Genomic DNA, 227,063 nt, shown 5'->3' with positions numbered 1-227,063 from the left:
GAAGCGTGGCGGCGGGCGCTGTCCGGCGCAGGCGCAGGCCCATGCGCAGCAGCGGCAGGACAAGGCGGGCCAGCCGGATCTGACCCGGCAGTTGCCTCGGCATCAGCGGGCGGTACGCGAGGCGCGGGCTGGCGCGGTCCACCGCCGCGACGATCTCGCCGACCCGCGGCAAGGCAGCGATGCGGCGGGCTTCCACCTCCGGGATGCCGAGCCGGCGCGCCCAGCCGAGATCGCGGGCGAGCCGGCCTTCGTTGTAGAGGCGGCGCAGCCGCGCCCGCCACGCGTAGCGATGGAGCGCGCGCGGCACCGCCTCCATGCGGGCGTCGCAGAGGGCGTCGGGCTCCTCGCAGCGGGAGCGGATCGTGTCGGCGACGCCGCCGGCCGCGCGGCCGGTGAGGCGAGCCGAGATCAGCACCAGCACCGCCCGGTCATGGCGCACGCGAAAGCCCCGCTGCAGCAGGGCGCCAACGAAGGCCCCGTCCTCGCCGAGCGGGATCTCCGGCATGCCGCCGACGTCGCGGTAGGCGGGAAGCCGCACGGCGAGCGAGGCGCCGATGGTGGTGCGATGGCAGGGCCAGGGATCGTGCGGGTCCGGATCGATGCGCGCCTCCATCTCGGTGATGAGCGCGTCGTAGCTGTCCTCCCGGCGGCCGCGGGCGGGCAGCGAGGGCGGCAGCAGGGCCGCCTCCTCCGGAATCAGCTCGACCCGGCCGGCGACCGCGTCGGCGCCCGCTTCCAGGGCGGTGAGGTTGGCCGCGACCCAGTCCGGCGGCACGATGCTGTCGGCATCCGTCGTCAGGAGCGTGGCCGCTTCGGCCGTCCCCACCTCTTCGAGCCACGCGACCGCCGCGTCCATCGCCGCCCGTCGCGCCCAGCCCGCATGCGCACCGGCATGGACACGCTCGATCACCCGAACCGGGATCGACATCTCCGGCACGCGATCGGCCACGATCCGCGCCGTGTCGTCGGTGCAGTTGTTGAGGAACAAGACGAGCCCGAAGCGGCCGGGCGCGAGGCCAGCCTGCCGGTCGATCGCCCTCAGGCAGCGGGCGATCCGCTCGGCCTCGTTGCGCACGGGGATGGCGATGACGGTGTCGAGGGTCGGCTGGGTCGGGGAAACGGGCGGCACGGACGGGCTCCGGAAAGGCCGAAGAAGGGCGCCGGACGGATCGGAATCCAGGCCCGCCCAGCACCTCGCGCTCCCATTACGCCACGCTTGATGAACCGCGGCTGATGGCCCGCACGGCGGAACAGGGCCCGCTGCCCCCGGTTTCCCGGGCAATCCGCAACCGTCCGGTCTTCGTCCCTTCCCCGGCCTTCCCAAACCCGCCGACGACCGCCCCGAAAAGCGAACCACCGGCCCGGATCGATCACCTGCGGCTTCCCGCCCGACCTCCCACCCGGCCTCCCACCCGACCTCCAAGGAGATTCCCGCATGAGCGTCCTGTCCGCCCTCGGCCTGACCTCGGGCAAGAAGGTCCGCTACGCCGTCGTGGCGCTCGGTGACATCTCGCAGGAGGCGATGCTGCCGGGGGTCGCGCATACCGGCAATTCCGAGGTCACGGCCTTCGTCACGGGTGATTCCGAGAAGGCGCGCCGAGTCGGCGAGCAATACGGCGTCACCGCCACCTACGGCTACGAGCAGTTCGGCGAACTGCTGGCCTCGGGCACGATCGACGCGATCTACCTCGCCACGCCGAACTGGCGCCATGCCGAGTTCGCGATCCCCGCCTTGAAGGCGGGCATCCACGTGCTGGTCGAGAAGCCGCTCGAGGTCTCGACCGAGAAGTGCCGGGAGATCATGGCGGCGCAGGCCGGTTCCTCAGCCAAGCTGATGGTGGCCTACCGGCTGCATTTCGAGCCGGCGACGCTGGCCACGATCGACCTGATCCGCTCAGGCCAACTCGGCGAGATCCTGACCTTCTCCTCGACCTTCACGCAGATGGTCTCGCCCGAGAACCACCGGGCGAAGAGCGGCGTCGAGGCCGGGCCGATCTTCGACATCGGCCCCTACCCGATCAATGCCGTCCGCACCCTGTTCGGCGACGAGCCGACCGAGGTGGTCTCGACCGTCGGCGTGCGTCACCCGGAAGCCGGGCTCGGCGACTTCGACGACACGGTCGCCGTCACCCTGCGCTTTCCGAAGAACCGCCTCGCGCAGTTCGTGCTGTCCTATTACGGCAACGTGCTCGATGCTTACGCCGTGGTCGGCACCAAGGGCAGCGTCGAACTCAACCCGGCCTACATGTACGGCAAGCCGCTGGAGCGCACGGTGACGCTCGGCGAGAAGAAGAGCCACGAGAGCTTCAAGAACACCGACCATTTCGGCGGCGAGCTGAAGTACTTCTCGGATTGCATCCTGAACGGCAACGACCCCGAGCCCGATGCCGAGGAGGGCTACGCCGACCTGCGGGTGATCGAGGGCATCCTGAAGGCCCTGGAGACCGGTGGGCCGGTGACGCTGGAGCCGTTCACGCGCACGCGGCGCATCGACACCGAGGCTCAGCGGCAGACGCTGTCGGCGCAATCGTCGCCGGACCTCGTCAACACCTCCAATCCCGGCAAGGGCAAGGAGAAGGTTCCGAAGAACTGACGCGTTTTCGACACGCGCTCTCATCGCGCCGCAGGGATCTGAAAAACAATGATGGTCCTCTACGGCATCGCCCTACTCGCGGGCACCGCCATGGTCGTTCAGCCCGGCCAGAGCACGCCGCTTGCAAATCCTTCGGCGGCGAGCCTTTCGCAGCCGGGCTCGTCTCGATGCTGGTCGGCACCACAACCATGCTCGCCGTCGGCCTCGCCACCGGGCAGCTACACTTGCCGAGTCTTCAGCAGGTGGCCGGCACGCCCTGGGGGGCCTGGGGTGGCGGCGTGCTCGGCGCCGGCGTCATCCTGGCCCAGCTCTTCGTCGCGCAGCGGATCGGGGCGGCGACCTTCCTCGGCCTCCTCGTGACCGCGGGTGTCGTCATCTCGCTCACCCTCGACCATTTCGGGCTCGAAGGTTTCACCACCCACCCCGCGAGCCTCGCGCGCCTCATCGGCGGAGGGATGATGATCGCGGGCGTTGCCCTGGTGGCCCTGTTCTGAGCCGGATCCTGACGACCCTGCCCTACTCCGCCGCCTGCCGGAGCCGGGATGACGCCGCCGGCTCGGTCCCGGCCCGCGCCCGCTCCAGCGCCGCGTCGAGGGCGTCACTCAGGGAGGTGACGAGCAGGTCGGCGGAAATCGCGCGCCGCAGGCGTCCGAGGGAGGCCGGGTCGCGCTCGCGCCAGAAGCCGACGAGGATCGTCACCCCCGGCGCGGCCTTGCGGGCGCGGCGGATGGTCAGGCGGATCTGCGAGAGGCTGATCGGGTCGAGATAGGAGAAGCAGATCATCGCCGGGCGCTCGCCCTCGGGCAGGCCGTTGCGCAGTCCGTCGCTCGCCGCCACCTGCGCCCCGAGCCCATGCCGGGAGAAGGTTTGGGCGAGCATCAAGGTCGCCGCCTCGTCGAAGGCGCCGCCGCTCGGCACGCACAGGATCGGCGCCGCGCCGCGCCAAGCCGGGGCCAAGTCTTCTTGGGCGAGGACGATGCCGGCCGCGCGCCGGTCCGGCCCGACCGCCGCGAAGGCGGCCTCGGCCTCGGCACCTCTGGGCTTGCGCGAGCGGCGCGGCATGCCGCGCTTGCGCGCCTGCCCCAGCGCTTCGACCACCGTGCGGAAGCCCGCCCCCACCTCGCCCTGTCGCTCGCGGTCGAGCATGCCGCGCGCCGCGTCCTCCTGGGCCATGCGCAGGCCCGACAGCACGACCTCGTCGTAGTAGGTGACGAGCGCCCGCTCCTTCAGGAACAGCCGGCCCTGGTCGATCGCCTCGGCCGGGTCGCCCGCCAGCATGCGCTGGTAGAAGATCTCCTGCGGCCCGAGGGCCGGGCGATCACCGAGGATCACGTCGAGGAACCACAGCCGCTCGACATGGCGCCCGAGCACCACGAGGCAGACGGTGAGCGGTGTGGCGAGCAGGAGGCCGATCGGCCCCCACAGGAAGGTCCAGATCGTCGCCGCCAGGATCACCGCCACCGGCGAGATGCCGGTCGAGTGCCCGTAGAGCAGCGGCTCGACCACATGGCCGGCGATGGGCTCGACGATCAGGAACAGGATCGCGACCTGGATCGCCATCGACCAGCCGGGATCGACCGCGACCGCGATGGCGAGCGGCAGCACCGCCGAGATCACCGCGCCGACATAGGGCACGAAACGTGAGATGCCGGCGATGACCCCGAACAGGATCGGGCTCGGCACGCCGATGAGCCACAGGCCGGTGCCGATGACGAGGCCGAAAGCGACGTTGAGGACGAGCTGAGCCACGAAGAATCGGCTGAGTCGCGCGGTGGCGTCGTCGATCGCCGCCGTCGTTCGGCGCAGGTCGCTCGATCCCGCGAGCCGGATCGCGCGGTTCCGCAGATCCTCGCGCTGGAGCAGGATGAAGATCGTGAACAGTAGGATCAGGCCGAGCGTCGCCAGCGGGTGAAGCACCCCGCCCGCCACGCTGCCGAGCGTCGTCAGCAGCCCGGAGCGCGGAGCGTGGATCTCGACCTGCATCGGCCGCTCCGCCGTGCCCAGCGCCGCGTTCGTCTCGGACTCGGTCTTGGCGGCGGGCGGCTGCAGCTCCTTGCCGACTTCTTCCGCCATGTCGAAGAAACCGGAGAAGGTGTCGGACAGGCCGCCCCGCTCGGCGGTGGCGGCCCGCAGGGCCGTGATCTTGTCGCGCAGGGTCAGGGAGTAGCGCGGCAGGTCGGCGGCGAGCTGCGCCGCCTCGCGGGCGATCAGGCTGCCCACCGCGCCGAGCATCCCGAAGGTGAGCAGCACCACGAGCAGCACCGCCGCCACCCGGGGCACCCGTAGGCGCCGCAGGGCCCGCACGGCAGGGACCAGGACGAAGCTGAGCAGGATGGCCAGCGCCACCGGAACGAGGATATCGCGGCCGAAATACAGCGCGCTCGCGAGCGTTACGACGAGCAGCAGCGAGCCGAGCGTTGTCACCACCGGCAGCGCCTGCCGCAGGAGCCGCGTGGTGACCGGATCGGTGGTCATGGCATCCTCGTGATGGCCTACGCGTCACGCGTAGAGAGGTGAAGGCGTCGAGCTTTCGCCAGGCCGCGTCGGGCCGATCACACGCATCCCCTCATCCTTCGAGGCCGCTTCGCGGCACCTCAGCATGAGGGTAACGGTCGGATCAATGACGGGAAGCCGGCGCCTCAATCCCCCGTTCCGATCGCCGTGCCGATCTGGGTGAGCAGCTTGGGGAAATCGATCGGCTTCGGGTGGTAGTCGTCGCAGCCGGCCTGGATCGCCTTGTCGCGGTCGCCCGACATGGCGTGGGCGGTGAGCGCGATGATCGGGATAGCGCGGGTATCGGTCGCGGCCTTCAGAGCGCGGGCGGTCGACCAGCCGTCGAGGATCGGCAGGTTCATGTCGAGCAGGATCACGTCGGGCTGGGCGGCACGGGCCTGCTGCACGCCCGCCTCGCCGTCATGGGCGAGCACCACCTCGTAGCCGCGGCGCTTGAGCCGGCGGGACAGGAAGTCCCAGATCTCCTCGTGGTCTTCCACCAGCAGGATTTTTCCCGACACGCCCGAAACCCCTTCCCGCGCCGCACGCGGCGTTCCGCGACCTAACGCGCGGAAAGCCGTTGCGGTGTCATGGGGCCGGGCGCAATCCTGATCCCTTGCCTGATCCCTTGCCTGATCCCTTGCCTGATCCCTTGCCTGATCCCTTGCCTGATCCCTTGCCTGATCCCTTGCCTGATCCCTTGCCTGATCCGTCGCCTTGTCTCGCTCGGCTCCGGACGGCTAAGGGGTGCTCGGCGGCGGATCATGCGGGGCGGACGCGGTGCGGGATGGCGGGGCGGAGGACGGCGACCCGCGCGTCACGGCGCTGCTCGCGCAGCTCTCGGAGCGTGAGGCACCGTTCTCGATCAGGGAACGCGACGACCTGGCCGGGCTCGGTCTCGGGCGCGCGGCCCTCGATCCACGGATCGACCCACAGGCCCCGCCGCGCTGGTGGGCTCCGGGCTCGGGCGGGCTCGATCTGGCGGAGGCCGACCTCGCCGACGCCCGGCTGGAAGAAACCGACCTGTCGGGGGCCAACCTGCGGCGGGCCTCGCTCGCCGGTATCCTCGCACGCTCGGCTGGCTTCGCGGATGCCTGCCTGGAGGAGGCGGATTTTTCCGGCGCCGACCTCAGCGGCGCGCGCTTTACCGGAATCGCCGGCGGGCAGGCCTCCTTCCGCGAAGCGATGCTGGAGGATGCCGACTTCTCCGGCGCGACCATGCGCTTCGCCCGGCTCGACAAGGCTTTGCTCGACGGCGCCCGGTTCGAGGATGCCGACCTGTGGGGCACCGACTTCACCGGAGCGGATGCCGACGATTCCGTGTTCCGCCGGGCACGGCTCGACGAGGCCAATCTCTCCGACTGTAACCTGACCGGCGCCGATTTCGAGGGTGCGAGCCTTAAAAAAGCGCGGCTCGTCGGCTCGCGGCTGCGCGGGGCCAACTTCTCCGGCGCCCGGCTCGACGGAGCGGACCTCTCCGGGGCCGACTTCTCCCGCACCAGCCTCGTGCGGCTCGACCTCACGGCGTGCAAGCTGCACCACGCGCGCTTCGCCGGGGCGTGGCTGGAGGGCGTGCGACTCTCCGTCGAGCAGATCGGCGGCATGGTCGGCGAGGAGGAGGCGGGCGAGTACGAGGCGGCGCAGGCGAGCTATCTCGCGCTCGAGCGCAACCTTCAGAGCATCGGCAGCCCCGAGGGCGCGAGCTGGGCCTACAAGCGCGGGCGCCGCATGGGCCGCCGCCACGCCGGCGTGCGCGCCCGCGAGGCCTTTTCCACCCGCGATGTTCGGGGCACGCTGAGCCACGGCTACCGCTGGATCGCCGACCGTTTCGTCGAGTGGCTGTGCGATTACGGCGAGAGCCTGTCGCGGATCGCCCGCGCCTTCCTCGTCGGCATCCTCCTGTTCGCCGCCGCCTACGGGGCGACGGGCGGGCTCTTCCACGAGGGCGAGAACACCCCGACCTACAACCCGCTCGATCTGGTCAGCTACAGCGCGCTCAACATGATGACGGCCAACCCGCCGGAGATCGGCGTGAAGCCGCTGGGGCGCGTCACCAACCTGCTGGTCGGGCTGCAGGGGGCGGCGGGCATCGTGCTGATGGGGCTGTTCGGCTTCGTCCTCGGCAACCGCCTGCGCCGCTGATTCCTTGGGTTTTTTCTTGGGTTTTTGCATCCTCTCGGAGAGCCGAACGCCTCCGGACGAAGCCATGACGGGAGACATCACCGTGACCGTACAGGACGGGAAGGTGCCGGCCACCGGGCCGACCATGGCGGATTTCCGCAACCTTGCCGACGCGCTGCCGCAGCTCGCCTGGATCGCCGAGGCCGACGGCAACCTCGTCTGGTACAATCGCCGCTGGTACGACTACACCGGCACCACGCCAGCTGAGATGGCCGATCACGGTTGGCGCAAGCTGCACCATCCTGATCATCTCGAGCGCGTCGCGGCGCGCTTTTCCGCGTGCATCGCGGCGGGCGAGTCGTGGCAGGACACCTTCCCCCTGCGCGGCAAGGACGGCGGGTACCGCTGGTTCCTGTCGATGGCCGAGCCGGTCCGCAATGCGGACGGCGTCGTCGTGCGCTGGTACGGCACCAACACCGACGTCACCGAGACGCGCCTCGCACAAGACGCCCTGGGCCATTCCGAGCAGCGCTTCCGGGCGCTGGTGGACGCCTCCGCTGCGGTGATCTGGAGCACGACCGCGCAAGGGGAGCTGATGCCGCCCCAGCCGCGCTGGGCCGCCTATACCGGCCAGAGTGACGAGGCCTACCAGGGCTGGGGCTGGATCGACGCGATCCATCCCGACGACCGAGCCCGTGTGGCCGAGGTCTGGGCGGAATGCGTCGGAACGGTGAAGGTGTTCGAGGTCGAATACCGCCTGCGCCGCCACGACGAGGTCTGGCGCGACATGGAGGTGCGCGGCGTGCCGGTGCTCGCCGAGGACGGCTCCATCCGCGAGTGGGTCGGGCTCAACATCGACATCACGGCCCGGAAGGAAGCCGAGGCCGAGATCGAACGGGCGCGGGCGGCAGCCGAGGCGGCTAACCTCGCCAAGAGCCAGTTTCTGGCCAACATGAGCCACGAGCTGCGCACCCCGCTCTCGGCGGTGATCGGCTATTCCGAGATGCTCGGCGAGGAGCTGGAGGATCTGGGCAAGGCCGAGTTGCTGCCGGACCTGCGCAAGATCGAGGCGGCCGCCCGCCACCTGCTCGGGCTCATCAACGACGTGCTCGACATCTCGAAGATCGAGGCCGGGCGGCTGACGCTGGCCGCGGAGACCTTCGACGTTGCGACGCTGATCGAGGACGTCGGCGCCGCGACGCAGAGCCTGATCACGAAGAAGCGCAACCACTTCCGACTCGACGTCGAGGGCAATCCGAAGATCGACCTCGGCGCGATGCACCAGGATCAGTTGAAGCTGCGCCAGTCGCTGATCAACCTGATTGGCAACGCGGCCAAGTTCTCCGAGGACGGAGAGATCGTCCTCTCGGTGCGACGTTTCGGAAAGGACGGGGCCGACTGGATGAGCTTTGCCGTCTCGGATACCGGCATCGGCCTGACCGAGGAGCAGATCGGCCGACTGTTCGAGCGCTTCTCCCAGGCCGATGAATCGACCACGCGCCAGTTCGGCGGCACCGGCCTCGGGCTCGCGATCACCCGCGCCTTCGTCGAGCGCATGGGCGGTACGATCAGCGTGGAGAGCACCTTCGGCGAGGGCGCGACCTTCACGATCCGCCTGCCGGCCGAGATCGACGCCCGCGAGGAAGAGGTCGAGGCCGAGAGCGTCGCCGCCCGCGTCCAGGAGATCACCGAAGGCGAGGCGCACCTGCACGACGTGGTGCTGCTTGTCGACGACGACCCGGCCGCCCGCGATCTGCTCCAGCGCTTCCTCGAACGCGAGGGGTTCCGCGTGCGCACCGCCAATGACGGGCGTGCCGGGCTGACGCTGGCCCGGGCGTTGAAGCCGCGGGCGATCCTGCTCGATATCGAGATGCCGCGCATGGACGGCTGGGCGGTGCTGCACGCGATCCGCACCGATCCCGAGATCGCCGAGACGCCGGTCATCATCACCAGCGTCGTCAACGAGTTCAGCCTCGCCCACGTGCTCGGCGCCACCGACTACATGGTCAAGCCGATCGATTGGGGCGCGCTCAAGGACGCGATGGAGCGCTACCGCCCCGTCGACCACGAGGGCAGCGTGCTCGTGGTCGACGACGATGCGGATGCCCGTGAGCGGGTGCGCCGCACGCTCCAGCGCGACGGCTGGCAGGTGCGCGAGGCCGAGAACGGCGCCGAGGCCCTGGAGAGCCTCGACACGGAGCGCCCAAGCCTGATCCTGCTCGACCTGATGATGCCGGTGATGGACGGCTTCGCCTTCCTGCGGGCGCTGCGCGGGCGCCCGGACGGCGACAGCATCCCCGTGGTGGTGCTCACCGCCAAGGAGATCACGAGCGAGGAGAAGGAGAGCCTGGGCGCCCAGGCCGACCGGCTGATCATGAAGGGCTCGATGAGCCTGTCCGAGATCGGCCGGCAATTGCGCGACCTCTACGCCCGGCAGGACGGCACGCCGCTGCCGGGCCAGATCCAGCGCTTGATCGACAAGCTGCCGCCGTAGGGTTTTGCTTCGCTCTTCCAACCCACCGCCTCAGGGTGAGGGCGTGGATGGGAGATCGACTCTTGCCCCCGCCTCCTCCATCGCCCGCGCCAGCCCCTCGTAGACCCGCGGATCGGTCATCTGCGCCACGTTGAAGCGCATGAAGCCGCCGGCCGTCTGCGAGACGCTGAAGACGTTGCCGGGGGCCAGCACCAGACCTGCCGCCAAACCGGCGCGGGCCAGGGCTGCGGCGTCGTGCCCGTCGGGCAGGCGGCACCAGAGGGTGAAGCCGCCGCGCGGCACGATCCAGGGTGCGATGCCGAGCGAGCCAAGTCGGTCGGTGGCTTCCCGGCGTGCCCGCGACAGGCGGCGGCGCAAGGCGTCCAGATGCTTGCGGTAGCTGCCGTCAGCGAGCGTGCCGGCGATCAGCTCGGCGGCGACCGGGCTCGGGCCGCCGAAGCTCGTCGCCACCTGGAGATCGACCACGGCCTCGATCCAGTCGGCGCGCGCGGCGATGAAGCCGCAGCGGATCGAGGCCGACAGCGTCTTCGAGAAGCTGCCGATGCGGATGACGCGGGTGAGGCCGTCGAGGGCGGCGAGCCGGGGCGAGGGTTCGGGCTCCAGATCGGCGAAGATGTCGTCCTCGACGATGGTGAGGTCGTGCGCCGCCGCAAGCGTCAGCAGCCGGTGGGCGGTCTGCGGCGAGAGCGTCGCGCCGGTCGGGTTGTGGAGCGCCGAATTGGTGACGTAGAGGCGCGGGCGATGCTCCGTCAGCGCCGCGGCGAAGGCCGCGAGGTCGGGTCCCGTCGGCGTGTAGGGCACGCCGACGATCCGGACCGCGTGCACGCGCAGCAGGGCCTGGAAATTGAAGTAGCAGGGATCGTCCACCAGCACCGTGTCGCCGGGCCGCAGGAGGAGGCGGCCGATCAGGTCGATGGCCTGCGTGCCCGAGGCGGTGAGCAGCAACTGGTCCGCGCCCAGTTCGATCCCCTCCCCCGCCGACCGGCGCACGAGGTGACGGCGCAGGGACAGCGCGCCGCGGGTGGCGCCGTAATCGGTCAGCACCGCATCCCCGGCCTGCGCGAGGCCGCGCACCGCCCGGCGGATCGCCGCGTTCGGCATCCACTCGGCCGGAAGCCAGCCGCAGCCCGGCTTGAGCATGTCCGGCCCCGCATCGAGCGACTGGCGCGAGACCCAGAGCGGATCGATCGCCCGTTCCCGGCGCGGCTCCGCCTCGGTGAGTGCCAGCGGCGACACGGCGCCCGAGACGTAGAAGCCGGAGCCCGGCCGGGCCCGGATCAGCCCCTCCGCCGCCAGCCGGTCGTAGGCCTCGACCACGGTCGAGGGCGAGACGCCCATGGTCGCGGCGAAGCGGCGGATCGAGGGCAGCCGCTCCCCCGGGGCCAAGCTCCGCGCCGCGAGCCTCTGGCGGATCGCCGCCATCACCACCCCGGTGCGGCCGCCCGCCTCCTCCGTCGTGTCACGCATCATCGGCCGTGCGGGCGAGAAGAGCCATACAGTTCGGCCGAAACCGTACGGGACCGTGCCTTTCACCGCCAGAGCCCACCGCCCTATCCTCGCGCCAGCTTCGAGGATGGACGATGCAGCGAACGCGCAAAAAATCCTGGGAGGGTTGGGGCCATGGCCTCCTCGGTGTGATCATCTTCAGCGGGTCGCTGCCGGCGACGCGGGCCGCGGTCGGCGGCTTCACGCCGCTCTTCCTCACCGCCTCGCGCGCCGTGATCGCCGCCGGGCTCGGTGCCGCGCTCCTGGCCCTGCTGCGGCAGAGGCGACCGACGCGGGGCGATCTCGGGCCGTTGGCGGTGGTGGCGCTCGGCGTGGTGGCCGGCTTTCCCCTGCTCACGGCACTGGCCCTGCGGCACATCACGTCGGCCCGTTCCATCGTCTTCATCGGCCTGCTGCCGCTCGCCACCGCCCTGTTCGGTCTGCTGCGCGCCAATGACAGACCGAAACCCGCCTTCTGGCTGTTCTCGGGCGCAGGCAGCCTGCTGGTCGCGGGCTTCGCCCTGGCGCAGGGCGGCGGTGCCGACCCGACGGGCGACGGGCTGATGCTGGGCGCGATCCTGCTGTGCGGCCTCGGCTATGCCGAGGGAGCCTACCTGTCGCGCCGGCTCGGCGGCTGGCAGGTCATCTCCTGGGCCCTCCTGCTGGCCGCCCCCGTCATGGCCGCGCTGGCGCTCGCCACGCTGCCCGATACTTGGCGCGGGATCGGCCTGCCGGCCTGGGCGGGGCTCGGCTACGTGTCGGTCTTCAGCATGCTGGTCGGCTTCGTATTCTGGTATCGCGGGCTGGCGCTCGGCGGCATCGCCGGCGTCGGGCAATTGCAGCTGCTCCAGCCCTTCTTCGGCCTCGCGCTGGCCGGCCTCCTGCTGCACGAGCCCGTCGAGGGCATGATGGTCGCGGTCGCCGCCGGAGTGGTGCTCTGCGTCGTCGCCGCCAAACGCTTCGCCTGACGGCGATCTCCTCAGAAGCCGACCGTCTGATCGAAGTCGAGATAGGCGGTCTCGATCACGATCTGGGTGCGGCTGATGACTTCGAGCTTGCGCAGGATCTCGGAGACGTGGGCCTTCACCGTCGAGTCCCCGACCTGCAACTCATAGGCGATCTGCTTGTTGAGTTTGCCCTGGCGGATCATGCCGAGCACCCGCATCTGTTGCGGGGTCAGGCGGGCGACCCGCTCGGCGACCGGCGCCTTGTCGCCGCCCCGCGCCGGCGCCGGGGCCGCGGCAAGATCGGGCGGCATGAACAGGGCGCCGCCGAGCACCTCGGAGATCGCCCGGGTCAGGGTCGCCTTGTCGACGGCCTTCGGTACGAAGCCCGCCGCGCCGTGGCGCAGGGCCTCCTGCATGATGCGCGGCTCGGTGACGCCGGAGACGATCAGAATCGGCACGCGGGGGAAGCGCCTGCGGATCGCGATGAGCCCCTCGAACCCGGTCACGCCCTGCATCGAGAGGTCGAGCAGGGTCAGGTCGATGGCGGGGTTTTGCCCCAGGATCTCGCAGGCCGCGCGGATACCGTCGGCCTCGTGCAGCTCCGCCTTTGGAAAGGCCAGGGCGATGGCGCTCGCCAGCGCCTCGCGGAAGAGCGGGTGATCGTCGACGAGGAGGAGGCGCAGGGCGCCCTCACCCGCCAGGGCGGGCGTGTCCCCGGCATCCCCCGGGTCCGGTCCGAAATCCGATGCTGCGGTGGCCGTCATCGCGGGTCATGCCTTCCGGCGGGGCCGGCCTGCGGTCCCTTCCCGGTTGTCATAAGGCATTTCGGGCGCGGCCGCTTCCCGACCTTTCGTCCAATCCGAGCCGTTCCGGCTTCGCCCGACCGGGGCTCTGCCCTGGACCCGCGAAAGGACTTGTCCTTTCGAAACCTCGATGGGTACGGCGTCACGCCGCTTCGAGGACGAGTTGGCGGCGACCGGGACGGTGTCCCTCCGAGCCGGTCTCGCGAAAGCCGAGCTTGTGCAGCAGCCCCCAGGAGGCGACGTTGCCGGGTCGGCACTCGGCCACGATCGCCCGGCGCGGAAACCGGCGGCGCAGCAGGCCGACGATGGCGGAGACCGCCTCCGTCCCGAAGCCGCGCCCGCGGGCGGCACCGCCGATCCAGTAGCCGATCTCGACGGCTCCTTCTCCTCGCAGATGCGCGCCGACGACGCCGACGAGCGGAGCCGCCTCCTCGCGGCTCCAGGCCCCGAGAAAGCGATCGCGGCCGTGTCGGCCGGAGGCGATCAGCGCCTCGGCATCCGCGAGGGTGAAGGGAGTGGCGAGGAAATCGACCGCGCCGGTGATCGCCGGGTCGTTGGTCAGCGTGCACAGGGCCCGCGCGTCCCCCGCGCCGAGCGGCGCAATCGTCAGGCGCCCGGTCTCGAGACCGGGCAGGTCAATCAGGCTGTCACGGCGAACGCGGCGGAAGAACATGTTCGGGGAATGATGTGGCGCGCGTAGAAAGGGAGAACGCGCCGATGCAGCCGTTTAATCCCGCGCGTCCGAAAAAATCTCGGCTCGAAAAAATCCGGCCGGTCCCGCATGGGTGGCCTGCGGGCCGGCCGCGCGAACCATCGCGATGGGCGCCGGTTGCCCCGTCAGGAGCTTGTGATGACCGACATCCGTGACGAAACCCGCTACGAGCCTCAGGCACCGCTCTCCGTCGCCGCGCGCAGCGCCTGCCCACGCTGTGGCCGGGGCCACCTGTTCAAGGGGTTCCTGAACCTCGCCCCGCGCTGCGACGTGTGCGGGCTCGACTTCTCCTTCGCCGATCCGGCGGACGGACCGGCCTTCTTCGTGATGATGACGACGGCGATTCCGGCGGTCGCCTTCGGCCTGTGGCTGGAACTGACCTACGACCCGCCGCTCTGGCTCCACTTCGTCCTGACGCTCCCGGTGGTCCTGATCACCTGCACCCTCCCCCTGCGCTTTTTCAAGGGCTGGCTGGTGGCGAGCCAATACGTCCACCGGGCCGAGGAGGGACGGCTCGCACGCCCGGCCGCGGCGTCCGCGGCGACGGTGAAGCCGGACGCGCCCGGCCGACCCTGACCCCGCCGAGGCCGGCCCGAAAGGCCGACGGGAATCGAAAAGCCCGCCCCGAGAGATCGGGGCGGGCTTTGTCGTGCCGTCTTCGAGCCGGTCGTCAGTGCGCAGCGGGCGCCGTGGCGGCCGGATGGATCACCATCTCGGTGAACGGGTAGACGTAGGCCTGGAGCATCACGAGGCCGCCGACGAGGCAGGCCAGCACGATCGAGTGCCAGAACACGAAGCGCAGGATCTTACTCTCCTGGCCGAAATAACCCGTCGCCGTCGAGGCCACGACGATCGACTGGGCGTCGATCATCTTGCCCATCACGCCACCCGACGAATTCGCCGAGGCCATCAGGATGCCCGACAGTCCGAGTTGCTCGGAGGTGATCCGCTGCAGGCCGCCGAACAGCACGTTCGAAGCCGTGTCCGAGCCCGTGAGCGCGACACCGAGCCAACCCAGCAGCGTGCCGAAGAACGGGTAGAGGATGCCCGTGCCGGCAAATGCGAGGCCGAGCGTGGCGTCGACGCCGGCGTAGCGGGTGAGCACGCCGAGCGCGAGCATCGCGGCGATGGTGATGAGCGAGTAGCGCAGCACCCAGATCGTCTCGAAATACGCGGTGACGAGACGCACCGGCGAGAAGCGCATGATCAGGCCGGAGATGATCGCGGCGAACAGCACGCCCGTGCCGGTGTAGGACATGTAGGTGAAGTTGAAGATCGCGGCCTCGGCCTTCGGCGCAGCCTCGACCGGCGGCACCTTCATGATCATGTTGTGCAGGCCCGGCACCTCGTACTTCCACGAGAAGATCGGGTTGACGATCCCCTTGAACCAGCCGGTGCCCCAGATCGCCACGATGATCGAGAGGATGATCCACGGCACCCAGGCCATGAGGATCTCGCTCGACGAGGCGGTGCGGCCGCCGACATGCACCTTGGGTAGGTCGCCGGGGACGCCCGCGCCGAGGGAGGCCGGACGCGGCTCACCGTAGCCGATCGACGGGTCGTGACCGCGCAGCGCGGGCGAGGACCAGATCTGGGCCGGGCGCCAGACCTTCAGGAAAGCGACGAGGGCGGCCATCGAGACGAGCGAGGCGCCGATATCGACGATCCAGGGGTTGATGTAGTTCGAGATCAGGAACTGCGCCGCGGCAAACGAGATGCCGCAGACCGCGATCGGCGGCCAGATCGCGATCATGCCGCGGAAGCCCGCGAACACCCAGATCAGCCAGAACGGCACGATCACCGAGAAGAACGGCAGCTGACGGCCGATCATCGCGCCGAGCACGTAGGGATCGTAGCCCGTCACCGAGGCCAGGCCCTGCACCGGAGCGCCGAGCGCGCCGTAGGCCACGGGGGCCGTGTTGGCGATGAGCGAGAGGCCGGAGGCCGCCAGCGGCGAGAAGCCCAGACCGATCAGGATGGCGCCGGTGACGGCCACAGGGGTGCCGAAGCCGCCCGCTCCCTCGAAGAAGGCGCCGAAGGCGAAGGCCACCAGCAGGAGCTGGATGCGCCGGTCCTCGGTGATCCCGGCCACCGATTGTTGAAGGATGGCGAACCAGCCCTTCTCCACCGTCAGGCGGTAGAGGAAGATCACGTTGAGGATGATCCAGCCGATCGGGAACATGCCCGTGACCATGCCGAGGATCGTTGCGCGGACGGCCAGATCCGTCGGCATGCCGAAGGCGACCACGGCCACGAGAAAGGCGACGATGAGCGCAAGGACGGCGGCGATGTGCACCTTGATCTTGCCGCTCGCGATCATGCCGAGCAGGGCGATGACCGGCAGCGACGCCATGAAGGTCGAGAGCCACTGGTTCCCGAATGGATCGTAGACCTGATTCCAGGGTGTCACGGGCCTTGCCCTCCTCCCATGTCCCGATCTTGCGCCGGGACCTTCTGGCAAAGGGTGCTAGCAGAGCCGCCAAGCCCGCTCAACGGACGTGATCATGTATTCATTCCGTGTCCCGATCGATGTTGGCCGGGTGACACTTTTTTGGCACCGCGCGGTGACGGGCCACGGACGCACCACAGCGCATCTTCTCACATCGAGGTGTGAGATTGTTCGGGCGAAGCCAGGAACTGGGCTGGGATAGTCCCGTTCTCGCAGGAAGCCCCCGGGTGATCCCGAACGCAGCGAGAGGAACTTCCTCCCATGTTCATGCGCGTCGACAAGTTACAGGCCGAGCTTCCCGCCCCGAAACGCAGGGATCCGAACGCGGCCGCCGCGCTGCAGGAATTGCTCGGCGGCAAGTACGGCGAGATGTCCACGCTCGGGAACTACATGTTCCAGAGCTTCAACTTCCGCAGCAAGGACAAGCTCAAGCCGTTCTACAGCCTCGTCGCCAGCATCACGGCGGAGGAGCTCGGTCACGTCGAGCTCGTGAGCAACGGCGTCGCCATGCTCAACAACGGCCCCGACAACGACGGCGATACAACGGACGGGGGCGACATCTCGGGCGCGCCCTTCGAGGACATGAAGGACATCCGCCTCGCCGCGGCCTTCCTCTCGAACGGCGGCGGCTCAGCGCCGATCAACAGCAACGGCGCCTCTTGGAACAACGATTTCATCACCTCGACGGGCAACGTTGTGGTCGACCTTCTGCACAACTTCCATCTCGAATGCGGTGCGCGGCTGCACAAGCTGCGGGTCTACGAGACCCTGTCCGATCCGACGGGACGCGAGGTCTGCGGCTATCTTCTCGTGCGCGGCTCGGTCCACGCGCATGCCTACGCACTGGCGCTGAAGCAGATCACCGGCGTCGATCTCGACAAGTTCCTGCCGACCCCGAACATCAACCTCGACAAGATCCCCGAGTCCCAGAAGTACCTGCAGGAGGGTTCACACCGCCGGCTCTATACCTGGAGCCCGAACGATTATCGCGACATCGCCGGAATCTGGAACAGCGGCGAGCACGCGCTGCCGGGCGATCCGCCGGGTGAGCTGGAGGTCGTGGAGGGCATGCCCGACGGCGGTAAGATCCACCAGCTCACCGGGATCCCCTCGGCCTTCGCACCGGACTACGCGCCGGAAGAGATGTTCGAGATCGCGCAGAAGCTGACGAAGAAGGCGCGCTGAGGTCGCGCATGACGCTCCTCCCCAGCTGGGGAGGGGCACCTGAAGCCAGACCGTTCTTCTATCGCCCCATACGTGCCGCCCGCCACAGCCGCCACAGGCGGCGCCAGCGGGCGATCTCGATCACGCTGTTGAGCGGGTCGTAGCCGGGACGCTCCATCGCCGCGAGATAAGGCTCGACCAGGGCCGTCGGCAGGAAGGCGGGCCGGGCGGCAGGGGCGATGGTGGCGCGGGCCGCCTCGCAGGCGGCGAGATGGCGGCGGGCCAGTGCCCGCAGCTCGACGCAGGTGCGCACCAGTCCCGGTCCGCCACGGCCCGAGACGATGTCTTCGCGGGTGACCCCGTTCTGTCGCAGCAGGTCGCCCGGCAGGTACACCTGCCCCTGGCGTGCGTGCCAGGGCAGCGCCCGCAGCAGGCCGGTGATGCCGTAGGCGACGCCGGCATGGCCGGACGCCGCCGCGCCGCCAGGCTCGGCCCCCTCGGCGAGCACGAGTCCGGAGAGGCGGATCAGCGCGGAGGCGGTCTCGCCGCAATAACCCTCCAAATCGTTCACCCTGGGCATCGGGTCGTCGTAGAGATCGAAGACGCGGGCATCGATCAGGTCCACGAAGGGTTGGCGTCCGAGACGGCGCGTCACGATCGCATCCTCCAGCGCTGCGGCGACGGGATTGGCCCGCACGTCGCCCCGCGCCTCGCCCTGGAGCGCGTCGCGCCACCATTGCAGGCGGATCTCCCCGGCCATCGGGTTCGAGGCCGCCTCGCGGACGCGGGCGATGGTCAGGCTGAAGGCGGCGAGCGCGAACAGGTGCGGGCGGAAGGCGGCGGGCGCGAACAGCGCGGCGAAGTAGCGGTCCGGATCGCCCTCGCGCACCAGCTCCTCGCAGTGCCGGAAGGCAAAGGCGAGCCCACCGTTGCCGGCCTCCGGGCTCGTCTCGGTTCGGGTTTCGGGGCGCGTCATGGAGCGGGGCTCATGCGGCGTTCGGAATTCACGTGACGGCGATCAGCGCAGCCGCGACCTTGCGGTTCTCGGCCATCAGGATGTTGTAGGTGCGCGCCGCCGCCCCCGTCTGCATGGTGTCGAGGCCGATGCCTGCGGCCTTGAGGCGCTGGCGCAGGGACTCGGGCAGGAAGACGATGTCGGCGCCCGTGCCGATGAGAAGCAGCTCGATCCCTTCGGCCTCGGCGAGGACGGCGGCAAGGCTCGCCCCGTCGATGGCGGCCGGCTCGCTCACATCCCAGGCCCGCACGCCGGAGGGCAGGAGCAGAATCGAGCCACGATGGGACATCTGCCCGAAGCGGAAGCCGCCATTGCCGTAGGCGTCGATGCCGTGTCGGCCGGGCAGGAAGCCATCGTGGATCTGACCCGGAATCCGTCCCTCGCTCACGCCGCGTCTCCCCCCATCCCATATCGGACGATGTCGGACGCGCAGGCGCCACTCTCAACCGTCGCGGCGGCGAAAAACGTCCCGGATCGGTGTTCCGCGCCTCGCCGCACGCCGCGCCTTACTCGGCCGCCTGCGGCAGGCCTGCCTCGCGCTGCGACGCCTTCGAGCCCGACAGGCGCAGACCGATATAGATCAGCGCGGGCGTCGAGACGAAGATCGCCGAGTAGGTGCAGATCACCACGCCGCAGAGCATCACCACGGCAAAGCCCTTGATCGCCTCGCCGCCGAACAGCACCAGTGCCACGAGCGACAGGGTGGTGGAGAGCGAGGTCATCACCGTGCGCGACATGGTGGAGTTGATCGAGAGGTTGAGGAGTTCCACCACCGGAATGGTCTTGTAGCGGCGCATCAGCTCGCGGGTCCGGTCGAACACCACCACCGTCTCGTTGAGCGAGTAGCCGACGATGGTCAGGATCGCCGCGATCGAGGTCATGTTGAACTCGATGCGGGTGATGATGAACACGCCCACCGTCAGCACGATGTCGTGCAGGGTGCCGACGATGGCGCCGAGCGCCAGCTCCCGCTCGAAGCGGAACCACAGGTAGAGCAGAACGGCGAGCACCGAGAGCACGACGCCGATCGTACCGGACTGCACCAGCTCGCCCGACACGCGCGGACCGACCGTTTCCGTGCGGCGAAAATCATACTGGGCGTCGAAGGCGGCGTGCGCCTTCTGCATCACCGCGGTCTGCCCCTGCTCGCCGGGCTGCAGCGGGAAGCGCACGAGCACCTGTCCCTGGCCGCCGAGTTCCTGCACCTCGGTCTCGCCGAAGCCGAAGCCGTTGGCGGTATGGCGGATCTCGGCGACGTCCGCTGTCTGGCCGGCCTTGGCCTGAAGCTCGACCAGGGTTCCGCCCTTGAAGTCGATGCCGAAATTGAGCCCGACGGTGATGAACAGCAGGAGGGTCACGACCGACATCACCGCCGAGAGCGGGAAGGTGACGCGCCGGAACCGCATGAAGTCGAAATGCGATTCATCGGGCCAGAGGCGGAGCAGGCGCATGGTCGGTCTCGGATCATGAAGGCCGGCACGCGGGCCGTGAGCCTTACGAAGCGGTAGCGCGGCCCGGGTCAAACGGGCCGCGGAGTGTCTCTCACGAAACTCCCGCCGCGCCGTCGCGCCCGGGGAGAAACTGGTCGGTGACCGGGAGTTTCGTGAGGCACTCCGGTCCCCGAACGGGGTTCGTCAGAACGGCAGGGCCTTGGGCCGGAACCAGTTGTACCACACCGCGATCATCATGCGCGTCAGCGTCACGGCCGTGATGACGGTGGTGAGGATGCCGAGGATGAACACCACGGCGAAGCCCTTCACCGGACCCGAGCCCATGAAGAACAGGAGCAGGGCAGCGATCGCCATGGTCGAGTTCGAGTCGATGATGGTGGCGAACGCCCGGTCGAAGCCGGCCTGAAGCGCCGAGACCAGGGAGCGGCCGGACCGGGCCTCCTCGCGCATGCGCTCGTAGATCAGCACGTTCGAGTCGACCGCGGTGCCGATGGTGAGCACGATGCCGGCGATGCCGGGGAGCGTCATCGTCGCCTCCAGCACCGACATCAGGCCCAGGATCAGGCCGACATGGACGATCAGCGCGATGTTGGCGATGAAGCCGAAGGTGCCGTAGGTCGCGAACATGAAGGCGATGACGAGCCCGGCGGCGACCAGGGTCGCCATCTTGCCGGCCTCGATCGAGTCGCGGCCGAGGCCGGGGCCGACGACGCGGCGCTCGACCACGGTGAGCTTGGCCGGCAGCGCGCCCGCCCGCAGCAGCACCGAGAGGTCGTTGGCGTCCTTGACGGTGAAGTTGCCGGTGATCTGGCCCGAGCCGCCGGTGATCGCCGAGCGGATCACGGGGGCCGACTGGATCACCCCGTCGAGCACGATCGCCATCCGGCGGCCGACATTCTCCGAGGTCGCCTGACCGAAGCGCTGGGCGCCGCGCAGGTTGAACTTGAAGCTGACCATCGGCTCATGGGTCTGCGGGTCGAAGGCGGGCTGCGCGTCGGTGAGATCGCTGCCATCGGCCATGACGCGGCGCTCGACCGGCACCTTGGCGCCGCCCTCGTCCTTCGAAGGCAGCATGTCGACGTCGCCCGACGGCGAGTCGGCCAGCATGCGGAATTCGAGCTTGGCGGTCTTGCCGAGCTGATCCTCCAGCTCCTGCGGGTTCTGCAGGCCCGGCACCTGGACGAGGATGCGGTCGGCGCCCTGCTGCTGGATCGACGGCTCCTTGGTGCCGCCGAAATCGATGCGCTTGCGCACGACCTCGATCGCTTGGCTGACGGCCCGCCGCGTGCGGTCGTTGATGCCGGCATCGGTGAGGACGAGCTGGATCGCGCCGTTCTCGGCCTCGTTGACCGTCAGGGTCTGGCCGCCGGCGGCCAGCGGATTGTTGATCGGCTGGGCGAGTTCGCGCAGCTTCGGCATCACCTTGGCACGGGCCGCCGCATCGGGGATGCGCAGTTCCACGCCGCGGTTGATCACGCGGATGCCGCCCTCGGGCGAGACGGAAGCCTCGCGCAGGATGCGGCGCACGTCGTCGCGCAGGCCCGTGACCATCGAGCGGACGAGATCGGGCTGGTCGATCTCCAGCAGGATCTGCGAGCCGCCCTGAAGATCGAGGCCGAGCACGATCGCCCGTTGCGGGATGATCCAGCTCGGGAACCACGACGGCAGCGAGGCCATGAAGGCCTTGCGGCTGTCGGCCGGGATGAAGCTCGGCACCGCGAGGCTGAGGCCGATCAGGATGACGGCGAGCGTCGCGACGATCTTTGTTCTCGAGAAGCGCAGCATCCGCCCGGTTCCGACTTTTTTGTCATGGGTACCGGACGGTCACGACCGGCACGCGCGTGTGGCGCCTCAGGAGGCCTTGACCGGGGCGCCCTTGACGCGAACCTCGGAGATCATCGAGCGCACCACCTTGACGCGCACGTTCGGGGCGATCTCGACCTCGATCTCGGAGGCATCGTCCGCGACCTTCGTGACACGGCCGATGAGGCCGCCCGTGGTCACGATGGTGTCCTCGCGGCGGACGTTCTTGACCATGCTCTGATGATCCTTGAGCCGGCGCTGCTGCGGGCGCAGGATCAGGAAATACATGATCACGAAGATCAGAACGAAGGGCACGAATTGCAACGCGACGTCCGCGCCGCTTCCGGCACCGGCTCCTTGCGCGAAGGCGGGGGTGATCAACGCCGAACACTCCTGATCGAGGGCATGCGGCCCGTGAGGCCCGGCGACGCCGGAGCCTTGCGACGACGAGCCTGCCGAAAAGCGCGCGGACTATAGCGGCGGGCGACTCGAAAGCAACGGCGGTGCGATGCATCCGGGGCCGCACCGCCGCGATTCCCCTTTCGTCCGCCCTCGGCCTAAAAGGCGCCACCTCAACGAGGGCCGCCGCCCTCCTCCCGCAACCGGAGCGCCCATGATGGCCGCAGAGCCGACGCCCGCTGACCTTCTCCCGCTCCTGGAGCGGATCGCCGCAGCCCTGGAGCGCGCCGCGCCGCCCGCCATCCCGAAGGTGGACACGAGCGCCGCCGACGCCTTCCTTTGGGGGCCCGAGCGCCGGCTGATCCCGGTGCTGCGGGTAAACCGCGTCGAGATCGGCATCCTCACCGGCATCGACCGCGCCCGCGACACCCTGGTCGAGAACACCGAGCGCTTCGCCCGCGGCTTGCCTGCCAACAACGCGCTGCTCTGGGGCGCGCGCGGCATGGGCAAGTCCTCGCTGGTCAAGGCGGCCCATGCCGAGATCAACGCCCGCCGGCCGGAGGGAGGCCTGCCGATGAAGCTAGTGGAGATCCACCGCGAGGACATCGAGGCGCTGCCCGAACTGATGAGCCTGCTTCGGAACGACCCCCATCGCTGGCTGGTGTTCTGCGACGACCTCTCGTTCGACGCCGACGATACGTCCTACAAGTCGCTCAAGACCGCGCTCGATGGCGGCATCGAGGGGCGGCCCGGCAACGTCCTGTTCTACGCCACCTCGAACCGGCGCCACCTGCTCGCCCGCGAGATGGTGGAGAACGAGCGCTCCACGGCGATCAATCCCGGCGAGGCGGTGGAGGAGAAGGTCTCGCTCTCCGACCGCTTCGGCCTGTGGCTCGGCTTCCACAAATGCAGCCAGGACGAATATCTGGCGATGATCCGCGCCTACGTGGAGCGCTACGGCCTGAAGGTGGAGCCGGACCGAGTGCGGGCCGAGGCGCTCGAATGGGCCACCACCCGCGGCTCGCGCTCGGGGCGCACGGCGTTCCAGTTCATCCAGGACCTCGCCGGACGGCTCGGGCAGCGGCTCGACGGATAGCGTTGTGGGCGGCTGGTCGCATCCGCTCGCGATGACGGCGGCGAGGCGGCCCCTCTTATCCCGCCCGATCCTGCTTGCGCTCGACTTCCAGCCGTATGCCCCGGCCGGCCAGAAGAATCTCGGCCAGGAAGGCCAGGATCGCCAGGATGGTGCAGGCGAGCGCGAGGCCGAAGCAGGCGAACAGCACGGAGGCTGCGGAGGCGTCCCTGAGCGCGCCGACGAACAGGGTCAGCACGGCAGCCCCCGTCATCACACCGCCGAGGCTCGCCAGCACCACGGCGAGATCGAGCAGGAGCGAGCGCCGCCGCAGGTAGGCGAGGCGGCGGGCCAGCGTCGCCCGCGCCTCTCCGTCCGCGCCGGGCAGGGTGGCCGAGAGCGCATCGACCTTGTCAGCGACGCGGCCGAGGCGGGTCGAGAACACATTGAGCAGGGTCGCGAGCGCGGAGAGCAGGAAGGCGGGGGCAAGCGCCACCTGGATGATGTGGGCGATGCTCTCGGGATCGCCCGCCTCCGAACCTGTCGGGAACATGCCGTCGAGCCCGCCTCAAACCTTCCGAGGGCGGCGCCGTTCGCGAAAGATCAGGGCGAGGTTGCGCAGGTAGATGACGGTCGAGAGTCCCTGGCCGATGATGATGACCGGCTCGCGGCGCACGAAGCCGTAGACCAGCGTCATCAGCCCGCCGAGGATCGACAGGAACCAGAACGAGAGCGGCATCACGCTCTTGCCCGCCCGCTCGCTGGCGATCCATTGCAGGATGAAGCGCGAGCCGAACACGAGCTGCGCCCCGATGCCGAACACCAGCCAGAAATCGAAGCGGGTGACGAACACGTCGTAGAAGTAGGCCGGGAGGTCCTCGGCGAGCTGGATCAGCATGGGATCATCGGGTCTCGCTGTGCGGCAGGTCCTCGGGCACGTCCTCGGCCCGCGGAGCCGGGCGCCGCCGCCGGATCAGCCACCACACGCCGGCGAGATCGAGGATGCCGACCCAGAGCCGGTCGAACATCCCGTAATTCGAGCGGCCGGTGAAGCGCGGCCGATCGACCACGTCGCGGTGGACCACGCCGAACCCCTCGCGGGTGACGAGCGCCGGCATGAAGCGGTGGAGCGCATCGAAATAGGGCAGCGCGAGATAGACGTCGCGGCGGAAGACCTTGAGCCCGCAACCGGTATCGCGGGTGGCATCCTTCAGGATCTTTCCCCGCACGCCGTTGGCGATCCTCGACTGGAACTGCTTCCAGGCGCCCTTGCGGCCGATCCGCTGGCCCTGGGCCAAGCCGACCGTCGCCCCCCCCTGCTCAAGGGCGGCGTAGAGCACGGGGATGAAGGACGGGTCGTTCTGGCCGTCGCCGTCGAGCGTCGCGATGACGGCGGCGCGAGCGCGCTGCACGCCGCTGCGCACCGCCCCGCTCTGGCCGCCGCTGCGGTCGTGGCGCACCACCCGCAGCCACGAATGCTCGGCCTGCAGGCTGCGGAGGGTGGCCAGCGTCGCGTCGGTCGATCCGTCATCAACGTAGATGACCTCGAAGGGCGCGAGATTCTGGCAGGCATGGCCGATCTCGGCCACCAAGGCCTCGATGTTGCCGGCCTCGTTCTTCACCGGCACCACCACGCTGAGGCGCGGCGGCTCGGAAACAATCGTCGTGCTCATGGTGCGGCGCCCGGCAGCGCGGCGTAGGCGGAGACCCCGACCGGCTTGCCTCCGTTGATGTTGAAGCCCGTGACCCGGCCGGCGGGGCTGAGCGGCTGCCCGCCTTCCGCGGCGGCGAACTCGGCGGCGAACCGGTCCTCGACCAGCACGAGGCGGCAGCCGCCTTCGCTGCCCCCTTGGCGCAGGAAGGCGGCGGCCTCCGCGCCGGAATTCAGCATGGCCAGATCCGTGCCGATGGTGAAGACGAGGCTCGGCTCGCGAAGCCCGAGGCTTCCCACAAGCGGGGCCTGGCAGGGCAGGGCATCGCGGATCGCGGCGAGCCGCGGCGAGACCTTGAGGCTCTGCAGCACTGGCTGAGTCAGGCCGAACACGGCGCCCGACAGCACAACCGAGGCGGCGACGCCGAGCGCAAGAGCACCCTCCCCTGCCCCTTGCCCCACCCCGCGGGCGAAGGCGGCCCAGGCGAGGCCGGCAAGGGCGCAGGCGGCGAGAAGCAATGGCAGGGCGGCCAGAGGCAGCACGTGGTCGAGCCGCCACGCGGCGAGGCTCAGGCCCAGCGTCAGCCCTGCCGGGATCAGCACGACCAGACCCGCCACCCAGCGCGCCCCCGGTCGGCGCGGATCGAGCGCGCCGCGCGACAGCGCCAGCACGGTGAGGATCGCTACCGCCGGCATCAGGGGCAGGACGTAGTGCGGCAGCTTGGTCGGCACCGCCTCGAAGATCAGCCACATCGGCACGATCCAGGCCAGCAGCAGTGCCACCGCCTCCTCGCCCCGCCGGGCCCAGGCGAAGGGAATGCTGAGTACAGCGAAGGCGGCGCCGGGCCAGAAGGTAGCGAAGAAGGCGAGCGCGTAAGCGCCGGGCGGCCCCCAATGCTTCTCGGCGCCGGAGCCGACCTTGCCGAGCATGTCGCGCCCCACCGCCTCGCCGAAGAAGGCGCCGCCGCTCTTCCAGGCGATCGCCAGGAACCAGGGCGCCACGACGACGAGGGTGATGAGGAGTCCCAGGCGCGGGCGCAGGTCGAGCAGCCAGCGGGCCGAACCCTCGCGCAGGCACAGGACGAGAGCGGCGAGCCCGGCGAAGAGCGGCACCATCGGCCCCTTCACGAGGATGCCGAGGGCGATTCCGAGCCAGAAGACCAGAGCCGTCCCGAGCGAGGCCGGGCCGCGGCGCCGCTCCAGCCGGGCGCGCCCGAGCCAAGCGCGGGCGAGCGCGCCGAAGGCGGCGACCGAACAGGCGGTGAGCAGCGCGTCGGTCTTGGCCAGCCGCGCTTCCGCCGAGAGCATGATGCAGGCGCCGAACAGGGCGGCGGCCAGCAGCGCCCGGCGCCGGTCGAGGAGGGCGAGGGCCGCCCAGTAGGTCAGCAGGATCGCCGCCAGCGCACCGACGAGCGAGGGGATCCGGTAGAGCCCGATCTGCGTGCGCGCCCGCGGCACGCCGAATGCCTCGCCGGCCGCGACGGCGGCGGCTTGCGCCCAGTAGATCCCGACCGGCTTCTTGTGGCGCGCCTCGGCCTGGAAGCGGATATCGACGAGATCGCCCGTCTCCAGCATCTGCTTGGACGCCTGGGCGAAACGCGGCTCGTCGCGGTCCATCGGCTGGAGCGAGGCGAGGCCCGGCAGGAAGCTCGCGAGCCCGATCAGCAGGAGCAGCAAGCCGGCCCGGACATGGCTCGCCGCTCCGAAGGACAGCACCCGGTCCGCAAGGTTCAGCGCGCCGGCAAGGGGCCGGACAAGATCCGTCCGCGGCGCTGCGGACGGGCCGACGCTGAGGCTCGTCATAGGCAGAAGCTTGGGCAGACGCTGCGGCGGAGGCGGCCCGCTTTCGGCACGGTCTGGCTCGGGCGGGAGAGGATGGACATCGGCGGCTCGGGCGGGCGGAACGGTGACGGCCGGTGGACGGCCCGCATCCGGCCGGGGCGCCGTGTCGGTGATCCCGCCGGGATTGTCAAATGCGGTCACGCCTCTCGCGCGACGCCACCCACGCGACCATGCCGGCCTCCCCCGGCAAAGCCTCGCCGGACGCGATCCTTCCTGCAAAAAGCAAGGCAACCATGCGCCGAGTGGGTAGCCGGCCCCGGTAGGCGACCCTATATCCCGATCATGGCAAACAACAGCGCAAATCCCTACACCCTCGAAATCGAAGCCTGCGAGCGCCCCGCCGGGCACTTCACCTGGGCCATCCGCCGGAACGGCAAGCTCTTCCAGCGCGCCGACCGGGTGCAGACCACGGAAGAAGCCGCCGAGCGTAGCGGGCTCGCCGCTCTGGAAAAGCTCCTCAGCGGCCGGGAGCGTTGATCGGTCCTTTTCGGCCGCTCTCGCCTCAGATCTCTCGAACCTGACCGACAAGGCTCCCGGGCATTCGCCCGCGGAGCCTTTTCCATGCCGTTGATCGCTTGTCAGGCTCGGCTAATCTCCTCCTGAAACGGGAGGCGAGGGTATGGCGCGTGCAACGATTTACGATCGGGATCTCGACCGCAACCCTGCGAACTATCAGCCGCTCACGCCGCTGACCTATCTCGACCGCGCCGCCCGCACCTTCCCGGACCGGGTCGCGGTGATCCACGGTCCGCTGCGCTGCTCCTATGCCGAGCTGTACGCCCGATGCCGCCGCCTCGCCGCGGCGCTGGCCGCCCGCGGCATCGGCCGCGGCGACACCGTGGCGGTGCTGCTCGCCAACACGCCGGCGATGATCGAGTGCCACTACGGCGTGCCGATGACGGGGGCGGTGCTCAACACCCTCAACACGCGCCTCGACGCGGCGGCTCTGGCCTTCTGCCTCGACCACGGCGAGGCCAAGGTCTTCATCGTCGATCGCGAGTTCGCGCGGATCGGTCGTGAGGCACTCGACCGGGCCGGGGTCTCGCCCCTCGTCATCGACTACGACGATCCGGAATTCTCCGGAGACAGCGCCTCCGTCGGCGAGACCGATTACGAGGAATTCCTCGCCGTGGGCGATCCCGACTTCGACTGGGCGATGCCGGCGGACGAGTGGGACGCGATCTCGCTGAACTACACCTCCGGCACCACCGGCGATCCGAAGGGCGTGGTCTATCACCACCGCGGTGCGGCCCTGCTCTCGCTCGGCAATGTCATCACCGCCGGGCTGCCGCAGCACGCGGTCTATCTCTGGACCCTGCCGATGTTCCACTGCAACGGCTGGTGCTTTCCCTGGACCCTTTCGATCGTCGCCGGCACCCATGTCTGCCTGCGGCAGGTGCGGGCGCCGGCGATGTACGCGGCACTCGCCGAGCACAACGTCACCCACCTGTCGGGGGCGCCGATCGTGATGTCGACGCTGCTGAACGCCCCCGAGGCGCAGAAGCGCCCCCTCCCCCGCCGGGTTCACTTCCTCACTGCCGCCGCGCCGCCGCCTGAGGCGGTGCTCGCCGCCATGGGCGAGGCCGGCTTCGACGTCACCCACCTCTACGGCCTGACCGAGACCTACGGCCCGGCGGTGGTGAATGCGTGGCACGAGGAGTGGGACGCGCTGCCCACGGATGAGCGCGCGCGGAAGAAGGCCCGCCAGGGCGTGCGCTACCCCGTGCTGGAAGGGCTCGACGTGCGCGACCCCGAGACGATGGAATCGCTGCCCGCCGACGGCGAGAGCCTCGGCGAGGTGATGTTCCGCGGCAACGTGGTGATGCGCGGCTACCTGAAGAACCCGGTCTCGACCGAGGCCGCCTTCAAGGGCGGCTGGTTCCGCTCCGGCGATCTCGGGGTGAAGCATCCCGACGGCTACATCCAGCTGAAAGACCGTTCGAAGGACATCATCATCTCAGGGGGCGAGAACATCTCCTCGATCGAGGTGGAGGACGCCCTGTTCAAGCACCCCTCGGTCGCGGCCGCCGCCGTGGTCGCCAAGCCCGACATGAAGTGGGGCGAGACGCCCTGCGCCTTCGTCGAGCTGAAGCAGGGGCAGGAGGTCACGCCCGAGGAGTTGGTCGCATGGTGCCGCGAGCGCCTCGCTCCCTACAAGCTGCCGCGCCACGTGGTGTTCGGGGAGCTGCCCAAGACTTCGACGGGCAAGGTGCAGAAGTTTTTGTTGAGAGAAAAGGCGCGAGAAGAGTGAGCCGACCGCTTCACTCCACCCCCAATTGCTGCGCGGCGCTCATGATCGCCGTCATGCGGTAGGGCTTCATCACCAGCACGCTCTCGCTCACCTGCCGGGGCTGCTCGGCGCTGTAGCCGGTCACGTAGATCACCGGCAGGGCCGGATGGAGGAGGCGGGCGCGCTCGGCGAGGTCCCAGCCGTCGAGCTGGCCCGGCAGGCGGATGTCGGTGAACAGGAGATCGACCCGCTCGGCCCCCTGGAGCAGGCCGTAGGCCTCCTCCGCGGTGCCCGCGCTGAGCACGGCGAAGCCGGCATCCTCGAACTCCATGGTCACGGCGTTGAGCAGCATCTCTTCGTCCTCGACGACGAGCACCGTCCGCTTGTCCGTCATCCCTCCCCTCTCCCTCCTTCTTCTCGTTGCCCTGAAAGTCCCCGCGCGCCCTGAGTGAGCACAGAAGGCGCCGGAAACCGCGAAGACCTCCCTAGCCCATCGTCCCGAAAGGCCGCCTCCGCCTTTCGGGACGATGGGCTAACCCGCGACCGCCACCGGCGGCAGCAGCGGCGGTGCGAAGCCGGGCTCGGCGGCCGGGTCCGAGCGCATCGACGCCGGGCGATTCGCGGCCGGCATCTGTGCCGGGAAGGACAGGCGTACGGTGGTGCTGGGCCGGTCGCCGCGCACGAAGGTGGCGTTGCCGCCCGATTGCTGCGCGAAGCCGAACACTTGGCTGAGCCCCAGGCCCGTCCCCTGCCCCAGCGGCTTCGTGGTGAAGAACGGCTCGAAGGCCCGCGCCTCGACCTCCGGCGTCATTCCGGTTCCGGTGTCCGATACCTCGAGGGCGAGCCCCTCGCCCCCCGGCAGCGGTCGGGTGACGAGGGTGAGAGTCCCGCCCTCCGGCATCGCGTCGCGGGCGTTGACCGCGAGGTTGAGAATCGCGTTCTCGAGCTGGTTGGGATCGATGTTCACCCGCGGCAGCTCCGGGGCGAGATCGGTCTCGAGCCGGATCCGCGATCCGATCGTCCCACGCAGGAACTCGGCGAAGGAGGCGATCTGCGCGTTGACGTCGGTGCTCACCGGCGAGAGCGGCTGGCGGCGGGCGAAGGCCAGCAGCTTGTGCGTCATCGTCGCCGCCCGCTCCGCGCCCTTCACCGCATCGCGCAGGCGCTTGCGCAGGGGGCTCTCCTCCGGCAGGCCGCGCTCGACCCGGTCAAGGTTGAGCAGCACCACGTTGAGCAGATTGTTGAAGTCGTGGGCCACGCCCCCTGTGAGTTGCCCGATCGCTTCCATCTTCTGGCTCTGGCGCAGCAGTTCTTCGGTGCGCTGACGCTCGGAGACGGCGGCCTCCAGGGCCGCGAGCGCCGCGTCGCGCTCCCGGATGCGTGCCTGCAGCGCCTCGTTGGCTTGGCGGAGCTGGGTGGGCGACGGCAGCGTCAGCGCCTTCGGCATCAGGATCCAGAGCGCCACCGACGTGCCGATGGAGGCGACGCCCGTGAAGAGCTTGACCGCCGCCTCTAGCCCGTAATCCGGCACCCAGAGTGTCCAGATCGCCATGAGATGCGTCGCGCCGCAAGCGGTGATGAACACGGCGAACGACCAGAACATCCAGCCGAACACCACGTCCCGGCGGCGGGACACGAAATAGGCCAGCCCGATGGGAATCGAGAAGTAGGCGAAGGCGATCAGGCTGTCGGAGACGACGTGCGTCCAGATCAGCTCCGGGCGCCAGAGGAGACAAATGCCGTGGGGCGAAAGGTTCTCGACCTCCCACAGCCGCCGCAGAAGTTCGAGCATTGCTTCGGCCCCGGCTCACCTGCGCGTGATCCTACAGACCGCACGGTCACACGCTCAACATGAATCGGGTGTTCCGGCAAACGCGGCCTCCCCTGACGCCGATTCTCTACGCGAGACGCCCGCGACCACCAAACGTTAAGCCTTGCTTAACCCTATTCGCTCATCAAACGGGGTGGTTTTCGAGGGCGGGCGCGAGTGTCGGCGCAACGGGCTATCACGCACGCTGAGGCGTCGCCGAGGGACTTGCAGGACGCTTTGCAAGCGGCTCTGCAACGGGCCCTGCAAGACGCCTCGCAAGAGGCCTCGCGGGCCCCTTCGCAGGACGCATCGCACGAGGCCCCGCATCCGGCGCCGACCGCCGCTCCTCAGCGGCGTGTCAGCCTCGGCAGCCTGCTGGCCGCCACGGCCCGGCGCCATCCTAATCGGATCGCCGTGGTCGATCCCGCCGACAAGCCGGACTGGAGCGACCGACCCGCCATCACCTGGACCTATGCCGCCGCGGCCGAGATCGTCGAGCGCCTCGCCCGCGGCCTGCGGAGCTGGCGTTTGCCTCCGGGCAGCCGCATCGGCCTGTGCCTGCCGGGCTCGGCCGAGAGCGCGCTGGCCATCCTCGCCGTCGAAGCCGCCGGCCACGTCGCCTGTCTCCTGCCGGTCTCCTGGGACGAGGAACGCCTGCTCACGGCGGCCCAGGGCGTGGCGCTGAGCGCGGTGCTGACCCAGGCCCGGCTCGGCTCCGCCGCGCCCGCGCAGCGCCTCTGCAACGTCGCCGCGCGCTATTTCGGCCTGCGCTATCTCGCTGCCTTCGGCCCCGACGTGCCGGACGGCGTGATCAACCTCGACCGGTTCGTTCTCGACGGACCGGCCGGAGAGACGGCCGGACCGGCACCTGCTTCCGCCGGCATCGTCAGCTTCGTCGGCGGCGATCCCGAGCGGCCGGTCTACCGCAGCGGCGAGTCGGTGGTGGCGGCCGCCGCCGCGCACCTCGTGGCGATGCGTGTCGCGCCCGGCGAGCGCATCCTCAGCCTGATCGGCCCGCACGACCTGCGCGGCCTCGCCACCGGGCTCGCCGCCGCCCTCGTGGCCGGCGCGGGCCTGGAGACGATGCCGCTGTTCGACGGCGCCGCCTTCGCGGCGGCCCTGCGGCGGCCGGGTCCGACCCACCTCGTCGCCCCCGCCTTCCTCGAAAAGAATCTCGCCGGTCGTGACCTTCCGTCGGATCTGCGCTCCGTCGCCTTGGTTCACCGAGCGCCGGCGCGCCTCCCCGGCCGCAGCCGCGCCATGGGCAGGCCGCAGAGCCTGCGGCACGACACGGTGATCGACACGATCATCTTCGACGAGACAGCGCTTCTCTCCGGCCGGCGCGGGACCGCAGGCGACCTCTCGCTGGTGCTCGGCAAGCCGGAGCGCCTCTCTCTTCCGACCTCGCTGCTGGCGCTGCGGCACGGCCCGGACGGGCGTCTCGCCTTCCGCGGCCAAGCCTCCGCCGCGACCGCGCTGCAGCGCGGGAATCGGCCCGCCGTGCCGGACGGAGCTTGGCAGGAGACAGTCTTCGCGCCGGTGCTGTTCGGGGGGCTTGCAACCGCGATCGAGGCGATTGAGACGTCCGAATCTGCCGCTTCCCCGGAAAATTTTGCGCCTGCGTAATCCCGCCCGCTGAGCGCGACCCGCGCGGCGATCACGCCTTCGTCAAATCAAATAAAAGCAGATAGATACAAGGACTTAGCGGAGGAGCGGCAGGCCCTGACGCCCTTACTCGCGGCCTGTGCAGTGCAGTTCATCAGGCCTTCAGCCAAGCGATTCTATGTTCGATCGATCTGCATGGCCGGCGAACCAATCGTGGCCGTGTGGGTTATCCGAAGCGCCTCTTCACACGAGGCGCGACATGGGGTAACGCTTAAGCTTATGGGTGCGCTGCAACAAGTGCTCGTCGTCGACGATGGCCGCCGCGCCGTCGATCGCTCTCTCGCCGCCGACCTTGCCGGGCTCGGTTACGCGAGCGTCACCGCTTCGATCGAGGCGGCGGACGACGTTCTCGCCGTGATCGCCCGTCCCGCGGCGATCGTTCTCCAGCTATCTTCCAGCCCAAATCCCCACATCGCTGCCCTTGCCAACCGTCTGCGCGAGCAGATGCGGGTCGGCGGCATCCCGGTGATCGAGATGGACGACGCAGGTCCCCGTTCGGGCGCGCCGGTCGATCTGAAGAGCCGAATCGGCCCCTACGTGCTCAACGAGCCGGAGCTGTAGGGCCTTCCCATAACGGGACAATGACGGGCGGGCCAAGGAGCCCGCCTTTTTCGCATGCGCGATCGGGAGACGCGGCTACGCCGCCAGAACGATCTCACTCTCGCGGACGGCGCGTTCCGCCGAACCGGAGCGGATGCGGTAGGAGGGCTCGCCGGTCGGATCGTCGGGCATCAGGCGGACGATTTCGCTGACTGCGCCGAAACCAAGCCTCTCGTCGAGGGGGGAGGACTGCGCACGGCGAACGCGCTGACCGAGCTTGAACTTGTGCATCATCGGAGTCTCCTCGAACGCTTTCTCTCCGAAGCGGCGGGCCGCGACGGCAAAGGGGAGCCCCCTCAGGACAATGAATCGGTCCGGGTCTCGTTCGCAATGCCCGATCGAGATCGGTCCCAGATCCGCGCCGGGCGGGCTCGCGAGCCGGAGGGCCGGCTCGCAGTGACGGCTGTCAACGACGCCTGTCAGCGGCGAAGTTTGATCTTGGCCTTGCGAGCGGCGTAGCGGGCGTCCCGCTCATCCTTCTGCTTGGCCTGGGCGAGGCGGACGCGCTCGGCGGCGGCCTCGATCTCGGCAGCCTTGCGCTCCGCTTCTGCCTCGCGTTCCGCGGCAGCGATGGCGGCCAGCCGCTCGGCTTCGAGGCGGCGCTGCACTTCGCGTTCCTTGACGCGCTCGTCACGGGCAACCGCGATGGCGCGACGCTCGGCGACGCGCGCCTGTACGGCCGGGTCGTCGTTGGCGGGGCGGGCGCGGAAACGGGCGAGCATGGCCTCACGCGCAGAGGCCGAGTCCTGGCGACGGTCGTCGAAGGAGTTTTGTTTGGTGAAGCTCACAGAGTGTCCTTGATCGTGCCGGATCCGGGTCGGACCACGGCCTTAAAAGCGCAAAGCCGCTCCGGGCCGGAGCGGCTTCGACATTTCGGGTTCAGGCGCGGATTACGCGACCTGGAGCTGACCCGCCGACTGCTTGCCGGAACGGCGATCGGTTTCCATCTCGTAGGAAACCTTCTGGCCCTCGGTGAGGCCACGCAGACCGGCGCGCTCGACGGCCGAGATGTGAACGAAAACGTCCTTCGAGCCGTCCTCGGGCTGGATGAAGCCGAAGCCCTTTTGCTCGTTGAACCACTTGACGGTGCCGGTGCTCATAGACTGTCCTTGTCTCCGCAGGATGCAAGTAGCGAGCCCCTGCGCCATGCGACGCTGAGGCTGTGTCGTTCGACCGATAACGAAGGAAAATGAGAACCGCCCTGCGGAGGCGTCACGGCCCAGAAAATCCGGCCTCGCATCGATGAGATCTATATGCGACTCGAATGAAGCTTTATCAAGGCTCGTTTTATTTTCGCGATGCAAGAATTGTTGGCAGGTCATTCGAAATGACCTGCCCGCTCGAGCGATTCGTCAACCCGTAGCGCGCGTTGGGACGCGATCGTCCCTCGCCCGAGAGCCGCTCACGCCGCCTTCTTGGCCCGTTTGGCGATGGTCACGAGGCCGCGCAGGATCTGCGTTGTCTCCTTCAGGCGCCGGGGCACGCCGTCGAGTTCGCGGATGAACACGACGCTCATGTCGGGCCGCACCTTGGCGAAGGAACCCTGCTCGACGACCATGGCGGCAAGCCCCTGGGGATTGGCGAAGGAGCGGCCGCGGAAATGCACCACGACGCCCTTCGGTCCCGCCTCGACCTTCTCGACATTGGCCTCGCGGCACAGGATCTTGATGGTGACGATCTTGAGGAGCTGCTCAACCTCCGGCGGCAACGGACCGAAGCGGTCGATCAGCTCCGCGCCGAAGCTCTCCATCTCGGCATCGTTCTCAAGGGTCGAGAGGCGCCGGTAGAGGCCGAGACGGACGGTGAGATCCTCGACATAGTCCTCCGGGATCGTGACGGGGGCGCCGAGCGCGATGGTCGGCGACCACGCCTCCTCCACCGGCTCCTCGATCCCCGCCTTCAAGGCGGTGACCGCGTCCTCCAGCATCTGCTGGTACAGTTCGTAGCCGACTTCCTTGATGTGGCCCGACTGAGCATCGCCCAGAAGATTGCCGGCGCCGCGGATGTCGAGGTCGTGGCTCGCAAGCTGGAAGCCGGCCCCGAGCGTGTCGAGGCTTTGCAGCACCTTGAGCCGCTGCTCGGCCTGCGCGGTGAGCTGGCGGTTGGCCGGCGTCGTGAACAGGGCGTAGGCCCGCGCCTTCGAGCGGCCGACGCGCCCGCGGAGCTGGTAGAGCGCCGCGAGACCGAACATGTCGGCCCGGTGCACGATCAGCGTGTTGGCAGTCGGAATGTCGAGGCCGGATTCGACGATCGTGGTCGAGAGCAGCACGTCGTACTTGCCTTCGTAGAACGCGGTCATCACGTCCTCGAGCTGGCCCGCTGCCATCTGGCCGTGGGCGACCGCGACCGTCACTTCCGGCATCTCCTGGTCGAGGAAGCGCTTGACCTCCGCCAGATCCTCGATGCGCGGCACCACGTAGAACGCCTGGCCGCCGCGATAGCGCTCGCGCAGCAGCGCCTCGCGGATCAGCAGCGGATCGAACGGCGTCACGAAAGTACGCACCGCCAGCCGATCCATCGGCGGCGTGGCGATGATCGAGAGCTCGCGCACGCCGGTCATGGCGAGCTGCAGCGTGCGCGGGATCGGGGTGGCCGAGAGCGTCAGCACGTGGACGTCCGCCTGAAGCGCCTTCAGCCGCTCCTTGTGGGCCACGCCGAAATGCTGCTCCTCGTCGACGATGATGAGGCCGAGATCCTTGAAGGCGACGTTCTTGGCCAGAAGCGCGTGGGTACCGATGACGATATCGACCTTGCCCTCGGAGAGGCCGGTGCGCGTCTGGCGCTGATCGCCGGCGGAGACGAAGCGCGAGAGCTGGGCGACGTTGATGGGCAAGCCTTTGAAGCGTTCGGCAAAAGTGCGAAAATGCTGGCGGGCGAGCAGCGTCGTCGGCACCACCACCGCCACCTGCTTGCCGGAGATCGCCGCGGCGAACGCTGCGCGCAGGGCCACCTCGGTCTTGCCGAAGCCGACATCGCCGCAGACGAGGCGATCCATCGGCCGCCCGGCATTGAGGTCGTCGAGCACCGCGTCGATGGCGTTGGCCTGATCCTCGGTCTCCTGGAAGGCGAAGCGCGCGGCGAATTCCTCGTACAGCCCCTCCGGCGCCTTGAGGCTGGGGGCGGGCTTCACGAAGCGGGCGGCGGCGACCTTGATGAGCTCGCCCGCCATCTCGAGGATGCGCCGCTTCATCTTGGCCTTGCGGGCCTGCCACGCCCCGCCGCCGAGGCGGTCGAGCGCGACCTCCGAGTCCTCCGAACCGTAGCGCGTCAGAAGCTCGATGTTCTCCACCGGCAGCAGCAGCAGGCCGCCGGCATATTGCAGCTCCAGGCAGTCGTGCGGCGCGCCCGCCGCGGTGATCGTCTTGAGGCCGACGAAGCGGCCGATGCCGTGATCGGCATGCACCACGAGGTCGCCGGGCTGGAGCGCCTGCACCTCCAGGATGATGTCCTGGGGCCGCTTCGACTTGCGCTTCTGGCGCACCAGCCGGTCGCCCAGGATGTCGCCCTCGGCCACCACCGCGAGCCGGTCGAGGGTGAAGCCCGCTTCCAGGCCCCAGACCGCGACCGCCACGTCGGTGCCGCGCTTCAAGGCGTTCACGGCGGTGAAGGTGTTGATCTCGATGGGTTTCTTGAGGCCGTGATCGGCCAGCACGCCGCAGAGCCGGTCGCGGGAGCCGTCGGACCAGGATCCCAGGATCACGTGATGCCCGGACGCCTGCAGGTCGCGAATATGCGCGACCGCCGCGTCGAACACGCTCGCCGCCTCGTCCGCTCGCTCGGGCGCGAAGTTGCGACCGGCCTTGGCGCCGCAATCGATCACGGCGCGCTCGTCGGAATCCGGCTGCGCGAAGGGAGTGAGCCGGGCGACCGTGCCAGCCTCGACCTTGCCCTTCCACTCGTTGGGCGTGAGGTAGAGCGCGCGCGGCGGCAGCGGCTTGTAGGGCGCCACACCGGATTGCGGGTTCTTCAGCGCGGCCTCGCGGGCCTGGAAATAGTCCTGGATCAGGGAGAGCCGCTCGGCTGCCGCCTCCTCGACCTGCGGGTCGAACAGCATCGGCACGTCGCCGAGATAGTCGAACAGGGTGTCGAGGCCGTCGTAGAACAGCGGCATCCAGTGTTCGAGGCCGGCGTAGCGCCTTCCCTCGCTCACCGTCTCGTAGAGCCGGTCGTCGCGTGTCGCCGCGCCGAAGCTCGACAGGTAGCCTTGGCGGAAGCGCCGGATCGTCTCGGTGGTGAGTTGCACCTCGCTCATCGGCACGAGATCGAGGGAGCGCAGCGATCCGACGGTGCGCTGCGTCTCGGGATCGAAGGCGCGGATCGACTCGAGGGTGTCGCCGAAGAAATCGAGGCGGATCGGGTTCGGCAGGCCGGGCGGCGAGAGATCGAGGATGCCGCCGCGCACGGCGTACTCGCCGGTATCCCGCACCGTGCCCGTGCGCAGAAATCCGTTGGCCTCGACCCAGGCCACCACCTTGTCCATCGGCACCACGTTGCCGATCGCCGCCGAAAACGTCTCGACCGCGACCCGGGCTCGGGGCGGCACCCGCTGTACCAGGGCGTTCACCGTAGTGCAGAGGATACGCGGCTTCTCTTCCGACGAGCGCGAGCGGGTGAGCCGCGACAGCGCGGTCATGCGCTGCGCGGCGATCGCGGCATTGGGCGAGACGCGATCGTAGGGCTGGCAGTCCCAGGCCGGAAAGCTCATCGCCTCGATCTCGGGGGCGACGAATTTCAGCGCGTTCTGAAAGGCATTGGAGCGCCCCGAATCGCGGGCGACATGGACCAGCACCGCCGGCCCCTCGAACGAGCCGGACAGCGCGCGGGCGAGATCGGCCGCCACCAGCGCGTCGAAGCCGTCGGGCACCGAGGCCAGGGTCGGGCTATCGCCGCGGCGGATCGCGTCGAGTGCCTTGGTCAGCGGCGCCGATTTCGGCAGGGCGAAGCGCGCGGTCTGCGGCTTCGGGGCGGGAGCGGGCGGCTTGGGCTGGGGCTTGGCCATCAGATCGTTGATTTCTACGTGCGCTCGACATCATCGCTCTCCCCCCTCTTCGAGGGAGAGTGGCCCTCGCGTGAGCGAGGGTCGGGAGAGGGGGCGCCGCATCCGGAAGGACCTGAGCCGGCCCCGTACCCGCCCGCTCCGTGGGCACCCTCTTCTATAGTGGGGAGAGGGAATGCCAGCGCCTAACAGGAAGCTGTCTGCGGCGGCAAACGTTCAGTTATGGATCGGCGCGTCGTGCCGATGAAACGCCTTGAGCCGGCGATAGACGGCGGTGTCGTAGTTCTCCGGCGTCGCATCCTCACCGGTGAGCCAGCGGAACAGGTCGCGGTCGGGCACCTCGATGAGGGCCTCGAACTGCGTCAGTTCCTCCTCGGACAGCGCGCCGATCTCGGCATCGGCGAAGCGGCCCATGATCAGGTCCATCTCGCGGATGCCGCGGTGCCACGCGCGGAACAGCGTGCGGCGGCGGCGCGGGTCGAGGTCGGCGCTGGTGCGGGTTGTGCCGGACATGGGCTTTCCCCTGGTGATCCTGAACCCGCATGTAGAGGGGCGTGCGGCTGCGGGCAAACGGCGTCAGCGCGGGAGGCGCACCACGGCCCGGACCTGTGGCGAAACGTAACCCGCATCGTGCGCGAAGGGCAGCGGGGTGTCGGTGCGCAGGGCGTCGAGCACGCACGAAAAGTCCGTCGCGCAGCGGAAGCCCAGCACCCGCTCGGCGCGCGAGGCATCGTAAACCCGGCCGATGCGCGTCGGCAGGTGCCAGCCGCGCTGGGCGTAGAGCCTGGGTGCGTCGGGAAACAACCGCGCGATCACGCCTGCCGCATCCTCCTTCAAGGCCCGCGCCTCCGCGCGCGCGAAAGGCGTCGGCGCGGAGAGCACGAAGGTGGCGCAGCCGATCTGCGGCGCCCGCTCCAGCGCGACGACATGGGCGCGGGCGGCGTCCTCCACGGTGAGGCGCCGGTGCAGGAACTCGTTGGCCTTCCGGTTCTCGCCGGAGAGATCGCGATGGGTGTCGTCCTCCTCGGGGAAGAAGCGGGCGGTGCGCAAGCTGAGGCAGGCGAGCCCGTGCTCCAGATGGAAGAGCCGGCAGAGATCCTCGGCGGCGCGCTTGGTCACGCCGTAGATGTTGCGCGGTGCGAGCGGCCCCGAATCCTCGTCGAGCCAGACCGCGTGGTCGGCGGTCTCGTCGCGGATGGCCTGCGAGATCATCAGCGAGGTCGTGGAGGTGAAGACGAAGCGGTCGTGGCCCGCTCGGGCCGCCGCCTCCAGCAGGTTGAGCGTGCCGGTCACGTTCACGTCGATGAAGCGCTGCGCCGGATACCGGGCGATGTCCGGCTTGTGCAGGGCGCCGGCATGGATCACCGCCTCGATGCCGTGCGTGTCGAAGACCCGCGTGATCAGCCCGGCCTCGGCCACCGAGCCGACCACCTGCGTCTCAGGCCCCGGCACCACGTCGAGCCCGGTGACGGCATGGCCCGCCGCGCGCAGTTGCGGGGCGAGGAACCGTCCGAGCCAACCGGAGGAACCGGTGAGGAGCACGCGCATGACGCCATATACGCAGCTGTGGGCGAAGGGTGAAGCGGGGTATACGGTGTCCGCGCATCGCTCACGCTTTCAAGGCCCAAGCTTCCGGTCACATGACCTCGGACATCAGGCAGACCCTCGGGCACCGTGCGGATGTGGCCCCTCACCGCTCCGGCGGGGATGACAGCCCCGGCCTACGGCCCAGCATCCTCGATCCGCTTTTCGCCCCGGCCCGCGGCCTGCCCGGCGTCGGGCCGAAGATCGCGCCGCTGATCGAAAAGCTGCTGGGCTCCGAGGAGCGGCCGGCCCGCGTCGCCGACCTGCTGTTCCACCTGCCGCAGAGCGGCGTCGCCCGGCCGCTCTGCGGCTCGATCCGCGATGCGCCGACCGGCGAGCCCGTCACCCTCGGCGTGACCGTGGTGGCCCATCGGCCGCCGATGTTGGGCAAGCGCGCCTTCCGCGTGCTGGTCGAGGACGGGACCGGCGACATCAGCCTCGTCTTCTTCGGCATGCCGCGGGGACGCATCGAGAAGATGCTGCCCGTCGGAAGCCACCGCTACGTCTCGGGCCGGATCGACCTGTGGGACGGCACCCGGCAAATGGTCCATCCCTCCCGCATCCTCGACGAGGCGGGATTGGCGAGCCTGCCCGCCGTCGAGCCGATCTACGGCGCCACCGAGGGCCTGACCTCGCGGGTGATCAGCAAGATCGTCCACGGCGCGCTCGACCGACTCCCCGTCCTGCCCGAGTGGCAGGACGCGTCCTATCTCGCCCGCAATCGCTTCCCGCCCTTCGCCGAGGCCCTGCGCATCGAGCACCGGCCCGAGGAGGCCCCCCCTCCCCCGAGCGAGGGGCAGCCCCCGCCCGCCAGTCCCGCGCGCAAGCGGCTCGCCTATGACGAGTTGCTGGCCTCGCAGCTCGCGCTCGCCCTGGTGCGCGCCCGCCAGCGGCGGAAAGCCGGCCGGGTCAATGCCGGCGACGGGCACCTCAAGGCGCGGGTCGAGGCGGCGCTGCCCTTCGCGCTGACCGGCGCGCAGGCACGGGCGGTGGAGGAGATCCGCGCCGACATGGCCTCCGAACGGCGGATGCTGCGACTGCTCCAGGGCGATGTCGGCTCCGGCAAGACGGCGGTGGCGCTGCTCGCCATGGCCTCGGCGGTGGAGGCCGGGCGGCAGGCCGCCTTGATGGCGCCCACCGAAATTCTGGCGAGGCAGCACTTCGAGCGGCTGGTGCCGCTCGCGGGCGCCATGCGCCTGCGGCTGCTGACCGGCCGCGACCGGGCCGCCGAGCGGCGCGCGACGCTCGCGGATCTCGCGGCGGGCGGGATCGACATCGTGGTCGGCACCCACGCCCTGTTCCAAGAGGCGGTGGCGTTCCGCGATCTCGGCCTCGCCGTGGTGGACGAGCAGCACCGCTTCGGCGTGCACCAGCGCCTCGCGCTCGGCGCCAAGGGCGAGGCGGTAGACATCCTGGTGATGACCGCCACCCCGATCCCGCGCACCCTCGCGCTCACCTTCTTCGGCGACATGGACGTCTCGGTACTCGACGAGAAGCCGGCCGGGCGTCAGCCGATCAAGACCATCACCGTGCCGGTGGAGCGCGTCGACGAGGTGGTGGAGGGCCTGCACCGGGCGCTGGCCGCGGGCGATCGGGTCTACTGGATCTGCCCGCTGGTGGCGGAGTCGGAATACGTCGATCTGGCTGCGGCGGCCGAGCGCTTCGAGGATCTGAAGAAGCATTTCGGGGATGGGGTCGGCCTGATCCACGGCAAGATGCCGGGGCCGGAGAAGGACGCGGCGATGGAGGCATTCGCCGCCGGCCGCACCCGCGTGCTGGTCTCGACCACGGTGGTGGAGGTCGGCGTCGACGTGCCGGAGGCCACCATCATGGTGATCGAGCATGCCGAGCGGTTCGGGCTGGCCCAGCTCCACCAGCTCCGCGGGCGGGTGGGACGCGGCTCGAAGGCCTCCTCTTGCCTGCTGCTCTACCGCGGGCCTCTCGGGCAGGTGGCCAAGGCGCGGCTCGAGATGATGCGCGCCAGCGAGGACGGCTTTCGCATCGCCGAGGAGGACCTGCGCCTGCGCGGCGAGGGCGAGGTGCTCGGCACCCGGCAATCCGGCATGGCCGCCTTCCGCCTCGCGCGGCTGGAGAGCGACGGCGACCTCTTGGAGGCCGCCCGCGACGATGCCCGGCTGATCGTGGAGCGTGACCCGCGCCTCTCGAGCGAGCGTGGCCGGGCGCTCAGGGTGCTGCTCTACCTGTTCGAGCGCGAGGCGGCGATCCGGCTGATCGAGGCGGGCTGACATCGCGGCCGCTCGATCGACGCGGCAAGCCGTGTCATTCGCCAGCGCGGGGAGGAGCGAGGCCAGCCCCTGCCATTGCGAAGGCGACCGCCGGATGCCGAACGCGGTCACTCGTTCAGGATGTCGTTCAGGAACATGCGATCCTGAATGGGCCGTTCAGAAAGTCGAAGGCATCGCGCCGGAAACTCCCCGGCTGCGGCAACGCTGCCCGCAAAAAGGAAGATTTCTATTTCCGATCAATCCCTTGCACAGCATCGCTCTCACTCGAAGTGAGCGCGCGGCAGGGCGGAAAAAGCGGAATTACCTTGTATTTGCCCCAATCGTCGCTTAACTGGAGATGAACAAACGGCCTCGTAGACCGGGGTGCCACTGGAAAAAAGGAGGATCGCGATGTCGATCGCACCGTTCCAACGCCTGCCGGGTTCCTCCGAGAATTGGGGAGCCGATACGCTCTCCGTCGAACCCTGGCTCATGCCGATCTCGGATCGCGAGACGCGCGACGAGACGACGTCGGACGCTCTGGTGAGCGCCGTGCGGCAATCTTCGCGCCGGCTCTGGATCGCGGCCAACGCGCTGTGCGCGGGCCTTGCCCTGTTGCTGACTGTCCAGATCGCGACCGACTGGTCCTCGCCGGTTGCTCGCCCCGTGATCGGGCATCAGGTCGCCGACGCGACTCCGCCGACGCTACCGGTCGAGAAGGCTTCGCTCCACCACTGAGGCGAAAAAAGCCGTAAGATCGGACTTAAAGATCAGGGCCTAGAGATCAGGGCGTGCCGGTTCCCGGCGCGCCTTTTCTGTATCCGGAGCCGCCTCCCCTTCCGCGACCTGCGCCTGGCGCAGGGAGGCGGCCATGGCGTGGAAGCCCGCCCGCGGATCCTCCGGCTGGATCACGCCTGCCGACATCACGAGCTTAGCCGCATCGTCGACGCTGATGGCGATCTCCACGATCTCGGCGCGCGGCAGGTAGAAGAAGAATCCCGTGGTCGGGTTCGGCGCACAGGGCAGGAACACGCCGACGTAATCGTGCTCGCCGCCCTCCTTCGCCTGGAGCGCGCCCTGCACTTCATTCGCCGCGGGGGCCGAGAGGAACACCACCGACCACGTCCCCTTCACCGGGAACTCCACCAGTCCGACGGTGCGGAACGAGGTGCCGTTGGCCGAGAACAGCGTCTCGAAGATCTGGCGCAGCCCGCGGTAGAGGCCGGAGATGACGGGCGTGCGCGCGAGCAGCACCTCGCCGAACTCCACCACCGAGCGCCCGACGAGGTTGGCGGTGAGGAAGCCGAGCAAGGTCACCGCGACGAAGGCGATGACGAGGCCGAGGCCCGGAATCGAGAATGGCAGGTAGTGGTCCGGCAGGTAGCTCGCCGGCACCAGCGGCTTCACCCACCCGTCGATCAGGGCGATGAACCACCACGTGATGTAGATCGTGATCGCGAGCGGGCCCGCGACGATCACGCCGGTGAGGAAATAGGTCCGCAGCCGGCCGCGGGCGCTGACGCGCGTCTTGGACGAGGCGGGTTCCGGAGCATCCGGAATCGGCGAGAGGGTCGGCGCCACGCATGCACCTCGAGAGGCGGACGAGCGGGCGGACGGATCCATCCCGGCCTCCCGCTCTCCGGGGCAGAGACCTAGCCGCTGCGCGTGGACGGCTCAAGAGCGGCCGGCACCGGCGCGCCGCATCAGCAGCCTGCGCGGGCCTGAGCGACGTGCGAAATCCGCCTCGCGAAGCAACGAACCCGATTTCGTATGAGTGGTGCGCGAGGCAACTTGATCGGGGCCCACGAAATCTTACCTCGGTACAGCCCGTTGTAGCTAAGTTTCAGGGAGAGGACGCGATGCACGTCACCATCGAGCAGGCGGAAAAGGCGATTGAGGCCGCGCGCGCCAAGGCGGTCGAACTCGGAACGCAGATGTGTATCGCGATCGTCGATTCCGGCGGCAACCTGAAGGCCTTCCATCGCATGGACGGCGCCTGGGTCGGCTCGATCGATATCGCGCAGAAGAAGGCCAAGACCTCCGTGTTCTTCGGCATGAAGACGGGGCAGATCGGCTCCCTGTCGCAGCCCGGCGGCTCGCTCTACGGCATCGAGCACTCGAACCAGGGCCTGATCACCTTCCCCGGCGGCATTCCGATCGTCGATGCGGACGGCGAGATGTCGGGCGCCATCGGCGTCAGCGGCTCGTCGGTGGAGAACGACGACGCGGTGGCGCTCGCAGGCGCCAGCGCGATCGGCGACACCGAGTTGCCCGACCACCCCTGGCGCACCTGATACTACGGCAGGCGCATCGATCCGGATGCCGGGTCGATGCGCCGAGCGACGGCCCATGCCGTCACTTTGAGTGAAAACAGGGGCTCGTGGCCGAGCGGTACTCCCGCCGGCTCACTCCACCGTGACCGACTTCGCCAGATTGCGCGGCTGATCGACGTCTTTGCCCATGAAGACGGCGGTGTGATAGGCGATGAGCTGGATCGGCACCGCGTAGACGATCGGCGCGATCACCGGATCCACGTCCGGCATGGTCAGCGTCGCCAGCGTGTCCAGCCCGGCCGCCGCCGCGCCCTTCGCGTCGCCGACGAGGATGATCTTTCCGCCGCGGGCGGCGACCTCCTGCATGTTCGAGACGGTCTTCTCGAAGATCGCGTCGTGGGGCGCGATCACGATCACCGGCACGCTCTCGTCGATCAGCGCGATCGGCCCGTGCTTGAGCTCGCCGGCCGCGTAGCCCTCCGCATGGATGTAGCTGATTTCCTTCAGCTTCAGGGCCCCTTCGAGCGCCATCGGGTAGCTCGTGCCGCGGCCCAGATAGAGCACGTCGCGGGCCTTGGCGATCTCGCGGGCGAGCCCTTCGACTTCCGCCTCCATCTTGACCGCCTCGGCCATCAGTCCGGGGGCGGTGATGAGCGCGTCGACGATGGCGCGCTCGCGCTCCGCGCTCAGCGTACCGCGGGCGCGGCCGGCGGCGAGCGCGAGGCAAAGCAGCACCGTGAGCTGGCAGGAGAAGGCTTTCGTGGAGGCCACACCGATCTCCGGTCCGGCGAAGGTCGGCATCACCACCGACGATTCCCGGGCGATGGTCGAGGTCGGGACGTTGACCACCGCCAGCGTGTGCTGGCCCTGGCTCTTGGCGTAGCGCAGCGAGGCGAGCGTGTCAGCGGTCTCGCCCGACTGCGAGATCACGAGCGTCAGCCCGTCCCGCTCCAGCGGCGGCTCGCGGTAGCGGGTCTCGGAGGCGACGTCGATCTCGACCGGCAGACGCGCCAGGGTCTCGAACCAGTACTTGGCGACCAAGCCGGCGTAGTAGGCGGTACCGCAGGCGGTGATCGAGAGGCGCGAGAGCCGGGCGAAGTCGAAGGGCAGATCCTCCTGCAGGACGACCTGACCACGGGCCATGTCGATGTAGTGGGCGAGCGTGCGGCCGACGACCTCCGGCTGCTCGTGGATCTCCTTCGCCATGAAGTGGCGGTGGTTGCCCTTGTCCACGAGGAAGGCTTGCGTCGCGATCCGCTGACGCGGCCGGCGCACCGCCTTGCCGGTGAGATCCCGGATCTCGGCGCCGTCGCGGGTCAGGATCGCCCAGTCGCCCTCTTCGAGATAGGTGATCTCGTCGGTAAAGGGCGCCAGCGCCAGGGCGTCCGAGCCGAGATAGGTCTCACCCTGCCCGAAGCCGATGGCCAGGGGCGCGCCGTGGCGGGCGCCGATCAGGAAGTTTTCCTCGCCCGCGAACAGGAAGGCCAGGGCGAAGGCGCCGTGCAGGCGCGGCAGCGCCGCCTCGACGGCGGCCACGGGCCCGAGCCCCTGCCCCATCAGGTGGCTGACGAGCTGGGCCACGACCTCGGTGTCGGTCTCGCTCTCGAAGCGGGCACCCGCCGCCTCAAGCTCGCTCTTCAACTCGCGGAAGTTCTCGATGATGCCGTTATGGACCACCGCCAGCCGCTCGGTGGCGTGTGGATGGGCGTTGGTCTCGTTCGGGCGTCCGTGGGTGGCCCAGCGGGTATGGCCGATGCCGATGGCGCCGGGCAGCGGCGCCTGGACCAGCTTGCGCTGGAGGTTCGAGAGCTTGCCCTCGGCCCGTCGGCGATCGAGCCGGCCGTGCTCCAGGGTGGCGACGCCGGCCGAATCGTAGCCGCGATATTCGAGTCGCCGCAGCGCCTCGACCAGCGCATCCGCGACTGCCTCACGCCCGACGATGCCGACGATTCCGCACATGGCCGATCCTGAAGCCGCCTGATTAGAGATGCGCCGTTCCATCCCGTGATGGGACGTCCGCCCAGGCTCGGCTCCCTGCGATGCAAGAGTCTGACCTGAAGCGTGGCGCGGATGGAACGGCTTGTACGGACCGAAGCGCGAGAAGGCCAGCACCCGCCGCTTCGTGCCTTTCCGCTCCGCCGCTCAGCTCTTCCTGGCCTCGCGGGCGGCCTTGGCCGCCTTCAGCGTCTCGCGCAGTGTCTTGGCTGCCCCCTCGCGGGTGACCTGCCGCCCCCGCGCCACGGCGAGCGCGTCCGCCGGTACGTCGCGGGTGATGACCGAGCCGGCCCCGACCAGCGCGCCCGCGCCGACACTGACCGGCGCCACCAGGGCCGAGTTCGAGCCAATGAAGGCGCCCTCGCCAATCAGCGTACGATGCTTCGAAACGCCGTCGTAATTGCAGGTGATAGTGCCCGCGCCGATATTGGCCCCTGCCCCGACCTCGGCGTCGCCGAGATAGGTCAGGTGCGAGGCCTTGGCACCCGCGTGCAAGGTTGCGTTCTTGATCTCGACGAAGTTGCCGAGATGGACGCCCGCCCCCAGCACCGCGCCGCCGCGCAGGCGCACGTGCGGGCCGATATCGACGCCCTCCATCAGCCGAGCGTCGTGCAAGTGCGAGAAGGCGCGGATGGTGCAGCCGTCGCCAACGACGACGCCGGGACCGAACACGCAATGCGGCTCGACAATGACATCGCGGCCGAGAACCGTGTCGACGCTCAAGAAGACCGTCTCCGGCGCGATCAGCGTTGCGCCGCCGAGCTGGGCCGCCTGGCGCAGGCGCGCCTGGATCGTGGCCTCCGCGACGGCGAGCTGTACCCGATCGTTGACCCCCTGCGCTTCCGCCTCGGCGACGGGCACGACGGCCACAGGGAGCCCGTCGGCGACGGCGAGCGCCACCGCGTCGGTGAGGTAGTATTCGCGGTTGGCGTTGTCGTTGCCGATCCGCTCCAAGAGGCCGAGGGCGTGGGCACCGGAGAGTGCCATCAGCCCGGCATTCGACAGACGGACGGCCCGCTCGTCCTCGGAGGCGTCCTTCTCCTCGCGGATCGCCCGGACGCGGCCCTCTTCCGTCAGCACCCGCCCGTAGCCGGTTGGGTCGGCGGCCTCGAAGGCCAGCACCGCCACCGCCGCACCCTCGCGCAGGGGGGCGCGCAGGCGGGCAAACGTCTCGGCCGTGACCAGCGGCGTATCGCCGAACGCCACGAGCACGTCCCGCCCCCCCTCCAGCGCCGCGCGGGCGGTGAGAACCGCGTGCGCCGTGCCGAGGCGATCGGCCTGGAGATGGATGCTGGCGCCGGGTGCCAGCCGCTCGATCTCGCGGACGACGTCCTCGCGGCCGGGCTCGACGACTACGGCGAGGCGGGAGGCCCCCGCCTCCTGCACGGCGGCGAGCACGTGGCCGAGCATGGAGCGATTGGCCAACGCATGGAGCACTTTGGGCCGGTCGGAGCGCATCCGCACGCCCTTTCCGGCCGCCAGCACGATCGCGGTGAAGCTGCTCTCCGCTCCCTGGTTCGCGCCTGCCGTCATCGAAATCCGCTTCCTGCCGTCTGGAAGTCCCTACGAAACGCCCGGTCACCGGTCGCCCTGCCCTGCCGGCCGCGACGGCGCAGCGGGAGCCACGTGAGAGACACTGAATCGACGGCCCGTTTAGCCGATCGGACGGCGGGCGCGAAGAGCCGGAGGATCGGCGCCGCGGCTTCGAGGCACGTGGCACAGAGCGTAGCCCGCGGCGCAACGGGCCCTTACCACGGCAGGCAGCGGATCTGCAGCAGATCCTCCGCGCTCACCCGCACGCCGAAGGCCAGGGCGCGCCAAACCGGCATCGTCGCGAAACCGAGGCCCGTGGCGAGGACGAGCCAGGGCCAAGCCTGGCGCAAGCCATTGACTGCCGGCCGCAGGTCGTCGTCCTTTGCCCGCCTCATCGCCGCAGCGCGGCGGGGGCCACGCCTGTCCGCCCGCGCCCCGTGCGCAACAGCCAGACTCCGCCCAGCAGCATGGCGAGGCCCCAGGCGAGGAAGCCGAGGTCCCAGGCGAGCCAGTGCGCCCGGTCCACCCGCTCGTTGACGTGGTGAACGCCGAACCACTGGTGGTCGATCAGGCCTTCGACGAGGTTGAACAGCCCCCAGCCGACGAGCAGGCTGCCGACCAGCGCCCGGTTCGACCAGCGCAGATGCCGCCCCCGTGCCCGGCGCCACAGGATGAACAGCCCGATCACGACGAAGACGTAGGTCGCGCTGTGGAAAATCCCGTCCCAGAGCGTGTTGAGTTCGAGGTTCTCGATCGAGGTGATCGGGTACCAGGAACTGAGCATATGGTGCCATTGCAGCACCTGATGCAGCACGATGCCGTCGAAGAAGCCGCCGAGGCCGAGCCCGAACAGCACACCCGCCGCGACCGGGAAGTCGCCCCCCTCCGCCGGCGCGAGAGCGCTCGGTTGATCGCGCGACGCCATCGCCGGCGGCCTCACGGCGAGCGGTAGGCGGAGCCGTCCTCGGCCCGCGCCGGCGTCTCGACGTAGCGGCCCTGATCCGGCACGGCGATGCGCTCGAAATCTTGCGCCAGCGCGTCGAGGCCGCGGCGCAGTTCCGGCCCCTGGAGGGGTCGTCCATGGCCGGTCACCGCCCGTTCGGGCTTGAGCGCGGCGAGGCTGCGCACGGAGCCGCCCGCGGCCGGCCAATCGATGGTCAGATACATCGGCGGCCCATGGACCTCCGGCTCCTGCGTCACCACGGCATAGGCCGATTCCTGGGCGGTGGTAACGAAGGCGTCACCCGCAATCAGGCTGCGGTCGGCCTCGCGCCAGAACGAGACGTGGCCCGGCGCATGGCCGGGCGTGTGCAGCCAGCGCCAGCCCGGCATCGGCGGCACGCTGCCGTCGGCGGGCAGGAGTTGCAGGCGGGACGACACGTCCACGGGCTTGGTGGGGTAGAGCGGCGCGATGCGCGCCATCAAGCCGCCCCCCACGCTCGGATCCGGCGTTGGATAGGCGGCGCTGCCGTCGAGATAGGGCCGCTCGAGTCCGTGGGCGTAGACGGGGACGTCCCATTCCTCCGCCAGATCCTCCAGCACGCCGACATGGTCGAAATGGCCGTGGGTCAGCACGATGGCCGCCGGCCGGGCGCCCTCGCCGAAGCGGGCGGCGGCGGCATTGCGGATCGCGGCCTTCGAACCGGGAATGCCGGCATCGACAAGGACCCAGTTGCGGTCGCCGGCACCGGGGATGCCGACGAAGACGACATTGGCCAGCACGAGGCGGCGATAGGCGAGATCGGGCGCGAACGCGTGGGTGCCGTCGTCGCGCTCGGCATCGGCCCGCGGATCGTCGGCGCGGGCCTGGCGGCTGATCGGGATCTGCTGCGCCACAGCCTTCTCCTGTGCGAGGTGGGACGGGATGCCGGCCGGCGCTCCGGCCGCGTGGGAGCGGTCATCACGGGAAGGCCGACGCGGTAGCTTTGTTCCCGCGGCCCGACAGGGCGGAAAAAGGTTGCCGGGGGCATTCTTCAGAAACTTCGCGAGAGGGCCCAGGTTGGAAGGGTATCGATCGCCAAGGCCATCCGGCACGTGCGATCTCAGGGTTCGTCGCCGCGCCAATGTTGCCCGCCCCGCACTCACTCTGCTCCTGTCACGCGGCTGCCGAGCGGCGGCTCCATGATGAGCCTCGCTTGAGCCCCTCGATCCCGGACCCGACACCGTGAGCGATCCGACCTACCCGCCCCTCGACGTGCTCAAGCCCGTGGCCTTCGGCCTCTGGATCGTGGACAGCGGCCCGATCCACGCCGCGGGCCTGCCGCTGCCGGTGCGCATGACCGTGGTGCGGCTCTCCGACGGCGGCATCTGGCTGCACTCGCCGACCCGCTACGACGCGGATCTGCACCGCGAGATCGAGGCGCTCGGGCCGATCCGCCACCTCGTCGCGCCCAACGTCACGCACTGGACCTATCTGAGGGAGTGGCAACGTCATTGCCCGCAGGCCCTGACCTGGGCCGCCCCGAACCTGCGCGAGCGTCGGCAGGTCCGTCAGGCGGGCGTGCGGCTCGACCGGGATCTCGGCGACGCGGCGCCACCCGAATGGTTCGACGATCTGACGCAGGTGGTGGTGCCCGGCGGATTCGGGTTCCGGGAGGTGGCCTTCTTCCACACCGCCTCGGCGACGCTGATCCTGACCGATCTCATCCTGAATCTGGAGCCGGGCAAGCTGCCGCCCCTGCTGCGTCCGCTCCTGCGGATCGCCGGTGCGACCGCACCCGACGGACGCGCGCCGATCTATCTTCGACTGGTGGTGCGGCTGCGCAAGCACGAGGCGGCCCGGGCCGCGGCAGCCCTCGTCGCCCTGTCGCCGGAGCGGGTGTTGTTCAGCCACGGCGCCTGGTTCGACCGCAACGGCACGAGGGAACTGCGCCGCTCCCTGCGCTGGCTGATCGGCTGAGGCGGGCTGAGCCGCCCCAACGATCGCTTAGGCGTTGCTCCGCCCGCGGTGATCGGGATCGACCCCACCCTCCGCCGTGGTCTCGTTCTCGACATCGCCCTCGAAGGTGGACTCTCCCTCGATCGCCTCCGGGTCCGTCCCGGTCATCCCCTTCGACTGCCCGATGCCCGGGTTGCCCTTCAGGTCGGCATCGGTCGGCGTATCCGTCTTCAGATGCTTCGACATACGAATGTCGTCTCCCGGTTTCTCAGGTTGAGTCCGGGCAACCTGGGTTCTCGGCGGGTGTTCCGGGCGCATTCTGTCTCACCGCCCTGGGCGCGTCCGGCCCCATCCACAGGAATGCTCCCCCTCCCGAGCGGCCGTGCGGGCCGGCGCTCACGGAACCTGCAGCGTCGTGTCCTCCCGCTGCGCCCGGCGCAGGGCGTCGAGCAATTCGCCCTCGATGAGGAGGGCGGAGCCGTAGTGGAACTCGATATCGAAGCTGTGCCTTGAGTTCATCGAGAGCGAGGCGCTCTGCATGGCGACGAGCCGCCCGGCCTCGTCGAACAGTCCCGAGCCCGAGCCGCCGTAGCCGTCGTTGCAATCGTGGCGGGCACGCCGGATGCCGCCCTCCGTCGGCGGATCGATCCGGCGGATCGTGCAGGCCTCCAGGCTGCTGTCGCCCCGGTAGTTCTGGTGGCCGCCGGGAGCGACCAGGGTCACGGGAAGCGAGAGGTCTCCCGTGGACAGGTCGGGAGCGGCCTCCGGCACGGGCTGGCGCGGTGCGTCGGCGGGGCGGACGAGGCGCAAGAGCGCCCAGTCGTCGGTGATGTGAAGGCGCGTCGCGTCCGCGGCCACGCCGAGGTGCAGGCTCCCGACGACGAAATCGTAGTTGCGGCCGCCGATCTGGAAATAGCAGTCGCCGACCGGCCGCGTCGTCTCAAGCTGCCGGTTGCGGAAGTTGTGCGCGTTCAGCAGCACGAGCGAGGGCGTGCCGATCAACCACGCCGCCGCCGCCTTCTGCGGCACCCCGTCCGAGCGGCGGCACCAGAGGACGCCCGCCCCCGGATAGCGGGCGCGGTCGCTGCCCGTCAGGTCGCAGCGCCCGTCATGGGGATAGAGCGCGGCGGTCTCGGTGATGTCCCTTGCCGGCTCGCGGACCGGTGCGACGGCCTCCGCAGTGGCCTCGGATGGCGGGTGAGCCGGCGGGTGCGTCGCATCGTCTCCGATCGCGGTGCCACCACTGGGCCCTGCAAACAGGGCGAGGAGCCCGCAAACCGCCAGAACGCCCCGCGCGCGCTGCCCCTGCGCCATGGCCCACAAGCCTCCCGCCGTACCGGGCCGCTACGCGAGGGCCCGTCGAGGAAAGTGGTGCGACGGGTCCCAGCCCCGGTCAAGGCGATGCCAACAAGTTGCAACACTACGCTTTGGCATTTTTAGAATTGCCTTATCGTCCCGGCAAGAAATGTCCAACCAGCTAAAGACACAACATCCAATAAAAGCATAGAAATTATAGGCGAAGGGGCGCTAATAAGTCTTTCATAAGACCGCGGCGATCTAAGAATCCTCTTAGTTCCACGATGCGGCACTTCGAAGGACTTCGGAGCGAGCCTGGAACCTCAGAAGAACGTCTGAGAGATACCGCGAGGCCGAAAGGCGAGGCGGTTCAGTGAGGAGACGCAGGATGAGCAGGTTTGTGACATCGGTCTCGGCCCTGGCGATGTTGGCGCTCGCGCCGGCCGCGCTGTCGAGCGCCGCATACGCCAACGACAAGCTGGTCGAGTTGTCGAAGAAAGACGAAAACTGGGTGATGCCCGGTAAGAACTACGACTCGAACAACTTCAGCGAATTGAAGCAGATCAATAAGAGCAACGTGAAGCAGCTTCGGCCGTCTTGGACGTTCTCCACCGGTCTGCTGAACGGCCACGAGGGCGCGCCGCTCGTCGTCGACGGCAAGATGTACATCCACACCTCGTTCCCGAACAACACCTTCGCCCTCGGCCTCGACGATCCGGGCACGATCCTGTGGCAGGACAAGCCGAAGCAGAACCCGGCCGCTCGTGCTGTCGCCTGCTGCGACCTCGTCAACCGCGGCCTCGCCTACTGGCCGGGCGACGGCAAGACCCCGGCGCTGATCCTCAAGACCCAGCTCGACGGCAATGTCGCCGCGCTCAATGCCGAGACCGGCGAGACGGTGTGGAAGGTCGAGAACTCCGACATCAAGGTCGGCTCGACGCTCACGATCGCCCCCTACGTCGTGAAGGACAAGGTGATCATCGGCTCCTCGGGCGCCGAGCTCGGCGTGCGCGGCTACCTCACCGCCTACGACGTGAAGACCGGCGAGCAGGTGTGGCGCGCCTACGCCACGGGTCCGGACAAGGACCTGCTGCTGGCTTCCGACTTCAACATCAAGAACCCCCATTACGGCCAGAAGGGCCTCGGCACCGGCACCTGGGAGGGCGACGCCTGGAAGATCGGCGGCGGCACCAACTGGGGCTGGTACGCCTACGATCCGGGCACCAACCTGATCTACTTCGGCACCGGCAACCCGGCGCCGTGGAACGAGACCATGCGTCCGGGCGACAACAAGTGGACGATGACGATCTTCGGCCGCGACGCCGACACGGGTGAGGCCAAGTTCGGCTACCAGAAGACTCCGCACGACGAGTGGGACTATGCCGGCGTCAACGTCATGATGCTCTCCGAGCAGAAGGACAAGGACGGCAAGACCCGCAAGCTGCTGACCCACCCGGACCGCAACGGCATCGTCTACACCCTCGACCGGACCGACGGCGCGCTCGTCTCGGCGAACAAGCTCGACGACACGGTCAACGTATTCAAGTCGGTCGACCTGAAGACCGGGCAGCCGGTGCGCGACCCCGAATACGGCACCCGGATGGACCACCTCGCCAAGGACATCTGCCCCTCGGCGATGGGCTACCACAACCAAGGTCACGACTCGTACGATCCGAAGCGTGAGCTGTTCTTCATGGGCATCAACCACATCTGCATGGATTGGGAGCCCTTCATGCTTCCCTATCGTGCGGGTCAGTTCTTCGTCGGTGCGACGCTGAACATGTATCCCGGCCCGAAGGGCGACCGTCAGAACTACGAAGGTCTCGGCCAGATCAAGGCGTACAACGCGATCACCGGCGACTATAAGTGGGAGAAGATGGAGCGCTTCGCCGTGTGGGGCGGCACCATGGCCACCGCGGGCGACCTCGTCTTCTACGGCACGCTCGACGGCTACCTGAAGGCGCGCGACTCCGACACGGGTGACCTTCTGTGGAAGTTCAAGATTCCGTCCGGCGCCATCGGCTACCCGATGACCTACACCCATAAGGGCACGCAGTACGTCGCCATCTACTACGGCGTCGGCGGCTGGCCGGGTGTCGGTCTCGTGTTCGACCTCGCCGACCCGACCGCCGGCCTAGGCGCGGTGGGCGCCTTCAAGAAGCTCGCCAACTACACCCAGATGGGCGGCGGCGTGATCGTGTTCTCGCTCGACGGCAAGGGTCCCTACGACGATCCGAACGTCGGCGAGTGGAAGTCGGCTTCCAAGTAAGACCCGGCACGCAAGACCTGAGCAGACGAACCTCCCCTCCCCCTCGCGGGGGAGGGACAGGGCTGGGGTGGTGCGGGCCCTCGAACGGTCCGCACCACCGCGCTCCACTCTCCGCAGGACGTTTCCTCCAACGTGCCGATGCCCCGGCACCGGCGACGGTCTGCACGGGAGATGCGTGGTGGGCAGGCCTGGATCCGTCCCGGCGGGACATCCGACGACGCGCCTGAGCCCCGCGCCAAGACGTCATAAGAATAATCCAGAGGAAACGAAGATGTCGCTCGTGAACGGACGCCGCCGAGCCGTCGCCTCGGCCGTCGCCCTCGCTGCCCTGACCGGTCTATGCGCACCTGCCCTGGCGCAGGACAAGAAAGCCGCCGAGGCTGCGAAGCCCGATGCCGGGACCTTACGCATCTGCGCCGCCGAGCAGCCGCCGCTCTCGATGAAGGACGGCTCGGGGCTCGAGAACCGCATCGCCACAGCCGTCGCCGAGGCAATGGGCCGCAAAGCCCAGTTCGTGTGGCTCGGCAAACCTGCGATCTACCTCGTACGCGACGGACTGGAGAAGAAGACCTGCGACGTGGTCGTCGGGCTCGATTCCGACGATCCGCGGGTGCTCACGAGCAAGCCCTATTACCGCTCGGGCTACGTCTTCCTCACCCGCGCCGACCGGGATCTCGACATCAGGTCCTGGTCCGACCCGCGGCTGAAGGAGGTGAGCCACATGGTGGTCGGCTTCGGCACGCCCGGCGAGGCGATGCTCAAGGACATCGGCCGCTACGAGGAGGACATGGCCTACCTCTACTCGCTGGTGAATTTCCGCGCGCCGCGCAACCAGTACACCCAGATCGACCCGGCTCGGATGGTGAGCGAGGTCGCCACCGGAAAGGCCGAAGTCGGCGTGGCCTTCGGGCCCGACGTCGCCCGCTACGTGCGCGATTCCTCGACCAAGCTGCGCGTGACCCCGGTGCCCGACGACACCACCCGCAGCGACGGCCAGAAGATGCCGCAGAGCTTCGACCAGTCGATGGGCGTGCGCAAGGACGACACCGCTCTGAAGGCGGAACTCGACGCCGCCCTGGAGAAGGCCAAGCCCAAGATCGAAGCGATCCTGAAGGAGGAGGGCGTACCCGTGCTGCCCGTCTCGAATTGAGCCGCCGCGCGATCGCTTCCGTGATGAGGACCAAGACCAAGACGATGATGAACCGGACAAAGATCGGTACCGCCTTCCTCGGACTCGCGCTCTTTGGCAGCGCTCTCGGCAGCGTTCCCGCACTGGCGCAGCCGCAGTCGGGCCCGCAATCGGGCGTGACCTTCCGCAACACCGTGACCGGCGAGGCGCTCGACGTCACCCAGGGCAAGGAGGGCGGGCGCGACACGCCGGCGGTGAAGAAGTTCTTCGAGACCGGGGAGAACATCTACATCGACGACAAGTCCTGCCTGCGCAACGGCGAGAGCCTGTTCGCGACTTCGTGCTCAGGCTGCCACGGTCATCTTGCCGAGGGCAAGCTCGGGCCGGGCCTGAACGACAATTACTGGACCTACCCGTCCAATACGACCGATGTCGGCCTGTTCGCGACGATCTTCGGCGGCGCCAACGGCATGATGGGCCCGCACAACGAGAACCTGACGCCCGACGAGATGCTGCAGACCATCGCCTGGATCCGGCACCTCTACACGGGGCCGAAGCAGGACGCCCTGTGGCTCAACGACGAGCAGAAGAAGGCCTACACGCCCTACAAGCAGGGCGAAGTCATCCCGAAGGACGCCAAGGGCCAGTGCAAGCCGCTGGAGGAGTGATCCCTTCGGGTTTCGGGCCGGCTCGAACCGGCGCGATCGAGGGGGCGAATCGTGGGATCAGGTCGCCGCTCGCGGCGAGGTCTCCGAAAGAGCAAGCCCCGAAAAGAGCAAGTCTCATAAAGTGGAGGAAACCATGAAGACCGCTTTCATCGCTGCCGCGGCCATCGCCCTCGCCGGGATCGCCGCGCCGGCGCTCGCCTATGACGGCACCAAGTGCAAGGCGCCGGGCAATTGCTGGGAGCCGAAGCCCGGCTTCCCCGAAAAAATCGCCGGCTCCAAGTACGACCCCAAGCACGACCCCAAGGAGCTGAACAAGCAGGCCGATTCCATCAAGCAGATGGAAGAGCGCAACAAGAAGCGCGTCGAGAACTTCAAGAAGACCGGCAAGTTCGAGTACGACATCAGCAAGATCTCGGCGAACTGATCCGCCGACCCTCCGCCCCTCCCCTTCGGATCTCGGACCTGTCCGGGATCCGTCCCTGACCTATCGGGTCGGGCAGGTCCGATCCGGACCGGGAGGGACGGAGTCCGTGCGAGAGCGGTGCCGGCGCGCCGAGCGCCCGCAAAGAGAAGAAAAAGGCCCACCGCCGAATGAACACCCTGCGCCCCGGCGACGCCATCCTCACCGACTGGCGGGAAGCGGCCGCGCGCTTCGAGCGCGAGATCGGCAAGGCCGTGGTCGGCCAGGAGCGGGCGATCCGCCTGCTGACCATCGCGATCTTCGCCCGCGGCCACGTCATGCTCGAAGGCGATGTCGGTGTCGGAAAGACGACGCTCCTGCGCGCGGTCGCACGCGGCCTCGGCGGTGCTTACGAGCGCGTCGAGGGCACCGTCGACATGATGCCCACCGACCTGATCTACCACACCTATCTCGGTGAGGACGGCCGCCCCCGGGTCGAGCCCGGCCCGGTGCTGCGGCGGGCCGAAGACCTCTCGGTGTTCTTCTTCAACGAGATCAACCGCGCCCGGCCCCAGGTCCACGCGCTGCTCCTGCGCATCATGGCCGAGCGCAGCGTCACCGCCTTCAACCGCGAGTACCGCTTCCCCAACCTCCAGGTCTTCGCCGACCGCAACCGCGTCGAGCGCGAGGAGACCTTCGAGCTGCCGGCCGCCGCCCGCGACCGCTTCCTCATGGAGATCGGCATGGAGGCGCCGCGCGACGCGCGTGCCCGCCGCGACCTCGTGTTCGATCCCCGCTTCCACGACACCGACCGTCTCACAGAAGAGGTCGAGGCCGGCGTGCTCGACTTCGAGCGCATCGGCACCATCGCCAGCGCGATCCAGCACGCGATCTCGGCCGAACCGGCGATCGAGGCCTACGTCGTCGGCCTGTGGGAGGCCCTGGTGCACCCCGGCCCCGCCGGCATCCGGTTGCCGGGTATCGACATGGACCGCCTCGTCCAGGGCGGCGCCTCGCCCCGCGGCGTCGCCTTCCTCGTGCGCGCCGCCCGCGTCCGTGCCTGGCTGGAGGGCCGCGACTGGCTGGTGCCGGAGGACATCCGCGCTGTCTTCCCCGAGGTGATGGCCCACCGCGTCTTCCTCGAACCCGTCTACGAGATGCGGCGCGCGCAGATCGTGCCCGCCCTGATCCGCGCGGTGTTCGAGACGGTGCCCGCCCCGTGAGCGGCCCGGAAGACGGGGTCAACGATGAGGCCGATATTATCTACCTGCCGCGCTGGCGGCTCGACGGATACAGGGTCGGCGTCCATCGCGGCCGCGATGCCGGCGGCCTCGGCACGTTCCGCGATCAGGTCAGCTTCCTGCGCCTGCCGGATGCGCGGCGCATCGACCTGCGCGCGTCCCTGCGCGACCCGTTCGAGGGCGTGTTCGTGCGCCGCTTCGAGGCGCGCAGCCCGGTCGAGACCTACGCACTGGTCGATCTCTCCGCCTCCATGCGCTTCCGCGGCCGGGCCGACCGGCGCGAACTGGCTGGCACGTTCTGCACGACGCTCGCCCGCTCGGCGACGCGGATCGGCGACGGCTTCGGCTTGATCGCCTGCGACAACACCTTGCGCGATGACCTCACCCTCCCCGCGACCCGCCACCGGGCCGCCGCCCAGGCCGCCGCCGCGCGCCTCAGTGAGGCGACCTGCGAGGGACGCGGCGCCGAGGGCCTGCTGGAGGCCGCGCGCCGCCTTACCGGACGCCCGAAGCTGATCTTCCTCGTCTCCGACTTCCGCTGGCCGGAAGCTCTGATCGAGCAGGTGTTCTTGGCACTGGCGCTGCACGACGTGACGCCGGTGCTGCTCGCCGATTCCTCCGAGGACGAGGGGCTGCCGAACTGGGGCCTTGTCGAACTCGACGACCTGGAAGGCGCCGGGCGGCGCCTCGTCTTCCTGCGCCCATCCTTGCGCCGCCGCTGGATCGCCCGCGAGGCCGGGCGCGTCGAGCGCTTGCGCCGGATCTGCGCCCCGTTCGCCCGTCCGCCCTTCCGGCTCGCCGACCGCTTCGATGCCGAGGCGCTGAGCCGCCACCTGATGACGACGTGAGAGCGATGCGCGCGCTGCCCCTCGCCCTCCTCCTCGCGCTGGTGCCGCTGCCGGCCGCCGCCCAGGTGCGCGGCGTCGAGCTGCGCACGCCCCGCGCCTTCGGCTACTTCCAGGGCGATCTCGTCCAGGTCCAGGCCGAGATCCGCACCGATCCCGGCTTCACCCTGCAACGCCCTTCCCTCCCGAAGCCCGGCCCGGTCACCTACTGGCTCGACCTGCGCGACGTGCGGACGGAGGAGAGCCGGGGCGCGGACGGCGCGCATGTGATCCGGCTGCGCCTGACCTATCAGGACTTCTACGTCGCGCTCGATGCCCGCACGCTCGAAGTGCCGGGCTTCCCCGTCACCGTCGAGAGTGCCGGCGCCAACGGCTCGACCACGGCGGTGGCGCAGGTGCCGGCCTGGAAGATCGGCGTCTCTCCCTTGCGCGAGGTGCAGCCCGAGCGGCGCGACGACCCGGCCGACTACCTGCGGCCCGACGGGCGCGCACCGCGCCTCGATCCGCAACCGGCGCTGGCCTCGGCCGCCGGCTTCCTCGCGCTCGCCGTTCTGGCGCTGCTGCTGCTCGCTTACGACCGGGCGTGGTGGATCTTTGGACGTCGCCGTGGCCGGCCCTTCGCGCTCGCCCTGAAGGCGCTCGGCCGGGCGAAGCGGCAATCGCAGGGAGAAGCCCTGTACCGCGAGGCGCTGCTCGCCCTGCATCGCGGCCTCGACGCGACCGACGGACGCCGGGTGCTCGCCGACGACCTGCCCGATTTCCTCGGCCGCCATCCTGCCTTCAAGGGACAGGCGGGCGGCCTCGAAAAATTCTTCTCAGCCTCGCGGCTGGCCTTCTTCGGCCGGGACACCGCCGGGGCCGGGACGACGCTTCCCCTGCCCGAGGTCGAGGCCTTGCTGCGCCGGCTCGGCGCGGTCGAGCGGAGCGCGTGACCCGGTGGCGGCTCTCCTCCCCCCCCTCGGCCTGGCCACGCCCTGGCTTCTGTGGCTCCTGCCGCTGGCGCTCCTGCCGCTGCTCCTGTCCGTCACCCGGCGCAGCGCGGTGTCCTCAGTCGCGGCGGCCCCCGAGGATCCCCTCTCCTCCGGCCTGCGGATCGCCCTGACCGCCGCCGGCATGCTGGCGATCGGCGGCCTCGTCCTAGCACTGGCCGGCCCGTACCGCGCGGGCGAACGCGTGACCCGCACCGGCATCGGTGCCCAGATCTCGATGCTGATCGACCGCTCCGGCAGCATGAACGAGACCTTTGCCGGCCGGCAGCCCTCGGGGGCGGAGGAATCGAAGGCCGCGGCCTCCCGGCGCATCCTGCGCGACTTCGTCGGCGAGCGCGCCCACGACCAGTTCGCGGTGACCGCCTTCTCCACCGCGCCGATGCTGGTCGTGCCGATGACCGACCGGCACGATGCCGTGCGCGCGGCGGTCGCCGCCATCGACCGGCCCGGCCTCGACTACACCAACGTCGCCCGCGGCCTCGGGATGGCGCTGTCGCAATTCGGGGCGGGCACACCGGGGGTGTCGCGCGCCCTGCTGCTGGTCTCGGACGGGGCGGCGGTGATCGACCCGCGCATCCAGGCGCAGTTGCGCGCCGAGTTCACGAAGGTGCAGCCGAACCTCTACTGGCTGTTCCTGCGCACCAAGGGCTCGCCCTCGATCACCGACAAGCCCGCGGGCGAGGACACGCCGCAAGCGGCCCCCGAGCGTCATCTCGACCTGTTCTTCAGGAGCCTCGGCGTGCCCTACCGCGCCTTCGAGGCCGAGGGCGCCGACGCGGTGGCGAATGCCGTGCGCCAGATCGAGGCGCTGGAGCGCGATCCGATTCCCTATACCGAGGAGCGCCCGCGCCGCGACCTCACCGGCTGGGCCTACGCCCTCGCCGCCCTCGGCCTTCTCCTCCTCGTGCTCGCCAAGCTGGCGGAGACCGATTTTGTCCGCACATCCGCGCGGGCGTCGTCAAAGCGCCCCGCTGATCCGGCCCCTGCCAACGGTCAGGCGGCCGCCGTGTCGAAAAGGGCCGCCGCATGATGCCCTCCGCCCTCTCCCACGCGCCCGCCCCGTCGCTGCGCACCCGGATCGGCGCGGGCGCCGCGCAGGTCTGGCGCACCGTTCGCCCCTACGGGCTGGTGCTGCTGCCGATCCTGTTGCTGGGAGCCGCCGCCGCCCTTGCGCTCTCGGCTTGGCGGGACGCGCGCACCAACGCGACCATCGCCGAGTTGGAAGCGGGGCGCGACATCGCCGTCCCGCCCGATGCCCCCGACGCGCTCCTCGTCGCGCGCACCAAGTTCCTGGCCTACCGCGACCGCCTGGGCGAGGCCGAGCCGCTGCTGGAGACTCTTGACCATCGGCGATCCGCCGATGCCTCGGCCCGCGCCCGCTACGTCGTCGCCAATGCCCGCATCCGCGAAGCCTTCCGGCTGATCGAGCGCAGCGAACTCGACAAGGCGGGCCCGCAGGTCACGCTCGCGCGCCAGGAGTATCGCCGGGCGCTCCAGGCTCGGCCCGACTTCTGGGACGCGAAGTTCAACTTCGATGTCGCCTCGCGCCTGATCCGCGACTTCCCGGAATTCGACCGCAAGTTCGGCGACGAGCTGAAGGCCGAGCCCAAGCAGATCTGGACCGACATCCCCGGCCAGCCGCGGGGCGGGCCATGAGTGTGCGGGCCATGAGCGTCTGGGCCGAACTCCCCTTTGCAAAAAACCTGCGCGATCGCCGTTTCCAGGCGCTCGCCGCCGCGCTTCTGCTCGCAGCGCTCGCGATCGTCGTGCCTCCGCTGCCGCTCACCCGCTCGGGCGTCTCGGTGCTGGCGGTGGTCGACATCACCGGCAGCATGAACGTGCGCGACTATGCAAGCGGCGGGCGCCCGGCGAGCCGGCTCGACACCGTCAAGGCCGCCTTGCGCCACCTGCTGCCGGAGCTTCCCTGCGGCTCGCGCCTCGCGCTGGCCCTGTTCACAGAACGGCGCCCCTTCCTGCTGTTCGCACCAGTCGAAGTCTGCGCCGATTTCGCGCCCCTCGACGGGGCGATCGCCGCGCTCGATTGGCGCATGGCCTGGGAGGGCGACAGCCGCATCTCTTCGGGTTTGCACCGGGCCGTCGCGATGGCGGGTGAACTCGACACAGACCTCCTGTTCATCACCGACGGGCAGGAGACCCCGCCGCTCCCCGCGAACGGAATCCCGCCCTTCGAGGGCAGGGCGGGCGCGGTGCGCGGCCTGATCGTCGGGGCGGGCGGTTATAGCCTCTCGCCAATCCCGAAATTCAACGATCGCGGACGCGAGACCGGCTTCTACGCCGAGACCGACGTGCAGCAGGAGAACCGCTTCGGCCCGCCGCCGGCCGACGCGGAATCGCGCGAGGGCTACAACCCGCGCAACGCCCCCTTCGGCGGGGCCGCGGCGCGCGGCGAGGAGCATCTCTCCTCCGTGCGCGAGCCGCATCTGAAGGCGTTGGCCGCCCAGACCGGCCTCGCCTACGCCCATCTCGACGGGCCGGATCTGCGCGCGCCCCTGCTCGCGGCCGCCACACCGCGACCGGTGCCCGGCCGGCTCGACCCTCGCCCCTTCCTTGGCGCGGCGGCGCTCGCCCTGGTGCTCGCCGTCTTCCTCGCGGGTGCGCTGCGCGCCCGCTTCACACTCTTCACCCCCAGCAGGATGTCATAATGCGTCTGTCCCTTCTCGTTCTTCCGCTCGCGCTCGCCGCGACCGCTGCCCTCGCCCACGGCCCGACCCCGCAAAAGGTCTCCCAGTCGATCACCATCAAGGCGAGCCCGGACGCGGTGTGGAAGGCGGCGGGCGACTTCGCCGGCATCGGAAAGTGGCACCCGGCGATCGGGAAGGCCGAGGGCAGCGGCTCGAAGGATGGCGGCACCCGCACGCTGACCTTCAAGAACGGCGGAAAACTCGAAGAGAGCCTCGACGAGTACAAGCCGGAGGGTCGCACCTATTCCTACCGGATGGGCGAGCCGAACCTGACGGCGCTGCCGGTCTCGTCCTACTCGGCGACCTTCACCGTGAGCCCGGAGGGCGACGGCTCCAAGGTCGAGTGGATGGGCCGCTTCTATCGCGGCGATACCGGCAACGAGCCGCCGGAGAACCTCAGCGACGAAGCCGGCAAGGCGGCGATGAACGCGTATTTCTCGGAAGGGCTGAAGGGCCTGAAGGCGGCCGTGGAGGGCGGCAAGAGCAAATGAGCCGGTGCATATGAGGCACGCGACATGATCCGCCCCGCCCTCGTCGCACTGTTCCTTGCCCCCGCTCTCGCCGGCCTGCCGGTGCGGGCCGCGACGGTCTACGTCGCGAGCCAGCAGGGGGCGCAAGTCACGCGCGTCGAGGCGGGAGCGGTCGTGGGCCATGCGACCGTGGCGGAGGCACCCGCGACGGTGGCGGCGGGCGGCGGATCGGTGTTCCTCAGCCATCCGGACGGGCACGCGATCACCGTGACGGACGCCGCCACCGGCGTGGTGCTGCGCCGCCTCCCCTACAGGGGCCAGGCTTTCGGCCTCGCGGCTTCGGCGGACGGCCGGACCCTGTTCGTCGCCGACTGGTCGGGCCACCGCGTCGACCGCCTCTCGGCCGCGGACGGCACGGTCGAGGCCTCCGCGGAGACCGGCCGCGACCCGGCGCACATCACCCTGGACCGCGCCGGCCGGCTCTACGTCGCCGATCGGGAGAGCCATCAGATCAGCGTGTTCGAGACTGAGCGGATGACGCGGCTCGCGACGATTTCGGTTGGCACCGCGCCCTTCGCCCTGGCGCTGAGTCCGGACGAGCGCCGCCTCTATGTCGGAAACGTGCGCAGCAACGATCTCACCGTGATCGACACGCAGGCGCTGAAGCCGCTCACCACCGTGCCGGTCGGCCCCATGCCCTACGGCGTCAGTGTGAGCCCGGACGGGGCACGGGTGCTCGTCACCAACCAGCAGGCCGGCACGGTCACCGTGCTCGATGCGGGCACACTTGCGATCGCCGCGACAGTGGGCGTCGGCCGCTATCCCGAAGGCATCGTGATCGAGGACGGCCGGGCCTATGTCGCGAACTGGTTCTCCGACAGCGTCTCCGTTCTCGACCTCGCCACGCTGAAGGAGGTCGCCCGGTTGCCGGTCGCCGAGGGCCCGCGCAGCCTCGCCGTCGCCGCTGCCGCAAAGGAAATCCTGCGATGAGATCGCTCGCCGCCGGTCCCTTGGCCGGTCTCTTGACTGGTCCCTTGGCCGGGCTCGCCGCCCTGCTGATGCTCTCCGCCTGCGACCGAGGGGGCGAGACGTCCGGCGAAACCTCCGGTGAGACGTCGAGCGCGGCGCCCGATCGGGGCGACGACGGGGCCATCGTCGCCTCGACCGCGGAGGATCACCTGCCCGGCTGGCTCTCGCCGACCGACGGAACCGACCCCGCGCGCTGGCTCGCGGGCCGCGAGGCGGGACACCCCTTGCCCGGCGACGCCGCCGAGGTCAGGGAACTGCGCGAATCCCTCGATCGGGCACGCAGTGCCTTCGTGGAAGACAAGCGCATGATCGCCAACCGCACGGTGCAGCTCGGACAGATGCTGTCCGAGATCGGCAAGCCGGAATCCTATCGCGGCCTGATCGACGGCCTCGGCGCGATCGCGTCGGTGCGCGGCCGACGCAAGAGCCTCTACGGCGAGATGTGCCAGCACTACTACAACACCCGCGCCCAGGGCGCCGACCACGCCGCCGCGCTCGCCCGCCTCGCAGCCCGGGAGCGGCCGGAGGCCGCCGCACCGGAGATACCCCCCGACCCGGCCCGGCCGCCGGCAGGACAGCCGGGAGGACAGCCGGGAGGGCAGCCGTGAGCGACGGCCGCCCCTCCGCCCGAAATGCCGCGCCGTTGCGGCCCGAGACGCTCCTCGTCATCGACGACCACCCCATCGTGATTCAGGGCGTGCGCCGGCTGGCCGAGGCGGCGGGGGTGGGCCGGGTCTACGAGGCCGCCGACATCGTCTCGGGCTACCGCCTGTTCCACCGGCACCGGCCCGCCCTCGTCGTGGCCGACCTGAGCTTTCGCGCCGACGGCCTGTCCGGCCTGTCGCTGATCCGCCGGATCCGGGCGCTGGACCCGACCGCGCGCATCCTCGTCTTCAGCATGCATGCCGACCCGGTGCTCGTCTCCCGGGCGCTGGAGAGCGGCGCGCTCGGCTTCGTGCTCAAGGATGCCGGATCGGACGCCTTCCTGGAGGCGCTGGACGCCGTCCATGCCGGGCGGGGCTACCTGCCGCACGCGCTCGCCACCGATGTGGCGATGCTGAACCGCAGCGCCCGCCCGGCGCCGCTCGCCACCTTGAGCGCCCGCGAATTGCAGATCCTGTCGCTGCTGAGCCAGGGCAAATCCTACGACGCCATCGCCAGCGCCATGGCGGTGAGCTACCGCACGATCATCAATGCCAGTTCCAGCATGCGCAAGAAGCTCGGCGTCGAGTCCCGCGCCGGGCTGGTCCAGATCGCGGTCAACCGGCGCAACGCGCTGCTGTAAGCGGCGGCCCGGTGCGGGCCATCGCTCGTCCCATCATCGTTCGGGGGCCTCGCTCAGGCGCAGTTCCGCCGGATCGGGGGGCATGGCCGCCGTCGGGGCCCGCGGGCCGGGGCCGCCCGCGGGCGTGGCGAAGGGCAGTGTCAGCGCCGCCGCAACGAGCACGGCGGTGATCCAACGCTTCGGCCGCTGAGGCGCGGCGGAAGCGAGAGGGGCCAGGGCGAGGCTCGGACCCCCGAGCCGGGGCCGCGGACCCTCCCCGCAGAGAGGCGTCGGGCGCAGGAGGCCTGCGTCAGGCGCCTCGTCGAGGCTGCGCTCGACCGCGCCGAGCAGGGCGGCGGCCTCCCCGTCCAGGCTGTCCCAGTGCCGGGTCAGGGTGCCGCGCTCCACCGGCTCGGACACCGTGGCGTCCGGGCCGGTCTCCGTCGTCCGCTCCTCGGAGCCCGTCATGGCGCCTGACATGGCGACCGGCGTCAGGCGCGGTGGTAGGCATCCTCGAGGCGGACGATGTCGTCCTCGCCGAGGTAGCTGCCGAGTTGCACCTCGATCAACTCGACATCGTCGTTGCCGGGATTTTCGAGGCGGTGGATGGCGCCGAGCGGGATGAAGATGTGCTCGCTCTCGCGGTAATCGGCGACGGTGTCGTCCACGGTGACCCGGGCGCAGCCGCGCACCACGACCCAGTGCTCGGCCCGGTGGCGGTGCTTCTGCAGGGACAGCCGCCCACCCGGCGCCACCGTGATCCGCTTCACCTGGAAACCGTCGGAGGCCTCCAGCACCCGGTAGCTGCCCCAGGGACGGTGCGAGGAGGCGTGCCACTCGGCCTGGGGCCGGCCCTTGCTGCGCAGGATCTCGACCATCTTGCGCACGTCGCCGCAGCGGCTGCGATCGGCCACCAGGATCGCGTCCTTCTCGGCCACGACCACGAGGTCCCGTACCCCGACGAGCGAAGTCACCATTCCGTCCGAGGAGACGAAGCAGCCCTCGCTGTCGAACAGCTCGGCCGCACCGCGGCTGACATTGCCGAGGTCGTCCCGCTCGCTGATCGCCCAGAGCGCGTTCCAGTTGCCGACATCCGACCAGCCGCAGCGCATCCGCGCGACCGCGGCGCGGCTCGTCTTCTCCATCACCGCGAAGTCGAGGGATGTCTTGTGGGTGCCGGCAAACCCCTCGGCGTCGAGGGCAAGCACCCCACCCTCGTCGGCGGCCGCCTCGACCGCCAGGACGGCAGCCGCTGCCGTGTCGGGATCGAAGGCGGCGTACTCGCCGCACAGGGTGTCCGCCCGCATCAGGAAGTTGCCGGAATTCCAGAGCCAGCGGTCGGTGAGGTAGGTGGCGGCCCGCGCCGCATCCGGCTTCTCGGCGAAGGTGTCCACCGCGTGGCAGCGCGCCTCGACGCGGATGCCGGGCCGGATCCAGCCGTATTCGGTGCTGGCATGGTCCGCCTCGATGCCGAAGGTGACGAGGCGTCCGGCTCGCGCCGCCGGCAGGGCGGAGGCGACGGCCCGGCGGAAGGCCCGCGGCTCGGTGACGATATGGTCGGAGGGGAGCACGAGAACCACCGCCTCCGGATCCTGCCGCGCCACCAGGGTGCAGGCGGCCAGGATCGCGGGGCCGGAATCGCGCCGCTCAGGCTCCAGCAGGAGGGTGACGGCGGCATCGATGGCCGCTGCCTGCTTCTCGACGAGGCAGCGATGGTCCCGGTTCGCGACGACGATCGGCCGGGCGAAGAGCGGACCCTGGAGCCGCAGCAGGGTCTGCTGGAAGGTCGAGTGGGGACCGAGCAGGGGCACGAACTGCTTCGGCAGCGAGGTGCGGGAGGTGGGCCAGAGCCGCGTTCCCGAGCCGCCGCAGAGGATGACGGGCTGGATCCGTGCAGGCATCGACGGGCGTCCTTTTGTGCTGGGAATCGAGGAGGGGTCAGGGGGTTTCGATGGAGCTGCGCAGGGCCGGCGCAGCCTGCGAGACGGGCCCGGGAGCGGCCGCTCCGTTACGGGCGGGAGCCGGGGGCGGCGCCTCTCCGGTGCCGGGCCGGGCGGGCGAGACCTGAACGACGTCGCCCGGCAGCAGCACGGAGGTCAGAGCCGCCTTGAAGGTCACCGCCCGATCGCGCAGGGTCCGGGTGACCTCGATGGTCCAGCCGGTGGCCTCGGTGCCGCCATCGGAAGCGGCGAGCCGACGCGCGCGACTCTCCAAGAGGTCGCGGGCGATGGGCAGGCTCGCCTCGGTCTCCAGGAGTTGCTGGCGGGTGGCCTGAAGGTCGGCCACGACCCGGCGCCGGTGGCCGTTCTCGGTGTCGCGCTGGCGCAGGGTGAGTTCGCCGGTGGCGGTGCCGTTGCGAGCGAGGTCCGCGTCGATCCGGGCGAGCTCCGCCCGAACCCGGGCATTCTCGCGCTGCCGGTCGACCATGATCGTCTGAAGGCCGTGGCCGTTATCGGTCAGCCGCGCGTAGTTGCGGACCTGGGCCTCGGTCAGCTTGACCTGCTCGTCGATCAGGGCGCGCTGCTGGGTCAGCGCCGTCCGCTCGGTCTCGAGCCGCTCGACCTGCTGGCGCAGCAGGCCGACCTCGCTGCGCTCGCTCTCGCGCTGGAGCGAAAAGATCTCCTGCTCGCCGCGCAGGAGCGCGGTGGCCTCGGGACCGATCAGCTCGTCGGAGACGAAGCTCGTCCGGCCGTCCCGCTGCGCCTCCAGCCGGAGCTGTCGGGCGCGCTGAGCGAGCCGGGCGATTTCGAGCCCGCGCAGGCGCTCGCGCGCCGTCAGCACCTCGCCCTTGAGTTCGGTGATCGAGCGATCGCCGACCCGTCCGCCGCCGGCGAGCGCCACCGCGCCGAGCACGGTGAGGCCGTAGCGGTAGGTGTAGCTGCCGGGCGAGCGCACCTCGCCCAGCACGTAGACCGGCTTCATCTCGGACAGCCGCAAGCTGACGGTGGCCGAACGCAGATAGCCGTCGTTGAGCCGGGTGCGCACCAGCGTCTCCGCCTGCTCCGGGCTCAGGCCCGCGACCCGGACGCGGCCGACCATCGGCAGGTTCAGGTCGCCCACCGCATCGACCACGTACTCGCCGGTGAGGTCCGTCTGGCCGAAGACGACCATCGTCACCTTGTCGCCGCTCGACAGGAGCAGCGCGGCCTCGGCCGGAGGCTCCGGCAGCGGTGCCGGCGCCTGAACCTCGGCGGCCAGGGGAGAGCCGGCGAGACCGAGCACGAGCGCCGCTCCGAGCACCGTGCCGAGTGCCTTCTTCAGTGTCGTCTTGAGCGTCGCCGCAAGCCCCGAGCCGAGGCGGCGCCCGTCGTTCCAAGGCCGGAAAGTCCTGAAGTCGAGCATGCCTTCGCCTCTCAGGCCGTGGTTCGGGCGCCGACCGGCATCTTGGAGGGTGCCGGTCTTGAAGCTTGCGCCGAAGCCCGACGTGCTCGGGTGAGGGGGTCGGGCCGTCGCGACGCCCTGCTTGAATGCCAGAGCCCCCTCCCCTTTTGTCCTGGCTATTCGGGCCCCCCTCGGTTCGCGACCGGGTTAGTCCGACGGGGCCGGGGCCCGTCCTCGGGCGCGGTTGGGAACCGTTTCCGCGCCTGCCGGTCCCCCCGGGGCTCGAAAGGGGCGTTGACCGCCCGGTGGCGGTACGTCGCCTTCGCACCGTGAAGCGCCTCATCTTCCTCGAAACAGCAATGCCGGGCGCGGTCCTCGTCCCCTAGTCTGGGGTCGACCGACAATGGGAGACGTCGAGCGATGAAAAAGCGTATCCTCGTGACAGGCGGAGCCGGGTTTGTCGGCAGCCACCTGTGCGATCGACTGGTGGCGCAGGGACACGACGTGCTCGCCGTCGATAATTTCTATACGGGCGACCGGTCGAACCTCGCACAGCACCTGAGCAATCCGCGCTTCGAGGTCATGCGCCACGACGTGACCTTCCCGCTCTACGTCGAGGTGGACGAGATCTACAATCTCGCCTGCCCCGCCTCTCCGGTTCACTACCAGCGCGACCCGGTGCAGACCACGAAGACGAGCGTGCTCGGGGCCATCAACATGCTCGGGCTCGCCAAGCGCCTCGGTATCCCGATCCTCCAGGCCTCTACCAGCGAGATCTACGGCGATCCGGACGTGCATCCGCAGCCCGAAGGCTATCGCGGCCTCGTCAGCGTCAGCGGCCCGCGCGCCTGCTACGACGAGGGCAAGCGCTGCGCCGAGACCCTGTTCTTCGACTACCAGCGCCGGCACGACGTGACGATCCGCGTGGCGCGCATCTTCAACACCTACGGGCCGCGCATGAACCGCGACGACGGCCGGGTGGTCTCGAACTTCGTCGTGCAGGCGCTGCGCAACGAGCCGATCACCCTCTACGGCGACGGCCGCCAGACCCGTGCCTTCTGCTTCGTCGACGATCTCGTCGAGGGGCTGATGCGCCTGATGAACGTCGAGGGCACGCTCGACGGCGCGGTCAATCTCGGCAACCCGACCGAGGTGACGATCGCCGAGATCGCCGAGCGGATCGTCGCGCTCACCGGCTCGCGCTCCGCCATCGTCTATCGCCCGCTGCCGCAGGACGACCCGCGCCAGCGCTGCCCCGACATCACCCGGGCGAAGGAGATGCTGCACTGGAGCCCGAAGGTCGGGCTCGATGAAGGGCTGACGCGGACGATCGCCTATTTCGACGCGCTGCTCTCCGCCTCCGCCTCGAGCGTGACCCCGTTCGAGCCGGCGCCGGATCCGGCCAAGGTGGATCTGACCAAGGTGGATCTGGCGAGGACCGGCTCATGAACCCACTGCTCCCCCGCGTTCCGATCCTGGGGGTGCCGGTCAGCGCGATCTCCCTGAACGATGCCGTGGCGGCGGTCGATGACTGGATCCTCGACCGCCAGCGCCACTATGTCTGCATCACCGGCGCCCACGGCGTCATCGAGTGCCAGACCGACGGGGCTCTGCGGGCGATCCACGAGCGCGCCGGCCTCGTCACGCCGGACGGGATGCCGCTCGTCTTCATGGCGCGCCGGCTCGGCTTCCCGCGTACGCAGCGGGTCTACGGACCCGACCTCATGCGCGCGCTGACGGCCCTGTCGGCCCGCAAGGGCTACCGGCAATACTACTTCGGAGGTGCCTCCGGCCTGCCCGAGCGGCTGGCCGCGCGCCTCACCGAGCAGTTCCCGGAGCTTCCCGTCGCCGGGACCTTCTCGCCGCCCTTCCGCCCGACGACGCCGGAGGAGGACGCGGCGATCGTCGCCCGCATCAACGCGGCCAAGCCCGACATCCTGTGGGTGGGCCTCAGCACCCCGAAGCAGGAATACTGGATGGCACGCCACCGCGACCGGCTGGAGGTGCCGGTCATGGTCGGCGTCGGTGCGGCCTTCGACTTCCTCGCCGGCACCAAGCGGCAGGCGCCGGTCTGGATGCAGCGGCGCGGGCTCGAATGGGCCTTCCGCCTCGGCACCGAGCCGCGCCGGCTGTGGCGCCGCTACGGGCGGATCGTGCCGGAATTCATCTTGCGCGCCTCGGTCCAGCTCCTGAACGCGCCGACGCGGCCGCGCCGCTCCTTCTGAGCCGCTCTCAACCAAGCTCCCGCCGCGCCTTCGCGCCCAGCGGGAGCGCAAACCGTGATCGGAAGGCGTGCTAGGCACTCCTAGGGGCTAGATGAGCGCGAAAGTATGATCGCCCATCGAGAAGATATGCTTAGTCGATCCACGAAATAAGAATGGAAGCGCCGAAGCAGAAAGGCGTCAACATCATGTCGAAGAGCGCAGTTGTTACCGGAGCCGGCGGCTTCATTGGCGGACATCTGGTGACGTACTTGCGTCGCCACGGCTATCACGTCCGCGGCGTCGATATCAAATATCCCGATTTCGGCCAAAGCGACGCGGACGAGTTCATGCTCGCCGACCTGCGTTCCTTCGAGGAGTGCCGCGAGGCGGTGAAGGGCGTCGACGAGGTCTACAACCTCGCCGCCGACATGGGCGGCATCGGCTACATCTCCGGCGCGCACGCCTCGATCACCTTCAACAACACGATGATCAGCGCGCAGATGCTGAAGGCCGCCTTCGACGCGCGGGTCGAGCGGTTCCTGTTCTCCTCCTCGGCCTGCGTCTACCCGCAGCACCTCCAGGACGTGCCGAGCGTGATCCCGCTGAAGGAGGAGGACGCCTTCCCGGCGGCCCCCGAGGAGGGCTACGGCCTGGAGAAGCTCTACACGGAAAAGCTCTGCCAGTACTTCACCGAGGATTACGGCTTCCCGACCCGGTCCGTCCGCTTCCACAATGTCTACGGGCCGCTCGGCACCTATGACGGCGGCAAGGAAAAGGCACCGGCCGCGATCTGCCGCAAGGTCGCGCGTACGCCCGACGGCGGCACGATCGACATCTGGGGTGACGGCCAGCAGACCCGCTCGTTCATGTACGTGGACGACTGCGTCGAGGGCATCTACCGGATCATGCAGTCGGACCATCACGGGCCGCTCAACCTCGGCACGGACGAGCTCGTCAACATCAGCGGCCTCGTCGATCTCGTGGCCGAAGCCGCCGGCAAGACGATCCACAAATCGTTCGACCTGAGCAAGCCGCAGGGCGTGCGCGGGCGCAACAGCGACAACACCCGCCTGCGCGAGGTTCTGGGCTGGGAGCCCGGCATTCACCTGCGCGAGGGCTTGAAGCCCACCTACGACTGGATCGAGGCGCAGGTTCAGGAAGCGCAGCGGGAGGCGGACACCGCCCCGAGGCAGGCTGCCGAATAGGCCGGCCGAACCCGCCCCTCCCCGCAGGTACTGCAGCACGAGCGAACCCATGCCCGACGTCGATGTCGTCAACACCGGCCTCCTGCCGGCCGGGGCGCCGGGCTGGAAGGACCGCGTGCAGGAGCGGGTGCAAGAGCGTCTTCAAGAACGCCTGCAAGACCGCCTTCAGGAGCGTGTCGGGCCGGCCCGGTCCCGACGCTCCGAGGCGACCGCCTGGCCCCGGCGCCTGATCGTCGCCGGTGCCCTCCTCGGCGGCGACGCCGCCGCCGTGCTGGCCGCCTGCGGGGCGAGCCTGCTCGTCATGGCGGCGGCCGGAGCGCTCCCCGGCCTCGGGCCGGCCACGCTGCTCGGCTGGTGTGCCCTGCAGATCGGCACCCTGACCCTGTGCGGCCTCTACGAACCGATCGAGGCGGAGCCGATCGAGCGGCTGCGCCGCCGCGGGCTCGCCGCGGCCTTCGCGTTCGGCGCAGCCGTTCTGGTCGGCGGCGGCTCCTCGCCGTGGCTCTCGACCGCCGCCGGGCTCGCCGCTCTCCTCTCGATCCCGCTCGGGCACTACGCGGAGGGGTTCGTGCGTGCGCGGCTCGTCCGGCGGGGCGTGTGGGGGGCGGCGACCATCGTCTACGGCGAGGGCGCCGCCGACCTCGCCCGCAGCCTCGCCGCGCGGCCGGAACTCGGCCTGCGACCGATCGGCATCGTCCGCGAGCCCGCTGACGGGGTCGAGCCCTTCCGCACCGCGCCTTTGGGGCCGGCGCAGGACCAAGGCGGGGCCGAGCATATGGCCGAGCGCATGGCTGACCTGCTGGCAACGGCCGAGGTCGCCATCTGCACGCCGGGCGAGCGCGAACCCGCCCGCTTCGCTTGGCTGACCCGGCACCCGTTCCGACAGGTCATCGTGGCGCACCAAGCGCCGGAGGTGGAGACCGTGCGGCTCCAGACCCGATGCCTCGGCCCGGTGGTCGGGCTCGTGGTGCGTCGGGCGATCTTCCTGCCGCACAACCTGCGCCTTAAGCGCGCGCTCGACCTCGCCGTGACGCTGCCCGCGCTCATCCTGTTCGCACCGCTGATCGGCATGCTCGCGCTCGCGGTGAAGCTCGCCGATCCGGGGCCAGCCTTCTACGTCCAGCCCCGCGTCGGGCGGGATGGCCGCACCATCCGCGTGTACAAGCTGCGCAGCATGTTCCGCGACGCGGAGGCGCGTCTCGCCGACCACCTCGCCGCCGACGAAGGCGCCCGCCGCGAGTGGGAGCGCTTTTGCAAGCTGCGCAACGATCCGCGCGTCCTGCCGGGCATCGGCGGCTTCATCCGCCGCACCAGCCTCGACGAGCTGCCGCAACTCCTCAACGTGCTGCGCGGCGACATGAGCGTGGTCGGGCCCCGGCCCTTCCCCGCCTACCACACCGAGCGGTTCGGTCCGACCTTCCAGGCGCTGCGGGCGAGCGTGCCGCCGGGCCTGACCGGGCTGTGGCAGATCTCGGCCCGCAGCGACGGCGACCTCGCGGTCCAGGAGCAGCAGGACAGCTTCTACATCCGCAACTGGTCGATCTGGATCGATCTGTACATCCTCCTCGAGACGGTGCCGGCGGTGCTCACCGCCAAAGGTGCCCGCTGACGAGGGGCCGGTGGCCCCTCCGCCGCTCCCCCTCCGCCCTCGACGCGCTCCCCTCCGATCCCGATGCAGGCGTGACCCATGGACCCGTTCCACGAAGCCGACCCGCCCGGCGGCGGGCGATCGCTGACCGCCCATTACGAGGCTGTCACGGGCCACGCCCTCGCGGTGCTCTGGCGGCGCCGGATCATGATCGCCTCGATCGCCGGGCTGTCGGCGCTGGCGGCGGGGGCAGCCTCGATGGCCCTGCCGCCGAGCTACGTCGCCGAAGTGCTGCTCCAGTTCGATTTCGGCCAGACCCAGGACGTGCGCGGGACCGGCAAATCCGGCCCGCAGATCGCGCTGGAGCCGGCCTCGGTGGTGGAGAGCGAGGCGCGCATCATCCGCTCCTTCGCCATCGCCCAATCCGTGGCGGGACGGCTGGAGACCGGAGCCGGGCATGCGGAGCATGCGGCCAAGGAGCTCTCCGCGGGCTGGGTCGCCTCCCTGAGGCAAGCGCTCGCGAACCGCGTCCAGGCCGCGGTGCCCGCGCCTTCCGGACCTCGCCCGGAAGAGACCACGCAGCAGGAGACCGAACGGGACGCCCGGGCCCAGCAGCTCCTGCGCGGGCTCACCGTGGGCAACGACGCCAAGGCCTACCTGATCACGATCGGCTACCGCGACCGCGATCCCCGGCGGGCGGCGGAGACCGCCAACACCTTCGCCACCGAGTACCTCGCCCGCAAGATGCAGGCGGCCTCGCTCGCCACCGAGCGGGCGAGCCGCTGGTACGCCGAGCAGATCCAGGTCTCGCGCGGCGAACTCGCCCGGCTGGAGGGCGAGATCGACGCCTTCCGCAAGCGCACCGGCTTCGTCGAGTCGGTGCGCGAGGGGGTGGACCTGCGCGAGCAGCAATTGCGCGACGCCCTCACCGAACTCTCCAGCGCCTCGGCCAAGCGGCTGGCGGAGGAGGCGCGGCTCCAGCGCGCCGGAGACGTGATGCGCTTCGGCGGCGTGCCGAACGCCTCCGACACGACGATCTCGCCGGTGATCCAGCAGATGCTGGCCGATGACAGCAAGCTGCGCCAGGAACTGGAGCAGCTCACCGCCGTCTCCGGCGACAACCACCCCAGCGTGCTGCGCCTCAAGGCCTCGATCGCCGCACTCCAGCAGCGGCTTCAGATCCGCATGGCCGAGGTGCTGAAGCTGGTCGAGGTCGATCTCGGCGCCGCCCGCGGGCTCGAAGCCTCGGCCGAGGCTCGGGTCGCGACGGTGCGCCGCTCGCTCATCGAGAGCAAGGCGCTCGAAGCAAAGCTGCGGGCGCTCCAGGCCGACGCCACCGCCGCCCGAGACCGCCTGCGCGTTCTCGACGAGGGCTACCAGACCGCCAACGCGCTGAGCGAGCTCAAGCCGGTGATGGCGCAGATGCTGGCGCCGGCCAAGGTGCCGACGCTGCCCACCGGCCCCGGCCTCGGCCTCGTGCTCGGGCTGGGCCTGTTCGCCGGCGCCGGCGCCGGCTCGGTGCTGGCGCTCGCGCTCGACCGCCGCGACCGTGGCTACCGCAGCCAGGGCGAGATGGAGGCCGAGACCGGCCTGCCCTGCCTCGCGCTGCTGCCGAACCGTCCGGCGGGGGAGCATTCGGGCGAGCGCCTGGAGCAGGATCTCGTCTTCCGCGAGGCCGTGCGGGCGGCGGTGGCCGAACTCGTCGCGGTGCGCGAACCGCTCAAGGTCGTCCTCGTCACCTCGGCGATGCCGGGCGAGGGCAAGTCCGTGGTCGCCCGCTCGGTGGCGCGCTCGCTCGCCGCGATGGGGCGCCGGGTGCTGATCCTCGACGGCTCGCCCCGCCGTGCCGCGATCGAGGATGCCCGCTCCGGCAAGTCCGGCCCCGAGACGCCGGCCGACGACGAGGAGGCGGAGGGCCGCATCTCGACCATCCGCCGCGTCTCCGGCCTCAAGGACGGGCACGATATCTATGCCGAGCCGACCTTCGGCATGCTCGTACGCGAGGCGCGCGAGCGCTACGACGTGATCCTCGTCGAGGTGCCTCCCGTGCTGCTGCTGGGTGACGTCGCGCTGCTGCGCCAGCACGCCGATGCCGTGGTGCACGTCGTGGCGTGGCACGGCACCCAGAAGGCCGCTGTCACCGCGAGCCTCGCCTATATGCACCGGCTCGGGCTGACGGTCGCCGGGCTCGTCCTGAACAAGGTCGACCTGAAGCGCCACCAGGGCCGCGCCGCCGATCGCGGCACGCTCTACCGCGACTTCTCGCACTACTACCGGAACAGCGCCTGATGGGCGCGCAATCCGCAGTGGGCCTGGGAGCGGCGATCCTCGTGAGCGAATGGACCTTCGCCTGCGCGGCCTGCGGCTCCCCCGCCGTCACCTGGCCGGCGGACCCGACCGCCGAGGCGGCCATCGCCTGCGGCGGCTGCGCCCGGCCGCTGGGCACGCTCGCCGCGTTCCGGGCCGGGATCGAGGGGGTCCTGGCCGCCCACAATCCCCGCCAAAGCGAGCCGGGGCCGCAGGATCTCCCGCAGCCCCGGCCGCAATCCCGGTCGGATGCGGAATCAGACGAACAGGATATGGCCTGCGCTCAACTCGGCCTTCTGGGTGTCGGCGAGCCAGAGCGTGTCCGATCCTGAGCGGATCGCGACATCGGTGCCGACATCCTGTGCCGCGGCCAGGACGGCATCGAGCGAGCCGAACATCGACCGGCTGATCTCGATCGCGTCGGGAGCGGAGCCGCCGGTCTCGAAATCCTCGACCCAGTCGACGCCGTTGCCGGCCTTGAACGCGAACCGGTCGGCCCCGGCACCACCCCAGAGGTGGTCGGTCCCGCTGCCACCGTCGAGCCGGTCGTTGCCGGCCCCGCCGTAGAGGTGGTCGTCACCGGCGAGCCCGTTGAGCGTGTCGTTACCGCCCATCCCGTCGAGGTCATCGGCGGAATTGGATCCGGTCATGGTCTCGGCACCGGCGGTGCCGTCGCGGTTGAGGCTCGCGCCGGAGGGTGAGGCGGCGACCGGGGGAGGCGATGCCGGGCTGTTGCCCGTCACCACTCCGACGACGGATCCGACCGATCCCGCCACCCAGTCGAACACGTTCTGGATCGGCGTCATCGGCGTGGCCGAGGGCGCCGCCGACACGTCCGCGCCCGACGAGGATGGTCCCCACACGATGTTGTTGGCCACCGCCGGGTCGGTATAGGTCGAGTCCTCGATCGACACGTTGTCGCCGCTCGCGTTCCAGATGACGGCGTTGGACATGGGATCACCCCGGCCCTGGTCGTCGACGATGTTGTCGAAGGAGCGGGTGTCGATGAAGGTCACGTCGTCCGAGTAGGACGAGAAGCCGCCATTGCCCATGTGGATCACGTCGACGTTCTCGACGCGGCCGCCTTGGGAATCGCCCTCGAACATCACGCCGACGCCGCTCGGCGAATTGTTGCCGTCGATCACGCCGTGGGAGATCGTCACGTTCTGGCTGTCGATGACCGAGACGTTGTCCTCGACATGCGAGTGGCCCGGATCGTTGCTGACGGCGAAGTCCGAGAGGCTGCCGTTCGGCGACTGGTAGAACTGGACGAACTGGCCCGACGGATAGAGTCCGTGGAAGTCGTGACCCTCGACATGAGAGAGCGTCGCACCCGGCGATTTGCCGAGATAGATGCCGGTGCCGCTGTCCTGCAGGGTCACGTGCGAGGCGGTGAAGTCGGGTGAATTGACGACCCGGATACCGGTCGCCTCGCCCGCCAGGCTCTGGCTCCCGTCGGGTGGATCGGAATTGACGACGAGGCTGTTCTGAACAGTGACGCCGCTGGAATCCTCGACGACGATGCCATGTCCGTCGGCGTGATGAATGGTGACGTTGCGGATGACGACGTTGTCGTGCTCGACGCGGATGGCATCACCGTCGGAGACCCAAAGATCCAGATTTTCGATGATCTGGCCGTCATGCGTCGTGCGGATGGGAGTGGTGCTGGTGATCAAACCTGCAGGCATATCTACTCCATTTGTTAATATTTCAACAAAATCAATAACTATCGGAATACAATCAGCAAATCGACCGAGCAAATCTGCAACTTCGACAGCATGGACTAGGCCATTAGACCTATTCAGCCTGGGAAGTTATTAACAGCGAAGCTTTTTAAGGAGGACGGCCCTGCGCGATATTTCTTGCGCCGCACAATTGATGTGGCTGTAAGGCCACGCTTGTTCAGGCCGCAATTGATTCGAAGGCGCGTCGCCGCCGGCCGGGCCGCAGGATCTCCCGCGGCCCGGCCCGCGAACGTGCTTCCGAGCTGGTTTCACGAAGCGTCGGGCGCCGATTCGCCCTCGACCGGACGTGGCCGGCGCAGCAGCGTTGCGCGCGGCAGGCTCAGACGAACAGGAAGTCGCCGGCCGAGAGCTGCGCCTTATGGACGTCGGCGAGCCACAGCGTGTCCGCGCCCGAGGTGATGGCGACATCGGAGCCGACATCATGGGCCGCGGAGAGCAGGGCGTTGAACGAACTGAACATCGACTTGCTCACTTCGACGACGTCCTGCGCAGTGCCGTTGAGCTGGAAGTCCTCGACCCAGTCGGTGCCGTTGCCGGCCTTGAACACGAAGTGGTCCGCGCCGGCACCACCCCAGAGGTGGTCGGTGCCGCTGCCCCCGTCGAGCCGGTCGTTGCCCGCCCCGCCGTAGAGGCGGTCGTCGCCGGCCAGCCCGTTGAGCGTGTCGTTGCCGCCCCGCCCATCGAGGTCGTCGGCGAAACGCGAGCCGGTCATCGTGTCGGAGGCCGCCGTGCCGTCCCGGTCGATGCCGGTGCCGGCCGGCGTCGGGCTGGCAGTCGGAGCCGTGGCAGACGGGGTTGGAGCCGGGGTCGGAGCCGGGGCTGGGGTCGGAGCCGGCGTCGCAGCCGGCGCACTGCCCGTCGCCGTCCCGTCGAACACGTTGTGGATCGGCGTCATCGGCGTGGCCGAGGGCGCTGCCGACACGTCCGCGCCGGCCGAGGACGTCCCCCAGACGATGTTGTTGGGGACCCCCGGATCCGTGTAGGTCGAGTCCTCGATCGTGACGTTGTGGCCGCTCGTGTTCCAGATCAGCCCGTTCGACAGCGAAACGCCGCGGCCCTGGTCGCCGGCATCGTTGTCGAAGGAGCGGGTGTCAACGAACGAGACGTCGTCCGAGTAGGACGAGAAGCCGCCATTGCTCATGTGGATCACGTCGACGTTCTCGACGTGGCCACCCTGCGAATTGCCCTCGAACATCACGCCCGCGCCGCTCGGCGAGTTGTTGCCGTCGATCACGCCGTTGGCGATCGAGACATTCTGGCTGTCGATGATCGAGACGTTGTCCTCGACATGCGAGTGGCCCGGATCGTTGGTGACGGCGAAGTCCGAGAGGCTGCCGTTCGGCGACTGGTAGAACTGAACGAGCTGACCGCCGGGGAAGGGCCCGTGGAAGTTGTGGCCCTCGATGTAGGAGAGCTTCGCGTTCGGGGACTGACCGAGATAGATGCCGGTTCCGCTATCCTGCAGGGTCACGTGCGAAGCGGTGAAGCCGGACGCGTTGACGACCCGGATGCCGGTGGTCTCCGCATCGGTCTCGCCGCCGTTGCCGGTCGGCGGGTCGGAATTGACGATGAGGCTGTTCTGGACGGTGACGCCGCTCACGTCCTCGACGACGATGCCGTTGCCGTCGGCATGGTGGATGGTGACGTTGCGGATGACGACGTTGTCGTGATCGACGCGGATGGCGTCGCCGTCGGAGACCCAGAGATCCAGATTTTCGATAACCTGTCCGTCGTACGTCGTGCGGATGGGGGTAGTGCTATAGGTTTGGCCCGCAGGCATGATTGCTCCTTGATGCGGTGATCGCAACGGAGCGGGACCTAACGAAGGTTATCGAGCGGATCGATTGCGTAAATCTGCAACGTACCCCGCAAGGACTACTCCCCACGAGGTATGGACGCGCGAAAACGGTTCAGCTTAATGCTGTTTTCTCGCGTGTCTTTGTCGGAATTTTTCTGACAGACGAACGATCTGTTGCCGAACGGCCACGTTTGGTGCCCGTCCGGGCCATCCATGCCTCGGGCCGTTCACGCGCCCGGCGACGCAATCCAGCCTTCGAAGCAGATCGCGAGCCGTCCGAGTCGGGCCAGCCACGCCAGCGTGCACGCCACATCTCAGTGGCGGCGCGCCAGCCATTTGCATGGCCGATGTTGCGCCGGGCGATCCGTGGCGTGCTACGACGTGCCCGGCATTCGCGCCGGAAACCCCCGATGCGGTGCGGTCCGGACGCCTGCAGCCCGCCACGCACCAGCCGCCGCCCATTCGTCTTGCCGCTGCGGCCCATTTCGGCGCGTGGCAGGAGCGTCCCCTACCTGCCCGCGCAAGACCAAGATGATTCCGGCTCGAGACAGATCCATCGATCAGGTTATTTCAACCCGATCGGATCCTCCTCTGGATAATCTGCCGCCTCTAGATCGTCTGATTGTAGGCTCCTACTTCCGGATGCTGGCGCAGCACCCCGTCAACGGCCGCGAACATCTCGTGCAGCCGCGCCTCGGAGACCGGGCTCTCCACGACCACGACGAGTTCGGGCTTGTTCGAGGAGGCCCGCACCAGCCCCCAGGTGCCGTCGGCGGTGGTGACCCGCACGCCGTTGACCGTCACAAGATCGGTGATCGCGTGGCCGCCCACCGGCTCGCCCGCGGCCTGGAGCGCCCGGAACCGCTCGGTCACGGCCTCGACGACGCCGTACTTCACCTCGTCGGCGCAGTGCGGTGACATGGTCGGCGAGCCCCAGGTCTTCGGCAGCGCCCGGTAGAGGTCGGCCATGGTCTGCCCCGGATTCCGGTCGAGCATCTCGATCACCGCGATGGCCGTGAGCAGGCCGTCGTCGTAGCCGCGGCCCACCGGCGCGTTGAAGAAGAAGTGGCCGGACTTCTCGAACCCGGCCAGCGCCGAGAGCTCGTTGACCCGCCGCTTGATGTAGGAATGGCCGGTCTTCCAGTAATCGGTCCGCACGCCGCGGGCCTTCAGCTCGGGATCGGCGGCATAGAGGCCGGTGGATTTCACGTCGACGACGAAGGTCGCTTCCGGATGCAGCTTGGACAGGTCGCGGGCCAGCATCACCCCGATCTTGTCGGCGAAGATCTCCTCGCCCTCGTCATCGACCACGCCGCAGCGATCGCCGTCGCCGTCGAAGCCGAGGCCGACATCGGCGCCGGTCTCGCGCACCTTGTCGGCGATGGCGTGCAGCATCGCCATGTCCTCGGGGTTGGGGTTGTAGCGCGGGAAGGAGTGGTCCGGCTCGACGTCGAGCGGGATCACCTCGACCCCGAGCCGCTCCAGGAGGGCGGGGGCGAAGGCGCCGGCCGTGCCGTTGCCGCAGGCGGCCACGACCTTGAGCTTGCGCGAGACGGGTTTGGCGCGCGCGACGAGGTCGTCGAGATAGACCTGGGCGAACCCTTCGACGAATTCGTAGGCGCCGCCGTCGCGGTACCGGAACGCGCCCGTGGTGACGATCTCCTTGAGGCGGCCCATCTCGTCGGGGCCGAAGGTCATGGGCCGCTCGGCGCCCATCTTCACGCCGGTCCAGCCGTTGTCGTTGTGCGAGGCGGTGACCATGGCCACGCAGGGGCAATCGAGGGCGAACTGGCCGAAATAGGCCATCGGCGAGAGCGCGAGCCCGATATCCTTCACCCGCAGCCCCGCCGCCTGCATCCCGGCGATCAGTGCGAGCTTGATCGAGGAGGAGTAGGAGCGGAAGTCGTGGCCGGTGACGATGTCGGGGCGCACGCCGCGCTCATGGATCAGCGTGCCGAGACCCAGCCCCAGCGCCTGGACGCCCATCAGGTTGATCTCCTGCGGGAACAGCCAGCGGGCATCGTACTCGCGAAAGCCGGTGGGCTTGACCATCGGCAACTGCTCGAAGGCGAAGGTGTTCGGCTCGAGCTTCGGAACAGGCGTGGGAAAGGCCTTGGAGCGATCAGAGGACATGACAGACCTTTCGCACGGGCGGCGAACGAGACCTCGTGGGCCGCCGGAAGGGAAACCGAGTCGGATTGAGATTCTAGACCAAGAGACCGTCCAGGGCCGAAGCGCCGTTGACCTTCCACACCTCGATGGCCGCCACGGTCGGATTCTCGGCCGCCCCCTGCCAGAAGGCGAGGTTGAGCGTCCCGTCGGTGACCGAGACCGTCCGCGTCAGGGTCGTCGCCGTCGCGCCCGCCGCGGCCGCAGCCCAGATGTCGTAATTGGCGACCGTGGTGCCCTCGATGCCGATGTTGAACTGGCGCTGGTCCGCTCCGCTGAGGCCGCCCGGATCGTCAGGCTGGTTGTAGATCTCGGCGAAGTGCAGGATGACCTTGTAGGAGCCGGATGCCAGCGCGCTGCCGTCCGCGTTCTTGACGGCGTAGCCGAAGCGCCCGTCATCGGCATCCGTGGTCGAGGCGCTCGCCCAGCCGAAGCGCTGATTCTGGTAAAGCGCGTCCTCGTTGGTACCGGCGATCGGATCGACGTCGGCGAAGACGGCGTTTCCGTCCTGGCCGGCGACGTAGAAGCGGTGCGGAGCGACCACCATGTCGGCCTCGAACAGGGTCCCGTCCGCGCGGGTATAGTTGCCGCCACCGGAATTGATCGCCATGACGAGGGTGTCGCCCCCCGGCGTCACGTCGATGGTGAAGCCGTGCGAGGCGGCGGCGTTGGTGTTGGCCGCAGGGCTTCCGTCGGCAATCTCGCCGGCCTTGACGGTCGCGGTGTAGGCGCCATCGGCCCAGCCGCTCGCCGGCGCGGCGACGAGGTAGGTGGCGGTGGCCGAGGTCGCGCTGGTCGCCACCTTCGATTGCAGGCTGATCGCACCGACCGCGCCGGGCCCGCTCACCGCGAGGTCGGCGGCCGTGATGCTGGCGAGGTTGATGCCGGAGGCGTCGTTGTAGACCACCGTCACGCTGGCCCCACCGCTGCCGGAGGCGGGGCCATCGACGGCGAAGGAGCCGATGCTCGGACCGATCATGTCGGTGCTTCCCGTGGCTTGGCGCACGATGATGCCGCTGAGCTTGGCGTTGTCGATGCCGTTGGCAAATTGCAGGTCGAGCGTGCCGTTCGCCCCCGCGGTGATCGGGCCCGAAACGTAGGCATAGGGCGTGTTGAAGTTTCCGGTCTGGGCCAGGATGTCGAGGTCGTTGAGAACGATCTGGCCTTCGAGTGAGACATCGAACACCCGCTGGCCCGGATTGCTCCACCAGAGTTCGCCGAAGCGCAGCTCGACCGTGTAGGCCTGGCTCGTGCTCGCCACGGGGATGGCGTAGCTGAAATTGCCGTAGCGCTCGGTCTGGTAGACGGTGCCCGCGAAGGCCGATTGCAGGCCGTTGCCGCCGCTGCCGTCGATGAAGGTGGCGCCGCCGGTGAAGTACTGGTCGGCCGAGAAGCTGATTCCGTCCTGGATCAGCGCTCCGCCGCCGGCATTGATCGCCGCGACGATCCCGCCCGCGCTGCTGGTCTGGACCGAGAAGAGCTGCGAGGCTGCGAGGTTGGTATTGGCCGCCGGGCTCGCGTCAGACACCTCACCGGTCTTGACGGTCGCGGTGTACTGGCCGTTGGTCCAGCCCCCGGTGGGTGCGGCGACGATGTAGGTGGCGGTGGCCGAGGTCGCGCTGGTGCTCGTCTTGGATTGTAGCGTGATCGCCCCGATCGCGCCGGGTCCCGTCACCGCGATGTCGGCCGCGGTGATGCTGGCGAGGTTGATGCCCGAGGCGTCGTTGTAGACGACCGTGACGCTGGCGCTGGCATCGCCCGCCACGGGAGCCTGAACCGTGAAGGGGCCCACCGTCGGCTTGGTCATGTCGGTGCCGCCACCGCCACTCGCCTGCCGCACGACAATGCCGCTCAGCTTGGCGTTGTCGATGCCGTTGAGGAACTGAAGATCGAGCGTGCCGTTCGCCCCCGCGGTGATCGGGCCCGAGACGTAGGTGTAGGGCGTGTTGAAGTTTCCGGTCTGGGCCAGGATGTCGAGGTCGTTGAGGATGGTCTGGCCTTCGAGCGAGACGTCGAACACCCGCTGGCCCGGATTGCTCCACCAGAGTTCGCCGAAGCGCAACTCGACCGTGTAGGCCTGACTCGTGCTCGCCACGGGGATGGCGTAGCTGAAATTGCCGTAACGCTCGGTCTGATAGACGGTGTTGGCGAAGGCCGGCTGCAGGCCGTTGCCGCCGCTGCCGTCGATGAAGGTGGCGCCGCCGGTGAAGTACTGGTCGGCCGAGAAGCCGATCCCGTCCTGGGTCAGCGCTCCGCCGCCGGCATTGATCGCCGCGACCACCGGGTTCGTCGTGCCCGATTTCGCCGTCGTCGTGATGGTGATCCCGTCGAAATCCGCCGTGAACGGCGCGCCGTCATTGGAGGTGGCCAGCAGCCCGACCGCCATCCCGCTCGCCTTGCCGCCGACCGTGTAGTCGCCCTGGATCGCCTTCAGGAGCGCGCTGCCGCTCGGCACGCTCATGCTGGTGCCGGCGGTAAACGCGCTGTTCGCGTCGGTGGCGGAGGAGACCGCGCCGGTGCCGAAGCGCCAGTACGGCGTCACCGTGTTGGTCTCGAGATTGACCGCGAGGCGCAGTTGCACCCAGCTCGCATTCGCCGCATTCAGAAGCGCGTTGTTGGTCACCGCGCTGGTCTGCGCGACGCCGAGATTCTCCATCGAGGTCTCGAGGATCGCGCTGGTGTACTTGCCCCCCGCGCTCTCGCCGCGCCCGCCCAGTACCAGCTTGATGAAGTTGTCCTGGTCGCCCGTGCCGATCTGCAGGCCGGCCGAGGGGAAGCCGCCGTTGCTCGTCGCGTTCGGGATCCAGTTCGCCATGGTCATGGTGACGTTGGCGGTGGCGACGCTGTCGTCGAAGGTGACGCCGGCCTGGAGCGCGTCCTTGAGGGTGTTGTTGCCCTCCGTGAAGTCGCCCTCCTGCACGTTCTTCAACTGGATGACGCCGCCCGCGCCGCCCGCGATGATGTTGGCCGAGGTGTAGAGGCCGCCGTCGAGGAACGGGTCGAGCCCGTTGATCATCGCGCCGGTGAGCCCGCTGCCGCCGAAGGTGCCCGGGATCGAGCCGGATTCGAAGTTGAACACGAGGGTCTCAGCCCCCGAGATCACGTCCGTGCCCGCGGTGCCGTTGTCGGGGTCGAGGGCGAAAGGGTCGAGCGTGTTGTTGATCCCGTCACCGTCGAGGTCGAGGTTCTGCGGGTTGGTCGGCCCCGGCGTCAGAACCTTGATGTTGCCGTCGGCCAAGGTCGTGACCCAGACGGTGCCGGCGAACGGCTTGCCGTCGCCCACCGCGTCGATGCCGAGCGGGGCGCCGCCGCCCATCGGCACGACCTGCTTGCCGGCCGCCACGATCTGGCCGGCGGCGCCGACGGTGGTGTCGACCCCGCCCGAGGCGTTGCGCGGGATGATGTGGAGGTAACCCGCCAGATCGGTGACGAGGATGGCGCCCTTGATGCTCGTGGTGCCGCCGTTCGCCGTGGTCCACGTGGTCGAGGCGGTGTATTCGGCGAGCCCGTTGAGCGAGCCCTGGCCGGTATCGAGCGCCCCGTCGCTGATGCCGCCCTCGAAGAACACGCTCTCGCGCGGGTCGGCGGTGCCGGCCGGGATCACCGAGTCGAAGTCCGCGGGCAGGCCGGCGCTGCCGTGGGGGAGGAAGGTCGCACCGGTGACGCCCGCCCCCGGCGTCAGCAGCCAGCCGGCCTGACCTCCCACCGCCCGCACGAGGTTGGGATGGCCGCCGTAATAGCCCTGCCCCGTGATCTCGTGGAGCTGGTCGTAGTTGAGCCGCTTGGTGCCGCCGTCCAGATCGGGCGTGTTGAGCGGGATCTGGTTCTGACTTGTGACGACGTTGCCGTTGGCGTCCGAGGGGCGCCCGCCCCAGCCATTGTTGGCGCCGTTGTCGTAGGTGAACATCTTGCCGTCAGAGGTCAGCAGCACGTCGTAAGCGTTGCGGTAGCCCGGCGAGTAGACCTGAACCGGGCTGCCGGCGGTGATCTTGGCCATGTTGAAGCCGTCGCGGCCGCCGAACGGGCCGCTGACATCCGATCCGTCCGGGTTCTCGTTGCCCGCCGTACCGTTGTTGGGGCGGTAGGGATCGTCGAGGGTCGGCAGGTCGTAGAGGTAGGGGTTGAGCCCGTTCGGGTTCTTCAGCGTCATGGCGTCGAGGGCCGTGAGATCGACCTTGAGCACGGCCGCCGCGTAGGCGAATTCCGGCAGGCCGGCGAAGTTGTTGGAGGGCGCGCCGGCATTGGTGTTGCCGCCCACCGCCACGTAGAGCGTCTTGCCGTCGGGTGAGATCGCCATGCCGTTGGCGGAATGGTTCTCCTCCGAGCGGGGCAGGCCGCGCACGAGATCGACCTTCTTCCACGTGTCGGTGACGGAATCGAAGGTGAGCCGCGAGATGATCGAGGAATTGGTGTCGAGGTTCGTATCCTCGCCGCCGTTGCCGGCACCGATGCGCGGGTCGCTCGAGGTGACGTAGAGGACGGGGTTGTCGGCGGTTCCGGTGACGAGGATGCCGGTGACCTGCCGCTCCTTCAGGCTCGCATTGAGCGTGCCGTCGTCGTTGTGGTTGGGCAGGTTGAGGATGAGGTCGATCGATTCCGTGGCGGTGACGACGTAGCCGTTGCCGTTCTGGGCGACCGTGAGGGCCTTGATGCTGCCGAACCGCTCGGCGACGTAGAGGCGCCCGTCCGGCCCCCATTGCAGGGCCGAGGCCAACCCCGAGTAACCGGCAAGTGTCGATTGAGAAAACGTCACGTCGGCCATGGTCATCCCCCCGCGCATCAGGCTTGGCATCAAGCGTGGGGTCGACCGTATCCGCGCCCGATCCGGGCTTCATGCGCGCAGCGGTATTCCGCGGCGCTCTTCCGGGCTAGCGCGTCCTCCGCCGAAGGGGAGGCCCGCTCGGCGAAGGAGCATCCAAAAGGTGGGCGCCGGCGCGAGGCGTAAGAGGCGCTCTCGACCGAGTTTTGCCCGAAAGGGAACCTTCGGGCGAAGGCGGCCGAACGTTCACAGATCTGCGGTGTGATGATAGCCCGCAGCAATGAACCCGTTTTCCGATCCGCAGGCCGTCGCACGCTACGCCGACAATCCACCTCGGATGGTGCCCGGTTTCGCGGGCCTGCACCGCATGGCGATGATCCTCCTCGCCGAACGGGCTCTGGAGGATGCGCGAATCCTCGTGCTCGGCGCCGGGGGCGGCCTCGAACTCAAGGCATTCGCCGAGGCGCAGCCGCACTGGTCTTTCGACGGAGTCGATCCCTCCGCCGAGATGCTGAGCCTGGCGCAACGGACCCTCGGGGACCTTTCGGCCCGCACACGCTTGCATCAGGGGCTCATCGATGTCGCGCCGGAGGGTCCGTTCGATGCCGCGACCTGCATCCTGACGCTGCACTTCATCGAGCGTCGGGAGCGCCTGCATACGCTCCGGGAGGTCCGGCGTCGTCTGAAGCCGGGGGCACCCTTCGTCGTCGCCCATTTCAGCGTTCCGAAGGGCGACGGCGCGCGCGATCTGTGGCTCTCGCGCTATGCCGCTTTCGCCATCGCCTCGGGAATCGAGCCGTCACAGGCCGAGAACGCGCGAGCCGGCATCGCGGAGCGGTTGCCGATCCTCACGCCGGAGGAGGACGAGCAGCTCCTGCGGGAGGCCGGGTTCGATGGAATCAGCCTCTTCTACGTCGGCTTCGCGTTCCGAGGCTGGGTCGCCTACGCCTGACCGCTCCCGGTCACCCTCGTTAACAGAGACTGCGACGACAGGCAGGCTCAGATGTAGTGACGGTAGACGACGGAGCGGGTCGCCTCGTCGCCATCGCCGTCGAGATCGACACTCGCGGTTCGGCTAGCCGTCAGGCCGATCATCGAGACGAGCGCGAGCGGGATCACCGTCGGCAGGAAGCGGGCAAGGTGAAGCGCGGAGGATGCAAGGCCACGTGCGGACCGAATCAGGATCGTCATGCGTAAGGTCTCCCTTCGCCGGCAGTCGCGCCACGATGTCTGATCGGTGATGCCGCATTGTGTCGGAAATCGGCAGGGCACCGCGCCGGAGCGCCACCCTGCTCGATCATATGACGGCAGACGATCAGGACGTGGGGCGGCGGCGACCGAAAGCCCAGGTGCCGACGGCAAGAGCCCCCATGGGGGTCACAAGGAGAGCGATCACGGACAGCATGCTCGACATTTGGTTCGGCCTCTCTCGCCGCATGGGATCGGCTCCCGATCGTTCGGGATCGTGGAACCGTTGAGCCTGCCTAACATGAAATATCGTTCCGTCCACGGATGAATTGATCACTATTCCGCAAGGCAGTCCCCCAGGGCGACGACGCGCGAGGGGGTGATTACGCGCGAGTCGGGACCGCCACCCACCGGGATCCGTTTCAGGATCGGCCCGTATGTCCCGATCCGGCACAGGATGCGATGGCATCCCGCTCGCACCGGCGGCTCCGAGTCGTTCGCGTCGAGGCTTCGATGTTTCCCAAACTCGTCGGATCTCTCGCGCTCCTCGCGGCCGGGTCCGTTCTCCTCCACAGCTGGGAGATGCCGCGCTGGGTGATCGCGACGCTGTGTGCCGTCGGTACGGCCGCAACGCTGCTCCTCATCGCGCCCGCCCTGGAGCAGACGCTCGCTCCAGCCGCGATGATGCCGGTCCGCGAGCCGCCGAAGGGCCCCGCTCCGGTCTTCGAGGGAATCTGGGACCCATTCGACCGCCGGCAGGTTGTGAGCGGCTCGGCTCGAACGGATCTGTAGGACTTCACCAGAGCGCTTTCCGAAGGAACGGCTCTCAGACCCCGCTCCGGAGGCCGGCTGCGGACCGTCGAGAACCGGTGGAGGCAATCCCCGCGGCGTCGAGCGCCGCTATCCGATCATGCCCCGGATTGCGCTGCGCCGCCCGCTGTTGCGCCGCCCTCGTCCGACAGCCTCGTTCACGCCCCCGCTCCCTCTGAAGGCGAGACCCGCCGATGCGACAAAGCAACAGGCTACAGAAAAACAAATAAGTAGAATGGTTGCGCACAAACGAGATCATCAGCCCAAGTATTTGTATTTATAACAGTTATAAAACATAGATCTTGCATGCATCATTCGGTCCTTGCCATACGCGGCGCATAGTTCGTTGTGTCTTCTTAGGTTTTAATAACCTAAGTTAAAAGCGTTCCGGAAAAAATGTTCGAAGATCGCACCGCCTTCGCTCGGCTGGCTCCGCGTGCGGGCTGGGTTTCACGCCTGTTGGCTTCGACGGTCCTGTCCGGAACGGCCCTGTGCGGCCTCGCCGGGCCGGGCCTCGCACAGGATGTGGCCGGCGCCATCGAACTGTCCGAGTTGAGCGTGACCGGCGAGGGCCGCGGCGCCACGCTCGGCGGCGCGCTCTACGGTCCGGGCGGGGCCTCGGGAGCAGTTCCCGGCTACGTCGCGAGCCGCAGCACCGTCGCGACCAAGACCGACACGCCGATCCTGGAAACGGCCCAGTCCATCTCCGTCATCGGCCGCAAGCAGATCGAGGATCAGAACGCGCTCAGCATCAACCAGGCCCTGCGCTACACGCCGAGCGTCACCACGGAGCAGCGCGGCGGCGCGGGCTCGACCCGCCTGGAGCAGTTCCTGATTCGCGGCTTTAACGCCCCGGTCTTCCTCGACGGCATGGCATTGATCGGCGGTCGCGATGCCAACGCCACGATCGAGCCCTACCGGCTCGAGCGCATCGACGTCATCAAGGGCCCGGCCTCGGTGCTCTACGGACAGTCGGGGCCGGGCGGCATCGTCAACCTCGTGTCGAAGGTGCCGCAATTCGTCCGGCACGGCGAGGTCTTCGTGCAGGGCGGCGGCTTCAGCGAGGTGCGCGGCGGCGTCGATGTCGGCGGGCCGATCCCATCCGACGTGCCCTGGCTCGCCGACCAGTTCGCCTACCGCATCGTCGGCTTCGGCTGGAACGGCGACGGCCCCGTGGATACGACCCGGGTCGAGCGCGCGCTGATCAACCCGAGCTTGTCGTGGCGCCCCTCCGCCGACACCCAGCTCACGATCATCGGCAATTACCAGCGCGATCCGTTCTCGGGATTCTACGGCGGCTTCCCGGCGGTCGGCACGGTGTTCCCGCGCAACTTCGGCAACGGCGTTGTCGGTCGCCTGCCGGTGAACTTCTACGACGGCGATCGCGGCATCGAGCGCTCCGACCGGACCCAGGCCTCGATCGAGTACCTGTTCGACCACCGCTTCAACGAGAACCTGCGCTTCCACTCGGCCGGGCGCTACCTGCGCACGCAGGGCGACTACCGCAGCGTCTACAGCGCCTTCAATCCCCGCAACGGCCCCTTCGCCTCCGGCCCGCTGATCCCCCGCGCCGTGATCGGCACCAACGTGGCGGCGGAAGCCTACACGATGGACAGCAACTTCGTCGCCACCTTCGACACCGGCTTCATCGCCCACACCGCGCTGCTCGGCGTCGATCACCGTACCTTCAGCACCCGGACGAGCGGCTCCCCGTTCCCGGACGCGCCGGACCTGAACGTGCTGGCGCCGAACTACGACATGAACATCGCGGTCCCGGCCTTCAACACCGTCTCACGGGTCGATGCGCAGCAGACCGGCGTCTACTTCCAGGATCAGATGAAGTTCGACCGCCTCGTGCTGACGCTGGGCGGGCGCTACGACGTGGCGCGCCAGACCGGGCCGACCCGGTCCTTCCCTGCCGGCCGGCCGAGCACCCTGACGCTCCAGGACGCGCCGGCCGACGCCTTCACCGGCCGGGCGAGCCTGCTCTACCTGTTCGATTCCGGCGTGGCGCCGTACGTATCCTACAGCCAAGCCTTCGAGCCGATCGTCGCGGGCCGCGTATTCGATCCGGCCTTCGGCACCGTTGGGCGCGTGCCCGATCCGCAATTGAGCGACCAGTACGAGGCCGGGATCAAGTACCAGCCGCCCGGCACCGACATCCTGCTCACCGCGGCCTTCTTCGACATCCGCCAATCGAACCGCACGACCGCGGACCCCGTAAACGGCAGTGCCTTCGTCGTCCAGACCGGCCAGGTCGGCGTGCAGGGCGTGGAGTTCGAGGCGCGGGCGAACCTCACCGAGGGCGTCACCCTGATCGGCGGCTTCTCGCTCCTCGACATCCGCAACGTCCGGGACAACGGCAGAACCGCCAACGACCTGACCCCTGGTCAGATGGTTCCCCTCCAGGGCCGCAGCCCGGTGCTGGTGCCGGATTCCACCGCCTCGCTGCTCGCGACCTACCGCTTCAACGAAGGGCCGCTCCTCGGCCTGGAGGTCGGCGGCGGCGTGCGCTACCTCGGACCGTCCTGGGGCGATGCGGCCAACACCTTCAAGGTGCCGGCAAGCGTGCTCGTCGACGCCACGCTCAACTATGAGCTGAAGTACCTCGATGCGACGCTTCAGGGCTTCTCGATGCAGGTGAACGCCACCAACCTCCTCGACGAACGATACGTCAGCGGCTGCAACGGCTACACGAGCTGCTATTACGGCTTGCCGCAGACCGTCTATGCAACCCTGCGCTACCGCTGGTAGGAAGCCTCGCATGGCGGCACAGGGCAGAACGACAGCACTGGAACGGGCCTCCGTGGCCGGCCGGGTCGTGCTGGCGGCGGGCGGCGGCTACGGCGTCGCGGCGCTCGCTACTGCGCTCCTGTCGCTGACGCTGCCGATGGCGCGCTCGGAGGCGGTGGGGGCGGCGACGCTTCTCAGCTTTGCCGTGATGGCGGGCATCGTCGTGCTCGTCTTCGCGACGCGCACGTTCCTGCGGGCGCTCCTCACGGTCGCCGGAACGGCCCTCGTGCTCGGCGCCCTCCTCTGGCTGGCGATGCGGGGATACGCACCATGAAGGGAAGCTTCCGCCAGTCGATGGCGTGGCTGCACACTTGGTCCGGCCTGATCGTCGGCTGGGTGCTGTTCGCGATCTTCGTCACCGGCACCGCGAGCTACTACCGGCCGGACATCTCCCGCTGGATGCGCCCCGAACTCGCCCGGACCGAGCCGCTGGAGGGTGCCGCCCTCGGGGCGGCCGCCGAGCGGGCCGTGGCCTATCTCGGCCAGCACGCGACCAAAGCCCGGACGTGGTTCGTCGGCCTGCCGCAGCCGGACAAGCCGGTGCTCGACCTGTTCTGGCGCACCCGCCCCGGTGAGCAGCCGGGCCATGTCCTGCTCGATCCGCGGACCGGAACCGAAGCGACCGTGCGGGACACGCAGGGGGGCGACTTCCTCTACCGCTTCCATTTCGAGCTGCACATGCCGCCGCTCTGGGGACGCTGGGTCGTCGGGGCCTGCGCGATGATCATGCTGGTGGCGCTGATCTCCGGCATCGTCACCCACAAGCGGATCTTCGCCGACTTCTTCACCTTCCGCCGCGACAAGGCGCCCCGCCGCAGCTGGCTCGACGCCCACAACGTCACCGGCGTGCTGGCGCTGCCGTTCCACGTGATGATCACCTATACCGGGATCGTCACCCTCGCGACCTTCTACATGCCCTGGGGCGTGACCGCCGCCTACAAGGGCAACGCTCAAGCCTTCTTCACCGAGGCCGCTTGGATCACCACCCCGCGTCCGCCCGCGAAGCAGGCCGCCCCCCTCGCCCCGGTCGGGCCGATGGTGGAGCGGGCGCTCGCGACCCGGCCGGAGCCGCTGGAGCGGCTCATGATCGTCAATCCGGGCGACGCCAACGCCACCGTGGTCGCCGTGTTCGAGGAGCCGCACGGCCTCTCGCACGAGCATCCGCAGATCGCCTTCGACGGCGTGAGCGGCGAGATCCTCGAAGTCCGCGACGGCGGCCTCAAGCCCGCAGCCAAGACCTTCACGGTGATGACGGGCCTGCACGAGGGCCACTTCGCCGGCCCCCTGCTGCGGCTGCTGTTCTTCCTATGCGGGATCATGGGCTGCGCCATGGTCGCGACGGGGGTCGTGCTCTGGTCGCTGGCACGCCTGCCGAAGGCGGGGGAGCGGCCCTTCCTCGGCCTGCGGCTGGTCCAGGCGCTGAACGTCGGCAGCATCGCCGGCCTGCCGGCGGCGGTCGCCGTCTTTTTCATCGCCAACCGGCTCCTGCCCGTCGATCTCGCCGGGCGCGAGGAATGGGAGATCCGCGCCTTCTTCGGCGCCTGGATCGTCGCGGCCCTGGTGCCGCTCGTCCGTCCGCAGCGCCGGGCGTGGTGCGAGGGTCTGGCCGCCGTTTCGGTGCTCTGCCTCGCGGTGATCACGGCCGACATCCTGACGATTCCCGACCATCCCCTGCGGCTCGGCGGCGGCGACCCGCTCTTCGCGTGGTTCGACGGTGCGATGCTGCTGCTCGCGGGCCTGTTCGCCGTCGCCGCCCGCAAGGTGCTGCGCTACGAGGCGCCCAAACGGGATCGGGCTCGGGATCGGAGCGTGAATCCGGCGGGCGCCGCGACATCTGCCGCGGCGCCCCCCTCCCCCGCCCGCACGCCCGCGCGGCGTCCGGAGCCGACCCACGCATGACGCCCCTCGTCCTCGCCGCGAATCTGGGCCTCAGCTTCGCCGCGCTCGCCGCCCTCTGCCTCAGCCTGAACCGGCACCATGCGGAGGTGTTCGGCCGCAGGGCGGAGCGGGCGGCGGTTTTGCGCCTGCGCCTCTTCGGCTGGGGAGCCATCGCCGTCTCGTTCTTCGTCGCCGGGCTGTGGGAGGGCTGGGCGTTCGGTCCCGTGCAGTGGGTCGGCGCGCTCACCGGCGCGGCGCTCGGGCTGGTGCTGCTCCTGTCCTACCGGCCGCGCTACGTCGCCCCCGCCGCGCTCGCCGCCCTCGTCGCGGCCGCCCTGCCGCTGGCGGTCCTCGCCGCCTCGGCCTGATGCGACCGCTCAAGCCGCTTCAGGCGCTCGCCCATGCGAGCCGCCTGCTCGCCGCGCACGGCTTTCGCGAGACCGCCCGCAACGAGCGCGGCGACAGCCTCTACCTCGCCCGCGGAGAGGGGCCTGAGCGGCTGCGCCTGTCGAACCATGCCCGCACCCCGAAGCAGCGGCGGGTCCACCCGGAGGTGATGGCGAGCCTCGTGATCCGCGCGCCGAAGACGGAAGCGCAGGTCGCCGCCCTGGTGGACGCCGCCCTGCGCGACTTCGCCGGCGGGCTCGCGCGGCAGGCCTCCCGCCTCACAGAGCTGCGCTGACCCGGCGCCGGTCCTGCGCCTCCTACGCGGCCGACGCGCTCCGGCCGGCGATGGCGTTGCCGTGGCCACTTTACGCGCCCCGATGCGCCGCCGCTGCTCGAGGTGCATCTGCGCTGGACACAAGCTTGGCAATCTGACCATTCTCAAATCAGTCTTGTGCGCCCGACGAATCGTACCATCAGTACGCGAGTCAGCAATCGGCAGGGGAATAGTCTTGGCTCTGCCAATCGTATTCAACAACACGGTGTTCCGCGCCGGACAATCTGCGGGCGCGACCATATCGAACAACAATAGCACAAGCTTTACTGTCGATAGCATCAACCAAGATTACAACGTCGTTGCCAATGGATCTGTATCCAACCTCAACGATCCAGTAAATATCAATATCAACAGATTCGGGGCAGAATCCAACACAACTCTCTACGCGACAAATTTCGACAATCCAAATTTCATCGTGCTTGCAAATCAGCCGAATGGGGCCAGCGGCAATAGCGGCTATATCATTTTGTCGAACAGTCCGCTCACCCCTGGGCAGGTCGTGAATGTGAGCAATACAGCCCTGGGCGACTACAACGTCCTCTGCTACGGCTCGGGCACCCGTATCCTGACCGAACGCGGCGAAGTGGCCGTCGAGGATCTGCGCGCGTGCGACGTCGCGGTCACCGCGTCCGGCGCGCGCCGGACGATCACTTGGATCGGCCATCGCGTCCTCGACGGCGGCGGCAAGGCCCTGCACCATGATCGGCAGCCCGTCCGCGTACGCGCGGGCGCCTTCGGCGGCCTGCCGACCCGCGACCTCTTCCTCTCGCCGGGCCACCCGGTCCTGGTCGGGGCGGATGCCGACCACGAGGGCGGCGTGCTCGTGCCCGTGATGTGCCTGATCAACGGCATCACGATCGCCCGCGAGGTGGTCGAGGCCGTCACCTACTGGCACGTCGAACTCGATGCCCACGACATCCTGCTGGCCGAGGGCCTGCCGGCCGAGAGCTACATCGACGGCGGGGATCGTGCCTTCTTCGTCGAAGGCTCCGACCACGCCCTGCGCAACCCCGATTTCGTACCCGCCGGCTGGGACGGCCGCTGCCGGCCGGTGGCCGTGGACGGGCCGCAGATCGAGGCCGAGCGCCTGCGTCTCGACGCCGTCTTCACGGCCACCCTGGATCGCCACGGCGCATGGTCGGACGGGGAGCTGGCGCTGTAGGCCGGCAGAACGCCACCGGCCAGATTGTGCAACCCGCGCGTCAGAGGCCCGCGCTCGCCCCGCGCAGCCGACGGCGCTCTGAGGGTAGTTCGAACACCCCGGCCCAGAGGCCGAGGCGGCGGCCCCAGGCGCGGCGGTCTTGGTCGGTGTAGTCGGCCGAGACGCTGCGGTCGGCCACCGCGTATCCGTTGGCGACCATCCAGGCCGCGAGGTCGTCCTCCCCGAGCCGGCACAGGACCCCGGCGCTGCCGTTCGCGGCGGCGCTCGGTTCGCAGGTCACGCTCTCCCCGCCGATCCGCGCCGCCAGGGCCTTGGCGGCGGCACGGCCGCAGGAATAGTCGCGCTCATGCCCGTCGGAACAGATCTGGTCGAGGTCGGGCGCGTCGATGCCGTGGAGCCGCAGGCGTCGGCCGCCGATCTCGAGCGTGCTCCCGTCGATGACGGTGGCGGGACCGCTCACCGTCCGGAGCGCCGCCTCGCCCGCGCGGGCCGGCGGCGCCTCGAGTCCGGCCAGCAGCGCCAGCGCAGGGACGAGGAGCGCGGCCAGCAAGAGCCGGGCGCCCGGCTCTTCCGAGGGCCGATCCCCGTTGGATCGGGCCGGGCTGGCGATGGTGCCGACGAGGCAGGCGGCGTAGATCAGCAGAATGGTAGCGGTGAGCGACATCGGGATCGGACTCGCGGGGAGAGTGCGGATGGCGTGCCGGTCAGGGCTGCGCCGGGGATGCCGCCTTCTCGCAAACTGCCTTGCGCGCGAGCCTGACGTCGGCTGTCAGCCTCGCGTCAGTCGGGCTCCGGCACATCCGCATCGCGCCATGTTCCGTCCCCTGCCTTATCGCCCGCTCCTCCTCGCCCTCGCCGCGCTGGCTCCGGCTCTCGGCGCTGTCCCGGCGCGGGCCGACGACGACGGCGAGCGGGCGCGGCGGGCGCTGGAGCGGGGCGAGATCCGCCCGCTCGACGCGGTGCTCGCCGCTGCCCGAGCCGCCGTGCCGGGAGACGTCGTCGCGCTCGACCTCAAGCGCGATGACGGGCGCTGGCTCTACAAGCTGCGCATCCTCGGCACCGATGGGCGCCGCCGCGACGTGAAGATCGACGCCAGTTCCCTCAAGCTTCTGGACGTCGACGACGATGACTGAGGCCGGCGCGAGCGAGGCGGCTGCCAGGGGGATGACATGCGCATCCTCGTCGTAGAGGACGAGCCGCGTATCGCGGCCGATATCCGCGAGGGCCTGGAACGGGCCGGCTACGTCGCCGAGATCGTCGGCGACGGTGAGGCGGCGTGGTTCCGGGCCGAGACGGAGACCTACGACGCCATGGTGCTCGACCTTGGCCTGCCGCGCCTCGACGGTCTGGGCGTGCTGCGGCGCCTGCGCGGGGCCGAGGTCGCCCTGCCGGTGCTGATCCTCACCGCCCGCGACGGCTGGCGGGAACGGGTCGAGGGGATCGACGCGGGTGCCGACGACTACCTCGTCAAGCCGTTCCGGATGGAGGAACTGGTGGCGCGGCTGCGCGCCATCCTGCGCCGCACCGCCGGCCACGCCTCTCCGGTGCTGCGGGTGGGCGCGGTCGAACTCGACACCCGCACCCGCGCGGTCTCCGTGGCGGGCCGTGAGACCGATCTCACGGCGCTCGAATACCGCCTGCTCGCCTTCCTGCTGCATCGCCAGGGGCAGGTCGTGGCAGCGGGCGAGTTGCTCGACCACCTTCACGGCAGCGACAGCGATCGCGAGGCCAACGCCCTGGAGGCCCTGCTGACCCGGCTGCGGCGCAAGCTTGGCCCCGGCATCATCGAGACCCGCCGCGGCCACGGGTACCTCGTGCCGTCCGATCCCGCCGGGACGCTGTGAAGCACGGCTCGCTGCGCCTGCGGCTCGGACTCGCCGCTGCCGGACTGATCGCCCTGGCGCTGGCGCTGGCGGGCGTGGGGCTGACGCTGATCTTCGACCGGGTGCTCGACGCACGCACCGCCGACGGGCTCGACCGCACCGCCAAGCTGATCGCCGGGCAGGTCGCCCTGGCGCCGGACGGCGCTCTGACCCTGCCGCGCGAGCCGCCGGATTCGCGCTTCTCGACGCCCTATGGCGGGCTCTACTGGCAGGTCGAGCGCCCGGGAGGCGCCGCCCTGCGCTCGCGCTCGCTCTGGGATCGCAGCCTCGGCACGGTGCCCGATCCCGCGCAGGAGCCGGCGGTCGGCGACCTCGCCGGACCGGATGGCGGCCGCCTCATCGCCGTGACCCGGCGCGTCTCGATCCCCGCCAACGGCGCCACCGTGGCCCTCGCCGTCACGGTGGCCGAGGACCGGCGCGATCTGGCCGCAAGCCGCGCCACCTTCCTGCGCCTGCTGGTGCCCTCGCTCGGCGCCCTGTTCGTGGCGCTCACGCTCGCCATGTCGCTGTTCGTTCGCCGGGCGCTCAGCCCCTTCCGCACGCTGCGGGCGGACCTCGCCGCGATCCATGCCGGGACGCGGGCTCGGCTTCCGGAGACCTTTCCGGAGGAGGTGCGTCCGCTCGTGGCCGACCTCAATCGCCTGCTCGACGCGCAGGAGCGCGACCTGCAGCGGGCGCGCACGGGCGCCGGCGACATGGCCCACGGCCTGAAGACGCCGCTCGCGGTGCTCGATGCGCTGGCCCGCCGCACGGAAAGCACCGACCCTGCTTTGGCGGCGGAGATCGCCGAGCAGGCCCAGGCCATGGGGCGGCAGGTCGAGCGCACGCTCGCTCGGGCGCGGGCGGTTTCGGGGGGATTGCGGCGGAAGGCTTGCCCCGTCGCCCCGGCGGTCGCAAGAATCGTCGGCGCTTTGAAGCGTCTGCCCGAGGGGGAGGCGCTACGCTGGGAGATCGCGGTGGCGGACGGGCTCGTCTTTCCCGGCGACGAGGGCGATCTCACCGAGATCCTGGGCAACATCCTCGACAACGCCCGCAAGTGGGCCCACCGCCGCATCCGCGTCTCGGGGGGCGTTGAGGGCGGCGAAGGCCATCTGGTGCTGGAGGATGACGGCCCCGGCATGAGCGAGGCGGCGATTGCCGGCATCGCCCGCGGCCGTCGGTGGGACGAGACCCGGCCCGGCACCGGCTTCGGCATCGCCATCGCCCGCGACCTCGCCGAGGGGGTCGGCGCGCGGATGCGCTTCGGCCGCTCCGAACTCGGTGGCCTGCGGGTGGAGGTGAGTTGGTCCGTTCCCGGCGCGTGAGGTCAGCGCCGAATGACGGCTTTCAGGCCGCCTGCCCGAGAGCGCCGAGCAGGTCGGAGCGGCCATAGGGCTTCGGCAGGAAGCCCGCGTCGGGGAGGTCGCCGCTGCCCGGTCGAACCCGGCCGGAGGTGACGACGAGACGGATATGCGGCCAGCGCGCCCGCACCCGTGCGGCGAGCGTCAGCCCGTCCATCGAGCCCGGCATGTCGATGTCGGTGAACAGCGCGCTGAAAGCCTGCGCCCTCCCCTCCAGGAGTTGCAGGGCCGCGTCGGCGTCCGGCGCCTCGGCCACCGGCAGGCCGGCATCCTCCAGCATGTCCACGGCAACCATGCGCACGAAGCTCTCGTCCTCGACGACGAGGATGCGGGGAGCGCGGGACGGATCGGTCGGTTCGGGCGAGCTGGACATCGGTGGGGAGCGAGCTGAAGCGGGTTGATCGGAAGCAGTCTTCCTCAAAGTGTCCGCGCGGCGATTGGTTTCAGCGGAGCCGTAGAAGATTTCATGAAACATTTGCAATCATTCACGGCACCGAGAGCGGACGGGGCACCACGGCTTCCCGCTGCTGCACAAGCCCTACTCGGTGGAGGATCTCTCGCTCATCCTGCGCCGGGTAATCCAGAGGCGAGATGCGCGGGCGAAGTAATGTGCCCTTCAGGCGCAAAGGCTCAGGTTGCGGACAAGAAAAAAGGCTCGGATTGCTCCGAGCCTTGAAGGGAAAAGGCCATTGGGGGCTGAACTGGCCTTCGTAACCGGACAATGCGCCGGAGGCGGATCGGTTCCGCAAAAAAGTTTCGCGAAAAATCGTGCCGGTTTCAGCGCGGGGCGGCGGCCCGGCGCAGGCGGTCGTTGATCGCCTCGCCCAGCCCCTCCTCCGGCACCGGGACGACGGCGATGGTCGGCGCGCCGGAGGCGTCGAGCCGCCGCAGCGCCCCGAAGAGCCGCGTGGCGGCTTCCGCCGGATCGCCGCTCTCGCTCAGGGACTCGACCGTCGCTGCGTGCTCCAGCCCTGCGGGACGAAAGGCGCCGAGCAGCAGAACCGCTTCGCCCGGCTCGATGCGGGTCGCGTCGAGCCGCACGCCGGCCCGCGGCGCGTAGTGCGAGGCGAGCAGGCCCGGGCCCACAGGCCGCGAGCCCGGATCACCGGCTGCCTCGGGGGCAAAGCCCAGCACCTCGGTGAGCGCCTCCCGCGTCACCCCGCCGGGGCGCAGCAGCCGGGGCAGCCCGCCGAGGCAGGCGACCACGCTCGACTCGACCCCGACCGGACATTCACCCCCGTCGAGCACCGCCGCGATGCGCCCGCCGAGATCGGTCAGCACGTGATCGACGCTCGTCGGGCTGACCCGCCCCGACCGGTTGGCCGAGGGCGCCGCCACCGGCCGCCCGACCCGCTCCAGCAGCGCGCGCGCGGTGGCGTGGGCCGGCACGCGAAGCGCCACGCTGTCGAGCCCGGCCCGGGCGAGATCGCAGACCGAGCCGCCGGGCGCCGCCGGCACCACCAGGGTCAACGGCCCTGGCCAGAACGCGGCCGCGAGTTTTTTGGCGAATGCGTCGAACACGCCCTCCGCCTGTGCGGCCTCGATCGTCGCGACATGGGCGATCAGCGGATTGAAGCGGGGGCGGCCCTTGGCGGCGTAGATCGCGGCCACGGCCTCCGGGTCGGTGGCGTCGGCCCCGAGTCCGTAGACCGTCTCCGTCGGCACGGCGACGAGGTGCCCCGCCCCGATCAGCGCGGCCGCCCGCGCGAGGCCGTCCGCGTCGGCTGCCAGGCGCAGTGTGGGGATGGTTGACGGTGGGGCGTCCATGTCGGAGTGGATGCGAGGGAGAATGGCCGGCCGTAGCCCCACGGCCGCAAGCCGTCAAACGGGATCGCTGCCCTCGCGGGCCGCGGGAGGAACGGTGAGAAGACCATGAGCTATCGCGCGCCCGTCGAGGAGATGGCCTTCACGCTCCGCCACGTCGCGGGGCTCGACGCCGTTCTGGCGCGGAGCGCGGCCGAGATCGGCCCGGACGATGCGGTCGCCATCCTCGAAGAGGCGGGTCGGCTCGCCCGCAACGTCATCGCCCCGCTCAACCGCGTCGGCGATCGCCACGGCACGCCGTTCTCGGACGGCACCGTCACCACCGCGCCGGGCTGGCGTGAAGCCTACCGCGCCTTCGTCGAGGGCGGCTGGAACGGCGTTCTCGCCGCCCCGGAGCACGGCGGCCAGGGCCTGCCGCACCTGATCGCCGCCGCCTGCACCGAGATGTGGAACGGCGCGAACCTCGCCTTCGGCCTGTGCCCGCTGCTCACCGCCGGCGGCATCGAGGCGCTGGCCGCCCACGGCTCCGACGACCTCAAGGGGCGCTACCTCGAAAAGCTCGTCTCGGGCGAGTGGACCGCGACCATGAACCTGACCGAGCCGCAGGCGGGCTCGGACCTCTCCGCCCTGCGCACCCGCGCCGAACCCAACGGCGACGGCAGCTACCGCATCACCGGTGCCAAGATCTACATCACCTACGGCGAGCACGACCTTGCCGACAACATCTGCCACCTCGTGCTGGCCCGGCTGAAGGACGCGCCCGCCGGCACCCGCGGCATCTCGCTGTTCCTCGTGCCCAAGGTGCTGCCGGACGGCTCCCGCAACGACCTGCGGTGCTCAGGCGTCGAGCACAAGCTCGGCATCCACGCCTCGCCCACATGCTCGATGGCCTTCGGGGATGGCGGCGGGGCGACCGGCTGGCTGATCGGCGAGGAGAATCGGGGGCTGGCCTGCATGTTCACGATGATGAACTCGGCCCGGCTCAATGTCGGCCTGCAGGGCGTGGGCGTGGCGGAAGCCGCGTACCAGAAGGCCCTTGATTATGCCCGTGAGCGCCGCCAGGGCCGGGCGCCGGGCGCGTCCGAACCGGTCAGCGCCATCGTCGCGCATGCCGACATCCAGCGCACGCTGCTGACGATGAAGGCCTACACGGCGGCGGCCCGCGGCATCTGCTATCTCACCGCGCAGGCACTCGACGCGGCGCACGGTCCCGAGGGCAGGCAGGCGCATGACCGCGCCTCGCTGCTGACGCCGGTGGCCAAGGCCTTCTCCACCGACATCGCCAACGAGGTGACCTCGCTCGGCGTGCAGGTCCATGGCGGCATGGGCTTCGTCGAGGAGACGGGGGCGGCCCAGCTCATGCGCGATGCCCGCATCCTGGGCATCTACGAGGGCACCAACGGCATCCAGGCGATCGACCTCGTCACCCGCAAGCTGCCGCTCAACGGCGGCGCCACGGTGGGATCACAGATCGCCGCGATGCGGCGGGTGGCGGAAGGGCTCTTGAAGGACGGCAGCCCAGGTTTCGGCCACGCGGCGGCGCGCCTGCGCGAGGGGATCGGCAGCCTCGATCGGGCCACGAGCTTCCTGCTCAAGGCACTCGCTTCGAACCGCCCGCAGGAGGCTTTACCGGGCGCCACGCCGTACCTGCGCCTGTTCGGTCTCGTGCAGGGCGCGGCCTGCCTCGCGACGGCAGGGCTCGCGTCGAGCGCGGCCGTAAAGGCGGGAGAGACCGGTCCGGCCCACGCGGCGCGTATCGCGCTCGCCCGCTTCTTCGCCGAGAACCTGCTGCCGGCGGCCAGCGGCCTGGAGCAGGCGATTCTTTCGGGCGGCGACTTCGCCGACGATCCGGCCTTCGCGCTGGCGGGGTGAACGTCACCCCGCCGCGGACGGCCCGTAGCCCGCGTAGAAGACCCGCACGGCCTCCGCGACCCGGTGAGAGATTTCCGCCTCGTCTGGCGCCGCGCCTGCGTTGAACAGAAGGCGCGTCAGCATCCCGGCCTGGCAGAGCTGGAGAAAGTGCTTGGCGGCAAGGTCCGTGTCATCGGCGGCGAGACGCCCGGCCGAGATCTGGCCCTCGATATAGGCCTTGAGCCGTCCGACCCCGCAGGCCGGACCTGCCTCGTAGAAGGCCTGCCCGAACCGGGGGAACTTCTCGCAGGCGCCGATCACCATGCGGATGATCGAGACGTGCTCCGGTCGCGCCATCATCGCGAGATAGCTGATGCCGAGCCGCGTCAGCACGGCGCGCACGTCCGGGTCGTGCTCGTCGAGCCGGAACAGGTTCTCGGCCAGCCCCTCTTTCGCCTCGATGGTCAGGGCCTCGAACAGGGCTTCCTTGCTGTCGAAATAGACGTAGAGCGTGCCCTTCGAGACGCCGGCCGCCTTGGCGATCTCGCCCATGCTGGCCCCGTCGAAGCCCGACGCCATGAAGACCTGACGCGCGCCCTCCAGGATCTGCCGGCGCTTGTCGCTCTCGCCCGACGCCGCTTGCGGGGCTGCCCGCCCTCGCTCCTGTGTCGCCGTGTTCGCCATCACACTCACTCGCCGCCACACGCCGCTCAATCGCGTTGACCGAACCGTTCGGTCAGTGATAACTAGCTCTCGAATGACGACGGCGTCAACCTGACCCGCCGAGTGACCGAACGGTTCGGTCAATACATGTCTGGGACTTCAGCCATGTCGCTTCGTGAAGATTCCGATCGGTCGGAGACGGCTCTGGGACGGGTCGAGGAGGAGCGGGCCGAGGGTGGTCGCGCACGGACCCTGCCTCCCACCGTCGCCCCCGAGCCGGCGCCCGCCGCCAAGCCCCGGCGTCCGCTGCGGCGCGCGGTGCTGGGCCTCGCGCTCTGCGCGGCTCTCGGCGGCGGTGCCTATGCCGGCTGGGACTGGTGGACGGTCGGGCGCTTTTTTGTCAGCACCGACGACGCCTACGTGCAGGCGGACATCTCGGTGCTCGCCGCCAAGGTCTCGGGCTATCTCGCGGCGGTGCCGGTCGTGAACGGGCAGGCGGTGAAGCGGGGCGACGTGATCGCCCGGCTCGACGACGGCGATTACCGGCTCGCCCTGAAGGCGGCCGAGGACAAGCTCGCCACCCAGGAGAGCACCATCGCGCGCGTCGGCCGGCAGGCGGAGGCCGCCCAGGCGCAGGTGCTGCAGAGCGCGGCGCAGATCGACGCCGCGAAGGCCGACGCCGTGCGGGCCGGCGCCGATTACGCCCGCGCCACGCAGATGCAGGCCGACTACGTCGCGAAATCCCGGATCGATCAGGCCAAGGCCGACCGCGACCGCACCGAGGCGGCGGTGAAATCGGCCGAGGCCGCCCTCGTCGCGGCGCGCGCCAATGTCGCGGTGCTGCGGGCGCAGACGCGCGAGGCCGAGAGCCTCGCCGCGGAGCTGCGCACGGCCGCCGACCGCGCGCGGCGCGACCTCGACTTCGCGGTGATCCGCGCCCCCTTCGACGGCGTCGTCGGCAACAAGGCGGTGGAGGCCGGCGCCTACGTCTCGCCCGGCTCGCGCATCGCCGCCCTGGTGCCGCTCCAGAGCGTGCGCGTCGATGCGAACTTCAAGGAGACGCAGCTCGGCCGCGTCCGTCCGGGGCAGGAGGTCCATATCCACGTCGACGCCTACCCCGACCGCGACATCGTCGGCACGGTGGAATCGCTCTCGCCCGCCTCCGGCTCGGTCTTCAGTCTGCTCCCGCCCGACAACGCCACCGGCAACTTCACCAAGATCGTGCAGCGCCTGCCCGTGCGCGTCCACGTGCCCGAGGATGTCGCTCGCGAAGGCCTCCTGCGACCCGGCCTCTCCGTGGTGGTGCGGGTCGACACCCGCGAGGGCGCCGACGCGCCGGTGCAGAAGCTCGCTGTCCGGCCCTGATCGCCTCCAGCCGGAGAAAATCCGGCCGGACGGCGTCCCATTCATCCCCTTCGCCTGTCCATCCCGAGGCGCCCCATGGCCGCCACCGCGACCCTCGCTGCAAGCCCCGCCGCCGACCCGCCGCTCGACCGTCGCCGCATGGTGGCGTTCCTGTGCATGGTGTTCGGGATGTTCATGGCAATCCTCGACATCCAGATCGTCTCGGCCTCGCTCAACGAGATCCAGGCCGGCCTCTCGGCCTCGGGCGACGAGATCCCCTGGGTGCAGACGAGCTACCTCATCGCCGAGGTCATCTCGATCCCGCTCTCGGGAACCCTGTCGCGGGTGCTCTCGACACGCTGGATGTTCTCGGTCTCGGCCGGCGGCTTCACGCTGATGAGCCTGATGTGCGCCACCTCCTCGTCGATCGACGAGATGATCGTCTGGCGCGCCCTCCAGGGCTTCATCGGCGGCGGCATGATCCCGACCGTGTTCGCCTCGGCCTTCACGATCTTCCCACCCTCCAAGCGCCCGATCGTCTCGCCGATGATCGGCCTCGTGGCGACGCTGGCGCCGACCATCGGGCCGACGGTCGGCGGCTATCTCACCGACCTGTTCTCCTGGCACTGGCTGTTCCTCATCAACATCGTGCCGGGCATCTTCGTCACGGTCTCGACCTGGTTCCTGGTCGATTTCGACCGGCCGAATTTCGGCCTGCTCAAGTCCTTCGACTGGGCCGGGCTCGCTTTCATGGCAGGCTTCCTCGGCTGCCTCGAATACGTGCTGGAGGAGGGTCCGAACCACGACTGGCTGCAGGATGAGGCGGTGTTCGTCTGCGCGATCGTCTGCGCCGTGTCGGGTGTGCTGTTCTTCGCACGCGTCTTCACCGCGCGTCAGCCGATCGTGGACCTGCGCGCCTTCTCCGACCGCAACTTCGCGGCCGGTTGCGCCGCCAGCTTCGTGCTCGGCATCGGCCTCTACGGCCTGACCTACCTCTATCCGGTCTATCTCGCCCGCGTGCGCGGCTACTCGGCGCTGCAGATCGGGGAGACGATGTTCGTCTCAGGGCTCTGCATGTTCGCCACCGCCCCGATCGCCGGCAAGCTGTCGGCCCGGCTCGATCCGCGCGTCATGATGGCGATGGGATTCACCGGGTTCGCGGTCGGCACCTGGATCGTCACCGGGCTCACCAAGGACTGGGATTTCTACGAGCTGCTGTGGCCGCAGGTGCTGCGCGGCTGCTCGTTGATGCTGTGCATGATCCCGATCAACAACATCGCGCTCGGCACGCTGCCGCCGGAGCGGATGAAGAACGCCTCGGGCCTGTTCAACCTCACGCGCAACCTCGGCGGCGCAGTGGGCCTCGCTCTGATCAACACGGTCCTGAACGCCCGCTGGGACCTCCATCTCGCGCGCCTGCACGAGCGCTTCACCTGGGCCAACGGCGCCGCGCTGGAACGGCTCGATGCGATGCGGCGCCAGTTCGAGGTGTTCGGGGGTGACGCCAACGGCATGGCGCTGAAGGCGCTCAACAACACCGTTCGGATTCAAGGACTGGTGATGAGCTTCGAGGACGTGTTCCTCGTCCTTACCGTGCTGTTCTTGGCCATGGCCTGCGGCACGCCGCTGATCCGCCGCCCGCGCGGCGCGGCTCCGGCGGGCGCGGGGCATTGAGGGCGAGCGGGTTTTCCGACCTGACGTGGAATAAGCGGCCTCACGCCGCTTTCACACCTGCGGCGCGATCGGGGATGACGATGCGGAAGCGCGCGCCACCTGTCGCCTCGTCGAGGCAGAGGGTGCCGCCGTTGAGGCGCACCAGTTCCGAGGCGATGGCGAGGCCGAGGCCGGTGCCGCCCGCCCGGGTCGAGCCTTGGAAGGCGGCGAACAGGTTCGCCTTGGCCCGCTCGGGCACGCCGGGACCGTTATCGGTCACGAGGATCGTGACCGAACCCGCGCCGGGCGCCCCGTTCCGGGCGCCCTCGACCAGTACGGTGCCGTCCGCGGACTTCGCCGCCGCATGGGCCTGAACCGCGTTGCGCACGAGGTTCGTCAGCGCCCGCAAGAGCTGTTCGGGATCGACGTCGATCTCAAGATCCGGCGCCGCGCGCACCTCCACGCGAATGCGGGCGGCCGGCATCAGGTCGGCGAGGTCGGTCAACTCCTCGAGCAGGGGCGCGAGCGCCACCATGCGCCGCTGCGGATTCGGCTCCGTGGCGCGGCCGTAGGCGAGCGTCGCCTCGCAGAAGCGGATCGCCCGGTCGAGGGTTTCCACGAGGCGCGGTGCAACGCGCTGCACCAGGGGATCGGAGACGCTTTCCAGGCGGTCGCCGAGAAGCTGGGCGGTGGTGAGCAGGTTACGTAGTTCGTGGTTGATCTTGCTGACGGAGAGGCCGAGTTCGGCCAGCCGCCGCCGCTGGCGCAGCTCGCCGCCAAGCGCCACCTGCATCCGGGCGAGCGCGTTCTCCGCCTGCCCGATCTCGTCGGTGCGCGCCGAGCGCGGGGCGCCCCGATCGGTCCGCTCGGGGTCGTCGGCGAAGGCGGCGATGTCGCGGGCGAGCCGGACCACCGGCCGCACGATCGCCCGCTGAAGCACGAAGAAGACGAGGCCGGCCGCCAGCACCGCGATGATGAGGCAGGCGACGAGCAACCGGAGCGAGAAATCGGCCAGAGCCGCCCGCAACGGCCCTTCGTCGAGCAGAACCTCGACGGCGTCGAAGCCGTCCTGTCCCGGTCCGATCGCCCGGATCGGCGCCTCGGTGGAGAGGAACAGCGTCCGGAAGGCGCCGCCGACCGAGCCCGTCAGGCCGCGCTCGCGCAGATCGACCGTCTCGGCGATAGCGGACGGCGTTGGTCCATCGGTGAGATAGCGCCACGTCTCGCCGACGCGCACGGCGATGGCACGGGCGCCCACCCCCATCAGCAGGCGACGGGCGATCTCGTCGGGGACCTGGCCCTCGGGGGCGGCGTTCAGCACGAGGGCGGCAACCCGCGCCGCCGCGACCCGATCGGACAGCCGCGACAGCCGGTAGGTCGCCACCGCCGGGACGTAGATCAGGACCTCAGCCAAGACGACGAAGGCCACCGTCAGCAGGAACAGGCGGCCGGACAGGCCCAGCCGCCCGAACCAAGCGAAGGCGCGCGCGCGCCGCGGCGGCAGCGTGCCGGCCGGTGCCTCGATATGCCAGGGCAAGGCGGCCGTCGCCGCCGGATCATTCTGCGCCATGTCCGCCGGCTCTGATGGCCGGCCAGGAAACGGAAGGCGGGGCCGTTTCAAGCGTCACCCGTCGTTGTGTCGTCTAATCGCGATTCGGATGGCGCGCCCCTTTGCCGGCTCTCCCTGCCGTACAGGTTGCATGGCCGTCCGGCGAGGCGCGCCATTCGCTTGTGCGCAAGTCTTATGCGCGAAGTGTCCGCCGCTCAAGCCGTCGGCGCAGAAAAACTGTCAAAAGAGCAAATCCTGCCAATGCCGCCAGCGCTGCCACCATGCCGGGCGTCACCAATGCGCTCAGATCGATGCCTTTCGAACAATCCGGTCCCCCGTCCGCGAGGCAGGCCGCCTTCATCGCATCGCGCGTAGCCAGCAGGTCTTCGAGGCCGGCACCGAGTCCGGCATAGACGAAGGCGCCCGGCGTCAGGCCGAGCAGGGTGGCGAGCGCGAAGGTGCGCAGCCGTACGCCGAAGGCCGCCGGGGCGATGTTGGTGATCCAGTAGGGAAAGATCGGCAGGAGCCGCAGGATCAGGATGTAGCCGAAGCCGTCGCGGCGGAAACCTTCGGCGAAGCGCCCGACCTGGGGCCCGGCTTTGCGCCGGATCAGGTCGCCGGCGGCGTAGCGTCCGACCGAGAACACGATCGCCGCGCCCGTGGTCGCCGAGGCGATGGCGATCAGGGCGCCGGTGACGGGGCCGAACAGCAGCCCGGCCAGCACCGTGAGCACCAGCGTCGCGGGCAGCGAGACCACGACCGAGCCGACATAGGCGAGGCAGGCCAGCGCGATCGCCCGGACCCGATCCTCGGCGATGAGCGCCTGAAGCCAGACCCGCGATTCGGATAGCCGGTCGAGGTCGAGGACGTGGGCGCCCCCCGAGGCGAGGATGCCGACGGAAAGCGCGGCCAGCGCCAGGAGCGGGAGCCAGCGCAGCCAGGGCCGGCGCGGTCCCGACGCCCCCCCGGACTGGGGATCCTGCTCACCCAGCCGATCCTTTGGAAGATCCTGTGGCCGGCCATTCGGCCGACCGCCCTCCCCGCCCCCTGGCGTCATCGGCCTGCCTCCGCCGGACGGTTTTCGCGTGCCCGTCCTCAGCCCCGCTTGCGCATCCGCAGAATCTTGAAGAACCCGCCGGGAAAAGTCGGCGCGAGACCGATCACCTCGACGCCGTTGCGCTGGGCCCAGGCCTCGATCCGGGTCGCCTTGAAGTCCGAGGACCAGCCGATCTTGGTGCAGAGCGGCGCGACGATCTCCTCGACCCGCGCCACCGGCCCGTTCGACTGGCCGAAATGGTTGGCGAGCACGATGCCGCCGCCGGGACGCACCACGCGCAGGAACTCGGAAAGCGCGGCTTCCGGGTTCGGCACCAGGGTGATGAGGAACTGCGCCACCACCGCGTCGAAGCTCGCATCAGCGTAGCCGAGGCGGCAGACATCCATGACCTGGAGCCCCTTGACGTGGGTCAGCCCCTTGCGGCGAACTTTTCCGCGGGCGCGCTTGAGCATGTCCTCGGAAAGATCGACGCCGCAGACGAAGCTGTCGCGGGGATAGTAGCCGAGCGACAGCCCGGTGCCGACGCCGGCCTCCAGCACCCGCGGCCCGTGGGCGACCGCCGCCTCGACGGCGGCGCGGGCGGCGGGCTCGGTGAGCTTGTCGTAGACGACATCGTAGACCGGCGCCCAGCGGGCATAGGCCTTGCGCATCAACTCAGTGGTCGGCCCGGCTTCGGGCGCCCGCTCGCTCAGCATCTCACCGTCACCCTCTTTAATCTCCGGCCTCAAGCGCCGGTAGCCGCCTCTGCGGCTTTGGCTCTCGCCATTTCACTCCGCATCGTCCCTTCCCGAAAGGACGATGCTTGAGACGCCTCGGCGTGGCCGAGGCCGCTCCGCGGGCGCTCTTCGCGCCTGCCGGGCGGCGCGATCGCTCGAAGAGCGATCGCTGGGTCTGGGAAAATCTCGATTCGCGCGGCGAGAAACACCACCATCAGGCCGCCTCGGCGGCGCCTGCCTGCAACGCGCCGATGCGCCGGATGGTGCCGCCGCCGAGCACCTGCGCGCGCGGGCCGTCATCGGCGTAGATCACGCAGGCCTGACCCGGCGAGACCCCGTCCTCGGGGGCGACCAGCTCGACCTCGGCGCAGGCCTCGGCCGCGTTCCACGACAGGCGCGCGGGTCGCGGCTCGCGGGTCGAGCGCACGCGCACCGCCACGGGCCGCCCGGCGATGTCCTCCGGCGCACCGTCCCCGAGCCAGTTGAGGTCGGTCAGACGGATGCGGCGGGTGGCGAGCGCCGCACGCGGACCGACTACGACGCGGGCGGTCTCGGGCTCCAACCGCACCACGTAGAGCGGCTCACCGACGGAGAGCTTGAGGCCGCGGCGCTGTCCCACCGTGTAGTGGATGATGCCCTCGTGCTCGCCGAGCCGGCGGCCGGCGAGATCGACGATCTCGCCGGGGCGGGTCGCCTCAGGCCGGAGCTTGGCGATCACGTCGGCATAGCCGCCCTGCGGCACGAAGCAGATGTCCTGGCTGTCGGCCTTGTCGGCGACCGTGAGGCCCAGCTCCCGGGCCAGTGCACGAGTCTCGTCCTTGGGCCGCTCGCCCAGGGGAAAGCGCAGGTAGGCGAGCTGCTCGGGCGTCGTGGCGTAGAGGAAGTAGCTCTGGTCGCGGGCCGGATCGAGGGCACGGTAGAGGGCGCGCCCGCCCTGCGGCAGCGCCCGGCTCGCCACGTAGTGGCCGGTCGCCAGCGCCTCGGCACCGAGGTCGCGGGCGAGGCCGAGCAGGTCGCGGAACTTGACCGAGCGGTTGCATTCGACGCAGGGAATCGGCGTCTCGCCCGAGAGGTAGCTCTCAGCGAAGCGGTCGATCACCGATTCCCGGAAGCGATCCTCGTAGTCGAGCACGTAATGCGGGATGCCGAGCGTCTCGGCCACCGCCCGCGCGTCGTGGATGTCGCGGCCGGCGCAGCAGGCGCCCTTGCGGTGGGTCGCCGCGCCGTGATCGTAGAGCTGGAGCGTGACGCCGACGACGTCGTAGCCCTCGCGCTTCAACAGCCCGGCGACCACCGACGAATCGACGCCGCCCGACATGGCGACGACGACGCGCGTCTCGTGCGGGGGCTTCGGGAGATCCAGCGAGTTCATGGCCGGTGATGAGGGGCCGGTTGCCGGCCGTTGGCGGAGCCTTCGGGCGCGCGCCGGCCTACGGAGCCCGGGCGCATCTCCGCTGTCTATAGCGATCCCGATCCGGACTTTCCAGGGATGGTACCGAGGATGCCGAGGACGAGAGCGGGCCGGAGGCCGGCAAATCCTGCCGGGAGGGCGGCAGATCCGACCGATCCGGAGAATGGCGATGTCCGCCCGATCAAATTTTCCCTATCAATATCAAACCCTTGCAGAACCACGCCCGTGGCGCGCGGATTGCTGTGACCTCCCGCGGCTTCGGCCCGGAGAAAGGGACGGCATCGTGGTTTCGCGCGCAGATCTGGCGGAGGCGTTTTTCAGGCAGACCCTGCGGCCCGCCTCGTCCGCGGGGCGCGGGAGCGAGGGCACCGCGCGCTTCAGCCTGGAAGCCGCGGAGCGGAAGCCGGCGCCCCCTGCCCGGCCCGCCTCCCGCCGCGACGAGACCGCCTCCCCTCGGAGCGATACCGGCCGGGCGGATAAGGTGAAGGCGGCGGGGACCGAGACCGTCAGGACCGAGGCCACCAAGTCTGGGGCCACCAAATCTGGGACCACCAAGTCTGGGACCGCCAAGACCGAGATCGCCAAAACCGAGATCGCCAAAACCGCCGGGGCCGAGAGCTGGCGGTCCGGAGCTTCGCAGGAGAGCCGCGCTCAGTCCGCCTCCGCCGGCAGCAAACCGCTCACGGCAAGGAATGCGCGGGACGGCACGGATGCCGGCTCGGCGCAGGCGCGGGGCGCCCCCGCGAATTCCGCCTCGCAGCGACCGGATCGTCCGGCCGCCGACGGCGCGGAGGCGGCGCGAGGAGCAGTGCAGGAAGCCGCCGCGGAAGGGGCCGCCGCTGAAGAGGCCGGGGCTGTGGTCACGTCCGAGGACGAGGCACGGGAGCATGACGAGACCGATCCCGCGGCGCCGGGCGCCCCCGATCCCACCGCCCTGCTCTCGGCGCCCCCCACTCCGACGCCCCCCACCGCGACCGCGGCGCAAACAGGGGGGGCCGCGGGTGAAGGCGGGCTCGGCGAGGGCAGACCTGTTGCGGGCGTGTCCGGTGATGCGGCTGCAACCGGGCATGCCGCGAAAGCTGACGCGGCCGATGCAGCCGCTTCCGACGCGGTGGGCACGGCCGGCTTCGAGGGGGCGCTCACCGGGACGCAGGCCGCCGCTTCGCCCGCTCCGGCGGCCGCCGGCGCTGTGGGCCCCCTTACCCCGCCTGGCGGCAATAGTGTCGGCTCCACGCAGGGGACGCAGGCGGCCCAGGCCACGGACGCCGTGGCCGCGACGCCCCAGCCCGCGACCCCACCGATTCCGATAGGCGCCGTGCCGATGACGATCGGTCTACGCTCGCTGTCGGGCGTGAACCGCTTCGCGATCCGCCTCGACCCGGTCGAACTCGGCCGCATCGACGTATCGCTCGACCTCGACAAGGCGGGCGGCAAGGCCCGGGCGCATCTCGTCGTGGACCGTCCCGAGACCCTCGCCCTGCTCCAGCGCGACGCGGGCTCCCTGCAGCAGGCCCTCGCGCAGGCGGGCTTCGACGTCGGTGCAGAGGCGGGCGGGATCGACCTGTCCCTGCGCGGCGAGACGGGATCCCAGAGCGGCCGGGACGGCGAACCCTCGTCCCGCGGCGGCTCCGACCGCGGGCCGGGCAGACGGGACGACAACCCCGCGCCCCTCGACCGCTCTTCCCTGCGGCATCTGCGTGCCGTCAGCGGCCTCGACATCCGAATCTAGAGCGTCGTCCAGGACGACGCTCTAGCCCCTGTTTTCGACCGTGTTTTTCCGAAAGCCGAATCCACTTTCGGGACGATGTTTTAGGACGACGCCATGGCCTCCGGGATCACGAGCAGCACCAGCATCACCGCCACCGGTGCCGCCTCGACCACCGACACGAAGTCGATTGCGGGCAATTTCACGCAGTTCCTGACGCTGCTCACCACGCAGTTGAAGAACCAGAACCCCCTCGACCCGCTCGACACCAACCAGTTCACCCAGCAGCTCGTCCAGTTCGCGGGCGTCGAGCAGCAGCTCAAGACCAACGCCTCGCTCGACACGATCCTGACCAACTCCAAGGCCGCGTCGGCCTCCTCCGCCTCCGGTCTGATCGGCCGGACGATCACGGCGGACGGGGCCAGCACCGATCTCGCCGACGGAAAGGCGACCTGGACGCTGACCCCGGAGCGGGCCGCCGCCAAGGCCATCATCACCATCAAGGGCAGCGACGGCACCGTGGTGGCCACCAAGACCACGACGCTCAAGACCGGCGCACAATCGTTCGAGTGGGACGGCACCTCGACCTCGGGGCTCTCGGCCAAGGACGGGCGGTACACGATCACCGTCGACGCCCTCGATACGACGGGGTCGCGGGTCAACGTCGACACCAAGGTGTCCGGCACCGTGGACGGCGTCGACCTCACCGGCTCTGAACCGGTGCTGACGATCGGCTCGGCCCGCATTCCGGCCTCCAGCGTGAAAACCCTTACCGCTCCAACAACTTGATGCATAGCAGCATCGATGGAAGCGAAATTGTCCACATCCGTTAACAACGAACGAATCGCATTCGAATGGCCGACTTCAAGAACTTTTAAGCGGACGCAAGTAGCTTCCCTCTCGACAGGTCAGTCGAGTGTAGAGCGTATCATGACCGAAACACCCCGGCCCCGCGTGAAGTATGTGATTGGGCCCGACGGCAGCCCCCTGACGATCGCCGATCTTCCCCCCGTCACCACCCGCCGCTGGGTCATCCGCCGCAAGGCGGAGGTCGTGGCCGCCGTCCGTGGCGGCCTGCTCAGCCTGGAGGAGGCGTGCCAGCGCTACACGCTGACCACGGAAGAATTTCTGAGCTGGCAGTACTCCATCGACCAGCACGGCCTTGCCGGCCTGCGCACCACGCGCATCCAGCATTACCGGCACTGAACTTCGCGGTTTCGGCCCGTACGTTGCGCATGCCTGTTCGCGCAACGCATGAGGAGCCGCCTCCGGAGCACCGGGGCGGCTCTCGTCGTTTTCGGGCTCCTCGGCCTCTCCGATCCCCTCGCTCAAGTGCCCATCGCGGCACCGTTCGTGAAGGGCATCGGCCTCGACGTTAACGCCTCGCTAACCACGCACCGGGCAATTCTTGCCGGGCGGTCGCGCATCCCTCGCGGCCGCATCCGCTGTCCTCAGGCGTGCCGGCCGTGAAACCCATCCTCGATCTGGTGACGAAGCTCGGGCCCGCGCGCATCGCCGCGATGGCGGCCGTGACGCTGACGCTGGTCGGCTTCTTCGCCTTCGTGATCCTGCGGGTCTCGCGGCCCGACATGGGCGTGCTGTTCTCCGACCTGTCGATGCAGGATTCCTCCGCCGTGATTCGCGAGCTCGACGCGCGCGGCATCGCCTACGAGACCAAGGGCGACATGGGCCAGACCGTGCTCGCCCCCCGCGCCGACCTCGCCAAGCTGCGCATGGACTTCGCCGGCAAGGGCCTGCCCGCACAAGGCGGCGTCGGCTATGAGATCTTCGACAAGGGCGACGCCTTCTCCTCGACGAGCTTCGTCCAGAACGTGAATCATCTGCGGGCGATGGAGGGCGAACTCGCCCGCTCGATCCGCGCCATCGGCCGGGTCCAGGCCGCCCGCGTCCACCTCGTCATCCCCGAGCGCCGCCTGTTCGAGCGCGACCGCGAGGCGCCCTCGGCCGCCATCGTCGTCAAGCTGATGGGCGATCTCGACGCGAGCCAGGTGCGCGCGATCCGGCACCTCGCCGCCTCGGCGGTCGAGGGCCTGAAGCCGGAGCGGGTCTCGATCGTCGACGAGCGCGGCCGGCTGCTGGCCGACGGTGCCCGCGGCGCGGAAGCCGACGGGGCGGGCGCCCTGGAGGAGCGGCAGTCCGGCATCGAGCGGCGCATGCGCTCGCAGATCGAGGAGATCGTGGCCGGCATCGTCGGTCAGGGCCGCGCCCGGGTGCAGGTCACCGCCGAACTCGACCTCAACCGGGTCGAGAGCCGCTCGGAGAGCTTCGATCCGGAGAGCCGGGTGGTCCGTTCCACCCAGACGCGCTCCGAGAACTCGCTCACCGGCGGCGCGGAGGGGCAGGTCAGCGTCGGCAACGAGTTGCCGGGCGCCACCCAGAACCAGGCCCAGCCGCAGCAGAAGGATTCTTCGCAGAAGAACGAGGAGGTCACGAATTACGAGATCTCCCGCGTCACCAAGGTCGAGACCCTGGAGGGCGGCCGCCTCAAGCGCCTCTCGGTGGCGGTGCTGGTCGATGGCATCTACGCCCCGGGCGCGGACGGCAAGCCCGCTTACCAGCCGCGCTCCGACGCCGAGATCGCGCGCATCACCGCCCTGGTGCGCACCGCGGTCGGCTACGACAAGGTCCGCGGCGATCAGGTCGAGGTGGTCAATCTGCGTTTCGCCGAGACACCCACCGCTCCCGAATTCGCCGAGGCGGGGCTGATCCAATCGTTCCTCAGCCCGACCAAGGAGGACGTGATGCGCGTCGTGGAGCTCGCGGTGCTGAGCCTGCTCACCCTGGTCGTGCTGATGGCTGTGGTGCGTCCGCTCCTGCGCCGCGTGCTCGAATCGGATGCGCCGGCGGTCCTCGCCGGCCCCGTAGGGGCGCTGGCGCTGGCCGGCGCGACGGGCGGCGAGGGACCGGTCGAGATCGCGGTGCGCGAGAACAGCACCAACCGATTCCTCGAGTCGGCCAAGATCAACGGCCAGATCCAGGCCGAGACGGTGGAGCGCGTGGTCGACATGGTGCGGGCGAGCCCGACCGAGACCGTCGAAGTGCTCCGCAACTGGATCCACGATTCCTGATGAGCGCCGAGATCACCCATAGCCGGGAGAGAGGAGAGGGTTCGTGTCCGCGGGCGTAAACTTCAACGCTGCCATGGAGAGCGTCGATGCCTCGAAGGCCTTCGCCGAGATGCCGGGCCCGCAGCGCGCCGCCGCCCTCCTGCTGCTGCTGGGCGAGGAGGAGGGCGCGCCGATCTGGCAGCGCCTCGACGAGGACGAGATCAAGCTCGTCAGCCACGCGATGGTGCAGCTCGGCTCGCTGGAGGCCAGCACGGTCGAGCGGCTGATCGTCGACTTCGTCTCGCGGCTGTCCTCGGGCGGGGGCATCACCTCGAACTTCGAGCGCACCGAGTCGCTGCTGCTCAAGATCTTCCCGCCCGAGCAGGTCTCCTCGATCATGGCGGAGATCAAGGGTGCGAGCGGAAAGCGTGTCTGGGCGAGCCTGACCCAGATCGACCCCGAGATCCTCGCGAACTTCCTGCGCAACGAGTACCCGCAGACGGTCGCCGTCGTGTTGTCGAAGGTGCGGGCCGACTACGCCGCCAAGGTGCTCACCATCCTGCCGGAGGAGTTCGCCATCGACGTGCTCAACCGGATGCTGCGCATGGAGACCGTCCAGAAGGAGGCCCTGCGCCACATCGAGGAGACCCTGCGCACCGAGTTCGTCTCGACCATCGCCCAGACCACGCGGCGCGACGCGCACGAACTCATGGCCGAGGTGTTCAACGCCTTCGACCGGCAGACCGAGACCCGCTTCCTCGCGGCGATCGACCAGGCCAACCGCGGCTCGGCCAAGAAGATCCGCCAGCTCATGTTCACCTTCGAGGATCTCTTGAAGCTCGATCCGGGCTCGGTCCAGACCCTGATGCGCAAGGTCGACAACGACACCCTGTGCCGGGCGCTCAAGGGCGCCGACGAGCGGGTGCGCGCCTTCTTCATGCGCCAGATGTCGACCCGCGCGGCCAAGAACCTCACCGACGAGATGGGCTCGATGGGGCCGATCCGCCTCAAGGAAGTCGATGAGGCGCAGGCCAAGATGACGGAGCTCGCCAAGGAACTGGCCGAGAAGGGCGAGATCATGATCGCCAAGAACGGCGGCGAGGAGGAGTTGGTCTATTGAGCGCGCGCGCCTCCCGCCCCTTCCTGTTCGACACCGATTTCGGCCGGCCGCGCGGGCCCTCCCCCGCCGATGCGGAGGCCGCCGCCCGGACCGAGGCCGAGCGCGCGGCGCTGGAGGCGGCGGCCTATGCCCGCGGCCTCCAGGACGGCCGCGCCGAGGCCGCCCTCCAGGAACAGGCCCGGCTCGCCGACGCCCTGACCCGGGTCGGGCTCGCCGCCGCCGGCCTCCTCAATCAGTCCGATGCCCGCGACGGCGAGCGCGAGTCGCAGGCGCTGGCCTTCGCGCAGGCGCTCGCCCGCCGGATCGCGGGCGAAGCCCTCGACGCGCGCCCCCTCGCGGCGGTGGAGGAGGCGGCCCGCTCGGCCCTGCGGCACCTGCGCGGCGTGCCCCATCTCGTCCTGCGGGTGAACGAGGCGCTGGTCGACGAGGCGGAGACGCTGATGCGGCGTCTGTCGCGCGAGCATGGCTTCGAGGGCCGCCTCGTGGTGCTGGGCGAGCCCGACATGGCGCCGGGTGACGCCCGGCTCGAATGGGCCGACGGCGGAGTCGTGCGCGAGCGCGCCCGCATTGAGTCCGCTCTCGAGGCCGCTCTCTCCCCCAATTTCGCAAGCGCAGAGGCCTGAGCCCGATGTCGAGCGACGATTTCAGCCTGCCCCAGCTCAACGAGGGCGACCTGCCCTACGACGAGGGCGGCCCTGGCTCCGTCCGCGACGCCCCGACGAGCCCGAAGAGCGCGGCGGACCTCGAACAGGTCTTCGACGTGCCCGTGGTGGTCTCGGCGGTGCTGGGCTCCTCGCGCATGCCGATCGGCGACCTGCTGCGGCTCGGTCCCGGCGCCGTGCTCGAACTCGACCGCAAGGTCGGCGAGGCCATCGACGTGTTCGTCAACAATCGCCTCGTCGCCCGCGGCGAGGTCGTGCTGGTCGATGAGCGCCTCGGCGTGACCATGACCGAGATCATCAAGAACGACCACTGATCCTTTGGTGTGCCGATTCCGGCCCGCGGGCCGGGAGCGGCACGTCCGACGGATTGGTCGCCGCCCCGCCTTCGCGGGGGCCGGCCTGCGATGAGGGATCATCGCGGGTCGGGGCGGCCATCCGAATCGGACGAATTTTCGGAGACACCACGCCATGCGGCTGCTCATCGTCGGACGGCTCTCGGGCGAACTCGTCACCGCCTCGAAGATCGCCATGAGCCGGGGGGCCTCGGTCACCCACGCGGACGGGATCGACCAGGGTCTCGCGGCCCTGCGCGCCAAGGGCGGCGACCTCGTCATGGTCGATGTCGGCCTCGACATCCGCCGCCTGGTGCAGGCGCTCTCCGACGAGCGCATCCGCACGCCGGTGGTGGCCTGCGGCATCGCCTCCGACGCCCGCGCCGCGGTGGCCGCGATCCAGGCGGGCGCCAAGGAGTACATCCCCCTCCCCCCCGATCCGGACCTGATCGCGGCGGTGCTGGAGGCAGTCGCGGCGGACGCCCGCAGCTTCGTCTGGCGCGACCCGTCGATGGAGCGCGTGGTGCGGCTCGCCGAGCAGGTCGCCCGCTCGGAAGCCTCGGTGCTCATCACCGGCGAGAGCGGCACCGGCAAGGAGGTGCTGGCCCGCCACGTCCACGCCAAGTCGAACCGGGCGAACCGTCCCTTCGTCTCGGTCAATTGCGCGGCGATCCCCGAGGCGTTGCTCGAATCCGAGCTGTTCGGCCACGAGAAGGGCGCCTTCACCGGCGCGGTCGCCCGGCGCATCGGCCGGTTCGAGGAGGCCCATGGCGGCACGCTGCTCCTCGACGAGATCTCGGAGATGGACGTGCGGCTGCAATCCAAGCTGCTGCGCGCCCTGCAGGAGCGGGTGATCGACCGCGTCGGCGGCGCCGCACCCGTCAAGGTCGATATCCGCGTGCTCGCCACCTCCAATCGCAACCTCGCCGAGGAGGTGAAGAAGGGCACGTTCCGCGAGGACCTGTTCTACCGCCTCAACGTCGTGCATCTGCGCCTGCCGCCGCTGCGCGAGCGGTTGGCCGACATCCTCGAACTCACCGCCCACTTCGCCCGCAAATACGCGGAGCTGAACGGACTGCCCCTGCGCCCCCTCGCCCGTGAGGCGCAGGCCCTGGTCGCCCGAAACCCCTGGCCCGGCAACGTGCGCGAGTTGGAGAACACGATCCACCGTGCGGTGCTGCTGGCGCAGGGCGCCGAGATCGGCCCGGAAGCGATCCTGAGCCCGGAGGGCGAAGCGCTCGCCGCGCCGGCCACCGCCTCCGGCCCGGTCGAGCGGGCGGCGAGCGCGGCGGAGGCGGCGACCCGCGGGCTCGTCGGGCGCACCGTGGCGGACGTCGAGCGCGACCTGATCCTCGACACCCTCGACCATTGCCTGGGCAACCGCACGCACGCCGCGCGCATCCTCGGCATCTCGATCCGAACCTTACGCAACAAGCTCAACGAGTATGTCGAGGCGGGCCTGCAGGTGGCCGAGCCCGGCGGCGTGCGGGCGGTCGCGGCCTACGGCTGAGACGCTGCTCGTCTGAACGAAGCGAGCGGCTGCGGGGAGGCGGGTGGTCCCCTCACCGCTTCTTGGCGAACTGCGCCTCGTACTCGGCGTTCTGCGCCGCGCGCGCCTGCTCGATCTTGCGCAGGGTGAGGAAGCGGACGATGTCGAACTCGACGTCGCGGATCGTCTCCTCGATCAGGTGTCGCTGGAGCAGGATGCGGGGATCGTCCCCGGCGAGGCTCTCGCGATCCTGAAGCCGCTGCACCGCCTGCCGCACCACGGTGTAGACCTGCTCACGCTCCTCCCGGCTCATGGACGGGCTGACGGCGCGGGCGATGAGGTCGGTGAAATCCGCCATGGAAGCTGTTCGGAGAATCCCGTTCGATGAGAGCCGCTTGCCTGCCGCCGCTCAGAGCCGGTTGTCGTTGACCGCCGCGGCCACGAGCGAGACCGAACTCCACAGGACGGTGAAGCAGAACAAGGCCGCGAACAGGGCGTAGTAGGGGGCCGGGTATTCCGAGTAGGTCGGCAGCAGCGGCGGCACGAAGGTCGCCAGATAGATCTGCTGCTTGGCCGCCGCGATCCGGGCGCGGTCGAGGATCAGCTGCATCGAGGCGTTGAGCTTCTCCGCCACCGTCTGCTCGACCATCAGGCTCTCGTATTCGAGCAGCGCCTGGGTGAGATTGTGCTCGGAATTCGAGACGATGCCGTCGGTGGTGAGGCGGCTCTGCAGGTCCTTGATCTGCCCGTCCAGCGCGCCGACGGTGGCCACGAGAACCTGGATGCCGCGGCTCTTCTCGTCGAGCTTGGAGTCGCGCAGGACGCGCAGGTCGTTCTCCGCCTTGATCTTGTCCTTGCGCAGGAGCTCGATCGTGGTCACGGCGGCCTCGGCCGATTTCACCGGATCGATGATGCCCCAGCGGTTGCGGAACTCCTGCAGCGCGATCCGCGCCTGCTTGAGCCGCTGGGCGGTCTGCTCCACTTCCTTCTTCGCGTTCGTGATCATGTCCTCCTGGGCACGGCGCGAGATGCCGTTGACCAGGGTTTCGGACCGGGTGATCACCTCCTGCGAGATGGCAACCGCATCCTCGGGCCTGAAGGCGCGCACCTTCAGGTGGATCACGCCCGAGATCGCATCGATCTGCGGCACCACGTGCCGGCGCCAGTAGCGCACCAGCTTCTCGACCGGCTGGCCTTCATCGTAGCGCGCCCAGAAATCGATCCCGTCCTGCGAGAACATCTTCGCGACGCCAAGCTTGGCATCGACGGCCTCCACCATCGGCCGGCTGCCGATGTAGTCGCGCAGGATGAAGCTGTCCTGGCTGTTGTGCTTCTGGATCAGGTCGGAGTGCAGGCCAAGCTCGGCGCTGGCCATCGGCTCGACATTGCCGCGCACGGCGAACTGCGACTCGACGACGTATTGCGGCGAGGCGATCACGAAGACGTAGAGGCCGACCACCGCCGTCGGCACCAGCGCGAACAGGCAGTAGCTGCGGAAAAGCCGCTTCACCATCCGCTCGGGTGGCCGCGCCTCCCGCGGCCGCAGGCCGGGCAGCCGGGTCCATTCGAGGGTGCGGCGCGCCCGCGCGACCAGGGCCCCGCCGAGATGCCGCCCCTTGCCAGGCGCGACAGGCTCGATCGTCTCGGCGTTGCGCCGCAGATCCGGCACGGAGCGCCGGGCGAGATCCATAAGCGACTGGACGCTCGGACTCGGCCGCACCCGGGTCGCCTGCTTGACCTCGTCGTCGGAACTCATCGAATGGGGGTCCTCACGGATCCGCGGCCGGAGCGCGCCCGCGTGAAGAGCCTTGTGCCCGGCCCCTGGCGATACGCTCGGGCAAGGCGCATGGGCAAGGCACTTCGGCAACCTCGGGGCGGCATCCTGTCTGGTGGTTCAGGTCACGTTCTTTTCGGCCCTTTTTAAGGCGCGGCGATCCGCCGGGATTGCGCCCCGGGCGGAGGGGCTGCGATACCGCCCCGCGCATCAGGGTGCGGCCCGCATCGATCGGGGCCGGACGGGAGGACATGTGGGACGGCGGCAGGATCCGGGCGGAGCGGCCCGCGGGACCCAGGTTGCGACGGCGCGGGGTGAGCCAACCGGAACCGGAACGACCAAGGTCAGGACGGCGAAGGCGGGCTTCTCGGATCTCGTGCTGGTCTGCCGCAAATGCGCCAAGCGCCAGGGCGTGGACCGCAAGCAGATCGGCCGTGCCATCAAGCGGGCGCTCAAGCAGGGGGCACACGACAGCGGCTCGGGCAAGGGGGCAGGCAAGGGTGCCGGCAAGGTCCGGCTGCTGGAGACGGGCTGTCTCGGGCCCTGCCCCAAGCGGATGCTGACTCTGGCCACTCCGGATTCCCTGGCCCGCCGCCGTGTCATCCTCGTCGATCCGGCGCTCAGGTCCCTCGCCCACGAGGCGCTCGTCCTCGCGCCCCTGCCCTCACCTGCCGCGGTCCGCGCCGCGCCGGCCGATGCGAGCCCGGAGATCCCGGCCGATGGAGCAGGGAATGGCTGAGGCACCCGCTCGCCGTAAACAAGGGTGCGACGAGCACCCCGCCGAACGGCCGCTGCCGCGGCGCCTCCTGCGCGGGCTGCTGCGCCGATTGCCGCTCATCGGCACCCTGGTCGGATTGGGATTGGGCGTCTGGCTCGTCACCACCAACGACCTCGCGGCGATCGGGTCGGCCTTCGGGCGGATCGGTCCGGCGGGACTGGCCGCCATCGTGGGGGTGCGGGCCGTCATCGTGCTGCTGTGCGGCCTCGCCTGGGCGAGCGTGCTGGCCGGCATTCCGCCCTCCGGCCGTCCCCGGACGGGGGTCTCGGCCGAGCGCCCCGCCGAGCCTCCTGTTGAAACCGGCGCCTTCGTGATCCTGCGCTTCGTGCGGGAGGGCGTGAACGTGCTCCTGCCGGTCGCCTCGGTGGGCGGCGAGGTGGTAGGCGGGCGCCTTCTGACCTTCTGGGGCGTCACGGGCAGCCTCGCGGCGGCCTCGCTGTTGGCCGACATGCTGATCCAGGTCGCGACACAGGTAGCCTTCACCGTGCTCGGCGCTGCCCTGCTCTGGCGACTGCCGGGGGAGGCCGCCGCCACGCTGGCGTGGTGGACGACGCAGGCCGCCGCGGTCGCGGTGGCGGCGGTCGGCGCCTTCTTCGCCTTGCAGACCTTGGGCGCGGCACGGGGGCTGGAGCGACGCCTCGCCGGTCTCGGGCGCCGCTTCCTGCGCTCGGCGACCCCGGAGGGGGCGAAGCCGGGAGCGGGAGCGGCGGGGATCCTCTCGGTGCAGGAGGCCCTCGACGCGGTCTGGGCGCGGGGCCGCCGCGGGCGCATCGCCCAGTCGGTCGCCCTGCACGCCGTGGCCTGGGGTCTCGGAGCGGCCGAGATCTGGATCGTGCTCGCCTGCATCGGGGTCGAGGTGAGTCTGACCGAGGTGCTGGTGCTGGAATCGCTGTCTCAGGCGATCAAGTCGGCGGCCTTCGCCGTCCCGAGCGGACTCGGCGTGCAGGAGGGCGGCTTCGTGGTGGTGGGCGCCCTGTTCGGACTCGACGCGGGCACCGCCATCGCCCTGTCGCTCGCCAAGCGCGTCCCCGACGTGGTGCTCGGCCTGCCCTCGCTGATCGTCTGGCAGACCCTGGAGGCGAAGCGGGCGCAGGTTCTGGCACCGCGCTGAGTCGAAGGTTTCGAAAGGACGAGTCCTTGTCATAGGGTCCAGGGCAGAGCCCTGGAGAAGCTCCGCCGCTCAGCCCTCACCCGACACGAGCCACCCGCGCATCGCCTCGAACGTCGCGATGCCGGCGGCGAAGGCTGCGGCGGCTTGCGCCTCCGGCAGACCATCCAGGCGCTCGCGGAACTCTCGCCAGAGTGGCCCGGTCGCCCGGCCGCGGCCGGCATAATAGGCCAGCGGCACGCCCTCCCCGTGCAGGCGGGCGACGTGGCGGCCGATGACGCCGCCGCCGAGGGTCGAGCCCTCCAGCACGTAGAGCGCGCCGAGCGCCGCGCCCGGTCCTTCGAGGCGGGGCGCGGTGGGCGCGGGCAGGGTACCCGGCACCGCTCCGCCGAGGGCGTGCAGATCCGCATCGAGGGCCGGGAGCCGCCGCCGAGGATCGAAGAAGGGTGCGTCCGCGAGCGCGGCCCCGATCGCCGGCTCGTAGGCGGCGTGGAAGCCGCGTAGCCGGACCAACAGAGTCCGATACCCGGCGAGCGTCGCCACGCGCGCCTCCCAGTCGAGGTCGCGCTCCAGCGCTTCATGCGCCGCGGCCGTGGCCTCTCGCAGGCGGGCGTGCAGGCTGTCGCTCAAGGAAGGCTCAGGCGTGGCAGAGTTCAAGCGTGGACGGTGAAGCAGGCGCCGTCGGTATTCTCGACGTCGAGGCGGGCGCCGATCTGGTCGAGCATGGCCCGGATCAGCTTCATGCCGAGCCCGGTGCCCCGCGCCTTGGCGTTCTCCCAGCCCTGCGGCATGCCCTCGCCGTCGTCGCAAATCTTGAGGCGGACGGCAGCCCCCTCGCCGCCCGCCACGGTGACGCAGATCCGCGCCCCCTTCTCGGGCTTGCCGGCGTATTTGAAGGCGTTGGTGACGAGCTCGGTGGTGATCAGCGAGAGCGCCACCGCGTGCCGGTAGGGCACCATCAGGCCGGGCTCGGCGGTCAGCTCGACGCTGTGCTCGTCGCCGGCCATGCCGGCGAGGTCGCTGCACAGGGTCTGGATGGTCTGGCCGAGATCGACCTGCTCCATGCTCTCGCCCTGATACAGGCTGTCATGCACCCGCGCCACGCTCATCACCCGGGCCGAAGTCTCGGAGAAGGCCTGCCGCGCCTCCGGATCGGCGATCTGGCGGCGCTGCATGTGCAGGAAGGCCGTCACGATCTGGAGCGAGTTCTTGACCCGGTGGTCGATCTCGCGGGTGAGCAGATCCTTCTGCTCCAGCAGCCGCTCCTTATCGGCCAAGAGCCCCGTCAGCTCGTCGATCTTGCGGCGCTGGCGCAGAACCACGCCGTCCACCGCGTCGGCGAGTTGGGCGGCGAGCGCCACCTTCCACGTCGCCCAGGGCGCGGAATGCCCGCGCCGCTCCTCGATCCAGCGCTCGAACGAGCGCCGCGGCAGCACCGCCACCGGGCCGCTGCCGGGCAGGACGGGTTTGCGGGGATCGCCGCCCCAGGTCACGGTGCTCGGCATCTCCGGCTTGACCCAGAACAGGAGATGCTGGCGCGAGGTGCCGACGAAGGCCGCGAGCAGGCCGCTGGCGATCTCCGTGTATTCCGCGGCCGGCGCGTGATGCAGCACCAGCGTGTCGGTGACGAAGGTGGTCTCGCCGGGAGGCAGGCTCTGCCGCAGCCAGTCGACGAGCGCCCGAACCTTCGCCTCCGTCGGCGTGGTGCCGACGAGGCAGACGGCCTCGTCCGAGACGATGCCCGCGCCCGTCGCGCCGAACAGGTCGAGCAGGGTCGGGTTGCCCTGGGTCAGGGAGGTGACGAAATCGTCGGAACGGGTGAGCCCACGCACCAGCCGGCCCTGCACGTCGAGATGGCGCTGCCGCTCGCTCCACAGCGCCTTGCCCTCGATCTCCTGCACCCGCATGGCGAAGGCGTCGGTGAGCACGGTGGCCGCGGCGCGGGTTTCCGGCGCGACGTAGTGCGGCCGGCGGTGATGGCCGATCATCAGGCCCCAGAGACGGTTCTCGACCATGATCGAGATCGACATCGAGCCGTCGACGCCGAGGTTGCGCTGATATTCGAGGTGGATCGGCGAGAGGGTGCGGTTCTGCGCGAAGGTGAGGTCGATCGGCGCGTTGCCGGCAGAGCGGTCGGCGACCAGCGGCACGGGCACGCAGTCCCGGTCGATCACGAAGCGGCTCTTGGCCTTGGTGTAGAGGGCGCGGGCCTGGGCCGGGATATCGGAGGCCGGAAAGCGCAAGCCGATCAGCGGGCGCTGCCAATCCGGCACCATGTCCTCGGCGATGGCCTCGCCGTTCCACTCCGCGTCGAAGCGGTAGACGAGCACGGATTCGAATCCGGTCATGGCGCGGATTTCAAGGGCGGCGATCTGTGCCGCCTCGGTCAGGGTCTCGGCGGCGCGCAGCCGCATCATGGCGAGCTCGGTGTCGAGCGGGCTCGCGGTGAGAAAGTCCTCGGGCCGCTCCGGCGCCAGTTCGAGTTCGACGATGATCCGGCCGAGATGGGCGTGCGCCACGAGGTGGAATCGCTCCTCTCGCGGCGGAAGGGTGAGCATGCGGCGCAGGAGCCGCCCATCGGTCAGGGTGTGGGCGGCGAGTCCGTCGCGGATCGCGGAGACGATCGCGCCCGGCAGCACCGCCTCCAGATTGAGACCGCTGGGCGGGAATTGGTCGGGCGCCAGCACGTCGGCGGCGTTGGCGCTGAAGGCCAGGATTTCGAGGGTCGCGGCATCGGCAGCGAGCATCACGGCGTTCGGCTGGATCGAGCCGGGGATGTGGATCGGCTCGCGCTCGCACAGGCTCGGATCGACCGGCTCGGCGCGGCTGCGCTGGGTGATCGCGGCGAGAACGGCTTCGCGTGACGGGCCGGCGGCGATCTGCTCCAGCGGGCTGATCGTCAGCCACGTGCACCCGTTCGCGCCGGATTGCAGGCCGATGCGTGCCCGCAACGGGGCCGGGATGCGTCCGAACACGAACTCGAAGGCCTGACCGGTCAGGTTCCTGCGCTGGCTGGCAAGAAAGCGGCCGTAGAAGCCGGGCACGTGGGCGCTCGGCAGGAGATCGCGGAAGAAGTTGCGCCCGATCATCGCGTCGGGCGGCAAGCCGCACAGCGTTCCCGCCGCGCGATTGCAGGCGAGCACCTTTCCGGTGGCATCGAGAGCGAGAATACCCGCGCCGAACGCATCCCGCTGCTCGGGAGTCAGCGCATCGAGATCGACCGGAAAGTCGATCGGACCCCCATTGGGCCCCTCGGCGTGCATCTGCGACGGATCGACCATTACGGCAGCCGGTATGCCTGCCGCGCTCCGCTTACGCAATGCCAGGGCGGCCTCAGCCACACGTTTGGGCTCATCGAGACGTTGCACCAAGTGTTTGATAAGCCCAGGCTTTGTCTGAAATCATACAGACTCCGCGACACAGTGCGTGGGCCGAGCCGAGCCGCCGATGACCGAGGCGCACCCCAACCGGGAAACCCGCCGCATCACAAGGTTGAACGGCCAACCTCATCGATCGGCGAGTTCGGAGAGAGCGGTAGCGAGCCCCTCCTCCAGGGTCGGGTGGTAGAACGGGCGGTCGCGCAGGCGCCGCACGTCGAGCCCGTCCTGCACCGCGTAGGCGAGGAGGTGGCCGAGATGCTCCACCTCCGGGCCGATCAGCTCGGCCGCGGCGAGGCACCCGTCGTCCCCCGCATAGAGGCGGATGCCACCCTGCGCGCGGTCCATCACCTGGGCCCGGCCCTGGTCGCAGAAATCGGCGCGGCCGATGCGGTAGTCCGCCTCCGGATCGAAGCCACCGCCGATCACGGCGATCTGCGGATCGCTGAACACCATGGCGAGCGCCACCCAGCGCTCCGGCCGTGCGGCGGCCTCCCCTCGCGCGAGCCGCGCGGCGTTACGCCCGGCGATGCGGCCCTGACGGCTCGCCTCGTGCAGCACCGGGCGGTCGGCATTGGCGTCGCCTGCGATCAGGATCGGCGCGCCCTCGCAGGCCAGCGAGTGGAGATCGTGGACCGGGCCGCCCTCGTCGTTCAGGGTCACACCGGTCTGCTCCAGGCCGATCCCGGCGACGTTCGGGGGACGGCCGGCGGCAGCGAGCACCCGATCGAACGTCCCGTCCCCCTGACCACCGGCTCCGTTCCAGCCGAGGTGTGCGCCCTCTTCGCCGGCCGCGCCGCTCTCGACCTTCGCGCCGAGATGGAGGTCGAAGGACTGCGAAAAAATCTCGCGGGCAGCCCGCTTCAGGTCGGGGTCGCTCAGGCCCCCGAGACTGTCGCCGGGATCGAACACGCTGGTGGCCACGCCGAGCCGGGCCATGGCCTGCGCGAGTTCCAACCCGACCGGGCCGGCCCCGAGCACGGCGAGCGAGGCGGGCAGGTCCTCGATCTCGAACACGGTATCGGTGGTGAGAACCCGGTGGCCGAGCCCCTGCAGCGGCTCGGGGACGCTCGGGCTGGAGCCGGTCGCCAGCACCGCGGCCTTGAAGCGCAGGCGGGTGTGATCGTCGATGCGCAGGCAATCCGGCCCCTCGAACACCGCCCGGCCGTGCAGGCGCGTCTCCTGTGGCAGCCCGTCGAGTCCCTCGAGAACGGAACCCACGAAGCGGTCGCGCAAGGCCCGTATCCGGGCCAGCATCGCCGGGCCGTCGACCTGCACCTCGCCGACGCGGATCCCGAGCCGGTGCGCCGCGCGGGCCTCCTGCGCCGCCTCGGCCGCGGTGATCAGCAGCTTCGAGGGCATGCAGCCGACCCGGGCGCAGGTGGTGCCGCCGGGACCCTGCTCGATCAGCACGGCCCGGGCGCCCGCATCGAGGGCGGCCCGGTGCGCGGCGATGCCGGCGGTGCCGGCGCCGATCACCGCCACGTCGCAGAACAATTCCCGCATCGCTCAGGCCGCCATGGTGAGGACGGCGCCGCCATCGACGCGCAGGTTCTCACCCGTAATGAAGCTCGCCTGCTCGGAGCACAGGAAGGCCACCGCGGACGCGACCTCCTCCGCCCGACCGCGACGCTTGGCGACGATGCCGGGCCGCTTTTCTTCCAAGAAGCTCTCGATCGCCTCCTCGAAGGAGACGCCGAGTTCCTCCGCGCGCTTCTCCATCATCGCGTCGGTCATCGGCGTGGCGACGAAAGCGGGCGCCACCGAGTTCACGAGCACGCCGTCCGGCCCGTAGGCCTTGGACAGGCCCTTGGTCAGATTCATCAACCCGGCCTTGGCAGCGCAATAGGGCAGTTCCTCGACATAGGGCTGCACCGCGTCCTCGGAGGTGAAGAAGACGATCCGGCCCCATTTCTGCTGGCGCATTCCCGGGATGAAGGCGCGGGCGACCCGCACCGCCGCCATCAGATCGGCCTGGATCGTCGAGAGCCAAGCCTCGTCGTCGATCTCCAGGAAGTCGCCGGTGGCCCCGGTGACGCCGGCGGCGTTGACGAGGATCGTGGGCCGCTCGCCGAAGGCCGTCTCCGCGAAATCGCGCAGCTTGCGCGCGCCCGCCTCCGTCGTGAGGTCGGCTTGGCACGCCTTCACCGGGCCGAGAGCGGCGAGCCGCCCAGCCGCTTCCTGCAACTCCTTCTCCTTCAGGTCGGACAGGACGACCTTCACGCCCTCGCGCAGCAGATACTCCGCGCTCGCGTAGCCCATGCCGGAATCGCCGCCGGTGATCACCGCGACGCGACCGCTGATGCCGAGATCCATCAATCGACCTTTTCGGTTATCGGCGGCCGGTTCGACCGTTCCGTACCGGCGCGGGCTACCCTTTGATAAAGCCGCGGGCCAACGGAGGGCGCTGTGGATCGTTCCAGTGCGGCGCCGGGCTGCGGCGATCCGACCGCTGACCTGACGGGATGGGAGGCAGGCGTCACACGTCGCCGAATCCTTCGCGGAATCCGTCGCGGAAGAGCCTTTTCGCGCAAAAACACTTTGCCCAGGGCGCCGCTGCGCGGCACCCTCCACGCCTCGACGGCTTTGAAACGAAGGGAAAAGTGACGATGAGCGGGACCGACGCGACGCAGCCGGGGCCGGCCGTTCCTCCCAGGGGCGGCGTGGTCGCCTACCTCACCCTCGACGGCGCCCTGCGCGCGGCGGCATTCTACCAAAAGGCCTTCGGTGCCGAGATCCTGGCCTCGATCCCCCCGGACGAGAAGGGGCGGACCATGCACGTTCACTTGGTCGTGAACGGCACGTCGGTGATGCTCTCCGACGCCTTTCCCGAACACGGCCATCCGCTCCGGGCGCCGCAGGCCTTCAGCCTGCTCCTGCCGGTCGACGACATCGCCGCGTGGTGGGACCAGGCCGTCGCGGCGGGCGCCGAGGTGGTGATGCCCTATCAGGAAATGTTCTGGGGCGACGTCTACGGACAGCTCCGCGATCCGTTCGGCGTGATCTGGGCGATGAACCAGCCGAAGCGCGCCGCCTGATCCGATTCGGGAGACATGCCGGGAGACAGATCATGAGCGATGCCGACGATCCGCGCGACCTCGTTCTCACGCGCCTGATCCCGGCCCCGCGCCGGGCGCTGTGGCGGGCCTGGACCGAGCCTGAGCTGTTGAAGCGCTGGTTCGCGCCGAAACCCTACACGACACCGGTCGCCGAACTCGATGTCCGGCCGGGCGGGTCGAATCTCATCGTGATGCGCAGCCCCGAGGGGCAGGACCTGCCCAATCGGGGCGTCTACCTCGAGGTGGTGCCCGACACGCGCCTCGTCGTCACCGACGCCTACACCTCGGCCTGGGTGCCGTCCGAGAAACCATTCCTGACGGTCATCCTCTCCTTCGCCGACGAGGCCGGCGGCACCCGCTACACGGCGCGCGCCCGCCACTGGACGCTGGAGGACCGCCAAGCGCACGAGGCGATGGGTTTCGAGCAGGGCTGGGGAATCTGCGCGGATCAGCTCACCGAGGTGGTGAAGGGGTTGAGCTGACGGCTTCCAGAAACCCTCCCCCCTCTGCGGGGGGAGGGATCGAACTCGTATCGTCAGGCCGCCTCGCCTAGGCACCACGCCAGGATGCCCTTCTGCGCGTGCAGACGGTTCTCGGCCTCATCGAACACCACCGATTGCGGACCGTCGATCACCTCGGCCGTGACCTCCTCGCCGCGATGGGCCGGCAGGCAGTGCATGAAGATCGCGTCCTTGGCGGCGGCCGCCATCAGCTTCGCGTCCACACGGTAGGGCGAGAGCAGGTTGTGGCGGAAATGCTCGTCGTCGTCGCCCATGGAGACCCAACAATCGGTCACCACGGCGTCGGCGCCCTCGACCGCCGCGTAGGCGTCGGTGGTGGCGTTGACGCGCGCGCCCTCGCGCTCGGCCCAGGCGACGAGGGCCGGCGGCATCGCCAGCTCGTTCGGGGCGGCGACGTTGAGGGTGAAGTCGAAGCGGGCGGCGGCGTGGACCCAGCTCGCCAGCACGTTGTTGGCGTCGCCCGACCACGCGACGGTACGGCCCTTGATCGGCCCGCGGTGCTCCTCGAAGGTCATCACGTCGGCCATGATCTGGCACGGATGCGAGGCCTTGGTCAGCGCGTTGATGACCGGCACCTCGGCATGTTCAGCGAGTTCCATCACCAAGCCGTGGTCGAGGGTCCGGATCACGATCGCGTCGACGAAGCGCGACAGCACGCGGGCGGTGTCGGACACCGTCTCGCCGCGGCCGAGCTGCATCTCCTTGCCGGTCAGCATCAGGGTGTCGCCGCCGAGCTCGCGCATCGCCACGTCGAAGGAGACGCGGGTGCGGGTCGAGGGCCGGTCGAACACCATCGCCAGCATCTTGCCGGTGAGCGGTCGCTCCGCCGCGCGCTGGCCCTTCACCCGCGCCCGCTTCATCGCGGCGGAGGCGTCGAGGACGCCGCGCAGGGTCTGCGCAGAAAAGTCCTTCAGGTCGAGGAAATGGCGGACATGCGGGCCGCTGCCGTTCAGGGTCGTGGTCATCTCAAATTCATCGCTCGCGGCACCGCCCTCAGGCGGCCCCGCGCATCTGCGCCTCCAAATCGGTCGCCGCGGCCTCGAGCCGGGCCACGGCCTCATCCACCTCCGCCTCGCCGATGATCAGCGGCGGCAGCAGGCGGACCACGTTGTCGCCGGCCGGGATCACCAGGAGGTGCCGGGCGCGGGCGGCCGCGGCGAACTCGGTGTTCGGCAGGTTGAGCTTCAGGCCGCGCATCAGCCCCTGCCCCCGCAACTCGGCGAAGACATGGGGGTGGTGGTCGATCAGCCCGGCGAGCTTCTGCGTCAGCAGAAGGCCCATGCGCTCGACATGCTCCAGGAAGCCCGGCGCCAGCACGATGTCGAGCACGGCGTTGCCCACCGCCATGGCGAGCGGGTTGCCGCCGAAGGTCGTGCCATGGGTGCCGGCCGTCATGCCGCGGGCGGCCTCGCGCGTGGCGAGGCACACGCCGAGCGGGAAGCCGCCGCCGATGCCCTTGGCCGCGCTCATGATGTCGGGGGTGACCCCCGTCCACTCGTGCGCGAAGAACTTTCCGGTGCGGCCGACGCCGGTCTGCACCTCGTCCATGATGAGGAGCAGGCCATGCGCGTCGCAGAGGGAGCGCAGGCGCCGCAGCGTCTCGCCGGAAATGACCCGCAGGCCGCCCTCGCCCTGGATCGGCTCGATCATCAGGGCGGCGGTCTCCGGCCCGATCGCGGCCTCCAAAGCGGCGAAGTCGCCGACGGGCACCTGATCGAAGCCCTCGACCTTCGGGCCGAAGCCCTCGATGTACTTCTGCTGGCCGCCGGCGGCGATGGTCGCGAGCGTGCGGCCGTGGAAGGCGCCTTCAAACGTGACGATGCGGTAGCGCTCGGGATGGCCGGCCGCCGCATGGTACTTGCGCGCCATCTTGATGGCGGCCTCGTTGGCCTCGGCACCGGAATTGGCGAAGAAGGCCACGTCGGCGAAGGTCGCGTCCACGAGCCGCCGGCCCAGGCGCTCCCCTTCCGGGATCTGGAACAGGTTCGAGGTGTGCCAGAGCTTTTGCGCCTGCGCCGTCAGTGCCTCCACGAGATGCGGATGGGCGTGGCCGAGGGCGTTGACGGCGATGCCGGCACCGAAATCGAGGTAGCGGTCGCCGTCCTCGGCGACCAGCCATGCACCCTCGCCTCGCTCGAAGGCGATCGGGGCGCGGGCATAGGTCGGCAGCAGGGCGGAGGTCACGCGGGTCCGTCTCCTCGGGCTCGATCCAGGGAACGCGATGGCTCCCGAAGTCGCCAAAAGAAAGTGCCGCCTCGGGGGACGGGCGGCACGCGCGCGATTACTATGGAAGCGGTCGCGTCTGTCAATCTCGGGCCGAGGTTATCGGGCCGAGGCGGGCCTCATCCGGACGCTGTCAGGGTTCACACCCAGGGGCCACACTCAAGGGCCTCTCCCGGGTGTCACGCACGCTGCAGCCGCGCCGCCTCGGTCGGCGAGCGCCCGATTACCTTGCGGAAGGTCCGCCCCATCCGCCGCGCATCGGGAAAGCCCGCGCGCTTGGCCGCCTCGCCGAGAGAAACCGTCCCGGAGCGGATCAGCGATTGGGCCAGGGTCACGCGCTCGCGCAGGACATATTGATAGGGGGTCACGCCGAAGCTGCCCTTGAAGGCCCGCACGAAGTAGCCCTCGCTGAGGCCCGCCGCCTCCGCCATCTCCCGCAGGGACAGGGGCGCATCGATCCGCTCGGCGACGAGGTCGCGCACCCGCCGCGCCTGCCGAGCCGTGAGGGCCGCACTCCGGCGCGGGCCGGGCGACACCAGCGCGCCGGAGGCGCGCAGCACCGCCAGCGCCACGCTGTCCACCAGGAGTGCATCCGCGGCGGTGTCGTGCCCGCCCGCCTCCTGTCCGAGGGCGGCAAGCAGGTGGAACACGGACATCCGTTCGGACAGGTCGCTGGTGAGCGTCGGGATCTCGGCCTGGGAGAGCGGTGCCTCGATCATCCGCTCGACCGCCGCCGGCATGTAGGCGAGATAGCGCCCGCGGCAGGGGCCGCTCCAGCGCGTGCTGCCGACATAGCTGGGGCCGCGCAGGACAAAGGCGTCGCCGTCCCGCTCGTCCGGCACCGCCCCGTCGCAGAAGGTCAGTCGGGTCCGCCGGACGCTGTGACGGTCCTCTGGACCAGCGGCATGCCAAGTGCCATGCCAAGTGTCGTGACAGGTGTCTTGCCAAGTGTCTTGCCAAGTGCCGACGAGGAGCCCGTCCACGCGGTGGGTGCTGTGTCCCGCGGACTCGTAGGCGAAGTCGAGAAAGGCGATACCGTCGAGGCCGCTTGCCGGGATCTGGCCGAAGATCTGGTCGGGCGGGGCGGAGAGTTCGCCCTGCACGGAGGCGTTGACGAACGGAACGCTCATCGGCCGCTTGGCTCTCCCGGTCTGTGCCGCTTTCGACGCGGCGCGTTTTCTGTCCCCACCGTATCGCCCGGTCGCTCAGGTCGGCGGCCGGATGGTGAACGGTCATGCTTGCGTTCAAATCGGCAGAACGACGTGTCGGGCGGTCGCGTTCCTTCCCCGGTCACGCGACGCGTCGCATGGCGCGTCAGTTCGCGCACGGCCGACGCGGCCCGAAAGCGCGCAGGACCAATGGGCCCCGCGGAAGCGGCGGGGTCGACCGCTTCCGCAGGGCAGCCAGCCCCGGTACGAGGCTGACCAGACAGGCGCGTTCGGAGGCTACTTGCCGAGGACGCCGCCGAGCAGGCCGCCCACCGCGCCGAGGACGGTGTCGAGCGTGCCGCCGACGAGGCCGCCCACCTGATCGATCGTGCCGGAGACGGCGCCGAGTTCCTGGCTGAGATCGAGTTCCACGCCGACGCCGAGAGACAGACCGCCGCCGACCTGATCCAGCTCCGCAGCGTTCAGCTCGCGGATGGTGTCAATGTTCTGCTGCATGGTTTTCTCCTTAGTCCGTAGAATACTGGAAGATCGTTCTGTATTTATGTCTTCCCGTGGAATAAGAGCGGCGTTGCTGCGCTGCTCTGCTGGACAAGGTACGGATATTATTCCGGCAGGCAACCCGGCTTGCGCTCGAAGCCCGGAATGGATTCGAACGGGAACGCAGGGATGGACAAATCTTGCCCCTCAAAATCACCACCGCTGGTCGTGAATGCGTCGCGTCGGTTGCGTGCGGGCAGCCTTGGTCCTTCATCCTACGCCTTCGGGCGGTCATCCGGGACATACAGAACCGGATGCCCGAGCGGCCTGCGGTCGGGGAACAAAAATTGACCTGCCCTGCCCGGCAGGGCCGCCCCCACCGCTCGGCCGGGTAAAAAGTTGAAATCACTACGGATTACGACATTTGTGCGTCAGAATATCGCACCCTGTCGCGCTGTCGCAGGCCGAGTTGCCGCTTGGGAGAAGGCTCGCTTGAGGGAGATTTGGCCGTGAACGCGCCGCTGTTTCGTCAAGAGGTCGTCGAAGCGCGGCGGAGCGCTTGGCTGGGTGAGGCGCAGGTGGTGCAGCCGCTCTCCGTTCGCGTCGTGGTCGGCCTCTGCCTCGTCTTCGTTGCCCTGGTCGGGCTCTACGCCTGGCTCGGCAGCTACACGCGCCGGGTCCACGCGAACGGTCTGCTCGCGCCCGATATCGGGCTCATCACCGTGGCGAGCCCGCTGGCGGGTCGGGTCAGTGCGTCGGGGGTCAAGGAGGGCGACCGAGTCGAGCGCGGCCAGCTCCTCTTCACCATCGATCTCGACGCCGTCTCCGCGAGCGGCCCGACCCAGGAGCGGGTGATCGCCCAGCTCGGCCGCCAGCGGGAGAGCGTCGAGCGCCAGCGCGCCGCCCGCGCCGCCATGGCCGAGGCCGAGAAGGAGGGGCTGAAGGAGCAGATCGCCAATCTGGAGGCCCAGCGCGCCAAGATCGACGAGCAGCTCGCACTGCAGGAGAAGCTCGTGCCCCCGCTCAAGGCCCGGGCCGACGAACTCGCCGACCTCGTGACCCGGGGTTTTGCCCGCGCGGCCGACTTCCAAAGCCAGAACTACCTCTACCTCCAGGCGACCTCGCAGCTCGCGCAGTTCCGTCAGGGCGGGCTCCAGGTCGAGGGCAAGCTCGGGGATCTCAAGGCCAAGCTCGCGACCTTCGACGAGACGCTGGCGCGCGATCTGGCCGAACTCGACCGCAGCGCCGCGCAGCTCGAACAGCAGCGGGCCGAGAGCGAGGCGCGCCGGGCCATCGAGGTGCGCGCACCGGAGCGCGGCATTCTCACCTCGATCCGGGCGCAAGCCGGTCAGACCGTGGCGGCGGGCGCGAGCCTGCTCACCCTGCTGCCGAGCGAGGGTCGGCTCCAGGCCAACCTGTTCGTCGATTCCTCGGCCATCGGCTTCATCGAGCCCGGCGCCAGCGTGATGCTGCGCTACGCCGCCTTCCCGTTCCAGCGCTTCGGCCTGCACCGGGGCACAGTGACGGAGGTGACCCGCGCGCCGCTCGAAGGCGACGGCGGCGCCCAGTCCGAGGCGGCGCGGGACGCGGCCAAGAGTGCAGGGAACGGCGGCGTCTACCGCATCATCGTGCGGCCGGATGCCGACAGCGTGACGGCCTACGGCGAGCAGCGCCGGCTGGAGGCCGGGATGCGGGTCGAGGCCGATATCGCGCTGGAGAAGCGCCCGCTCTACCGCTGGCTCCTCGACCCCCTCTATCACGTCAAGCGCAGCGTCGATCTCGTCACGGAAGGAGGGGAGCGTTGAGTCTGCTGTCGGATCTTCAGTTCGGTTTTCGGCGGCGCCTGCCGGTCGTGCTCCAGGCCGAGGCCGCCGAGTGCGGCATGGCTTGCCTCGCCATGGTGCTGGGCTACCACGGCCGCCAAGTCGATCTCGGCACGCTGCGCGCCCGCCACGCCCTCTCGCTCAAGGGCATGACGCTGCGAAACCTCATGGACCTTTCAGGGACGATGGGGCTCACGACGCGGGCGCTCAGGGTGGAACTGCCCGATCTCGGCCGCCTGCGCCTGCCCTGCATCCTGCACTGGGGGCTCAACCATTTCGTCGTGCTGGCGCGTGTCGGGCGCCGGGAGATCGTGATCCACGATCCCGCCCGCGGCCGCCGCACCCTGAGCCTTGCGGAAGCCTCGCGCGAGTTCACCGGCGTGGCCCTGGAGGTGGCGCCGAACCAGAGCTTCGTGCGTGAAAAGGCGATTCAGGGCCTCGCGCTCTCCGACTTGTTCCGGGGGATGGCCGGCATTCGCTCGGCCATGGCGCAGATCCTGGTCCTGTCGCTCGGGATCGAACTCGTCGCGATCCTGATGCCGATCGCCTCGCAGATCGTCATCGACGAGGTGATCGTGAACGGCGACCTCGACCTGCTGCTCGTCGTGGCCCTCGGCCTCGCCCTGCTGCTCGTGCTGCAACTGGGCCTCGGCGTCGCCCGAAGCTGGGCGATCATGCTCACGGGAACGGGGCTGAACTACCAGTGGTCGGGCTCGCTGTTCGATCACCTCTCCCGGCTGCCGCTCGACTATTTCCAGAAGCGGCATGTCGGCGACGTGATCTCCCGCTTCGGCACGCTGGCCACGATCCAGAAGGGCATCACGACCGACCTCGTCCAGGCCCTGCTCGACGGGCTGATGTCGGTCGGCATGCTGATCATGCTGTTCCTCTACGGCGGCTGGCTCGCCCTCGTGGCGCTGGCCGCCACCGCCCTCAACGCCGCCATGCGGATCGCCGCCTACAAGGCCTATCGAGAGGGCACCGAGGAAGCGATCGTCGCGGAAGCGCGCCAGCAGAGCCACTTCATCGAGACCGTGCGCGGCATGGCGAGCGTCAAGCTCCTGAACCTGCGCGAGCGCCGCCGCGGCACCTGGATGAACCAGTTCGTCCAGGCGCTGAACGCGCGGCTGCGGTTGCAGCGACTCGACCTCGTGTTCGGGCGCGGCAACGAGTTCCTGTTCGGCGCCGACCGGCTGATCCTGCTGGTGCTTGGCGCCCGGGCCGTGATCGACCAGTCGATGACGCTCGGCATGCTGGTCGCCTTCCTCGCCTATCGCGACCAGTTCTCGACCCGCATCGGCAACCTGATCCAGTCGGGCTTCCAGCTCCGGATGCTCAACGTGCAGACCGACCGCCTCTCGGACATCGTCATGACCGAGCCCGAGGAGGCCGCCGCGCCGATGCCCGCCACGGTGAAGCCGGTCGAGGCCCCTGCCCTCCTCTCCTCCGGGGAGCATCCGCGGGTGCGCGGCGCCGCCTTGCGCGCCGTCGGCCTGTCCCTGCGCTACGGCGACGACGAGCCCTGGGTGTTCCGCGCGCTCGGCCTGGAGGTGCCGCCGGGCCTGAGTCTGGCCATCACCGGCCCCTCGGGCTGCGGCAAGAGTTCGGTGATGAAGATCCTGATGGGCCTTCTGCCGCCCAGCGAAGGCGCGGTGCTGGTCGACGGGCGCGACATCCGCTCCGGCGGGCTCGCCGCCTACCGTGCCCGCATCGCCGGCGTGATGCAGGATGACGGGCTGTTCGCCGGCTCGATCGCAGAGAACATCGCCTGTTTCGACGAGCGGCCCGATCCAGGCTGGATCCGTGAATGCGCCGCCCGCGCGGCGATCCTCGACGACATCGTCCGCACACCGATGGGCTTCGAGACGCTGGTCGGCGACATGGGCTCGACGCTCTCGGGCGGCCAGCGCCAGCGGGTGATCCTCGCCCGCGCCCTCTACCGGCGCCCGGAGATCCTGTTTCTCGACGAGGCGACGAGCGCGCTCGACGAGCCGACCGAGGCGGTGATCGCCGCGGCCCTGCGCGACCTGAAGATGACGCGGGTCATCGTCGCCCACCGCCCGGCCACCGTGGCCCATGCCGACCTGCGCTACGATTTTTCCGCCGACGCAAAACGGGTGGTGGCGCAGGTGACGGAGACCGCCGGTTGAAGGCGGCCGCGCCGCCCTCCCCCCTTGCGGATCGCCCCGCGCCCGTGTTCAGAGCCCCGCAGCATCATGCGGGAGACGGCGATGAACTCGGTCAAGGAACGTCTGGAAGCGCTCGGCCTGAAGCTGCCGAAGGCGGCGGCCCCGGTCGCGAACTACGTGCCCTATCTCCGCACCGGCAACCTCGTCGTCATCTCCGGCCAGATCTGCTTCGGGCCGGACGGCACCCTCGACCCGGCCCACAAGGGCAAGCTCGGCGCCGAGGTGTCGGCCGAGCAGGGTGTCGCGGCGGCCCGGCTCTGCGCGCTCAACGTGCTCGCTCAGGTTCAGGCGGCGGTGGGCGACCTCGACCACGGCGTCGTGCAATGCGTGCGGCTCGGCGGCTTCATCAACGCGGTCCCGACCTTTGCCGGTCTTGCCCCGATCATGAACGGTGCCTCCGACCTGATGGTCGCGATCCTGGGCGACCGCGGCCGCCACGCCCGCTCGACGGTGGGCGTCGCCGAGCTTCCCCTCGACGCGGCGGTCGAGGTCGAGGCGATGTTCGAGGTCGCGTGAGCGGGACGATGGATCGGGCGCCGGACTGGCTCACCGCCCGTCCGATCGCCCATCGCGGCCTGCACGACCGCGCCGCCGGCATCCCGGAGAACACGCTGGCGGCGGCCGAGGCCGCGGTCGCGGGAGGCTACGCCATCGAGTGCGACGTGCAGCTCAGCGCCGATGGCGAGGCGATGGTGTTCCACGACGAGGCGCTCGGGCGCCTCACGGAGGCCTCCGAGCCGGTGGAGTCCCGCACGGCGGCGGACCTCGGCACGCTCGCCATCGCCGGCACGGGAGAGCGCATCCCGACCCTGCCGGACTTCCTGGCGAAGGTCGCGGGCCGCGTTCCCGTCATCGTCGAGATCAAGTCGCGCTTCGACGGCGACCGGCGCCTGACCCGCCGCGCCGCCGAGATCGTCGCACGCCTCGACGCGCCGGTGGCCCTGAAATCCTTCGATCCGGGCATCGTCGCCACGCTCGCCGAACTCGCGCCGGATCTGCCCCGCGGCATCGTCGCTGAGGCGAGCCAGGACGATCCGCACTACGCCCTGCTGACCCCCTTGGCGCGGGCCGAATTGTCGGGCCTGCTCCATCTGCACGTGAGCCGCCCGCACTTCCTGTCCTGGCGCGTCGGCGACCTGCCGGGTCCGGTCCCCTATCTCTGCCGCCGGCTCGGGCAAATGCCGGTGATGACCTGGACCGTGCGCACCGAGGCGCAGCGGGCGCTGGCGCGGGAGCATGCGGACCAGATGGTGTTCGAGGGTTTCCGCCCGTAATCGGGGTTTCGAAAGGGCAAGCCCTTTCGCGGGTGCAGGGCCGAACCCTACCCCCTCTCAGGCCGCGCGGACGGTATCGAGGAAGCGGGCAACCTCCGCCGAGAGATGCTCGGACTGGCGCGACAATTCGGTCGCCGAGGCCAGCACCTGGGCCGCCGCCGCGCCGGTCTCGTCCGCCGCGCCCGCGACGCTGGCGATGGTGCGGGTGACGGCCTCCGTCCCGCCCGCCGCCTGGGCGACGTTGCGCACGATCTCCTGCGTCGCCGCCCCCTGCTCCTCGACCGCCGCGGCGATGCCGGTGGCCACGCCGCTGATCTCGCGGATGCGCCCGGCGATGCCGTCGATGGCGCCGACCGCCTGCCCCGTCGCGCCCTGGATGCGCCCGATCTGCCCGGTGATCTCTTCGGTCGCCCGCGCCGTCTGGTTGGCCAGCTCCTTCACTTCCGCCGCGACCACGGCGAAGCCGCGGCCCGCCTCGCCGGCACGCGCCGCCTCGATCGTGGCATTGAGCGCCAGAAGGTTGGTCTGGCCGGCGATGGTCGAGATCATGGCCACCACGTCGCCGATCCGCGCCGCGGCCTCCGAGAGGTCGCGCACAAGGGCCGCCGTCTGACCGGCCTCGGCCACGGCGGCCTGCGCCAGGGAAGCCGAGCCGTCGACCTGCCGGCCGATCTCCTGCACGGAGGCACCGAGCTCCTCGGCCGCAGCGGCCACGGTACCGACATTGGAGGCGGCCTCCTCCGCCGCCGCGGCGACCGTGCCGGATTGGCCAGCGGTCTGGCTGGCATTGGCGGTCAATTGCTGCGCAGTCGCCTGAAGCTCGGTCGCGGCGGCAGTCACGCCGTCGACGATGCCGCCCACGGCGCGCTGGAAGTCGTCGGCCAGAGCGCGCGCGGCGGCACGGCGCTGCGCCTCGGCGCCGGCGCGGGCGGCCTGCGTCTCCTCCTCCAGGGCGCGGGTACGGATCAGGTTGTCCTTGAACACCTGCACCGCCGCGGCCATGGCGCCGATCTCGTCGCCGCGCCCCCGCCCGGGAACGGCGACCGTTGCATCGCCCGCCGCGAGCAAGCCCATCGCCTCGGTCATCCGCGTGATCGGCCGCGAGATCCCGAACCAGCCGAACAGGGCGGCGGCGAGCGCCGAGAGAAGGGTGACGGCCATGGCGATCCAGGCGGTCGTGGCGGCGGAGGCCGCGCTGCCGACCGCACCCTCGACGCTGGTCTTCGCACCCCGCTTGTTGAGGGCGAGGTTTTCCTGCAGTGCCTTGGTCGCGGCCTGCGCCAGGCCCAGCGCCTCGGGCCCGGTGAGGAGGGCGAGCGCCTCCGACTGGCGCCCCTCTCGCATCAGGGCGACAATCGCTTCGACCCGCCCCGTATAGGTCGTCCAGGTCGTGGAGAAGCGCTCGTACAGCGCCCGCTCCTCGGGAGTGGCGATCATCGGCTCGTAGGCACGCCGCAGGGCTTCGAGGGCCGCCTGGCTTGCCCGCACGCTCTTCTCGTTCTCGTCGCGCAGCGCACCGGTCGGCGAGGCGGCGACGTAACGGTAGGTCTTCACCCGCTCGTCGCGGGTCGCAGTGCTGATGTCACCGAGCAGTCCGACCGAAGGCAGCCAATTGTCGGCGATGTCGCGGACTTCGTGGTCGATCGCCGATAGTTTGACGACGCTGAGCCCACCCTGAACCGCAGCAACCACGGCCAGAAGGCTGAACGAGCCCGCCAGGGCCACCTTGAGGGAGACACGCATGTTGGTTCCGGTAGGGTATGAAAACGCTCAGTCCCGCCACCCTGAACCGGAATACTTAAGGTTCTATCGATTTCCGCAGGAAAGTGCACACCGCGACGCGGCACCGGATGCTCGGTAGAGCACCCGGCCGGCAGCGAACGATCGCCATCCGGTGACGCAGGGGGTGGATGCCGGGCCGAAAGCGGCCCCCCGCCCAACGGCTACCGGCTGCCCTCCGGTCGCTCCGACGAATTCTCCTTCTCCGTCGTTGCCTCGGGCTGGCCCAGAAATTCGGCGAGGTAACCCTTCCACAGGCTCGCGAAGCGCAGCGACTGGTGGCCGTGCGTCTCGGGCGAGGTCGGGACCAGCACGAAGCGGCCGTCCTTCACTCGGGCCAGCGCCGCGTTCATCACGTCGAGCTGGGGCGGGTTCAGTTCGTCGTCGGCGAAGTTCACCGCGAGCACCTTCGCGGTGATTTTTTCCAGGTCCGGTGAGGGGTCGTAATCGTAGGAGGAGTCGAACCAGTATAGCCAATCGTTGGCGTCGGCCTTGTTCTCGTAGCCGGCGATCATCTTGTCGTAGGCCTTGTCGGCCGCAGCGCGGGTCGGCGCCTGCTTCTGCAGGCCGAGCACGCTCTCGGTCATGATGTTGAAGATCGGCAGGATGCGGCCGAAGTGGCGCGGCTGCTCGGTGTATTCGCCGCCCTTCCAATCGGGATCGGTGCGGATGCCCTCGATCAGGAGGCGCCGCCAGAGGGCGTTGCGCCCGCTCACCGGGATCGGCTGGCTCGCCACCGCCATCAGCAGGTCCATGCTGCCGGGATAGCGCTCGCCCCACATCCAGGCCTGCATCCCGCCCATGGAGGTGCCGAGTACGAGGCGCAGATGCTTGACCCCGAGCGCCTCGGTGACGACCCGGTGCTGACTCTCCACGACGTCGCCGTAGCCGTAGCGGGGGAAGCGCGCCTTCAGGCCGTCGGAGGGCTTCGCGGAGCCGCCGCGGCCGAGCCCGTCGGGCAGGATCACGTACCAGCGCCGGGCATCGAGCGGCGCGCCTTCGCCGAACAGCTCCGGCCCGAGCGTCGGGATCAGGAAGCTCTTTCCGGTGCCGGTGGTGCCGTGCAGGACGAGCACGGCGTTGTCGATCTCGCCATCCGCGCCGCGGTGCGGCGTGCCGAGGGTGGTGTAGTGCAGCTTGACCTTGTCCAGGCTCTCGCCGCTGGCGAACTTGAAGTTCTCGACGACGTGGTCGCCCTCCTGCTGGCCCGGATAGGCGGCGGCCGGGGCGGCGAGGACCGGGGCCGGCGCGAGGCCGACGGCGAGCGGTGTCAGCGCCATCGCCGTGACCAGAAGCGCTGTGCGAAGCGAGCGTATCCGAGCACCCATCAAGCGTTCTCCTCGACCCATCCGAACGAGCGTTCCACCGCTCGCCCCCAGCCAGCGAAGAGTGCCCGACGTTCATCCGCCTCGATACGCGGATGCCAGCGTTTGTCCACGGCCCAGTTATCGCGAAGATCTTCGAGCGTTTTCCAAAATCCTGTGGCGAGGCCGGCGGCGTAGGCCGCGCCGAGGGCCGTCGTCTCCGAGACCTTCGGGCGCAGGGTCGGCCGGTCGAGGATGTCGGCCTGGAACTGCATCAGGAGGTCGTTGACGGTCATGCCGCCATCGCAGCGCAGTTCGGCAATCGGACAACCGGAATCTTGCTCCATCGCCTCCAGCACCTCGCGGGTCTGGTAGGCGGTGGCCTCCAGGCAGGCGCGGGCGATGTGGCCTCGATTGGCGTAGCGGGTCAGGCCGATGATCAGGCCGCGGGCATCGTCACGCCAGTGCGGGGCGTAGAGGCCGGAGAAGGCCGGCACCACGTAGACGCCGCCATTGTCCTCGACGCTGCGGGCCAGCCCCTCGATCTCGTTCGAAGCGCCGATCAGCCCGAGATTGTCGCGCAGCCACTGCACCAGGGCGCCGGTGATGGCGATGGAGCCTTCGAGCGCGTAGGCGGGTGGGCGCCCGTCGAGCTGATAGGCCACGGTGGTGATGAGCCCGGCGCTCGAGGCGACGGGCTCAGGACCGGTGTTCATCAGGGCGAAGCAGCCGGTGCCGTAGGTGTTCTTGGCCTCGCCCGCCGAAAAGCAGGTCTGCCCGAACAGGGCCGCCTGCTGGTCGCCGAGAATCCCGCCGACCGGCACGCCGGGGAACGGCGCGCGCGCTTCCCCGCACACGCCGCCCGAGGCGACGATCTTGGGCAGCACCGCCCGCGGGATGCGGAACACGCCGAGCATCGAATCGTCCCAGTCGAGGGTCGCCAGCGACATCAGCTGCGTGCGGCTGGCATTGGTCACGTCGGTGACGTGCAGGCCGCCATCCGGACCGCCGGTGAGGTTCCAGACGAGCCAGGAATCGATCGTGCCGAACAGGGCGGTGCCGTCCTCGGCGAGCGCCCGCGCCCCGTCGACATGGTCGAGCAGCCACGCAAGCTTGGAGGCGGAAAAGTAGCTCGCCAGCGGCAGGCCGGTGACGGCGCGGAAGCGGTCGCGGCCGCCGTCGCGGGCGAGCGCGGCGACGTGCCGGTCGGTGCGGGTGTCCTGCCAGACGAGGGCGTGGTGCAGCGGCTCGCCGGTGCGGCGGTCCCACAGCACGGCGGTCTCGCGCTGGTTGGTGATGCCGATGGCGGCCAGATCCCGCGGTTCCAGCCCGGCACGGGCCAGCCCCTCGCGCATCACCGCGTGGGTGTTGCGCCAGATCTCCCGCGGGTCGTGCTCGACCCAGCCGGGACGGGGGAAGATCTGCTCGTGCTCGCGCTGGGCCTGCGCCAGGATGGTACCCCGGCGGTCGAACACGATGAAGCGCGTGCTCGTGGTGCCCTGGTCGATCGCCCCAACCGCATCCGGCATGGCTTCTCTCCCGGCATTCCTCGCGTCCGGGATTTTTTTAGCCCGGCTCGACGCCGATCCTACACGAGGCCGGGTCCGCCGGAACCGGTCAGCTCGCTCGCGCGTGCTCCAACTGGGTCGGGGTGTTTTGGGCACCCATCTGGCGGGCCATGTCGGCGGCGTTCATCCCCGAGGCGTCGCGCCTTGACGGATCGGCACCGTGGGCGAGCAGCAGGTCGACGATCTCGGTGCGGTCGAACATCGCGGCCACCATCAGCGCAGTGCGGGTGCCGTCGCCGGCTCCGTCGACCTGAGCCCCATTTTCCAGGAGCAGCCGGACGATGTCGGCATCGCCCTTGAACGCGGCGCCGGCCAGCGGGGTCTGGCCGCGGTCGTTGGCGAGTTCCGGGTCCCCCCCGGCCTCGAGGATCACGCGGGCCGTCGCCGCCTGGCCGTTATAGGCGGCGAGCATCAAGAGGCTGTCGCCCTTGTCGTTGCGCAGGTTCGCCGGCAGCCCCTGCCCGAACAGCTCGGCCAATTCGTCGGCATGGCCCATCCGGGCGTACTGGAAGACCCGCGCGGCGAAGGCGAGCGTCTCGTCGTCGAGGGCGGGGGGCGCGGCGTTCGGATCGGCCTGCATCGGGATCTTTTTTGAGGCTTCGTGACGGGTTCGGTTCCGTGCATGTGGCGTTTCCCGCGGCTGCGTCCAGCCTGACCGTCGGGAAGGCAGGGCCGAGCCCCGGCGTTACGCGGCTTGCGGCACCGCGGGCGGGTTCAGCCCGCCGAACCGCCGGTCGCGGGCGGTAAAATCGGCGAGGGCCGCGGCGAGGTCGGCGGCGCCGAAATCGGGCCACATCCGCTCGGTGAAGTGCAGCTCCGCATAGGCCGCCTCCCAGAGCAGGAAGTCGGAGAGCCGCTTCTCGCCGCCCGTTCGGATCAGGAGATCGACGTCGCCTTGCCCGCACAAAGCCGCGCTCATGCCCTCGCGGCTCAAGCCCTCCGCCCCGAGCCGGGCCGCCGCCGCGAGGATGGCGTCGCGCGAGGAGTAATCGACGGCGATGCGCAGATGCAGCCGGTCACCCGAAGCGGTCGCCGCCTCGGCCCGCTCGATCGCTTCCGGGATGCCGGGAGGCAGGCGGTCGCGGCGGCCGATCACCGTGAGGCGGGTGCCGCTGCGGGCGAGCCGCTCCGTCTCGCCGCGCAGATAGGCCCGCAGCAGCCGCATCAGCCCGCCGACCTCCTCGGCCGGACGGCGCCAGTTGTCGCTGGAGAAGGCGTAGAGCGTCAGCGTGCCGATGCCGAGAGCGGGGGCGGCCTCCGCCACCCTCTGGATCGTCTTGACGCCTGCGCGGTGGCCCGCGCCCCGGGGCAGGCCGCGGGCGCTCGCCCAGCGACCGTTGCCGTCCATGATGATCGCCGCGTGCAGTGCTGATCTGCGATCGAGAGGGCTTTGCATCGTAAAGTCTCCGGGCGAGGTGCGGGACAGGCGGGGGATGCGGCGTTCGACGGGATGTCGGTGAGGCGGTCGTCAGACCGGTTCGGCGAGGCCGGAGCGGTCGTGGCCGGCCGGCCGGTCGTCGGCCTGGGATCGGCCGGCAGAATTCTGCGGTCGGCCCGCGGCTTGAGCGGCGTCGCGCACCACCTGCTCCAGCACCCCGAGATAGTCGAGGAAGCGGGTGCGTCCGGAGGGTGTCAGGCGGCAGAGGGTCTGCGGCCGGTTCTGGTCGTAGCCCTTCTCCAGGCTGACGAGGTCGGCCTCCTGCAGCACGGCGAGGTGGCGGCTGAGATTGCCGTCGGTGAGCCCGCACAGGCGCTTGAGATCGGGGAAGGCGAGGCCGCGGGGATGCGAGACCAGGGAGGTCAGCACCGACAGCCGCGCCCGCTCGTGGATGAGCCGGTCGAGCCCCTCGTAGGAGAAGCGGGCGTCAGGGCGATCAGAGGTCGGCATCGGCGTCTCCGTCGTCAGATCCGTCAGCTTGGCCCGAATGGCGATGGATGATGATGGCGAGCAGCCCCTGGCCCACCGCGAAGGGCACGCCCATCAGCCAGGGCGAGAGGTGGCGCGTCTCGCTGGCGAGCGCCAGCACGGTGAGGCCGGCGAGCAGGTACCACGCCCCCGCCAGCGGCACGGTGCGGGGCAGGATGCGGGCGGAGGCGAACAGGCCGAGCCCGACCAGAACCTGCCACAGACCCGGCAGCATCCAGAGCTGGTCCGGCGCGAAGCGGGCGAAGACGAGGCCCAGGCAGAGGCCCGCCCCGCCGGCGGGCAGAAAACCTTCGATGGCGCTGAACACCATCGCGTCGGCGAGCCCCGAATGGACCCGACGCGAGCGGCGCACCGCCTCGAAGCCGATCAGGAGGCAGGCGGTGACGGCGGCGGCCACCCACAGGCCGAAGAAGGCGACCGGCCGCGAGGTCGGCTCGTCGAGCAACAGGTCCTGGGCGCCCGCGACGACGAGGGCGAGAGCGCCGGTCGCGGCGAGCGTCGCCGCACCGAGGCCGCGGAACGCGGTGTCCCGCGCGATCTGCATCCGGATCGCGACGATGTCGGCCAGGGCCTTGTCGAGGTCGCCGTGGGTGTCACGCATGGAGGCTGTCTTCCCGCGTCAAGGCGCTTTGCATCGCAAAGTACACGCGGGCGCAGAGCCGTCAAGCGGGAACTGTCAGGCTTCCGGGGCTATCGCCTGAAAGCGATCACCCTCGTTTTTTGCCGGCCTCAATCGCCGGCACCCGCTTCCGCGGACAGTCTCGGCTCCTTGGGCTTTCGCTCCGCTCGATGCTTTTCAGGACCGATGCCCTGAAAAGCCCGTTTCGCGCGGCGCTCTTCGCGCGATGGTCCTGGTCAGGCTTCTGCCCGAAGTCCTGCGAGGTCGAGGCGTTGGGTGACCATGGCGAGATCGCCCTGCCCGTCCCGCGGCCACTCGGCCTCCGGCCGGTCGCGGTACAGCTCGACCCCGTTCCCGTCGGGATCGCGCAGGTAGAGCGCCTCGGACACGCCGTGGTCGCTGGCGCCGTCGAGCGGGATGCCGGCCCTCTCGACCCGGCGCAGGGCGTCGGCCAGGGCGGCCCGGGTCGGGTAGAGGATCGCGAGATGGTAGAGGCCGGTATGGCCGGGCGGCGGCGGCGAGCCGCCCGCACTCTCCCAAGTGTTGAGGCCGATATGGTGGTGGTAGCCGCCGGCCGAGACGAAGGCGGCCCGGGTGCCGTAGCGTTGCATCAGCGCGAAGCCGAGCACGCCGCAATAGAAGTCCAGGGCCCGTTCGAGGTCCGCCACCTTGAGGTGGACGTGGCCGATGCGGGTCTCAGGATGGATCGGTTCGCTCACGGTGGCTCTCCTCGCCAAGTCTCGTCACGCTGTCTCGTCACGCTGTCTCGTCACGCACGCCTCAGGGCGTAGGCGCCGTCGCCGAGTCCGGCCTGGACGAGGAGCATCACCGCCCAGAAACCGGCGAACTCCCAGCCGCCGCCCGGATTCTGGGCGAAGAAGCCGTTGGCGCCGTGCACGGTGACGATGGCGCCGATCAGGACCGGGACCAGGGCCAGGGCGACGAAGCGGGCATAGAGGCCGAGGATCAGGGCGAGGCCGCCCGCGGCTTCCACGGCGATCACCGCGTAGCCGAGGGCGGGCGGCAGGCCGAGGGAGCCGAAGAAGGCGGCCGTGCCGGCGGGGGTGAACACGAACAGCTTCAGTCCGGCATGGGCCAGGAACAGGCCGCCGAGGGTGAGGCGCAGTAGCAGGGCGGCGTAGGGGGCGGTGCGGGCGTCGGTCATGGCTCGGGGTCCGGTCGTTTCGATCTGCGCCGCGGTGACGGCGGTTGCGATGACCGGACCATGCCTCACCCGGTCGATTGCGATAATCCGCCTTCTCTGCCATTCACTTCACCCTGAGAGAGTGAGGTGCGCGTGCTCGACCGCGTGACGGGAATGCAGGTCTTCGCCCGGGTGGCCGCGCTCGGCAGCTTCTCGGCCGCCGGTCGGGCGCTCGGCCTGTCGCAGACCGGGGTGACCAAGCACGTGGCGGCGCTGGAGGCGCGGCTCGGTACGCGGCTCCTGCACCGGACGACGCGTCGGCTCACGCTCACCGAGACCGGCCGGAGCTATCTCGAGGCCTGCGAGCGCATCCTCGCCGAGATTGCGGAGGCCGAGGCGGCGGTCGGCGCGGAAGGGGTGGAGGCGCACGGGACCTTGCGGCTCAACGTGCCGCTCTCCTTCGGCGTGCGGGAGATCGCCCCGGCACTCGCGGCCTTCTCCGCCGCGCACCCGGCGCTGACGATCGAACTCGGCCTCAACGACCGGCGGGTCGATCTGATCGAGGAGGGATGGGATCTCGCCGTGCGGATCGGGACGCTCGCGGATTCGAACCTGATCGCGCGGCGCCTCGCCTCCAGCCGAATCGTGGTCTGCGCCGCACCGAGCTATCTCGACCGGCACGGCACGCCGCGCGCCCCCGAGGCGCTGAAGGACCATAACTGCCTCGGCTACACCCTGTCCGATTCCAGCGGCTGGCGCTTCGGAGTGCAGGCCTACCCGGTCTCCGGCACCCTGCGGGCGCCGAACGGCGCCGCCCTGGTGGCCGCGGCCGTGGCCGGCCTGGGGCTGGTCTACCAGCCGACCTTCCTGGTGGCGGAAGCCCTGCGCGCCGGCCGCCTCGTCGCCCTCGACCTCGGCGCCCCCTGCCCAACCCTGCCGATCCACGCCCTGATGCCGCCGGGCCGCCGCCCGGCCAAGACGCGCGCCTTCGTCGATTTCCTGGCGGATCGCTTCGCGGGGGAGCCGGCCTGGGAACGGGGTCTGCCGGAGGCGGTGCGGGGTGAGGGCGATGCCCGTTTCAGCCGGCAGCCGCCTCGACCAGCCGCGGCAGATCCGCCTCGGCCTCGCGGAGGCTGACCGTTTTCGTGACGGTCTCCCTCATGTGAGGACGCTCCGGAGCTCGGTCGGGCCCAATACGGCCGCAAGCGCGTCGATTCTGGGTTCTCCGACACTCTTCCTGAGACCGCCCGACGGGCCCATATTGCCGTCATGCCCGCACCCAAAAAACCGCGCGTGAGCCCGGCTCAGGCGACTGCCGAGGTGACCTCCAAGGCGACCTCGAAGGCGACCTCGAAGGCGACCTCCAAGACGTCGGCGAAGGCCGATCGGCCCGAATTGATACCGCTCGACGAGCATCTCGCCGCGCTGCTCAACCCTGCGCTTAACCGCAACCGCCCGAAGGTGGTCGAGCCCGTGCCTCGGCCCGAGCCGGCCCGGAAGGGACGCGGATCCAAGGGGGAAGCGAAGGCTTACAAGAAAATCGCGCAGGACGGTTTCGCCGAGGCCCCGCAGGCGGGCTTCGCCATCGGCGACGCGGCCGACGTCGATCCGCGGCTGGCCCAGGCGCTCGGCCTCGTCCCGCCCGATGACGGTCCGGCGCCCGAAGCCGCGCCCGAGACGGACGCGCCGTCGCTCGCCACGGAAGGCGTCTCGGCCACCGTCGAGGCGCTGGAGCGCCTGCTCACCGAGGGCAACCCGCTGTTCAAGAACGGCGAGGCCTGGGTGCCGCACCGGCCCGAGCGCCCGGCCAAGTCGGAGGGCGGCGTCAAGTTCACGCTGAAATCCGACTTCACGCCGGCCGGCGACCAGCCCAGGGCCATCGCCGAACTGGTGGAGGGTATCAAAACCGCCGAGCGCGATCAGGTTCTGCTCGGCGTCACGGGTTCGGGAAAGACCTTCACGATGGCCAAGGTCATCGAGGAGACGCAGCGCCCCGCCCTCATCCTCGCGCCGAACAAGACGCTTGCCGCGCAGCTCTACGGTGAGTTCAAGAGTTTTTTTCCAGATAATGCCGTAGAGTATTTCGTTTCATACTACGACTATTACCAGCCCGAGGCCTACGTCCCGAGATCCGACACCTTCATCGAGAAGGAATCGTCGATCAACGAGCAGATCGACCGGATGCGCCACTCCGCCACCCGTGCCCTGCTGGAGCGGGACGACGTCATCATCGTCGCCTCGGTCTCGTGCATCTACGGTATCGGTTCGGTCGAGACCTACACGGCGATGTCGTTCACCGTCAGCTTGGGCGAGCGGATCGAGCAGCGCCAGCTCATCGCCGACCTCGTGGCGCTGCAGTACAAGCGCATCCAGTCGGATTTCGCCCGCGGCACGTTCCGAGTGCGCGGCGACGTGATCGAGCTGTGGCCGGCCCACTTGGAGGATCGCGGCTGGCGCATCGGCCTGTTCGGCGACGAGGTGGAATCCATCGTCGAGTTCGATCCGCTCACGGGCAAGAAGCTCAACGAGCTGAAGTTCGTCAAAGTCTACGCCAACTCGCACTACGTCACGCCGCGCCCGACGCTGCAGCAGGCGATCAAGGGCATCAAGACCGAGCTGAAGCTGCGCGTCGAGGAGCTGACCCGGATGGGCCGGTTGATCGAGGCGCAGCGGCTGGAGCAGCGCTGTACCTTCGACATCGAGATGATCGAGGCCACCGGCGCCTGCAACGGCATCGAGAATTATTCGCGCTACCTGACGGGGCGGAAGCCCGGCGAGCCGCCGCCGACCCTGTTCGAGTACCTGCCCGACAATGCCCTCGTCTTCACCGACGAGAGCCACGTCACGGTGCCGCAGATCGGCGGCATGTATCGCGGCGACTTCCGCCGCAAGGCGACACTCGCCGAGTACGGCTTCCGTCTGCCCTCCTGCCTCGACAACCGCCCCCTGCGCTTCGAGGAATGGGACGCGATGCGGCCCCAGTCGGTCCACGTCTCGGCGACGCCCGGCAAGTGGGAAATGGAGCGCACGGCGGGCGTCTTCGCCGAGCAGGTGATCCGCCCCACCGGCCTCGTCGATCCGGTGATCGAGATCCGCCCGGCCCGCTCCCAGGTCGACGACCTGTTGGGCGAGGTGAAGGAGGTGGCAGCCGCCGGCTACCGCACGCTGGTGACGACGCTGACCAAGCGCATGGCCGAGGATCTCACCGAGTACCTGCACGAGAACTCGGTGCGGGTGCGCTACATGCACTCCGACATCGACACCCTGGAGCGCATCGAGATCATCCGGGATCTCCGGCTCGGCGCCTTCGATGTGCTGATCGGCATCAACCTGCTGCGCGAGGGCCTCGACATCCCCGAATGCGCGCTGGTGGCCATTCTCGACGCCGACAAGGAAGGCTTTCTGCGCTCCGAGACCTCGCTGATCCAGACCATCGGCCGCGCGGCGCGCAACGCCGATGCGCGCTGCATCCTCTACGCGGACAACATCACCGGCTCGATGGAACGGGCGATGGCCGAGACCGAGCGGCGGCGCCAGAAGCAACTCGCCTACAACGCCGAGCACGGCATCACGCCGCAATCGGTCAAGCGCGGCATCAGTGACATCCTCGAGAGCGTGTACGAGCGCGACCATGTCCGCGTCGATACGGGGCTCGCCAAGGACGCGATCACCGTCGGCCACAACCTGAAGGCCGTCATGGCCGATCTCGAGAAGCGGATGCGTGCCGCCGCCGCCGATCTCGACTTCGAGGAGGCGGCGCGGCTTCGCGATGAGCTGAAGCGGCTCCAGGCGACCGAGCTCATGGTCTCCGACGATCCCATGGCGCGTCAGAGCGACGTCGAGCGCGAGGCCGGCCGCTACGGGCAGAAGGGCAGCCGCATCTCGAAGCCCACCCTCGACAATATGGGCCCCGGCACCGACCGCGAATTGCCCGCCGGGGCCGTGTCCTGGCAGGAGCGGCCCAAGGCGCGCTCGACGCAGGGGCTCGGCGGCCAGAAGCCCCGCTACAAGGGCGGCGGCGGGCGCAAGCGGGGATGAGGCTGCCGCGCCAAAACCTCAACGAGCGGAACCTCCCATAGCGGAACCTTGGCCATCGACTGGGATTGGCTCTTCAGATCCTGCAACCGCCGGGTTGCTCCGCCGTGAGCCCGGCCGGCGGCGGGAAGCCTCGAACGGAGCCGACCGATGCGATCCCCCTCCCCCCTCAGCCGGGCCGCTCTGGGCGCCCTTCTCGGCAGCCTGATCCTGTCCGCGCCGGCGCTCGCCCAGAGCGCGGCCAACCCCAACGACCAGCCCACCGCCGGCACCCTGCCCTCCGGCACCGAGACTTTGCGCGGCAACGAGCGCTCCGCCAACCGGCCGACCGGCGAGGTCTCGCCTCCGAGCGCGATCCGCCCCTCGACCACGGTGGTGCCGGAGGGCCGGGGAAGCGGCAAGACCGTGCGCACCAACCCGTCCGATCACCTCTCGAAGCCGTTTCGTTCGAGCTACGAGAACTGACCCGCAACCCCATCCCGACACTCGCCGTTGGACCGACACGGCCGCCGCGGGCGGCGTGAACCGGCGGGAGAAGAGGCATGGGGCTGCTCGATCAGGTCATCGGCGGGGTCGTCGGACAGGTGTTCGGGGGCGGGCGCGGCGGGGCGCTGGCTTCGCCGGTGGTGAAGGCACTGCTCATGCTGCTGCTCGCCAAGGGCGCGAGCGGCGGCCTCGGCGGCATCCTGGGGCGGGGGCGGGACGAGGGCGGCGGCCATCCTCTGCCGGGTCCGGGCGCCGACGATGGCGATTTCGGCGGGTTCAACCAGGGCCGGCGCAGCGGTCCGCCCGCGCGCGGCGACGAGGCCGGCGGCGGTTTCAGCGACCTCGCGGGCATGCTCGACGGTCCCGACGACGGTGCGTCCGGTAGCCGCTCGCCCGGCGAAGGCCCCTATGCCGGGCTCGACCGTGAACCGCAGGACGGCAGCGGCGCGGCCGCGGGCGGGCTCGACGGCCTGATCCAGAGCTTCGAGCGGAGCGGTCTCGGCGACGTGATCGGCTCGTGGATCGGCCACGGCCCTAACCGCGAAATCGCGCCGAACCGCCTCGCCGACGCCCTGGGCCCGAACACCCTCGACAGCTTGAGTCGCGAGACCGGTCTGCCGCGCGAGGATCTGCTCGCGCAACTGGCCCAGGCCCTGCCCGGCGTGATCGACGCGCTTACGCCGCAGGGCCGGGCACCGAGCCGCGAGGAACGCGGCGGCTGGTGAGGCCGCAGAAGGAATCCGCCATGGCCTACGAGCTGCACTACTGGCCGATGATCCCCGGTCGCGGCGAGTTCGTGCGGCTTGCCCTCGAACAGGCCGGGGCGGATTACGTCGATGTCGCCCGCCGGCCCGAAGAGCAGGGCGGCGGCATCGCGGCGATGATGGACCGCCTGGAGGACGAGCCGATCCGCCCGCCCTTCGCCCCGCCCTTCCTCAAGGACGGCGACCGCGTGATCGGCCAGACCGCGGCGATCCTGCTCTATCTCGGGCCGCGTCTCGGCCTCGTCGGGGCGGACGAGGCCGACCGGATCTGGACGCACCAGATCCAGCTCACGATCGCCGACATGGTAGCGGAGGCGCACGACACCCATCACCCGGTCGGCGTCGGCCTGTACTACGAAGACCAGCGGCCGGAGGCACGCCGTCGCGCCGGGGATTTCTGCGAGAACCGCATCCCGAAATTCGTGAACTGGTTCGAGCGCGTGCTCGCTCGCAACCCGGCGGGACCCGTGAACTTAGTGGGCGGCACGATCAGCTACGCCGACACCTCGCTGTTCCAGCTCGTGGAGGGCCTGCGCTACGCCTTTCCCAGGGCAGCGGCCCGCGCGCTCGCGCAGACGCCGCACGTCGTCGCCCACGCGGAGCGGATCCGACAATTACCGCGCATCGCGGCCTACCGTTCCAGCGAGCGGTGCCTTCCCTTCAACGAAGAGGGCATCTTCCGGCACTACCCGGAACTTGATTTCGGCTGACCTCTCGTCGCTCACCCATTGGCCTGTGACAGCGGTGTGAAGGCTGTTTTCCAGCTGAACGGCCGCGCTTGTGCCGGCTGGCGGCATGCTACATGTGCGAGCGTGAGCATGCCCGAAAGTCTCCCCACCACCGAAGAACCGAGCGTCGAACCGGCACGCTTTCGGATCGCGGAGCCGTTGCGGGCGGCTCAGGACGCCCTCGCCCGGGCGCAGGACGCCGCCGGGATCGGCGTGTTCACCCTCGATTTGCGCGCGGGCGTTCTGCACCCGAGCCCCGCCTTCTGCCGTCTGCACGGCCTGGAGGTGCGCGAGCGTTATCCCGTCGCCGCGCTCATCGAGCAGCTCGGGGCGGCTGATGCCGCGGCAATTCCCGTGGGCGATGGGCTGGCCGACGAGGCGGTCTACCGCATCCGTGATCCGCTGACCGGCGCACCGCGCTGGATCGCCCGCACCCTCGAGATTGAGCGCGATGCGGACGGCGCGGCCGTGCGGCTCGCGGGCGTGGTGCGGGACGTGACCGAGCAGCGGGCCCAGGGCACGGCGCTCGCCGAGAGCGAGCAGCACTATCGCACGCTGTTCGAGCAGATGGATGAGGGCTACTCCGTCATCGAGTTCATCGACGGCCCGCACGGCCCCCTGAGCGACTACGTCCACGTCACCGCCAACCGCGCCTACGCCCAGCATGCCGGCATCGAGAACGTGGCGGGCAAGCGCCTGCGCGAGATCGTCGGCGAGGAGGCCGAGGGCTGGCTCGCCCTCTACGGCGACGTCCTGCGTACCGGCCGGCCGATCCGCGTCCAGCGCGAGCTGGTCGCGACGGGACGCTACCTCGAACTCGCGGCCTTCCGCATCGAGCCGCCCTCGCGCCGGCAGGTGGCGGTGCTGTTCCAGGACATCACCGCACGGCGGCGCGTGGAGCACCTGCTCCAGTCCAAGGCCGCCGACCTGGAGGCGGAGGTGGTGGCGCAAAGGCGCGACCGCGACCGCGTCTGGACGCTCTCGCCGGTCCTCAAGGTCGTGGCCACTCCCGACGGGCGCATCGAGGCAGTGAACCCTTCGTGGAGCCGGACCCTCGGCTGGTCACCGGCCGAGACGGTCGGGCGCCATGTCCCCGGCTTCTTCGCACCCGAGGAGCGCGCGGTGGCCGATGCGGCGCTGGAACGGCTCGCGGCCGGCGCCTCGACCGATCTCGAACTGACCTGCCAGACCAAGGACGGCGGCACCTGCCGGGTGCTCTGGACCATCGTGCCCGCCGACGGCCTGCTCTACGGCTTCGGCCGCGACATCACCGAGCAGCGCCACACGGAAGAGGCTCTGCGCCAGTCGCAGAAGCTGGAGGCGGTAGGCCAGCTTACCGGAGGCGTGGCCCACGACTTCAACAACCTGCTGACCATCATCCGCTCCTCGGTCGAGTTCCTGCGCCGGCCCGACCTCGCGCCCGAGCGCACGCGCCGCTACCTCGACGCCGTCTCCGACACCGTGGACCGGGCGGCGAAGCTGACGGGTCAGCTCCTCGCCTTCGCCCGGCGGCAGGCGCTCAAGCCCGAAACCTTCGACGTCGGCGAGCGGCTGCGCAGCATCTCGGAGATGCTCGATTCGGTGACCGGCGCGCGCATCCGCGTGGTCACCGACCTGCCCGGCGCGCCCTGCTACGTGCGCGCCGATGCGAGCCAGTTCGAGACAGCGCTGGTTAACATGGCGGTCAATGCCCGCGACGCCATGGACGGCGAGGGCCGCCTGACGCTGCGCCTCGACGGCGGCGTGCCGATGCCGCCGATCCGCGGTCATGCCGGCGCGGTCGGGCCCTTCGTCGCGGTCTCGGTCGTGGATACCGGCACCGGCATCGCCGGTGCCGACCTCGCCCGCATCTTCGAGCCGTTCTTCACCACCAAGGAGGTCGGCCGGGGCACGGGGCTCGGCCTCTCCCAGGTGATCGGCTTCGCCAAGCAATCGGGCGGGGACGTGGAGGTGTGGAGCCGCGCGGGCGAGGGCACCACCTTCACCCTCTACCTGCCCGAGGTCGCCGCCCCCCTCGAAGCCCCCGCCCCCGCCGGACCGGGGCCGGATACCGGCGGCGAGGCGCATCTGCGGATCCTCGTGGTCGAGGACAATCTCGAAGTCGGCCGCTTCTGCACGCAGATCCTGGAGGAACTCGGCCACCAGCCGGTCTGGGCCGAGAACGCCGAGGCGGCCCTGGTTGAGCTGGAGCGCACCGAGACGCCGTTCGAGGCGGTCTTTTCCGACGTCGTGATGCCCGGCATGGGCGGCATCGCGCTCGCCCGCCTCCTGCGCGAGCAGCGCCCGGATCTGCCGGTCGTCCTCACCTCCGGCTACAGCCACGTGCTGGCGCAGGACGACGCGCACGGCTTCGAGCTGCTGCGCAAGCCCTACTCGGCGGCGGAGCTGGGGCGGGTGCTGCGGGAGATGGTGGGCCGGCGCGCGAAGCGGGAGATGGCGTCGCGCTGATGGCCGGAGCCGGGCACGCGGCAATCCTTCCCGGGAGGCTGCATCGAGGCGGACCGCGCCCGGCCGTTGGTGCAGCCACGCGCATCGGCGCTCACTCGCTCGACCGATCGAGGGTGCCGAAACCGTTCGCGTTCAGCGCATCGAGCGTCACGGCGGTGGCCTTGCCGTCGCTTCCGACGGCGAAACGGATGGCCGAGGGGTTGTCCGGTGCTTCCGCTTCCGGAAAGCAGAGGAAGAGATCGCGATCGAAGTGCCGCAACGGATAGGTCCGCGCCCCGCCGGGCCCGACCGTCAGGGTCAGGCGACCATCGATCTGCGCCACCTCGGCGTTGCCGACATACGCGTTGGCGTAACGCCCCGTATAAGCCGACAGGGGAAGGGACGCCGAGGCATTCGCCGGAGGCCGGCCATAGACGGCGCGGTTCGCCGACGCGCTCGGCCCGAACATGCTTGTGTAGGTTTCGCCCCAATCCTTCAGCCAGTCCTTGCGGATCCGGCCGTCGAAGACGAGGTCCGCGAAGCTGTCGGCCAATCCCTCCGGGACGCCTGTCGGGAAGGCGTTCGTCAGCAGGACGATGCCGAGCTTCGCGTCCGGATGGATCGAGACGAGGGTCTGCGCGCCGACGCTGAAAGCGCCGGCATGCCCCCAGACGAGGCCGTGACGGCCATACTCGATGTTCCAGCCCAGGCCGTAGAAGGAGGCGCCTCCGGTCACGGGATTGGTGCCGCGTGCCGTGAGCGGCACATGCGTCTGAGCGAGAGCCGCGCCGGCAACGCGTTGCGTGCGCTCGAACAGGCCGTTTCCGATTTGGAGCTGCATCCAGCGGGCGAGGTCGCGGACATTCGAGCTGACGCCGCCGGCCGGCGCCTGCGCGTCGGGATCGCGTCTGATACCGGCAGTCCAGACGCCATCGCGTCTGACGTGGAGTGCGGCACGGTCGATGCGCGTCAGGAAGTCTTCATGCCTCGTGCTCGTGGATGTCATCCCTAGGGGGCCGAAGAGCTTTTCTCGAGCCACGACATCCCACGGCTTGCCGGTCGGTCCGGCGGCGGCCACGACCCCCTCGGTGAAACCGAAATTGCTGTAGGCGTAACCCGCACGGAAGCTGGAGGACGGTGGCACGAGGCGCAGCCTGCGAAGGATGTCGTCGCGCCCGTATCCGATCCCCTCGAGATCATCCCCGGCGCTGCCCGGCAACCCGCTGCGGTGGTTGAGGAAATCGCGCACCGTGACCTGCGAGGCCGGATAGGGCTCGTGAAGCCGGAAGCCGGGGTCGAGATCGGCGACGCGCGAATTCCAGCCGACGACACCCTCGCTCACGAGGGCGGCCACGAAGGTCGAGGTGACGGGCTTGGACAGGGACGCGACCTGAAACACCGTATCCGGGCCGACCAAGTCGGGCTTTCCGACTTCCCGGCGGCCGAAGCCTTTCAGGAAAAGCGTCTCGTCGCCGTAGACGACCGCAATCGCGAGGCCCGGCACGTCGCCCGCATCGATAGCCTGCTGCGCCAGCGCTTCGAGGGCCGGCAATCTCGCCTCGACCTGCGCACGGGTGGCGGCTTGACCGAACGCGCTTGCGGGACAGCCCGCCATGACGCCGAGCGTGAGACAGACCTGCGCGATGCGCCGATGGGATCGAAGCCGCTGCATCTGATCTTCGATCCCATCAAGGACGGCTCGGGCAAAGAGAATCGCGCCGAGGCCGCCTCCAAACTGATCGCCGCGACAATCGCTGACAAGCCGAAATCAGTCGTTCGGATAGAAGGGGGATCACACTGGACTTGGGCCGTCTCGTCTTCGGTGTCGGCCTGCAAGGCGAGGGTGCGTCGAGACAGGGCCACCTCGGATAAAAACAAGAACGGTTTGCCGCAGGTCCATGACGAGGGCTGGGGATCGGCACCGCGGTCGCCGGTCCCGAGGCCCGGCCTCGTCCGATCGGCCGCCTGCCCCTCACGCCGCCAGACGCGGAAACACCAGCGTTTGATGCAGCGCCACGCCGGCCGTCACGCCGTCGGCCGAAGCCCAGGCCACGCTGTGCGGAGACCGTGCCGCGTCCCCGGCCGCGTAGACACCGGGAACTGTCGTCTCCTTCATCGCATCGGTGCGGATCACCGGCCCGAGCATGCCCTCATCCACGGCGCAGCCGAGTTGTTCGGCGAGCGGGCTGTTCAGGCGGTACCGGGGGCCGACGAAGAGGGCATCCAGCAGGATCGTCCGGCCATCTGCCATGACGAGCCCCGACAGGGCACGTCCCTCGCCCGCGAGCGCCCGGACCGGGCTGGGTTCGATCCCGACATTGCGGGCGGCGAGCCGCGCGCAGGCGTCCGCATCTGGTGCCGGTCCCCCGTTCAGGAAGAGGGTGGTCGGCCCCCATTCCGCGACCAGTTCGGCCTGATGGACCGATATGGCGCCGGCAAACAGCACGCCGAGGACGCGCCCGGAAAACTCGAAGCCGTGGCAGTAGGGGCAGTGCAGCACGCTCGCGCCCCAGCGCTCCGCCAGTCCGGGAAGGTCGGGCAGGATATCGCTGATGCCGAAGGCAAGAACGAGCTTGGACGCCGCGAGCCGTTGCCCCCCGGCCAGCGAGACGGCGAAACCGTCGCCTTGCGCCTGGGCCGACACCGCCTCCCCGGTGATGAAGGTCGCGTTCGGGTAGCTAGCGAGCTGCGCGCGGGCGGTCGCGATCATCGCCAGGGGATTTTCGCCGTCCTGCGCAAAGAAGCCGTGCGAAGCAGCGGCAAACCGGTTGCGGGGCGCGCCGGCATCGATGACGCAGACCCTGCGGCGCCCTCGGGCGATGTAGAGCGCTGCGGAGAGGCCAGCGAAGCTGCCGCCGACGATGATCGCATCATACCGCATGGGCCGTCTCCAGGTTGAAGTCGCCGCCGCGCGCCGCGAGGCGGGCATGGAAGTCGGCACTGAGCGTGGCGAGCGTGACCCGGCCGAGCTGCGCCATCAGAAGCGCCTCCGCCTCGCGGAAGCTCTCGTCCATCGCGGCATTGACCGCCTGTTCGACGAGGCAGCCGGGCGCCTCGCTCCGGTTGCCCATGGCGAAGATTTCGGGCGCGCCGAGCGCGTCGTAGATGTCGCGCAGGGTGACGGCCTCGAAATCGCAGGCGATCCGCCAGCCGCCGCCATGCCCCTTCTCCGAGTGGACGTAACCCCGGTCGCGCAGGCCCGCCATGATGCGCCGGACCACGACGGGATTGGTCTGCATCACGCCGGCCAGGAACTCGGAGGTCACCGGCCCTTCGATCTCGGCCATGTGCAGGAGCACGTGGAGGACGCCCGAAAGCTTGCTGTCTCGCCTCATGTAACTTTACATGTTTCATGACCGAGCAGCTGTCAAGCGCGTTGGGTGGCATGCCCCCGAACGCAAGAAGGCTCGCCTCCCGGCGAGCCTTCCTCATTTCACGTCGCCCGGTCACCGACCGGGCAATGTCGGACAATCACAGAAACTACGGCTGCCCGGCGGGCTTGTTCGCAGCGGGCGGGTTGGTCGGCGCCGTGGTCTGGCCGGCGGCCGGCGGGGTTGCGGGCGGCGTCGCGGGGGCAGTGGTCGTGGTGTTGGCCGGAGGCGTGGTCGTGCCCGTGGTATCCTTCTTCTCGTCCTTACAGGCCGCGAGGCCGAGGGCGAGCAGGCCGAGAATCGGGAGCAGCTTGATGGCGCGCATGGTGTTCCTCCGTGTCGTTAGGCCCTTCGGAAGGCCGCCGCGGACGGCCGGCAAACCGGAAGAGCGGAAACGGGCTTTGCCGTGTTGTGGCAAAGCTGAGAACGCATTGCGGCCCTGAACCGTTCAACATTCGCGCGGCGCGTGACCTGAAGAGCGGAGAATGAGCGTCGAATTTCAAGCAAACATAAGCGGGATGAAACCGGCGGCTCCGTCGTGCAGACCTTACCGCGCCGGCAGGACTTGGCAGGTCTCGCAGAAGAAGGTCGAGCGTCCGCCCTGCACGATCCGCCCGACCCGCCCGGCGCAACCCTTGGTCGGGCAGGCATGGCCCACCCGGTCGTAGACGCGGAACCCGTGCTGGAAGGCGCCGCGCTCCCCGTCCGGACGGGCGTAGTCGCGCAAGGTTGAGCCGCCGGCCGCCACCGCCTCGGTCAGCACGGCCTTGATCTCCTTGACGAGTTTCTTCGCCTTCGGCGTCGGCGAACCGTCGGGCTTGGCGAGCGCGCCTGCCGGCAGGGCCGGGTGGAGGCCCGAGCGGTGCAGCGCCTCGCAGACATAGATGTTGCCCAGTCCCGCGATCAGGCGCTGGTCGAGCAGCGCCGCCTTCAGCGGCGTGATCTTTCTCGCGAACAGGCGCGCAAGCACCGCCGCGTCGAGGGCGTCGGAGAGCGGCTCGACGCCCATGCCGGCGAAATGGCGGCAGGTTTCGAGGTCGCGCGTCGCCACGAGGTCCATGAAGCCGAAGCGGCGGGTGTCGTTGTAGGTCACGGTGGCGCCGTTGGCGAAGGCCATCACCACGTGGTCGTGCTTGGGCTGGCCCAGCGCCCCTTCGAGGTAGAAGTCGCCCGGCGAGAGATTCGAGCCGTCGGGCAGCCGCACGTCGAAACGCCCGCTCATGCCGAGATGCAGGATCAGGCTCTCGCCGGAATCGAGATGCGCCGTCAGGTATTTGGCCCGGCGCACCAGTTCGAGAACGGTGGCGCCCTCCAGCCGCTCGGCGAAGCGCTCGGGGAAGGGGAAGCGCAGATTCGGCCGGCGCAGGATGACGCGGGAGACGCGCGCACCGACCATCGCGGGGGCCAAGCCTCGGCGTACGGTCTCGACTTCGGGCAGTTCGGGCATGGTCGCGAGCGAAAAGCGGCGGAGGACAAGAGAGAGGACAAGAGAGCTGTAGCGCCCTCCCCGCCCCCGGCGCGAGCCCCGCCGGACCGTACCGGGTGGCCACGGTGTCGCGCTTCCGGCAAAGCTTCCCCGGGAACCGTTGTCAGGGCTAACGGCTTGCTCCCGGCCAAGGTCCTTTCGGCGCGCCTCTCTGGCCGGACCGGCCTCCCCTCCGGTGAGAGCGCGTCAGCCGGTCGTCGGAGTCAGCACGGCATGAGCGCCCACCCCTACCGGTTCGGGATCGAGGAAGAGTATTTCCTCGCCGACGCCGAGACCCGCGGCACGCCGCGCCGCTCGGTCAAGCCGTTCCATCAGGCGGCCGGTGAGCGTCTGCCGGAGATCGGGCGCGAACTGCTGCAATGCCAGGTCGAGGTCTGCACCCCGCCCTCCACGGCGTTCGCAGCCGCCCATGCCGCCCTGCTGGAGCAGCGGCAGGCATTGGCGGATCTGGGCCGCGAGCACGGGCTCCTCGTCTTCGCCGCCGGCACCCACCCCATCGCCGATTGGGCGCGGCAATTGCCGACCAAGGGTGACCGCTACCGCGGCATCCTGCGCGACGTGGGGCTCGCCGGGCGGCGCAGCCTGATCTGCGGCATGCACGTCCATGTCGAGGTCGCCGACCCCGACCGGCGCGTGGCGCTGATGGACCGGCTGCTGCCGTTCCAACCCCTGCTCTTGGCCCTCTCTGTCTCCTCGCCGTTCTGGCAGGGCAAGCCGACGGGGCTCGCCGCCTACCGTCTCAGTGCCTTCGGCGAGTTGCCCCGCACCGGCCTGCCCGACCTGATGGGCGACGCGGCGGCTTACGAGCGCTACGTGCGCATCATGACCAATGCCGGCTCGATCCAGGATGCGAGCTTCCTGTGGTGGTCCCTGCGCCCCTCGATCAAGTTCCCGACGCTCGAGCTGCGCATCGCCGATTCCTGCACGCGGCTCGCCGACGCCATCGTGGTGGCGGCGCTGTTCCGCTGCCTCGTGCGGCTGGTCGAGCGCCGGCCCGACATCAATGCGGGGCTCACCGGCGTCTCGCGGGCGATCGCGGCGGAGAACCTGTGGCGGGCCCAGCGCAGCGGGATCGAGGCCGAGCTGATCGATGAGGCGTCCGAGCAGGCGTTCTCCTTCGAGACCTCCCTCGACACGCTGCTCGCGCTGATCGCGGAGGATGCCGAGGCGCTGGGCTGCACCGAGGAGGTCGCCGATGCCCGCCGCATCCTGCGCGAGGGCACCAGCGCCGACCGACAGATCACCGCCTTCGAGGCGACCCGCGGCGGCGACACCAGCAACCGCCAAGCCCTCGACGCGGTGGTGGACTGGCTCGCCGAGACCACGCGCGACGGGTGAGGGTCAGAGCATTGTCCCGAAAGGTGGTCGCCGGCTTTCGGAAAACGACGATGCCGGAACAAGCGGCGAGCGCACCGTCCCGGATCTGACGTTCAGGACGGTGCGCTAGCCGAACAGCCCGGCGAGGTTCACCAGGCTCAAGCTCGCGATCAGGAGCCCCACCACGACCATCAGCACCCGCGCCGGGATCACCCGCACCAACAAGGCAGCGATCGGCGCGGCGAACAGTCCGCCGACGACGAGGCCGGCGATGGTGGTCCAGTGGGTCAGCCCGCCGAGCAGGGTCAAGGACAGGCCGCTCGCCAGCGCGACGAAGAACTCCGCCGCGTTGACCGAGCCGATCGAGGTGCGCGGGTCCTGCCCGGCACCGACCAGCGTCGTCGTCACCACCGGCCCCCACCCGCCGCCACCGATTGCATCGACGAAGCCGCCGCCGAGCGCCAGCGGCACCACGGCGCGTGGCGGCTCGCGGCGGGTCTTCAGGGTGCGGAACGCCTTCGACAGGATGGTGAGCCCCATCACGAGCAGGTAGACCGAGACGAACGGCTTGATCACCTCGCCATCGACCGAGGTGAGAAGGGTCGCGCCCGCCACTGCGCCGATCACACCGGGGATGAGCAGGCGCCGGAACAGCGCCCCGTCCACGTTGCCGAGCCGCCAGTGCGAGAGGCCGGAGAAGGCGGTGGTGAAGATCTCGGCGACATGCACCGAGGCCGCTGCCGGTGGCACCCCGGTGGAGAGCAGGAAGGTGGTCGAGGTGATGCCATAGGCCATGCCGAGCGCGCCATCGACGGTCTGCGCCGCGAGCCCGACCGCGACGGCGGTCCAGAAGCCGCGGCTCGTCAGCCCCTCGGTCACTGCGTGGACCGAGCCGGCATCCAGGCCATACGCGAGCAGGGGCAGCGCCGCCGCAGCGATCACGACCAAGGCAACGAGCCCCATGAGAGCGAGCGTGCGCGGCGTGGTGCGCTTCGTCAGCCGCACGGCTGCGGCGGAAGACGGCCCGGCCATCGGGAGAAGATCCATTCGGGAAGAGAGGGAAAAGCTAAGAACCTGCACGCAACGGGCAAGGGCTCGGACTCCCGATGATCAGCCCTTGAAGAGAGCGAATCCCTCCGCAATCGGTTCCTGAAAGGATGATTTTTCTTCGTGGCGCGCCGAAGCGGCGGCGGGAACAATCCGCCTCCTCCGGCCGCTAGCCGTCAGCTCTTGTCGAACGGGTTCTTGGACGTGCGCAGCGACAGCCGGATCGGCGTGCCGGGCAGGTCGAAGGCCTCGCGCAGGCCGTTGACGAGGTAGCGGGTGTAGGATTTCGGCAGGGCGTCGAGCTGGTTGCCGAACAGGGCGAAGTGCGGCGGGCGGCTCTTCACCTGGGTCGCGTAGCGGATCTTGATGCGCCGGCCCGAGACCGCGGGCGGCGGATTGCGCTGGAGCGCGTCGGTGAGCCACGCGTTGATCCGCGCCGTCGAGACGCGCCGGCTCCACACCTCGGAGGCATCGACCACGGCCTGCATCAGCTTGTCGATGCCGTCGCCGGCGAGCCCCGAGAGCGGTACAACCGAGACGCCGCGCACCTGCGGCAGCAAGCGGGTGCAGTCTTCCCTGAGGGTCTTGAGCAGGCCCGGCTGGTCGGCGACGAGATCCCACTTGTTGAGGCCGATCACCACGGCGCGGCCCTCGCTCTCGACGAGATCGACGATGGTGAGATCCTGCTTCTCGAACGGGATCGTCGCGTCGAGGAGCACGACCACGACCTCGGCGAAGCGCACGGCGCGCAAGCCGTCCGAGACCGCGAGCTTTTCCAGCTTGTCGTCGATGCGCGCCCGGCGGCGCATGCCGGCGGTGTCATGGAGCTTGATCCGGCGCCCGCGCCACTCCCAATCGAGGGAGATCGAATCGCGGGTGATGCCGGCCTCAGGGCCGACCAGCAGGCGGTCCTCGCCGATCATCCGGTTGATGAGGGTGGACTTGCCCGCGTTCGGGCGCCCGACAATGGCGACGCGCAGGCCCTTGCCGCCCTCCCCGTCCTCGTCCTCCTCGTCGGGTTCGGGCAGAACCTCGCGGAGCGCATCCTGCAGCGAGCCCAGGCCCTCGCCGTGCTCGGCGGAGAAGGGGATCGGATCGCCGAGGCCCAGCGAGAAGGCCTCGTAGGCGCCGGCCATCCCGGCGCCGCCCTCCGCCTTGTTGGCGATGAGGATGACGGGGCAGCCGGAGCGGCGCACCAGTTCGGCGAAGGGCCGGTCGGCGGGGAGCACGCCGGCGCGGGCGTCGATCACGAACAGCACCGCATCGGCTTCGAGGATCGCAGCCTCGGTCTGAGCGCGCATCCGGCCGAGCAGCGAATCGGCGTCTGCCTCCTCCAGGCCGGCGGTGTCGATGACGCGGAAGGCGACATCGCCGATGAAGCCCTCGCCCTCGCGGCGGTCGCGGGTCACGCCGGGCCGGTCATCCACCAGGGCGAGCTTGCGCCCGACCAGCCGGTTGAACAGGGTCGACTTGCCGACATTCGGGCGTCCGACGATCGCGACGGTCGGCAGATCCATGGGAAACAACAGTCTCGTCAGGCGCGCGGGCAGGGGAGCCCGACGCGCAACATCCATTTCGAAGATAGGCGGTTCCGGCCGCGCCGTCAGCGGGTGATCGGCGGCGGAGCGGCGTTCTCGGGCTTGGCTTCCGTCACGGTGACGGGGCCACCGGCGACCAGCGCCTCGTAGACCTCGACCCGCTGGCGCAGGCCCTGGGGCGTCTCGGCGTCGGCGCTGATCTGGTCGAACCAGCGGCCGGCGCCCTCGATGTCGCCGCGCTTGAGCGCGGTCAGGCCGAGCATCTCGCGGGCGGTGTGGCGGTAGGCGTTGGTCGGGGCGGCAAGCCCCTGCAGGCTGGCCAAAGCCGCGTTCGGATCGGACCCGTCGAGGCGCAGCAGGGCCGCGCGCAGGCGGGCGAGGTCGCGCAGGGAATCGCCGATGCCGGTATCGGCGGCGAGTTTGTCGTAGGCCTCCGCCCCGGCAGCCGCATCGCGCTTGGCCGCCTCGGCGGCGAGGCGGAAGCGGACGAGCAGGGCGTAGCCTCCCGGCCCATCGGTCCGGATCGCGGCGAAGTCGCGGTCCGCCTCCTCCGCCTTGCCGTCCTTGGCGAGGCGGTTGGCCCGATCGTAGCGCTCGGAGGCCGCCTCGGCGCGGGTGCGCTCGGCGTGGCGCCAGTAATTGAAGCCGCCGACGCCGGCCACGAGGAGGATCGCCAGGGTGATGATCAGCGCGTTGTAGCGCTTCCAGATCTTGGCGATCTGGTCGCGGCGGTAATCCTCATCGACCTCGCGGATGAACTCGTTGTTCTCGGCCATGACAAATCCGGGCGCCCCTTGCGGAGCGCTCTCGCCTCGCTCGTCGTCTTGTCAGGGGCGCCTAGCACAGCGTCCCCGCTTTGGCGAATAGGGGGCTCAGGCCTGTCCTGGCCAAGCGGCGACGCCGATGAGCAGCGGGTGCAGGACCTTGCCGAATACGAACCACGCCACGACGCCGACGACCACGGCGATGGCGTCGTTGCGCCAACCGGCCGGGGCGGCCTGTCCGCCGTGCTGCTGCGCGACCTGCCCCACTGTCAGCGCGCGGCGCTTGGCGCTGATGCGGGCGGCCACCGCCCAGGCGAGGAAGGAGCCGAACAGCAGGATCGAGCCGAGATCGCCGTTGGCCAGGAGGTGGGCGGTCGCCCAGATCTTCACGGCCAGCAGCATCGGGTGCTTGAGCCGGGCGCGGAGATGGCCGGGCAGATAGGCCGCCGCGAGGCTGATGAAGGCGAACAGGGTCAAGAGCACCGCGAGATGCCGGGTCCAGAGCGGCGGCGACCAGACCGGGATCATGCCCTCCTGCCGGTAGAGGCCGTAGCCATAGACGGTCAGGATCAGGCCCAGCGCCGAGAGCAGGGTGTAGCCAAGCTTGAACCGACCCTCGCCGATCCGGCCGATCACCTCCGCGCGCCGGGCGCGGGCCATGGAGAAGGCGTGCGTGCCGAGGAACAGCACGAGGCCGAGGATCAGAACCAGCATGGGGCAGCCTGTGGACGGCGCTCGCTCCGGCGGATGCGGACAAGCTCCCTGTAACGGTTCAAAACGCAATCCTGACGGGATGTCCAGATCGTCCCGTCCCCTTGCTCGCCCCCTCGCCCGCCTCCTCGCCGTGACGCTCGCGCTCTCCTGCGGCCCCGTGCCGCCGCCGGCCAGCGCCGCCTCGGAGCCGCCGCTCTCGGCGCTCACCCTGACGGGGCCGGAGCGGACGCTGTTCTCCGCCACCCGCGATGCCTGCGACGGCGCCGACGTCCCCGACGCGCCCGCCCGCGCCTTCCGCGACGCGTCGGGTCAGATTGCGCTCTACGGCCTGCACTACCGCAACCGCGCCCTGCGCGGCCCCGATTTCGATCATCTCAAGATCGATTGCCGCGTGGTGCTCGATTCCGGCGAGAAGTCCGACCCGGCGCTCTACGACGACCGGTCCTGGATCACCGCCACCTGGACCGAGGACGGGAACACCGTCGCCGCTCTCCTCCACCACGAGTATCAGGCCAACGAGCACGAGGGCCGCTGCCGCTCCAAGGTCTATAGGGAGTGCTGGTACAATACGGTCACGGCGGCCTTCTCCCGCGACGGCGGGCGCAGCTTCACCCGCACGCCGCCGCCCACGGTGGTGGCGGGCGCGCCGTTCCGGCAGGAAGAGGGCCAGGGCCGGCACCGGGGCTTCTTCAACCCCTCCAACATCGTCAGTGAGGGGCGGCACCGCTACTTCCTCGCCTCGACCACGGGCTGGGACCGGCCCGGCAGCGATCAGGCGGCGGGCGTCTGCCTGTTCCGCACCGACCGGCCGAACGACCCTACGAGTTGGCGCGCCTGGACCGGCACCGGCTTCACCGCCGCCTTCCCCGACCCCTACCGCAAGACGGTCAAGCTCGCCGATACCTGCCGGCCGATCGCGCCGTTTCCCGCGCCCGTCGGCGCGGTGGTGCGCCACCGTGACACGGGAGCCTGGATCGCCGTCTTCATGGCGGCCAAGGGCGGCGCATTCGCGGAATCAGGCTTCTACTGGAGCACCTCGAACGACCTGCTGACCTGGGACGTGCCGCGGCTGCTGCTGGCCGGGGCCACGCTGTACGACGATCCGTGCCAGGCCAAGGGAAGGCTGATCGCCTACCCGTCCCTGCTCGATCCGGGCGCGAAGGGCCGCAACTTCGACGATGTCGGCGAAAGCGCGCTCCTCACCTTCGTGACCCTGCGCATAGAGGGCTGCGCCATCACCTCTGATCGCGACCTCGTGCGGCGGCCGGTGTCGATCAAGGTGTGGCCGTGACGCCGCCCTGAGCGCCCGCCTCACCCGAGGCCGAGCGCCGCCTTCTCCTCGAGATAGGCCGCGCGCACGGCGTCCTTGCCGTAGGCCCGCTCGAGCCGGCGCACGGTGAAGTGGGCGCGGGCCATCGACTGGAAGTGGTCCATGAAGGCGGCGTTGACGGCAGCCCCGCCCAGCGCCCCGATCACCGGCACGGCCTGAGCCGCGACCTTCTGCGAGACGACGAGGCCGAACCGGGCGGCGATCTGCGCGGTGAGCCGCACCAGCGGCGGCGCGCCGGCATCGAGCAGCGAGCGGTGGGCGGCGTAGCGAGCGGCTTCCGACATGGTCTTGGCCAGTGCCGCGCGCACCGCGAAATAGCCGCTGTCGGCGACGGTCGTCTCGGCGCCGGCCCGTCCGCCGAGCGCGAAGACCTGCACGCAGGCGAGCGCGCTCTCAGGGTCGCTCAGATCCTCGCCCTCCTCCCGGGCAATCTCGGCGATGGAGCGCAGCATGAGCGTCGTGGAAACGGGAAGCTCGACGGCCAGCGTCGCGAGGCCGAGCACGCCGCCGACCGCACCGGTCACCGCGGCGAGCGCCTTGTGGCGGGTGTCGCTCGATCCGAGAAGGCGGCTCAGCCGCCCGCCGGCCTCGGTTTCGATGCGCTCCAGCGCCGTGCCTGCGGGTTTCACGTCCTTGTCCGGCAGGGTGGCCAGCGCGACCCGAAGGGCCGTGCGCATCGCGCCTTCCGTGGCACTGGCCACCGTCTCGGTGATGGGAGCCGGCAGCGCGCGGCCGATCATGTCGAGGGGGGCGCCCGCCGCTGCCGAGAGCCGCGCAGCGAGACCCGGCTTCTCCAGCACGGCCACGGCGCGCCGCAAGGCGGCACGGTCCTCTTCCGACAGGGGCTTTCCGGCCGGCGGGTCGATCGGGACCGGCAGGGTTTCTCCGACAACGGCAAGGTCGTTCACGTCTGCGCCCTCGCGGCTTTTGGCGAAATCTCGGGGCTGGCTTCGGCTGAGGCAAGACCGAGGGAGCCGGTTGGGTTCCCCGGCACGGTCTCGGGCGCGGCTTCTGCCGGCGATTCGGCGGGCGCCGTACGCTGCGGGATGCGGCCGACGGCGAAGCAAAGGGCGACCACGGGAATGCCGACCGCCGCGGTCATCGCGAAGAAGGCCGGGAAGCCGTAGGCCGCCACAACGAAGCCGGACGTGCCGGCGACCAGCTTGCCCGGCAGGGCGTAGAGCGAGGAGAACAGGGCGTATTGCGTGGCGGCAAAGCCCGGCGTGGTCAGGCTCGACATGTAGGCGATCAGCGCGATGCCGGCGAAGGAACCGCACAGGCTCTCGATCGACACCGCAATGGCGAGGCGCCACTGCTCCGGCTCGCCGAGCGCGAGCCAGGCCAGCGACAGGTGCGAGGCGGCAGCGATGAAGGCGCCGATCACCAGGGTCGGGAACATGCCGAGCCGGGCGATCGACCAGCCCCCCGCGAAGCCGCCGGCGATCCCGACCCAGATGCCGAACAGCTTGACGATGGTGGCGATCTCCGCCTTGCCGTAGCCGAGCGTGATGTAGAGTGGGTTGGCCATCACGCCGGAGACGAAATCCGGCATCCGGTAGAGAGCGACGAGCGCCAGCACCGCGAACAGGGCGTTGCCCATCCGGGCGTGGAGTTCCGTCAGCGGCTCCAGCACCGCGCGGCGCACGGCAGTCGGAAGGTCGCGCTTGCCCGTCGCCGCCTCGCGCGGCCGGTCATAGGGCGTGGCGAGAAGCGCCGCGATCAGACCGACGCCCATCAGCGCGGCCATGCAGAGATAGGCGAGCGTCCAGCCGCCATAGGCCGCGACGTAGAGCGCGCCGGCGCCGGCGAGGATCAGCCCGAACCGGTAGCCGAGGTTCGAGGTGGCGGCCATGATCCCTTGCAGATCGGTGCCGGCGGCCTCGATGCGCCAGCCGTCGATCACCACGTCCTGGGTAGCGGCGCAGAAGGCGACGAGGAAGGCCCCGAGGCCGATGAGCGCGAGCTGATCCTTCGGGTCGGCGAAGGCCATCAGCACCAACGCCAGGGCGGTGGCGACCTGCGTCGTCACCATCCAGGCGCGCTTGCGGCCGAGGCGGGCCGCGAGGAACGGCACGTCGACCCGATCGATCGAGGGCGCCCAGAGGAACTTCAGCGAGTAGGGCAGCGCGACGTAGCTGAACAGGCCGATCGTCTTGATATCGATGCCGGAATCGGCGAGCCGCAGGGTGAAGGTGCCGAGCACGAGCAGGAGCGGCAGGCCGGAGGAGAAGCCGAGCGCCAGCATCTGGGCGACGCGCCGGTCCTCGGTGATGTCGCGCAGGCGCAGCTTGCGCGGCTTCGACTTCTCCGGCGTTTCGGGGGTCGCTGCTTCCGCCGCCATTGCGTGGAACTCCCTGGAGCCTTTGCCCGGAGGCGGGTGCGGGGTTTCATGGGACCTTGAGACGCCGCGAACAGCCGATCGCCCGGACGCTCGCGCATCGTTCGCTCGCGCATCTTTGATACGACTCCGCGGAAAACATGGCGGCCTTGCGCCCGCCAGCCCCGTCGCCTCCCTTGCCGGGGAAGCGCAGCCGCGGAATCCGGCACTCCTTATGAGCGAACATGGTTGACGGAAGCGTAATTACGGAGCCCCGCACGATGTCGGACTACCGAGGCACTCCGTGGGGGGCAGCGCGGAACGGGGGAGGGCCGGGCTCGTTTGAGTCGCGGGGCCGGACGCTGCGGATTGCGTCGGGTGACTCCGGTTCGCGCGTCGCGATCAAACGCGGCGCGCCTGTGTCGGCGTAGCAATGACGGGTTTTTCCAAAGGAGCAAGTCTGCCTTCGGGGGTCACGGTGGAGGTCTTTGCGGCAGCCTTCGAGGCAAGCCCGACACCCATGGTCGTCACCGATCCGAGGCAGGGCGACAACCCGGTCGTGTGGACCAACGCCGCCTTCCTCGCGCTTACGGGCTATGGCCGCGAGGAGCTCTACGGCCACAATTGCCGCCTGTTGCAGGGCCCCCTCACCGACGCGGACGTGGTGCATGCGATGCGCGCGGCGCTCCGTGCCGGCCGGCCGTTCGAGGGCGAGCTGCTCAACTACCGCAAGGATGGGACGCCGTTCTGGAACGGCATGACGATCAACCCCGTCCGCGATGAGGCGGGCCAGGTGTTGTTCTTCTTCTCGGCCCAGGCCGACATGACCGACAAGCACCGCCTGGAACTGGCCATGCGCAATGCCAACGACGCACTGGAGCGCGAGGTGAGCGAGCGCACCGCCGACCTGCGCTCGGCCCTGGAACAGAAGACCGCGCTGCTCCACGAGGTCGATCACAGGGTCAAGAACAACCTTCAGGTCATCTCCTCGCTGATGCTGCTGAAGGCGCGCCGCACGCCCGAGGGCGATGCCCGCGACGCGCTTCAGGCCATGGCCGACCGGATCGGCGCCCTCTCGACCGCCCACCGGATGCTCTACTCGGAGGGTGACGTTTCCCGCTTCGACTTCAGGGAATTCACCGCCGACCTGATCGCCGATCTCGCGTCCGGCCTCGACGAGGATCGCACCCGGATCGAGACCGAGATCGAGGCGCTGGCGCTCTCGGCCGCCCTGGCCGCGCCGCTGGCCCTGCTGATCCACGAGCTGGCGACGAACGCCTTGCGCCACGCCTTCCCGGAGGAGCGCCGCGGGCGTGTTTCCATTGAGGCGCATCGTTGCGAGGCGGGGATGCACCTCGTCATCCAGGACGACGGTATCGGCATGGCCTCGGCGCCCCCCAACCCCGCCGGCTTCGGCCGAACCCTCGTCGAGATGGTGGTGCGCCAGTTGCGCGGAACCCTCGAATGGTCGGATGCCGAGCCCGGCACCCGGATCGCGATCACCATCCCGCTCACCAGGGCCGACACACCGTGATCGGTTCGTCGATCGGTTCGTCCGCGCGTCGGCCGGGCGGTCTCCACCGCAAACGGATCCCTCACCGCACGGCGCCGGTTCCGCTCAGCGCGAATCCGGCGGATATGGGTGGTTCGAGGAGACAAACGAAGGCGAGAGAGCCGCGATGTCAGAGGTGAGGGAGGCGCCCCTGCGTATCCTCGTTGTCGAGGACGAGGTGCTGATCGCCCTCGAACTGGAATGTCTCCTGGAAGACCTCGGCCATGTCAGCGTCGGCGTGGCAGGCTGCTCGGCGGATGCCATCGCGCTCGGCCACAACGCGCAGCCGGACGTGGCACTCGTGGACATCCATCTCGTCGACGGGCCGACCGGGGTGGAGGTGGCCCGTCAGCTCAGCAGCGACCCGCGGGTCACGGTGGTGTTCATGACCGCCAACGCCAAACGCATCCCGTCGGATTTCGCCGGGGCCCTCGGCGTGATCGCGAAGCCCTATTCCGAGCGTGCCGTGGCCGGCGTTCTCGACTACGTCGCCCAGCGCCGGGCTGGGCGGACGCCCTCCGTCGAGACCCTCGACGGCTTCCATCTCGCCCCGGAAGCGGGCGGCGGGACGTGGACCGGCGGAGCACCGTGAACCGGCCCTGACGGCGATGGCGCCTCCCGCCATCCGGCGGCCGGGAGCGGCCCGGTTGCCGGGCGTCGTTACGCCTTCGGCACGTTCCGCTCCAGTTCGTCGAGCCAGGCCCTGGCGCTGGCATCCGACGGGGCGCGCCAGTCGCCGCGGGGCGAGAGGGAGCCGCCGGCCGAGACCTTGGGTCCGTTGGGGAGCGCCGAGCGCTTGAACTGACTGAAGCGGAAGAAGCGGTCGAGGAAGACGCCGAGCCAGCGCCGGATCTCCGGCAGGTCGTAGGCGACGCGCTTAGGCACCGGAAAGTCCGGGGGCCAGTCGCCGCTCTGCGCGTCCTTCCAGGCGTGGAGCGCGAGGAAGGCGATCTTCGACGGTCGGAAGCCGTGGCGCAGGGTGAACCAGAGATTGAAGTCCTGCAGGGCATAGGGTCCGATCTTGGCCTCCGTGCTCTGCGGCCCCTCGCCCTCCGAGGCCGGCACCAGCTCGGGGGAAATCTCGGTGTCGAGCACCGCCCCCAGCGTTCGATTCTCCTCCTCGCCGAGCTGCCCGGACGAGATCACCCAGCGGATCAGGTGCTGGATCAGGGTCTTGGGCACGCCCGCGTTGACGCCGTAATGGCTCATCTGATCGCCGACGCCGTAGGTGCTCCAGCCGAGCGCCAGCTCCGAGAGGTCGCCGGTGCCGATCACGATCCCACCGTGCTGGTTGGCGAGCCGGAACAGGTAATCGGTGCGGAGTCCCGCCTGCACGTTCTCGAAGGTGACGTCGTAGACCGCCTCCCCGCGCCCGAACGGGTGTCCCATATCGGTCAGCATCTGCCGCGCGGCCGGGCGGATGTCGATTTCTTCCGAAGTGGTGCCGAGCACCCGCATCAGCGCGTGGGCGTTGGTCTTGGTCTCGTCAGAGGTGGCGAAGCCCGGCAGGGTATAGGCCAGGATGTTTTTTCGCGGGAGGCCGAGTCGATCGAAGGCCTTCGCGACGACGATCAGCGCGTGGGTCGAGTCCAGGCCGCCGGAGACGCCGATCACCGCCCGCTTCGTTCCTGTCGCGGCAAGGCGCTGGGCAAGGCCGGCGACCTGGATGTTGTAGGCCTCGTAGCAATCCTGCGCGAGGCGCGCCGGATCGGAGGGCACGAAGGGGAAGCGCTCGACCCGGCGCTCGAGCCCGAGATCACCCTGCGGCGGGTCGAGCCGGAGGGCCACCGTGCGCCAGGGACGCAGGCCCTGCTGGCGGGCGTTGTCGTCGAGGCTGCCGGCCTGGAGCCGCTCCTGGGCGATCAGGTCGAGGTCGATATCGGCGAGCGTCACCACCGGCCCCGCCGGGAAGCGCTCGCCTTCCGCCAGCCGCACGCCGTTCTCGTCGATGCTGGTTTGCCCGTCCCAGGACAGGTCGGTGGTGGATTCGCCCGATCCGGCCGCCGCGTAGACGTAGGCGCACAGGCCCCGCATCGAGGCGGCGCGGGTGAGGAGCGCCCGGGAATCGGCCCGGCCCACGGTGATCGGGCTGCCCGATGGGTTGGCGATGACCGTGGCCCCGGCCAGCACCGCCTCCATGCCCGGCGTCTGCGGCACCCAGAGATCCTCGCAGACCTCGATCGCGAGGCGGAAGCCCGGCAGATCGTCGGCGGAAAAAATCAGGTCGGTGCCGAACGGCGCCTCCCGCTCGGCCAGGCGGATCGTCTCGCCGAAAATCCCGGCGCCCGAGGCGAAGTGGCGCTTCTCGTAGAACTCCCGGTAGTTCGGCAGGTAGCTCTTCGGCACGACGCCGAGGAGCTGCCCGCCCCGGATCGCCACGGCGCAATTGTAGAGCCGGTTGCGCCAGCGCAGGGGCGCGCCGACGACGAGCAGGGGCGTCAGTCCGGCGCTCTCGGCGACCAGCCGTGCGACGCCTGCCTCCACCGCATCGAGGAGGGTCGCCTGCAGCAGCAGATCCTCGATGGCGTAGGAGGACACGCAGAGCTCGGGGAAGACCGCGAGCACCGCGCCGGCCCCGTGCGCCTGCCGCGCGAGCCCGAGGATGTCCTCGACATTGGCTGCCGGATCACCCGGATGACTGCGTCCGGTGCAGGCCGCCACGCGGGCGAAGCCGTGGCGATAGAGCGAGCGGAAGTTCTTCGGGCTCACGGGTTCTTGGCTCGGAGTCGTCACCGGGTCTCGAAGCTCACCTGATACGGCAGGAACTCCTGCCAAGTGCCTCTCGGAACGTCATTTCCCGAGCCTGATTCGTGACACGACCGCGACCGGGCCGCCGTCTGTCACAGGGTCTCGAAAAATCATCGCAAAGCGCCAACCGCGCTCGATGATATCCGGTTCGCGCCCCGCTTGCACCGGCGGACCGGGACGATCCGGAGGAGGGGAGGGCAAGCGTTCGTTAACGACGATCCGCCTAGCTTGGGGCTCGAACCGCTCCGCAGGAGCCGGACCTTGTTTCGAGTCATCTCACAGATCATGCGCGCATCGGGACGGCCTCCCCATTCCCATCGAGATCCGTCGCGGCCGAGCCGCGGCGGCGACCGCCTGGACCGGTCGATCGGCGGCATCGCCCATCGGCTGATGAGCCTGCGCTCCAATCTCGCCCGGCGCATCGCCGGCGCTCCCCCGGCTCCGCCGCGGGCGCTGCCGCACGCCTTGCCCCATGCCTTGCCCCATGCCTTGCCGCATCCGGCCCTGCCGCAGCACGGCGCCGAGGGCTTCGACGCGGGCAGCGTGCCGAGCTGGCTGGTGCCGCCGGGCGCGATGCTCGGCCGTATGCCAGCCGGGCAGGAGGCCTGGGTTTCGGAGGCCCGGGTTTCGGAGGCTTGGGCGCCCGCGACGGAGGAGGGACTGTTCGAAATGCCCGCCCCTGTTCACCCCGGTCAGTCCCTCTCTTACGACGGCGGGCCGGAGATGCCGTTCGAGAGCCGCATCGATCCCCGCGCCTCCGGTCCCGGCGTCCTGGTGCGCACGCCGCGCCGCCCGGCGGCGATTGCCCCGGAGACCGGCGCGGTTCCGGTCCCGCCCGCCCTGCCCGCGTCCCAGGCCACCTTCCCGGGCGGGTCCTACGGCGTACCGCAGGCGCCCCTGCCCGAGGCGGTGCGCTTCACCCGCACGCCCGACACCGTTCTGATGGAGCGTCGGCGCCAAGCGCTGGAGGCCGAGCGCGAGGCGCAGGCCCGGGCCCAGGCCCAGGCCCTGCTCGACGCCCAGGCCGCTGCCGAGGCCGCGGCGCTGGAGGCGCAGCGAGCCCGCGAAGCGGCGGAGCGCGAGGCCGCCGAGCGCGCGGCGCAAACGGTCGCCGAGGAAACCGAGGCCGCGCGGCTGCGCGCCGAGCAGGCCGCCTCGGAAGTGCCGAGCTGGCGCCGCCCGTTCGTGCCGCCGCCGGGAGTGAGCTTCTTCCGCACGCCCGACCGTCGGCCAAAGCCCGTCGTTCCGATGCCGGGCACCGGCGTCGCGCCGCAGCCCGTGCCAGCAATCGAGGAGACCCGGTTCGAGGAGCCGCGCTTCGAAGAGCAGCGCCTCGTGGCCGCCGCGCCCGAGAGCCTGCCGACGGCCATCCCCGTCGCGGTGGAAGCGGCGGAGGCTCCCGCCCCCTTCGCCGGGATGTACGCGCCCTTCATCCCTCCGGTCCCGGCCGAGCCGTCCGACTGGTCGGACGTGCCGGACTGGTCGGCGCTGCATGGCTGGTTCGGCCCGGCCGAGTCGATGGTCGAGGTCGCCGAGCCGGTCGCGCCCGCCGCGCCGCGCCCGGTGCTGAACGCCATGGCCGCCCGCGCCGCGATCCGTTCTGCTCGTTCGGCCCTCGCCGAAGCCGCGATTCAGCCCGCTGCCTATGTCGCCCCGCAAGCGGTTGCCCCGGTCGCCGTCGCGGCGCCTGCGCCCTTCACCGTGCACCAGGTCACGGCCCGTCCGGTCCCGATGCAGGCCCCGATGCCGATGTCACCGCAGGTCCCCTCCCCTGCCCCGCAGGCGATGGCGCCGCTGACGATCTCGGCCCGCCCGGTCCTGTTGCGCACCAAGCCCGGCACCGAGGCCGAGCCGGCCGAGGAGCCGGTCATCGAGACAGTGGAGGAGGCGATCGACGAGGCGGCTCAGGAGAGCGCGTACACGTTCGAGGAGGAGGCCGCCGAGCCCATGGCCGCCGTCGAGGCCGAGCCGGAAAACCGTCCGCGGGCAATCCTGCCGGAGCGCCCGATGCTGATCCCCGCCGGCCGCCACCTGGAGGCGTCGTTCGTCGGCAATGCCAATTACGAACTGCCCTCGCTCGAATTGCTGGCCGAGCCGCCGCTGCCCGACGGCGAGGAGGTCGATGCGGACGAGCTGGAGCAGAACGCGCTCAACCTCCAGCAGACCGTGCAGGACTTTGGCGTGCGCGGTGACATCCTGGCGGTGCGCCCCGGTCCCGTCGTCACCCTCTACGAGCTGGAGCCGGCGCCCGGCACCAAGTCCAGCCGCGTCATCGGTCTGTCGGACGACATCGCCCGCTCGATGTCCGCCGTCTCCGCCCGCGTCGCCGTCGTCCCCGGACGCAACGTGATCGGCATCGAGCTGCCGAACCCGGTGCGCGAGACCGTGTATCTGCGCGAGCTGCTGGCCTCGGTCGACTTCGTCGAGACCAAGCACAAGCTCGCCCTGTGCCTCGGCAAGAACATCGGCGGCGAGCCGATCATCGCCGACCTCGCCCGCATGCCGCACCTGCTGGTCGCCGGCACCACGGGCTCGGGCAAGTCGGTAGCCATCAACACCATGATCCTGTCGCTGCTCTACCGGCTCAAGCCGGAGGAGTGCCGCCTGATCATGGTCGATCCCAAGATGCTGGAGCTGTCGGTCTACGACGGCATCCCGCACCTGCTCTCCCCCGTCGTCATCGACCCGAAGAAGGCGGTCATCGCCCTCAAATGGGCCGTGCGCGAGATGGAGGAGCGCTACAAGAAGATGTCCAAGATCAGCGTGCGCAACATCGACGGGTACAATGCCCGGATGAAGGAGGCGCGCGAGCGGGGCGAGACCATCACCCGCACGGTCCAGACCGGCTTCGACCGCACCACCGGTGAGGCGGTGTTCGAAGAGCAGGAGATGGATCTCTCGGCCCTGCCCTACATCGTGATCGTGGTCGACGAGATGGCCGACCTGATGATGGTGGCGGGCAAGGACATCGAGGGGGCGATCCAGCGGCTGGCGCAGATGGCGCGCGCGGCGGGCATCCACCTGATCATGGCGACGCAGCGTCCGAGCGTGGATGTCATCACCGGCACGATCAAGGCGAACTTCCCGACCCGGATCTCCTTCCAGGTGACGAGCAAGATCGATAGCCGCACCATCCTGGGCGAGATGGGCGCGGAGCAGTTGCTGGGTCAGGGCGACATGCTGTTCATGGCCGGCGGCGGGCGCACGACGCGCGTGCACGGGCCGTTCTGCTCGGACTCCGAGGTCGAGACGGTGGTCGCCCACCTCAAGGCGCAGGGCCGGCCGTCCTATCTGGAAGCCGTCACGGCCGATGACGGCTCCTCCGACCAGCCGGAGAAGCCGGCCAAGGGCTCGCGCGCCGCGGCGAAGGCCGAGAAGGACGACTTCGCGGAAGCCGAGGAGCCGGATGCGCCGGTCTTCGACATCGGCGCCTTCGCGGCGACCGCCGGGGCCGAGGGCGGGGAGCTCTACGAGCAGGCCATCGCCGTGGTGCTGCGCGACCGCAAGGCCTCGACGAGCTACATCCAGCGCCGTCTCCAGATCGGCTACAACCGCGCCGCCTCGATCATGGAGCGGATGGAGATCGAGGGGATCGTCGGCCCGGCCAACCACGCCGGCAAGCGCGAGATCCTGGTCGAGGGCCTCACGGGCGCCCCGTCCGGCGGTTACGACGACGAGTGACCCTTAACGATCCGGCCCCCGTCGCATATTCGCCACAGGGGCCGGCTCTATCGCCAGACATGACATCCGGACGCGCTGCCGAGCCCGCGCGTCCGCACCGGGACGGCAAGAGCCCCGCGCGCCCGCAAGCTTTCGGAGATGCCCACACGATGACTGGCCGACGCCTCCACCCCGCCGCCGGTCCGCTGCTCGTGGTCGCCGCGCTGGCGCTCCAGCCGCAGCCGGCGAGCGCCCAGGTCTCCTCCTTCCTCGATGGCCTGTTCGGCCGCAAGGAGGAGCCGGCGCCGCCCCCGGCCCCCGAGCCGGAGGCCGCCCCGGCCCCGGCCAAGAAGGCGGCGGCCAAGCCCGGCAAAGGCGCGGACAAGGGAGCGGACAAGGCGGCCGAGAAGTCTGCGGAAAAACCCGCCGAGAAGACCGGCAGCATCAAGGCGGCGGCCAAGCCCGGCGCGGCTACCCCGACGACGCCGGCCGCTAATTCCGGCACGCGGGTCGCGGCGGTGGGAGCGCCCAGTCTCGGTGCCTCGCTGCAGGACGCCGATCCGACCACGATCGTGGCGGCGGCCAACACCTACTTCAACGGCTTCCAGACGCTGACCGGCTCGTTCATCCAGATCGGCGCCGATGGGCGCCGCATCGGCGGCAAGCTCACGCTCGCCAAGCCTGGGCACCTGCGCTTCGAGTACGACCAGCCCTCGCCGCTCGAAGTGGTGGCCGACGGCACCTCGGTCGCGGTGCGCGATCGCAAGCTCAACACCCAGGATCTCTACTTCATCTCGCAGACACCGCTGAAATTCCTGCTGCGGGACAAGATCGACCTCGCCCGGGACCTCACGGTAAGCGAGGTCACCAACGATCCGGGCGGCGTGCGGATCGGGCTGGAGGACCGCTCGACGCTGGGCGGCACCTCGAAGATCCAGCTCTACTTCGATGCCGAGATGAAGACCCTGTCGCAGTGGCGGATCACCGATCCGCAGGGCTACCTCACCACGGTGCAGCTCTCGAACCTGCAGAAGGGCAAGGCGGTCGACGGATCGCTGTTCTTCATCAATTACGGCCGGTCCGAGGACAAGGCGATGCAGCAGCGGATCGACGGCCGCAATCCTTGAGCCGAGGGCAGAGGCTACGGAAAGCAACATGGGTTGATCTCGACGCTGCCCTGTTGCAATGGATCGCGACACCCTATGCCGTAGGCATTCAAATTCTCGGCATAACAGCAGGAATACGCTTGGGCAGGCGCCTGCTTTAAACATCCGTTGAGAGGGCGGCAGGCCAATAGGGCAACCGCCCACGAGGGGCGGCCTTCATGGGACGCTGTCCGGCCGCATGCCCGCCTTCATGTCCGCCCTCGCCGCTCCGTCGCTTCCAGTTTCCCTCCCGTTCGAGGCGGCGCTCGCCGAGATGGCCGCCCCCCTCCTCCTGCTCGACGCGGGCGGAACCGTCCTCTTCACCAATGCCCGCGCCGCGGCGCTGCTGTCCTGTGCCGAACCGGTCGGCCTCTCCCTGCCCGTCCTGCTGGCGCAATCCGGGGCCGCCGAGCCGGAGGGTGAGCCCGTTCTGGAAGCCGTGCGCGCGACCCGCCCGGCCCGGGCGCGCCTCACCCTGGATGGTGACCGGCGCGTCGAGGCGGCGCTCGCGCCGCTCTCGGCCGGCGGCTTCGCCCTCACCTTCGAGGACGTGACCGAGCAGCTGCGCGGCGCGGCTCTGGCCCGGCAGGAGCCGCTCACCGGCCTTTGCAACCGTGTCGGCCTGCACGACCGCCTTCACGCGGCGCTCGCCGAGGCAGACCGGACGGGTGCACCGCTCGCGGTGCTGATGCTCGACCTCGACCGGTTCAAGGCCGTCAACGACACGCTCGGCCACCCGGTCGGCGACGCGCTCCTGCGCAAGGTCGCCGAGCGCCTGCGCAAGGCCACCCGCAGCGGGGACGTGGTCGCGCGGCTCGGCGGCGATGAATTCGCCATCCTCCAGGCCGGTGCCGAGCAGCCCCAGGCTTCCGAGGCCCTGGCGCGCCGCCTCGTCGATCTGGTCGGCCGCACCTACGTCGTCGACGGTCACATGCTCAATGTCGGCGTCAGCGTCGGCGTCGCCGTCGCTCCCGTCGACGGCCGCGGCGCCGACGACCTCCTGAAGCATGCCGACCTCGCCCTCTATCGGGCCAAGGCCGAGGGTCGGGGCACCTACCGCTTCTTCGAGCCGGCGATGAACGCGCAGATGCAGGCGCGCCGCAGCCTGGAGATCGACCTGCGCCGGGCGCTCGCCCTCAAGCAGTTCGATCTCGCCTTCCAGCCGCAGATCCAGTTGGAGACCGGGGCGGTGACCGGCTTCGAGGCGTTGCTGCGCTGGAATCATCCCGAGCGCGGCCCGGTCTCGCCGGCCCTGTTCATCCCGCTGGCCGAGGAGATCGGCATCATCGTCGGCATCGGCGAGTGGGCCCTGCGCGCCGCCTGCCGCGAGGCGGCGTCATGGCCGCAGCCCGCATCGATCGCCGTCAACCTCTCTCCCGTGCAGTTCCGCGGCGGCAAGCTGGTCGAGACGGTGATGAACGTGCTGGCCCAGACCGGTCTCGATCCGGCCCGGCTGGAGCTGGAGATCACGGAGGGCGCGCTCTTGGAGAACACCGACAGCGTGCTCGACGTGCTGAACGGCCTGCGCGCGCTGGGCGTGAAGATCTCGATGGACGATTTCGGCACCGGCTACTCGTCGCTGAGCTACCTGCAGAAATTCCCCTTCGACAAGATCAAGATCGACCAATCCTTCGTCCGAGGCATGGAAGGCAATGCCGAGTGCGGGGCGATCGTGCGGGCCATCGCCCGGCTCGGCGCCAGCCTCGGTATGCGCACCACCGCGGAGGGCGTCGAGACACCGTCGCAACTCGACGCCATCCGCGCCGAGGGCTGCACCGAAGTCCAGGGCTACCTGACCGGGCGCCCGATGCCGGCGGCTCAGGCCGCTGCCCTGCTGTCGTCTTCTCCCGTCGCCTCCCCCGCCGACGCTGCCTGATGAGCCAGGAGTCTCCCGTGAGCCAGCCCGCGTTGAACCAAGACTCGTTGAACCAAGATCTGCGCCGCCTCGTCTATTACAGTCGCAACCGGGTCGGCGGCCCCGCGGCGATGAACGAGACGATCCGCGGTATCCTCGCCGCGAGCCGCACCAACAACGCCCGCGTCGGCGTGACCGGTGCGCTGATGTTCAACGCCGGCTGCTTCGCGCAGGTGCTGGAAGGGCCGGGCGAGGCGGTCGAGACCACCTTCGAGCGCATCCAGCAGGACGAGCGCCACGGCGAGGTCTCGCTCCTCGCCTTCGAGGCGGTGGAGACACGTCTCTTCACCGAATGGTCGATGGCCTTTGTCGGCGCCTCGCAGGCCGACGCGGCGCTCTACGGCGACATGGCGGGTGAGAGCGGCTTCGACCTGTCGCGGATGACGGGAAACAATTTGTGCGCCGTGCTGCACGGCCTCGCCCTGGAGGAGGAGGCCGCCGCGGCCTGACGGTTTGCGAGACGCGCGGGTTGGGCTAACGGGGCGGCATCCCTCGCCACGCTCCTCAGGCAATCCCCGTGCGCCTCACCGTCACGACCTGGAACATCAACTCGGTGCGCCTGCGCATCGAGTCCGTGTTGCGCTTTCTGCGGGAGGCGCAGCCGGACGTGCTCTGCCTTCAGGAGACCAAGTGCCCCGACGACCTGTTCCCGCTCAAGGCGTTCAAGGGCTCGGGCTACGAGAACATCGTCTTCGCCGGGCAGAAAGGCTATAACGGCGTCGCGATCATCTCGCGCTTCCCCCTGATCACCCGCGACGTGATGAGCTTCTGCGAGCGAGCGGATGCGCGCCACATCTCGGCGGTGCTCGGGCCCGAGGCAGGGCCGGCGGCGGGAATCGTGTTGCACGATTTCTACGTGCCCGCCGGTGGCGACCTCCCCCACCGCGACCTGAACCCGAAATTCGCGCACAAGCTCGACTTCCTGTCCGAGTTGCGCGCCTGGGCCGGCCGGCGCGTCTCCGGCCCGGCGATTCTGGTGGGCGACCTCAATGTCGCGCCGCTGGAGCACGATGTCTGGTCGCACAAGCAGCTTCTCGACGTGGTGAGCCACACCCCCGTCGAGACCGAGGCCCTTGAGACCCTGCGCGGTGAGGCCGGCTGGATCGACGCGGCGCGCCTCCTCACTCCGGAGCCCGAAAAAATCTACACGTGGTGGAGCTATCGCTCGCCGAACTGGGAGCTCGCCAATAAAGGCCGGCGCCTCGACCACGCCTGGGTCTCGCCCGATCTCGTCGACACCGTGCGCCGGGTCGAGGTGTTTCGCGAGGCGCGCGGCTGGGAGAAGCCCTCCGACCATGTCCCGGTCACGCTGGCCCTCGAACTCTAGCCGGGAACGCCGAGGGCGGTTCAGGCATTTGGCCTCCAACACGAATCATCGAAATGGAGCTCACCGGATGCGCTCGATCCTGCGCCAGATCCTCGTCGTCTTCCTCCTGCCCAAGGCCATCTCGTACCTGCGTCGCCGCTACGGCGGTGGCCGTGCCGCGGGGCAGCATCGCTCTTACTGAGTTCGAGAACGAATTCAGGTTTTGAAAGGTCGAGTCCTTTCAAGGGTCCAGGGCAGAGCCTGGTGAAGGGACGCCGGGGCGCTGCCCCCGGCGCCCCGCCAAAGGGATGATCCCTTTGGAATCCCGATATCAGGCGACCCGCCGACGGCCGTAGCCGAACCAGATCACCAGCCCCAGGCCGAGCCAAGCCAGCAGCCGCAGCCAGGTGTCGCCGGGCAGGCTCGCCATCAGGGCGAGACAGGCGAGGATGCCCAGTACCGGCACCACCGGACCGCCCGGCACCCGGAAGGGCCGTGCCAATTCAGGCTCCGTGCGGCGCAGGATCAGCACGCTCGCGCAGACGAGAGTGAACGCGAACAGCGTGCCGATGCTGACGAGTTCGCCCAGAATTCCGATCGGCACCAGTGCGGCCACGACGGCCGTGGCGAGGCCGATGAGGCCTTGAGCGACGAACGGCGTCCGGCTCGAGGCGCCGATGCGCGAGAAGACATCCGGCAGCATGCGGTCGCGGGCCATGGCGTAGCAGATCCGCGCCTGTCCGTAGAGCGCAGTGAGCGCCGCCGTGGTGAGCCCGATCAAAGCCCCGAGCTTGATCGCCGCCGAGAACCCGGTCAGCCCGGTCACCGCCATCGCTTTCGCGATCGGGTCGGCCACGTCGAGCTCGCGATAGGGCACGAGGCCGGTGAGCACCGCGGCCACAGCCACGTAGAGCGCCGCGGTGACGACGAGCGAGCCGAGCAGCCCCACCGGCGCGTCCCGTTGCGGGTGGCGGGTCTCACCGGCGGCGGTCGAGATGGTCTCGAAGCCGACATAGGCGAAGAACACCACCCCGGCCCCGCGGAAGATGCCGCTCCAGCCGAAGGCGCCGAACGGACCCTCGTTCTCCGGCACCAGCGGCTGCCACAGGTCGGGCCGCAAATGCAGGGCACCGAGGCCGAGGAAGGCGAGGATGATCGCGACCTTCAGCGCCACCAGCAGGGCGTTGGTTCGGGCGGCCGATCGATTGTCGCGCATCAGGAGCGCGGTCAGCGCAAGCGTGATGAGGGCCGCCGGCAAGTTGACGAGCCCGCCCTCCCCCGGCGCCGCGGCGAGCCACGCCGGCAGAAGCAGGCCTACATCGGCCAGGAGGCTCTGCGCATAGCCCGACCAGCCGACGGCGATCGTCGCGGCCGCCATGGCGAATTCGAGCACGAGGTCCCAGCCGATGATCCAGGCAGGCAGCGCCCCCAGCGTCGCGTAGGTGTAGGAGTAGGTCGAGCCGGCGACCGGAAGCATCGCGGCGAGTTCCGCGTAGCAGAGCGCCACCAGCCCGCTCGCCACCGCCCCGAGCACGAAAGAGAGCATCAATCCCGGCCCCGCGTAGTTGGCCGCCGCCGTTCCCGTGAGCACGAAGATCCCCGCTCCGACCGTCGCCCCGACGCCGATGCAGATGAGGCTGAAGGCGGAGAGGTTTCTGGCGAGCGAGGGGCCGTCCGTGCCGGAATGGTCGGCGATGAGCGCGGCGATGGGCTTGCGGGCGCCGAGGGCGGGATGGGGCATGAGGTCTCGCGTGCCTTGAGCGGGTCGCCTCCGGCAACGCGAAATCCGCGCCGGTCGTGAGGCCATGGATGAGGCGATGTAACCGTGAGGCACTCCGAAGCGGGTGTCGCCCGCGGAGCCGGCGGCACTGGCACTTCCCACGGTTTCGTGTATGGTCCGCGCCGCCTCGACCCGGCTGACGGGCGGGGCTTGTGCCGCTTGCGGCTGACCGTGCTGGACGACATCCCGGCACCGGCCCGACCGCGAGCTTCAAGGCGCCTTGCCCGTCACGGGCGGCGCATCCGAACAAACCCCATCTGAAAGGCCTGCGATGTCGATCACGGCAGAGCGCAAGACCGCGCTCATCAAGGACTACGCCAAGGGCAACAAGGACACCGGCTCGCCGGAGGTCCAGATCGCCATCCTCACCGAGCGGATCACCAACCTGACCGCCCACTTCAAGACCCACGGCAAGGACAACCACTCCCGCCGCGGCCTCCTGAAGCTGGTGTCGCAGCGCCGCTCGCTGCTCGACTACCTGAAGCGCAAGGAAGAGGCGCGCTACCGCACCCTCATCGAGCGCCTCGGCATCCGCCGCTAAGGCAACCCACGCGGTCCCTCGGGACCGCGTTTTCACAAGCAGCGCTCTTAGCCGAAGTGGACGCCGGTTCGGCGTAAGAGAGCGCAGCAAGCCAAGAAGGATTGTCCGGGCATGGGGCTCGGCCGGTCCCCCGGGCGGCTTGAAGGCAAAGGGCGCCAGGGCAGGATCGCGAGACGCTTTTTCTCACAGAAGAGCGTCTCGCCGTCTTGCCTCTGGCGGCGCCGGGTTCGCCCGACTCGCATGTTCGAAGGCAGAAGACACACATGTTCGACGTACAACGTGAAGAGCTGATCTGGGGCGACCGCAAGCTCGTTCTCGAGACCGGCAAGACCGCCCGGCAGGCGGACGGCTCCGTGGTCGCCACCTACGGCGAGACCACCGTGCTCGCCACCGTGGTCGCGGGCAAGGAGCCCAAGGCCGGCATCGACTTCCTGCCGCTCACCGTGAACTACCAGGAGCGCGCCTACGCCGCCGGCCGCATCCCGGGCGGCTACTTCAAGCGCGAGGGCCGTCCCTCCGAGAAGGAGACCCTTGTCTCCCGCCTGATCGACCGCCCGATCCGTCCGCTCTTCGTCGAGGGCTGGCGCAACGACACCCAGGTCGTCGTCACCGTCCTCTCCCACGACCTTGAGAACGATCCCGACATCGTCTCGATGGTAGCGGCCTCCGCCGCGCTGACGCTGTCCGGCGTTCCGTTCATGGGCCCGATCGGCGCGGCCCGCGTCGGCTACCTCAACGGTGGCTACAAGCTGAACCCGCTGGTGACGGAAGTCGCCGAGTCGACCCTCGACCTCGTCGTCGCCGGCACGCAGGACGCGGTGCTGATGGTCGAGTCCGAGGCCAAGGAGCTCTCCGAGGACGTGATGCTCGGGGCCGTGATGTTCGGCCACAAGCACTTCCAGCCCGTCATCGAGGCGATCATTCGCCTGGCCGAGAAGGCTGCCAAGGAGCCGCGCGACTTCTCCCCGCCGGAGAACGCCGACGTGGAGAAGGCCGTCCTCGACATCTGCGAGGCGGAGCTGCGCGAGGCCTACAAGAAGACGGTCAAGCAGGAGCGCTACGCGGCCGTCGACGCCGTGAAGGCGAAGGTGGTTGACGCGCTCTGCCCGGCCGAGGGTGAGCAGAAGTTCAGCCCCGAGAAGGTCAAGGCGGCCTTCAAGGAGGCGCAGTCGAAGGTGGTTCGCTGGAACATCCTCGACACCGGCTCGCGCATCGACGGCCGCGACGTGAAGACCGTTCGCCCGATCGTGTCGGAAGTCGGGGTGCTGCCCCGCGCCCACGGCTCCTCGCTGTTCACCCGCGGCGAGACCCAGGCGCTGGTCGTGGCCACGCTCGGCACCGGCGAGGACGAGCAGTTCATCGACGCGCTGGAGGGGACCTACAAGGAGCGCTTCCTGCTCCACTACAACTTCCCTCCCTACTCCGTCGGTGAGACCGGCCGCATGGGCTCGCCCGGCCGCCGCGAGATCGGCCACGGCAAGCTCGCCTGGCGCGCGATCCGTCCCGTTCTGCCGCCGGCCCACGAGTTCCCGTACACGATCCGCGTGGTCTCCGAGATCACCGAGTCGAACGGCTCCTCCTCGATGGCTTCCGTCTGCGGCGGCTCGCTGTCGCTGATGGATGCGGGTGTGCCCCTGCGCCGTCCGGTCGCCGGCATCGCCATGGGCCTGATCCTGGAAGGCGAGCGCTTCGCGGTGCTCTCCGACATCCTCGGCGACGAGGATCACCTCGGTGACATGGACTTCAAGGTGGCCGGCACGGACGAGGGCATCACCTCGCTCCAGATGGACATCAAGATCGCCGGCATCACCGAGGAGATCATGCGCGTCGCTCTCGCCCAGGCGAAGGACGGCCGCGCCCACATCCTCGGCGAGATGGCCAACGCGCTGACCGCGGCCCGCCCCGAACTCGGCGAGTACGCGCCGCGCATCGAGACGATGCAGATCCCCACCGACAAGATCCGCGACGTGATCGGCACCGGCGGCAAGATCATCCGCGAGATCGTCGAGAAGACCGGCGCCAAGATCAACATCGAGGATACCGGCGTCGTGAAGATCGCCTCGTCCGACGGCAAGGCGATCAAGGCGGCCTATAACTGGATCCGCTCCATCGTTGCCGAGCCCGAGGCCGGCACGATCTACGACGGCACGATCGTCAAGATCATGGAGTTCGGCGCCTTCGTGAACTTCTTCGGCGCCAAGGACGGCCTCGTCCATATCTCGGAGCTCGCCGCCCAGCGCGTCGCCAAGGTCGGCGACGTCGTGAAGGAGGGCCAGAAGGTCAAGGTGAAGTTCCTCGGCGCCGACGAGCGCGGCAAGATCCGCCTCTCGATGAAGGTCGTCGATCAGGAGACCGGCGAGGACATCACCGAGAAGCTCAAGGCCGAGCGCGCGGAGCGCGGCGAGCCGGAGCGTGAGGAGCGCAGCGACCGCGGTGACCGCAGTGACCGTGGCGATCGCGGTCCCCGCCGCGACCGCGGCGAGCGCCGCCGGGAGTCGTCGGGCGAATAAGCCCCTCTCACAATCCATACTGGACGCTTGAAGAGCGCGGTCCCTCCGGGGGCCGCGCTCTTTGCTTGAGCGCTTCGAACGCGACCGGCGCTCCGTCCTCTCCGCGCGCGACAACAACATCCTGCCCGGTGCCTCCCGGACCGTGTGCTTCCAGATTATCGCCGGGTTCCGGCGCGCGGGCGCGCTCCAGGCTTCCTTGCCCGCGTGCCCTCCCCCTAACACGGGGGCGACGCCCGCCGCGCGGGTGTCTCCCCCGGAGCCTACCGATGTCCGACGATCTCGTCTTCTACACGAACCCGATGTCCCGCGGCCGGATCGTCCGCTGGATGCTGGAGGAGGTCGGCGCGCCCTACCGCACCGAGATTCTCGGCTACGGCACCTCCATGAAGGCGCCGGCCTACCGGGCGATCAACCCGATGGGGAAGGTCCCCGCCCTCCGCCACGGCGGCACAGTGGTGACCGAGTGTGCCGCGATTCTCGCCTATCTTGCCGACGCCTTCCCTGAGGCCCGGCTCGCCCCTGAGCCGGGCCACAGCGACCGGGCTCCCTATTATCGCTGGCTGTTCTTCTGCGCCGGCCCGATCGAGGCCGCGGTGACGAACGGCGTGCTCAAGGTGAGTGTCCCCGACGATCCGCGCATGCAGGGCATGGTCGGCTACGGTAGCCTGGAGACGGCGCTCGACACGCTCGAGGGCGCGGTCGCCGGGGTGGAGTTCGTGGCAGGCGGCCGGTTCAGCGCTGCCGACCTCTACGTCGCCTCGCATCTCGGCTGGGGCATGCAGTTCGGCACGATTCCGAAGCGCCCTGCCTTCGAGAGCTATGTCGGGCGCCACCTTGAGCGGCCGGCGGCCGTGCGGGCACGGGAGATCGACGACGGGCTTCTCGCACAGGCCGCGAGCGCCTCGTAGCCGCCTTTCCACGGAACGGCGTCGGCCGCCCCGCGTTCGCCCCGCGAACCCGCACGGGCATCAAGAAGGAGCGCGTTGACCGTGAACGAGATGATCGAGGACATTTTCTCCGGCGAGCCGAACCTGAGCATGACAGAGCGGGCCGTCTCCGTCGCGTTGGGTCTCGGTATCGCCGCCGCGGCGGCGCAGCCCCGGCCGAACAAGCTGCTGAGCCTCGCCGCCCTCGTGGTCGGCGTCGGCCTCGCCGTGCGCGGCGCCACCGGCCACTGCGCCGTCAAGGCGGTCACCGCGGGCGGGCGTGACCTGACCGGCTGACGACCGTTCGACGACCTCGACCGGCCGGCGACGCTTCCGCTTCGTTGCCGGACAATGCGGCTCCAACGAAAAGGGGCGCTCCCCGAGGAGCGCCCCTTCCTTCTATTGTCGTCGTGAGATCTCAGAATTCAGAGCGAGCGGCTGCTGGTGCGGCCGGCGATGAAGCCGTAGATCGCGAGCACGACGCAGGCGCCGATAATGGAGCCGATGAAGCGCGCGCCCTCGTTGGGCCCGTACCAGCCGACCGCCTGACCGATGAAGGTCGCGACGAAGGCGCCGACGATGCCGAGGATCGTCGTCATGATGAAGCCCGCGGGCTCCTTGTCACCGGGCATGATGAACTTGGCGATGACGCCGGCCACGAAGCCGATGATGATGGTCCAGAGAATTTCCATTTGGCTCCAACCCCGAAAAGCGCCTTCGACCTGAAGATCAGGCCGGAAGACTTGGCCGTATTCGTGAGGCAAACGCGCGAGCGATGATGCCGGTTGCCTCGCCAGTCACGCCGAGGCGCAAAAAATGCGGGCGGCGCGGGCAAGCTCTCCGAGATCCGTTTCGGGCACCGCTTCGGCCCCCTTTACGGGGAACCGTCCACGGCGGCAGAAGAGTCCGCCTTCAACGAATCGAGACCAGTGCCCTATGACCATCGAACGCTACGAGACCGGTCCCCGCATGAGCCAAGCGGTCGCCCATGGCGGCCTCGTCTTCCTGGCCGGCCAAGTGGCGGCCGACGTTGTCGGCACCGGCGTCACCGCGCAGACGCAGCAGATTCTGGAGCAGATCGACCGGCTGCTGCTGGCGGCGGGCAGCGACAAGTCCCGCATCCTGTCGGCGACGATCTACCTCGCCGACATCGCCGGCTTCGCCAAGATGAACGCGGCCTGGGACGCCTGGGTCGACAAGGACAACCCGCCTGCCCGCGCCACCGTGGAAGCCCGGCTCGTTGCGCCGGAATACCGGGTCGAGATCGCCATCACGGCCGCGCGAGGCAAATCGTGATCCGGCGGCGCCTGTTGGGAGGGCTCGCCGCCCTCCCCCTTCTCCTCACGGCCGCCGCCGGCGTGAGCGCCGAGGAGCGCGTCGTCAACATCTATAACTGGTCGGACTACATCGACCCGAAGGTGCTCGACGACTTCACCAAGGAGACGGGGATCAAGGTCGTCTACGACACCTACGACAACAATGAGATCCTCGAGACGAAGTTGCTCGCCGGCAAGTCCGGCTACGACATCGTCGTGCCCTCCGGCCCCTTCCTGCAGCGCCTGATCAAGGCCGGGGTCTTCCTGCCCCTCGACAAGGCGAAGATCCCGAACCTCAAGAACGCTTGGCCCGAGATCACGGGCCGGCTCCAGGCCTACGATCCCGGCAATACGTTTGCCATCGATTACATGTGGGGCACCACCGGCATCGGCGTGAACCTGTCCGCCGTGCGCGAGCGGCTCGGCGCCAACGCGCCCCTCAACAGCTGGAGCCTCGTGCTCAATCCGGGATTCATCTCGAAGCTCAAGGATTGCGGCGTCATGCTCCTCGATTCCCCCGAGGATCTGATCCCCTCGATCCTGCCCTTCTACGGCTACAAGTCCGACTCGAAGCGCTGGGACGACATCACCACGGTGACCGACGCGCTCTACAAGGTCCGCGGCTCGGTACGGAAATTCCATTCCTCGGAATACATCAACGGGCTCGCCAACGGCGATGTCTGCCTCGCGGTCGGCTATTCCGGCGACGTGATGCAGGCGAAGAAGCGCGCCGAGGAATCGAAGAACGGCGTCGAGATCGCCTACTTCATCCCGAAGGAGGGCGCGCTGATGTGGTTCGACGCCTTCGCGATCCCGAAGGACGCCGCCCACCCGGCCGAGGCGCACGCCTTCATCGACTACATGATGCGCCCGGAAGTGGCGGCGGCCAACACCAACTTCGTGTCCTTCGCCAACGGCAACCTCGCCTCGCAGAAGTTCGTGAAGCCGGAGATCCGGAGCAATCCCGGCATCTACCCGGACGAGGCGGTGATGCAGCGGCTCTCGGTCAACACCGCCTGGAATGACTCGACGCAGCGCTTCGTCACCCGGGCCTGGACGCGGGTGCGCACCGGCCGCTGATTCTTCGGACCAAGTTCGCAGCAACGAAAAAGGCCCCGGCTCTGAGAGCCGGGGCCTTTTCTCGTTCGTCACTCCCCGCCCGTGAAGCGGGCGGGGCGCTCTGGAGTCGTGCCTTACTCGGCCGCGGGCAGCTCGCTGAGCTCGGCGGCGTTGGCCGCGTTCTCAGCGGAGCGCTGCTGCAGGATCAGACTATCGCGGCGGCGCGCGATGGAGCGGATGTCCGCCGCGAGCGAGCCGGTGCCGGCCGGGATGAGCGAGCCGACGATGACGTTCTCCTTCAGCCCCTCCAGGGTATCGACCTTGCCGTTGACCGCCGCCTCGGTGAGGACGCGTGTGGTCTCCTGGAACGAGGCCGCCGAGATGAACGACTTCGTCTGCAGCGACGCCTTGGTGATGCCGAGTAGGACCGGAACGCCCTGGATCGGCTTCTTGCCCTCGGCGAGCAGCTTCTCGTTGTATTCGGCGAGTTCCGTACGGTCGATCTGGTCGCCCGTGAGGATGTCGGAATCGCCGCCGTCGGTGATCTCCACCTTCTGCAGCATCTGCCGGACGATCACCTCGATATGCTTGTCGTTGATCGACACGCCCTGGAGCCGGTAGACCTCCTGGATCTCGTTGACGAGGTAGGCGGCAAGCTCCTCCACGCCCTTGATCGCCAGGATGTCGTGCGGCGCCGGGTTGCCGTCGACGATGTAGTCGCCGAGCTCCACCACGTCCCCGTCCTGCAAGTGGATGTGCTTGCCCTTCGGGATCAGGTACTCGACCGCCTCCGAACCGTCGTGCGGCGTCAGCGTCAGACGACGCTTGTTCTTGTAGTCGCGGCCGAAGGCGATCGTGCCCGACTTCTCGGCGATGATCGCCGCATCCTTCGGACGACGCGCCTCGAACAGCTCCGCCACCCGCGGCAGACCGCCGGTGATGTCGCGGGTCTTGGCCGAGTCCGTCGAGACGCGGGCCAGCACGTCGCCGGCCTTCACCTTCGCACCCGGATCGAGACCGATGATGGCATCGACCGGCAGGAAGTAGCGGGCATCCGAACCGCGCGGCAGCTTCACCGGCTTGCCGTCCTGATCCAGCACGAGCATGGCCGGCTTCAGGTCGGAGGTGCGGGACGAGCCGCGCCAGTCGATGACGACGCGCTTGGCGATGCCGGTCGACTCGTCGGTCGTCTCGGTGATGGACTGGCCATCGTAGAGATCCTCGTAGCCGACGATGCCGTCCACCTCGGCGACGATCGGACGGGTGTAGGGATCCCACTCGGCGATCCGCTGCCCGCGCTTGATCGTGTCGCCCTCGTCCACGCGCACCTTGGCGCCGTATTGCAGGCGGTGGACCGCCCGCTCGGTGCCGTCGGAGCCGACGATCACCACCGCGACCGAACGGCCGGTGGCGATGAGATCGCCGTCCGAGTTTTTGGCGAGCGACCGATTGCGGATCTTGATCGTGCCCTCGAAGCTGGACTCGACGAAGGACGAATCCGCGATCTGCGCCGCGCCGCCGATGTGGAAGGTGCGCATGGTGAGCTGGGTGCCCGGCTCACCGATCGACTGCGCCGCGATGACGCCGACGGCCTCGCCCATGTTGACGGGCGTGCCACGGGCGAGGTCGCGCCCGTAGCAGGTGGCGCAGACACCGCTCTTGGTCTGGCAGACCAGCACCGAGCGGATCTTCACCTCCTGGATGCCCGCGGCGGCGATCGCCGGCAGGTGACGCTCCTCGATCGTCTCGTTGGTCTTGACGATGATGGTACCGTCCTGCGCCACCAGATCCTCGGCCGTGGCACGGCCCAGGATGCGGATGGCGAGCGGCGCGACGACTTGGCCGGCATCGATGATGGCGCGCATCTTGATGCCGTTGGTGGTGCCGCAATCGACTTCGCGGATGACGGCATCCTGCGCCACGTCGACGAGGCGGCGGGTGAGGTACCCCGAGTTCGCGGTCTTCAGCGCCGTGTCCGCGAGGCCCTTACGGGCGCCGTGGGTGGAGTTGAAGTACTCGAGAACGTCGAGGCCTTCCTTGAAGTTCGAGATGATCGGGGTCTCGATGATCTCGCCCGACGGCTTGGCCATGAGGCCGCGCATCGCCGCGAGCTGCTTCATCTGCGCGGGCGAACCACGGGCGCCCGAGTGGCTCATCATGTAGATCGAGTTGACCTGCTTGTCGGCCCCGTTCTCGTCCTTCTGGACGGCGGAGATCCGGCCCATCATCTCGGCGGCGAGCTTGTCGGAGCACTTGGCCCAGGCATCGACGACCTTGTTGTACTTCTCGCCCTGGGTGATCAGGCCGTCGTTGTACTGCTGCTCGTAATCCTTCACGAGCGCGCGGGTGTCGTCGACGATCGACCACTTGTTCTCCGGCACGACCATGTCGTCCTTGCCGAACGAGATGCCGGCGCGGAAGGCGTGGCTGAAGCCGAGCGCCATGATGCGGTCGCAGAAGATCACCGACTCCTTCTGACCGCAGTGGCGGTAGACGGTGTCGATCATCGCCGAGATCTCCTTCTTCGTCATCAGCTTGTTGACGACGTCGAAGGGCACCTTCGGGTGCATCGGCAGCACGCCGGACAGGATCACGCGGCCCGGCGTCGTGTCGTAGATCTTCGACACCGGCTCGCCGTCCGGCCCGAGGCCGCGCCAGCGCCACTTGATCTTCGAGTGCAGCGACACGGTCTTGGCCGCGAGCGCGTGCTCGAGCTGACCGACATCGCCGAACACGCCCTGCATCGGGTTGTTCTTGTCGTCGGCCTTGTGCTCGCCGACCGCGCCATCGGCAACGATCGAGAGGTAATAGAGGCCGAGAACGATGTCCTGCGACGGCACGATGATCGGCTGACCGTTGGCCGGGTGCAGGATGTTGTTGGTCGACATCATCAGGACGCGCGCTTCCAGCTGAGCCTCGAGGCTCAAGGGAACGTGCACGGCCATCTGGTCGCCGTCGAAGTCGGCGTTGAACGCGGCGCAGACCAGCGGGTGGAGCTGGATCGCCTTGCCCTCGATCAGCTTCGGCTCGAACGCCTGGATGCCGAGGCGGTGCAGCGTCGGCGCCCGGTTGAGCATGACGGGATGCTCACGGATGACCTCGTCCAGGATATCCCAGACTTCGGGCTTCTCCTTCTCGACGAGTTTTTTCGCCTGCTTGACGGTCGCGGAGAAACCCTTGGCGTCGAGGCGCGCGTAGATGAAGGGCTTGAACAGCTCCAGCGCCATCTTCTTCGGCAGACCGCACTGGTGCAGCTTCAGCTCCGGGCCGACCACGATGACCGAGCGGCCCGAATAGTCGACGCGCTTGCCGAGCAGGTTCTGGCGGAAGCGGCCCTGCTTGCCCTTCAGCATGTCGGCGAGCGACTTCAGCGGGCGCTTGTTGGCGCCCGTGATGACGCGGCCGCGGCGGCCGTTGTCGAACAGCGCATCGACCGCCTCCTGAAGCATGCGCTTCTCGTTGCGGATGATGATGTCCGGCGCGCGCAGCTCGATCAGCCGCTTGAGGCGGTTGTTGCGGTTGATGACGCGGCGGTAGAGGTCGTTGAGATCGGACGTGGCGAAGCGACCGCCGTCCAGCGGGACCAGCGGGCGCAGGTCCGGCGGAATGACGGGCACGACCGTCAGGATCATCCACTCGGGCTTGTTGCCCGAGAGCTGGAACGCCTCGATGATCTTGAGGCGCTTCATCAGCTTCTTCGGCTTCAGCTCGGAGGTCGTCGTCGCGATCTCCTCCTTGAGCGAAGTCGCGATGCCCTCGAGGTCGAGCTCCTGCAGGATGCGCCGGATCGCCTCGGCGCCGATCATCGCGGTGAACGAATCCTCGCCGTACTCCTCCTGAGCGCGCAGGTACTCCTCCTCCGACAGGAGCTGACGCTCCTTGAGGGGAGTGAGGCCCGGCTCGATGACGACGTAGGACTCGAAGTACAGGATCCGCTCAAGGTCCTTGAGCGCCATGTCGAGCAGCAGGCCGATGCGGCTCGGCAGTGACTTCAGGAACCAGATGTGAGCGACGGGGGCGGCGAGCTCGATATGGCCCATGCGGTCGCGCCGGACGCGCGCGAGGGTGACCTCGACGCCGCACTTCTCGCAGATGACGCCCTTGTACTTCATGCGCTTGTACTTGCCGCACAAGCATTCGTAGTCCTTGATCGGCCCGAAGATGCGCGCGCAGAACAGACCGTCGCGCTCGGGCTTGAAGGTCCGGTAGTTGATCGTCTCGGGCTTCTTGATTTCGCCGTAGGACCAAGACAGGATTTTTTCGGGCGACGAGATCGAGATCTTGATCTGGTCGAAGCTCTGCGGCTGGGCCTGCTGATTGAAAAGGTTCATGACCTCTTGGTTCATGATCCGCTCCTTGCTCGCCGGCTGCCCCGCGCCTGGGCAGTCACGGCTTGATCCTCATGGCGCCGCGCTCGTCCGGAGCGCCGCTGGCCGTCGTCACGTGTCGGAAGGCCCCGCCCCTTCCCGCTCGACCGCGGCGGCGCCTCGCGAGAGGCACCGCCGCGGGAGGTGATGGCTTGGCGTTACTCGGCGGCGTCGGCCGGCGGCTCGATCTGGTCGTTGGCCGCCTGCTGCTGCTTGGAGTTCGTCAGCTCGACGTTGAGGCCGAGCGAGCGCATCTCCTTGACGAGCACGTTGAAGGACTCGGGGATACCGGCCTCGAAGGTGTCGTCGCCGCGGACGATCGCCTCGTAGACCTTGGTGCGGCCGGCCACGTCGTCCGACTTCACCGTGAGCATCTCCTGCAGCGTGTAGGCCGCACCGTAGGCCTCCAGCGCCCAGACCTCCATCTCACCGAAGCGCTGGCCGCCGAACTGCGCCTTACCGCCCAGCGGCTGCTGGGTGACGAGCGAGTACGGACCGATCGAGCGCGCGTGGATCTTGTCGTCCACGAGGTGGTGCAGCTTCAGCATGTAGATGTAGCCCATGGTGACCTTGCGGTCGAAGGGCTCGCCGGTCCGCCCGTCGTAGAGCGTCGACTGCGCCGAGCGGTCGAGCCCGGCCATCTCCAGCATCGTCTCGATGTCGGCTTCCTTGGCGCCGTTGAACACCGGCGTCGCCATCGGCACGCCGCGGCGGACGTTGTTGCCGGCCTCGGCCAGAGCCTCGTCGGAGAGCCCTTCGAGTTCGCTGGCTGAGTAGATCGCTTCCATTTCGGCCCGCAGCGGCGCGATGTCCTGATTCCTCAGATAGGCATCGACCGCCTTCGAGACCTTGCGACCCAAGCCCGCAGCCGCCCAGCCGAGGTGCGTCTCCAGGATCTGGCCGACATTCATGCGCGAGGGCACGCCGAGCGGGTTGAGCACGATGTCGGCATGCGTGCCGTCCTCGAGGAACGGCATGTCCTCGATCGGCACGATGCGCGACACCACACCCTTGTTGCCGTGGCGGCCGGCCATCTTGTCGCCGGGCTGGATCTTGCGCTTCACCGCCACGAAGACCTTGACCATCTTCATGACGCCGGGCGGAAGCTCGTCGCCGCGCTGCAGCTTCTCGACCTTGTCGAGGAAGCGCTGCTCAAGGCGCTTCTTCGACTCGTCGTACTGCTTCTGCATCGCCTCGATCTCCGTCATCAGACGGTCGTCGACGACGGCGAACTGCCACCATTGCGAGCGGGGATACTCGCTGATGATCTCGCGGGTCAGCGTGGTGTCCTTGCGGAAGCCCTTCGGACCGGCGATCGGCGACTGACCGATCAGCACCTCGGCTAGACGCGCGTAGGTGTTGCGGTCGAGGATGGTCTGCTCGTCGTCGCGGTCCTTGGCGAGACGCTCGATCTCCTCGCGCTCGATCGCCTGGGCGCGCTCGTCCTTGTCGACGCCGTGGCGGTTGAACACCCGGACCTCGACGATCGTGCCCGTGACACCGGGGGGCACGCGCAAGGACGTGTCGCGCACGTCGGACGCCTTCTCGCCGAAGATGGCGCGGAGCAGCTTCTCCTCCGGCGTCATCGGGCTCTCGCCCTTCGGCGTGATCTTGCCGACGAGGATGTCGCCGGCATGCACCTCCGCGCCGATATAGACGATGCCGGCCTCGTCGAGGTTCTTGAGCGCCTCTTCCGAGACGTTCGGGATGTCGCGGGTGATCTCCTCCGGACCCAGCTTGGTGTCGCGGGCCATCACCTCGAATTCCTCGATGTGAATCGAGGTGAACACGTCATCCTTCACGATCCGCTCGGAGAGCAGGATCGAGTCCTCGAAGTTGTAGCCGTTCCACGGCATGAACGCGACGAGCACGTTGCGGCCGAGCGCGAGCTCACCGAACTCGGTCGAGGGACCGTCGGCGATGATCTCGCCCTTCTTCACCGGCTCGCCGACGCGCACCAGCGGCTTCTGCGTGATGCAGGTCGACTGGTTCGAGCGCTGGAACTTCTGCAGGCGGTAGATGTCGACGCCGGGCTTGGTCGGGTCGGTCTCTTCCGTCGCGCGGATGACGATACGGGTGGCGTCCACCTGATCGACGATGCCGGAGCGGCGGGCGGCGATGGCGGCGCCGGAGTCACGGGCGACCACGGCCTCCATGCCGGTGCCGACGAAGGGCGCGTCGGCGCGGACCAGCGGCACCGCCTGGCGCTGCATGTTCGAGCCCATCAGCGCGCGGTTGGCGTCGTCGTTCTCGAGGAACGGGATCAGCGCCGCGGCGACCGACACGAGCTGCTTCGGCGACACGTCCATGAGATCGACGCGGTCGGGAGCGACCACGATGACCTCACCCGCGCGGCGGCAGACGACGAGATCATCCGTCAGCTTGCGACCCTCGTCCATGCCGGCATTGGCCTGGGCGACGTAGTACTTCGCCTCCTCCATGGCGGAGAGGTAGGCGACCTCGTCGGTCACCACGCCGTCCTTCACCCGGCGGAACGGCGTCTCGATGAAGCCGTACTTGTTCACGCGGGCAAACGTCGCCAGCGAGTTGATGAGGCCGATATTCGGGCCTTCCGGCGTCTCGATCGGGCAGATACGGCCGTAATGCGTCGGGTGCACGTCGCGCACCTCGAAGCCGGCGCGCTCGCGGGTCAGACCGCCCGGGCCGAGCGCTGAGAGGCGGCGCTTGTGCGTCACTTCCGACAGCGGATTGGTCTGGTCCATGAACTGCGAGAGCTGCGACGAGCCGAAGAACTCGCGCACGGCCGCCGCCGCGGGCTTCGCGTTGATCAGGTCCTGCGGCATCACCGTGTCGATGTCGACCGAGGACATACGCTCCTTGATGGCGCGCTCCATCCGCAGGAGACCCAGGCGGTACTGGTTCTCCATCAGCTCGCCGACCGAGCGGACGCGGCGGTTGCCGAGGTGGTCGATGTCGTCGATCTCGCCCTTGCCGTCGCGCAGGTCCACCAGCGCCTTGACGACCGCGAGCATGTCCTCGCGGCGCAGCGTCCGCACGGTGTCGGCGGCGTCCAGGTCGAGACGCATGTTCATCTTCACGCGGCCGACGGCGGAGAGGTCGTAGCGCTCGGCGTCGAAGAACAGCGAGTGGAACATCGCCTCCGCGGTGTCGAGCGTCGGCGGCTCGCCGGGGCGCATGACGCGGTAGATGTCGAACAGCGCGCCCTCGCGGCCGGAATTCTTGTCCACCGCCAGCGTGTTGCGGATGTAGGGACCGACATTGACGTGGTCGATGTCGAGCACCGGGATCTCGGTGATGCCGACATCGTCGAGCGCCTTGAGCAGCTTCTCGGAGATCTCGTCGCCGGCCTCGGCCCAGATCTCGCCGGTGTTGGCGTTGACGAGATCCTCGGCGATGTACTGGCCGACGAGATCCTCGTCGGTCGCCTTGAGGAACTTGGTGCCCTTCTCGCCGATCAGGCGCGCGTTGCGGGCGTTGAGCTTCTTGCCGGCCTCGAGCACCACCTCGCCGGAATCGGCGTCGATGAGATCGACGGAGGCCTTGAAGCCCTTCAGACGCTCGGCGTCGAACGGCACGCGCCAGTCCGCGCCGTCCCGCTCGTACGAGACGCGGTTGTAGAAGGTCGAGAGGATCTCTTCGCCGTCGAGGCCGAGCGCGAACAGGAGCGAGGTGACCGGCAGCTTGCGCTTGCGGTCGATGCGCACGTGCACGATGTCCTTGGCGTCGAACTCGACGTCGAGCCAGGAGCCCCGGTAGGGGATGATGCGGGCGGCAAACAAGAGCTTGCCCGAGGAGTGGGTCTTGCCCTTGTCGTGGTCGAAGAACACACCCGGCGAGCGGTGCATCTGCGAGACGATGACGCGCTCGGTGCCGTTGACGATGAAGGTGCCGTTGTCCGTCATGAGCGGCATGTCGCCCATGTAGACGTCCTGCTCCTTGATGTCCTTGACCGACTTGGCGCCGGTATCCGGGTCCACGTCGAACACGATCAGGCGCAGCGTCACCTTGAGCGGGGCCGCGAAGGTGATGCCGCGCTGGCGGCACTCGTCGACGTCGTATTTCGGCTGCTCGAAGGTGTAGCGCACGAACTCCAGGAGCGCCGTCGAGGCGAAGTCGGAGATCGGGAAGACCGACTTGAAGACGCTCTGAAGACCTTCGTCGGCACGTCCGCCTTCCGGCTCGTCCACCATCAGGAACTGGTCGTAGGACGCCTTTTGAACCTCAATGAGGTTCGGCATCTCGGCGACTTCCCGGATCTTGCCGAAGAACTTGCGAATGCGCTTGCGACCGACCAGCGTATTGGCCATGAGACCTCGCTCCACCACCTCAGCGTAGGGTGCCCGGGGAAGGCGAAGAGCCTCCCATCACCGGGCTCGAAGGGCCGCCCCGCCGGACGATCAGCCCACCCGAACCGAATTCGTCTTCTGTTCGCCGCGCTCCCGCCTTCGGAAACGACGGCCGCCCGAAGCGGCGTTAGCCCGCGAGCCGGAGCCCGCGGGCGTCTGGCCGGCGCGGCCCCGAGGGACACGCGCCGGATGCGATGGGCCTGGAACGGCCCATCGACGGATTACTTGAGCTCGACCTTGGCGCCGGCCTTCTCGAGCTGGGCCTTGATCTTCTCGGCCTCGTCCTTGGCCACCGACTCCTTGACCGGCTTCGGGGCGCCCTCGACGAGGTCCTTGGCCTCCTTGAGGCCGAGGCCGGTGATCGCGCGGACCTCCTTGATGACCTCGATCTTCTTGTCGCCGGCCGAGGCCAGGACGACGGTGAACTCGGTCTGCTCCTCGGCAGCCGGGGCAGCGGCGCCACCACCGGCCGGACCAGCGGCGACGGCGACGGCGGCAGCGGCCGAGACGCCCCACTTCTCCTCGAGGAGCTTGGCGAGCTCGGCGGCCTCGAGAACGGTCAGCGAGGAGAGGTCCTCGACGATCTTGGCGAGATCAGCCATGTGCGTATTCCTTGCGTATATCGGTTTGAACGGATGGTTTCGCTAGGGGCGAACGGCTCAGGCCGCCTCGTCCTTCTTGGCATAGGCCCCGAACACGCGGGCGAGCTTGGCCGCCGGCGCGTTGACGACCTGAGCGACCTTGGTCGCGGGAGCCTGGATGAGGCCCACGAGCTTGGCGCGCAGTTCGTCGAGGGACGGGAGCGTGGCGAGTGCCTTCACGCCGTCCGGGTTCAGGGCAGTCGTTCCCATGGCGCCGCCGAGAATCACGAGCTTGTCGTTCGTCTTGGCGAAGTCCACCGCAACCTTGGCGGCCGCAACCGGATCGCTCGAATAGGCGAGCAGGGTCGGGCCCTTCAGGAGGGGCTTGATGGAGGCGACGTCCGTGCCATCGAGAGCGATGCTGGCGAGCCGGTTCTTGGCGACCTTCACGGTGGCGCCGGCCTGCTTCATCTGCGAGCGCAGCTTCTGCATGTCGGCGACCGTGAGGCCCTTGTAGTGGGCCACGACGACGACGGCGTTCGCGGTGAACACGCCGTTGAGCGTCGAGACGAGATCAGCTTTAGCTGTCCGGTCCACTGGTGCTCTCTCCGGTTGGCGGAACCTGAGACAGGCCCGCCGGTTGCACTTGCCGCCCGGAACGGAACTCGGCTGAGAAGCCGGAACCGTCGCCCAGGCGACGTCTCACGGCCCTGTCCCCTTGAAGCGCCGTGAGGCCCCTCGCAGGTGAGATTGGTTCAAACCGACGCCTCCCCCGGTGCCTGCCGGCCCCGAAGCGAGGTGTAAGAAATTCGGTCTTCCCCGTCTGTGCAGGCTGTCTCCGATTAAGCCGGTTGCCCGGCGCCTGCAGTCTCGGACAGGACATAGCCGGAAACGGCGCTCAGAGCGGTTGCTCCAAGTCCCTTCCGGCCATCACCACCCGGTCGCCCGGGCGGCATCTCGAATGGAAACCGACCGATCGGCCGATCCCTTCCAATGGGTGAATTCGTGGAGCGCGGTCTATAGCGGCGTGCAAGCTCCCTGCCAAGTCCCGCAACGCGACTTTTCCGTCGCAGGCAAGCGCTCAGGCAGCAGCGCGGACGCGAAGATGAGCTCGCAGGCCCGTCCGCGGGCACCGTCCCCGGCCGGAGGCACGCACGGGCCTCCCCTCTTGCCTCAGGCACTTGCCTTAACCGCGCCTTGACTCTGTCCCCGCCGCATCCGCCGGGTCACGTGGTCCGTGTGCGCCAGCGCATCACCGCCCCTGTCGCGACCGCTCTACACCGCAGCGCACAAAAGCGCACAAAGGCGGGGATGGTTCGGGCGATGGCCTCGAAGGTATTGTTGGCTCTGGTGGTGCTCGTCTTCGTCCTGGACGGCCACCTGCCCGGGATGCGCGAGCTGCGCAATCCGGATGCCGAAGGCGGCAAAGGCGTGAGCCGCGCCTCGCTCCTGTCGAAGCGGTCGGAGGCCTGAACTCCGAGCCGCCCGCCGTCGTCCGCCCGGGTCGGCTCGGGATCAGTAGTTGATCTGCAACTGCCCGCGGAACAGGTCGCCCTCGGCCCGGCCGAAGCGACCGATATTGGCCTCGCGACGCTTCATGTTGGCGTAGGCGAGGGTCAGCTCGACCGACTTGATCGGCTGGAACTCGACACCGAGCTCGAACTCGTCGGTGTCGAGGCGCGGCGCGCCGGTCGCCACCTTCCAGCCGCCGTCGTAGGTCTGCCAGCGGGCGTAGGGCATGAACGGACCGACCGGGGAGTGATCGACCTTGACCATCGCCTGGATGTAGCCGCCCTGGAGCGGCTTGGTCTGGATCGTTCGGGTGACAGGGTCGTATTCCGGACCGCGGCCCCAGTTCCACTCGCCCTGCAGGCCGAAAGGCTGCGGGTAGAGGATCGCGTGCAGGCCGACGCGCTCGTCGTCGTAGCCGCGGCCGAGGGCGGTCGTGGTGCCGAAAGTGGCTTCCGGCCGGAAGCGGTTGCGGTAGGCCGATCCGCCGACCTCCAGCACCTGCCCCCGGAACGCCTTCCCGAGCCCGTCGAGTTCGAACGGCCAGGTCGCCATCACCACCGTCATCAGGTCGTTGTTGGCCTCGATCCGGTTGATGGTCTGGCCGTTGTAGATGCCGACGCCGAAGGCGCCGTAATTGCCGAACAGCTTCTGGCCGCCCTTGGCGAGGCGGTCCCAGATGCGCTGCACGTGCCAGGGCGTGTAGTAGTAGGTGATGCCGATGTCGCGCTCGCCGGGCACCGCGCTGTTGATCGCGTCGGAGCGGTCCAGCGTCAGGCGGTTCTGCGAGGATTGCAGGTTCTCCCAGCCGTAGGGCACCTTCTGCTGGCCGAAGCGAAGCTTGGTCCGGCGCTCGTCGTCGAGGAACACGTCGGCATAGGCGTCGCGCAGCTGGGTGTAGTTCTGGCGCACCTCGCTGCCGGCTTGGTTCGAGACGTTCACCGCGAAGTCGGGCTGGAGGTAGATGAACACCCGCTCGTGGATGTCGCCCTGCAGGACCAAGCGCACCCGGCGGAAGGTGAAGTTGTTGCGGTCGGTGATGCCGCTGTCGTGGACCGAGCGCAGCCGCGAGAGGCCGGCCGGCGCCGTGTCGTCGCCGGACAGGAACTCGTTGCCGCGCAGCTGCGTGTAGCCGCGCAGCGACAGGCGCTCGAACCAGGTCTTGGGACGGCCGGCGTGGCGGGGGTCATCCGCGAGCAGCTCGGGCGCGGGCGGCACCAGCGCGTCGTACCACGTGTCCGGCTCGTCGAGGGCGAAGCGGTGCGGAACCGGGCCGGACGCGGCCGGCTGCGCCACCGCGGACTCGATCGGCCGGCCGGCGGCGGGGAAGGTGCCGGCATCGGTGGTGCGGGCCTTCGCCGGGCGCATGGCGACGGGGCCGCCACGCCGTCCCCCCCGGCCCTGCGCCTCCGACTGCGCCTTGATCATCGCCTTGAGCTCGTTGATCTGGCGCTGCAGCTCCGCGACGGTCTGGGCCCGAGCCTGCGCCGCGGGGAGCACCAGGGCGCTCGATAAGAGCAGCGCGGCGAGAAGACGTCGTTTCATCGTTCAAATCCCCATCGCGTCCCAGGCCGGCGTGATGACGCTCGCCGTGTTGTGCCGGGATGCGCGCATCCACAGGTTGGGTTCGAAGCAGCAGGGCGAATCCGGGCGACGGCCTGGGAGGCGTTTGACCGGATGCCGGCCAAAGACGCGGCGGCCGGCAAACTCGTTAGGCGGCTCAGTCGTTTAGCGACCCCGATGCATCCCGCATCCGGGAAAGGGCGATAGCATCGCCTTCGAGCAATTGAAAGTAAATCGATAATGATAGTGAGGTTAAGTCCGACTCATTACTATATAGACGATGTATTTCGAACATTAATCCAGCAAGATCGCCAATTTATTTCGTCATAAAACTGACGTGCAAAAATGCTTCTCTGTTTCTTTCAAGCCTGTGTCACTCTTGGCGGCCGAGGCAGGATTGGCCGTCTCAAGTCCGGAAAACTTGGTCCCCCTCAGGCGGTCACCCCCGGCCCGGGCCAAAAGGACAGCGCGGTGCCTCATGCGCCCGCCGCATGCCGCCACCGCCGGGGCACGGTTGATCGTTCGATGTGTCCGCACGGCCGCGGCGGGGCGGCCGCGCCGTCCGGCAGACCCGTCCGCGCCGACGCGCCGGGCCGGCCGGCTTCCGAAGCACGATGTCACGCCAAAGAGAGGAGCAGGGGGGACGCCAAAGCGCGGCACTGTGCTAGATTGGCGGCCATGCGATGCCCCCTCCCCATCTCCTCCCGTCGGCGCATCCTGTGCGTCTTCCCCGCCTACACGCCGTCCTTCGGCACGTTCTCCCATGCCTACCCATTGATGGGCGGGGTGAAGGCGTTCATGCCGCCCCAGGGGCTCCTGGTGATCGCGGCCTACATGCCCGAGAACTGGGAGTGCCGGTTCATCGATGAGAACATCCGACCGGCTTCACCTCAGGATTTCGCCTGGGCCGACGCGGTGTTCGTCTCGGGCATGCACATCCAGGAAGGCCAGATCCACGATATCAGGCGGCGGGCACACGAGGCCGGCAAGGTCGCGGTGCTCGGCGGCCCCTCGGTGTCCGGCGCGCCGGAGAAGTACCCGGATTTCGACTATCTTCATGTCGGCGAGATCGGCGACGCCACCGACCGGCTGATCGAGATTTTGGACCGCGATCTGTCCCGCCCGGCGGCTCAGGTCGTGCTCGATACCAAGGACCGGCTGGCGCTCGCCGACTTCCCGGCCCCGGCCTACGAGGCGGTGCCGCTTAAGCGCTACCTGATCGGCTCACTCCAGTTCTCGTCCGGCTGTCCCTATCGCTGCGAGTTCTGCGACATCCCGCAGCTCTACGGGCGTCAGCCGCGGTTGAAGAGCCCGGAGCAGATGTGCGCCGAGCTCGACGCGATCATCAGCCAACCGGGCCACCCGGCGGTGGTCTACTTCGTCGACGACAACTTCATCGCCAATCGCAAGGCGACCCGTGAGATGCTGCCCCACCTCGTGGAGTGGCAGAAGCGGAACAACTACCCCCTTCAGTTCGCCTGCGAGGCGACGCTGAACATGGCCAAGCAGCCCGAGATCCTTGAGCTGATGCGGCAGGCCAACTTCATGACGGTGTTCGTCGGCATCGAGACCCCGGAGGCCGAGGCGCTCAAGGGCATCGACAAGACTCACAACGCCGCCGTGCCGATGTACGAGGCGATCGAGACGCTCAACTCCTACGGACTGGAGGTGACCTCAGGCATCATCCTCGGCCTCGACTCGGACTCCGACAAGTCCGAGCAGAACCTGATCGACTTCATCGACAAGTCCGCGATTCCGGTGCTGACGATCAACCTGCTCCAGGCGCTGCCCAAGACGCCGCTCTGGGACCGGCTCGAGCGCGAGGGCCGGCTCCTCCACGACGCCAGCCTCGAATCGAACGTGCTGTTCAAGCGCCCGCACGACACCGTGGTGAGCTCCTGGCGGCGCGCCATCGCCCACGCCTACGCGCCCGAGCACCTGTTCGAGCGCTTCAAGCACCAGTGCGACGTGACCTACGGCAACCGCATCGTCACGCCGACCAAGGGCAAGCTCACGGTCACGAACCTGCGCCGCGGCCTGATCCTGGGCTTCAACATCATCACCCGCGTCGGGCTGTTCTCCGATTACCGCCGGCCGTTCTGGCGGGCGGCGGGCCATGCGCTGAAGCGCGGGCAGATCGAGGCGGTGTTCAACATGGGCTTCGTCGCCCACCACCTGATCCGCTTCACCCGCGAGGCGCTGCGAGGCGAGCACAACGCTTCCTTCTACGCCGCCAAGGCGGCGGAGGCCGAGGCGCAACGCCAGCGCAGCTGGTGGGAGAATGCCCGACGCCGCCTCGCACCGGAGCGCGAGGCAGCCTGACCTTCCCGGATTTCGGGCGAACCGGTTCCCAGGGTGGGCGGCGAGAATGCCCGCCCCCTCTCAGGCGAAAGCCTCGCCTTCAGGCGTAGACCTTGGCCGGCAGCTCGGCGAACAGGGCGCGCAGGCGTGCCCGTTCCAGATCTGAGGACCCCGTCATGGGGGTTATCATCGGTCCTGTCATGGGAGTCGGCCGGGCGAAGAGGTAGCCCTGCATCTGGTCGCAGCCGAGCTCGCGCAGCACGGCGAGCTGCTCCTGCGTCTCCACGCCCTCGACTGTGACCTGAAGGCCGAGATTGTGCCCGAGATGGGTGATCGCGCGCACGATCGTCAGCGAGTCCGCGTGCTGTCCGAGCCGGCGGACGAAGGACTGATCGACCTTGATCTTGTCGAACTTGAACCGCTGCAGGTAGCTCAAGGAGGAGTAGCCCGTCCCGAAATCGTCCAGCGCGAGGCGCACGCCGAGGGTGCGGAGCGCCGTGAGCACCTCCACCGCCATCGCCGCGTCCTGGATGAAGACGCCCTCGGTGATCTCCAGCACCAGCCGTCCCGGCGGAAGCCCGTGGCGGCCGAGCACCGCCGCCACGCCGGCGGCGAAGCCCGGTTGGCGGAACTGCTTCGGCGAGACGTTGACCGAGACCCGCCAGGGATGCGGCCAAGCGGCGGCCGCGGCGCAGGCGGCGTCGAGCACCCAGGCACCGATCCGCCCGATCTGATCGGTCTGTTCGGCGAGCGGGATGAACTCGGCCGGGAGGACGCAGCCGCGCTCCGGATGGTGCCAGCGGATCAGTGCCTCGAAGGTCTCGATCTCGCCGGTGCGGCCGTTGACGATCGGCTGGTAGTAGAGCTGCAGCTCGCCGCGCGGGATCGCGCCGCTCAGCTCGTGCTCGATCCGGCGGCGCGCCTGGAGTTGCTCGTCCATCGCCGCCTCGAAGAAGCGCACCGCGCCGCGCCCCTCGTCCTTGACCCGGTACAGGGCGGTGTCGGCGGCGCGCTTCAGGCTCTCGGCCGTGCTGCCGTCGCTGGGATAGACGGCGATGCCCGCCGAGGCGCCGATCTCGATGCGCAATGCTTCGCTGTGACCTCCGCCCTGGCCCTCGATCTGAAACGGGCGGCCGAGCGCCTCGACCAGCCGCTCCGCGGTCTCGGCGATCTGCGCGAGGGTGCGGGTATGGGCCAGGACGATCACGAACTCGTCGCCGCCGATCCGGGCGAGCGTATCGGTCGGGCGCAGCTCGGCCAGCATGCGCTTGGCCGCCTGCACGAGCAGGGCGTCGCCCGTGGCGTGACCGTGGAAGTCGTTGACGGGCTTGAAGCGGTCGAGGTCGAGATAGACCAGCGCCACGCTCGTCCCGTTCTCGGCCGCCGTCTCCAGGGCGAGGCCCAGGCGCTCCTCCAGCAAGGTGCGGTTGGGCAGATCGGTCAGGGCGTCGTGCAGGGCCAGGTGGCGGATGCGCGCCTCGTCGCGGCGGCGCTGGCTGAGATCGCGCAGGGCCACCGCTGTGGCGGGCCGACCGAGATACTCGATGGGGCGGCAGGAGAGCTCCACCAGCACGAGGGTGCCGGCCGCCGAGCGGATCTCGAACTCCTCCGGACGCAGATCCTCCGGGCGGCAGCGGCTGCGCCGCATCAGAGCCGGTGCGGCGGCCTCGGTGAACAGGTCCAAAATCGGCCGACCGATGATCTCCTGCGCGGTCGTCTCAAACAGGCGCAAGCCCGCCTGATTGATCTCGACCACCCGGCCGTCGCGGTGGATGAACAGCACCTCGTGGGCGAGGTTGCCGAGCAGGCGCATGCGGCTCAGCTCATCCATGCTGCGGCGCATGAGATGCCGCTGCATCAGCAGCGCGGCGAGGCCGGCAGCGAGGACGACGAGGCTGACGAGCCCCACCGCGAGGCCGAGTTGCGTCGAGCCCAGGACGGAACCGCCATCCTCCCGCGGGGCGGCAGGCGCGACGGTGAGCGCCGTCATGCCGGTGAAATGCAGGCCGCAGATCGCCAGCGCCAGCCAGAGCGTGACTTCGATTCTGCGGCCGAGTCCGGTGAGGTCGCCGGCCCGGGCGAGGGCGATCACCCCCAGGGTCGCGCAGAGGCCGAGCGAGGCGTGGACATAGGCGTCCTCGAAAACGAGCAGGCTGCTCGCCGCCATCGCGCTCACACCCGTATAGTGCATCCCCGAGATCGATGCAGCCAGCGCCATCCCGGCCGCGGCCACCTTGAGCGGGTCGTGGCGTGCGGGGGCCCAGATCAGGAGGGCGACCAGGGCTCCGGCCACCGCGATCGCGATCGAGGCGGCCGTGGGCAGGAGGTCGTAGGCCGTCTGACCACCGGGCTGGAAGGCGAGCATCGCGACGAAGTGGAGCGACCAGACGCTGCAGCCGAACACCGCCGCCGCCACGACCAGCCGGGAGGGAAGGGCCCGGCGCTCGGCCTGCACGGCCTCGGCCATCAGGGTCACTGTCGAGAAGCAGCCGAGCAGGCAGATGCCCGCCGAGATGACAACAAGGCCGAGATCGTGCTGTTGCGCGACGCAGGCGACGATTTTGAGCATGATGGATGGAGAGCCCGACAACCCAGGGCCGGCTTAGGCTCCGCATCTTAAGGTGCCGTTGCTGAGATTCTTCTCAATTCTCGCATTTTCGTGAACGAAGATCGAATAACCAACCCACGTTATCTTTTATTACTGTTCAGTCGCCGCGTAATTCAAAGCACAATTTCTGCGTTAGCGCGCGGCACGCCTCTGTGTTCGGACCTTGACGGTGCCGCCTCCCCTGTCTAGAGGCCCCTCATCATGACGGGCCTCCTCCTCTCCGGATCGTATCGCGCGCCGCTCCCTTAGCGGTGCTGGACTCGTCATGTCTTCAGCTGCCGCGTCGTCGGCGGCTTGAGGATCATGGAACATCCCGTGACGGACCGCCGACCTCGCCCTATCCCGAGGTCACACCGTGTCTGCTCCACATCCTCTCTCCCCTCGCCTGTCGATCGGTCTCGTCGGCTTCGGCGCGTTCGGCCGGTTGATCGCCCGCCATCTCGCGCCGCACGCCGCTCTGACGATCCACGACCCCTCCCTGCCGGCCGGGAGGCTCGCGGCACATCTCGCGGCACAGGCGGGACCGGAAGCGGTCGCGGCCGATCTTCCGGGCTTGGCGGATTGTCCCGTGGTGATCCTTGCCACACCGGTGGCGAGCCTCGCCGAGGCGGTGCGCGCCCTCGCCCCGCATCTGCGGCCGGGCACGCTCGTGGTCGATGTCGGCTCGGTGAAGATGGGACCCGCCGCGATCCTGCAGGAGGGATTGCCGGCCGATGTCGAGATCCTCGCGACCCATCCGCTGTTCGGACCGCAGAGCGCCAGCGACGGCGTCCGGGGCCTGAAGATCGCCGTCTGCCCGATCCGCGGACGGCGGGCCCTGAGAGCGGCCGCCTTCCTGCGGCGCGTGCTCGGCCTCGACGTCATCCTGACGACGCCGGACGCGCATGACCGGGCGATGGCCTCGGTTCAGGGGCTGACCCACCTCATCGCCAAGGTTCTGGTGGCGATGGAGCCGCTGTCGACGCGAATGACGACGCGCAGCTTCGACATGCTGATGCAGGCGGTCGACATGGTGCGGCACGATGCACCGGACGTGTTCCACGCCATCGAGCGCGCGAACCCGCACGCGGCACAGGTGCGGCGGCGCTTCTTCACGCTCGCCGGCCAGCTCGATGCCGAGTTATCCGACGCAGCCGAGCACGGAGCGGTCAGGCACGAGGCGCTCCCGCTTGCCTCGTAGATCGGCACGCTTGACGCCGAACCGCGGAGGGTCCGGCGCCAAGCGTGCCGCAGCGATCAAGGGGCGATCAGTACTTGCGCACCAGCGGGGCCGGGGCGACGGCGGCGGGGGCGTCCCACTGGTAGCGGAACCCGACCGAGACGACGTCGGCGCTGACGTCGGTCGAGGCTGCGAGCGGGATGTTGCCGATGTTGTAGTCGCGGCCGGGCCCAGCCAGGAGGAGGCCGCGGTCGAAGAAGGCGTGAGCGTAGCTGGCCGTCAGCAGCACCTTCTCGCTCCAGCGATAGCTGCCGCCGATCGAGACGACGTAGCGGTCGCTGTCGGGCAGGCGCGCCGAGCGGTTCGAGACGTCGATCGGCACATTGTCGTAGCCGAAGCCGGCCCGGAGGGTCAGGTTCGGCGACCAGTCGTACTCGGCACCGATCGAGTAGAAGAACGAGTCCTTGAAGTTGAGCGGCAGGTGGTTGACCGTCACGCCGAGCGCCTTCGAGACGATGCCGACGTCGCCGAGTCTCGACCAGTTGTCCCACTCGAAGCCGAGATTGATCCGGGTGACCGGGTTGATCGCCTGGGTCAGGCCGACGCTGACCTTCTCGGGTGTGTTGAGGTTGGCCCGCACCTGCCCCAGGGCGATGGCCTGCCGCGGATCGGGGAAGCCGATCGAGCCCTCGATGTCGTGGTGGACCGAGGAGCGATAGCCGACGCCGATCACCGTGCCGGCGGCGGGAGTGACCAGGACACCGGCGGTGAAGCCCACGCCCCAGGACTCGCCCTTGAGGAAGCCCGACGGGTAGAGGCCCGGGAAGACCCCGGGCACCGGGACCGCCTGGCGCAGGGTCAGGCGGAAATACTCGATGCTCGGGCCGGCGGCGACGGACAGCCAGTCGTTGACCTTGAATCCGACCACCGGGTTGAAGGCCAGCGAGAAGATCCGCGAGGAACGGGCATAGACCGAGCCCGCCCAATCCTGGCGCGGCTTGGTGACGAGGCCGTAGGGCGCGCCGGTCTGGATGCCGACCCAGAGCCGGTCGGTGAGCTGGTAGGAGGTTGCGCCCGAAGGCACCACGGCGCCCTGGCCGACCTCGCCGGAAGAGCCGAACGGCAGCAAGCCCGGCGCGGTCCCCACCGTCGGCGTGATCTCGCCCGAGAGATTGATGAAGCTCAGGCTCTGCTCGCTGGCGAAGCCCGGCCGCATCGTCACGGTCGCCGGGTTCCAGAAAATCGACGAGACGCCCGCCCCGCCCGACGCCGCGCCCGCGAAGGCGACGCCCAACCCCTGTGCACTCTGCTCGCGCAGGCCGAAGGCACCGGCCTGCGCCGCCGTCGCGCCCGCCACCGAAGCGGCCGCGACAGCGCCCGCGAGCCCGAGCGCGCGGATCGTCCCCCCAGTCATTCTTGTTCTCCGAAGCGTTCTTGCAGACCCAAGTCGCACGGACGACCGAAGAGGATCGGAGGCATTCGGTCCAGAGGCGGAAACCCGAAAATAGAATTATATATCAATTGAGGAATTTATGTCACGGAACCGAGGCGACCCTGCGCCTGTATGAACGACACAGCCCCGAGACACGGTCTGACGCGGTCTCAAGGCGCGGCTTGCACCCTGGACCGGTCGCGGCCATGGTCTCGCGCCTCTGGGCGAGCCTCAAGCAGGACGGAGTCGCTGACGATGAAGTTGATCCGGCACGGAGCGAGCGGTGACGAGAAGCCGGGCCTCGTGGACGCGAAGGGGGGCTTGCGCGACCTGTCGGGAACCTTGCGCGACATCGCGGGGCCGGGCCTCTCGCGGGAATCGCTCGATCGGCTCGCGCGGATCGATCCCGAAAGCCTGCCGCTTCTGCCGCCCGGCACCCGTCTCGGCCCTTGCGTCGGGGGCACCCGCAACTTCGTGGCGATCGGCCTGAACTACGCCGACCACGCCGCCGAGACAGGAGCCGCGATCCCGGCCGAGCCGATTATCTTCAACAAGGCGCCCTCCTGCATCGTCGGCCCCAATGACACGGTGATCCTGCCCAAAGCCTCGGCCAAGACCGACTGGGAGGTGGAGCTCGCCGTGGTGATCGGCGCCCGCGCCTCGTACGTCCACGCCAACGAGGCCCTGCGCTACGTGGCGGGCGTGTGCATCTGCAACGACCTGTCCGAGCGCGAATTCCAGATGGAGCGCGGCGGCACCTGGACCAAGGGCAAGGGCTGCCCGACCTTCGGCCCGCTCGGCCCCTGGCTCGTCACCCTCGACGAGATCCCGGACCTCAAGAACCTCTCGATGAGCCTCGACCTCAACGGCCAGCGGATGCAGACGGGCTCGACGGCGACGATGATCTTCGACGTCGCCCAGCTCGTGGCCTACGTCTCGCACTTCATGATGCTGGAGCCCGGCGACGTCATCACCACCGGCACGCCCCCGGGCGTCGGCCTCGGCATGAAGCCGCCGCGCTACCTCAAGAGCGACGACGAGATGGTGCTGCGCATCGACGGCCTCGGCGAGCAGCGCCAGCGGGTCGTGGCCTTCGACGACTGGACCGCGAAGGTCGCGGCTGGCGAGCCGACGAACTGACGGACGGCCCGGCCACTCGGATGACCGCCTCCCCGCAGAACCCGTCCGATGCGGCGGGTCGGGGTGCCTTTCTGATCTCCTCGGCGAGGCGAGCCGGTCACCGACGCAGCGGGGCCATCGCGCGGTTCTGCTCCGAGAGGATGCGGCCGATCACGCCGTCGCAGTTCAGGGTTCGTCCGACGCACTCGGCCGACAGGTGGATCTTCACCTGTCCGTCCTCCTGCACGACCCTTCGGCAGATATAGGCGGCCGGCTGATCACCGCTGGGCTTGACCAGCGTCCAGATCATCAGCCGCTTCGGGTCTTGGATCTCCACGAACGAAGCGGTTTCACGCGTCACCTCCGTCCCCGGGTCGGCCTTGATGGCCGCTGCCATGGCGGCAAAGGGCAGGACCTCACGTTCGCACAGCTGCTTGGCCATCGCAGGCACCGGGCGAAGTGCCACGACAGCCGCCGATAAGAAGAGAGCCGCCGATAGGAACGGTCTGCCGGACAAGCGCATCGCGAAGCCTCGTGGATGACGGGCATCGAATAAGCGGCACGCCTTGTAGCTGCAAGACCGGTCAAGCTTCGGTCCGTCGAGAGGCCGTTCGTTCGGCCACAGCGAAGGTCGGCCGAGCTTCCCTCACGTAGCCGCCTCATCCCGGATGCGAACCCGGCCGATCAAACGGCCCTCCTACGGCAAGGCTTGATTTTTCCCGCGCCTTCGCTCTCAAAGAAGCGCATGAGCGATACCGTGGTCTCCCTCGCCTCCTCTTCGGCGCCCGACGCCGTCCGGCAAGATATCCGGCATGATTGGACCCTGGCCGAGATCCAGGCGATCCACGACATGCCGCTGCTCGACCTCGTGCACCGGGCGGGCGTCGTGCACCGGGCGCACAACGACCCCGCGGACATCCAGCGGGCGGCTTTGCTCTCGATCAAGACCGGCGGCTGCCCCGAGGATTGCGCCTACTGCCCGCAATCGGCCCACCACAAGGGCGCCAACCTCCCCCGCGAGCGACTGATGCCGGTCGAGGCCGTGCTAAAGGAGGCGGCCGCCGCCAAGGCCAACGGCGCGCACCGCTTCTGCATGGGCGCGGCGTGGCGCAGGCCCAAGGACGGGCCGGACTTCGACGCGGTGCTGGAAATGGTGCGCGGCGTGCGCGGCCTCGGCATGGAGGCCTGCGTCACGCTCGGCATGCTGACCCAGAGCCAAGCGCAGCGCCTCGCGGAGGCCGGGCTCACCTCCTACAACCACAACCTCGACACCGGCCCGGAATTCTACGGCGACATCATCTCGACTCGCACCTACGACGATCGGCTCCAGACCCTGGAGCATGTGCGCGAGGCTGGGATCGGCGTCTGCTGCGGCGGCATCGTGGGCATGGGCGAGCGCGTGCGCGACCGGGCCGAGATGCTGCTCGTGCTCGCCAACCACGCCCCTCACCCGGAGAGCGTGCCGATCAACGCGCTGGTCGCCGTCGAGGGTACGCCGCTGGAGGACCGACCGCCGATCGATCCGCTCGACCTCGTGCGGATGTGCGCCACCGCCCGCATCGTCATGCCGAAGGCCCGTGTGCGCCTCAGCGCCGGGCGCAAGAGCCTGACCCGTGAGGCGCAGATCCTGTGCTTCCTGGCCGGCGCCAACTCGATCTTCTACGGCGAGCGCCTGCTCACCACCGCCAACAACGAGGCCGACGCCGACGCCGAGCTGCTGCGCGACATCGGCGTGCCGGTGCCCGAGGTGACGCTCGCCGCCGCAGAGTAGACCGGAGGGGCGGCGCGCTCCTCTGCCTTGACTTCACCCGCCTCCCGTGAATGGTGCCGGCTCCTTTTCAAGAGCCCGCCATGCACCGTTACCGTTCCCATACCTGCGGGGCGCTCCGCCCGTCCGATGTCGGGCAGACCGTCCGCCTGTCCGGCTGGTGCCACCGCATCCGCGACCACGGCGGCGTGCTCTTCATCGACCTGCGCGACCATTACGGCCTGACGCAGTGCGTGGTCGATTCCGACTCCAAGGCGTTCAAGGCCGCCGAGACCGCGCGCTCCGAGTGGGTGATCCGCATCGATGGCCGTGTGCGCACGCGCCCTGCCGGCACCGAGAACGCCGAGCTGCCGACCGGCGCGGTCGAGGTCTATATCGACGACCTCGAGGTGCTGGGTCCGGCCGGCGAACTGCCGCTGCCCGTCTTCGGCGACCAGGAATACCCGGAGGAGACCCGGCTCAAGTATCGCTTCCTCGATCTGCGCCGGGAGAAGCTGCACGCCAACATCATGAAGCGCGGCGCAATCGTCGATAGCCTGCGCCGCCGCATGCGCGAGGGCGGTTTTTTCGAATTTCAGACGCCGATTCTGACCGCGTCAAGCCCCGAGGGCGCGCGCGACTACCTCGTGCCGTCCCGCGTCCACCCCGGAAAGTTCTACGCGCTGCCGCAGGCGCCGCAGCAGTTCAAGCAGCTCACGATGATCGCGGGCTTCGACCGCTACTTCCAGATCGCGCCCTGTTTCCGCGACGAGGATGCCCGCGCCGACCGCTCCCCGGGCGAGTTCTACCAGCTCGACATCGAGATGAGCTTCGTCACGCAGGAGGACGTGTTCCAGGCGGTCGAGCCGGTGCTGCGCGGCGTATTCGAGGAGTTCGCGAACGGCAAGCGCGTGACGAAAGAATTCCCGCGCATCACCTACGCCGACGCGATGCTGAAATACGGCGTCGACAAGCCGGACCTGCGCAACCCGCTGATCATCGCCGACGTCACGGACGAGTTCGCCGACGACGCGGTCGAGTTCAAGGCGTTCAAGGGCGTCATCAAGTCGGGCGGCGTGGTGCGCGCCATCCCTGCAACCGGGGCAGCGGGCCAGCCGCGCTCGTTCTTCGACAAGCTCAACGACTGGGCCCGCTCGGAAGGCGCGCCGGGGCTCGGCTACATCGTGTTCGAGGAAGAGGGCGGGGCGCTCACCGGCAAGGGCCCGATCGCCAAGTTCATCCCGGCCGCGATCCAGGCGCGGATCGCTGAGAAGGCCGGGGCCAAGCCAGGCGACGCGGTGTTCTTCGCCGCCGGCGCCGAGGCGAAGGCGGCTGCGCTCGCGGGCAAGGCGCGCATCCGCATCGGTGACGAACTGAAGCTCTCCGACACGGACCAGTTCGCCTTCTGCTGGGTCGTCGACTTCCCGATGTACGAGTGGAACGAGGAGGAGAAGCGGATCGACTTCTCCCACAACCCGTTCTCGATGCCGAACTATGATCGCGAGGATTTCCTCGCGCTCGGCGACGGAGATTCGGAAAAAATCCTCGGGATCAAGGCGTTCCAGTACGACATCGTCTGCAACGGCATCGAGCTGTCCTCGGGCGCGATCCGGAACCACCGCCCCGACGTGATGGAGAAGGCGTTCGCCATCGCCGGCTACGGGCGGGACGTGCTGGAGGAGAAGTTCGGCGGCATGCTGAACGCGCTTCGCCTCGGCGCCCCGCCGCACGGTGGCATTGCGCCGGGTGTCGACCGCATCGTCATGCTGCTGTGCGAGGAGCCGAACATCCGTGAGGTCGTGCTGTTCCCGATGAACCAGCGCGCCGAGGACCTGATGATGGGCGCGCCCGCCGAGGCGACGGCCAAGCAGCTCCGCGAGCTGCACATCCGCCTCAACCTGCCCGAGAAGAAGGGCTGATCCTGATCCGGAAGCGCCTTGCGCCCGTTGGCACCACCGTCCTCGCGAGCGACAGCGAAGCGATCCGGGGGCGCGGCCTCTCCGGATGAGGCGGCGCGCCGGATCGCTTCGGCTTCGCCGCGCGATGACGGAGAGCGGGTCATGCTCGCCGAGCGGAAGGCCTTGAGCGAAAGCGGCATGGGCGAGACGGACCACGCCTCGCCCGCAAGGCGGAGAGGGGCTGCCCGCTACGGCCCGCGGACGGCCGCATGTCGCTGACCGCCATCGTCGTCAGCCACGACAGCGCGGACGCCCTGCCCGCCTGCCTCGCGGCGCTCGCGCGCGAGACCATCCCGGCGATCGTGGTCGACAATGCCAGCCGCGACGGCTCGGTGGCCGTGGCCGAGGCTCACGGCACGCGGGTGATCGTGAACCCGCGCAACGAGGGCTATGGCCGCGCCAACAACATCGGCGTGCGCGCCGCCGACGGGGCCCGGCACGTCCTCATCCTCAACCCCGATCTCGTGCTGCAACCCGGCGCTACCGCGGCCCTCCTCGCGGCAGCGCAGGCATGGCCCGATGCCGGGCTCCTGGCACCGCGCATCCACGAGCCGGACGGGCGCTTCTTCTACCAGCCGCGCTCGCTGCTGGCGCCCTACCTCACCAATCCGAAGGGCCGGCTGACCCTGCCCGAGGGCGATGCCTGCGCCCCGTTCCTGTCGGGTGCCTGCCTGATGATCGAGCGGGCGCTCTTCCTCGAACTCGGCGGCTTCGACGACAACATCTTCCTGTTCTACGAGGATGACGACCTCTGCCGCCGGGTGGCCGATGCGGGGCGCGCGCTCGTCCACGTCCACGGCGCGGTGGCCCTGCACGGGCGAGGGCGCTCCTCGGCCCCGGCGCCGGGCCGGGTTTTTCGCACGCGCTGGCATCAGGCGTGGTCGCGGGCCTACGTTTCGAGGAAGTACGGCCTGCCTGATCCGAGCCCCGGCATGTTGGCGACGAACGCGCCGAAGGCAGCGCTCGCCGCCCTCGCCTTCCGGCGCTCGGGGCTTGAGCGCTACGGCGGCTCGGCGGCGGGCGCGCTCGCCGCCCTGCGGGGGCAGAGCGCATTGGCTCGCGAAGGGTTGGCACCGTGAGAGGCGTCCTGTCCGGCCCCACCATCGCGGAGGCGCTGGCGCGCCCGCACAACGCCTTCTCCGGCCTGCGCTTGGCGCTGGCCCTGATGGTGGTGGTCAGCCACGCCTTCAGCGTCGTCTCCGGCAACGCGCTCGACGAGCCGCTGGCCCGCACCACCGGCTTCTCGCTGGGCGAGCACGCGGTGAACGGCTTCTTCGCCGTCTCGGGCTTTCTCGTCACCATGAGCTACGACCGGCGCGGCTGGCGCGACTACGTCATCGCCCGGACCTTGCGCATCCTGCCGGGACTCGTCGCCGCGACTCTGGCGGTCTCGCTGCTGCTCGGCGGCGCCCTCACCCGACTGCCGCTTGGCGAGTACTACGCCTCGCCGGAACTGTGGCGCTTCGTGCGCGGTACACTCCTGTCCTTCAAGAGCAACGCCAGCCTGCCCGGCCTCTTCGAGGCAAACCCCTTCCGCAGCCCGCTCGGCACGGTCTGGACCCTGAAATACGAGACGATCTGCTACGTCGGCGTCCTCACCATCGGGCTGTGCGGGCTGTTGCGGCGTCGCTGGGCGGTGCCGGCGCTCACCGTCTCCCTGGCGCTGAGCCTGGGCCTTCTCGAAGCGGTCCGGCCCGAGATGTCCAAGGGCACCGAGACAGCTCTGCGCCTGCCGCTGATCTTCGCCGCCGGGGCTTGCCTCTACCTGTGGCGCGATTCCATCCGCCTCACGCCCTGGCCGCTGCTCGTGCTGGCGGCGGGCCTCCTCTTGCAGGGCCACGCTCCCGCGCGGACGCTGCTCTTCCTCGGCGAGAGCTACGCGGTAATCTGGCTCGCCTTCCTGGCCCCGCTCGCCCGCCCGGCCCTCGACCCACCGGCCGACCTCTCCTACGGGGTCTATCTCTACGGCTGGCCGATCCAGCAGAGCCTGCACGCGCTGTTCCCCACCGTCTCGGCCGTCGCGCTGCTGCCCCCCGCGCTCGGGCTTGCCGGCCTCGCCGCGGCGCTCTCCTGGTACGCCGTCGAGAAGCCGGCCCTGCGCGTGAAGGCGCGGGCGCTCGGGAGGCGAACGCTGGGCACCATCGAGCCTGCCGCCCCCTGACGCAGCCCCTGCGCAGCCCCTGACGCAGGATTGATCCCCGCCGCGGCCTGGAGCGTTTCCCGCTCCAAGGGGGGCATGGATGCGGCCGCCGGGATGGGGGCGTCAGGCCGCCGCCGTGGTGAGCGGATTCCCTCGCCCTACCTACCCGTGTCGGCCGCGCTTCCAGCGGCCGTCTCCCATCGGCACAGGCAGAGCGAAAGCCTCCTCATGAAGGTCGTCGTGGATCTCAACCGCTGCCAAGCCTACGCGCAGTGCCTCTACGCCGCGCCGGGCCACTTCGCCCTGCACGGGCGCGAGGCACTGGTCTACGACCCCTCCCCCGACGACGGCGCGCGCGGCGAGATGGAGCGCGCCGTCCACGCCTGCCCGGTGCGGGCGATCACCGCCTACCCCGACGACACCACCGCCGGAGAGGCGGCGTGACGCGAGCCCCCGAGCGCATCGTCGTCGTCGGCGCCTCGCTGGCGGGCCTCGCCGCGGCGCACGCCTTACGCGAGGGGGGCTTTTTCGGCTCCCTCACCCTGGTCGGCGACGAGACCCACGCACCCTACGACCGGCCGCCGCTCTCCAAGCAGGTGCTGCGCGGGCTCTATTCCGCCGACACCACCCTGCCCCGCCATCCCGATCTGCGCGCAACATTCCGCCTCGGCCAGCCAGCGACCCGGCTCGACCTGTCGGAACGCGCCGTCGAACTCGGCGACGGCAGCCGCCTGCCCTACGACCGCCTGCTGATCGCCACCGGCACCCGGGCGCGGCCCTGGCCCAACCCCGAGGAAGCGGCCCTTGCTGGCGTCTTCACCCTGCGCGGCCGGGACGACGCGCAGCGGCTCGGCGCGCGGCTCCGGGGGCGGCCGCGCCGCGTCGTCCTCGTCGGCGGCGGCTTCATCGGCTTCGAGGTCGCCTCGACCTGTCGCGATCTCGACATTCCCGTCACGCTCTTGGTGCGCGATGCCGTGCCGCTCGCAGCCACCCTCGGGCCCCGCCTCGGCGGCCTGATCGGCGAGGTCGCCCGCGAGCGGGGTGTCGACCTGCGCGTCGAATCCGAAATCGAGCAAATGGAGGCGGAGAACGGGCGTCTCCTCGCCGTGACACTGAAGGACGGCGAGCGGATCGAGACCGACTGCCTCGTCGCGGCGATCGGCACCCTGCGCAACGTCGAATGGCTCGACGGCTCCGGCTTGCAGGCCGATGCCAAGGGCCTGCGCTGCGATGCCTTCTGCCGCGCCCTGCTCCACGACGGCAGCGTCGCCGAGGGCGTGTTCGCGGCCGGCGACGTGGCGCGCTGGCCGAACCCGCACGACGACGACGCGCTGGTGGCGGTCGAGCACTGGGGCAACGCCCGGGCGCAAGCGGAGACCGCCGCAGGCAACATGCTGGCGGGCGACGCCTCGGCGATGCGCCGCCACGACCACCTGCCCGATTTCTGGTCGCAGCAATTCGGCCTGACGATCAAGCTCGTCGGCTTGGCGGACAGCGCCGACAGCTTCGCCGTGATGCACGGCTCGTTTGAAGAGCGCCGGCTCGTGGCCGCCTTCGGCAAGGATGGCCGCACCGTCGCCGCCGCCTCGATCGACAGCGCCCGTTGGCTGCCCGCCTACAAGGCCGCGATCCGCGAGCGCGTGCCCTTCCCGCCGATCGAGGACGCCGTCGATCAGCCTCACATCCGTGTGCAGGAGCCATAGTCCCGTGAGCGGAAGCATGCTGTTCGAACAGATCCTCGATCCTGCCAACCGGGCGAACCCCTACCCGCTCTACGCGGAGATGCGGAAGGTACCGGTGGCGCGGCAGGAGGACGGCACCTACGTCGTCAGCACGCATGCCGAGCTGGCGCGGCTGATTTCCGATCCGCGGATCAGCTCGGACGACCTTCCCGACCCCCAAAAGTTTCGTTGGACCGGGCACCCCGTGACCGACCTTCTGGTCCGGCCGGTGCGCGCCGAGATCCGCAAGCGTCACCGCCCGTTCATCTTCCGCGATCCGCCCGACCACGACCGCCTGCGCGGGCAGGTGATGCACTGCTTCACCCCGGAGCGCGTGCGCGGCATGCGCGCGAAGACCCAACGAATTACCGACGACCTGATCGGTAAGATGCGAGGCAAGTCCCGCATCGATCTCGTCGACGACTTCTCCTATCCGCTCCCCGTCACGGTGATCTGCGAGCTACTCGGCGTGCCGCCCGAGGACGAGGCGCAGTTCCACGGCTGGGCGACGCAGCTCGCGACCGCACTCGAGCCCAACCAGCGCGGCGACGAGGAAACGAGGGCCAAGAACGAGGTCTGCTTCAACGAGATCGCCGACTATCTCCAGGGGCTGATCAAGGACAAACGCAAGGACCCGCAGGAGGACATCCTCTCAGACCTCGCCAACGACCGGGACGGAATGAACGATTTCGATCTCGTCGCCACCGCGGTGCTGCTGCTGGTGGCGGGCCACGAGACCACGGTGAACCTGATCACCAACGGCATGCTGACGCTACTGCGCTTCCCCGAGCATGGGGAGCGCCTGCGCGCCGATCCGGAGATCGCACCGCGGCTGATCGAGGAATTGCTGCGCTACGAGCCGCCGGTCCATTACCGCACCCGGCTCGCGCTCGCCGACATCCCAGTCGCCGGAATCACCATCCCGAAGGACGCGCCGGTGATCTTCCTGCTCGCGGCGGCCAACCGTGATCCGGCCCGCTTCATCGATCCCGACCGCTTCGATCCCGACCGGCCCGACAACCGCCATCTCGGCTTCGGCGGTGGGCTGCACTACTGCGTCGGCGCGCCGCTGGCGCGGATCGAGGCGGAGGTGGCGTTGGTCAGCCTCGTGCGGCGGCTGAAGGGCGTGTCCCTGACCGAGGACCCGCCGCCCTACCGGCCCGGTGCTTCGCTGCGCGGGCCACGGCATCTGAGGCTGGCGCTGAACGGCGCGGCGGAGGGATAAAACCCCTTTCCCGTCACTGCGAGCGGAGCGAAGCAGTCCAGGGCACTGCCCTATCCGGTCAGGTCGCGCCGCTGGATTGCTTCGTCTTCGCCTCGCAAGGCCGAAGAGAGGCGCGAACCAAAAGAAAAGCGCCCGGCCTCTCGGCCGGGCGCTCTCCCGAACGTGCCTGCGGACGCGTCTTACGCGGTCAGCACCGTGGAGGGCTCGACCTTCACGCCCGGGCCCATCGTCGAGGTGACGGCGATGCGCTGGATGTAGGTGCCCTTGGCGCCGGCGGGTTTCGCCTTGGCGACCGCGTCGGCGAAGGCCTTGATGTTCTCGACGAGCTTCTGCTCGTCGAAGGACACCTTGCCGACGCCGGCGTGGATGATGCCGGCCTTCTCGACGCGGAACTCGACGGCGCCGCCCTTGGCGGCGGCGACCGCGCCCTTCACGTCCATGGTGACGGTGCCGACCTTCGGGTTCGGCATCAGGCCGCGCGGGCCCAGCACCTTACCGAGACGACCGACCAGCGGCATCAGGTCCGGGGTCGCGATGCAGCGATCGAACTCGATCTTGCCACCCTGGACGATCTCGAGGAGATCCTCGGCGCCGACGATATCGGCACCGGCCGCCTTGGCGTCGTCCGCCTTGGCGCCGCGGGCGAAGACCGCCACGCGCACCGTCCGGCCGGAGCCGTTCGGCAGGTTGCAGACGCCACGGACCATCTGGTCGGCGTGGCGCGGATCGACGCCGAGATTCATCGAGATCTCGACGGTCTCGTCGAACTTGGCCGAAGCCTTCGACTTCACCAGCTTGATCGCCTCGTCGATGGTGTAGAGCTTGGTCGGCTCCAGACCCTCGCGGGCGGCGCGGATGCGCTTTCCTTCGCGTGCCATATCGCCCTCCCTTACGCGACGACTTCGAGGCCCATGGCTCGCGCGGAGCCACGGATCATCGCGACCGCCGCATCGACGGAGTCGCAGTTGAGGTCGGGCATCTTCTTCTCGGCGATCTCGCGAAGCTGGGCTTCGGTGATCTTGCCGACGGTCGCACCCTTGCCGGGGGTCTTCGAGCCGGAGGCCGGCTTCTTGCCGATCTTCAGGCCGACGGCCTTCTTCAGGAAGAAGGTGACCGGGGGCTGCTTCATCTCGAAGGTGAAGGAGCGATCCTGATACGCGGTGATGATCACCGGGATCGGGGTGCCCTTCTCCATCTGCGCGGTCTTCGCGTTGAAGGCCTTGCAGAATTCCATGATGTTGAGGCCGCGCTGACCGAGCGCGGGACCGATCGGCGGCGACGGGTTGGCGGCGCCGGCCGGGACCTGAAGCTTCACGTAGCCCGTGATCTTCTTCGCCATGGGACTGCTCCCAAGAATTGCGCGTCGCCGCGCTGCCGAGGCACGGACGGACGGGCGGTTGCAGGTCGCGGTGCGATCCGTGGATCCCGGAGGCGAAGCCGGGCGAATCTCCCGCGGGGTTGTGGCGGTGCTCTCACGAAAGCATCGCCGTCTCCAGGCCGCGGCAGGGCCGCTGGCCGGGAAAATCGGGGATCAGCTAGTCAGTGCTGACTTATCGCAAAATGCAAAAAAGTCAGACCTTCTCGACCTGCCCGTATTCGAGCTCGACCGGGGTGGCGCGACCGAAGATCGACACCGCCACCTTGAGGCGCGAGCGGGCGTCGTCGATTTCCTCGACGGTGCCGTTGAAGGAGGCGAAGGGACCGTCGGAGACGCGCACCGTCTCGCCGATCTCGAAGGAGACCGTGTGCTTCGGGCGGTCCACGCCCTCCTGCACCTGCCCCTTGATGCGCTCGGCCTCGGCGTCCGGAATCGGCACGGGCTTGGCCTTGTCAGCGCCGAGGAAGCCGGTGACCTTCGGGGTGTTCTTGATGAGGTGGTAGACCTCGTCCGTCAGGTCGCACTTCACTAGCACGTAGCCGGGGAAGAACTTGCGCTCCGCATCGACCTTGCGGCCGCGGCGCACCTCGGTGACCTTCTCTGTCGGCACCATGACCTCGTCGAACAGCTCGGTCAGCCCGCGCTGGGCCGCCTGATCCTTGATGGACTGGGCGACCTTGTTCTCGAAGTTCGAGTAGGCGTGGACGATGTACCAGCGCTTCGACACGGGTCTTCTCAACTCCTCGGCGGCTTGGAACGCCTGAAACGACTTTAAGCGCCGATCCCGAGGATCAGGCTGACGGCGAAGCGCAGCACCTGGTCGACGGCGACGAAGAACAGGCTCGCGACCACCACCATGATGAACACCATCATGGTGGTGACAGTGGTTTCCTTGCGGGTCGGCCACGTGACCTTACGGGCCTCGTCGCGCACCTGCCCCAGGAACTCCGCCGGGCCGACGCGCTTCGGCGCGGGGCGCGCCGGCGGGATCGCGCGCTGGGGCGATGCGGGCGCCGCGCCGCGATTGGGTCCGCGCGCCGCGTCGGCTTTCTTGGTTGCTTCGTTCGATGCCATGGCGCAACTGAAACCGGACAGGGCTCCGGGAACCGCCGATCACGGTGCGAGGACGAAGCGTCCCACACCGACAGTATCTGAGGATCTCGGAATGCGCCCGCTCTAGCGCAAGTGATCAGGCTTGTCGATGGGGAGGGAAAGGACCGCAGCGGGCAGGAGGCTGGGTCGGGTGCGGTGAGCGCCGTGGCAGGAGTGGAGGGACTCGAACCCCCAACCCCCGGTTTTGGAGACCGGTGCTCTGACCAGTTGAGCTACACTCCTACGGCGCGCGCGGCGCGGCTCGCGTCATGCCGCAAGCGGGGACTCAACGCAAGGGCGGAACGTGCGTGCGCCCGAACACTACCCGTCTTCCCCTTCGTTCGATTCGAATTCTCCATCCGCGAACGGATAGGCCGCCTCGACGAGATAGGGACCGCCGCCGCGCGAGGTGCGGGCCGAGAACAGAGCGGCGCGGCGCGCCCTGAAGGTGAGGCGCGGGAACACGCCCGCCTGCGTGAGGGTGCGCGCCACAGCCTCCGGCGCAGCCTCGCGGTTGAGGCGGGCGAGCGTCACGTGCGGGGTGAACTTGCGCCGCTCTGGCGCGGCGCCGGCCCGGCGGGCGATGCGCTCGTGCTCCTCCTGCAACTCGGTCAGGTCCGGGCTCGGCACGACGGAGGCGTAGAGGGCCCGCGGCCGGTCGCCGCCGAAGCTCGCCAAGCCGTCGAGCGTCACGGTGAAGGCCGGGCGCGCCCGCGCCTCACTCAGGCCCGCGTCGAGATCGGCGGCGACGACCTCGTCGACCTCGCCGAGAAAGCGCAGGGTGATGTGGTAGTCCGACGGCTCGATCCAGCGCGCGCCGGGCAGGCCGCCGCGGAAGAACGACAGCCGCTCGGCGATGTCCGGCGGGATCTCCAGCCCGGTGAACAGACGCGGCATCGCTAAGGCCCCTTCTTCTCCAGGCTTTTCACGAAGGTCTCGACACTCGGCAGGATGCCCTCGACGACCCGCTCGACCCCCTTGGCGGTCGGGTGCAGCCCGTCATCCAGGGTGTTGGCGCGCTGGCCCGCCACGCCGTCGAGGAAGAACGGGTAGAGTACGAGGCCATGCGCACGGGCGAGGTCGGGATAGATCGCGTCGAAGCGGGCGCGGAACTCCGTACCGAGATTGGGCGCAGCCAGCATGCCGGCGAGCAGCACCGGGATGCCCCGCTCCTTCAGCCGCAGGATGATCGCCTCCAGCGCCTTGCGGGTCACCGCCGGGTCGGTGCCGCGCAGCATGTCGTTGGCGCCGAGTTCGAGGATCACCCCCTGCGTTCCCTCGGGCACCGACCAGTCGAGCCGGTCGAGCCCGCCGGTGCTGGTGTCGCCCGACACGCCGGCATTGGCGATCTCGACCCGATACCCCTTCGCCTTCAGCGCCCGTTCCAGCACCGCGGGGAAGGCGGCATCGGCGGGAAGGCGGTAGCCCGCGGTGAGGCTGTCGCCCAGGGCCACGAGCTTGAGGGGTGTCGGCTCGGCCCGCGCGGCGCCGGGCAGCAGGCTCGCGGCGCCGACGAGCGTGGCTGCGGCGAAGAGGAGCATCAGCGCGACCCTGCGCCGAGGGCGGCGCGGCCCCACATCGGGTCCGTCCGCCTCGCGCCGGGCGCCCAAGCGTGACACAAGCCTGCCGGGTCCGGCTTCCGCCTCGTTCGCGTGGTGCAAGACCGTGTCCTTTCGCTCGAAGAAGCCCGCGTGGCTCCCAAGTCGCTCACCAAGATCGGTCGGTGCCTGATGTCGAACAAGGCCGTCTCCCTTTCGCAGATCGAGCTGAGCCTCGGCCGCGGCCCCGCGCGGGTGCATGTCCTGCGCGGCATCTCGCTCGATGTCGAGCGCGGCGAGGCGGTTGGGCTCGTCGGTCCTTCGGGCTCGGGCAAATCCACCCTGCTCACCGTGATGGCCGGACTGGAGCGGCCCGATACCGGCCGCGTCATCATCGCCGACACCGATCTCGGGGGGCTCGACGAGGACGGCCTCGCGCGCTTCCGCGGCCGCAACATCGGCATCGTGTTCCAGGCCTTCCACCTCGTGCCGACCATGACCGCGCAGGAGAACGTGGCACTGCCCCTCGAACTCGCCGGTGCGCCCGACCCGCACGGGCGGGCGGCGGCGGAACTGGAGGCGGTGGGGCTCGGCCACCGTCTGCGCCACTATCCGGCGCAGCTCTCCGGCGGCGAGCAGCAGCGGGTGGCGATCGCCCGCGCGCTCGCGCCCGATCCGGCGATCCTGGTCGCCGACGAACCGACCGGTAACCTCGACGAGGCGACGGGGCGGCAGATCGTGGAGCTGCTGTTCGGATTGAAGCGCGACCGCGGCGCGACCCTGGTTCTGGTGACGCACGATCCGGGTCTTGCCCGGCTGTGCGACCGTACAGTGCGCCTGCGCGCCGGCCGGGTCGAGGTGCCGGCCAAGGCCCTAGGGGCCTGAAAACCCAAGAGACCTGAAAACCAGGGAACTTGAACACAACGCCTTTCGGTGCCGTGCGGGCGCAGAAAGGCAAGGCTTTGTCGAATGTTGAAACCGTCTGTTCGCGCGCCGCCTCAGGCGGCGCAGCCAGGCGCCGAAAAACTCAGGCGTTCAGGGGAGCGCCGATCCGGGCGCGGAGCTGGGCCCGCAGATTCTGGTTGGCGGCGCTACGGTCGGCATCGAGCGCCCACATCAGACGCAGGAGCCGGCTGATCGGAAGCGCCCGGTCCTCGATGGCCTCGGCGACCTGCTGCTGGAGAGATTTCGAGGTCGTCATGAACGTCTCGGCCGTGGTCTGCATGAGTCGCCATCCGGAAGCGGGCTCGCCCCCCGCGGGGCGGGCTCTTAAACGGTTCCAAATCGCATGGCCATAGGTTTGCCGGCTCGCAGTTAGCGTTTCCTGAGAGGGTGCAGGCCGTCCCTCACAGCTTTTTGACGCCGGCTCATCCCCGGTGAGCGATCAGGCGAGAGGCGAGCGCGCGTAACCGTCGAGCAAATCCTGCGGATCGCGATAGATCGCGACGCAGCCGGCCGCCGAAAGTTCGGCCTCGGGAAAGCCGCCGCACAGGACGCCGATCGTCGAAAGCCCAGCGCTTGCAGCGGCTTGCGCGTCGTACGGCGTATCGCCGATCACCATCACTGCCGGCTTCGAGAGGCCGGGGAGCTTGCCCAGCACCGCCTCGAAGATGTCGGGATGAGGCTTGGATCGGTCGGCATCGTCGGAGGTCGTGACCAGATCGACAAGATCGGTGATGCCGAGGATCTTCTGATAGTTCTCGACCTCGTCCGCCTTGCCGGAGGAGGCAAGGGCGACGATCTGGCCTGCATCGCGCACATGGCTGAGCAAGGCCTTCACCGCGGGGAACGGCTTGGCCTGCGAAAGGTAGACCCGCTTGAACAGATCGGAGCGGTAGGATTCGATCGCTTCGCCCTCGCGGGCCAGCCGCTCCTCGTCCACGAAGACCGGAAGGAGCTGGTCGCCGCCCTTGCCGATCTGGCGGCGGACCTCGGCCTCCTTCGTATGGATCCCGAAATGCGCAAAGGCTTCGACCCAGGCACGGGCGTGCAGGTCGACGCTGTCGAGCAGCGTGCCGTCGATGTCGAACACGACGGCCTTGATGCGGGCGCTCATTGGAACGACCCGTCGTCAGCGCGGGAAGAGGTGAAGTCCGTCATCCGGCAGCAGGTTGCGGGCCGGCCCACCGGTCTGCTGACCGCGGCCCTGCTGGTAGTAGGGCAGTTCGGGGCGACGGTCGTTGTCACTGCCCGAGTCGTATTCCCAGGGCGCATTCCACGGGGCCCGGCCGCTCACCGCCGGCATGGCGGGACCGGCGTAGAAGGACTCATTCGTCCGCATCGGACCCGCGGCGGCGGCCGAGGCCAGCATCGTGCCGAGGAGGACGGCAGCGGCCCCTCGTCCCATCAGCGCGCGCATCGCTTGTCCTTCCTCGATCCTCGGATCAGCCTGGGAACGCCCCGCTCGCGGAGCGCGAAAGGAAACGGCCGAGTCAGACCCACGTTCCCTCGCCCTTGTCCGCCCTCGCCTTGCCTGTCCTCGCCCCGACTTTTTGGGGCCCCTTCAAAAAGCGAAGCCCGCCGTCCCCGGAGGACGGCGGGCTCTCGAACCGCGCTCCTGATCAGTGAGGCGGCTCAGTGGAGGACGACAGCCTCGGCTCCGGCACCGGTCTTGGCCCGGCTGGCGGCCGGCTTGGCCTTGGACGCCGCCTTGGGCGCAGCCTTCACTGCCTTTGCGGCGGGCTTCTCGGCGGCCTTAGTGACGACCTTGGCAGGAGCCTTGACCGAAGCCTTGACCTTGACGGACCGGGCGACCCCCGCCAGCACCTCGGCGGGCGCCTTCTCCGCGGCCTTGGCCCGGCTGGCGCGGGGCTTGGCGACCTTGGCCGCAGCAACCGTTTCCGCCTCGACCGTCACCGCGGTCGTGGCGCGGTGCAGCTCGGCCTCGGCCTGCAGCCAATGGGCCTCGGCCCGGCCGAACACGCGGCCCTCACCTTCCCAGATGTAGTAGGCGCGCTCGCGCACGCTGTTCTCGCACAGCACCATGAAGCTCTCCCGAGATCGTCCGACGTGAGTTCGAACGATGGAAGTTCATGGTTAAGAGTCGGTTAATCGCGTTTCGCACCGCGGGAGAGGCGGCGGTGGTTCGCCCGCACCTTGCGGCGATAGCCGGCCACCACCGTGCCGTGGGAGGCCCCCGTGGCGAGCTGCATCGCCGCCTCACCGGCCGCGAAAACCTTCTCGCTCACCATGCGCTGCGCCTCCGCCTGCGCGGCGCTGCCGCCGGCCGCCAGCTTGGCCATCCGCAGGGCGATCACCGACTGTGCCTCGAAGGCGAGCAGGGTCGTGTCGAGGCCGAGCTTCCACCACGTCGCGAACATCGAACCTGCCTTCTTCGCCTTCACGCAGCATCATCCCGAAACGGCTATGGCCGGGCCTCGGAACGACGGACACACACAAGATCGAGAGCCCTCCCGGCCGCGGCCGCGCCGGGCGGGAGGACACCGATGCTCAGTCGAAGCTGCGGCCCTTGGCGGCGGAGCCGCCGAGGCTGATCTTGACCTTCTTCGGCTGAGCCGCCTGAGCCGATCGACCGCGCCCGGCCGGCACTTCGACCGCCGGCGCTGCCTCGGCGGGTTTCAGCCGGGACTGGCCGTAGATCACCGAGCCGATCTCGCCCACTGCCCGGATCAGGTCGTCGCGCTCGCAGGCGCGGGCCACCTTCAGGCCGAGTTGGTGCATATGGCTCTTGCCGTAGAGGTAGGCGGCGAGCTTGGCTCGTGTCAGCGCCGGAATCGTCTCGAGGAGGTAGGGCAGGTCGTAGTCGTCGGCGCGATACACCTCGCCGAGGAGTTCGAGGGAGACGGGGCATTCCGGATCGACGGTCGCGCCGGTGGTCGGGTGGGCCTGGGTCATGGGTCACCTGCTGGCGGTGCAAAGGGCGATGGAGAAGGCGACGAAAGCGGCGAAGGCATGTCGGAGGCCCGAGCTTCCGCCACCGAGGACGGCATGAACGCCTGCAGGGCAGAACGTCCGGCGAGGCATCCGGTGCAGACTGACGCGATCGCGATCCGGGCGCGCCGGTTGCTGCGCTCCCAGGCGGATTCTCCGCGCGCGGGTCCCGCGGCAAGCGGACCGCCCGTCGGCCCGGAGGCCGCAGTGCCGTCGAGCCGGGCGTCCGGGTTGGCGCGGATGCGCAGGTAGAGCGGCTCCTGCGCCCGGACGGCGGGGATCGAACCGCAGAGAATCCCGATCAGCGCCGCTGCGAGGAACGCGCGCCGCCTCGGACGCGCCGAGGCTGTCCACCGCGCGGCGCGTCCTGCCGTACGGTCCGATCTCATGTCGGTTGTCATGCGGATGCGCGGGTCTCGCCGTGGCGGTTGCGGGCGCCGGTCCCCGCGTCGGGGCGTCCGGGCCACGCAGGATCGGGCGGGATGGTCAACAAGACCTTAACCGCAGCATCCGCCGGAGGCGAGGCATCCCACGCGAAAAAGCCCGGCATGAGGCCGGGCTTTTCCGAGGAAGTTCGGCGATCCGGTGAGGGATCGCCGAGGCTCCAGATCTTAGTACGAGCCGAACTTGTAGTTCAGGCCGGCGCGGACGACGGCGAACTCGGTCTCGCG

The 227,063-nt window shown here is 69.4% G+C and carries 199 protein-coding genes, 1 tRNA gene and 1 pseudogene (1 of these 201 running past the window's edge); 99 read left to right on the top strand and 102 right to left on the bottom strand.

Translation table 11 applies throughout. The features are described from left to right. Positions 1 to 1,129, bottom strand: the 5' portion of a protein-coding gene (locus FHU13_RS12365; protein ID WP_183436173.1) for a glycosyltransferase family 2 protein. 32 nt of this gene lie to the left of the window's left edge; 1,129 of the gene's 1,161 nt are visible here — the first part of the coding sequence; the start codon lies at positions 1,127 to 1,129; its stop codon lies beyond the left edge, outside the window. Between the two features lie 306 nt (positions 1,130 to 1,435). Here FHU13_RS12365 and FHU13_RS12360 point away from each other — a divergent pair, with 306 nt between their 5' ends. Beyond that, complete coding sequence (locus FHU13_RS12360; RefSeq protein ID WP_183436172.1) at positions 1,436 to 2,593, top strand: Gfo/Idh/MocA family protein; 1,158 nt, start codon at positions 1,436 to 1,438, stop codon at positions 2,591 to 2,593. A gap of 48 nt (positions 2,594 to 2,641) precedes the next feature. Further along, positions 2,642 to 3,087, top strand: a pseudogene (locus FHU13_RS12355) (DMT family transporter). A 22-nt stretch (positions 3,088 to 3,109) separates the two neighbouring features. Here the strand turns inward: FHU13_RS12355 and FHU13_RS12350 are convergent. Then, a complete protein-coding gene (locus tag FHU13_RS12350; RefSeq protein WP_183436171.1) occupies positions 3,110 to 5,068 on the bottom strand; it encodes an AI-2E family transporter in 1,959 nt (652 codons plus the stop codon). A 164-nt stretch (positions 5,069 to 5,232) separates the two neighbouring features. Further along, positions 5,233 to 5,607, bottom strand: a complete 375-nt coding sequence (locus FHU13_RS12345; RefSeq protein WP_183436170.1) for a response regulator — start codon at positions 5,605 to 5,607, stop codon at positions 5,233 to 5,235. A gap of 259 nt (positions 5,608 to 5,866) precedes the next feature. Here FHU13_RS12345 and FHU13_RS12340 point away from each other — a divergent pair, with 259 nt between their 5' ends. Continuing rightward, entirely contained in the window at positions 5,867 to 7,228 is a 1,362-nt protein-coding gene (locus FHU13_RS12340; RefSeq protein ID WP_183436213.1) for a pentapeptide repeat-containing protein, read from the top strand. Between the two features lie 64 nt (positions 7,229 to 7,292). Further along, the gene (locus FHU13_RS12335; protein ID WP_183436169.1) at positions 7,293 to 9,701 is read left to right on the top strand and encodes a response regulator; all 2,409 of its coding nucleotides are present in this window, start codon (positions 7,293 to 7,295) and stop codon (positions 9,699 to 9,701) included. Between the two features lie 30 nt (positions 9,702 to 9,731). On the opposite strand, the gene FHU13_RS12330 is transcribed toward FHU13_RS12335, so the two are convergent. Then, positions 9,732 to 11,168: a PLP-dependent aminotransferase family protein gene (locus tag FHU13_RS12330; RefSeq protein ID WP_183436168.1), complete on the bottom strand. Its 1,437-nt coding sequence runs from the start codon at positions 11,166 to 11,168 to the stop codon at positions 9,732 to 9,734. Positions 11,169 to 11,281: 113 nt separating this feature from the next. Between FHU13_RS12330 and FHU13_RS12325 the strand changes: the two genes are divergently transcribed. After that, positions 11,282 to 12,154 (top strand): DMT family transporter, encoded by an 873-nt coding sequence (locus tag FHU13_RS12325; protein ID WP_183436167.1) that lies wholly within the window; start codon positions 11,282 to 11,284, stop codon positions 12,152 to 12,154. A gap of 11 nt (positions 12,155 to 12,165) precedes the next feature. Here the strand turns inward: FHU13_RS12325 and FHU13_RS12320 are convergent, their stop codons facing one another. Together FHU13_RS12320 and FHU13_RS12315 are read right to left on the bottom strand one after the other, a co-directional pair. Next, complete coding sequence (locus FHU13_RS12320; RefSeq protein ID WP_183436166.1) at positions 12,166 to 12,897, bottom strand: response regulator; 732 nt, start codon at positions 12,895 to 12,897, stop codon at positions 12,166 to 12,168. 181 nt (positions 12,898 to 13,078) lie between these two features. Continuing rightward, the gene (locus FHU13_RS12315; protein WP_183436165.1) at positions 13,079 to 13,609 is read right to left on the bottom strand and encodes a GNAT family N-acetyltransferase; all 531 of its coding nucleotides are present in this window, start codon (positions 13,607 to 13,609) and stop codon (positions 13,079 to 13,081) included. Positions 13,610 to 13,786: 177 nt separating this feature from the next. Between FHU13_RS12315 and FHU13_RS12310 the strand changes: the two genes are divergently transcribed. Beyond that, complete coding sequence (locus tag FHU13_RS12310; protein ID WP_183436164.1) at positions 13,787 to 14,224, top strand: DUF983 domain-containing protein; 438 nt, start codon at positions 13,787 to 13,789, stop codon at positions 14,222 to 14,224. A gap of 94 nt (positions 14,225 to 14,318) precedes the next feature. Here the strand turns inward: FHU13_RS12310 and FHU13_RS12305 are convergent, their stop codons facing one another. Further along, positions 14,319 to 16,058 carry an L-lactate permease gene (locus tag FHU13_RS12305; protein WP_183436163.1) on the bottom strand — a complete coding sequence of 580 codons (1,740 nt, stop codon included), beginning with the start codon at positions 16,056 to 16,058 and terminating at the stop codon, positions 14,319 to 14,321. Between the two features lie 300 nt (positions 16,059 to 16,358). Between FHU13_RS12305 and FHU13_RS12300 the strand changes: the two genes are divergently transcribed. Further along, positions 16,359 to 17,282, top strand: coding sequence for a manganese catalase family protein (locus FHU13_RS12300; RefSeq protein WP_183436162.1), 924 nt, complete (start codon positions 16,359 to 16,361; stop codon positions 17,280 to 17,282). A 58-nt stretch (positions 17,283 to 17,340) separates the two neighbouring features. Here the strand turns inward: FHU13_RS12300 and FHU13_RS12295 are convergent, their stop codons facing one another. The 5 genes from FHU13_RS12295 to yajC all read right to left on the bottom strand — a co-directional run bounded on the left by FHU13_RS12295 (position 17,341) and on the right by yajC (position 21,911). Next, positions 17,341 to 18,237, bottom strand: a complete 897-nt coding sequence (locus tag FHU13_RS12295) for a phytoene/squalene synthase family protein (protein ID WP_183436161.1) — start codon at positions 18,235 to 18,237, stop codon at positions 17,341 to 17,343. Positions 18,238 to 18,265: 28 nt separating this feature from the next. Continuing rightward, entirely contained in the window at positions 18,266 to 18,664 is a 399-nt protein-coding gene (locus FHU13_RS12290; protein ID WP_183436160.1) for an Mth938-like domain-containing protein, read from the bottom strand. 118 nt (positions 18,665 to 18,782) lie between these two features. Further along, positions 18,783 to 19,727 carry a protein translocase subunit SecF gene (secF, locus tag FHU13_RS12285; protein ID WP_183436159.1) on the bottom strand — a complete coding sequence of 315 codons (945 nt, stop codon included), beginning with the start codon at positions 19,725 to 19,727 and terminating at the stop codon, positions 18,783 to 18,785. A 183-nt stretch (positions 19,728 to 19,910) separates the two neighbouring features. After that, positions 19,911 to 21,512 (bottom strand): protein translocase subunit SecD, encoded by a 1,602-nt coding sequence (secD, locus tag FHU13_RS12280; protein WP_183436158.1) that lies wholly within the window; start codon positions 21,510 to 21,512, stop codon positions 19,911 to 19,913. A 66-nt stretch (positions 21,513 to 21,578) separates the two neighbouring features. Beyond that, on the bottom strand, positions 21,579 to 21,911 hold the full coding sequence (gene yajC / locus FHU13_RS12275; RefSeq protein ID WP_183436157.1) for a preprotein translocase subunit YajC: 333 nt from the start codon (positions 21,909 to 21,911) through the stop codon (positions 21,579 to 21,581). A 235-nt stretch (positions 21,912 to 22,146) separates the two neighbouring features. On the opposite strand from yajC, the gene FHU13_RS12270 reads away from it, so the two are divergent. Beyond that, on the top strand, positions 22,147 to 23,025 hold the full coding sequence (locus FHU13_RS12270) for an ATP-binding protein (RefSeq protein WP_183436212.1): 879 nt from the start codon (positions 22,147 to 22,149) through the stop codon (positions 23,023 to 23,025). Positions 23,026 to 23,080: 55 nt separating this feature from the next. Here FHU13_RS12270 and FHU13_RS12265 read toward each other — a convergent pair whose 3' ends face one another. From FHU13_RS12265 to FHU13_RS12250, 4 genes are read right to left on the bottom strand one after another with little or no spacing between them, the layout of a single operon-like run. Then, positions 23,081 to 23,554, bottom strand: coding sequence for a DUF2721 domain-containing protein (locus FHU13_RS12265; RefSeq protein WP_183436156.1), 474 nt, complete (start codon positions 23,552 to 23,554; stop codon positions 23,081 to 23,083). Between the two features lie 15 nt (positions 23,555 to 23,569). Continuing rightward, positions 23,570 to 23,899 (bottom strand): lipid-A-disaccharide synthase N-terminal domain-containing protein, encoded by a 330-nt coding sequence (locus FHU13_RS12260; protein ID WP_183436155.1) that lies wholly within the window; start codon positions 23,897 to 23,899, stop codon positions 23,570 to 23,572. A 4-nt stretch (positions 23,900 to 23,903) separates the two neighbouring features. Continuing rightward, positions 23,904 to 24,674 carry a glycosyltransferase family 2 protein gene (locus FHU13_RS12255; protein WP_183436154.1) on the bottom strand — a complete coding sequence of 257 codons (771 nt, stop codon included), beginning with the start codon at positions 24,672 to 24,674 and terminating at the stop codon, positions 23,904 to 23,906. Then, positions 24,671 to 26,455, bottom strand: a complete 1,785-nt coding sequence (locus FHU13_RS12250; protein ID WP_183436153.1) for a glycosyltransferase family 39 protein — start codon at positions 26,453 to 26,455, stop codon at positions 24,671 to 24,673. Before FHU13_RS12250 ends, FHU13_RS12255 begins: the two co-directional genes overlap by 4 nt. Positions 26,456 to 26,776: 321 nt before the next feature. On the opposite strand from FHU13_RS12250, the gene FHU13_RS12245 reads away from it, so the two are divergent. Continuing rightward, the gene (locus FHU13_RS12245) at positions 26,777 to 26,971 is read left to right on the top strand and encodes a hypothetical protein (RefSeq protein ID WP_003599068.1); all 195 of its coding nucleotides are present in this window, start codon (positions 26,777 to 26,779) and stop codon (positions 26,969 to 26,971) included. A 142-nt stretch (positions 26,972 to 27,113) separates the two neighbouring features. Continuing rightward, positions 27,114 to 28,745, top strand: coding sequence for an acyl-CoA synthetase (locus tag FHU13_RS12240; RefSeq protein WP_183436152.1), 1,632 nt, complete (start codon positions 27,114 to 27,116; stop codon positions 28,743 to 28,745). Between the two features lie 10 nt (positions 28,746 to 28,755). Here FHU13_RS12240 and FHU13_RS12235 read toward each other — a convergent pair whose 3' ends face one another. Further along, complete coding sequence (locus FHU13_RS12235; RefSeq protein ID WP_183436151.1) at positions 28,756 to 29,118, bottom strand: response regulator; 363 nt, start codon at positions 29,116 to 29,118, stop codon at positions 28,756 to 28,758. 138 nt (positions 29,119 to 29,256) lie between these two features. After that, complete coding sequence (locus tag FHU13_RS12230; RefSeq protein ID WP_183436150.1) at positions 29,257 to 30,516, bottom strand: ATP-binding protein; 1,260 nt, start codon at positions 30,514 to 30,516, stop codon at positions 29,257 to 29,259. 195 nt (positions 30,517 to 30,711) lie between these two features. Between FHU13_RS12230 and FHU13_RS12225 the strand changes: the two genes are divergently transcribed. Both FHU13_RS12225 and FHU13_RS12220 read left to right on the top strand, forming a co-directional pair. Next, a complete protein-coding gene (locus tag FHU13_RS12225) occupies positions 30,712 to 32,160 on the top strand; it encodes an AMP-binding protein (protein ID WP_312889582.1) in 1,449 nt (482 codons plus the stop codon). A 258-nt stretch (positions 32,161 to 32,418) separates the two neighbouring features. Further along, positions 32,419 to 32,760 (top strand): hypothetical protein, encoded by a 342-nt coding sequence (locus tag FHU13_RS12220; protein WP_183436149.1) that lies wholly within the window; start codon positions 32,419 to 32,421, stop codon positions 32,758 to 32,760. Positions 32,761 to 32,835: 75 nt separating this feature from the next. On the opposite strand, the gene FHU13_RS12215 is transcribed toward FHU13_RS12220, so the two are convergent. The 6 genes from FHU13_RS12215 to FHU13_RS12190 form a co-directional block, all read right to left on the bottom strand. Continuing rightward, positions 32,836 to 33,033 (bottom strand): hypothetical protein, encoded by a 198-nt coding sequence (locus FHU13_RS12215; protein WP_183436148.1) that lies wholly within the window; start codon positions 33,031 to 33,033, stop codon positions 32,836 to 32,838. A 185-nt stretch (positions 33,034 to 33,218) separates the two neighbouring features. Then, positions 33,219 to 33,587, bottom strand: a complete 369-nt coding sequence (locus FHU13_RS12210) for a DUF6481 family protein (RefSeq protein ID WP_183436147.1) — start codon at positions 33,585 to 33,587, stop codon at positions 33,219 to 33,221. A gap of 102 nt (positions 33,588 to 33,689) precedes the next feature. Further along, the gene (locus FHU13_RS12205) at positions 33,690 to 33,899 is read right to left on the bottom strand and encodes a cold-shock protein (RefSeq protein WP_183436146.1); all 210 of its coding nucleotides are present in this window, start codon (positions 33,897 to 33,899) and stop codon (positions 33,690 to 33,692) included. A 302-nt stretch (positions 33,900 to 34,201) separates the two neighbouring features. Then, positions 34,202 to 37,798, bottom strand: coding sequence for a transcription-repair coupling factor (gene mfd / locus FHU13_RS12200; RefSeq protein ID WP_183436145.1), 3,597 nt, complete (start codon positions 37,796 to 37,798; stop codon positions 34,202 to 34,204). A 213-nt stretch (positions 37,799 to 38,011) separates the two neighbouring features. Beyond that, on the bottom strand, positions 38,012 to 38,308 hold the full coding sequence (locus FHU13_RS12195) for a succinate dehydrogenase assembly factor 2 (RefSeq protein WP_017483961.1): 297 nt from the start codon (positions 38,306 to 38,308) through the stop codon (positions 38,012 to 38,014). Positions 38,309 to 38,371: 63 nt separating this feature from the next. Next, entirely contained in the window at positions 38,372 to 39,343 is a 972-nt protein-coding gene (locus tag FHU13_RS12190; protein WP_183436144.1) for an NAD-dependent epimerase/dehydratase family protein, read from the bottom strand. Positions 39,344 to 39,435: 92 nt separating this feature from the next. Between FHU13_RS12190 and recG the strand changes: the two genes are divergently transcribed. Both recG and FHU13_RS12180 read left to right on the top strand, forming a co-directional pair. After that, positions 39,436 to 41,625, top strand: coding sequence for an ATP-dependent DNA helicase RecG (gene recG / locus FHU13_RS12185; RefSeq protein ID WP_183436143.1), 2,190 nt, complete (start codon positions 39,436 to 39,438; stop codon positions 41,623 to 41,625). Between the two features lie 390 nt (positions 41,626 to 42,015). Continuing rightward, positions 42,016 to 42,342 (top strand): hypothetical protein, encoded by a 327-nt coding sequence (locus FHU13_RS12180; RefSeq protein WP_183436142.1) that lies wholly within the window; start codon positions 42,016 to 42,018, stop codon positions 42,340 to 42,342. Positions 42,343 to 42,381: 39 nt separating this feature from the next. Here the strand turns inward: FHU13_RS12180 and FHU13_RS12175 are convergent, their stop codons facing one another. Next, positions 42,382 to 43,227, bottom strand: a complete 846-nt coding sequence (locus FHU13_RS12175) for a DUF502 domain-containing protein (RefSeq protein ID WP_183436141.1) — start codon at positions 43,225 to 43,227, stop codon at positions 42,382 to 42,384. 236 nt (positions 43,228 to 43,463) lie between these two features. Here FHU13_RS12175 and FHU13_RS12170 point away from each other — a divergent pair, with 236 nt between their 5' ends. Further along, positions 43,464 to 43,898: a heme-binding protein gene (locus FHU13_RS12170; protein ID WP_183436140.1), complete on the top strand. Its 435-nt coding sequence runs from the start codon at positions 43,464 to 43,466 to the stop codon at positions 43,896 to 43,898. A gap of 111 nt (positions 43,899 to 44,009) precedes the next feature. Here the strand turns inward: FHU13_RS12170 and glmS are convergent, their stop codons facing one another. From glmS to FHU13_RS12145, 5 genes are all read right to left on the bottom strand, one after another. Beyond that, the gene (gene glmS / locus FHU13_RS12165) at positions 44,010 to 45,836 is read right to left on the bottom strand and encodes a glutamine--fructose-6-phosphate transaminase (isomerizing) (protein ID WP_183436139.1); all 1,827 of its coding nucleotides are present in this window, start codon (positions 45,834 to 45,836) and stop codon (positions 44,010 to 44,012) included. Positions 45,837 to 46,019: 183 nt separating this feature from the next. Next, positions 46,020 to 47,405, bottom strand: coding sequence for a bifunctional UDP-N-acetylglucosamine diphosphorylase/glucosamine-1-phosphate N-acetyltransferase GlmU (gene glmU / locus FHU13_RS12160; RefSeq protein ID WP_183436138.1), 1,386 nt, complete (start codon positions 47,403 to 47,405; stop codon positions 46,020 to 46,022). A 215-nt stretch (positions 47,406 to 47,620) separates the two neighbouring features. Continuing rightward, positions 47,621 to 47,800, bottom strand: a complete 180-nt coding sequence (locus FHU13_RS12155; RefSeq protein ID WP_183436137.1) for a hypothetical protein — start codon at positions 47,798 to 47,800, stop codon at positions 47,621 to 47,623. Continuing rightward, complete coding sequence (locus tag FHU13_RS12150) at positions 47,797 to 48,330, bottom strand: DUF2243 domain-containing protein (protein ID WP_183436136.1); 534 nt, start codon at positions 48,328 to 48,330, stop codon at positions 47,797 to 47,799. Before FHU13_RS12150 ends, FHU13_RS12155 begins: the two co-directional genes overlap by 4 nt. Positions 48,331 to 48,341: 11 nt before the next feature. Then, positions 48,342 to 49,241 carry an MBL fold metallo-hydrolase gene (locus FHU13_RS12145; RefSeq protein WP_183436135.1) on the bottom strand — a complete coding sequence of 300 codons (900 nt, stop codon included), beginning with the start codon at positions 49,239 to 49,241 and terminating at the stop codon, positions 48,342 to 48,344. A 328-nt stretch (positions 49,242 to 49,569) separates the two neighbouring features. Here FHU13_RS12145 and FHU13_RS12140 point away from each other — a divergent pair, with 328 nt between their 5' ends. Beyond that, positions 49,570 to 50,304, top strand: a complete 735-nt coding sequence (locus FHU13_RS12140) for a DUF4336 domain-containing protein (protein ID WP_183436134.1) — start codon at positions 49,570 to 49,572, stop codon at positions 50,302 to 50,304. A 27-nt stretch (positions 50,305 to 50,331) separates the two neighbouring features. Here FHU13_RS12140 and FHU13_RS12135 read toward each other — a convergent pair whose 3' ends face one another. Next, positions 50,332 to 50,529: a hypothetical protein gene (locus FHU13_RS12135; RefSeq protein WP_183436133.1), complete on the bottom strand. Its 198-nt coding sequence runs from the start codon at positions 50,527 to 50,529 to the stop codon at positions 50,332 to 50,334. Positions 50,530 to 50,679: 150 nt separating this feature from the next. Then, positions 50,680 to 51,597 carry a serine protease gene (locus FHU13_RS12130; RefSeq protein WP_183436132.1) on the bottom strand — a complete coding sequence of 306 codons (918 nt, stop codon included), beginning with the start codon at positions 51,595 to 51,597 and terminating at the stop codon, positions 50,680 to 50,682. Positions 51,598 to 51,967: 370 nt separating this feature from the next. Between FHU13_RS12130 and FHU13_RS12125 the strand changes: the two genes are divergently transcribed. The 14 genes from FHU13_RS12125 to FHU13_RS12060 all read left to right on the top strand — a co-directional run bounded on the left by FHU13_RS12125 (position 51,968) and on the right by FHU13_RS12060 (position 64,606). Continuing rightward, a complete protein-coding gene (locus FHU13_RS12125; RefSeq protein WP_183436131.1) occupies positions 51,968 to 53,848 on the top strand; it encodes a methanol/ethanol family PQQ-dependent dehydrogenase in 1,881 nt (626 codons plus the stop codon). A 271-nt stretch (positions 53,849 to 54,119) separates the two neighbouring features. After that, complete coding sequence (gene moxJ, locus FHU13_RS12120; protein ID WP_183436130.1) at positions 54,120 to 54,998, top strand: methanol oxidation system protein MoxJ; 879 nt, start codon at positions 54,120 to 54,122, stop codon at positions 54,996 to 54,998. A gap of 44 nt (positions 54,999 to 55,042) precedes the next feature. After that, positions 55,043 to 55,645, top strand: coding sequence for a cytochrome c(L), periplasmic (gene moxG / locus FHU13_RS12115; protein ID WP_183436210.1), 603 nt, complete (start codon positions 55,043 to 55,045; stop codon positions 55,643 to 55,645). 133 nt (positions 55,646 to 55,778) lie between these two features. After that, positions 55,779 to 56,069, top strand: a complete 291-nt coding sequence (locus FHU13_RS12110; protein WP_183436129.1) for a methanol dehydrogenase [cytochrome c] subunit — start codon at positions 55,779 to 55,781, stop codon at positions 56,067 to 56,069. Positions 56,070 to 56,236: 167 nt separating this feature from the next. Further along, positions 56,237 to 57,268: a MoxR family ATPase gene (locus tag FHU13_RS12105; protein ID WP_183436128.1), complete on the top strand. Its 1,032-nt coding sequence runs from the start codon at positions 56,237 to 56,239 to the stop codon at positions 57,266 to 57,268. Further along, a complete protein-coding gene (locus tag FHU13_RS12100) occupies positions 57,265 to 58,134 on the top strand; it encodes a DUF58 domain-containing protein (protein WP_183436127.1) in 870 nt (289 codons plus the stop codon). Before FHU13_RS12105 ends, FHU13_RS12100 begins: the two co-directional genes overlap by 4 nt. Positions 58,135 to 58,139: 5 nt before the next feature. Then, a complete protein-coding gene (locus tag FHU13_RS12095) occupies positions 58,140 to 59,063 on the top strand; it encodes a nonribosomal peptide synthetase MxaA (protein WP_183436126.1) in 924 nt (307 codons plus the stop codon). Between the two features lie 4 nt (positions 59,064 to 59,067). Further along, on the top strand, positions 59,068 to 60,150 hold the full coding sequence (locus FHU13_RS12090; RefSeq protein WP_312889581.1) for a vWA domain-containing protein: 1,083 nt from the start codon (positions 59,068 to 59,070) through the stop codon (positions 60,148 to 60,150). Beyond that, a complete protein-coding gene (locus FHU13_RS12085; RefSeq protein WP_183436209.1) occupies positions 60,150 to 60,776 on the top strand; it encodes an MxaK protein in 627 nt (208 codons plus the stop codon). The genes FHU13_RS12090 and FHU13_RS12085 overlap by 1 nt, the downstream gene beginning before the upstream one ends. An 11-nt stretch (positions 60,777 to 60,787) precedes the next feature. Further along, positions 60,788 to 61,783, top strand: a complete 996-nt coding sequence (locus FHU13_RS12080; RefSeq protein WP_409518498.1) for a vWA domain-containing protein — start codon at positions 60,788 to 60,790, stop codon at positions 61,781 to 61,783. Beyond that, complete coding sequence (locus tag FHU13_RS12075; protein ID WP_183436124.1) at positions 61,783 to 62,313, top strand: SRPBCC family protein; 531 nt, start codon at positions 61,783 to 61,785, stop codon at positions 62,311 to 62,313. Before FHU13_RS12080 ends, FHU13_RS12075 begins: the two co-directional genes overlap by 1 nt. 24 nt (positions 62,314 to 62,337) lie before the next feature. After that, positions 62,338 to 63,282: a YncE family protein gene (locus FHU13_RS12070; RefSeq protein WP_183436123.1), complete on the top strand. Its 945-nt coding sequence runs from the start codon at positions 62,338 to 62,340 to the stop codon at positions 63,280 to 63,282. Continuing rightward, entirely contained in the window at positions 63,279 to 63,929 is a 651-nt protein-coding gene (locus tag FHU13_RS12065) for an MxaH protein (protein WP_246714624.1), read from the top strand. The genes FHU13_RS12070 and FHU13_RS12065 overlap by 4 nt, the downstream gene beginning before the upstream one ends. Continuing rightward, on the top strand, positions 63,926 to 64,606 hold the full coding sequence (locus FHU13_RS12060; RefSeq protein ID WP_183436122.1) for a response regulator transcription factor: 681 nt from the start codon (positions 63,926 to 63,928) through the stop codon (positions 64,604 to 64,606). The genes FHU13_RS12065 and FHU13_RS12060 overlap by 4 nt, the downstream gene beginning before the upstream one ends. 33 nt (positions 64,607 to 64,639) lie before the next feature. Here the strand turns inward: FHU13_RS12060 and FHU13_RS12055 are convergent, their stop codons facing one another. Genes FHU13_RS12055 through FHU13_RS12045 form a run of 3 tightly spaced genes read right to left on the bottom strand, consistent with a single transcriptional unit; the run spans position 64,640 to position 67,927 of the window. Continuing rightward, the gene (locus FHU13_RS12055; RefSeq protein WP_183436121.1) at positions 64,640 to 65,053 is read right to left on the bottom strand and encodes a hypothetical protein; all 414 of its coding nucleotides are present in this window, start codon (positions 65,051 to 65,053) and stop codon (positions 64,640 to 64,642) included. 23 nt (positions 65,054 to 65,076) lie between these two features. After that, complete coding sequence (locus tag FHU13_RS12050; protein ID WP_183436120.1) at positions 65,077 to 66,486, bottom strand: mannose-1-phosphate guanylyltransferase/mannose-6-phosphate isomerase; 1,410 nt, start codon at positions 66,484 to 66,486, stop codon at positions 65,077 to 65,079. Positions 66,487 to 66,523: 37 nt separating this feature from the next. After that, positions 66,524 to 67,927 (bottom strand): polysaccharide biosynthesis/export family protein, encoded by a 1,404-nt coding sequence (locus tag FHU13_RS12045; protein WP_183436119.1) that lies wholly within the window; start codon positions 67,925 to 67,927, stop codon positions 66,524 to 66,526. Positions 67,928 to 68,326: 399 nt separating this feature from the next. On the opposite strand from FHU13_RS12045, the gene FHU13_RS12040 reads away from it, so the two are divergent. The 5 genes from FHU13_RS12040 to FHU13_RS12020 all read left to right on the top strand — a co-directional run bounded on the left by FHU13_RS12040 (position 68,327) and on the right by FHU13_RS12020 (position 75,192). Next, positions 68,327 to 69,355 carry a UDP-glucuronic acid decarboxylase family protein gene (locus FHU13_RS12040; RefSeq protein WP_183436118.1) on the top strand — a complete coding sequence of 343 codons (1,029 nt, stop codon included), beginning with the start codon at positions 68,327 to 68,329 and terminating at the stop codon, positions 69,353 to 69,355. Further along, on the top strand, positions 69,352 to 70,131 hold the full coding sequence (locus FHU13_RS12035; RefSeq protein ID WP_183436117.1) for a WecB/TagA/CpsF family glycosyltransferase: 780 nt from the start codon (positions 69,352 to 69,354) through the stop codon (positions 70,129 to 70,131). Before FHU13_RS12040 ends, FHU13_RS12035 begins: the two co-directional genes overlap by 4 nt. A 185-nt stretch (positions 70,132 to 70,316) precedes the next feature. Beyond that, entirely contained in the window at positions 70,317 to 71,315 is a 999-nt protein-coding gene (locus FHU13_RS12030) for an NAD-dependent epimerase/dehydratase family protein (protein ID WP_183436207.1), read from the top strand. A 49-nt stretch (positions 71,316 to 71,364) separates the two neighbouring features. Further along, a complete protein-coding gene (locus FHU13_RS12025) occupies positions 71,365 to 72,924 on the top strand; it encodes an exopolysaccharide biosynthesis polyprenyl glycosylphosphotransferase (protein WP_183436116.1) in 1,560 nt (519 codons plus the stop codon). Positions 72,925 to 73,002: 78 nt separating this feature from the next. After that, positions 73,003 to 75,192: a GumC family protein gene (locus FHU13_RS12020; RefSeq protein WP_183436115.1), complete on the top strand. Its 2,190-nt coding sequence runs from the start codon at positions 73,003 to 73,005 to the stop codon at positions 75,190 to 75,192. A 275-nt stretch (positions 75,193 to 75,467) separates the two neighbouring features. Here the strand turns inward: FHU13_RS12020 and FHU13_RS12015 are convergent, their stop codons facing one another. The 4 genes from FHU13_RS12015 to FHU13_RS12000 all read right to left on the bottom strand — a co-directional run bounded on the left by FHU13_RS12015 (position 75,468) and on the right by FHU13_RS12000 (position 85,684). Continuing rightward, positions 75,468 to 76,898, bottom strand: a complete 1,431-nt coding sequence (locus FHU13_RS12015; RefSeq protein ID WP_183436114.1) for a right-handed parallel beta-helix repeat-containing protein — start codon at positions 76,896 to 76,898, stop codon at positions 75,468 to 75,470. 376 nt (positions 76,899 to 77,274) lie between these two features. Then, complete coding sequence (locus FHU13_RS12010) at positions 77,275 to 78,735, bottom strand: right-handed parallel beta-helix repeat-containing protein (protein ID WP_183436113.1); 1,461 nt, start codon at positions 78,733 to 78,735, stop codon at positions 77,275 to 77,277. Between the two features lie 627 nt (positions 78,736 to 79,362). Further along, a complete protein-coding gene (locus FHU13_RS12005; RefSeq protein WP_183436112.1) occupies positions 79,363 to 80,886 on the bottom strand; it encodes a phosphomannomutase/phosphoglucomutase in 1,524 nt (507 codons plus the stop codon). Positions 80,887 to 80,959: 73 nt separating this feature from the next. Then, positions 80,960 to 85,684, bottom strand: a complete 4,725-nt coding sequence (locus FHU13_RS12000; RefSeq protein ID WP_183436111.1) for a malectin domain-containing carbohydrate-binding protein — start codon at positions 85,682 to 85,684, stop codon at positions 80,960 to 80,962. A gap of 277 nt (positions 85,685 to 85,961) precedes the next feature. On the opposite strand from FHU13_RS12000, the gene FHU13_RS11995 reads away from it, so the two are divergent. Further along, on the top strand, positions 85,962 to 86,633 hold the full coding sequence (locus FHU13_RS11995; RefSeq protein WP_183436110.1) for a class I SAM-dependent methyltransferase: 672 nt from the start codon (positions 85,962 to 85,964) through the stop codon (positions 86,631 to 86,633). A gap of 47 nt (positions 86,634 to 86,680) precedes the next feature. Here the strand turns inward: FHU13_RS11995 and FHU13_RS11990 are convergent, their stop codons facing one another. Continuing rightward, positions 86,681 to 86,872, bottom strand: a complete 192-nt coding sequence (locus FHU13_RS11990) for a hypothetical protein (RefSeq protein WP_183436109.1) — start codon at positions 86,870 to 86,872, stop codon at positions 86,681 to 86,683. A 510-nt stretch (positions 86,873 to 87,382) separates the two neighbouring features. Between FHU13_RS11990 and FHU13_RS11985 the strand changes: the two genes are divergently transcribed. The 7 genes from FHU13_RS11985 to FHU13_RS11955 all read left to right on the top strand — a co-directional run bounded on the left by FHU13_RS11985 (position 87,383) and on the right by FHU13_RS11955 (position 94,233). After that, positions 87,383 to 87,661: a hypothetical protein gene (locus tag FHU13_RS11985; RefSeq protein ID WP_183436108.1), complete on the top strand. Its 279-nt coding sequence runs from the start codon at positions 87,383 to 87,385 to the stop codon at positions 87,659 to 87,661. 414 nt (positions 87,662 to 88,075) lie between these two features. Then, entirely contained in the window at positions 88,076 to 90,433 is a 2,358-nt protein-coding gene (locus FHU13_RS11980; RefSeq protein WP_183436107.1) for a TonB-dependent siderophore receptor, read from the top strand. A 10-nt stretch (positions 90,434 to 90,443) separates the two neighbouring features. After that, entirely contained in the window at positions 90,444 to 90,746 is a 303-nt protein-coding gene (locus FHU13_RS11975; protein ID WP_183436106.1) for an iron transporter, read from the top strand. After that, a complete protein-coding gene (locus tag FHU13_RS11970; RefSeq protein WP_183436105.1) occupies positions 90,743 to 92,371 on the top strand; it encodes a PepSY domain-containing protein in 1,629 nt (542 codons plus the stop codon). The genes FHU13_RS11975 and FHU13_RS11970 overlap by 4 nt, the downstream gene beginning before the upstream one ends. Continuing rightward, on the top strand, positions 92,368 to 92,718 hold the full coding sequence (locus tag FHU13_RS11965) for a DUF3325 domain-containing protein (RefSeq protein WP_183436104.1): 351 nt from the start codon (positions 92,368 to 92,370) through the stop codon (positions 92,716 to 92,718). Before FHU13_RS11970 ends, FHU13_RS11965 begins: the two co-directional genes overlap by 4 nt. After that, positions 92,718 to 93,032, top strand: coding sequence for a hypothetical protein (locus FHU13_RS11960; RefSeq protein ID WP_183436103.1), 315 nt, complete (start codon positions 92,718 to 92,720; stop codon positions 93,030 to 93,032). The genes FHU13_RS11965 and FHU13_RS11960 overlap by 1 nt, the downstream gene beginning before the upstream one ends. 214 nt (positions 93,033 to 93,246) lie before the next feature. Further along, positions 93,247 to 94,233 carry a Hint domain-containing protein gene (locus FHU13_RS11955; RefSeq protein WP_246714623.1) on the top strand — a complete coding sequence of 329 codons (987 nt, stop codon included), beginning with the start codon at positions 93,247 to 93,249 and terminating at the stop codon, positions 94,231 to 94,233. A gap of 40 nt (positions 94,234 to 94,273) precedes the next feature. On the opposite strand, the gene FHU13_RS11950 is transcribed toward FHU13_RS11955, so the two are convergent. Beyond that, positions 94,274 to 94,897 carry a thermonuclease family protein gene (locus FHU13_RS11950; RefSeq protein WP_183436102.1) on the bottom strand — a complete coding sequence of 208 codons (624 nt, stop codon included), beginning with the start codon at positions 94,895 to 94,897 and terminating at the stop codon, positions 94,274 to 94,276. Between the two features lie 148 nt (positions 94,898 to 95,045). On the opposite strand from FHU13_RS11950, the gene FHU13_RS11945 reads away from it, so the two are divergent. From FHU13_RS11945 to FHU13_RS11935, 3 genes are read left to right on the top strand one after another with little or no spacing between them, the layout of a single operon-like run. Then, a complete protein-coding gene (locus FHU13_RS11945; RefSeq protein ID WP_183436101.1) occupies positions 95,046 to 95,366 on the top strand; it encodes a PepSY domain-containing protein in 321 nt (106 codons plus the stop codon). A gap of 36 nt (positions 95,367 to 95,402) precedes the next feature. Beyond that, positions 95,403 to 96,077 (top strand): response regulator transcription factor, encoded by a 675-nt coding sequence (locus FHU13_RS11940; RefSeq protein WP_183436100.1) that lies wholly within the window; start codon positions 95,403 to 95,405, stop codon positions 96,075 to 96,077. Continuing rightward, positions 96,074 to 97,420 carry an ATP-binding protein gene (locus FHU13_RS11935; RefSeq protein ID WP_183436099.1) on the top strand — a complete coding sequence of 449 codons (1,347 nt, stop codon included), beginning with the start codon at positions 96,074 to 96,076 and terminating at the stop codon, positions 97,418 to 97,420. The genes FHU13_RS11940 and FHU13_RS11935 overlap by 4 nt, the downstream gene beginning before the upstream one ends. A gap of 22 nt (positions 97,421 to 97,442) precedes the next feature. Here FHU13_RS11935 and FHU13_RS11930 read toward each other — a convergent pair whose 3' ends face one another. Both FHU13_RS11930 and FHU13_RS11925 read right to left on the bottom strand, forming a co-directional pair. Beyond that, positions 97,443 to 97,829, bottom strand: a complete 387-nt coding sequence (locus FHU13_RS11930) for a response regulator (protein WP_183436098.1) — start codon at positions 97,827 to 97,829, stop codon at positions 97,443 to 97,445. Between the two features lie 404 nt (positions 97,830 to 98,233). Continuing rightward, a complete protein-coding gene (locus tag FHU13_RS11925) occupies positions 98,234 to 99,223 on the bottom strand; it encodes an L-threonylcarbamoyladenylate synthase (protein ID WP_183436097.1) in 990 nt (329 codons plus the stop codon). Between the two features lie 105 nt (positions 99,224 to 99,328). Here FHU13_RS11925 and FHU13_RS11920 point away from each other — a divergent pair, with 105 nt between their 5' ends. Further along, positions 99,329 to 101,092 carry an acyl-CoA dehydrogenase gene (locus tag FHU13_RS11920; RefSeq protein WP_183436096.1) on the top strand — a complete coding sequence of 588 codons (1,764 nt, stop codon included), beginning with the start codon at positions 99,329 to 99,331 and terminating at the stop codon, positions 101,090 to 101,092. A gap of 3 nt (positions 101,093 to 101,095) precedes the next feature. Here the strand turns inward: FHU13_RS11920 and FHU13_RS11915 are convergent, their stop codons facing one another. Then, positions 101,096 to 101,755 (bottom strand): TetR/AcrR family transcriptional regulator, encoded by a 660-nt coding sequence (locus FHU13_RS11915; RefSeq protein ID WP_183436095.1) that lies wholly within the window; start codon positions 101,753 to 101,755, stop codon positions 101,096 to 101,098. Between the two features lie 144 nt (positions 101,756 to 101,899). Here FHU13_RS11915 and FHU13_RS11910 point away from each other — a divergent pair, with 144 nt between their 5' ends. Both FHU13_RS11910 and FHU13_RS11905 read left to right on the top strand, forming a co-directional pair. Then, the gene (locus tag FHU13_RS11910) at positions 101,900 to 103,099 is read left to right on the top strand and encodes an HlyD family secretion protein (RefSeq protein WP_183436094.1); all 1,200 of its coding nucleotides are present in this window, start codon (positions 101,900 to 101,902) and stop codon (positions 103,097 to 103,099) included. A gap of 75 nt (positions 103,100 to 103,174) precedes the next feature. Beyond that, positions 103,175 to 104,752, top strand: a complete 1,578-nt coding sequence (locus FHU13_RS11905; protein WP_183436093.1) for a DHA2 family efflux MFS transporter permease subunit — start codon at positions 103,175 to 103,177, stop codon at positions 104,750 to 104,752. 40 nt (positions 104,753 to 104,792) lie between these two features. Here the strand turns inward: FHU13_RS11905 and FHU13_RS11900 are convergent, their stop codons facing one another. The 4 genes from FHU13_RS11900 to mnmA all read right to left on the bottom strand — a co-directional run bounded on the left by FHU13_RS11900 (position 104,793) and on the right by mnmA (position 109,425). Then, on the bottom strand, positions 104,793 to 106,301 hold the full coding sequence (locus FHU13_RS11900) for a HAMP domain-containing sensor histidine kinase (RefSeq protein ID WP_183436092.1): 1,509 nt from the start codon (positions 106,299 to 106,301) through the stop codon (positions 104,793 to 104,795). A 172-nt stretch (positions 106,302 to 106,473) separates the two neighbouring features. Continuing rightward, positions 106,474 to 107,337 carry a TVP38/TMEM64 family protein gene (locus tag FHU13_RS11895; RefSeq protein WP_183436091.1) on the bottom strand — a complete coding sequence of 288 codons (864 nt, stop codon included), beginning with the start codon at positions 107,335 to 107,337 and terminating at the stop codon, positions 106,474 to 106,476. Positions 107,338 to 107,375: 38 nt separating this feature from the next. Continuing rightward, positions 107,376 to 108,032 carry a class I SAM-dependent methyltransferase gene (locus tag FHU13_RS11890; protein WP_183436090.1) on the bottom strand — a complete coding sequence of 219 codons (657 nt, stop codon included), beginning with the start codon at positions 108,030 to 108,032 and terminating at the stop codon, positions 107,376 to 107,378. Between the two features lie 235 nt (positions 108,033 to 108,267). Then, entirely contained in the window at positions 108,268 to 109,425 is a 1,158-nt protein-coding gene (gene mnmA / locus FHU13_RS11885) for a tRNA 2-thiouridine(34) synthase MnmA (protein WP_183436089.1), read from the bottom strand. Between the two features lie 322 nt (positions 109,426 to 109,747). Here mnmA and FHU13_RS11880 point away from each other — a divergent pair, with 322 nt between their 5' ends. The 8 genes from FHU13_RS11880 (at position 109,748) to FHU13_RS11845 (ending at position 117,861) form a co-directional block, all read left to right on the top strand. Continuing rightward, complete coding sequence (locus FHU13_RS11880) at positions 109,748 to 111,193, top strand: flagellar hook-length control protein FliK (RefSeq protein ID WP_183436088.1); 1,446 nt, start codon at positions 109,748 to 109,750, stop codon at positions 111,191 to 111,193. 93 nt (positions 111,194 to 111,286) lie between these two features. After that, positions 111,287 to 111,958 (top strand): flagellar hook assembly protein FlgD, encoded by a 672-nt coding sequence (locus FHU13_RS11875; RefSeq protein WP_183436087.1) that lies wholly within the window; start codon positions 111,287 to 111,289, stop codon positions 111,956 to 111,958. Positions 111,959 to 112,099: 141 nt separating this feature from the next. Continuing rightward, positions 112,100 to 112,375, top strand: a complete 276-nt coding sequence (locus FHU13_RS11870; protein WP_009865968.1) for a DUF1153 domain-containing protein — start codon at positions 112,100 to 112,102, stop codon at positions 112,373 to 112,375. A 260-nt stretch (positions 112,376 to 112,635) separates the two neighbouring features. Beyond that, positions 112,636 to 114,258, top strand: a complete 1,623-nt coding sequence (gene fliF / locus FHU13_RS11865) for a flagellar basal-body MS-ring/collar protein FliF (RefSeq protein WP_183436085.1) — start codon at positions 112,636 to 112,638, stop codon at positions 114,256 to 114,258. A gap of 43 nt (positions 114,259 to 114,301) precedes the next feature. Beyond that, positions 114,302 to 115,357 (top strand): flagellar motor switch protein FliG, encoded by a 1,056-nt coding sequence (gene fliG / locus FHU13_RS11860; protein ID WP_183436083.1) that lies wholly within the window; start codon positions 114,302 to 114,304, stop codon positions 115,355 to 115,357. Then, complete coding sequence (locus FHU13_RS11855) at positions 115,354 to 115,980, top strand: FliH/SctL family protein (RefSeq protein WP_183436081.1); 627 nt, start codon at positions 115,354 to 115,356, stop codon at positions 115,978 to 115,980. The genes fliG and FHU13_RS11855 overlap by 4 nt, the downstream gene beginning before the upstream one ends. A gap of 5 nt (positions 115,981 to 115,985) precedes the next feature. Next, the gene (gene fliN / locus FHU13_RS11850) at positions 115,986 to 116,333 is read left to right on the top strand and encodes a flagellar motor switch protein FliN (protein ID WP_108941805.1); all 348 of its coding nucleotides are present in this window, start codon (positions 115,986 to 115,988) and stop codon (positions 116,331 to 116,333) included. A gap of 154 nt (positions 116,334 to 116,487) precedes the next feature. Continuing rightward, the gene (locus FHU13_RS11845; RefSeq protein ID WP_183436079.1) at positions 116,488 to 117,861 is read left to right on the top strand and encodes a sigma-54 interaction domain-containing protein; all 1,374 of its coding nucleotides are present in this window, start codon (positions 116,488 to 116,490) and stop codon (positions 117,859 to 117,861) included. A 52-nt stretch (positions 117,862 to 117,913) separates the two neighbouring features. On the opposite strand, the gene FHU13_RS11840 is transcribed toward FHU13_RS11845, so the two are convergent. Beyond that, the gene (locus FHU13_RS11840; RefSeq protein WP_183436077.1) at positions 117,914 to 118,198 is read right to left on the bottom strand and encodes a hypothetical protein; all 285 of its coding nucleotides are present in this window, start codon (positions 118,196 to 118,198) and stop codon (positions 117,914 to 117,916) included. A 51-nt stretch (positions 118,199 to 118,249) separates the two neighbouring features. Then, the gene (locus FHU13_RS11835) at positions 118,250 to 119,596 is read right to left on the bottom strand and encodes a capsule biosynthesis protein (RefSeq protein WP_183436075.1); all 1,347 of its coding nucleotides are present in this window, start codon (positions 119,594 to 119,596) and stop codon (positions 118,250 to 118,252) included. Between the two features lie 271 nt (positions 119,597 to 119,867). Between FHU13_RS11835 and FHU13_RS11830 the strand changes: the two genes are divergently transcribed. Continuing rightward, positions 119,868 to 120,353, top strand: coding sequence for a hypothetical protein (locus tag FHU13_RS11830; protein ID WP_183436074.1), 486 nt, complete (start codon positions 119,868 to 119,870; stop codon positions 120,351 to 120,353). After that, positions 120,346 to 121,503: a lysylphosphatidylglycerol synthase domain-containing protein gene (locus FHU13_RS11825; RefSeq protein ID WP_183436072.1), complete on the top strand. Its 1,158-nt coding sequence runs from the start codon at positions 120,346 to 120,348 to the stop codon at positions 121,501 to 121,503. Before FHU13_RS11830 ends, FHU13_RS11825 begins: the two co-directional genes overlap by 8 nt. 69 nt (positions 121,504 to 121,572) lie before the next feature. Here the strand turns inward: FHU13_RS11825 and FHU13_RS11820 are convergent, their stop codons facing one another. From FHU13_RS11820 to FHU13_RS11805, 4 genes are all read right to left on the bottom strand, one after another. Then, entirely contained in the window at positions 121,573 to 122,130 is a 558-nt protein-coding gene (locus FHU13_RS11820) for a biliverdin-producing heme oxygenase (RefSeq protein ID WP_183436070.1), read from the bottom strand. Between the two features lie 23 nt (positions 122,131 to 122,153). After that, on the bottom strand, positions 122,154 to 124,781 hold the full coding sequence (locus FHU13_RS11815; protein ID WP_183436069.1) for a histidine kinase dimerization/phosphoacceptor domain -containing protein: 2,628 nt from the start codon (positions 124,779 to 124,781) through the stop codon (positions 122,154 to 122,156). Between the two features lie 225 nt (positions 124,782 to 125,006). After that, positions 125,007 to 126,383, bottom strand: coding sequence for a dihydrolipoyl dehydrogenase (locus FHU13_RS11810; RefSeq protein WP_183436067.1), 1,377 nt, complete (start codon positions 126,381 to 126,383; stop codon positions 125,007 to 125,009). A 3-nt stretch (positions 126,384 to 126,386) separates the two neighbouring features. After that, the gene (locus tag FHU13_RS11805; protein ID WP_183436065.1) at positions 126,387 to 127,193 is read right to left on the bottom strand and encodes an SDR family NAD(P)-dependent oxidoreductase; all 807 of its coding nucleotides are present in this window, start codon (positions 127,191 to 127,193) and stop codon (positions 126,387 to 126,389) included. 293 nt (positions 127,194 to 127,486) lie between these two features. On the opposite strand from FHU13_RS11805, the gene FHU13_RS11800 reads away from it, so the two are divergent. Beyond that, the gene (locus FHU13_RS11800) at positions 127,487 to 127,915 is read left to right on the top strand and encodes a glyoxalase/bleomycin resistance/extradiol dioxygenase family protein (RefSeq protein WP_183436063.1); all 429 of its coding nucleotides are present in this window, start codon (positions 127,487 to 127,489) and stop codon (positions 127,913 to 127,915) included. Between the two features lie 32 nt (positions 127,916 to 127,947). Beyond that, a complete protein-coding gene (locus tag FHU13_RS11795) occupies positions 127,948 to 128,418 on the top strand; it encodes an SRPBCC family protein (RefSeq protein WP_183436061.1) in 471 nt (156 codons plus the stop codon). A 53-nt stretch (positions 128,419 to 128,471) separates the two neighbouring features. Here FHU13_RS11795 and argF read toward each other — a convergent pair whose 3' ends face one another. The 4 genes from argF to FHU13_RS11775 form a co-directional block, all read right to left on the bottom strand. After that, positions 128,472 to 129,422 carry an ornithine carbamoyltransferase gene (argF, locus tag FHU13_RS11790; protein WP_183436060.1) on the bottom strand — a complete coding sequence of 317 codons (951 nt, stop codon included), beginning with the start codon at positions 129,420 to 129,422 and terminating at the stop codon, positions 128,472 to 128,474. A 28-nt stretch (positions 129,423 to 129,450) separates the two neighbouring features. Next, positions 129,451 to 130,641: an aspartate aminotransferase family protein gene (locus FHU13_RS11785; protein ID WP_183436058.1), complete on the bottom strand. Its 1,191-nt coding sequence runs from the start codon at positions 130,639 to 130,641 to the stop codon at positions 129,451 to 129,453. Positions 130,642 to 130,859: 218 nt separating this feature from the next. Then, positions 130,860 to 131,810: a helix-turn-helix domain-containing protein gene (locus tag FHU13_RS11780; RefSeq protein WP_183436056.1), complete on the bottom strand. Its 951-nt coding sequence runs from the start codon at positions 131,808 to 131,810 to the stop codon at positions 130,860 to 130,862. 315 nt (positions 131,811 to 132,125) lie between these two features. Next, positions 132,126 to 132,344 carry a hypothetical protein gene (locus FHU13_RS11775; protein WP_017484092.1) on the bottom strand — a complete coding sequence of 73 codons (219 nt, stop codon included), beginning with the start codon at positions 132,342 to 132,344 and terminating at the stop codon, positions 132,126 to 132,128. A gap of 491 nt (positions 132,345 to 132,835) precedes the next feature. On the opposite strand from FHU13_RS11775, the gene FHU13_RS11770 reads away from it, so the two are divergent. From FHU13_RS11770 to FHU13_RS11755, 4 genes are all read left to right on the top strand, one after another. Beyond that, complete coding sequence (locus FHU13_RS11770; RefSeq protein ID WP_183436055.1) at positions 132,836 to 134,131, top strand: HlyD family secretion protein; 1,296 nt, start codon at positions 132,836 to 132,838, stop codon at positions 134,129 to 134,131. Then, on the top strand, positions 134,128 to 136,299 hold the full coding sequence (locus FHU13_RS11765) for a peptidase domain-containing ABC transporter (protein ID WP_183436054.1): 2,172 nt from the start codon (positions 134,128 to 134,130) through the stop codon (positions 136,297 to 136,299). Before FHU13_RS11770 ends, FHU13_RS11765 begins: the two co-directional genes overlap by 4 nt. 81 nt (positions 136,300 to 136,380) lie before the next feature. Next, complete coding sequence (locus FHU13_RS11760) at positions 136,381 to 136,854, top strand: RidA family protein (protein ID WP_183436053.1); 474 nt, start codon at positions 136,381 to 136,383, stop codon at positions 136,852 to 136,854. Further along, positions 136,851 to 137,612 (top strand): glycerophosphodiester phosphodiesterase family protein, encoded by a 762-nt coding sequence (locus FHU13_RS11755; protein ID WP_183436052.1) that lies wholly within the window; start codon positions 136,851 to 136,853, stop codon positions 137,610 to 137,612. Before FHU13_RS11760 ends, FHU13_RS11755 begins: the two co-directional genes overlap by 4 nt. 57 nt (positions 137,613 to 137,669) lie before the next feature. Here the strand turns inward: FHU13_RS11755 and FHU13_RS11750 are convergent, their stop codons facing one another. The 9 genes from FHU13_RS11750 to FHU13_RS11710 form a co-directional block, all read right to left on the bottom strand. Continuing rightward, positions 137,670 to 139,355, bottom strand: a complete 1,686-nt coding sequence (locus FHU13_RS11750) for a methyl-accepting chemotaxis protein (RefSeq protein ID WP_183436050.1) — start codon at positions 139,353 to 139,355, stop codon at positions 137,670 to 137,672. Positions 139,356 to 139,555: 200 nt separating this feature from the next. After that, on the bottom strand, positions 139,556 to 140,719 hold the full coding sequence (locus tag FHU13_RS11745) for an alpha/beta fold hydrolase (protein ID WP_183436048.1): 1,164 nt from the start codon (positions 140,717 to 140,719) through the stop codon (positions 139,556 to 139,558). After that, positions 140,719 to 142,224, bottom strand: coding sequence for a glycerol kinase GlpK (gene glpK / locus FHU13_RS11740; protein WP_183436046.1), 1,506 nt, complete (start codon positions 142,222 to 142,224; stop codon positions 140,719 to 140,721). The genes FHU13_RS11745 and glpK overlap by 1 nt, the downstream gene beginning before the upstream one ends. 88 nt (positions 142,225 to 142,312) lie before the next feature. Then, positions 142,313 to 142,843, bottom strand: coding sequence for an ankyrin repeat domain-containing protein (locus tag FHU13_RS11735; protein ID WP_183436044.1), 531 nt, complete (start codon positions 142,841 to 142,843; stop codon positions 142,313 to 142,315). A 105-nt stretch (positions 142,844 to 142,948) separates the two neighbouring features. Further along, complete coding sequence (locus FHU13_RS11730) at positions 142,949 to 143,659, bottom strand: di-trans,poly-cis-decaprenylcistransferase (protein WP_183436043.1); 711 nt, start codon at positions 143,657 to 143,659, stop codon at positions 142,949 to 142,951. 72 nt (positions 143,660 to 143,731) lie between these two features. Then, the gene (locus FHU13_RS11725; protein WP_183436041.1) at positions 143,732 to 144,151 is read right to left on the bottom strand and encodes a transcriptional regulator; all 420 of its coding nucleotides are present in this window, start codon (positions 144,149 to 144,151) and stop codon (positions 143,732 to 143,734) included. Beyond that, entirely contained in the window at positions 144,138 to 144,791 is a 654-nt protein-coding gene (locus tag FHU13_RS11720) for a hypothetical protein (protein ID WP_183436039.1), read from the bottom strand. Before FHU13_RS11720 ends, FHU13_RS11725 begins: the two co-directional genes overlap by 14 nt. A gap of 254 nt (positions 144,792 to 145,045) precedes the next feature. Next, entirely contained in the window at positions 145,046 to 145,528 is a 483-nt protein-coding gene (locus tag FHU13_RS11715) for a VOC family protein (RefSeq protein WP_183436037.1), read from the bottom strand. Positions 145,529 to 145,578: 50 nt separating this feature from the next. Next, a complete protein-coding gene (locus FHU13_RS11710) occupies positions 145,579 to 145,974 on the bottom strand; it encodes a DoxX family protein (protein ID WP_183436036.1) in 396 nt (131 codons plus the stop codon). A 132-nt stretch (positions 145,975 to 146,106) separates the two neighbouring features. Here FHU13_RS11710 and FHU13_RS11705 point away from each other — a divergent pair, with 132 nt between their 5' ends. The 6 genes from FHU13_RS11705 (at position 146,107) to FHU13_RS11680 (ending at position 154,414) form a co-directional block, all read left to right on the top strand. Next, a complete protein-coding gene (locus tag FHU13_RS11705) occupies positions 146,107 to 147,090 on the top strand; it encodes a LysR family transcriptional regulator (protein ID WP_312889583.1) in 984 nt (327 codons plus the stop codon). Positions 147,091 to 147,222: 132 nt separating this feature from the next. Continuing rightward, positions 147,223 to 149,991 carry an excinuclease ABC subunit UvrB gene (gene uvrB / locus FHU13_RS11700; protein WP_183436034.1) on the top strand — a complete coding sequence of 923 codons (2,769 nt, stop codon included), beginning with the start codon at positions 147,223 to 147,225 and terminating at the stop codon, positions 149,989 to 149,991. Positions 149,992 to 150,138: 147 nt separating this feature from the next. Next, positions 150,139 to 150,453: a hypothetical protein gene (locus tag FHU13_RS11695; protein WP_183436032.1), complete on the top strand. Its 315-nt coding sequence runs from the start codon at positions 150,139 to 150,141 to the stop codon at positions 150,451 to 150,453. Positions 150,454 to 150,530: 77 nt separating this feature from the next. Continuing rightward, a complete protein-coding gene (locus tag FHU13_RS11690) occupies positions 150,531 to 151,199 on the top strand; it encodes a YidB family protein (protein ID WP_183436030.1) in 669 nt (222 codons plus the stop codon). A 20-nt stretch (positions 151,200 to 151,219) separates the two neighbouring features. Beyond that, positions 151,220 to 151,948 (top strand): glutathione S-transferase family protein, encoded by a 729-nt coding sequence (locus FHU13_RS11685; RefSeq protein ID WP_183436028.1) that lies wholly within the window; start codon positions 151,220 to 151,222, stop codon positions 151,946 to 151,948. Positions 151,949 to 152,056: 108 nt separating this feature from the next. Further along, positions 152,057 to 154,414 (top strand): PAS domain-containing sensor histidine kinase, encoded by a 2,358-nt coding sequence (locus FHU13_RS11680; protein ID WP_183436026.1) that lies wholly within the window; start codon positions 152,057 to 152,059, stop codon positions 154,412 to 154,414. A gap of 91 nt (positions 154,415 to 154,505) precedes the next feature. Here the strand turns inward: FHU13_RS11680 and FHU13_RS11675 are convergent, their stop codons facing one another. The 5 genes from FHU13_RS11675 to mutM all read right to left on the bottom strand — a co-directional run bounded on the left by FHU13_RS11675 (position 154,506) and on the right by mutM (position 159,211). Further along, positions 154,506 to 156,065: a serine hydrolase gene (locus FHU13_RS11675; RefSeq protein ID WP_183436024.1), complete on the bottom strand. Its 1,560-nt coding sequence runs from the start codon at positions 156,063 to 156,065 to the stop codon at positions 154,506 to 154,508. A gap of 300 nt (positions 156,066 to 156,365) precedes the next feature. Then, positions 156,366 to 157,274, bottom strand: a complete 909-nt coding sequence (locus tag FHU13_RS11670; protein ID WP_183436023.1) for an NAD(P)/FAD-dependent oxidoreductase — start codon at positions 157,272 to 157,274, stop codon at positions 156,366 to 156,368. Next, on the bottom strand, positions 157,264 to 157,728 hold the full coding sequence (locus FHU13_RS11665; RefSeq protein ID WP_183436021.1) for an Rrf2 family transcriptional regulator: 465 nt from the start codon (positions 157,726 to 157,728) through the stop codon (positions 157,264 to 157,266). The genes FHU13_RS11670 and FHU13_RS11665 overlap by 11 nt, the downstream gene beginning before the upstream one ends. Positions 157,729 to 157,873: 145 nt before the next feature. Next, complete coding sequence (locus FHU13_RS11660) at positions 157,874 to 158,089, bottom strand: hypothetical protein (protein ID WP_183436018.1); 216 nt, start codon at positions 158,087 to 158,089, stop codon at positions 157,874 to 157,876. A gap of 222 nt (positions 158,090 to 158,311) precedes the next feature. Beyond that, positions 158,312 to 159,211 (bottom strand): bifunctional DNA-formamidopyrimidine glycosylase/DNA-(apurinic or apyrimidinic site) lyase, encoded by a 900-nt coding sequence (gene mutM / locus FHU13_RS11655; RefSeq protein WP_183436017.1) that lies wholly within the window; start codon positions 159,209 to 159,211, stop codon positions 158,312 to 158,314. A 252-nt stretch (positions 159,212 to 159,463) separates the two neighbouring features. Between mutM and FHU13_RS11650 the strand changes: the two genes are divergently transcribed. Further along, entirely contained in the window at positions 159,464 to 160,588 is a 1,125-nt protein-coding gene (locus FHU13_RS11650) for a carboxylate-amine ligase (protein WP_183436015.1), read from the top strand. Between the two features lie 105 nt (positions 160,589 to 160,693). Here the strand turns inward: FHU13_RS11650 and FHU13_RS11645 are convergent, their stop codons facing one another. The 4 genes from FHU13_RS11645 to FHU13_RS11630 all read right to left on the bottom strand — a co-directional run bounded on the left by FHU13_RS11645 (position 160,694) and on the right by FHU13_RS11630 (position 164,630). Next, positions 160,694 to 161,599, bottom strand: a complete 906-nt coding sequence (locus FHU13_RS11645; protein ID WP_183436014.1) for a sulfite exporter TauE/SafE family protein — start codon at positions 161,597 to 161,599, stop codon at positions 160,694 to 160,696. A 191-nt stretch (positions 161,600 to 161,790) separates the two neighbouring features. Then, positions 161,791 to 163,131 (bottom strand): ribosome biogenesis GTPase Der, encoded by a 1,341-nt coding sequence (gene der, locus FHU13_RS11640; RefSeq protein WP_183436012.1) that lies wholly within the window; start codon positions 163,129 to 163,131, stop codon positions 161,791 to 161,793. A gap of 86 nt (positions 163,132 to 163,217) precedes the next feature. After that, on the bottom strand, positions 163,218 to 163,928 hold the full coding sequence (locus tag FHU13_RS11635) for a tetratricopeptide repeat protein (protein WP_183436010.1): 711 nt from the start codon (positions 163,926 to 163,928) through the stop codon (positions 163,218 to 163,220). A 96-nt stretch (positions 163,929 to 164,024) separates the two neighbouring features. Then, complete coding sequence (locus FHU13_RS11630; RefSeq protein WP_183436009.1) at positions 164,025 to 164,630, bottom strand: NnrU family protein; 606 nt, start codon at positions 164,628 to 164,630, stop codon at positions 164,025 to 164,027. 79 nt (positions 164,631 to 164,709) lie between these two features. Here FHU13_RS11630 and FHU13_RS11625 point away from each other — a divergent pair, with 79 nt between their 5' ends. Continuing rightward, a complete protein-coding gene (locus tag FHU13_RS11625; protein ID WP_183436007.1) occupies positions 164,710 to 165,921 on the top strand; it encodes a hypothetical protein in 1,212 nt (403 codons plus the stop codon). Between the two features lie 20 nt (positions 165,922 to 165,941). On the opposite strand, the gene FHU13_RS11620 is transcribed toward FHU13_RS11625, so the two are convergent. Both FHU13_RS11620 and FHU13_RS11615 read right to left on the bottom strand, forming a co-directional pair. Continuing rightward, the gene (locus tag FHU13_RS11620; protein WP_183436005.1) at positions 165,942 to 166,868 is read right to left on the bottom strand and encodes an EcsC family protein; all 927 of its coding nucleotides are present in this window, start codon (positions 166,866 to 166,868) and stop codon (positions 165,942 to 165,944) included. After that, positions 166,865 to 168,301, bottom strand: a complete 1,437-nt coding sequence (locus FHU13_RS11615) for an AmpG family muropeptide MFS transporter (protein WP_183436004.1) — start codon at positions 168,299 to 168,301, stop codon at positions 166,865 to 166,867. The genes FHU13_RS11620 and FHU13_RS11615 overlap by 4 nt, the downstream gene beginning before the upstream one ends. Before the next feature lie 409 nt (positions 168,302 to 168,710). On the opposite strand from FHU13_RS11615, the gene FHU13_RS11610 reads away from it, so the two are divergent. Both FHU13_RS11610 and FHU13_RS11605 read left to right on the top strand, forming a co-directional pair. Continuing rightward, complete coding sequence (locus FHU13_RS11610) at positions 168,711 to 169,811, top strand: histidine kinase dimerization/phosphoacceptor domain -containing protein (RefSeq protein ID WP_183436003.1); 1,101 nt, start codon at positions 168,711 to 168,713, stop codon at positions 169,809 to 169,811. A gap of 145 nt (positions 169,812 to 169,956) precedes the next feature. Then, positions 169,957 to 170,421 carry a response regulator gene (locus tag FHU13_RS11605; RefSeq protein WP_183436002.1) on the top strand — a complete coding sequence of 155 codons (465 nt, stop codon included), beginning with the start codon at positions 169,957 to 169,959 and terminating at the stop codon, positions 170,419 to 170,421. 68 nt (positions 170,422 to 170,489) lie between these two features. Here the strand turns inward: FHU13_RS11605 and FHU13_RS11600 are convergent, their stop codons facing one another. Next, positions 170,490 to 172,562, bottom strand: a complete 2,073-nt coding sequence (locus FHU13_RS11600) for an NAD(+) synthase (protein ID WP_183436001.1) — start codon at positions 172,560 to 172,562, stop codon at positions 170,490 to 170,492. 405 nt (positions 172,563 to 172,967) lie between these two features. Between FHU13_RS11600 and FHU13_RS11595 the strand changes: the two genes are divergently transcribed. The 5 genes from FHU13_RS11595 to xth all read left to right on the top strand — a co-directional run bounded on the left by FHU13_RS11595 (position 172,968) and on the right by xth (position 180,624). Further along, complete coding sequence (locus FHU13_RS11595; protein ID WP_183436205.1) at positions 172,968 to 176,258, top strand: DNA translocase FtsK; 3,291 nt, start codon at positions 172,968 to 172,970, stop codon at positions 176,256 to 176,258. Between the two features lie 149 nt (positions 176,259 to 176,407). Then, positions 176,408 to 177,364, top strand: a complete 957-nt coding sequence (locus FHU13_RS11590; RefSeq protein ID WP_183436000.1) for an outer-membrane lipoprotein carrier protein LolA — start codon at positions 176,408 to 176,410, stop codon at positions 177,362 to 177,364. A gap of 229 nt (positions 177,365 to 177,593) precedes the next feature. Continuing rightward, positions 177,594 to 179,258: a putative bifunctional diguanylate cyclase/phosphodiesterase gene (locus FHU13_RS11585; RefSeq protein WP_183436204.1), complete on the top strand. Its 1,665-nt coding sequence runs from the start codon at positions 177,594 to 177,596 to the stop codon at positions 179,256 to 179,258. Positions 179,259 to 179,275: 17 nt separating this feature from the next. Continuing rightward, positions 179,276 to 179,746 (top strand): BLUF domain-containing protein, encoded by a 471-nt coding sequence (locus FHU13_RS11580; protein ID WP_409518496.1) that lies wholly within the window; start codon positions 179,276 to 179,278, stop codon positions 179,744 to 179,746. Positions 179,747 to 179,814: 68 nt separating this feature from the next. Next, entirely contained in the window at positions 179,815 to 180,624 is an 810-nt protein-coding gene (xth, locus tag FHU13_RS11575; protein WP_183435998.1) for an exodeoxyribonuclease III, read from the top strand. 310 nt (positions 180,625 to 180,934) lie between these two features. On the opposite strand, the gene FHU13_RS11570 is transcribed toward xth, so the two are convergent. Next, entirely contained in the window at positions 180,935 to 182,344 is a 1,410-nt protein-coding gene (locus FHU13_RS11570; RefSeq protein ID WP_183435997.1) for an amino acid permease, read from the bottom strand. Between the two features lie 310 nt (positions 182,345 to 182,654). On the opposite strand from FHU13_RS11570, the gene rpsO reads away from it, so the two are divergent. From rpsO to FHU13_RS11550, 4 genes are all read left to right on the top strand, one after another. Then, positions 182,655 to 182,924 carry a 30S ribosomal protein S15 gene (rpsO, locus tag FHU13_RS11565; protein ID WP_003597553.1) on the top strand — a complete coding sequence of 90 codons (270 nt, stop codon included), beginning with the start codon at positions 182,655 to 182,657 and terminating at the stop codon, positions 182,922 to 182,924. 263 nt (positions 182,925 to 183,187) lie between these two features. Beyond that, on the top strand, positions 183,188 to 185,434 hold the full coding sequence (gene pnp / locus FHU13_RS11560; RefSeq protein ID WP_183435996.1) for a polyribonucleotide nucleotidyltransferase: 2,247 nt from the start codon (positions 183,188 to 183,190) through the stop codon (positions 185,432 to 185,434). Positions 185,435 to 185,700: 266 nt separating this feature from the next. After that, the gene (locus FHU13_RS11555) at positions 185,701 to 186,342 is read left to right on the top strand and encodes a glutathione S-transferase family protein (protein WP_183435995.1); all 642 of its coding nucleotides are present in this window, start codon (positions 185,701 to 185,703) and stop codon (positions 186,340 to 186,342) included. 90 nt (positions 186,343 to 186,432) lie between these two features. Next, positions 186,433 to 186,657 carry a YgaP-like transmembrane domain gene (locus FHU13_RS11550; RefSeq protein ID WP_210279257.1) on the top strand — a complete coding sequence of 75 codons (225 nt, stop codon included), beginning with the start codon at positions 186,433 to 186,435 and terminating at the stop codon, positions 186,655 to 186,657. Between the two features lie 128 nt (positions 186,658 to 186,785). Here the strand turns inward: FHU13_RS11550 and FHU13_RS11545 are convergent, their stop codons facing one another. Beyond that, positions 186,786 to 187,052 carry a GlsB/YeaQ/YmgE family stress response membrane protein gene (locus tag FHU13_RS11545; protein WP_183435994.1) on the bottom strand — a complete coding sequence of 89 codons (267 nt, stop codon included), beginning with the start codon at positions 187,050 to 187,052 and terminating at the stop codon, positions 186,786 to 186,788. Positions 187,053 to 187,296: 244 nt separating this feature from the next. On the opposite strand from FHU13_RS11545, the gene FHU13_RS11540 reads away from it, so the two are divergent. Both FHU13_RS11540 and FHU13_RS11535 read left to right on the top strand, forming a co-directional pair. Beyond that, positions 187,297 to 187,656: a RidA family protein gene (locus FHU13_RS11540; RefSeq protein ID WP_183435993.1), complete on the top strand. Its 360-nt coding sequence runs from the start codon at positions 187,297 to 187,299 to the stop codon at positions 187,654 to 187,656. Continuing rightward, positions 187,653 to 188,756, top strand: a complete 1,104-nt coding sequence (locus FHU13_RS11535; protein ID WP_183435992.1) for a polyamine ABC transporter substrate-binding protein — start codon at positions 187,653 to 187,655, stop codon at positions 188,754 to 188,756. The genes FHU13_RS11540 and FHU13_RS11535 overlap by 4 nt, the downstream gene beginning before the upstream one ends. Before the next feature lie 113 nt (positions 188,757 to 188,869). Here FHU13_RS11535 and rpoC read toward each other — a convergent pair whose 3' ends face one another. The 4 genes from rpoC to rplJ all read right to left on the bottom strand — a co-directional run bounded on the left by rpoC (position 188,870) and on the right by rplJ (position 198,608). Beyond that, complete coding sequence (gene rpoC, locus FHU13_RS11530; protein ID WP_183435991.1) at positions 188,870 to 193,081, bottom strand: DNA-directed RNA polymerase subunit beta'; 4,212 nt, start codon at positions 193,079 to 193,081, stop codon at positions 188,870 to 188,872. Between the two features lie 179 nt (positions 193,082 to 193,260). After that, positions 193,261 to 197,391, bottom strand: a complete 4,131-nt coding sequence (rpoB, locus tag FHU13_RS11525; RefSeq protein ID WP_183435990.1) for a DNA-directed RNA polymerase subunit beta — start codon at positions 197,389 to 197,391, stop codon at positions 193,261 to 193,263. Between the two features lie 260 nt (positions 197,392 to 197,651). Continuing rightward, on the bottom strand, positions 197,652 to 198,032 hold the full coding sequence (rplL, locus tag FHU13_RS11520; RefSeq protein WP_183435989.1) for a 50S ribosomal protein L7/L12: 381 nt from the start codon (positions 198,030 to 198,032) through the stop codon (positions 197,652 to 197,654). 57 nt (positions 198,033 to 198,089) lie between these two features. Beyond that, positions 198,090 to 198,608: a 50S ribosomal protein L10 gene (rplJ, locus tag FHU13_RS11515; protein WP_183435988.1), complete on the bottom strand. Its 519-nt coding sequence runs from the start codon at positions 198,606 to 198,608 to the stop codon at positions 198,090 to 198,092. Positions 198,609 to 199,334: 726 nt separating this feature from the next. On the opposite strand from rplJ, the gene FHU13_RS11510 reads away from it, so the two are divergent. Next, on the top strand, positions 199,335 to 199,484 hold the full coding sequence (locus FHU13_RS11510; RefSeq protein WP_183435987.1) for a hypothetical protein: 150 nt from the start codon (positions 199,335 to 199,337) through the stop codon (positions 199,482 to 199,484). A 42-nt stretch (positions 199,485 to 199,526) separates the two neighbouring features. On the opposite strand, the gene FHU13_RS11505 is transcribed toward FHU13_RS11510, so the two are convergent. Next, positions 199,527 to 201,065 (bottom strand): porin, encoded by a 1,539-nt coding sequence (locus FHU13_RS11505; protein ID WP_183435986.1) that lies wholly within the window; start codon positions 201,063 to 201,065, stop codon positions 199,527 to 199,529. A gap of 696 nt (positions 201,066 to 201,761) precedes the next feature. Between FHU13_RS11505 and FHU13_RS11500 the strand changes: the two genes are divergently transcribed. Further along, on the top strand, positions 201,762 to 203,405 hold the full coding sequence (locus FHU13_RS11500; RefSeq protein WP_183435985.1) for a B12-binding domain-containing radical SAM protein: 1,644 nt from the start codon (positions 201,762 to 201,764) through the stop codon (positions 203,403 to 203,405). 79 nt (positions 203,406 to 203,484) lie between these two features. On the opposite strand, the gene FHU13_RS11495 is transcribed toward FHU13_RS11500, so the two are convergent. After that, positions 203,485 to 205,953: an EAL domain-containing protein gene (locus tag FHU13_RS11495; RefSeq protein WP_183435984.1), complete on the bottom strand. Its 2,469-nt coding sequence runs from the start codon at positions 205,951 to 205,953 to the stop codon at positions 203,485 to 203,487. A 394-nt stretch (positions 205,954 to 206,347) separates the two neighbouring features. On the opposite strand from FHU13_RS11495, the gene FHU13_RS11490 reads away from it, so the two are divergent. Next, entirely contained in the window at positions 206,348 to 207,172 is an 825-nt protein-coding gene (locus tag FHU13_RS11490; RefSeq protein ID WP_183435983.1) for a prephenate dehydrogenase/arogenate dehydrogenase family protein, read from the top strand. Between the two features lie 67 nt (positions 207,173 to 207,239). Here the strand turns inward: FHU13_RS11490 and FHU13_RS11485 are convergent, their stop codons facing one another. Continuing rightward, positions 207,240 to 208,565: an OmpP1/FadL family transporter gene (locus FHU13_RS11485; protein WP_183435982.1), complete on the bottom strand. Its 1,326-nt coding sequence runs from the start codon at positions 208,563 to 208,565 to the stop codon at positions 207,240 to 207,242. A 273-nt stretch (positions 208,566 to 208,838) separates the two neighbouring features. Here FHU13_RS11485 and FHU13_RS11480 point away from each other — a divergent pair, with 273 nt between their 5' ends. Further along, a complete protein-coding gene (locus tag FHU13_RS11480; protein ID WP_183435981.1) occupies positions 208,839 to 209,723 on the top strand; it encodes a fumarylacetoacetate hydrolase family protein in 885 nt (294 codons plus the stop codon). A 97-nt stretch (positions 209,724 to 209,820) separates the two neighbouring features. On the opposite strand, the gene FHU13_RS11475 is transcribed toward FHU13_RS11480, so the two are convergent. Beyond that, on the bottom strand, positions 209,821 to 210,144 hold the full coding sequence (locus FHU13_RS11475) for a hypothetical protein (protein ID WP_246714621.1): 324 nt from the start codon (positions 210,142 to 210,144) through the stop codon (positions 209,821 to 209,823). A 303-nt stretch (positions 210,145 to 210,447) separates the two neighbouring features. On the opposite strand from FHU13_RS11475, the gene bioB reads away from it, so the two are divergent. From bioB to FHU13_RS11440, 7 genes are all read left to right on the top strand, one after another. Then, positions 210,448 to 211,473: a biotin synthase BioB gene (gene bioB / locus FHU13_RS11470; protein WP_183435979.1), complete on the top strand. Its 1,026-nt coding sequence runs from the start codon at positions 210,448 to 210,450 to the stop codon at positions 211,471 to 211,473. Between the two features lie 80 nt (positions 211,474 to 211,553). Beyond that, a complete protein-coding gene (aspS, locus tag FHU13_RS11465) occupies positions 211,554 to 213,368 on the top strand; it encodes an aspartate--tRNA ligase (protein ID WP_183435978.1) in 1,815 nt (604 codons plus the stop codon). Between the two features lie 248 nt (positions 213,369 to 213,616). Next, a complete protein-coding gene (locus FHU13_RS11460; RefSeq protein ID WP_183435977.1) occupies positions 213,617 to 214,486 on the top strand; it encodes a glycosyltransferase family 2 protein in 870 nt (289 codons plus the stop codon). Next, the gene (locus tag FHU13_RS11455; protein ID WP_183435976.1) at positions 214,483 to 215,568 is read left to right on the top strand and encodes an acyltransferase; all 1,086 of its coding nucleotides are present in this window, start codon (positions 214,483 to 214,485) and stop codon (positions 215,566 to 215,568) included. Before FHU13_RS11460 ends, FHU13_RS11455 begins: the two co-directional genes overlap by 4 nt. A 207-nt stretch (positions 215,569 to 215,775) precedes the next feature. Then, positions 215,776 to 215,991, top strand: coding sequence for a ferredoxin (locus FHU13_RS11450; RefSeq protein WP_183435975.1), 216 nt, complete (start codon positions 215,776 to 215,778; stop codon positions 215,989 to 215,991). Further along, positions 215,988 to 217,250 carry an NAD(P)/FAD-dependent oxidoreductase gene (locus FHU13_RS11445; RefSeq protein WP_183435974.1) on the top strand — a complete coding sequence of 421 codons (1,263 nt, stop codon included), beginning with the start codon at positions 215,988 to 215,990 and terminating at the stop codon, positions 217,248 to 217,250. The genes FHU13_RS11450 and FHU13_RS11445 overlap by 4 nt, the downstream gene beginning before the upstream one ends. Before the next feature lie 4 nt (positions 217,251 to 217,254). Further along, positions 217,255 to 218,493 carry a cytochrome P450 gene (locus tag FHU13_RS11440; protein ID WP_183435973.1) on the top strand — a complete coding sequence of 413 codons (1,239 nt, stop codon included), beginning with the start codon at positions 217,255 to 217,257 and terminating at the stop codon, positions 218,491 to 218,493. 179 nt (positions 218,494 to 218,672) lie between these two features. Here FHU13_RS11440 and rplA read toward each other — a convergent pair whose 3' ends face one another. The 7 genes from rplA to FHU13_RS11405 all read right to left on the bottom strand — a co-directional run bounded on the left by rplA (position 218,673) and on the right by FHU13_RS11405 (position 222,504). Beyond that, entirely contained in the window at positions 218,673 to 219,371 is a 699-nt protein-coding gene (gene rplA, locus FHU13_RS11435; protein WP_183435972.1) for a 50S ribosomal protein L1, read from the bottom strand. Between the two features lie 11 nt (positions 219,372 to 219,382). Further along, entirely contained in the window at positions 219,383 to 219,832 is a 450-nt protein-coding gene (rplK, locus tag FHU13_RS11430) for a 50S ribosomal protein L11 (protein WP_183435971.1), read from the bottom strand. Between the two features lie 232 nt (positions 219,833 to 220,064). After that, positions 220,065 to 220,598 carry a transcription termination/antitermination protein NusG gene (gene nusG, locus FHU13_RS11425; RefSeq protein ID WP_003597503.1) on the bottom strand — a complete coding sequence of 178 codons (534 nt, stop codon included), beginning with the start codon at positions 220,596 to 220,598 and terminating at the stop codon, positions 220,065 to 220,067. Positions 220,599 to 220,642: 44 nt separating this feature from the next. Continuing rightward, positions 220,643 to 220,945 carry a preprotein translocase subunit SecE gene (gene secE / locus FHU13_RS11420; protein WP_183435970.1) on the bottom strand — a complete coding sequence of 101 codons (303 nt, stop codon included), beginning with the start codon at positions 220,943 to 220,945 and terminating at the stop codon, positions 220,643 to 220,645. Between the two features lie 184 nt (positions 220,946 to 221,129). Continuing rightward, positions 221,130 to 221,206, bottom strand: a tRNA-Trp gene (locus FHU13_RS11415). A 78-nt stretch (positions 221,207 to 221,284) separates the two neighbouring features. Beyond that, complete coding sequence (thpR, locus tag FHU13_RS11410; RefSeq protein WP_183435969.1) at positions 221,285 to 221,860, bottom strand: RNA 2',3'-cyclic phosphodiesterase; 576 nt, start codon at positions 221,858 to 221,860, stop codon at positions 221,285 to 221,287. Between the two features lie 2 nt (positions 221,861 to 221,862). Further along, on the bottom strand, positions 221,863 to 222,504 hold the full coding sequence (locus FHU13_RS11405) for an arylesterase (protein ID WP_183436203.1): 642 nt from the start codon (positions 222,502 to 222,504) through the stop codon (positions 221,863 to 221,865). 189 nt (positions 222,505 to 222,693) lie between these two features. Between FHU13_RS11405 and FHU13_RS11400 the strand changes: the two genes are divergently transcribed. After that, entirely contained in the window at positions 222,694 to 223,386 is a 693-nt protein-coding gene (locus FHU13_RS11400) for an ABC transporter ATP-binding protein (protein WP_183436202.1), read from the top strand. Positions 223,387 to 223,528: 142 nt separating this feature from the next. Here FHU13_RS11400 and FHU13_RS11395 read toward each other — a convergent pair whose 3' ends face one another. The 6 genes from FHU13_RS11395 to FHU13_RS11370 form a co-directional block, all read right to left on the bottom strand. Then, positions 223,529 to 223,726: a hypothetical protein gene (locus tag FHU13_RS11395; protein ID WP_183435968.1), complete on the bottom strand. Its 198-nt coding sequence runs from the start codon at positions 223,724 to 223,726 to the stop codon at positions 223,529 to 223,531. A gap of 159 nt (positions 223,727 to 223,885) precedes the next feature. After that, positions 223,886 to 224,557, bottom strand: a complete 672-nt coding sequence (locus FHU13_RS11390) for an HAD family hydrolase (RefSeq protein ID WP_183435967.1) — start codon at positions 224,555 to 224,557, stop codon at positions 223,886 to 223,888. Positions 224,558 to 224,572: 15 nt separating this feature from the next. After that, on the bottom strand, positions 224,573 to 224,860 hold the full coding sequence (locus tag FHU13_RS11385) for a hypothetical protein (RefSeq protein ID WP_183435966.1): 288 nt from the start codon (positions 224,858 to 224,860) through the stop codon (positions 224,573 to 224,575). A gap of 215 nt (positions 224,861 to 225,075) precedes the next feature. Next, on the bottom strand, positions 225,076 to 225,486 hold the full coding sequence (locus FHU13_RS11380; protein ID WP_183435965.1) for a DUF2934 domain-containing protein: 411 nt from the start codon (positions 225,484 to 225,486) through the stop codon (positions 225,076 to 225,078). Positions 225,487 to 225,548: 62 nt separating this feature from the next. Further along, positions 225,549 to 225,821 carry a hypothetical protein gene (locus FHU13_RS11375; RefSeq protein WP_183436201.1) on the bottom strand — a complete coding sequence of 91 codons (273 nt, stop codon included), beginning with the start codon at positions 225,819 to 225,821 and terminating at the stop codon, positions 225,549 to 225,551. A gap of 130 nt (positions 225,822 to 225,951) precedes the next feature. Further along, positions 225,952 to 226,356: a hypothetical protein gene (locus tag FHU13_RS11370; protein ID WP_183435964.1), complete on the bottom strand. Its 405-nt coding sequence runs from the start codon at positions 226,354 to 226,356 to the stop codon at positions 225,952 to 225,954. A 518-nt stretch (positions 226,357 to 226,874) separates the two neighbouring features. On the opposite strand from FHU13_RS11370, the gene FHU13_RS27370 reads away from it, so the two are divergent. After that, positions 226,875 to 227,063: hypothetical protein (locus FHU13_RS27370; protein ID WP_210287591.1), on the top strand; the 189-nt coding region annotated here is incomplete at its 3' end.

This window comes from Methylobacterium sp. R2-1 (genome assembly GCF_014191355.1).
GTDB lineage: Bacteria > Pseudomonadota > Alphaproteobacteria > Rhizobiales > Beijerinckiaceae > Methylobacterium.
This window is presented reverse-complemented; position numbering and strand designations above follow the sequence as displayed.

Bases quoted from the DNA above. Each gene is read 5' to 3' on its own strand.
- FHU13_RS11835 (WP_183436075.1), bottom strand. From the start codon at position 119,596: ATGAGTTCCGACGACGAGGTCAAGCAGGCGACCCGGGTGCGGCCGAGT.
- FHU13_RS11500 (WP_183435985.1), top strand. From the start codon at position 201,762: ATGCGATGCCCCCTCCCCATCTCCTCCCGTCGGCGCATCCTGTGCGTC.
- FHU13_RS11940 (WP_183436100.1), top strand. From the start codon at position 95,403: ATGCGCATCCTCGTCGTAGAGGACGAGCCGCGTATCGCGGCCGATATC.
- FHU13_RS12270 (WP_183436212.1), top strand. From the start codon at position 22,147: ATGGCCGCAGAGCCGACGCCCGCTGACCTTCTCCCGCTCCTGGAGCGG.
- FHU13_RS12335 (WP_183436169.1), top strand. From the start codon at position 7,293: ATGACGGGAGACATCACCGTGACCGTACAGGACGGGAAGGTGCCGGCC.
- FHU13_RS12105 (WP_183436128.1), top strand. From the start codon at position 56,237: ATGAACACCCTGCGCCCCGGCGACGCCATCCTCACCGACTGGCGGGAA.
- FHU13_RS11945 (WP_183436101.1), top strand. From the start codon at position 95,046: ATGTTCCGTCCCCTGCCTTATCGCCCGCTCCTCCTCGCCCTCGCCGCG.
- FHU13_RS11485 (WP_183435982.1), bottom strand. From the start codon at position 208,565: ATGACTGGGGGGACGATCCGCGCGCTCGGGCTCGCGGGCGCTGTCGCG.
- FHU13_RS11950 (WP_183436102.1), bottom strand. From the start codon at position 94,897: ATGTCGCTCACCGCTACCATTCTGCTGATCTACGCCGCCTGCCTCGTC.
- FHU13_RS12135 (WP_183436133.1), bottom strand. From the start codon at position 50,529: ATGTCGAAGCATCTGAAGACGGATACGCCGACCGATGCCGACCTGAAG.
- FHU13_RS11805 (WP_183436065.1), bottom strand. From the start codon at position 127,193: ATGGATCTCGGCATCAGCGGTCGCGTCGCGGTGATCACCGGCGGCGAT.
- FHU13_RS11925 (WP_183436097.1), bottom strand. From the start codon at position 99,223: ATGGACGCCCCACCGTCAACCATCCCCACACTGCGCCTGGCAGCCGAC.
- FHU13_RS12300 (WP_183436162.1), top strand. From the start codon at position 16,359: ATGTTCATGCGCGTCGACAAGTTACAGGCCGAGCTTCCCGCCCCGAAA.
- FHU13_RS12110 (WP_183436129.1), top strand. From the start codon at position 55,779: ATGAAGACCGCTTTCATCGCTGCCGCGGCCATCGCCCTCGCCGGGATC.
- FHU13_RS12260 (WP_183436155.1), bottom strand. From the start codon at position 23,899: ATGCTGATCCAGCTCGCCGAGGACCTCCCGGCCTACTTCTACGACGTG.
- rpoC (WP_183435991.1), bottom strand. From the start codon at position 193,081: ATGAACCAAGAGGTCATGAACCTTTTCAATCAGCAGGCCCAGCCGCAG.
- FHU13_RS11990 (WP_183436109.1), bottom strand. From the start codon at position 86,872: ATGACGATCCTGATTCGGTCCGCACGTGGCCTTGCATCCTCCGCGCTT.
- pnp (WP_183435996.1), top strand. From the start codon at position 183,188: ATGTTCGACGTACAACGTGAAGAGCTGATCTGGGGCGACCGCAAGCTC.
- FHU13_RS11570 (WP_183435997.1), bottom strand. From the start codon at position 182,344: ATGCCCCATCCCGCCCTCGGCGCCCGCAAGCCCATCGCCGCGCTCATC.
- FHU13_RS12170 (WP_183436140.1), top strand. From the start codon at position 43,464: ATGCACGTCACCATCGAGCAGGCGGAAAAGGCGATTGAGGCCGCGCGC.
- FHU13_RS11795 (WP_183436061.1), top strand. From the start codon at position 127,948: ATGAGCGATGCCGACGATCCGCGCGACCTCGTTCTCACGCGCCTGATC.
- FHU13_RS11450 (WP_183435975.1), top strand. From the start codon at position 215,776: ATGAAGGTCGTCGTGGATCTCAACCGCTGCCAAGCCTACGCGCAGTGC.
- FHU13_RS12295 (WP_183436161.1), bottom strand. From the start codon at position 18,237: ATGACGCGCCCCGAAACCCGAACCGAGACGAGCCCGGAGGCCGGCAAC.
- FHU13_RS11970 (WP_183436105.1), top strand. From the start codon at position 90,743: ATGAAGGGAAGCTTCCGCCAGTCGATGGCGTGGCTGCACACTTGGTCC.
- argF (WP_183436060.1), bottom strand. From the start codon at position 129,422: ATGACCACGACCCTGAACGGCAGCGGCCCGCATGTCCGCCATTTCCTC.
- FHU13_RS12015 (WP_183436114.1), bottom strand. From the start codon at position 76,898: ATGCCTGCAGGTTTGATCACCAGCACCACTCCCATCCGCACGACGCAT.
- FHU13_RS11685 (WP_183436028.1), top strand. From the start codon at position 151,220: ATGGCCTACGAGCTGCACTACTGGCCGATGATCCCCGGTCGCGGCGAG.
- FHU13_RS11980 (WP_183436107.1), top strand. From the start codon at position 88,076: ATGTTCGAAGATCGCACCGCCTTCGCTCGGCTGGCTCCGCGTGCGGGC.
- FHU13_RS11550 (WP_210279257.1), top strand. From the start codon at position 186,433: ATGATCGAGGACATTTTCTCCGGCGAGCCGAACCTGAGCATGACAGAG.
- FHU13_RS12190 (WP_183436144.1), bottom strand. From the start codon at position 39,343: ATGCGCGTGCTCCTCACCGGTTCCTCCGGTTGGCTCGGACGGTTCCTC.
- FHU13_RS12315 (WP_183436165.1), bottom strand. From the start codon at position 13,609: ATGTTCTTCCGCCGCGTTCGCCGTGACAGCCTGATTGACCTGCCCGGT.
- FHU13_RS11920 (WP_183436096.1), top strand. From the start codon at position 99,329: ATGAGCTATCGCGCGCCCGTCGAGGAGATGGCCTTCACGCTCCGCCAC.
- FHU13_RS12025 (WP_183436116.1), top strand. From the start codon at position 71,365: ATGCCCGACGTCGATGTCGTCAACACCGGCCTCCTGCCGGCCGGGGCG.
- FHU13_RS11670 (WP_183436023.1), bottom strand. From the start codon at position 157,274: ATGCGGTATGATGCGATCATCGTCGGCGGCAGCTTCGCTGGCCTCTCC.
- FHU13_RS11545 (WP_183435994.1), bottom strand. From the start codon at position 187,052: ATGGAAATTCTCTGGACCATCATCATCGGCTTCGTGGCCGGCGTCATC.
- mnmA (WP_183436089.1), bottom strand. From the start codon at position 109,425: ATGAACTCGCTGGATCTCCCGAAGCCCCCGCACGAGACGCGCGTCGTC.
- FHU13_RS12125 (WP_183436131.1), top strand. From the start codon at position 51,968: ATGAGCAGGTTTGTGACATCGGTCTCGGCCCTGGCGATGTTGGCGCTC.
- FHU13_RS12320 (WP_183436166.1), bottom strand. From the start codon at position 12,897: ATGACGGCCACCGCAGCATCGGATTTCGGACCGGACCCGGGGGATGCC.
- FHU13_RS11870 (WP_009865968.1), top strand. From the start codon at position 112,100: ATGACCGAAACACCCCGGCCCCGCGTGAAGTATGTGATTGGGCCCGAC.
- FHU13_RS11460 (WP_183435977.1), top strand. From the start codon at position 213,617: ATGTCGCTGACCGCCATCGTCGTCAGCCACGACAGCGCGGACGCCCTG.
- FHU13_RS12175 (WP_183436141.1), bottom strand. From the start codon at position 43,227: ATGGATCCGTCCGCCCGCTCGTCCGCCTCTCGAGGTGCATGCGTGGCG.
- FHU13_RS11985 (WP_183436108.1), top strand. From the start codon at position 87,383: ATGTTTCCCAAACTCGTCGGATCTCTCGCGCTCCTCGCGGCCGGGTCC.
- FHU13_RS11845 (WP_183436079.1), top strand. From the start codon at position 116,488: ATGCGGCTGCTCATCGTCGGACGGCTCTCGGGCGAACTCGTCACCGCC.
- FHU13_RS11930 (WP_183436098.1), bottom strand. From the start codon at position 97,829: ATGTCCAGCTCGCCCGAACCGACCGATCCGTCCCGCGCTCCCCGCATC.
- FHU13_RS11720 (WP_183436039.1), bottom strand. From the start codon at position 144,791: ATGCGTGACACCCACGGCGACCTCGACAAGGCCCTGGCCGACATCGTC.
- aspS (WP_183435978.1), top strand. From the start codon at position 211,554: ATGCACCGTTACCGTTCCCATACCTGCGGGGCGCTCCGCCCGTCCGAT.
- FHU13_RS11645 (WP_183436014.1), bottom strand. From the start codon at position 161,599: ATGGCCGGGCCGTCTTCCGCCGCAGCCGTGCGGCTGACGAAGCGCACC.
- FHU13_RS11555 (WP_183435995.1), top strand. From the start codon at position 185,701: ATGTCCGACGATCTCGTCTTCTACACGAACCCGATGTCCCGCGGCCGG.
- fliN (WP_108941805.1), top strand. From the start codon at position 115,986: ATGTCGAGCGACGATTTCAGCCTGCCCCAGCTCAACGAGGGCGACCTG.
- glmS (WP_183436139.1), bottom strand. From the start codon at position 45,836: ATGTGCGGAATCGTCGGCATCGTCGGGCGTGAGGCAGTCGCGGATGCG.
- FHU13_RS12195 (WP_017483961.1), bottom strand. From the start codon at position 38,308: ATGTCCGGCACAACCCGCACCAGCGCCGACCTCGACCCGCGCCGCCGC.
- FHU13_RS11375 (WP_183436201.1), bottom strand. From the start codon at position 225,821: ATGTTCGCGACGTGGTGGAAGCTCGGCCTCGACACGACCCTGCTCGCC.
- FHU13_RS12050 (WP_183436120.1), bottom strand. From the start codon at position 66,486: ATGCCTGCACGGATCCAGCCCGTCATCCTCTGCGGCGGCTCGGGAACG.
- FHU13_RS11735 (WP_183436044.1), bottom strand. From the start codon at position 142,843: ATGCAGGCCGATCCGAACGCCGCGCCCCCCGCCCTCGACGACGAGACG.
- FHU13_RS11665 (WP_183436021.1), bottom strand. From the start codon at position 157,728: ATGAGGCGAGACAGCAAGCTTTCGGGCGTCCTCCACGTGCTCCTGCAC.
- FHU13_RS11495 (WP_183435984.1), bottom strand. From the start codon at position 205,953: ATGCTCAAAATCGTCGCCTGCGTCGCGCAACAGCACGATCTCGGCCTT.
- FHU13_RS12045 (WP_183436119.1), bottom strand. From the start codon at position 67,927: ATGCTCGACTTCAGGACTTTCCGGCCTTGGAACGACGGGCGCCGCCTC.
- FHU13_RS11660 (WP_183436018.1), bottom strand. From the start codon at position 158,089: ATGCGCGCCATCAAGCTGCTCCCGATTCTCGGCCTGCTCGCCCTCGGC.
- bioB (WP_183435979.1), top strand. From the start codon at position 210,448: ATGAGCGATACCGTGGTCTCCCTCGCCTCCTCTTCGGCGCCCGACGCC.
- FHU13_RS11680 (WP_183436026.1), top strand. From the start codon at position 152,057: ATGCCCGAAAGTCTCCCCACCACCGAAGAACCGAGCGTCGAACCGGCA.
- FHU13_RS12245 (WP_003599068.1), top strand. From the start codon at position 26,777: ATGGCAAACAACAGCGCAAATCCCTACACCCTCGAAATCGAAGCCTGC.
- FHU13_RS11695 (WP_183436032.1), top strand. From the start codon at position 150,139: ATGCGATCCCCCTCCCCCCTCAGCCGGGCCGCTCTGGGCGCCCTTCTC.
- FHU13_RS11505 (WP_183435986.1), bottom strand. From the start codon at position 201,065: ATGAAACGACGTCTTCTCGCCGCGCTGCTCTTATCGAGCGCCCTGGTG.
- FHU13_RS12220 (WP_183436149.1), top strand. From the start codon at position 32,419: ATGGGTGCGCTGCAACAAGTGCTCGTCGTCGACGATGGCCGCCGCGCC.
- secD (WP_183436158.1), bottom strand. From the start codon at position 21,512: ATGCTGCGCTTCTCGAGAACAAAGATCGTCGCGACGCTCGCCGTCATC.
- FHU13_RS12250 (WP_183436153.1), bottom strand. From the start codon at position 26,455: ATGACGAGCCTCAGCGTCGGCCCGTCCGCAGCGCCGCGGACGGATCTT.
- FHU13_RS11725 (WP_183436041.1), bottom strand. From the start codon at position 144,151: ATGCCGACCTCTGATCGCCCTGACGCCCGCTTCTCCTACGAGGGGCTC.
- FHU13_RS11400 (WP_183436202.1), top strand. From the start codon at position 222,694: ATGTCGAACAAGGCCGTCTCCCTTTCGCAGATCGAGCTGAGCCTCGGC.
- FHU13_RS11995 (WP_183436110.1), top strand. From the start codon at position 85,962: ATGAACCCGTTTTCCGATCCGCAGGCCGTCGCACGCTACGCCGACAAT.
- FHU13_RS12215 (WP_183436148.1), bottom strand. From the start codon at position 33,033: ATGATGCACAAGTTCAAGCTCGGTCAGCGCGTTCGCCGTGCGCAGTCC.
- FHU13_RS12240 (WP_183436152.1), top strand. From the start codon at position 27,114: ATGGCGCGTGCAACGATTTACGATCGGGATCTCGACCGCAACCCTGCG.
- recG (WP_183436143.1), top strand. From the start codon at position 39,436: ATGACCTCGGACATCAGGCAGACCCTCGGGCACCGTGCGGATGTGGCC.
- mutM (WP_183436017.1), bottom strand. From the start codon at position 159,211: ATGCCCGAACTGCCCGAAGTCGAGACCGTACGCCGAGGCTTGGCCCCC.
- FHU13_RS11585 (WP_183436204.1), top strand. From the start codon at position 177,594: ATGTCCGCCCTCGCCGCTCCGTCGCTTCCAGTTTCCCTCCCGTTCGAG.
- FHU13_RS11480 (WP_183435981.1), top strand. From the start codon at position 208,839: ATGAAGTTGATCCGGCACGGAGCGAGCGGTGACGAGAAGCCGGGCCTC.
- FHU13_RS11590 (WP_183436000.1), top strand. From the start codon at position 176,408: ATGACTGGCCGACGCCTCCACCCCGCCGCCGGTCCGCTGCTCGTGGTC.
- FHU13_RS11810 (WP_183436067.1), bottom strand. From the start codon at position 126,383: ATGCGGGAATTGTTCTGCGACGTGGCGGTGATCGGCGCCGGCACCGCC.
- FHU13_RS11890 (WP_183436090.1), bottom strand. From the start codon at position 108,032: ATGCTGAGCGAGCGGGCGCCCGAAGCCGGGCCGACCACTGAGTTGATG.
- FHU13_RS12350 (WP_183436171.1), bottom strand. From the start codon at position 5,068: ATGACCACCGATCCGGTCACCACGCGGCTCCTGCGGCAGGCGCTGCCG.
- moxJ (WP_183436130.1), top strand. From the start codon at position 54,120: ATGTCGCTCGTGAACGGACGCCGCCGAGCCGTCGCCTCGGCCGTCGCC.
- rpoB (WP_183435990.1), bottom strand. From the start codon at position 197,391: ATGGCCAATACGCTGGTCGGTCGCAAGCGCATTCGCAAGTTCTTCGGC.
- moxG (WP_183436210.1), top strand. From the start codon at position 55,043: ATGATGAACCGGACAAAGATCGGTACCGCCTTCCTCGGACTCGCGCTC.
- FHU13_RS11595 (WP_183436205.1), top strand. From the start codon at position 172,968: ATGAGCCTGCGCTCCAATCTCGCCCGGCGCATCGCCGGCGCTCCCCCG.
- FHU13_RS12155 (WP_183436137.1), bottom strand. From the start codon at position 47,800: ATGAGGCGGGCAAAGGACGACGACCTGCGGCCGGCAGTCAATGGCTTG.
- FHU13_RS12065 (WP_246714624.1), top strand. From the start codon at position 63,279: ATGAGATCGCTCGCCGCCGGTCCCTTGGCCGGTCTCTTGACTGGTCCC.
- FHU13_RS11960 (WP_183436103.1), top strand. From the start codon at position 92,718: ATGCGACCGCTCAAGCCGCTTCAGGCGCTCGCCCATGCGAGCCGCCTG.
- glmU (WP_183436138.1), bottom strand. From the start codon at position 47,405: ATGACGGCAGGCGCGAACCAGGGAGCGGAGAGCAGCTTCACCGCGATC.
- FHU13_RS11905 (WP_183436093.1), top strand. From the start codon at position 103,175: ATGGCCGCCACCGCGACCCTCGCTGCAAGCCCCGCCGCCGACCCGCCG.
- FHU13_RS11395 (WP_183435968.1), bottom strand. From the start codon at position 223,726: ATGCAGACCACGGCCGAGACGTTCATGACGACCTCGAAATCTCTCCAG.
- FHU13_RS11605 (WP_183436002.1), top strand. From the start codon at position 169,957: ATGTCAGAGGTGAGGGAGGCGCCCCTGCGTATCCTCGTTGTCGAGGAC.
- FHU13_RS11840 (WP_183436077.1), bottom strand. From the start codon at position 118,198: ATGGCGGATTTCACCGACCTCATCGCCCGCGCCGTCAGCCCGTCCATG.
- secF (WP_183436159.1), bottom strand. From the start codon at position 19,727: ATGCGCCTGCTCCGCCTCTGGCCCGATGAATCGCATTTCGACTTCATG.
- FHU13_RS11915 (WP_183436095.1), bottom strand. From the start codon at position 101,755: ATGGCGAACACGGCGACACAGGAGCGAGGGCGGGCAGCCCCGCAAGCG.
- FHU13_RS12020 (WP_183436115.1), top strand. From the start codon at position 73,003: ATGGACCCGTTCCACGAAGCCGACCCGCCCGGCGGCGGGCGATCGCTG.
- FHU13_RS12325 (WP_183436167.1), top strand. From the start codon at position 11,282: ATGCAGCGAACGCGCAAAAAATCCTGGGAGGGTTGGGGCCATGGCCTC.
- glpK (WP_183436046.1), bottom strand. From the start codon at position 142,224: ATGCCGGATGCGGTTGGGGCGATCGACCAGGGCACCACGAGCACGCGC.
- FHU13_RS11895 (WP_183436091.1), bottom strand. From the start codon at position 107,337: ATGACGCCAGGGGGCGGGGAGGGCGGTCGGCCGAATGGCCGGCCACAG.
- FHU13_RS11965 (WP_183436104.1), top strand. From the start codon at position 92,368: ATGACGCCCCTCGTCCTCGCCGCGAATCTGGGCCTCAGCTTCGCCGCG.
- FHU13_RS11780 (WP_183436056.1), bottom strand. From the start codon at position 131,810: ATGAGCGTTCCGTTCGTCAACGCCTCCGTGCAGGGCGAACTCTCCGCC.
- FHU13_RS12150 (WP_183436136.1), bottom strand. From the start codon at position 48,330: ATGGCGTCGCGCGATCAACCGAGCGCTCTCGCGCCGGCGGAGGGGGGC.
- rplA (WP_183435972.1), bottom strand. From the start codon at position 219,371: ATGGCACGCGAAGGAAAGCGCATCCGCGCCGCCCGCGAGGGTCTGGAG.
- FHU13_RS12265 (WP_183436156.1), bottom strand. From the start codon at position 23,554: ATGTTCCCGACAGGTTCGGAGGCGGGCGATCCCGAGAGCATCGCCCAC.
- secE (WP_183435970.1), bottom strand. From the start codon at position 220,945: ATGGCATCGAACGAAGCAACCAAGAAAGCCGACGCGGCGCGCGGACCC.
- FHU13_RS12360 (WP_183436172.1), top strand. From the start codon at position 1,436: ATGAGCGTCCTGTCCGCCCTCGGCCTGACCTCGGGCAAGAAGGTCCGC.
- der (WP_183436012.1), bottom strand. From the start codon at position 163,131: ATGGATCTGCCGACCGTCGCGATCGTCGGACGCCCGAATGTCGGCAAG.
- FHU13_RS12075 (WP_183436124.1), top strand. From the start codon at position 61,783: ATGCGTCTGTCCCTTCTCGTTCTTCCGCTCGCGCTCGCCGCGACCGCT.
- FHU13_RS12055 (WP_183436121.1), bottom strand. From the start codon at position 65,053: ATGACGGGCTCCGAGGAGCGGACGACGGAGACCGGCCCGGACGCCACG.
- FHU13_RS12005 (WP_183436112.1), bottom strand. From the start codon at position 80,886: ATGTCCTCTGATCGCTCCAAGGCCTTTCCCACGCCTGTTCCGAAGCTC.
- FHU13_RS11615 (WP_183436004.1), bottom strand. From the start codon at position 168,301: ATGGCGGCGGAAGCAGCGACCCCCGAAACGCCGGAGAAGTCGAAGCCG.
- FHU13_RS11690 (WP_183436030.1), top strand. From the start codon at position 150,531: ATGGGGCTGCTCGATCAGGTCATCGGCGGGGTCGTCGGACAGGTGTTC.
- FHU13_RS12010 (WP_183436113.1), bottom strand. From the start codon at position 78,735: ATGCCTGCGGGCCAAACCTATAGCACTACCCCCATCCGCACGACGTAC.
- FHU13_RS12205 (WP_183436146.1), bottom strand. From the start codon at position 33,899: ATGAGCACCGGCACCGTCAAGTGGTTCAACGAGCAAAAGGGCTTCGGC.
- rplK (WP_183435971.1), bottom strand. From the start codon at position 219,832: ATGGCGAAGAAGATCACGGGCTACGTGAAGCTTCAGGTCCCGGCCGGC.
- FHU13_RS11625 (WP_183436007.1), top strand. From the start codon at position 164,710: ATGTCCAGATCGTCCCGTCCCCTTGCTCGCCCCCTCGCCCGCCTCCTC.
- rpsO (WP_003597553.1), top strand. From the start codon at position 182,655: ATGTCGATCACGGCAGAGCGCAAGACCGCGCTCATCAAGGACTACGCC.
- FHU13_RS12035 (WP_183436117.1), top strand. From the start codon at position 69,352: ATGAACCCACTGCTCCCCCGCGTTCCGATCCTGGGGGTGCCGGTCAGC.
- FHU13_RS11675 (WP_183436024.1), bottom strand. From the start codon at position 156,065: ATGCAGCGGCTTCGATCCCATCGGCGCATCGCGCAGGTCTGTCTCACG.
- FHU13_RS11910 (WP_183436094.1), top strand. From the start codon at position 101,900: ATGTCGCTTCGTGAAGATTCCGATCGGTCGGAGACGGCTCTGGGACGG.
- FHU13_RS12030 (WP_183436207.1), top strand. From the start codon at position 70,317: ATGTCGAAGAGCGCAGTTGTTACCGGAGCCGGCGGCTTCATTGGCGGA.
- FHU13_RS11750 (WP_183436050.1), bottom strand. From the start codon at position 139,355: ATGCGTGTCTCCCTCAAGGTGGCCCTGGCGGGCTCGTTCAGCCTTCTG.
- FHU13_RS11800 (WP_183436063.1), top strand. From the start codon at position 127,487: ATGAGCGGGACCGACGCGACGCAGCCGGGGCCGGCCGTTCCTCCCAGG.
- FHU13_RS11975 (WP_183436106.1), top strand. From the start codon at position 90,444: ATGGCGGCACAGGGCAGAACGACAGCACTGGAACGGGCCTCCGTGGCC.
- FHU13_RS11710 (WP_183436036.1), bottom strand. From the start codon at position 145,974: ATGACCGACGCCCGCACCGCCCCCTACGCCGCCCTGCTACTGCGCCTC.
- FHU13_RS11875 (WP_183436087.1), top strand. From the start codon at position 111,287: ATGGCCTCCGGGATCACGAGCAGCACCAGCATCACCGCCACCGGTGCC.
- FHU13_RS11635 (WP_183436010.1), bottom strand. From the start codon at position 163,928: ATGGCCGAGAACAACGAGTTCATCCGCGAGGTCGATGAGGATTACCGC.
- FHU13_RS11775 (WP_017484092.1), bottom strand. From the start codon at position 132,344: ATGCAGCAGAACATTGACACCATCCGCGAGCTGAACGCTGCGGAGCTG.
- FHU13_RS12000 (WP_183436111.1), bottom strand. From the start codon at position 85,684: ATGGCCGACGTGACGTTTTCTCAATCGACACTTGCCGGTTACTCGGGG.
- thpR (WP_183435969.1), bottom strand. From the start codon at position 221,860: ATGCCGCGTCTGTTCACCGGGCTGGAGATCCCGCCGGACATCGCCGAG.
- FHU13_RS12180 (WP_183436142.1), top strand. From the start codon at position 42,016: ATGTCGATCGCACCGTTCCAACGCCTGCCGGGTTCCTCCGAGAATTGG.
- FHU13_RS12235 (WP_183436151.1), bottom strand. From the start codon at position 29,118: ATGACGGACAAGCGGACGGTGCTCGTCGTCGAGGACGAAGAGATGCTG.
- mfd (WP_183436145.1), bottom strand. From the start codon at position 37,798: ATGGCCAAGCCCCAGCCCAAGCCGCCCGCTCCCGCCCCGAAGCCGCAG.
- FHU13_RS11745 (WP_183436048.1), bottom strand. From the start codon at position 140,719: ATGGGTGCTCGGATACGCTCGCTTCGCACAGCGCTTCTGGTCACGGCG.
- uvrB (WP_183436034.1), top strand. From the start codon at position 147,223: ATGCCCGCACCCAAAAAACCGCGCGTGAGCCCGGCTCAGGCGACTGCC.
- FHU13_RS11370 (WP_183435964.1), bottom strand. From the start codon at position 226,356: ATGACCCAGGCCCACCCGACCACCGGCGCGACCGTCGATCCGGAATGC.
- FHU13_RS11730 (WP_183436043.1), bottom strand. From the start codon at position 143,659: ATGCAAAGCCCTCTCGATCGCAGATCAGCACTGCACGCGGCGATCATC.
- FHU13_RS11390 (WP_183435967.1), bottom strand. From the start codon at position 224,557: ATGAGCGCCCGCATCAAGGCCGTCGTGTTCGACATCGACGGCACGCTG.
- FHU13_RS11630 (WP_183436009.1), bottom strand. From the start codon at position 164,630: ATGCTGGTTCTGATCCTCGGCCTCGTGCTGTTCCTCGGCACGCACGCC.
- FHU13_RS11475 (WP_246714621.1), bottom strand. From the start codon at position 210,144: ATGGCCAAGCAGCTGTGCGAACGTGAGGTCCTGCCCTTTGCCGCCATG.
- FHU13_RS12040 (WP_183436118.1), top strand. From the start codon at position 68,327: ATGAAAAAGCGTATCCTCGTGACAGGCGGAGCCGGGTTTGTCGGCAGC.
- FHU13_RS11815 (WP_183436069.1), bottom strand. From the start codon at position 124,781: ATGGTCGATCCGTCGCAGATGCACGCCGAGGGGCCCAATGGGGGTCCG.
- FHU13_RS12080 (WP_409518498.1), top strand. From the start codon at position 60,788: ATGAGCGTCTGGGCCGAACTCCCCTTTGCAAAAAACCTGCGCGATCGC.
- FHU13_RS11385 (WP_183435966.1), bottom strand. From the start codon at position 224,860: ATGCGCGCGCTGATGGGACGAGGGGCCGCTGCCGTCCTCCTCGGCACG.
- FHU13_RS11825 (WP_183436072.1), top strand. From the start codon at position 120,346: ATGGCTGAGGCACCCGCTCGCCGTAAACAAGGGTGCGACGAGCACCCC.
- FHU13_RS12130 (WP_183436132.1), bottom strand. From the start codon at position 51,597: ATGGCGCAGGGGCAGCGCGCGCGGGGCGTTCTGGCGGTTTGCGGGCTC.
- FHU13_RS12330 (WP_183436168.1), bottom strand. From the start codon at position 11,168: ATGCGTGACACGACGGAGGAGGCGGGCGGCCGCACCGGGGTGGTGATG.
- FHU13_RS12070 (WP_183436123.1), top strand. From the start codon at position 62,338: ATGATCCGCCCCGCCCTCGTCGCACTGTTCCTTGCCCCCGCTCTCGCC.
- FHU13_RS11540 (WP_183435993.1), top strand. From the start codon at position 187,297: ATGACCATCGAACGCTACGAGACCGGTCCCCGCATGAGCCAAGCGGTC.
- FHU13_RS11405 (WP_183436203.1), bottom strand. From the start codon at position 222,504: ATGCTCCTCTTCGCCGCAGCCACGCTCGTCGGCGCCGCGAGCCTGCTG.
- FHU13_RS11900 (WP_183436092.1), bottom strand. From the start codon at position 106,301: ATGGCGCAGAATGATCCGGCGGCGACGGCCGCCTTGCCCTGGCATATC.
- FHU13_RS12230 (WP_183436150.1), bottom strand. From the start codon at position 30,516: ATGCTCGAACTTCTGCGGCGGCTGTGGGAGGTCGAGAACCTTTCGCCC.
- FHU13_RS12095 (WP_183436126.1), top strand. From the start codon at position 58,140: ATGCGCGCGCTGCCCCTCGCCCTCCTCCTCGCGCTGGTGCCGCTGCCG.
- FHU13_RS11510 (WP_183435987.1), top strand. From the start codon at position 199,335: ATGGCCTCGAAGGTATTGTTGGCTCTGGTGGTGCTCGTCTTCGTCCTG.
- FHU13_RS11650 (WP_183436015.1), top strand. From the start codon at position 159,464: ATGAGCGCCCACCCCTACCGGTTCGGGATCGAGGAAGAGTATTTCCTC.
- FHU13_RS11610 (WP_183436003.1), top strand. From the start codon at position 168,711: ATGACGGGTTTTTCCAAAGGAGCAAGTCTGCCTTCGGGGGTCACGGTG.
- FHU13_RS11760 (WP_183436053.1), top strand. From the start codon at position 136,381: ATGAACTCGGTCAAGGAACGTCTGGAAGCGCTCGGCCTGAAGCTGCCG.
- rplL (WP_183435989.1), bottom strand. From the start codon at position 198,032: ATGGCTGATCTCGCCAAGATCGTCGAGGACCTCTCCTCGCTGACCGTT.
- FHU13_RS12310 (WP_183436164.1), top strand. From the start codon at position 13,787: ATGACCGACATCCGTGACGAAACCCGCTACGAGCCTCAGGCACCGCTC.
- FHU13_RS11380 (WP_183435965.1), bottom strand. From the start codon at position 225,486: ATGGTGCTGTGCGAGAACAGCGTGCGCGAGCGCGCCTACTACATCTGG.
- FHU13_RS12085 (WP_183436209.1), top strand. From the start codon at position 60,150: ATGCCCTCCGCCCTCTCCCACGCGCCCGCCCCGTCGCTGCGCACCCGG.
- FHU13_RS12255 (WP_183436154.1), bottom strand. From the start codon at position 24,674: ATGAGCACGACGATTGTTTCCGAGCCGCCGCGCCTCAGCGTGGTGGTG.